Below are 230,686 nucleotides of genomic sequence, written 5' to 3' on the forward strand. Positions count from 1 at the left end.
GGGCTAAGGCAATCCTTGCCCTTAAGCCTTTCACGGCAGCTTTGGTCACCCGGGTAGTAGGGTCTCCAGACTCTCCCATCCATGGAACAAGTTCAGCGGCTAATTTCAAATCCTCTAGCAGTTTGTCGTAGATTTCATCCTGGTCCGTTTTAGCCAGGTACAAATCCTTTACCTCTGCAGACGGCTCAAAATGCGCAGGAACGTCGCCCCAGTTTCTAATCAATTCATGGTAGAATTGTGCTCTCAGGGTTAGCGCCTCTCCGTAGAATTTTTTCATGGCAGCCTGTTCTGCTACTGTCCCACTGGTGTATAAAGGAGAAAGCGGAATGTATTTAATGCAAATGTTGGCGCGCTCAATGCCTCTATACAATTGGATGAAAGGGTTCTGCAAGTCTGAGTAGGCTGGGCTTACCCCAAAGTGGGCAATCCCCATTCTTTGCTCAGGGTTCCAGTCCCCAGAAATCACAAAATCATCTGCGGCATTTGGATAAAGTGTAGATAGCCTGCTTCCATATCCATCATCTCCGCTTAATTGGTTATACACGCCGGTCAAGGCACCTTCGGCGTAAGACAAGCTGCTAAACATGGTGTCCTGCGCCAAGGTAGAAGGGTTTTCAACCTCTAGATAATCTTCACAAGAAGACGTAGCCACAAGCCCTCCAAGGAGCAATGACATGGCCCATGTTTTATATATTCTCTTTGTCATTTTTTTATCTTCTAGAATTAAAAGGTAAGGTTTACACCTCCCAAAATGTACCGTGAGCGTGGGTAGGCAGCATAGTCAACACTTGGGGTAAGCGGGGTGCCTCTTCTGGTGTTTGCCTCTGGATCATACCCATCATAACCTGTCAAGGTGATCAAGTTGTTGGTAGTGGCGTACACTCTGAACTTGGAAAACACCTTCAATCTCTGCACTAGGCTTTCTGGTAAAGTGTAACCCAAGGTAATGTTGCTAATGCGTAAGAAAGAGCCGTCCTCAATAGCAAAGGAATGCAGGAAATAACCGCCCAATGATGGCGTCCAGTATTTAGCATCCGCATTCAATGCTCTCAACTCATTAGGAGTAGTCACTGCATTGCCGTTTTCGTCTGACAACTTGAAGCGATCCTTCATAAAGCCTAACAGGTTGTTGTCACGCTGGGTCCATTGGGTGGTGAACTCCATTTTATTGGCGTTGTATACTTTGTTACCAACAGAGAAATTCATGAACACGCTTAAATCAAAGCCTTTGTAGGCAATCTGCTGGTTAAAACCACCAATAAATTTAGCCTGCGCGTTTCCAAGAACTGTTTTGTCTGCAGAGGTAATCAAAGAGTTACCGTCATCTGTGAGGTCCTTCAATTTTAAGTCACCCGGTCTTGGCTGTCTGTTACCCAACGCCACCGTGCTTGAGTTAGCCACGCCATCCTTTAGGATATAGTTTCCTTGAGCATCAAAAACGAAGGTATTGGTAGCAGCGTCAATCACAAAGTCATCTACAGAGTAGAAACCGTCAGTCTGGTAGCCATAGAAGTTACCCACTGGTTTGCCTACCTCTACTTTAAAGTCTTCTAAGGCATTCACCCAGCCAGATTGGTAAAGTTCGTTCTGCTTAGGGTTACCTGAAGGATCAAGGCCCAGGCTCACCACCTTGTTTCTATTGAAGGCAATATTAAAGCTGGCATTCCAGGTAAAATCATTCTTCTCAAACACCACGCCATTCAACTGAAGCTCAAGACCTTTGTTCTCGGTCTCACCAATGTTCTGCATCTGCGTAGTGTATCCACTTGTAGGTGGAACAATAGCTCTTAGTAAAAGGTCTTTTGTTTTATTCTTGTAGACATCTACTGAGGCGTTTAACCTGTTTTTAAAGAAGGACAAGTCGGCTCCTAGATTGGTAGAAATGGTGGTTTCCCACTTTAGGTTGGCATTAGCCAGGTCATTTGATGCATAACCCGGAGTAACCGCATCTCCATAAGCATAACCATCCTGGCTTCTAGCGGCAAAAATGGTTTTAAACAGATCTTGACCTATTCTATTGTTTCCAACGGTACCATAGCTTAAGCGAAGTTTCATATCACTCAACCAGCCTTCTGTACCTTGCATGAAAGGCTCTTCAACCACTCTCCACATCAAAGAAGCTGAAGGGAATATGCCATGCTGCAAACCTCTGGCAAACAAAGAAGAACCATCACGTCTAATGTTCACATTGGCAAAATACCTTCCTTTATAGTTGTACCCTACCCTCCCGAAGAAAGAGAGAAGCCTGTTACCAGATTCAGAAGTACTGGGTGCATCTTGCATTAACCCAATTGGAGGGCTTGCCTGACCAATGCTTGAAAACGCCTGCTCTGGCGTAATATCCACTGGCAACCATTTCACTCTTGTGAATCTCTGGTTACCTGTAGAATGTACTACTTCATGGCCCGCCAAAAAGTCAAAGTTATGGTCGTCGTTTAATTTGTACTTATAGGTTAAGGTATTAGAATTTGTGAACGTGAGCCCCTCAGATCCAAATAGATCTACCACTGGCTGAGCGTTGTTATCTCTGGCCAAACCAGTTACCGGGCCACTGTAAGTATCTGATTTTCTATCAACTGCATTAATGCCTACTACAGTTTTAAAAGTTAAATCCTTTAAAATGTTGTAGCTAAACCAACCGTTGACAATGATGTCATTTCTGTAGTCGTTCTTGATTTCATTGTTTGCCAAAAGCACAGGGCTAGTCAGGTTGGTAGAGTTGAAGTAAGCCGGATCAAACTCATCTACTTCACTTTCTAAGCCAGGGGCCAAAAACGGTCTAAACCTTACCGCATTTCTTAACCTGTTAGATTGCTGTGACTGCGTGCTGGACGTCCCTACCCCATCAATGCGTTGACGGCTGTAACGGGTGGTTAAACCAACTTTAAATTTATCATTTACCTTGTGGTCAAACTTAAAAGAGGCCAGTGAACGCACAAACCCAGAGTTGAGCATAATCCCTTCTTCATCTGTATGGTTTAGGGTAAAGTTGAAGGTGGTTTCCTTTGTACCGCCTGTTATGCCAAGCACATGGGTTTGACTAAAAGCGTCTCTGCCAAATACTTTTTCTTGCCAATCAACTTCTGGCATTGACTTATAAATCTCTAAATCTTCCCAGCGGCCAAATCTATCCCGGAAAGAGGCTCGAGACTCCTCATTGGCGTTACTGTATAAATTATATGACTCATACTGATACCGCACATAATCATAAGGATTCAAGACATCCAACTTATTGACGATGCTTCTAACCCCAGCGTAGCCATTGTACGTCACTTGCGTTTTCTGCTCCACGCCTCCTTTAGTGGTGATGATCACAACTCCATTGGCCCCCCGGGCACCATAAATAGAGGTAGAAGCCGCATCTTTCAACACGTCAACTGATTGAATTTCTTGGGGAGAGATAATAGAGAGGGCATTTTCCATCTGGATACCGTCTACTATATACAATGGAGAGTTGTCCTGGCTAAGAGACCCTCCGCCGCGCACCCTAATCTGTATATCAGCTCCCGGCCTTCCTTCGGTGCTGGTCACCTGCACCCCGGCTAAACGGCCTGCCAAGGCTTCTGCGGCTGTGCTAACTGGTATATCTTGTAATTCTTTAGCTGTCACGGAAGCCACAGAACCCGTAAGCTCTTTTCTGGTCACGGTACCATAGCCAATGACAACTACCTCATCCATTACCCTGTTGTCACTTACCAAAGAAACATTCACCACTGACTTGCCTCCCATAGGCACTTCTTTGGCAACATACCCTATGTAAGAGAACACCAGTGTGCCATTGGCATTAGGAACATTCAAAGTATAATTACCATCCACGTCTGTAGAGTTGGCGGTGGTGGTCCCCTTCAGGAGTACCGTCACTCCTATTAGACCCTCCCCCTTGTCATCTGTTACGCGGCCTTTCACGGTAACCGTCTGCGCGAAGGTTACTGTAACCGCCACAAAGAAAAATGGAAGTACGAGCAGGTACCGTATCTTCTTAAGTAATGCTTGTTGCATAGGTAACATTAAGATTTTGTTAATAGGTGTGAATTGAATGCTTGGCGTGGCGACTTGCGCATAAAGTGCGCAACCGATTGCATATTTAAGAAACTTTAAATCATTTCACAAATGAAAAGCCTGTTTTTTGTTAGTTTTAAAAATTAACAGCCTTATCTGGGCTTATTTTACCATTTTTTTATTAAGTTAGTACCCGGATAAGAAAACTGCTTTGCAAATTTTTAATCCAACCCAAGTGCGATCAAGGTACAACTCATTAATAAATTTGTAATTTGCGCAACCGATTACATTAATTAAGCGCTTCCTATATACCCATGAATCATACCACCCGGCACGCCATTCACCCAGAAGACTTCAAGGCCTACGGCACTCAGAAACTGCGTGAGCACTTCTTAATGGAGAACCTGTTTGTAAAGGATTCCATAGAACTGGTCTACACATTATATGACCGGTTAATTGTGGGCGGCGTGCATCCAGTGAGCCAGTCGGTGCGGCTAGACACTTTCCCTAACCTTCGGTCAGAGAATTTTCTGGACAGAAGGGAAATAGGAATTATCAATGTAGGCCCAGAGGCCAACGTGACCGTTGACGGCACAGACTATACCCTTGCTCCCAAAGAGGCACTCTATATAGGAAAGGGCGTGAAAGAGGTGGTATTTCACCCGGCCCAAACCGGCGAAGCTAGATTCTACTTCAATTCTGCCCCCGCGCACCACACCTACCCTACCAAGAAGGTAAGCCTGGCTGAGGCTGAGACCGTGGAGATGGGCGCCTTGGAAAACTCTAACCACCGCACCATTAGAAAAGTGTTGATTAACTCCGTAGTAGAAAGCTGTCAGTTGCAGATGGGTGTGACTGAACTAAAAACCGGAAGCGTCTGGAACACCATGCCGGCCCACACGCATGACCGTCGCATGGAGGCCTACTTCTACTTTGAGCTACCAGGAGATCAGATGGTGTGCCACTTCTTAGGCGAACCGCAGGAAACCCGTCACATCTGGGTAAAAAACAACGAAGCAGTGCTTTCTCCGCCCTGGTCCATTCACTCAGGCGCGGGTACGTCTAACTATACCTTTATCTGGGGCATGGCCGGCGAAAACCTGGATTACAACGACATGGACAAATTCCCCATCACCGACCTGAAATAGCCATGACCCATCTATTTGACTTAACCGGAAAAGTGGCCTTGGTGACCGGTGCCACGCACGGACTGGGAATGGCCATGGCCAAAGCCTTGGCAAAAGCCGGCGCCACTTTGGTGATTAATGGCAACACGCCCGCCAAAATGGAAACGGCTTTGCAACAGTACGCCGCCGACGGGATTGACGCCAAAGGCTATCTGTTTGACGTGACCAATGAAGAATTGGCTATTGAAAATATTGCGCGCATTGAGCAGGAAGTAGGTCCCATTGCCATTCTGGTGAACAACGCAGGCATGATTCAACGCACACCTGCCTTGGAGATGGCCGTCGCCGATTTTCGGAAAGTGCTGGACGTGGATTTGACCGGGCCGTTCATCATGAGCAAGACCGTGGGCAAGCACATGGTGGCGCGCAGAGCAGGTAAAATCATCAACATCTGCTCCATGATGAGTGAATTAGGTAGAGACACGGTTTCTGCCTACGCCGCGGCCAAAGGGGGCTTGAAAATGCTCACCAAGAACCTGGCCACCGAATGGGCGCGCTACAATGTGCAGGTCAACGGCATAGGGCCGGGGTACTTTGCCACCGATCAGACCGCTCCCATTAGAGTAGACGGACATCCTTTTAATGACTTTATTATACAACGTACGCCGGCCGGCCGTTGGGGAGACCCAGAGGACTTGGGCGGTGCCACCATCTTTCTGGCCAGCAAGGCCAGTGATTTTGTGAACGGTCAGATTTTATATGTAGACGGTGGTATATTGGCTACCATAGGCAAACCCAGCAACGAAGCTTAAGAGCCTCCTCATTCATTTTGTAATCAACCCGCTTCTATGTCAAGCAAACCAAAGGTCACCATTCATGACATCGCTGAAAAGCTGAACATCACCGCCTCTACGGTGTCACGGGCATTGAATGACCATCCCAGAATCAGCGAGGCCACTAAGAAAAGTGTCCAGAAGCTGGCCAAGTCCCTTAATTACCAGCCCAACAACATAGCGGCGGCCTTGCGCAACGGCAAGACCAACATCATTGGCATTATTGTGCCTACGGCAGACCGCGCCTTTTTTGCGTCTGTCATTAGAGGGATTGAGGAGATCGCCAATAAACTAAATTACAAGGTCATCATCTCTCAGTCTAATGACAATTATGAGAAAGAGGTGCAGACCATTGACGCCTTGCTCAGCGCCCGCGTGGATGGCATCATCGCTTCTATTGGCAAGAATACCGAAAACTTTGACCACTACAAGCGCATGCAGGAGAAAGGCATTCCGTTGGTCTTGTTTGACAGAACCACAGATGAGCTGGAAGTGAGCCAGGTCATGATTGACGATTACCTGGGTGCCTACAAAGTGGTAGAGCATTTAATCCAGCAGGGTGCCCGCCGCATTGCGCACTTCACCAGCCCTAAGAAAGTAAGCGTTTTCAAAGAACGCCTGCGTGGGTACGTAGACGCGTTGCGTGACAACGGAATTCCTTATGACGAAGCCCTGGTAGTAAAGAGCAACCTACAGTTAGAGGACGGAAGAGCCAGCATGGAGCAATTATTGGCCCTGGCCGAGCGTCCGGATGCGGTCTTTTCTGCCAGTGATTACGGGGCCATGGGTGCCATGCAGGTAGTGAAGGAAAACGGTCTGCGCGTGCCGCAGGACGTGGCACTTGCCGGCTTCGGAAATGAGCCGTTCACCAGCTTCTCAGAACCTGCCTTGACCACGGTAGACCAATTCTCCCTGACCATGGGCCGCATCACCGCCGAACTATTCTTTGAACACTTTAAGGCCGGTCCGGAAAAGAAACTGGTTCCGCAGAAAACGGTTCTTAAGCCAGAATTGGTGGTGAGAGGATCATCTTTGAAAGCCGAAGCACTCAAAAAAGACACAGAGAAACTCTCCTAATAAATAGCCACGTTTTTGGCCTGTTTTCCATAAAATAAGCCAAAAACGACCATACAAATTTCAAAGAACAAGCTTGTTCAACTACCAGAAGGACAGCTTTCAAATAAACTTTAATCCTTAAACGCGAAGAGCCCTCCCGGTTATTCAAAGACAAAGAATATGCAGCCGTTAAACAGACAGACCGCCCAAATCTCAGTGCAGAGACCCGTGAAAGTGATACAATTTGGCGAAGGTAATTTTCTGCGGGGCTTCGTGGATTGGATGATAGACATTCTCAACGAGAAAACCGACTTCAACGGAGCGGTAGAAATCATCCAGCCCTTGGACAAAGGAATCTACAAATTAATCAATGATCAAGACGGTTTGTACCACGTGGTCTTGGAGGGAATTCAGGACGGACAGACCACGCAGGAAACCCGCTTGATCAGCTGTGTGCAGAACGCCATGAGCCCGTACGCAGACTATGCCGGCTATCTGAAATTAGCTGAGAATCCAGACCTACAGTTCATCATTTCTAACACAACGGAGGCAGGTATTTCTTTTGACGCCGCTGACGCTTCTCCAGAGACTACGCCTAGCTCGTTCCCGGGTAAATTAACGGCGCTCTTGTACCGTCGTTTCCAGCATTTCAAGGGAGCTTCTAACAAGGCCTTGACCATCATCCCCTGTGAACTGATTGAGAAGAACGGCGAGGCCCTGCGCACCACCATTTTGCAGTTTGCCCAGCACTGGAACCTGCCGGAAGCCTTCTCTAACTGGATTGAAGCAGACACTATTTTCTGCAACACGCTGGTAGACCGCATCGTGCCAGGCTTCCCAAAGGACACCATCCAGGACATTCAGCAGGAAATTGGTTTTGAAGACACCTTAGTAGTAAAAGCCGAGCCTTTCCACCTATGGGTGATTGAAGCACCAGAATCGGTACAAGCCGCCTTCCCTACAGACAAAGCTGGCCTGCAGGTGAAATTCGCGGATGACTTGACGCCCTACCGCACCCGCAAAGTACGCATCTTGAACGGCGCGCACACCGCTTTGGTACCAGTGGCGTATCTGCAAGGACTACGCACCGTGCGCGAGGCCGTGGAAGATGAAACCTCCGGTACTTTCATCAAGGAAGCCATCTACGAGGAGATCATCCCTACCTTGGACCTGACTGCCGAAGAACTAAACCAGTTTGCTAAGGACGTGCTGGAGCGTTTCCAGAACCCGTTCATTCACCATGAGTTAATCACCATCGCGCTCAACTCCGTGGCCAAATACAAGGTGCGCGTGTTACCGTCGGTGTTGGAATACAAGCAACGCAAAGGAGCTTTACCACAGCGCTTGCTTCGTTCTTTGGCTGCGTTAATTCTGTTCTACAAAGGCGAATACAACGGCCAGCAGATCCCTCTAAACGACACACCCGAAGTGTTGGAGTTCTTCCAGGCGGCGTGGCAAAAAGATTCTGTGGAAGAGACGGTAAAAATGGCCTTGGCCAATGAAGATTTCTGGGGTCAGGACCTGAACCAGATTGATGGATTGACCGCCTTGGTAACCGCTGAAGCCGTAGCCTTGCAACAAGCAGAAAACGTGCAGGCCAGCGCCAATTAACCAAATTCAAAACTATCGTTTTTGGCCTGTTTCTTGGAAAACAGGCCAAAAACGAATTCCCATTTCCTACTGCATCTCAGTAGTTTTCATTCACCTAGCAACAGTACCTCCATGTCATTTTTAGACGACAATTTTCTTCTAGAGACCAAGACGGCCCAGACCTTGTACCATGAGCATGCCAAGCACATGCCCATCATTGACTACCACTGCCACTTGAATCCAGAGGACATAGCCAACGATAGAAAATTCAAGAACCTTACCCAAATCTGGCTTGAAAGCGACCATTACAAATGGCGCGCCATGCGTACCAACGGCATCTCTGAGAGCTTCTGCACCGGAAACGAGGACGATTACGCCAAGTTTGAGAAGTGGGCGCAGACCGTGCCCTATACCATGCGGAATCCTTTGTACCACTGGACGCACATGGAGTTGAAAAGACCCTTCGGGATTGAGAAGGTCTTGAAGCCGGAAAGCGCGCGCGAAATCTATGAAGCGGCCACGGCTATGTTGCAGACTGATGAGTTCAGCGTACGCGGCATCTTAAAAAAGATGAACGTGGTGGTGATCTGTACTACAGATGACCCGATTGATTCTCTGGAGCACCATCAGAAAATTGCGGCAGATGATTTCGGCATTAAGGTATTGCCAACGTTCAGACCAGACAAGGCCATGGCCATTGAAGATGCGGGTTACCTGACCTACCTGCAGAAATTAGAAGCGGCTTCTGGCATCTCCATTGGCAAGTACCAGGATTTGTTAGATGTTTTAAAACAGCGCCATGATTTCTTCCATGCCCAGGGCGGACGCCTTTCTGACCACGGCCTGGAAACCATTTACGCTGAAGAATACACCGATCAGGAGATTGCCCAAATCTTTGAAAAGGCCTTGCAAAAGCAAGCTTTGACCAAGGAAGAAGTGATCAAGTTTAAATCTGCCATGTTGGTAGAATTGGCTTTGCTGGACCACTCCAAAGGCTGGACCCAACAGTTCCACCTGGGCGCTTTGCGCAACAATAACACGCGTATGATGCGTGAGTTGGGCGCCGATACTGGGTTTGACTCCATCGGAGATTTTGATGTGGCCCGCCCGCTGTCAAAGTTCATGGACAAGTTGGACAACTCAGACCAACTGGCTAAGACCATCTTGTACAACCTAAATCCAAGTCAGAACGAACTGTACGCCACCATGATTGGCAACTTCAACGACGGAAGCACGCCGGGCAAGGTTCAGTACGGTTCTGCGTGGTGGTTCCTGGACCAAAAAGACGGCATGGAGCGCCAGATGAACGCCTTGTCCAACATGGGCTTGTTGAGCCGCTTCGTGGGCATGCTCACCGACAGCCGTAGCTTCCTCTCCTACCCTAGACACGAGTACTTCAGAAGGATTCTATGCAACATGCTGGGCAACGACGTGGAAAGCGGCCAGTTACCGGCCTCTGAGATGAAATGGATTGGCCAGATGGTAGAGGACATCTGTTACAACAACGCCAAAAACTACTTCAACTTCTAAGCCATGCAGACCAAAGGAAAAGTACTGTCCTTCGGGGAGCTGTTGCTCAGAATCTGTCCAGACGGCGAAGGTCAATGGCTGGCAGAAAACCAGTTGCCGTTCTTTGTGGGCGGCGCCGAGCTGAACGTGGCCACGGCCTTGGCCTTGTGGGACATTCCTTCGGCGTACCTGACGGCCTTGCCAGAGAACTCTGTTTCAGAACAGCTCATTCATTATTTGCAAGAGCGCAACATTGACACTTCGCCAATTGTGATGCAGGGCGAACGCATTGGCTTGTACTACCTCCCCAAAGGAAAGGACCTCAAAAATGCGGGCGTGATTTATGACCGCAAAGGCTCTGCCTACGCAGATTTAACGCCTGGTATCATCAACTGGGACGCTGTTTTTGAAGGCGTGAGCTGGTTTCATTTCAGTGCCATCTGTCCGGCCATCAACCAAAACGTGGCAGACGTTTGTCTAGAAGCCTTACAAGCGGCTAAAGCTAGAAACATCTTCATTTCTCTGGACTTGAATTACCGCGCCAAGCTGTGGCAGTACGGCAAAGACCCGGTAGAGATTATGCCCGCGCTAGCGCAGTACTGTGACTTGATCATGGGCAACATCTGGGCCGCCAACAAAATGCTAGGCATGCCACTGCAAGAAGAGTTGGTAGCGGATATTGAAAAGGAGAAACTGTTGCAACACGCTACGCTCACCTCAGAGACCATTCTGAAGGAATTCCCGAATTGCAAGACCGTGGCCAATACCTTCCGGTTTGACTACCAAGAAAAAGGCATCCAGTACTTTACCACACTCTACTCTCAGAACCAATTGCATGTGTCTCAGGAATACAAAGTAGATCAGATTCTGGACAAGGTGGGTAGTGGTGACTGTTTCATGGCAGGGTTGATTTACGGCTTCTACCAAGGCCATGCCCCGCAGGAAACGCTGGAATTTGCCACGGCAGCGGCCTTCAAGAAACTATTTATTTTAAGCGACGCCACCACCAGCACCGTGGCCGAGATTGAAGAAACCATCCAAGCCTATGCCCACTAAAGAAACCGCCCTACAGGCCATTGTAGATCAGGGGCTTTTGCCTTTGTTCTTCTATGAAGATCCGCAGGTAAGCCTTGACATCATCCAGACCTTGTATAAAGCTGGGGTAAGAACCCTGGAGTACACCAACCGCGGACCTGCCGCTTTAGAGAACTTCAAATACTTAAAGCAAGAGCTGCAGCAGTACCCAGATTTGCATTTGGGTATTGGTACCATCAAAACCGTAGAGCAGGCCAATGACTTTTTGAAAGCCGGCGCCGATTACATAGTCGCACCTATTGTGGACCCGGCCGTGGGAAGTTTGGTGCACGAGGCGGGACTGCTTTGGATACCGGGTTGCTTTACGCCCACCGAGATTCACGTAGCTCAACAAGCACAGGCGGCTTTGATTAAGATCTTCCCGGCCAATATTGTAGGACCGGCCTTTGTGTCTTCCATCAAAGAGCTGTTTCCGGGCCAGCTGTTCATCCCGACCGGCGGCGTGGAAATGGAGGAAAGCAACTTCAGGACCTGGTTCAAGGCTGGAGTCTGCGCCGTGGGCATGGGAAGCAAGCTCATAAGCAAAGACATTCTGGCCAATCGCCAATACGACCAACTCCATACCCTCACCCAACAAGCACTGCACCTCGCTCAGACATGTAGATCCTAATAAACCGCGCCCATGACCCAAACTACCCAAACAAACACTAGGCCTCTCACCTCTCAGGAGAAGATGGGCCGCTACCGGTGGACGATCTGTTCCCTGGTATTTTTTGCCACCACCATCAATTACCTGGACAGGGCCGTTATCTCCCTGCTCAAACCCTACCTGGAAACCGAATTCAACTGGACCTCTGGGGACTACGCCGACATTGAAATAGCCTTTAAGGTAGCCTATGCCTTAGGCATGGTGGGTGTTGGCCGCGTCATTGACAAGCTAGGGACTAAGATTGGCTATGCCCTTTCTACCTTCCTCTGGAGTATTGCCGCCGTAGGCCACGCTTTTGTGTCTTCTACCTTCGGGTTTGGGGTGGCCAGAGCGTTCTTGGGCGTGACTGAATCAGGTAACTTTCCGGCGGCCATCAAAACGACGGCAGAGTGGTTCCCGCAGAAAGAGCGCGCGCTAGCTACTGGTATTTTCAACTCGGGCTCAAACGTAGGTGCTATCCTGGCTCCACTTTCGGTACCGTTCATTGCCGAAACGCTGGGTTGGAAATGGGCTTTCATCATCACCGGTGCCCTTGGTTTTATCTGGCTCATTTTCTGGTTCTGGTTGTATGAAGTCCCAGCGCGCCAAGCCCGCTTAACCAAAGCTGAGTTTGACTATATTCACAGCGATGTAGATGACATGGCCGCCGTGGCCATTGAGACCGAACCGAAAATAGGCTGGGGAAAACTGTTGGGTTTTAGACAAACCTGGGCTTTTGTGATTGGCAAGTTCCTCACAGACCCTATCTGGTGGTTCTACCTGTTCTGGTTGCCAGATTTCCTGAACAAGGAGTATGGTCTCACCGGTACTGACATTGCCCTGCCAGTGGCATTGGTGTATACCATGTCCAGCGTTGGTAGTATTAGCGGCGGCTTAATTCCTATGAAGTTCATCAAAAACGGTTGGCCTGCTTTTAGAGCCCGCAAAATGTCCATGTTGCTGATTGCCTTCTTCGTGCTACCCATCGTGTTTGCCCAGCAGTTGGGAGAAATTAACATGTGGCTGGCGGTGATTGTGATTGGTATTGCGGCCTCGGCCCACCAAGCCTGGAGCGCCAACATCTTCACCACCGTGTCTGACATGTTCCCGAAACGCGCTGTGGCCTCTGTAACTGGTATTGGTGGCATGGCCGGTGGCTTGGGTGGTATCCTGTTGTCGGCCTTGGTTCAGAAACGCATGTTTGTGTACTATGAGAGCATCAACCAACTAGAGACCGCTTACTTCATCATGTTCCTGATTTGCGGTGGTGCCTATTTGACGGCCTGGCTCATCATGCACTTCCTGGTGCCTAAGATGAAGCCTATCTCCGTGTAAATTTTATTGTACCTGAATACATAAGAATGCCCATGACTGTCTGCAGTGATGGGCATTCTTATGAATAATCGTTTTTAGCCTGTTTTCCAGAAAACAAGCCAAAAACGGGTTAAGCTTTAAAGCCGTGTTCTTTTTCAAGGTTAAGTCACCTTTTGTACAATCCATGACTAATAAAATATTTGCTTAACAGTAAGAAACAACTCCTCCCGCCTACTAATACTTGCGTCACTGGTTTTGACCCTATATCAATCATCGTAACACCACTGACAAAACATAACTTGCACCAAATTCACCTCAACCAAGCTACATGAACAGATTTACTAAAATCATTCTCCCTTTGCTGTTATTGCTTATCGTGGCGTATGCCATCTATGGCGTGCTACACGCCGGACAAGGAAATTTCTTTGCCAACGCTTCCTTCATCACCTCAGGCTTGGTAGTGCTGGGATTGGTGGTGTTGCTTTATCTGCTTTTTAAAAGCATCAAAGGACTTTGGGTAGTAGGTTTATTGGCCATGGTGGCGTTACAATCCTGCAACTATGCCAAGTCAAACCAACAAGTGGTAGTGTCTGATGACTGCGGCATGGCCTGGAAGAAGGTAAATGCCGGCGATGCCGTCCCGAAGGGTGTGGGCAATCCTTGCTTCATGAAGGTGGTGATTCCTAACTTCCCTATGCAGGGGGACAGCCGCTTCATCTCCAACCTGAAAGACCGCGTGCGGGCCTCCATTCACATTGACTATGACTACTCCATCACAGACCCGCTGGCGTTCATCAGGCAGGCTAAATTTTTAGGGAAGGCCAACGCCAACGCAGACAATAGCGAGGCGCTTGATCCAAGTGCTTTTGAAGGCGCCGAGAACATGGTGATTGACAAAAGGATTAGGGACGTTAGCAAGTCTCTCTTTCTGCAGGAGGACATTGTAGAACTGGACCAGGCCGAACTAGAGAACAAACTATTGGTTGAGGCCAACAAACTGCTAGAGCCGCTGGGTGTTCATTTGAATTTCATCACCCTCACCTTTGACTTAGATGAACAAACCAGACAGGCCATTGACATTTCCACCGCCATGAAGATCTATGAAAGCAAAAACCTGGTGGATGTGGGCAAGCAAGTGATTGTATCCAGAGCCGGCGCTACCAAAGTGACGGTAGAAAACAAACTAGCGCCTGAGCAAACAGCTAAGGACGAAGAATAATAAAAAAGGGCCAGCCATACGCTGGCCCTTTTTTATTACCCCTAAGCAATCCCTGATAATCAAGTCCAGGACTTCCTGCTGAAACGGAGAATCTACGAATGCAGAAACCCACCCTGTAGTATTGGCCAGTGTCTTACTGTCGGTTGAGGCCCATTCATATTATTTCGTGCAATTTTAAATCGCATCATAACCTTGTTGAGATTAATCACCTGGTAAAGCAGACTGCGCAGGCATTCGTTTTCGCCCTGATTTCCAGAAAACAGACCAAAAACGCCTATTGGAGAATGTGCCTTAAATAATGTAAATTGAATGCACAAAATCCTTCCACCTAACTAACAGAACATGTCCAACTTCATACTATCGCGCCGATCCAGAGTGGCGGTTTGGATGCTGGCGCTCTCCTTGAGCGGACCAGCCATGGCCCAGGGCACCAAAGACCTGAACGTGACCTACCAGCGCCCCGCAGAATCCATCGCGAAACTTATTGAAGCTCCCGCCACCCCCACCGTGTCTTTTGACGCCAAAGGCGAGTGGATGCTGGTGATGGAGCGCCCCGGCTATCCGTCCATTGAGGAGATTGCCGCGCCTGAACTACGCATTGGCGGTCTGCGCATCAACCCGGCGGTGAACGGGGCCAGCCGTGGCTCTTCCAGCAACAACCTCAAGCTTAAGAAAATCAACGGTGGCCAGGAATATGCCATCCAAGGTTTGCCCGCCAACGCCAAAATCACGGATGTGAGTTGGTCGCCAGATGAACAACACGTTTCTTTCCTGAATACCACCACCAACGGCATTGAACTTTGGGTGATGAACGTGGCCAACCGCTCGGCCCGCAAACTCACCAACTCACAGGTGAATGATGCTTATGGCAATGCCGTTACCTGGGCACCGGACAGCAAATCCTTGCTGGTAAAATTGACCAATGCCAACCGCGGCAAAGCGCCCAAAACCAACAATACGCCAGCCGGCCCCGTCATCCAGGAGAACCTGGGCAAAACCGCTGCCTCGCGCACCTATCAGGATTTGCTGAAGAACCGCACCGATGAGGCCCTGTTTGATTACTACCTTACCAGCCAGTTGACCCAGATCAACTTGGACGGCCAGCAGACCAAAGTTGGCGAACAAGGCATCATCCGGAGCTTCAGCACCTCGCCAGATGGGCAGTATATTTTGGTAGCCACTACTAAGCGTCCATACTCCTACCTGGTACCCGCCAACTCTTTCCCGTACACCGTGCAGGTGTGGGACCGCCAGGGCAAACTGGTGAAACAGATAGCAGACATTCCATCGGGTGAGAACATCCCAGTGGGCTTCAACGCTGTGGCCACGGGTCCTAGGAGCGTGAGCTGGCGTCCAGACCAACCTGCCACCTTGTATTGGGTAGAAGCCCAGGATGGCGGCGATGACAAGAAAGACGTACCCGTGCGCGACATGGTGTATATGCAAACAGCTCCTTTCTCGGCTGCACCGGTCGCTTTGGCTGGTACCAAACTGAGATATGCGGGCATCACTTGGGGCAACAATGATTTGGCTTTGGTAACCGAGCGCTGGTGGAGAACCCGCCAAGAACGCACCACCAAAGTGAAGCCTAGCCAGCCAGGCGCCGAGCCCGTTTTGTTGATTGAGCGCTCCTATGAAGATTTGTACTCTGACCCAGGCTCCCCGGTAATGGAGAAAAACAAGTTCGGGCGGTACGTCATGCTAACCGACAAGTCTGGCCAAAACATTTACATGATCAGTGAAGGCGGCTCGCCGGAAGGGAACCGTCCGTTCCTGAGCAAGTTCAACCTGACCACCAAGAAGAATGACATTCTATGGAGGTCTGCGGCACCGTATTATGAGCGACCTGTGAGTGTGTTAAACGCAGACAAAGGCACTTTCATCACCCGCCGCGAGTCTGAGAACGATCCGCCTAACTACTTCCTGCGCCAGGTAGGCTCTAAGAAGTTGACGGCCGTAACCAAGTTCCCGCACCCAACGCCTGAATTGATTGGCGTAGATAAGCAGTTGTTGACCTACAAACGAAATGACGGCGTGACATTAACGGCCACCTTATATACACCTAAGGGCTACAAGAAAGAGCAAGGCCGTCTACCAATGCTACTATGGGCCTACCCACGTGAATTCAAAGACGCGGCATCAGCTGGTCAGGTGAAAAGTTCACCGTATGAGTTCACCCGCATCAGCTCTGGCTCTCCTCTGTTCTGGGTAACCAGAGGCTACGCTGTCTTAGATCGCACCGATATTCCGATTGTGGGCGAAGGAGATGCTGAACCAAATGACACCTACGTGGAGCAGTTGGTAGCCAGCGCCAAAGCCGCCATTGACGAAGTGGCCAAAATGGGCATTGCAGACCCTAACCGCGTGGCCGTAGGTGGTCACTCCTACGGGGCCTTCATGACCGCTAACCTCTTGGCACACTCAGATCTGTTTGCCGCCGGTATTGCGCGCAGTGGGGCATACAACCGTACCTTGACGCCGTTCGGGTTCCAGGCAGAAGAACGCACGTTCTGGCAGGCGCCAGAGGTGTACGGCAAGATGTCGCCGTTCAACTACGCCAACAAAATCAAAACGCCCATCTTGTTGCTACACGGCGAGGCTGACAACAACTCCGGCACCTTCCCTATCCAGAGCGAGCGTTTCTACAATGCCTTGAAAGGCCACGGCGCTACCACCCGCTACGTGGTGTTGCCATCAGAGAGCCATGGGTACGCCGCCAAAGAATCCATCATGCACATGCTCTGGGAGATGGACCAGTGGCTGGAGAAATACGTTAAAAACAAGCCTCAGCCGCAGACCATGCGTTAAGGAATACTTTAGCAATAGAATAAGAAACGCCTCACTAGTTAGTGGGGCGTTTCTGTTTGATGGGCATGAAGTAGAAACAATGCGTACATTTACAAAAACCGCTAAAAACTAAAACCCAGGCCTTGTGCTGACGGTATAGCGACACTGGACAGGAGACATGCACAGATGATTATAAAAGAATTAAAGAAGCCTAACGGTGATACTTTCTTGATTGCAGAGCGCGCCGAAGACAACGCATATATTCATGCCCGCTGGATGGGCATTCAAACCTTAGAAACCGTAAAAGAAGGAGGAGCCTTTTACGTGAACATGCTAAAAGAAAAACCCTGCGCACGCCTGCTCAACAACCACAAAGAATTAATTGGTCCCTGGGACGTGGCCAATGACTGGATCACCAAAGAATGGACTCCCCTGGTCATGCAACTCGGCTTAAAATACATGAGCCAGGTGCTGGCACCCGGCATCTACGGACAAATGTCGTTTCATCAGTTGCACCAACAAATTGGCGATCAATTTGAGATTAAGATGTTTGACGAGGAAAAGCCGGCCCTGGAGTGGCTCCTGCAAACCGGAAAATAAATTCACGCATAACCTATTCGTCTATGTCAACTAAAGCCAAAGAATTACACAGCGAAGAGTACGCCAACATCTGGCTTCATGAAGACACCCATACCCTTGAAATGGAATGGCTGGACTACGTGAGCTCGTACCGTTTTAAGCCTACCTTAGACCTTGCCTTAGAGCTGGCCGTGCAACACAACGCGCGGTATTGGTTGGCCAACCGCCTGGAAATGCGCGAACTAGGCGAACTGGACCGTAAATGGCTTACGGATACCTGGCTTCCTAAATTTCTGGGGTATAACTTTAAGAAAATGGCCGTGGTAGAGCCTGCCCACGGCTTGCACCGCGTCTTTGAAGACCAAGTCCTGCACAATACCAACGGCAAACCAGTTGAGATTAAATGCTTCCAGAAGCGCTCTGAGGCGCTGGAATGGATTGAAGAGGATTTCAACTTATAACTCTAGCCGTAGGTCTCCGCCCACGGCATGGCCTACGCAGGTTAAGACATAGCCTTGGTCTAGCTTCTTTTGGGTGAGCACCTCATTGTAAGACATCCAGACCTGCCCTTGGGTGCAGAGGGCGGCGCAGTTGCCGCATTTGCCGGCTTCACAGCTGTAGGGCAGATTGACGCCGGCTTTCTGCGCGGCCTGCAAGATGGTCTCTGGGTATTGTGCCTCAAACCTGAATTTCTCTTCACCTATCGTCAACTCCACCGCATGCCTATCCTGATCAGGTGGCAGGGCTCTCAGGTGCACTTTCTGGGTACTGAAGGTCTCTTTTCTGATGTTCTCAAACGGCACCCCTGCCCTGCGCAAGCCATAGGTACACATGCGCATGTAGTTCTCGGGGCCGCAGACGTAGGCTAGTAACTGTTCTGGTGGCACCACGGCCATTTCCATAACCAGTTTCTCTAGCAGTGTCTTGTGTAGACGGGCCTGGTCTAGCTTGGGCGCATCGCTGTTCAGAAATAGTACCTGGAGCCTCTCAGGGAAAGCGCTTTCTAAAGACAACAACTCCTGCCTAAAGATGGTCATGCGCTCTGATTGGTTGCTGTACACCAGCACCACAGGCAGCTCAGGGAATGCCACCAAGACCGTCTTCAGGAGAGAGAAAATAGGCGTGATGCCACTGCCCGCCGCCAGGAAGAAGATCTGCCCTATGGAATCCATCTCTTCAGGCAAGGTAAAGAACCCAGAAGCCCCTATGGTCATTAGCTGGTCACCTACCTGCGCATGGTCTACCAGGTGCCTGGAGAAGGCGCCGTTAGACTGTCGCTTAACCCCAATGGCCAGCGGCTCCTCTAAGGCAGGCGAAGAGGTGATGGAATACGACCGGCGAATCTCTGCGTGGTGCGGATGCGGCGGTAAGACCAGTGTTAAGTACTGCCCCGCCTGATAGGTGATCTGCTTGGCATCTTCTCCTGCAAATTCAAACGTCTTCACGCCAGGCACCTCTTCTTTGATGCGGGTTATGGTCAAGGGAATGTACAGGGAGCTCATACAGGTGGTAATGCAGGTTGGGTCTGCCAAGTATACGAAAAAACAGGATTTGCTATGCCTTGCTTCCTGAACAGCTCCAAGAACAAAAAACCTTTATCCGTTTTTGACCTATTTTCTGGAAACCAGGCCAAAAACGGACATAAAAAAAATCCATCTGTAAAAGACGGCTTTTCTATTTATAAGGTAGCAAGCTGTTTCTTGCGCTTTAAGTTAGGCAATACTAAAGCCAGTAAAATCACGATGACGCCTACCCACCTTATGGCCGTTACGGGTTCTTGCAGGATAAAATAAGACATGGCCACCGCCACCGGTAATTCTACGGTGCTTAGGATGGAGCTTAACACAACCCCTGCCTTGGGAATGCCTTTGGCAAACAGCACCGGCGGAATCACCGCGGCAAACAGCGCAAACACAATTCCCAGCACGCCCAAGCCCTCCATAAGGCTACCGTTTATCAAAAACACCGGCGGAAAAACGGCAAACACCAGCATGGTAGAACCCGTCAGCATCCAGGCGCTTTTCTTGACCGGTGGAAGTTCATTGCCTACGCGTCCGTTCACAATCAGGTAGATGCTATAGCCCAGGGCCGCCAACATCCCGAAGCCAATGCCGCCCCAACTCAGGTTCTCTACCTGCGTCTCTAGCATGCCACTAGCCAACACCGTTCCGCCCAAGACCAGCAACACGGCCAGCATCTGCAAATACGTAGGTTTCTTTTTGAACAGGACCGCCTCTAAGAGCATACTTATCCAGGTGAACTGCATGAGCAAAATAATGGCCACCGAGGCTTGCGTCATTTGCACGCACTGGTAATAGGCCATGCTCACCAGACCATTGGTGGTACCGGCCAAAAGTAGTTTCCAGGTGGGTGTGGTTTGAGGCTTTACCTGGTCTCTAAAGGATTTAGACCGGGTCTGCAGGAAATAGAGCGGCCACAGGATGAGCATGGCAAAGAAAGCCTGTGAACCGGTCACATCGCCCAGGGTATAGCCTTGCTTGTAGGCCAGCTTCACAAACGTAGACACCACGCCAAAACTGCACGCGCCCAAAAACACCAATAATCCGCCTCTAAACATCTAAACTGTCTCCTGATTTTTACTCCCACCAAAAAGGGGGTGCAAAGGTAAGGGTTTTTAAAGTCAGTTTCCGCTAGCGGGTTTTATATTGAAATTATAACACAGAAAAAGTCGTTTTTGACCTATTTTCTGAAAAACAGGCCAAAAACGACTTTACCTCAAACCAAAGTAAAATGGTCTGTCTTTTTTTAACTTATTATTTCTTACTCAACAATTGAAGGGAGGCTCCTGTAAAGGTGCCCTCTGCCTGGGGTGAGAATTGATAAGACGCTAAAGGAATCTGCACATTCTGGAGCACTAGTTGGCTTTTGTGCTGCATATCAAACTGCGCCTGATGTATTTGGTTGTTTGGATACAACGTAACTTTGGCATTACTTCCTGGGGTAGCGCCTGCTTTTACCGCCAAATACTTGATGGAGGTAGAATCCAGTTCAATGGCAGTGGCATGGTCCGGCAACAAGGACAAGCTGTCCAGCTTAAAACCTTTTACCATCACTTTGTTGTACTGGTACAGATGCCAAACCAGTTCTTGCTTCTGGCCTAGTAAGGTATAGGTAGATGAGGAGGCGACCGACGTTAACTTAGGACAATAGATAAGGATTTCACCCTGATATCCGTCATTATTATCCTTGTGCGCAAGGTCAATGATAAGTTTTTTACCTACCTGCCGTACCTTGAAGAACTCCTTGTCCTTCTGATGCAGGCGCACCTTGGGCGTACCAGGCAGTATTTTGTAGCCTACCTGCGTGGCCCCGTTTACCTCTACCTGGTCAAAGACGTTTAGGTTTAGGGTTACATAATCGCGGTAGCGGTCTTTGTACTTGCCGGTTTCATACTCCGCCTTCAGGGCAAAGTCAAAGGCAGTGAGGCAGCCTAGAAAGAATACCACGGCGACTCCCAACAATAAATTACTTTTTCTCATGGTTTTTACTTAGAGATGAAATGCTCGTTTTTATAATGCTCATAGCGTTCTTGAAGCTCTTCTAGCGAAATGTCTAACAGAATTACATTCCTGAAGAAATCTGGCAGGTCTTGTTGCAAAAACCGCTCGCGCTTCTGCTTCTTCACCTTAGCCACGGCGTCTGCCGCCACAAAGAATCCTATGCCGCGCTTGTTATAGATTACTTCCTGGTTTTGCAAGTACTCATAGGTACGCATGACGGTGTTGGGGTTTACTTGCAGGTCAACAGCCAGTTCGCGCACAGAAGGTATCTTGTCATCTGGCAGCCATTTGCCCAGTAGAATATGGTCGCTCACGTAAGCGGCAATCTGCAGGTAGATGGCTTCATTGTTCTTAAATTCCATAGCGCAGGGATTAAACTTCTTTTTCTTTCAGCTTTAAAAAAGCAGTCAGCCACAAGAGCAGGGCCATGCCCACTGGTACAATGGCTAAAAGATTTTTTCTCGCCTCTGGCAGTTCTATCTTAAAATACTCTCTCCTATCCTGAGCCAATTGATTAAAGAAGGTGACGTTAGAGAACGGCGAGGCGTTTTCGACCTCCCTGCCAATTAGTCCTTCCATGACGTTTTCATTGATAAAAATCAAGGAGATCATGATCACGAAAAACAGAAAGGCGGTCTTAATGAAATGCCACTTCTCAAAGGTGATGGAACCCCAAAAAGCAATGGCGTGCAGAAACAAGAAGACCAGTAAGATGTTCTGCTCATCATGGTCAAAACTGAGCACGTTCAAAATCTGCGGCTCCTGCCCCATCCAGTTGTCCATTGGGACAATGAGGTGGAACACCGCGTAAAAGCACGCCAGGAAAACCACAAAGAAAATCAAGGTGGAATACACCCAGCCTACCAGGTATTTCTCCAGATGGGAGGCGGGTAAGCTAAGCGTGGCAATGGCCTTTTTCTTGTCACCTAAATCTGAAAAGATGGAACTGGTGAAGATAGAACCAGACGCAAACAGTATGAAGGCGAACAAAATTACTTGTAACTCTAAGGAAATAGGGTTAGGATTTGCAGTTACTACAAAGGTGGTAATCAAAGCCATGATACCAGCCAGTACGGCCGTAGCCATCAGGTAGAATTTATAGTGCTCGGCGGTATGTTTGATAAACAACCTCCAAAAGCGGGAAAAGTTAAATTGCATGGTGCAGTTGTTTAGCGTTTAACAGAGATAAGATGGCGGTATTTTCCTGCGTGAGGGCATTAAAGAGAAGCTCCATGTCTACTCTGCTATAAACACCTTCGGGGTTGGGCAGAATGGCGCTGATGCCTCTTACAGAATCTTCACTATACAAGACCTCCTGTCCTTCTTTAGAGGAGATGGTGGTAAAGAGAAGTCGCTCCGCAATGCTGTCCAGTTCTTGGTTGACAATGATCTCACGGTTATGCACCACCACTAACGTGTCAATCAAGCTTTCAAGGTCACGCACCTGGTGAGTAGAAATGATGACACAACGGTCATCAGACAAGGCAGAGGCGATGATCTTTCTGAACTGCACCTTAGAGGGAATGTCCAGGCCGTTGGTGGGTTCATCCATTACCAGCAGGTCTGTGTTAGTGGCAAGGCTAAAGGCAATCATCATCTTCTTCTGTTGCCCGAAGGAAAGCTTGTCCAGCACTGCCTCGCGGGGTACCTCAAACTCAGACAGGTACTCATAAAATGCCTCCTTGTCAAACTTTAGGTAGAAACCAGCCGTGTGTGACACAAATTGATTGGTAGTTAAAGCCGGAACGTAAATTTCTTCTGGCAGAAAAAAAACATTCTCCAGGACTGCCGGCAAGCGTTTAGAAGCATTTATGCCGTCAATGGAGCAGGTTCCGGTGAGTGGATACGCCAACCCTACCATGTTCTTAAGGAGGGTAGACTTGCCAGCGCCGTTCTTTCCTAACAGGCCGTAGATGTGGCCTCTGCTAAGAGATAGGTTGAGGTTCTGAAAGAGCGGTTTGTCTTTCTTGTACCCAAAACTAAGATTGTCAATCTGAATCATATGTGAACCATTAGGTGTATTACTTATCTAGTACACTACAAATGTATTCAAAGATTCAAAATTCACAATTTTTAACTGAATTATTTTTAGAGTTGTGATTTTCCTTAAAACAGGAAAAGTCGATTTCGGCCTGTTTTCCAGAAAACAGGCCGAAATCGACTTTCAGAAAAAATGAAATATTTCTTGAGCGGACTAGTCCTCCTTCTTCTCCGGCACGAAGGCCATGGAAATGGAGTTGACGCAGTGTCGGGTGTTTTTAGCAGTAAAGCGCTCGCCTAAAAAGACGTGGCCTAAGTGACCGCCGCAGTTAGAGCAGACAATCTCGGTGCGGCTCCCGTCGGCGTCTGGTACGCGGGTGACGGCGCCTGGTATCTCATCGTCAAAGCTAGGCCAGCCACAGTGGGCGTCAAACTTGTCTTCTGAGCGGTACAAGGGCGCGTTGCACTGGCGGCAGATGTAGGTACCGGGCTCTTTGACGGTGTAAAGCTTGCCTGTGAAGGGGCGCTCCGTGCCTTTGCGCAGGATGACGTATTCTTCCTCTGGTGTTAGGGTATTGTATTTCTTTTCTTCGTTTTCCATGGTGTGGGTGTTTTCCTTTACAATAATACTGCGCCAATGAGAGAACGGTTGCTCATGGTTCCCTTTCCTCTATGATACTATTGTCGCAGGCAAATGCCATTTTTGGCTTGTTCTAATGAAAACAGGCCAAAAACGGCATTTGTTTTTAAGTCCGTGGTAACGGCGAACGCTTATTTTAAGACATGGTGCGCCAGGACGTTCTGCACATCATAGACGTTCACACTCTTGTTAAACTTCTTCCTGATGCTGGGGTTGGCCTCGCTGGAGATCCAGATCTTAAGTTCGGCGTCTAGTTCAAACGTGCCCGAGGTCTCTACGCTGAACCTGGAGATGCTTTTATAAGAGATAGACAAATACTCTACCTTGCTTCCGGTGAGGCCCTGGTGGTCCACCAAAATGAGGCGCTTGGTGGTAAACACGAAGGTGTCTCTCAGTAACTTAAAGCCTAGCTCTATGTCCTCCCCTTCGGTTAACAGCTTGCCGTAGTCTTTTAATAAATTCTCTTTGGACACCGCGCCGGCGTTGCCCATAATGGCGGAAAATAAACCCATGTTTTATAGTTAAGAGTTAAGAGTTAAGAGTTAAGAGTTAAGATGGTACTGAAATTGGAGTAGCTAGTTTAGGCAATTTTACTGTGTGTTTGCGTGGTGCGTTTTAGCGAGGATGGCGGGATCTTGTTCCAGGCTTTTCCTGTCCCAGTTGGCTAGTTGGGCACCTGCGCGGTAGGTGCTCTCCAGGAAGCTAAGCAAGGTTTGCTCTGGGTTATCTGACTGCTGAACTACCTTATAAGGTAAGATGTATTCACCCAGCGTGTCATGGTAATAGGCTTCTTCTGGTTGTACAGAGGCGGTTTTGTAGCCTTCGGGCTCTGGGTAGTGGTAGCTGTAAAAGGCCGGCATGGGCAGGGACTCATTGCCCGGCCAGAAGCCGCAACTGTTCACCTCTTGGGAGTAGGCTTCTTGGGCTACCCAGTCAGGCAGGTTTGGAACGCCCCCCGGGTGCTTGGGTGCTGGCTTACCCGAGAAACGCGTGACCGCCAGATCAAAGGCTCCCCAGAACAAATGGACCGGACTGCACTTGCCAGTGAACTTCGCTCTGAATTTGGAAAGCACTTCTTGGGTCAGTAAAAAGGCGGCGTGTAACTGGGTGGCCTGTGCCGGGTTATACGTTGCGTGGGTGTTGTCCTCAGGGAACGGGATAGCGTCTTCCAGCTCATTAGGAACAGGGTTGATCTGGATAGAAAGCCCCACCTCCTCTAACGTGCTCATGAGCATGGCATAGAATCCCGCCACCGACAAATTGGCCAAATCAAATGACCGTTGCTCGCCTAGGCTGGTGACCACCTGCAATTGATGCACCTTAAAGTCAAAGTTGATCTGGAAGTGCTTTTTACCAGCGGGCAGGTCGCCGGTGGTAAAGCCCGAGGGCGTGAGTTGCAGGGTCACGTGCCAGGAGTGGTTCACCCAGGGCAGTTGGGCGAGTTTTATCTTACCTACTATCTGGCACCAAAGATGAAGCGTCTGGTAGGTGTCCTTGGCTTCATCATACGACAGTTCTGGCCATTGCTGTTTTTCCATTTTCACTTAAACGAAACGGAAAGATTTTGGGTCTTTTAGAAGCAAGGCTTTTGGCGAACCTCTCTACTTCTTTTAACTTATTAGTTGAGATGTGTTAGACCAATGGCAACAGCATAGTTTATTCGCCTTGTTGTGTTAGGTTATTTATTTTCTCTTTAACAAGTTGTATTGTATCTTCACTTGCATCCTTCTTTTTTCTCAATACAGATAAGTAATATCTGGCCTTTTCATAATTTCCGTACTCCAAGAAGATGTCAATTATTTCTTCTACTTGCTTGGACGTGGTTTGCTCAATGTTGGTAATTAAGTAGGTGAGCCTATTATTTTTTACTTTTGGCTCTCTTTTCTTTTTCCTACAGGAGAGGCAGTTCTTCGGGTATGACCAAACTATAAATTTTAAGTCCTCATACCAGAACTTCTTTTCTTTCTTTGAAAACTCAAAAAAGCATTTACAGGTCTGGCATTCAAGTGTTTCATCGTAATGGGTGAAGAAGGGATAAGTGATGCCATTCCAATCCTGATCTTCAGGCTTGCCCACAAAGACTTTTCCATTATTGATACAGTCATCACAGGACCATTTAAGATGACCTTGTCTCGCTGAAGCCAATACTGAAATCATAAAGGAAAATTTGAATTGCTCATTCCATTTGAATAGATGTGTCAACCCACTTAATTGCCTTAATTGATGACAGCTTGGGCATCTATAGTGTTTATACAGGTCTTCTTCTTTCATACTTTTAACCTAGCACAACCTAAGCCTTACAGGACTCTTTCAATGACCATTCTATCTATGCGCTTTACATTCTCCTCTTGTATCAAGATTAAGGACTCGCGCTTGGTCTCAATAAAATTGGGCAAGGCTAGTTCTGTGTTGTAGTCAAAGCGGTTTAGGTCTACTATGTTGAATTTGGCGGTTTTCATGGCGGCGTTGTATTCTTTACCGCTCATTCCCATCTTCTTGAATAGCGCACTCATCATTGCTTTAGTGTCGGCGGGGTCCAATTTCAACTCCTGTATCATGACGCACCGGTTCTGGTCTGGGCTTACGTGGGTGAAGTATAATTTCCCCTTGGCTTTAATGGGCTTGCCACCAAACATGTTATCAATCTCCTCATCATATTCCACGGCGCGTTCCGTCTCAAACTCCGCGCCCAGGGCGTTGTGAATGATGTACAGTTCTTTGAAAACCAGTTGCTCTATGCCGGCTTTGGAGCTGTAAGCGTTGATCATGGGTTGCATCTTTTTGCGCAGTTCTTCATTGGAGATTTTACCCTGGGCACTGGTCACTTCTATAATGTCTGTGAACATGCCTGTCATCATTTTGCCAATCTCCTGCCAATTTTCAATGCCATTAAAAGCGCCGGTTTCTGAGGTGGTATAAATGACTTCGGTTAGGTTGTATTTAGAGAAACGCTCCTGCAGGTTCTCTGGAATCTCATAGGTATTGGCCACGTTTGTGGTGTAGCTCCACTTGATGCGGTAACTAGTTTCTGTAGAATCCAACACCTCAAACTTACCCGTGTATTGAGAAGAGTCGTTTTTCACCAAGGCTCCTTTGCGCCATTGTTGTTGAATTTTGGCCACTTTAAACCGGTACACGTCGCCTTTAGACCAGTAAGAAACCAACTGAACCGTAGAGGTGTCTGTCTGCGCGTGAGCAGAGGCCATTTGAAATAGAAAGGCAAAAAGAAAGAGTAAGCGTAGTTTCATAAAGGGTTAGGTAAGGACGTTCCAAATTACGCAGAATCACCTGGGTTTCAGGCATGCTTCCTTTCGCTTTTCTAAATTATCTGCCGGTTTGGAGGTTGGTACCTAAAGACTGAATTGCTTAATGCTAATAAAGAGCCAATTATGGCACTACATCAATTGCTGGTTACCAACTGCTTACTTGATATAGATTTTCACGGCAAGCTTTCTACCAGCAAAAAAACTCCCGCAGTAGCCGCCTTCTTACAAAGCGGCTACTGCGGGAGTTACACGGTATGAGGGAATAGATACTTCTCTACCTCTAGGATAGGGTTAGTCTTGCATGGAACCCAAGGCCCGTCCCTCGGTCACTTTTGCTTCCAGCACTTGCACGGCGCGTTCGGCGCGTTCTATTCTGGCTTTCTTCTCGTTGTATTGCGCATCTGTCAGTTTTTTCCCCGAACGGTCACGTTCCAGGGCTTCTCTGGCTTGGGCAATCTTGGTTCTGGCTTCTCTTACTTTCTTGTCGCCTTGCTCCACAGAATTGTCTAAGCGCTCTCTGCGTTGCTCTCCGGTTAACCTGGCTTGCGCAGCGCGTTGCTGGCCAAACTCGCGGCCAGAAAGGTCGCCTTTGTTTTTGCCGTAGGCGTTGCCTTGGTTGTCCTGGTCTATTCCGTTGTTATCGCGGTTTTGGTTCTGGTTTTTAGAATTAACCGCGTTGTTGCCGTTGTCTCTGTTCTGGTTGCCTTTGTCTTGCTGGGCGTTAGGGTTGTTGCCGCGGCTTTTGTCTTTGGCCTGGTCAGATTTGCCTTTCTGCTTCAGGTCTTTGTCTTGGTCGTTGTTGTTGCCTTGGTTGGCTTCTTTCTTGGCCTGGCTTTTACCCTGACGGGCAGTGACGTTATCTGGATTAAAAATGGTAAGGCAGGCACCTAGCGCCATGCCTAGTAGAAATTTATGATTCGTTTTCATGGATTGCTATCTTATAAGTCGTTTAACAAAGAATCTACCTCATGGGTGGCGGCTTCAATCTCAGTGGTGGTGGTTTCTAACTGGGTAGAATCTGTCACCATGGTGGTTTGATCCGTGACGGTGGTTTTTGTGGTTGACACTTTTTTCTCAGTTGTCTCACTGCACCCAAAAGCCAGTGCACCCAAGGTGGCCAGGGCCATCAATTTGCTTTTCATAGTTTCTAGTAATTAGGTTAGCTTTAATATTGCCTAACGGTAAGGCCTTAAACGAAATGAAATCAATTTAGCTGCTTTTCTCTAAGGTAGGGTTTCTCAAAGACTATTAGTGGATGGCATTTTGTATAAGGTGGCCTGCATTAGGATAGGCCATCCATTTACTTGCCGGCACCGTATGGTACAACTGGATTTCTGCGCTAGGAATCTATCTTGTCTAGGTACCTCTATCCTACTCATACATCATGAAAATAGCCACCTATAATGTGAATGGCATAAGTGCCAGGTTGCCGGTTTTACTACGTTGGTTACAAGAAACCGCGCCAGATGTGGTGTGTTTACAGGAATTGAAAGCGCCGCAGGAAAAATTTCCGGAGCAGGCGCTCCAGGAGGCAGGATATGACGCCATTTGGCACGGTCAGAAAAGCTGGAACGGCGTGGCCATTCTTTCTAAAGTGGGCAAGCCCGAAGAGATACAAAAAGGTCTGCCAGGCAATGACGAAGATGACCAGAGCCGGTACCTGGAGGCACGCGTAAACGGCATCATCATAGGTTGCCTCTACCTGCCCAACGGTAATCCGGCACCGGGCCCCAAGTTTGACTACAAATTGCGTTGGATGGAGCATTTTGCCCAACATGCGGCAATGCTTATAGCCTCTCAAGAACCAGTAGTTTTAACCGGTGATTATAACGTCATTCCCACTGAGTTGGACGCATACAAACCTGAGCGCTGGGTAGAGGACGCCTTGTTCAGGCCGGAGACCAGGGCAGCTTTTCAAGAACTACTAGCGCAGGGCTGGACGGACGCCATCAGGCATCTGCATCCTACAGAAACCATCTACACCTATTTTGACTATTTCAGGAATGCCTTTGGCCGAAACGCCGGTTTACGCATTGACCATTTTCTGCTTAGCCCTACCGTATCAGCGAAACTCAAAGCCGCCGGGGTAGACCGCGATGCCCGAAGCTGGGAGAAGACCAGTGACCATGCCCCGGTCTGGATTGAACTGGCAGATGGGTAAGCCCATGTTTTTCCATTGCGGACAAGGTTACCTGGCCAGTCCATTTTAAATATGCGCTAGTAAATAGAACAGTTTACTTCCATCTGGTCTCGCGCCAGGCTTTTTGTTGGGCAGGGGAGTGAAAAGTCCAGGCAATGACGCGGCTGGCTTTGTTGCCCTGGCTCATGGGAATGGTTTTGACTTCTATGGCCTCAACAGCCTGCAAGGCTTTGAGTACGGCAGGTACGTTGGCTTGCTTAGAAACCAGCGTAGAGAACCACAGACAGGTATTGGCAAAGTCCTTGCTTTGACGCACCATGTTGGCAATGAAAGCAGGCTCGCCGCCCGTGCACCAAAGTTCATTGTTCTGGCCGCCAAAATTAAGCACCGCTTTGGATACCCGTTGCTGCTTTAAGTTGCTCACCTTGCGCTTAGATCCTGCCTGCGCCTCGGCCGCCGATGCATGAAACGGCGGGTTGCATAAGGTCACGTCAATCCGCTCATCTGGTTTTAGAATACCTTTAAAAATGTCCTTCGGGTTGGGCTGTAGTCTAAGGTCAATTTTTCCTTTTAAGTCAGGATTAAGGTCAATAATCTTCTGTGCTGAGCTGATGGAAACCGGGTCAATGTCTGCCCCAATAAATGACCAACCGTACTCCTGGTGGCCTATGATGGGGTACACGCAGTTGGCACCCACGCCCACGTCCAGACAAGTTATTTTACTTCCTTTAGGAACTTTTGCGGCAGAACCAGTTGCACCCGTCCCAGCCAATAAATCTGCTATGTGGTGTATGTAATCTGCCCTGCCCGGAATAGGCGGACACAAGTATCCTTCTGGAATGTCCCAAAAAGAAAGACGGTAGAAATGTTTTAGTAGGGCCTTGTTTAAGGCTTTAACCGCAGCCGGATTAAAGAAGTCTATGGAGGCGTCTTTGTAGTCATTCAAACGCACAAACCGCTCCAGCGCAGGATTGCTCTTGATGAGTTGCTTAAAGTCATATCTAGCCCGGTGTTGGTTTCTGGGGTGCAACTCAGACTTCTTTTCTGGATGAATTTTCTTTTTTGGAAGCATGGTTGCGGGATAATCAGGAAAAGGGCACAAAGTAATTGCCCCCTTTGTTAATAGTCTTATGCAAAGGTAACTACTGAAAAATTTGTGTACGTATTGCCAAGTTAACTTCTTCTGGCAATCATCTCTAATTCCACCTGGGCACCTAAAGGCAAAGAGGCCACGCCTATGGTAGTGCGGGCTGGGAACGGCGCTGAAAACTGCTGGGCATACACTTGGTTCATTGCCTCAAAGTTGGCCATGTCTGTCAAGAACACGTTCACTTTTACCACATGGTCAGGTGTTAAGCCCGCCGAGGCCAATACTGCAAACAGGTTCTTAAAACACTGCTGGGTCTGCGCGGCAATGTCCCCTTCTATCAGTTTACCTGGTTCTGGATCCATGGGTGTTTGGCCAGAAAGGTATACTAGGTCCGCAGAGGCCACGGCATGGGAATAAGGGCCCACAGAAACGGCGCCTTGGGCGGTAAAAGCTTCTCTTTTCATAGGATAGGTGCGGTTAAATTAATTTTTTATAAGGATATAGCTCAATAGAACGATAATTCTTTCAAAAAAAGCTCTTAGAATTTAACCTTTTCTTTAATAAATGGAGACATTAAATTCTTTCATCAGCAGACTATTTAGCAGATTAAGTTCTGATCTTAACTCCAATTGGTTCTTAGTTACTGCTAACTCAGACTTGTTTTTCTGCAACCACCTATTCAATTCAACCATTTTAAAGTAAAACGATTGGGATTTTAGCTGAACGGGCAAAAATGCCAACAAGCTTTCAAGAGCTACCCTCTTTTGCCTAACTGCTTTAACTATTTCTACCGCTGTATGAAAGTCTACGTGCTTCTGTTCAAAGGAGCTTAATAGCCCGCACTCAAATTTTGCGCATTGTTTTGGTCTATCAGGATATATAGTACACCCATTGCAAAACTTACTGCAGGGCTGCAGAAAAAATCCTATGTCATCTGCATTTTCAATGGGCATTATCTCCTTTAACCTAGGCACTTCCTCATGCTCTAGTTGCACAAACCCAATCAAAGTACCGTCACAACAAGCCCCGCATGCCAAACAAATATTTGTTGAATCTTCCATGGTGCCTGAGTTTTTATTCTTTTGTAAAGTACTTTTTGAAAGGCCGGCTATGATTGGTGCTAACGCTTAGTATACAAGACAGCCCAGCTTTTAGCCAAAGCTAATTTTTATATTAAGCGTTATGGGAAGGCATTTCTCTTACTGATTCTGATTTTACAATGAAGTCATAGGAGTGCTCAGTAAAGTACAAAGGTAACTCCGCCCATTCCATATTCTGCCTTTTAGCCTCCCAATGTGTAGCACTCATCAATTCCATAAACCTGGCAATGACAAGTTGTTCGCTCCAATCCCTCGCGTCCTGTAGGTCGTCAGTGTCAGGCTCTATGTTTTCAAAAGCTTCTTGCAAGTTCTCATATCCCGTAATCACGTATTCCTCCGTTGTCATGGTTTCATGGCTGACGTCACAAAGCCATTCCATGTCCTCTGGGTTTAGGCCGCCGTCCTCACTGAATGCAAACCCATCTATGTACCATGTGTCCGTGTTGATGTCGAACTCGTTCATCTCAAAGTAAAGTGCTTTTGGCTCAATTATCTCAGAAACCGTCTTGTAGAAGTTATCTATCCACTGTACCACTCCCTCAGCTTGGCTAATGAGTGATTGGCCAATAATTGAGTGAAAGTCCGTTTTTGGGATATTTTTGAGAGCTTCCTCTGCAATGCTTATTGCTTTTTTATACTCTTGTTTTTCTAAGTAGGGGTTGATTTGTTCAGCAAAGTCAAAATTCATGTTTAAATTTTTAAAATTATTTTATTCCTTTCACACCACTTGTTTCTAAGCCGACCAATTCAGTTTAGCTGAACTATGGGTTGAAGCAACATACGATTTCCTATAATATATTGATGATGATCAATGTGCAATATTACTGCTCTAAATCAAGAATCCGTTTTTGGCCTGATTTCTAGAAAACAGACCAAAAACGGATTCTCACATATAACCTTCCCAACTTCTACTTCTGCGCCTCAGCTACTGGGTCTTCTCCGTTAATGAGGGCAATGGCTTTTTGCAGGAGTTCGTCTTTTCTGGCCAGCAGGCCTTTGAGGGTGGGTTGGACCGGTACGTCTAGCTTGATGCCCTGCCGTTGGGTGGCGGTGTTGTTGGGATAATATATGGCGTTGCCCGAAAAGGTGGCCTCATAGCCGCCGGGCAGCGGGAACTTCTTCACGTCTCCGTCGGCGCCGGCGGTTTGTTCACCCAGCACTATACTGTTGGGAAATAGGCGTTGCAGGCTCATGGCATTCCATTCGGCTATGCTGTGGGTACGGCCATTTACCAAAATGATCACCTTGCCGTTGTAAGCCGTCTCCTCTGGGGTAATGGTGGCTGGAAAATAGACCTCGGGCTGGGTGAGCAGTTTGTAGGTGCCCAGTTGGTAGGAGTTCATTTGGTAATAGCGGGCAAAGTAGTGGTTCTTCTTACCAAACTTTTTATACAAATACTGGTACACAAAGTCACTGTTGTCTGGCTCACCGCGCATGTCAAAAATGATGCCCTTGGCCTTTACCGCACGGTTGACCAAGGTGTCCATGAGCACGGCATCTTCCTCTGGAGTGTCATCATTGATAAAGCGGTAGGTGTCATCAATCTTGAAGTGCACGATGCCCTTGGCGGCATAGGCCAGCGTTTTGCTTTTCTTGGCCGGGGTGGCATGTTCTTTCTTGAAGAAGGCATCAATGAGTTTGGCTTTGGCAGGCGCTATGGGATCCATGAGCCGGAGCGTGGTTGTAATCTGCTCTTCGCCGCGGGTAAGGCGCACCCGCATCTTATCATCCTCTGACCTGAACAGCAGGTTGTCACCCCACTCTCCTACCCGTGCCCACAAAGCCTGGTTGTTAGACACCGCCAACACAGATTTAAGCGCCATCACCCATTCTTCAATGCCCACGCTGTCCAGGGCTTCAATCACATCGCCGCGTTTAATGTTTGACGTTCTACAAAGGACCGGGTCAATGATGGCGGTCACAATGATTTTCTTCTCTGCCAGACGATAGTCAAACGGCGGAAAGTAATGGTTTTTGAACAGCTTTTCGCGGTGGTGCAATTGCCTGAAGAACGAGAAGGCCTGCGTATCATCCAGCCGGGCGTTCACGCTTAAGAGAAGGCGCTCATATTCCTGCCGGTTTTCACACTTGGCAAACAATGGAATGGCTTGCAAAATGACATCGTCCCAGGGCACGTCCATGAGGTGCTTATAGGGGTACAGGTAGTCTACATACGTCTTAAACTTGGCCAGGGCCAGCATCCTTAGCGGGTACGTGAGGTTCTCCTGGGGTTTGCGCACATAGGCCAGTTCATGGGGCACGGTGCCGCCGTAGGGGTTGTAGCGCACATAGGTATAGTGGTGCTTGGCCCCGGTGTAGCGCCGCTCAAAGAGCTTTTCCAGAAACTTTCTGTTGTCGTTGCTGAGGTATTTGGACTTGGTGCGCCAGGTGTCGTCTACGTTTTTCAGCAGAAAGGCCCCTTTAGGATTGTCTTCCTGCGGTTTGAGTTTGTCACCCTCGGGAGGCAAGCCTATGCTTTGCAGCATGGCCTTGAATACGGCATTGGCCTGCTTCTCTGTTCTGGCAGAGTCAACCTTGGGCAGGTAGAGAAAAAAGAGGGAGTCGGCTTTCAGCTTTCCTTCCGCCGAGGCCGGATGATAGTACTTGACAAAACCCCAGATGCGGTAAAAGTTCAGGTGCTTTTCTGCGTCTACCTCCAAAGAGTCTTGCGCCTGCGTCTTTTGCGCGCCCAGGAGGCTAAGGGTCAGCAGCACCAAAAGAAATGCTTTGCCGTGCACTCTTGAGAAGACCAGTTTTTTTATGGAAGAGTAAGCGTGTAGTATCATGAAGAAAATAAAAATACCTAACGTGAAATAGTTGCCAAAGATGATGATTATATAGACAACGTGGTATCTATGATTATAGCCTACATAAACTGCCAGAGTCTAGCTCTTTTCATGGAGGATGGAGGCCAATTCTGTGTCAGGCGCTTGTACGGCAAAACCTGGATTTGGTGTCTTGTGCAGATTATTTTCTTTTCCTGAAAATTATTTAGGGCAGAGGCAAGGGTCATTTTTGGCTTGTTTTACGGAAAATAGGCCAAAAACGACTTACAGATGAGATAAATTATGCGGCTAGCGCCCCAAAGGCTGGCGCTTTAGCATTATATTTGCAGGAGTGAGTTCAAGTTTGTGTCTTCACTCCATTAACCCCCTGCATATGACTCTTAAAGCAATTACCAAATTAGCGCTTCTGCTTACCCTCATGGTGGGTTCTGTGGCGTGTTCAAGCAGTAGAAAAACGGGTAGCGTGACCTCGCGTTTCCCGGGTGGCGTTAACCGCGACGGCTCTGACCGCAGCACCCGCTATCCAGACGGCTTTCCCATCCCATTGCCGGGCTCTACTAACTCAACCAAAGGCATGCCTCCGGGACAAGCCAAAAAAGTGTATGGTGACAAGTCAGCCAAAGCCTATGCCCCAGGCCAGCAGAAGAAAAAGCACAACGGCCAAGGCAACGGAAAAGGCAATAGCAAGGGTAAAAAGGGTAAAGGCAAGAAGCACTAGGTTTTCCCCCATTCAACTCTTTCAGTCTTACAACAGAAGAGCCGCTTTCTCTAAAGAAAGCGGCTCTTCTGTTTTTTTATGTTAGATGACTAGTTCTGCACCAGAATCCCTTGCCTGGTAAGCCAGTCTGAGAAAGGGTCAATGGACGTAGGCATTAAGATCAGTTCTCTTTTTTGTTTGTTTTTAAGATAAAGCGTTAAAATAGGCGCTTTGTCTGAAGGTCTTTGGGTTCTTTTGGCTCTTTCTACTTCATGCAAGGCTATTGCATGTTGCGTGCTTATTTTGAATACCCGCAGGTAGCAAAGATACCACCACACCAACATGGTAATGAGTTGAATACCAATCACCCAGACTGACCCTTTATTAACAAAACTCTCCTATGCTGAAAAGAAATGCGCATACACTCTAAAACCTATTAGGAGCGTGAAGCACAGTGTAGCAGCCACAATCAGCCATTTATTCTTACGTGCAGAATCTCCTTGAATGCGTAGCGTAGCCTCGCTTACCAAGATCTGGCCTTTCTTCATCTTGAAACTCTGCACGTGTACCTCAGAAATTGGAGTAGTCATCATTAAAACTTTCTTTAGAAAGTTGGCTTTCAAGACCAGTTTCATATAAAGCTACCAAAGTTTTGCTTAACGCAAAGTTGCCACGCTTAAAGAAATGTCTGCACTACTTACTCAGTTTTGATTTTAAGTTGTTACACTTTGGGGCGGGTTAAAAGGAAATAAAGAAAAGGGCTTCGTTTTTGGCCTGTTTTCTGGAAAACAAGCCAAAAACGAAGCCCCTGTACAAACACATAAACAGGTTAGGCCTTTTGGTTTTCTTTCAAAAGAGCTACCAATTGATGAGCGGCTTCTTCTGAGGATGCTGGGTTTTGTCCAGTGATGAGCAAGCCGTCCTTCACTACGTGCACGGCCCAGTCCTCTTTCTTAGAATAGCTACCGCCTTTGCTTTTCAGTTCGTCTTCTAGTAGGTAAGGTACCACCTTGGTCAAGCCCACGGCCTCTTCTTCAGTATTAGTGAATCCGGTCACGTTCTTGCTTTTTACCAGGGCCTCGTCGTTTTCATCTTTCGCGTTGAGTAATACGGCTGGGGCGTGGCAAACAGCGGCTACCGGCTTCTTACTTTTCCAGAGCGTTTCAATGAGGTTTAAAGAGTTGCGGTCACTGTGCAAGTCCCATAATGGTCCGTGTCCGCCGGGGTAAAAGACGGCGTCAAACTGCTCTGCCTTTACCTCAGACAACTTTGTGGTGTTGGCTAATAATTGTTGTAGTTCTTTGTCGTCTTTAAAACGCTTGGTGGCCTCGGTTTGGTTTTCTGGGGCGTCGCTTTTAGGGTCAATGGGCGGCTGTCCGCCGTTAGGCGAGGCCAGCGTTATGTCTGCGCCCGCTTCTTTGAACACGTAATACGGCGCGGCAAACTCTTCTATCCAGAAACCGGTTTTCTCACCGGTGTTCCCTAACTCGCTGTGCGAGGTCAATACCATGGCTATCTTCATACTTGCTCTTATTTTTAGGTTAATTGATTAATCGCAGACGCCGTCGGGCGTGCAAGTGCCGCCAGTCACATCACCTAAGATGGCAGGCTTCTCTTCTTCCCAGACTTTGTCTAACACCTCCTTGAACAGTTCTGTAGGTTGCGCGCCAGACACCGCATATTTGTTATTGAAAACGTAAAAGGGCACCCCACGCACGCCTACCTGCTGCGCCCGCACAATGTCCTCCTGCACCTCTTGGGCATAGGTTTGTTGCTCCAAGGCGGCCCGTATTTCTGTGCCGTCCAAGCCTACCTCCTCCCCTAGTTTAACAAGCGTGTCCAGGTCGCCAATGTTCTGGCCCTGGGTGTAATAGGCGGCAAACAGCCGCTCTTTCATTTGGTCCTGCTTTTGGTGGGTTTTGGCCAGGTGCAAAAGTTGGTGGGCCAACAGGGTATTGTTGATGACGGCCTTGTCAAAGTCATAGTGCAGCCCTACCTCTTTGGCCATTTCGGCCATCTGGTCGTTCATGCGCTTGCCATCTGCGGTGGTGCCGCCCTTGCGCTTGCCTAGGTATTCATGCACGCTCATGCCGGGCACCGGCTGCAGGTCAGGGTCCAACTGAAAACTCCGCCACACTATTTCCACTTTTTCCTTCGGCCCGAATCCTTCCAAGGCCTTCTCAAATTTACGCTTGCCTATGTAGCAGAAGGGGCATACCACATCTGACCATATTTCTACTTTCATATAGTTTAATATTGTTGTTTATGGCATAAGTTAAAGCCATTAAAAAGGCCTAACCATCCTCTGCCATCACTCATTTTATACTAAGTTAAGCATAGAATGTTTGTAATCTGGTACCATCACAACCGGTGGGTTGGTATGCTTTTCTATACCATACACCAAGAAAACCTATCCGTATTACTACTTATTCATCCCCTTCCGGCTAAAGGTCTGTGGCCTACCCATCAAAGCCAATGAGGCATCTTGCAAATTTTCATTTGCGTCTACCTTGTAACTTTAAAAGATTAGATAAGTACAAATACCAGCGGTTTGTAGCTCATCTTCATAGGTTATTCCGCTTCTATCACGGTTCAATTTTGTTTCACTAAAGTCACCTGAGGAGAACACATATGTTAGCAATGAATTACCGGGGACCTCTCCGGGTCCGGATTGACGAAAAGCCTATGCCTGAAATCCTGCATCCGCAGGACGCCATTGTACGGGTAACCCGCTCTTGTATCTGCGGGTCAGATTTGCACTTATACAACGGCAACGTGCCAGACACCCGCGTAGGGAGTACGTTTGGACATGAGTTCACAGGTATTATAGAAGAAGTTGGACCGGAAGTCACCAAAGTAAAGGTTGGCGACCACGTACTAGTGCCCTTCAATATCTCTTGTGGTGAGTGTGCCTTTTGTAAGCAGGAACTGTATGGCAACTGCCATGAGTCTAACTCTATGGCTACGGCGGTTGGTGCCATTTTTGGGTACTCCCACACCGCGGGTGGCTATGACGGTGGCCAGGCTGAGTATGTACGCGTGCCTTACGCTAACGTGGGACCTACCATCATCCCAGAAGGCATGGACCCAGATGATGCCGTGCTGCTTACGGACGTAGTCCCTACTGGCTACCAGGCCGCCGAGATGGCCGGTATTCAAAAGGGTGACACCGTGGTGGTATTTGGCGCTGGTCCCATTGGGATTATGGCTGCCAAGTGCGCCTGGCTTTTTGGTGCGGGCCGCGTGATGATCATTGACAAATTGGAATACCGTTTGGAGTTTGCCAAAAACTACTCTCAATGCGAGGCTTACAACTATGAATCCTTAGGTGACCCTGTGGTTTTCATTAAAAAGGCCACGGACTGGATGGGTGCTGATGTAGTGATTGACGCCGTAGGTGCCGAGGCTACAGGCAACGCGTTGCAGACCATTACAGGTAGAAAGCTTCTGCTACAGGCAGGTTCTGCCACAGCCTTGCACTGGGCCATCAACTCGGTTAAAAAAGGTGGAATAGTCTCTATTGTAGGGGTGTACGGCCCAACGGACAACTTGGTGCCCATTGGCAACGTGCTCAACAAAGGCTTGACCATTAGAGCCAATCAGGCTTCTGTAAAACGTCTGTTGCCAAGGTTGATAGAGCACGTACAGGCCGGCAGGTTAAACCCTAAAGGCTTGATCACGCACCGCATTCCGTTAGAAGAAGTGTCTGAGGCCTACCGCATGTTCTCTGAAAAACTGGATAACTGCATTAAGCCTATCCTTATTCCACCAAGAGCTAATGTCTAAAGCATAACATATTATGGAAAATACAACTAGAGATTATTCTCACATCAACGGCTGGGGCATTGACGCAGATCCCAAGAATGACCCTACGTATCCCATGAAAAAGCGCACCAATGAGGAGCACCGTGGGTACAGCTGGAAACGCCCTACACAACAGGCAGAAACCGTAGAGATTTTACATTCTATTGAACGGCCCAATGTAACGGCGGTGTTTGGCACCACGGTGCCGCCCTCTGGCTTAAGTGGCATGATCAGGCGTTTTGCCTTTAAGTACAGTGAGAACGTCTACCCGCACTGGTTGCCCTTGTTATTGGCAGACCGTATTAACGTGGTAGAGGGATTCATTGAAGACTTTAAAAACGGAAAAGTGCCTAATATCTTCGCGGAGAAGGGCATGAAAGCAGACTTAGCGCATGACCGTGCTGGTCTGATTAAGAAAGGCGTGATTGCCGGCCTTTTGATTGGAGGCGTCATTGCCTTTATGGCGGGCAAAAACAGCAACAACTCCCGTAAGTTAGACTACTAAATACGGTATTAACTTGTAAAGAAAACGCCTGACTGTTCCTAAAACGGTCAGGCGTTTTCTATTTATAGAACACTTATCCTCTGCTAAACAAGAGGCTTGGCTTCCTCTTTGGCCAAGGCTAAGCGTAGACTAAACAAACAAAGCAACAGGGTTAAAGGCGTAAAAACCATTTGCTCAAAAGAGTTTACAGAGAAGAGATTCCCTACGGTGTTCACCAGAAAAAGAAGCGCCATTGCCCAGAGCATTCCTTTCAAAAACGCCATGGGCACCCAGCGTCTGATGCTACCCAGATACATAGCCACCATGGTGACCATACATACATTAATCAGGATAGAAACTGTCTCAAACGTGAGCATCTGCTCCTGAGACTTTAACCGACCTCCCCATACTATCTCATAGGGTATAATGCCCACCAACACCAGCCCATGAAACAAGATGGTAAGGAGAAGGATTGCCAGCAGGCCCCAACCTGCTACTGCTTTAGAAAAGAAGTGCGACATTAATAGATTTTGGTTAGTGAGTATTGCTTTGATTGTGCGCTCAATATCAGATATTAGAAGAATCTATCCAATAGGCTCCCATTATGCATTGAGAATCATGGCACGGCTGACAGTTGCCCAGGTTCATCAATTCAGCAGAATCCAGCATCTATTGTATTTACCTGAAGAATATATAAAACATGGCAGTCAGGATGATGGAGAAGGTGATGTTAAGCACTAAGCCGGCCCTGATCATATCTTTTTGCGGCACATACCCAGAGGAGAAAACCATGGCATTGGGCGGTGTGCCCACGGGGAGCATAAAACCATAAGTGGCCGCAATGGTGGCCGGCAGCACCAATACCACTGGGTTAATCTGTAACTGGTTGGCCATGGTAAAGAGAATGGGCAATATGAGCGCGGCGCTGGCCGTGTTACTCATAAATTCTGTCAGGAAAATACTGAACAGCACTATAATCCAGAGGAAGACGGGCAAAGGCAGCTCATTTACCAACCCAGACACCTGCCCAACCATAAGGGCACCCAGCCCGCTCTTATCTATCATTAAGCCTAAGGTAAGCCCGCCGCCAAAGAGCAGCAACACGTCCCATTGTATGCTTTTCATAATCTCATCCCACTGCAAAAGCCCGGTAATAAATACCAGCATCAGCCCTATCACCGCCACTAGTGCGCTAAAACTATCTGTGATGCCCAAGGCCGGTGCCAACACGCCCTCCAGCATCCAAAGTGCGATGACAATGGCAAAAATGAAGCCCAGGGTTTTAAGACGTCCGCCTTCGGTAGACGGGTGTACCATCTCTCCAATGCGCAAAGACTTGTCAGGTTTAAAATACAGCGTCAAGACCAGCACCATGACCGGAAACGTGATGAGAAAGATAGGAATGCCAAATACTAACCACTCTGAGAACGATATCTCTAGCATGGCGGCCCCTATGGCGTTGGGCGGGCTTCCTATCAAAGTAGCCACGCCCCCAATGTTAGCCGAGTACGCAATGCCTAGCATCAAAAACTTGGCTTCTGGCGTGACCTTCTGCCGGTCTACCAATACCAGCATGCCCAAACCCAGCGGTATCATCATGGCCGTAGAGGACGTGTTGCTCACCCAGCAAGAGATTACCCCCGTGGCCAGCATCAACCAAACCGCCGACCAATAAAAATTGCCCTTAGCCAGCTTAATGAGCTTCTGGGCCAACAGCTTGTCCATAGAGTGCCTGGACAAAGCGCCAGCCAAGACAAAACCGCCCATGAAAAGGAAAATGACAGGGTTGGCAAATTCTTTAAAGGCGTCTTTGGTAGTAGTGAGTTGCAAAAAAACCGCTGCTACCGGTATCAACAAGCCTGTCAAAGGCAATGGTATTGCCTCTGTGATCCAGAGTACGGCCACCATGACCAGCAAGGCCAATGCTTTTTGCGCCTGTGGCTGGTCCAATACCGGAAAAAACATAAGCACACAGAACAACAGCACGGCTATGAGAAACGAGGGAACGTGTATCTTTTTCTCCATTTCTGTCTTATAGTTGGTGGGCTTTTGTCCTTACTGGGTATACGCAAGCCTCCCTTATTTTAATCTAGGTACAACTGTTTTCCATAGGTACTGCTTAACGCCCAAAAATAAAAACGGCTGCCGGTTAATAAACCGGCAGCCGTTTAAAAGACCAGAGAAGAGCGGGAGGCTATTTTTAAAACAAACGCCTGAAAACTTTTCCCTGGTGGGAGATTACATCAATTCACCTTTTTCGTTCATTTTCACCTTCATGCGCTTGTCACCGTTTTCAAGCAGAAGCTTGTAGGTTTTAGTGGTGCCTTTGCGGTCATGAAAGTTAACCAGGTACACATCTTCTGCCACCCGCCAGCCTGGGTATTTGGTGACCACAGACTGTCCCACTGCTTTAGGAAGGACGGTGTTTTTGAATTTCTCTGCGGTACGCAGCAATCTACCGTCACTGTCATAGGCGGCCAAAATCTTGCCTTCTGGCAGTTCAAAGGTGACGTAATAGGTATTATAGTCATCTACATAGTACCTGGGGTCTTTTACATTAAATTCTGCGGCTTCAGTCTGTAAGCGTCTAACAGGCTCTGCTACTTCTTTATTTTCTACAGAACTCAGGTACTTGTAATTCACGGCCCCTACTTTTACTTCAGGGAAGACAACTTGCCCAAAACTAAGGGAAGGCATACCAAGAATGCACGCGAACAAGGCGGCAAGGACAAAAACAATTTTTGAGCGTTTCATGGCTATTGAATTTTACATTCATAAGGATATAGGTAGGATGTCAGGCAACGCTGAATCATAGGATCCAGCACATGCAATCATACAGTCTGCCGCATGGCAGACAGAGACGCCAATACAATCAAAGCTTTTCAAAGAACAGCTTTCGGGTCTAAAGCAAGGCAACCCATTTCTGTCACAAGAAGAAGGTATGATGATTGGTTTTTCAATCTTCTGCTAGCCATTTTACAAGAAGATTGAGGATTTTAAAAGAACCTACGCGCTACGGATGAGCGGTAGAAAAAGAAAACGAAGGAAAGAGAGAATTTCCTTTGGGACTGCCACAGGGTAACTACTTCTAGCCTTCAATCACTCAAAGCACTATTACCCTGCCTTTAAAAATCATACGCACAGCACACACTCTACTATCATTACACACTAGCCAAATGCTGCATCTAAAGTAAGCTCAGGGTGGTTTCTCTTTGCTTACTCCTTAATCATCTTTTACGTATTTAGCGCAAACGTGATGGTAGTTTTTACGGATTATTCCATAATTTTTTTCAGTTAACAGGGTAGAATTCTATTTTGCCAGATGGAGGCTTGAAATGAATCTATGGGATTCTCCCCAACCTCCGTTTTTGGGCTATTTTCTTAAAAACAGGCCAAAAACGACAAGAGCCTCTCTCCGGTTAGAAAGTGGCTCTTGTTATAAAGGCATCTGCTAGTTTTTAAGCTTTAGAAAGGAGGAGCGTCGTCAAAGCCTGACGGTGGGAAACCGCCGCCGTTGTCATTCACCTTGCTGCCTAGCCTAATGGTGTTGGGTCCGCCGGCTGGGCTTGGTCCGTCAAAGTCAGATACCGGGAAGCCATTGCCACCGTCAAAGCCGGCGCCGCCGCCAAAACCGTCCTCCAGGTTCCCGAACTTAGTGTACTTTCCAATGAATTTCAAGGCCACACTGCCCACTTCACCGTTCCGGTGCTTGGCAATGATTACCTCGCCCACACCTTGCGTTGGGTTCCCCATTTCATCCTCAGTGATACCATAATATTCAGGACGGTACAGGAACAATACCATGTCCGCATCCTGCTCAATAGAACCAGATTCACGTAAATCTGAAAGCATTGGCTTTTTGTCACCACCACGGGTCTCTACGGCACGGCTCAACTGCGAAAGCGCAATCACCGGCACGCTCAACTCCTTGGCCAACTGCTTAAGGGCCCGTGAGATGGAGGCAATCTCCTGTTCACGGTTTCCGCCGCCTTTGCCTTCTGTGTTGCCACTCATCAACTGCAAGTAGTCAATGATGATCATCTGGATGTCATGCTGCGCCTTTAGACGGCGGCATTTGGTGCGGAGCTCTCTAATAGAAAGGCCTGGCGTGTCATCAATGAAGATAGGCGCCTGGCTCAGCTTGGTGATTTTGTGGTTCAGCTGGGTCCATTCATAGTCTGCCAGGTTTCCTTTCTTGATCTTCTCCCCTTCCAACTCAGCCTCGGCAGATATCAAACGATTCACCAGCTGGATGGAGGACATCTCCAGGGAGAAGATAGCCACTCCTTTGCCAAAGTCCACGGCGGCGTTGCGCATGGCACTTACCACGAACGCCGTCTTACCCATGGCGGGACGGGCGGCCAGAATCACCAAATCCGACTGCTGCCAGCCAGAAGTTACTCTATCTAACGCATTGAAACCACTAGGTACGCCCGTCAAACCTTCTTTCTGGCTTTTCTTGGCTTCCAGTTCCTTGATGGCTTTGTGCATCAAAGACTGCATGTCATCGAAGTTCTTTCTGATGTTGCTCTCAGACACCTCAAACAGTTTGGCCTCGGTAGAGTCTAGCAGGTCAAATACGTCGGTGGTGTCTTCATAGGCGCGGCCCAGGACTTCAGAAGAAATGCTGATGAGGTCACGCTTGATGGCCGCTTCTGTGATGATACGGGCGTGAAACTCAATGTTAGCCGCCGAGTTGACGCGCGTGGTGAGTTGCGTCACGTAAAACGCGCCACCTACAAACTCCAGTTCGCCCTGCTCGCGCAGTTCCTGGGTAACTGTTAGAATATCAATGGGTTCTGATTTGTCAAAGAGGCTCAGAATGGCCTTAAAAATGCGCTGGTGCGCGTCTTTGTAAAAGCTTTGGGGCTTTAAAAGGTCTATCACCGACGTCAGGGCGTCTTTTTCCAGCATGAGCGCACCCAACACTGCTTCCTCCAGCTCAAGAGCCTGGGGCGGAAGCTTTCCTAAACCCGGTGACATGGTTTGCTTGGGGGTCCAAGGTGCCTTGCCTCTGGTCGCTTTCGTTTTCATCTCCTCCATACTAGCAAATGTAAGGAAACAACGCACTCAGGTAATCCACAAAATCGGGCACTTATTCACAATTTCTATAGTAGCCAGAAGAAGTAATTCTATTTCAGAAGATTGTCGTTTTTGGCCTGTTTCTGAGAAAACAGGCCAAAAACGGCATTCTTAGTTCCTTTTCCTGATGACATATTACTTATCACCGTTCATTGCTAACTGTCTCCTGCTATTCCCAAATTTATGCCTGCATATTCAAAAATCCGTAAGGTGGCAAGGGGTGGCGCATGTACAGAAATTAGTACATTTGCTCTCTTTGAAATTGGACGGCATGAGTACAACAGCATACAAGCACATTCACATGATTGCCATTGGGGGAAGCATTATGCACAACCTGGCACTGGCATTGCACCGGAAGGGCCTAAAGGTCACCGGCTCTGATGATGAGATTTTTGAACCCGCCAAAGGCCGCCTGGCCGCCGACGGTCTCCTTCCCGAAGCCGAGGGTTGGTTCCCGGAGAAACTGCACGCCAAGCCAGATGCGGTGATTGTGGGCATGCATGCCCGTCCTGACAATCCCGAGCTGCTCTATGCCCAGGAGCACAACATTCCCATCTTCTCGTTCCCGGAGTTCATCTATGAGCAGAGTAAGAACAAGCAGCGCATAGTGATTGCCGGCAGCCACGGTAAGACGTCCATCACGTCCATCATTCTGCATGTGCTCAAATACCACAACCGCCTGTTTGACTACGCCGTGGGCGCCCAGCTGGAAGGCTTTGACTTGATGGTGAAACTCACCGAAGAGGCACCCATCATCATCATTGAAGGCGACGAGTACCTCTCCTCTCCTATTCAACGCGTGCCCAAAATCCATAAATACCACCACCACATTGGCGTGATTTCAGGTATCAGCTGGGACCACATCAACGTGTTCCCTACCGAGGAGAACTACCGCGAACAGTTCAAGATCTTCGTGGACATGACGCCCAAAGCAGGAACTTTGATTTACAATCAGGATGACGAGCAGGTGCAGGAAGTATGTGTACCGAACAATAGCGATGTGAACTACATTGGCTACACCATCCATGAGCACAAAATCAAGAAGAGCGGCAAAACCATCCTGAAGACCAAGAAGGACGACGTAGAAATTCAGCTGTTCGGGGAGCATAACCTGCGCAACATTTCGGCGGCCAAAGAGGTCTGCAAGCAGATTGGTATCAAGGGGACGGCTTTCTATGAGGCTTTGGCTACCTTTAAAGGTGCGGCCAGGAGACTGGAGAAAATTGGCGAGAATGAGCATACGCTGGTGTACAAGGACTTCGCGCACGCGCCCTCTAAATTAAAAGCTACCTCTGAGGCCTTGAAAAAACAATACCCAGAGCGTGAGCTTATTGCCTGTCTGGAACTGCACACCTTCAGTAGCTTAAACAAGGACTTTCTGCCGCAATACAACGGCACGTTCCTGTCACCAGACGTGAAGATTGTCTATTTCAACCCGAAGACGCTGGAGCACAAGCGCATGCCGGCCCTGGACCCAGAAGACCTGAAAAAAGCGTTTGGTGATGAGGGCATTGAAGTCTATACTGACAGCCAGAAACTAAAGGACTTCTTGCTCAGCAACAACTGGAAAGACAAGAACCTGCTCATGATGACATCGGGGAACTTCGGGAACCTGGACTTGCAGGAGCTGGCCAACACCATCACGACTTCCTAAGTTAAAATTCAATTACCGCCCCCTTCAACGGGGGACGGTAATATTCAAAAATATCTAGCAAAGAAGACGCAGATGCCAGTAATTCTGCGTAACATCAGCGTTCAAACAAGTGCCTATGAAATTACACCTACGCAAGCCTATTGTCTTCTTTGACCTTGAAACCACCGGCGTTGACATCTGCAAAGACCGTATTGTGGAAATAAGTATGCTCAAGGTTTTGCCGTCTGGCGAGGAAATCCTCAAAACCAAGCGCGTGAACCCTACCATTCCAATTCCCATTGAGTCTAGCATGATTCATAAGATCTACGACGATGACGTAGCGGACTGCCCTACGTTTGCGCAACTGGCCCGGGGTTTGGATGACTTTTTGAAAGGCTGCGATTTAGGTGGATTCAATCTCATCAAGTTTGACATTCCGTTGCTGGCCGAAGAGTTCTTGCGCGTAGACATGGACTTTGATATTGAGAACCGCTCCATCGTGGACGTGTGCCGCATCTTCCACCAGATGGAACAACGCACGCTCTCTGCCGCTTATAAATTCTACTGTGACAAGCCGCTGGAGAACGCCCACAGCGCGGAGGCAGATACCATTGCCACCTATGAGATCCTGAAGTCTCAGCTGGAAAAATACGACGGCGTTCCCCTTCCCGGGGCTGAGGACCAGGCCAAGTTCCCGGTGCAGAACGACATGCAGGCCTTGCACCAGTTCACGTTCCAGAAAACCGCTGACCTGTCTGGCCGCATTGTTTTCAACAACTCAGGAATAGAAGTCTTCAACTTTGGCAAGCACAAGAACGTGTCCGTGGCTGATGTGCTTAAAAAAGAGCCCAGCTACTATGACTGGATGATGAAAGGCGATTTCCCGCTGTACACCAAGAAAGTTCTGACCCGCATTAAGCTGCGCGGCGCTTTACAGCAAACAGCTCTATAACCGAAAGACACTCTTTAAGACGCAAGATACAAGACATAAGACTCATGATTATTTTTGTTTTTGGCCTGTTTTCTGGGAAACAGGCCAAAAACGGAGAGGCCGCTTCTGCTTAGGAGCGGCCTCTCCGTTTTTGGTAGTCTGCCAATTCTGGCATAAGCAGACGCTTGTGCCATGGCTCTAATGAGGATTTGGGCTTGACTAACTAAAACTAATGTAATGAATCCATTCACCTTGCTATATCCTTAATACACCAAGATGCACAAAAAAATATGAGTCTTATGTCTTGTGCCTTTCGTGCTAAAAAAGGCTTGGCCTTAGACTTTAAGCTTCTGACCCCAGCAACCAATAATGGGCGGCGGCTTCATCTAAGAAAATATTGGTTTTCAAGTGTTTGTTCAGGGATTCATCGGCTTGAACCAACTCCCCAATGCGATAGATGTCCATGAGGTTATAACTGGCTTGGTTAAGAATATAGGAGATGAAGAGGGTACGGTCTTTGGGCATGGCAGCATAAATTTCACGTAGTAGAAAGTTCTGGTCAGAAATGTCCAGATACTGCACCTTGCGGCTGTCAGAGAGAAGGTACTGGATGCGCTGTTCCATCACAAAATGCACTATTAGTTTAGCGGCTACTCTAAACTGAGCGCTGGAGGGATGTTTAAGCCATGTGACCTTCATGAACCGTTTTTCTGGCTCATGCTCAGCTATAATAGTGTCATCCTGGTAAAAGAGAATTGCCCTTGACATATTCCATCTGCGTTTGTTTATCCTACACCCACAATCTAGCTGCTGATTGTTTGGTGTATATACGTATAAAGCCAGAGGAGCCGCTCATTTAGTATGAGCGGCCCCTCTGGCTTTACAGCGTTCTCAGCCTTTCAGTACAAGACTCCTACTATCATCTGGCTTTATCAGATTTGAGCAACAGCACTAACAGCACTGCACCAAATACCAGCCATTTGTTAGGGGCTTTCATGCTTAGCGGGCGTTGTAATATTTCTTAGCTTCCGGCATGTGCTTCTGGATGTCAGAAATACGGGTTTCGTTGCTAGGGTGCGTGCTAAGGAATTCAGGCGGCGACTGTCCGTTGCTGGCGGCGGCCATCCGTTGCCAGAAAGAAACCGCTCCCTCTGGGTTGTAACCGGCCATGGCCATAAAGATCAAACCTAAACGGTCTGCCTCAGACTCCTGGGTACGTCCAAACTTCATCAACCCAACTCCGGCACCAATTCCATAAGCGGTATTGATAATCTGAGCAGAGGCTCCGGTTCCTAAGGCACCTAAAGAAGTTCCTACCCCTTGCGCGGCCACCTGCTGGCTAATCCGCTCATTAGAGTGCTTGGCAATGGCGTGGGCAATCTCATGGCCCATCACTACCGCTAAACCGGTTTCATCTTTGGTAATAGGTAACAAACCCGTGTATACTGCAGTCTTACCGCCGGCCATGGCAAAAGCGTTCTGCTGCGTGTCATCCTGGATCAGGTTAAATTCCCACTGGTAGCCTGCCAATTGGTCTGAGGCCCCTTGTTGGCGCATGAAGGACTCCACAGCCCCTTGTATGCGCTGCCCCACCCGCTTTACCATGGCAGTTTGGGAAGAGTTGGAAGAAAGCTTGCTTTTCTTCATGAGGTCATCATAGGCCTGAAACGACATGGTCATCACTTCCTGGTCGCTTACAAGGGACAATTGTCTACGCCCTGTGATAGGAACGGTAGAACAGCCAACGGTCAGCAACACAACAAAAGTGAGTATTGCGCTTTTTAACGTATTCATAGTATGTTTTGGGTTAAGTGATACAAACGCTTTGGTTCCTGCGGTTTTAACGCCTTGGTCAAGAACGTACCCATATACGCAGGCACGGCCACAAAGTGTTGTCTACGCAGGTTTCCGTCGCAAATCTATTTTTTCCTATATACAATTCCATGCCAATTTTTCTGGAAAGGGTAGATTGTTGGGCTAAGATTCCCTCTCACAGGTATTTCCCTTATCTTTGAAAACAAAAAAAGACATGAAAATTCTAGCCATAGGACGCAATTACGCAGAACACATTGCTGAACTCCAAAACGAAGTACCCGATGAACCCGTGATCTTTTTTAAACCAGACACGGCAATTCTGCGCAACAATGAGCCGTTCTATTACCCAGACTACAGCACAGACATTCATTATGAAGTAGAGCTGGTGCTACGCGTGGGCAAAGAAGGCAAGAACATACAAGCCAAGTTTGCAGACAAGTACATTGACGGCCTGGGCATAGGTGTGGACTTTACGGCCCGTGATTTGCAGTCAAAAGCTAAAGCCAAAGGACTGCCCTGGACGCTGGCCAAAGGTTTCAATGGCTCTGCCCCCGTTTCTGAGATGCTCCCTATTGAAAATTACCCGGCCTGGGACAACATCAACTTCGGGTTGAAGGTGAACGGTGAGCTCAAACAACAAGGCAACTCAGGCATGATGATTCATAACTTTGGGGCCATCCTGGCGTACATGTCGCGGTTCATCACGCTCAAGAAAGGCGATCTTATTTTTACCGGTACGCCGGCAGGGGTTGGCCCCATTCAGATTGGTGACCGGTTAGAGGCGTTTGTAGAAGATAAAACTTTACTGAATTTTGAGATTAAATAATTTTCGTTCCCTTATTACAATTTGCCTGTTGGGTAGTAGTACCTGGGCCCATGCGCAGGCACCGGTAACACCCCCCGCACCAGCCGCCCCGCAACCGGTGGCTACCAGTCCGCTGTTCTTCCCCATCAAGCCGGGCACTCAGAATTTCTTATCTGGGAGCATGGGCGAAATACGGCCCAACCACTTTCACGGGGGCATAGACATTAAAACCGATGGTAAGATTGGCCTGCCCGTGTACGCCGCGGAAAGTGGCTACATCTCCCGCATAAAAGTATCTAGCTACGGGTACGGTTGGCTCATCTACATCACGCACCCCAACGGGTTGGTGACCACGTACGCCCATTTAAATCACTTTACGCCGGCCATTGCGCAGCACATGTTGCAGGTGCAGTACCAGAAGCAGGCCTTCGACGTGGACGTGACGCTGCCAGAGACGCAGTTCCCTGTAAAAAGAGGTGATATCATTGCCTATTCTGGTAATACGGGTGGTTCTGGCGGGCCGCACCTGCACTTTGAGGTACGGGATAAGAACGACAAGCTTTTCAACCCACTACGGTATACCTTCACGGAGATTAAAGACCAGGTGCCGCCTATCGTATACAACTTCGCGTTGGTACCGCAGGGCATCAAATCCAGAGTGCAGGGCCAATACCAGCGCAAGATGTTCACCCCGGTAAAGCAGGGGAATATCTACACCATCACAGATACCATCTCGGCGGCAGGATTACTGGGATTGGAGATTCAGGCCATTGACAAGTATGACGGCGCCTTGAACCAGAACGGCGTGCAGGCCATGGAGCTTCTCATTAACGGCGAAGCCATCCATAGCCACACACTAGACGGCATTCCGTTTGAGCTGCAACGCCAGATTTCCTCACACATCAACTACCAGGAGTTAAAACTGAGCAACAAGGCCTTTCAGCGCCTGTACGTAGCCGATGGGAACAAGCTTCCTTTGTATGAGACCAATAAGAACAAAGGCAAATTCAACATTGAGGAAGGCAAACTCTACGAGGTGCTGGTGAACCTGTCAGACTCTTACAAGAACACCACGCAATTACGGTTCATGATGCGCGGCGAAGGTAATGCCTATTACACTAACGGCACTCCTACCGTCACCAAGCCCAAGATCAACTATGAGATCCTGGAAAGCATCTTAAAGGTAACGGTGGCAGACACGGCCAAAGAGGCGAGAAACCTGGACCTCTACATTGGCAACTACAAATACGCGGTCATTCCCTCTTACACCACGGCGGCGGGCTCAGTGTATTTGTATAACCTCATTGGCGGGCTCCCAGATTCTGTGGACTTAGCAGGGACCAAAGCGCGTTTCAAGTTTGAGCATACCATTGTACCAGACACAGAGTTCTTGTACTCCAACCGCTACCTGGACATCACCTTCCACAAGGAGTCCTTGTATGACACACTGTATCTGCAGACCAGCCATGACGCGCAGGACGTGTTCAGCATCAACAACCCCTTGACCACGCTGTTCAAACCAGCCAAAGTGACCCTGCGGCCTAAGAACATTCCGGCAGACAAGTCTAAGGCGGCGGTGTATGGATTAGGCTGGGGAAAATCTAGCGGGTTTTTGGGCGGCGTTTGGGAAGGTGACGCCATTACCTTCTCGGCGCGGGACCTGGGTAAGTTCAAAGTCTTAAGTGACACGGTGGGCCCAACGGTCAAATTGGTGCAGAAATCGCCTAACCAGATAAGCTTCAAAGTCTGGGACAACCTGTCGGGCATGGCTTCTTGGCGTTGCGAGGTAAACGGTCAGTGGCTCCTATTAAAATGGGAACACAAAAACTCCACCCTTACCTCAGAGCGTTTAGATAAAACTGTACCTTTGTCTGGAGACGTGGTCCTTACGGTCAAAGATGCCATGGGCAATGAGACCGTGTACCGCACTAAAATCTAGGTTAAGAGTTAAGAGTTAAAAGTTATGAGTTAAAAGTTGGTCTAACAAAAACCGTTTTTAGCTTAGTTTCTGGAAAACAGGCCAAAAACGGCATTTGGAGTTCCACTTTCAAACACATGCTTTTACAAAACAATAACTCTTAACTCATAACTTTTAACTCTTAACTAACACACATGCTAGAAGTTGGGAACGTAGCCCCAGATTTTGAGGTAAAGGACCAGGACGGAAACCTGGTGAAGCTGAGCGATTTCAGAGGCAAGAAAGTGACCCTGTACTTTTACCCCAAGGATGACACCTCGGGCTGTACGGCCCAAGCCTGTGACCTGCGCGACAACTACCAGACCCTGCTGGACAAAGGCTACGTGATTTTGGGCGTGAGCACGGATGATGAAAAGTCACACCAGAAGTTCATCCAGAAGCACAGCCTCCCCTTCCCGCTACTGGCCGACACTGAGAAAGAAGTAGTAGAGAAATACGGCGTGTGGCAGGAGAAAAGCATGTACGGCCGCAAATACATGGGCACCATGCGCTACACCTTCGTGATAGATGAGAACGGGATCATCCAGGACATCATCAAAAAGGTGGACACCAAGAATCACGCCGCCCAATTGTTAAAATAACCCAAAGGCCATCTGCCCCAGAAGCAGATGGCCTTTCCCGTTTTTGGCCTCGTTTCCAGAAAACAGGCCGAAAACGAATAGAATACCAACCAAGAATTTTAAAATCATCACCTTTTCAAATCTATAAAATGAACCCTTTCAATTACAATCCTGAGCAGTTGCATGACGTGGCCCACCAGGTAAGAAGAGACATTGTTAGAATGGTACACGCCGTGAACTCCGGTCACCCGGGCGGTTCTTTGGGCTGTACAGAGTTCTTGGTGTCTTTGTACTTTAGAGTAATGGACCACAACGCTGAGTTCAACATGAACGGCACCAATGAGGATCTTTTCTTCTTGTCCAACGGTCACATCTCGCCGGTTTGGTACAGCGTGTTGGCCCGCTCAGGTTATTTTGACGTGAAAGAACTGGCTACGTTTAGAAAGCTGAACTCACGCTTGCAAGGACACCCTGCCACTGAGGAAGGTTTGCCCGGCATCAGAATTGCGTCTGGTTCTTTGGGTCAGGGCTTATCTGTGGCCACCGGTGCAGCGCAGGCCAAGAAAATGAACGGCGAAGACAAACTAGTCTACGTCTTGATGGGAGACGGTGAATTAGAGGAAGGTCAGATTTGGGAAGCCGCCATGTATGCCGCTCACCACAAGGTAGACAACCTCATAGCAACCGTAGACTACAACGGCCAGCAGATTGACGGACCAGTTGACGCCGTGATGAGCTTGGGTAACCTGCGCGCCAAGTGGGAAGCGTTTGGATGGAAAGTATTGCATTGCGAAAACGGCAACGACTTTGTGCAACTAATTCCTGTGTTGGAAGAAGCCAAAGCCTTGACCGGTAAAAAACAACCCATCATCATCTTGATGAACACGCAAATGGGCTTCGGGGTGGACTTTATGATGGGTTCACACAAATGGCACGGCGTGGCACCAAATGATGCTCAGTTAGAGCAAGCCTTGGTACAGCTGTCTGAAACCCTGAACGACTACTAATCTCTCATTAAGTAGTTCTACTGCTCATGGCTTTGTCGCGCGTTTTGTATAGTTGTCTGTTCTGTCTCCTGCTCTGCGGGATGGCGGCGCCGGCGTCTGCGCAAAACAAGGCGGTGGCTCCCAAAAAAACGCGTTTGTTGTTTCTCTTGGATGCCTCTGGGTCTATGCAAGCCAAATGGGAAGAAAGCACGCGCTGGCAGGTGGCCAAAACCATGCTCGCCAAGATGGCCGACTCGCTGGATTCTTATGGAAACCTGGAGATTGCCTTGCGCGTGTACGGGCACCAAAGCGCGGTGGCCTTAAAGAACTGCAAAGATTCTAAGCTAGAGGTACCGTTTGCGCCTAAAAACGCGAAAGCCATCAAGCAGAAATTGCAGACCATCACGCCCAAAGGCAACACGCCCATCACGTATTCTCTGCAACAGTCGGCTAATGACTTTCCAGAGGAGAGCGACACCCGCAACGTGGTCATCATCATCACCGACGGTGTGGAGAGTTGCGGCGGTGACCCATGTGCTACGTCTATTGCCTTGCAGAAAAAGCGCATCTTCTTAAAGCCGTTCATCATTGGCTTAGGCGATGACCCTGAGTACATGAAGGCGTTCAGTTGCATGGGCCAGTTTTACAATGCCTCAGACATCAGCACCTTCAGAAAGATTTTGGACAATGTTATTTCCATCGCGCTCAAGAAAACTACGGTGACTGTGCAGTTAACTGATGAGGCTGGCAAACCAGTGGAGACCAACGTGAACATGACCTTTGTGAACAACGTCACTGATCAGCCCGAGTACAACTTTGTACACTACCTGGACGCCAACGGCAAGGCAGACGCGGTAGAAGTAGATGCTTTATTGAGCTATGACTTGGTGGTGAACACCATTCCAGCAGTGACGGTGCGCAACCTGGACATTAAGCCCGGGCAGAACAACGTCATCAAAGTAAAAGCGCCGCAAGGTTCTCTGTTTTTACAGCAGATTGCCCCTACCGCATACGGTCGGGTTGATGCCTTAATCAGGCCTAAAGGAAGTAGCGCTTTGTTACAACCTCAGCCCTTCCCTAGTCGGGTTAAGTATTTGGCGGGGTCATATGAAGTAGAGATGCTCACCTTGCCGAGAATCAAAGAGCAGATTGTCATCAAGCAAGGCCAAACCACGGTACTCAACTTTCCGGCGCCTGGCATCATGAGCGTCACGCAAGCCTTGTCAGGGTACGGCAGTTTGTATGTTCTGGAACAAGACGGAAGCCAGCGCTGGTTTCATAACCTACCCGAGACGGGCAGTAAAATTAATTTACCTTTACAACCGGGCCGTTACCGGCTGGTATTCAGGACTAAGAACGCCAGCAGTAGCCAGTTTACAGATGTAAAGGACTTTACCATTAAATCTAATCAAACCACCACGGTTAAACTTTTCAATTAATAGGATGAAAGATTTCCCATACACTGAATCAAAAGATACTCGCTCCGGTTTCGGGGCTGGCCTATTGGAACTGGGCCGTACCAACCCTAACGTAGTGGCCCTTTGCGCCGACTTAACCGGCTCCTTGAAAATGGACGCCTTCCAGAAAGAATTCCCGGAGCGCTTCTTCCAGGTAGGCATTGCTGAGGCCAACATGATTGGCCTGGCCGCCGGTATGACCATTGGCGGAAAGATTCCATTCACGGGTACCTTCGCCAACTTCTCTACGGGCCGCGTGTATGACCAAATCCGTCAGAGTGTAGCCTACTCAGGCAAGAACGTGAAAATCTGTGCTAGCCATGCTGGTTTGACCTTGGGCGAAGACGGCGCCACGCACCAGATTCTGGAGGACGTGGGCATGATGAAGATGTTGCCGCACATGACAGTCATCAATCCATGTGACTTCAACCAGACCAAAGCCGCCACCATGGCCATCGCTGAGTTTGAAGGTCCGGTATACCTGCGCTTCGGGCGCCCGGTAGTCCCTAACTTCACCCCGACCGACCAGAAGTTTGAAATCGGCAAAGCCGTGATGCTGAATGAAGGCACAGACGTAACCATCATCGCCACTGGTCACCTAGTTTGGAAAGCCATTCTAGCTGGTAAAATCCTGGCAGAGAAAGGCATCAACGCCGAAATCATCAACATCCACACCATTAAGCCCCTAGACGCCAGAGCCATCTTGGAATCTGTGCGCAAAACAGGTTGCGTGGTAACCGCCGAAGAGCACAACTACATGGGTGGCCTGGGCGAATCTGTTGCTCGCGTATTAGCACAAGAATTGCCATCTCCGCAGGAGTTTGTGGCCACGCAAGACACCTTCGGGGAAAGCGGTACGCCAGACCAACTGATGGAGAAATATGGCCTAAACGAGCAAGCCATTGTAGCCGCCGTTGAGAAAGTCATTGCGAGAAAACAATAGTTTCGTTGTTCATTATTAGTTATTCGTTGTTCGAATAACTCAAATAATAAGGCTGCCCATACTTTGGGCAGCCTTATTTCGTTTTTGGCTTGTTTTCTGGAAATTAGGCCAAAAATACCTTCTCATTTTGCTTAATAAGAATGTCCAATAGATTAAAAATCTTCACAGTTGCTGGAGTTATCTTGACTGCTCAAATTTTCTATTTCAGCGACTATCTATTGCCTATTCATTGGGGACAGATAAAAGTAAGCGGCATGGCATGTACCTGTCCAGATGAAAAAGTGGTCAATGGCAGTCTCTACCTTAAAAGCATTACCCCAGATAGCTTAGCCAAATTTGATTTGAGTTATTCTGAAATATATGTCACCAAGGCACTAACCTCAACATTAGACCCCATGGGCACTGACCTTTATATGATTGAAGGTCAAATTATTGGCAAAAACAGAGTAAGTCCAACTGATCCATGGCATCCAGTTGTGTTGGTGACGAATTGGAGAGAAGTTGATTTGCTCAAGGATTGGGCTGTAAAAGCATTATTTGGCCTTCAGCTTTTTCTACTTATGGTAATAACAAGTAAGTCTGTTCTGAAAGAGTAAGCTCCTTGTCGTTTTTGGCTTGTTCTCTGAAAATTAGGCCGAAAACGGAGAATCAGTAAACTCAATTACCAAACACCTAAAACTTCCGCTTATCTTTAAACTTGTTGTTCTGCCATCATCTTTAATCCTCGAATAACGAACAACGAATAACCAGCAACGATTGGAAGACCACGAGATACTAGCCAAATTCCAGAACCCGGACTCCCGGAACCTGGCCTTCAACCAACTGGTGCGCAAGTACCAGCAGAAGGTGTATTGGCATATCCGGAAGATGGTGGTGGACCATGATGACGCCGATGACCTGACGCAGGAGGTGTTCGTGAAAATCTGGACGAAACTGGAGACGTTCCGGCAGGACGCGCAACTCTACACCTGGATTTACCGCATTGCCACCAATGAGTGTCTTAACTTCTTAAACGCCAAAAAGAAGCGCTTCTTCCTGCCCATCCATGACGTGGCCGCCGAGCTGGCCGAGAAGCTAGACAATACAGATACGCTCTCCGGCGACGAGATTCAATTGAAACTACAGAAGGCTTTGGTGCGTCTGCCAGACAAGCAACGGCTGGTCTTTAACATGAAGTATTTTGACGAGCTGAAGTACGAGGAAATCTCAGAGATACTGGGCACCTCTGTGGGCGCTTTGAAGGCCTCCTACCACATTGCCGTGAAAAAAATTGAGGAGTTTTTGAAGGGAGATTAAACCCTACCCCCTTAAATGCATCTAATCCCTTGAGTATGAAAGAAGAGTTTGATATAAATAGCTTACCTAAGCACCACGGCTACCAGGTGCCAGAGGACTACTTTGACAAGTTGCCCCTGCGCATCATGCAAAAGACGGCCTATGCTGGTCCGGTAGCACAACCACAGGCTGCCTGGTTCTGGCAGTTGAAGACCGCGTTTGCCGGTCTGGGCTTGGCCTTGGTGTTTGCGGCTTCTTTCTTAATCACGCAGTACACAGACCAGACGCTTTCTACCCAAGAGGCCATGGCCCAGGTGTCACAGAAAGAAATTTACCAATACCTGCTCAACCAAGAAGACCTGCAAACCGCTGACCTGGCCGAAGTGACCGCCGTAAAACCACCCCAGTCCCTGGAATTCCTGGACGTGCGCACCGAGGACGTAAGTGAAATAGTGACCCAGGAGATGCTGGAAGAACAAATGGAAACAACCCCTAATCAATAGAAATGAAATTTAAGCATGTACTTACCCTGTGTGTTTTGCTGTTTTTGGCAGCATTTACGCAGGTGCAAGCCCAAACCAAGAAGGAAACGCCTGAAGAGCGCAAGGCCCGTTACGAGAAAATCAACAACGCCAAGATTGCCTTCATCACAGACAATGTAAAAATGTCTGCTGAGCAGGCGCAGCGTTTCTGGCCCATCTACACGGAGCATGAGTCCCGCAAGCGCGAACTGCGTCACAAAGCCAAGCAGTTTAGAGAAGAGAACATTGGCAACATGACCGATGATCAGATACAGGCCGGTCTGGAAAGTCGCCTGGCTAACCGCCAGCGGGAATTGGACGCTGAAAAAGAATACATGGAGCGGTACCTACGCGTCATTACGCCGCGCCAACTGGCCCAATTTTACCGCGCAGAACGTGAGTTCACACAGTTATTACTGGAGCGTCTGCAAACGGCAAGCAAGTAACATTTCGTTTGGTTTATTCTTTCAAAAGGGAGGCACTTCGCCTCCCTTTTGTTTTTAGCCTATTTTCTGCAAATCAGACTAAAAACGAAACATAAAATAACCAGACTCAAGACTCGCGACTCTAGACTCAGTACTATAAAAGCTATCTTTGCAGCTTTAAACCGTTTGCTATGCTTTCTGCCCGTCAACTCTTTCTCCAACATCAGGCCCAGACCACAGACTTTCCATTGCTCTTAGAAGTAGAGCGCGCCGAGGGGGTGTTCATGTATGGACCTAATGGCGAAAAGTATTTGGACTTGATTTCGGGGATTGGGGTGAGTAACGTGGGCCACCGGCACCCGAAGGTCATTGCTGCCATTCAGGACCAACTGGACAAGTATTTGCATTTAATGGTGTACGGCGAGATTGTGCAGGCCCCGCCGGCTCAGTTGGCGCATGCCTTGGCGCAGACATTACCGGCAGGATTAGACAACGTGTACTTTGTGTCCTCGGGCAGTGAGGCCGTGGAGGGTGCCATGAAACTGGCCAAGCGTTTTACGGGCAGAACGGAGATTATCGCTTTTGACAAGGCTTATCACGGCTCCACACAGGGAGCCTTATCCTTGAATGGTGCTGAGAGCTTTAAACGGTCTTTCAGGCCGCTTTTGCCAGACGTCAACCACCTCCAGCACAACCACCATGCAGACTTGGAGCGCATCACGCGCAGAACGGCGGCGGTGATCATAGAGACGGTGCAGGGTGAAGCGGGCGTGCGTGTGCCTAGCCAGGACTACATGCAAGCCCTAAGAGCCAGATGCACAGAAGTGGGCGCCTTACTAGTACTGGATGAGATTCAGTGCGGGTTTGGCCGTACGGGTACCTTCTGGGCGTTTGAGCAGTTTGGCATTGTGCCAGATATTTTGACCTGCGCCAAAGGCATGGGCGGCGGTATGCCCATTGGAGCGTTCATCTCGCGCCAAGAAATCATGCACAGCTTTAAAAACGATCCCATGCTGGGGCACATCACCACGTTTGGCGGGCACCCGGTTTCTTGCGCGGCGTCCTTAGCCACCCTCAAAATTATTTTGGAAGAGGGATTACTGGACCAGGTCAATGCCAAGGCCGAACGGTTCAAGCAACGGCTTGCCCATCCGGCCATCAAGGGCATCCGGAACCTAGGTTTGATGATGGCCGCCGAGATGGAGTCTTTTGACGTGCTCAAAGCCGTGATAGACAGCGCCATCTTAAAAGGGGTCCTCACGGACTGGTTCTTGTTCTGCGACAATTCCATGCGTCTTGCTCCTCCCCTCACCATCACGTTTGAGGAGATTGACCTGGCCTGTGACATCATTTTAGAAGCCATAGAAGGGCACGTTCGTTTTTAGGCTGTTTTCCAGAGAACAGGGCAAAAACGGGTATTTTAGAAGAGGCGCTAACCTTTTCTGTCTGGCAAGAGTACAAGACCTGAATTAGAGTAATCCACCTGTTCCAGGGTGCGGCCCACTCAATTTTTCTTACATTACCCCAGATTAACCAGCGCTGCCCTTATGGAGATTGCCTTCGTCTTGATTTTGCTTTTGGTGGCAATTGCGCTCTTTGCCTCTGAGAAGCTGTCAGTGGACATCATTACGCTCTTGTTGCTGATAGCGCTCACCAGTACCAAAATCATCAGTCCAGAAGAGGCCTTTGACGGCTTCAGCAGTGACTTTATCATCATCCTGGCCTCCATCTTTGTCTTGAGTGCCGCTCTGGAAGACACCGGCGTGCTGGACTTTCTGGTCAACTGGCTCATGCGCAAGGTGGGCCACAACCCCAACTCCCTCCTGCTCTTCATCATGGTGATACCAGGCGTAGTGTCTGCGTTCATGAACAACACCACCGTGACCGCGCTCTTTGTGACGCCCATTGTGGGGGTGGCCAAGAAGATGCACCTGAGCAGTTCTAAGTTCTTAATGCCGCTGGCGTATGCCTCCATCTTGGGGGGCACCTGCACCTTGATTGGCACTTCTACCAACGTGGCGGTGAGCGGCTATATGTCCAAGGCCGGGTATGAGCCGTTTGGGTTCTTTGAGTTCTCGGGCATTGGACTGGTCATTTTTGCAGTGGGCATTGTGTACATGATGACCATTGGCAAGCGCATGTTGCCCCAGGCGGTGTCGCAAGGCCTCACCACCAAATACAACATCAAAACCTACCTGTCTGAGATCATGATCATGCCTGAGTCGCCACTTATTGGGCAGGTGGCCTTCACCTCAGACCTGTCCAAGATGAATTTCAGGATTCTGAACATCATCAGAGGCAAAGAAAACTTTCTGCCAGACTACCGCACCCGCATCCGGGAAAATGACGTGCTGCTGGTAGAAGGCGAGATTGATGACCTCATGAAGGTCAAGGAAACCAAGGGCATTGAGATTGTAGCCGACGTGATCATTGAAGACGACCTGGTGGGCGGCGATGTGCGCCTGGCGGAGATTTTGATCACGGGCAAATCTGACATCATTAAACGGACCGTGCGCGAGTCGGACTTTTTGCGCCGCTTCGGGTTGGTGGTGCTGGCCGTGTCCAGGCAAGGCGAAACCATCAGGACCAAGATTGGCGACATTCAACTGCAACTGGGGGACATGCTTCTGGTGCAGGGTACCAATGAGCGGCTGGCTTTCTTAAAAACCAATCAGCATTTGGCCGTTCTGGATGAGTTTAAGCCCATTTTGTTCAAAGGCCGCAAAGGACTGTTCACGCTAGGGTTCTTCATTGTGGCCATTATTGTGGGTAGCGTAGGCCTCCTGCCGCTTTCCATCAGTTTTATGGGTGCGGCGGTGTTGGCGGTCTTGACCAAGTGCATCACTACAGACCGGGCCTATCAGGTGATTGACTGGCGACTGCTGGTGCTCATTGGCGGCATGACGGCGTTTGGGATGGCCATGCAGAACACGGGCGCAGACCAGTTTCTGGCAGATTGGATTGTGCGACTCTTGGAACCGTTTGGCGTGATAGTGATTCTGGGGGGCTTTATCCTGCTTACCGTCTTTTTGACCCAACCCATGTCCAATGCGGCCTCTGCCTTGGTGGTATTGCCAGTGGCCTTGCAAACGGCCATTCAACTAGACGCCAACCCCAGAACCTTTGCCATTGCCATCATGCTGTCTGCCTCTGTGTCGCTAATCACGCCCTTTGAACCGTCTTGCATACTGGTGTATAGCCCGGGCAAGTACACGTTTAGAGACTTCTTAAAGATTGGTTCTGGCCTTACGCTTATCCTCATGGCCATCATCTTGTTTTTAGTGCCCATCCTCTGGCCGCTATAAAATCTGTTTTTGACCTGTTTTCTTTAAAACAGGCCATAAACAGATGTACCCTTAACTGCCATAAGGTTACTGCGTACCTCTATAAAAGGCGCTTCTATCCTATGCGAGTATCTGCTTTTCTGTGTTGTGTATGTATAGCCACCCTAGGCTGCCAGTCTAAGGAAACCGCAGAGGTGGGCGTTACTACGGCCAACCCAGGCCCTGAGGAGCTTGAACAGACCATTGACTCAGCCAACAACTCCCGGCAGGACGGTACGGTGGCTACCGTGAGCCCCGCCCAGGATGTAAAGCAGCACCTACCGCCAGAACTAGAAGTAGTCTTAGATCAAACCCATCCGCTTTGGCAGTGGCCCTCCCTCTCAGATTTGGACAGAGCGCGTCTCACCCAAGACCAGCAGGGTCCTTATTTTCTCCAGAAAGACCTTACCGGAGACAAAAAGGTAGATTACGTGGTGCAGTTGGCCGAAGGAGATTCTGTAAAGGTGGTAGCCTTTATGAGACCGCGGCAAGAGGGTGCCAGCTGGCAGGAAACAACCTTGGCAAGAAAGAAAGTAGGCTCTAACCAGAGTGGTTATGTCTTGTCATTGCCAGAAGAGAACTTAAATGATTCTGGCAATTTTAAAGCCAGCAAGGTAATACCACCTGGTATTCTATTGTATGAAGGTAAAAATCAAACCCTACACAGCTGGCAAAACAGAAAGTGGACTCAAAAAGTAATGCCGCCAGCCAATTGATGAAGGCTTAAACACAAAAAGGAAACCGGCATGGCTTGGCTAAGCCCATGGTTAATGCAAAAGTAGCGTGGGCTGGAAGGATGTAGGATTACTGAAGTTCCAGAAAGGTGATGGCTTCTTCTTTGATTTCTTCACGGTCCAGGCCGTCTTTTACGCCAGTGGTTATTTTCTTGATCAAGACGCCTACCACCGCTTTCCTGAAGCCCATTTTCATAGCCATGTCAATGCAGAATTCCATTTCATGGTCATCTACTATGCCATCTGCCAGCATCATCTCCACCAGGTCATAGATTTGGTCAAAGCGGTCCATGTCATTGTTGGGCATGGTGAGCTTAATCTTGGAACTGTCAGAAAGCAGGGTGCGCACTTCCTGGGCACGCATGCCTTTCCGCTCGCCAATGGAAATGATATGGTCCATCTCGGCGGAGTCAATATGTCCATCAATTTTGGCCAAGGCCCCTAAATTGATGATGTGACTCTTGAGCCGCTTGGTTTCCTCGCTCTCAAATAGTGAAAACATAGTTCAATTTAGATTAGGTAGGTATTTTTTTGCTTGAAAGTTGCAGGCCGGTAACTCAGCCAATATCGCCATTTTTCTTACGAAATTCTAAAAAAAACGGTGCCCTTTTCTTCATAAACTGCCAATATTATAGTGATTCAGCCGTAAAAGTGCAGAGTAGGCAATCCTCTTAATAACACATCTTCTTACTTTCAGCTTTTTGCTAAAAGGCCAGCGTTGTTTGTCATTGTGATTTCTGGTTCAAACCTGTAAATTGCTCTCTTGCATTTGAATTGACATGAAAAAAATAGCAGTATTTACGTCTGGCGGCGATGCCCCGGGCATGAATGCCTGCATTCGCGCCGTAGTGCGCACTGCAGTCCATCATAAGTTAGAGGTTTACGGTATTGGTAGAGGATACAACGGCATGATTCAAGGCGAAATCTACCGGCTGTTCTCTCACTCAGTAAGCAACATCATCCAAAAAGGCGGTACCATCTTAAAGTCGGCGCGCTGCCCAGAGTTTCAGACGGCAGAGGGCCGCAAAAAAGCCTTTGACCAAATCTCTAAGTTTGGCATTGAGGGCATTGTAGCCATTGGCGGAAACGGCACATTCACCGGCGCCGAGATTTTTCATAAGGAATACGGCATTCCCATCATGGGCTGCCCCGGTACCATTGACAATGACTTGTACGGCACAGATTACACCATTGGCTATGACACGGCTGTGAACACCGCCCTGGACGCCATTGACAAGATTAGAGATACGGCAGACAGCCATGAGCGCGTGTTTTTTGTGGAGGTGATGGGTCGTGACTCTGGGTACATTGCCCTGCCCTGCGCCATTGGCGGCGGCGCCGAGATGGTCATGATCCCGGAGACTACCACGTCCATGTCTGAGGTGATAGAAACCCTGCAGCAAGGCTGGCGTCGGTCTAAAACCTCCTTCATCATCATTGTAGCCGAAGGTGACGATGAGGGCGGGGCCACCGAGATTGCCGCCAAAGTAAAAGAAGCGCTTCCGCAGATGGACGCCAAAGTGACCATCATTGGACACGTGCAACGCGGGGGCTCCCCTACCGCTGCCGACCGGCTCTTGAGCAGCCAAATGGGGATGGCCGCCGTGGAAGGTTTGATAGCTGGCCGTAGCAATGAAATGGTGGGCGTCATGAACGGCGAAATTGCCTACACCCCTTTTCATGATACCATCACCAAAAAGAAACCCATCAGTGAAAACTTCTTGAAACTGGTGCAGGTATTGAGCGTGTAACTAGGCATCTAGAGAAATTTCATCCTCCTCGTTTTTGGCCTGTTTTCTAGAAAACAGGCCAAAAACGAGGGGGATTTGTTTTGATGGCTCCTATTGTAATTTCCGCTGTAGGTAACATCCTCTTTTATTCACACATGGCAATGAATTACACAACCGTCCTCCTACTTCAAGGAATTTTGCATTATTCACCAGGTAAGGAAGAAATACCCCTTCAACAGGTGCTTGGCTTTTTTGACTATGTAAACCATTCGCTCCCCTCCTACCAAGAATTTAAAGAAAGCATGCAATGGGCTGTTGCCAGGGAGTTGATAGAGGTCAGGAAAGGAAGGTTAAAACCATCTGCTAATTTCAAGGTCTGGCGCGAAAGCAGACCGCGTCAGTTAAGCATACAACGAGAAGGTGATGAGATTGCGCAGTTGTTAGCCCTTCTTCCAAAACAGGAGGAAATAGCAGCTCACGCTTTGGTTACAGAAAGCGAATTTGACGACGCTCTTGCAGCCTACTTAAGAAAAAAGGCATAACTCCAGACTGTTAAGCGGCTGTAGTTTATATACCTTCGTTTTTGACCTATTTCCCAGAAAACAGGCTAAAAACGGCCATTGACTATGCAGTAGAGCTTAGAGGGCATGGTTTTCTTTCCCCTCAATTATCCTTTGCTGGATGAAGGCTAGGATCTCTTGCTGTTGCGCGGGATGGAACCAGGTGATTTCATCGTCTCTCCTAAACCAGGTAAGCTGGCGCTTGGCATACCGCCGGCTGTTGCGTTTTAGTAACCTTACGGCTTCCTCAAAGTCATATTTGCCCGCTAGATAGTCAAACAGTTCTGTGTAGCCCACGGTCTGCATTGCCTGGTGGTGTTGGTAGGGCAAGACGCTTTTCACTTCCTCTAAAAGTCCCTGAGCCAACATGAGGTCCATGCGCTGGTTTATGCGCTGGTACAGCTCCTCGCGGTCTCTGGTTAGGCCTATTTTAATGGTCTTGAAGTTTCTGCTTCTTAGGCTGGCCTGAGTCCTGAAAGAGGAATACGGCTGACCGCTACTCAAGCAAACTTCTAAGGCCCGTATCACGCGCTGGGGGTTTTGTAAGTCTACCTGCTGGGCGTATACTGGATCCAGTTCTTGCAACTCTTGCCGTAAAGGGTCCAGCCCCTCTTCTTCCAACCTGGTCATCAACTTTTCTCTGAGGCCCGGCTCTACTTCCGGCATCTCATCCAGGCCTTCGCAGAGGGCGCGCACATATAGACCAGAACCGCCGGTGGCAATCACCACCTGGTGCTCCTGGAACAAGTCTTCCAGCAAGGCAAGGGCATCTTGCTCAAAGGCGCCGGCGTTGTATTCTTCTTGAATGGAATGGGAATTCACGAAATGGTGCGTCACGCCTTGTTGTTCTTCTGGAGAAGGTTTGGCGGTGCCAATGCTCAACTCTCTAAAGAACTGCCGCGAGTCCATGGAAAGCACATCTGTTTCAAATTGTTTGGCCAGTTGTACGCATAAGTCGGTTTTGCCTACGGCCGTGGGGCCCACCACCACAATCAGGTATTTATCTTGGCTCATAGATCTGCATAAATTTGTAGTAAGGCCTGCTGCTCTATCTCCCAGTTCCACTGTTGGCGGGCCGCCAGGCAGTTTGTTTGCAGCCTGTCATACAAGGGCTTATCCTTTAACAAAGCAGCCAAAGCGTTTTGCACTGGAGTCACTTCCAACTCTACCAACAGTGCTACCTCATGCTGCTGGTTAAGGGCCTGGTACTCTGGGAACGGAACACACACCTGCGGAATACCGGCCTGTACGTAGTCAAAAAATTTATTGGCCAGCGAATAGTAATAACTCAGCCCCTTTTGTTCTAACAGCATGATGCCCGCCAACGCATTCTGGGTAAGTGCTACCAGGCTCTCTGGCGGCACATTGCCCATGAACCTAACTTTATTGTGCAACTCCAGATTATGCGCTAATTGTTTCAATGCTTGCTCCAGTGGTCCAGACCCGCAAATGTAGAGGTGCGCATCTATTCCTTGCATGGCGTGCAAAAGACACTCCAAGCCGCGGCCCACGTTCAATGCTCCCTGGTAAATAAAATAAGGCCTTTGCTGAAGAACGGGCATGGTATTTACCTTAAACGGCATGTTGCGCACCAGACCTACCGGTTGTCCGTTTCGGCTTTGAAAGTACTGAGCCAGGGTAGCACTTACGGTATAAGATTTGTCTGCCTGTGCAAAAGCCATTTTCTCTACCCAAGACCAGATGGTTTTAACGAGCGGTCTGTGCACCACTTCTGGCATTTCTGGGAAAAGCTCATGGGCATCATACGTCACCTTCATGGTTTTAAATTTTGAGGCTAGTACGCCCGCCAAAGCGGTGTCTGCGTCTACTATTCCCAATACGTCTGGCGAGGCCTTTAAAATCCAAAAGAATAACCGAAAGTTGAATTCCAGATAAAACAACGGACCCGTATGAAAGAAGCAGGAAAGCCGGTGCTGCCCATAAGGCGCTGCTACCAGGTCTTGAGAGATGGGCAGTTTTCTGCCCAACAAGGTAACCTGCCAACCCGCTTGAGCCAGAGAAGCGGCAATGCGCTGCATACGCTGATCATGGCGCAGGTCTGTAGTGACTGTAAAAAGGACGGTTTTGGGCATATTGGGCTAAGAAACAGAGCTAATAACAGGTAGGCTCCCTCTCCCTTAAAGATCATGTATGTATGCCTGCAATCTGGCTTTAAAATGCTAAATTACACGTTTTCTGAACAAGTGCCGTAGAGAAATGTTCACCCCCAAAGGCCAACCGTTGTTTGATTATGACTTTTACTAATATGTCTGCAGAAGAGAGTTCTATGGTGTCAGCCGCAGCGCATTTGATTGATTTGGCTGAGCACGTAAGCGGCAGCCGCAAGATGATGTTTGTGTGCTCTCCAGATGGTGTGGTGCTGGCGGTCAATCAACAGACGAAAGACGTATTCTTTAAGGGTGCTTCTTTTCCGGAGGGCATGAACATAAAAGAACTGCTGGAAGAAAAGTACCTGCACAAGTTTGAAAAGAACCTGCGGCAGCTGCGCACGCGCAAAAATATAAGCGGCTTCCTGCAGTCCAACAACACCGCTTTGGGTACGGGCTTGTTCTATTTCAAGTCTAGCCTGGTAAAGCAAGAGGGGCATGAACTGCTGTACGTGGCCGTAAGGTCTGCCTCTGCCGAGGTCATGCCCGCGGGGGACATGTTCGCGTCTGAGTCTAGTTACCGCAGCATTTTTGAAGACAGCAATGAACCACTGTTTATTCTAGATAAAAAAGGCGTCTTCCTGGACATCAACAAAGAAGCCCTAAGCCTGATTAGAGCCGAAAAGGAAGACCTGACCGGCCAGAATGTGTTTGAGGCCTTTGACCTGAACCCCTCTGAGAAGATTGCCTTTAAAAAGAGAATCCAGGAAGCCTGCGAAGGCAAAACCCAGAAATTTGACTGGTGGTTTAAAGATCATCTAGACAGCCTGCATCCTATGCTGCTTTCTTTTAGATGCGGCAAATACTTTGGACAGGAAGTGGTATTGGGCACGGCCAAGCCCATTGAAGACAAACGGGGGTTACAAGAGGCTGGCAAGCACCGCCTGGACCAGCAGGAGTTCATGGCTAAGCTTATCCCCGCCATTGCCGAACTTAAATCAGCCGACGACATCCTGGCGGTGGCCTTAGACTCGTTTTTAAAGAAAGCCCATATTATTGGAGGCGGAGTGTATGTGTACCATCCTACTTCGCGCATGGTGCAGTTGGTAAAAAGCAAGGGGGAGGCTTCTTTCATTCTGCAGGACCAAAGCATTTTGGCGCTCAAGCCAGAGCTTTTGGTGCAACTGGAGAATAAGCATAAGAATCGCTCGCTGCTTAGCATTTCACGTAATTTCCAGCACCTTTTCCGGAAACGTGAGGTAATAGCCTTGCCCATTAGTACAGACAAAGGGTATCTGGCTGCCATGATTCTGTTGGTGGATGACGCCATGCACATTACCAGCACCTTAACGGAGTTCATCAACCAGGTGGGGTTTGAGCTAAACTCTTTTTTGTCACGGTTTGAGCTGCGGCAAGAGCTCCACTACTCAGAAGGCAAGTACAAGACGCTGTTTGAATCTTCTAATGACGCCATTTTCCTACTCAACAATTCGCAGATAGCAGACTGTAATTTTCAGGCTACCATGCTCCTGGACTGCAACAAGCAGGACATTCTGGGCAAGCGCCTGGCAGACTTTTCCCCGGCCCTGCAGGCAGATGGCAGTTCCTCCTTGGAGAAGTCCCTGCAGATGATTGATGAGACGCTGTTGGAAGGCAGGCCGCAAACCGTAGAGTGGCGGTTGGAGCGCACAGACGGCAACACCATTGACAGTGAGGTAAGCTTCAGTGCCATCCAACTGGAAGGGGTTTCTTTTGTGCAGTGCATAGTGCGGGACATCACCCAGCGCAAAGAGGCGCAGGCGCTCCTACGCAAGCAGGAGGTATTGCGGGAGTCTATGCTACAGTTCAGGTCGTTCTTAAGCCAGGTAAACCTGGCCTATATCAGTCTGGACCTGGACTTGCGCGTGCTGTATGTGAATGATTATTTCTTGCAGTATACCGGCTACAAGCGCGAAGAAGTGGTGGGCCAGAACTACTATGAGCTGTTTGTGTCTGAGCATGAACGCGCCAGCCGCATTCAGGAAATTCAGAAGGCTCTGCACACCCAGTCCCTGCGCAGTTACTATGAGTGGGACCTGGTAACCAAGTCCCATTCCGTAAAGATTCTGCGCTGGAACATCATGTTTGAGATGGACGCCGAAGGCAACGTTACAGGCATTACCGCGGTGGGCAAGGACATGACCGACAAGCGCATTGCCATGGAGGCCTTGAAAGACAACAAGATCCGTTTACAGGATTTGTTTGACAACGCCCATGACTTGATCCAGAACATCTCCACAGACAATAAATTCATCTTCGTGAACCGGGCCTGGAAAGAAAAACTGGGCTACAACGACTATGACATTGAGAACCTCACCCTTACGGACATTGTCCACCCCTACTACAAGGCCAAGCTCATTTACCAGCTCCGCAATTTGTACAAGGGCGAGAACGTCAACAAAATAGAAACGGTCTTTTTGACCAAGAGCGGCAAGCCTATCCACTTGATTGGTAGTATCAACTGCAGTTGGCAGGACGGCAAGCCTATTGCCACACGCGCCATTCTCCATGATATCACAGACCGTATCAAGGCAGAGCGTCTGCAAAAGGTGTATTACTCCATTGCCAACCTGGCCATCAGCTCTAAAGACTTACCGTCCCTGTATAGTGCCATCCATAGAGAGTTGAGCAAGATCATAGAGACGCACAACTTCTTCATTGCGCTGTATGATGACGCCAAGCACCTTATTGACTTTGTGTACTACGTAGACCAGTTGGCAGACCTGCCTAGTGAATCTACCACCCGGCCGTTCTCTTCTGGCATGACCGAGTACATCATTAAAACAGGTAAGCCACTGTATGCCACTAAAGAAGACTTTTTACAATTAGAGGCGGAGGGCAAGCTTTCTCTCAACGGAGTGGTACCTGAGGTGATGCTCTTCTCTCCGCTATCTATTGGAGAGCGCATCATTGGGGTCATTGCCGTACGCGACTATAAGAACCCAGAGGCCTATGTGCAGACAGACATTGAGATTCTGCACTTTATCTCTAACCAGGTAGCCCTGGCCATTGAAAGAAAACGCAATGAGGAGCAGATCAACATCCAGAACGCGCGCTTAAAAGCCATCTTTGAGAGCGGAACCCACCTCATGTGGTCTGTCAACCGCAAATACAAGCTCACTTCCTTTAACCAGAACTTCTCCAATACCATCCAGAACTATGGCGTGGCCATGCCTGAGCTAGGCATGATGCTAGGCGACATGGTGCAGTCATTCATTGACGAAGAAGACTTTAGTTTGATGAAATCTGCGTATGAGCTGGCCTTTGCCGGTCAGGCCCGGCAGTTTGAGTTGGAGTTAAAATCAGATCATCGCCAAAGTGAATGGCTGGAGATTCTATTGAACCCTATTTACCTGGAAGACGGTAGCTTTGACGATGTATCAGCCATCGCCCTGGACATTACGGATAAGAAGATTTCGCAGCTGGCCCTGGCTGAGAACGAGGAGAAGTTCAGACGCATCTTTGAGTCCTTCCAGGACATGTACTACAAGACTGCCATAGGTGGTGAATTTCAGTTATTGAGCCCTTCGGTGCAGGACTTGCTGGGGTACACGCAGGCAGAGGCCATGACCATGAACGTGAGTGACTTGTACATTCACCCCGAAGACCGTGACCAGCTGTTGAACGCCCTTTACACCCAGCGCAAAGTAAGAAACTTTGAGACCGCCCTTAAAACTAAAGACCAGGGCGAAATTGAAGTGCTGGTCAACTCCCGCCTCATCACCAACCTGGACGGCGAGGCCATTGCCATTGAAGGCGTTTGCCGTGACATCACCGAGCTTAAAAACACCCAGCGCGAGCTGATACGAGCCAAGGAACTAGCTGAGAACTCCCTGCAGGTCAAAAATCAGTTCCTGGCCAACATGAGCCATGAGTTGCGTACGCCTATGAACGGCATCATTGGCATGATTGACTTGCTGTACCATACCGCCTCTACCGAGGAGCAGATTGACTACATAGACACCCTGCGCAAGTCATCAGACGCCCTGCTAGACATTCTCAATGACATTCTGGACTTGTCTAAAATACAGGCCGGTAAAATGGAAGTGAGTCTTTCTGGGATTGACCTATACTATACCTTAGACAAAATACATTCTTTATTTGCCAACCGCGCCAAGCAGAAGGACCTGGAGTTCACGTATTTCATTTCCAAAGAAACGCCACGGTACATCATCACAGATGAGACGCGCCTGCTCCAGATTCTGTCTAACTTGACGTCTAACGCCATAAAGTTCACCAACCAAGGAGACGTGAGCGTGACCGTCAACCAATTACAGGTGGATGGCGAGGAGCATTTGCTGGAGTTTAGAGTGCGGGACTCAGGCATTGGCATCTCGCAGGAAGACATTCAGATTCTGTTCACCAATTTCACCCAGCTAGACAACTCTTCTACCAAGACCTTTGGCGGTACCGGCCTGGGGTTGGCTATCTCTAAGCAATTAAGTGAGTTGTTGGGCGGTGAGATTGGCGTGGAGTCAGAGCCAGGCAAGGGCAGCACGTTCTGGTTTACCATCAAGTGTAAGTTGGCAGAAAACGTCCACCAGATCACGGAGCAGTTACAGTTGTCTAAAGAAACAGAGACCATTGACAAGTTTGACCCCGCCCCCATTGTCTTGCTGGTAGATGACAACCAAATCAACCAGAAAGTGGCCATCAAGCTGCTGGAGCGCTTGGGCTGTACCCCAGACGTAGCCTCCAATGGGTTTGAGGCCATTGAGAAAGCCACTCAAAATACCTATGAGATTATTTTCATGGATATTCAAATGCCAGAGATGGACGGCGTGACAGCTACCAAGGAGCTGAAAAGACTTTTAGGGGCCCAATGCCCGCCCATTGTGGCCATGACCGCATACTCCATGAAAGATGACGCAGAGAAGTTCATGAGCGAAGGGCTGGACGATTATATCTCAAAACCGGTGAAGAGCATAGACTTGTCAGACCGGATCAGTAAATGGCGTCAGAAAACATCTGCAGGCACGGACGCTGCGGTGCAGGTGATGGTCAGTACGCCTGCGGCAGATAAAAAAGAAGAGCAACAATTATTAGACGTGTCTGTGGTGGAGCAGTTGCGCAGCATTGGCGGCGTTGATTTTGCTTTGCAGCTGTACGTAGACTTTGAAGAAGAAACGGCAGAATTGCTAGAAGACGCTAAAAACCAGGTAGAGGCACAACATTACGAAGCCATTTTAAGTACACTGCATCAGATTAAGGGCACGGCCTCTACGTTGGGGTTGGTGGCCATTACCAGCATCGCCAAGACCTTGGAACATGACATCCGGAAGGGTGAAACGAGCAATGTAGTTACTGCTTATGCTGATTTAGAATCTAGTTTTGCTAATTTTAAAGCTCACTATCGAAATATAATCTTACCTAACTAAACTATGGCTGATTCAAAAACCATACTCATTGCAGAGGATAGCTCTGTAATCCTGAACCTTACCAAGAAAATCCTGGAGCTGCAGAACTATAAAGTGCTGTCTGCCAAGAACGGTGGTGAGGTCATCAAAAAAATCAACGAGGAGAAAATTGACGCCATTCTCATGGACTTGAACATTCCGGTAAAAGACGGGATGGAATGTACCAAGGAGATTCGTAACTCCACCAACCCAGACATAGCCAACATTCCCATCATTGCCGTGACCGGCAATGCCAACAACTACACACTAGAAGAGTTTAAGCAAGCAGGCATCAACGCCTACCTACCCAAGCCGCTGGACTTTGACATGTTGGTGCAGACCGTGAAAGAGTACGTAAAATAACACCAGGCCCCATGGGCACCCTACGTTTATGCAGCTAAAATACACCCGGCCCTTTTTAAGCCGGTTAGAGGATATTTTTGCGGAGTCTGAGTACATGCTGCGCTATGAGAAAGGCACCTTTAAGTCTGGATTCTGCGTGTTGAAGGACACCAAGGTGGCGGTAGTGAACAAATATTTTCCGCTGGAAGGTAAGATTAACTGTTTGGTAGAAATACTGAAATCCATAGAAATCACCCCAGAGGCCCTTCGGCCCGAAAGCCAGGAACTGTACCTGGCCATTAAAAACCAAACGTTGGCATCAGCGTGAAGATCACCTTACTAGGAACTGGCACCTCACAGGGAGTACCCGTCATTGGGTGCGAATGTGAGGTTTGCCGTTCTTTGGACTACCGGGACCAGCGTCTGCGGGTGTCTGTACATGTAGAAATAGCCGGCAAGAGCTTGGTCATTGACTCGGGCCCGGACTTTAGGCAGCAGATGCTGCGGGAACGCATTAAGCGCGTAGACGCCCTCCTATTTACGCATGAGCACAAAGACCATACGGCCGGCATGGATGACATACGCGCCTTCAACTTTATGCAGCACATGGACATGCCGGTGTACGCAGATCCAAGGGTGCTCAGGCAACTCCAGCAAGAATTCAGCTACATCTTCACAAATACCACTTACCCGGGCGTACCGCGGGTAGAACTGAACCCCATTCAAAACGAACCCTTCACAGTAGTAGGTCAACAGATCATCCCCATTGCAGTGATGCACCATAAGCTGCCGGTATTTGGTTTCAGGATTGGAGACTTTACCTACATCACGGACGCTAACTATATCTCTGACGAGGAGAAGGAGAAAATCAAAGGCTCAAAGGTAGTGATCTTGAACGCCCTTAGAAAAGAACCCCATATCTCTCACTTCTCCCTTTCTGAAGCCCTGGCCTTGCTTGAAGAATTGGCGCCTGAGCAAGCCTACCTTACCCACATCAGTCATTTGCTAGGCCTGCACCGCGAGGTGGAGCAAGAATTACCTGCCAATGTGCGCTTGGCCTATGACGGTCTATCCTTTACCCTGTAACCGTGCATCAAAATTCTTTCTTTTTAAAGCAGCTAGCCCAACAACTACACCTCTTGTTGCAAGGCTACACATGCGCCAGTGCGTTTAGTCAGGAGAAAGATGAACTCATGCTGGAGTTTGAGAAGGATGGACAGACGGTCTTCTTAAAAGTTATCCAAACCCCTACTTTTTCCAGTTTACAGGTCCCCACCTCCTTTCACCGCGCCCGACAGAATTCAGTGGATTTGTTTGGATCCTTGGTAGGAAAGCAAGTGCTAGAGGTTATTCCGCACAGGCAGGAAAGAAGCTTCTACATAAAGTTCACGCAAGAGAAGGTATTGTTGTTTAAGTTGTTCGGGAACCGCTCAAACGTAGTCCTGTTTGAAGATGACAATGCCACCGCTTTGTTTCATCGTAAACTAGCCAAGGACCTTGCGTTGGACTATAAAGCAATGGACCAACATTTTCATTTTGACCGCGACCAGCTCTTGCAGGACCCTGCTTCGCTTAAGAAAATGATGCCTACGCTGGGTGATCTGCCTTTTTTATATCTGCAAGAGAAGGATTGGGAGAGCCTACCCATTCAAGAGCGGCTACACCTGGTAGAGAACATGCTGGGGCTCTTGGAAAACCCCACCGCTTATTACCTGACCGCCGTTCATAGGACGCTGCGTCTGTCTTTGCTTCCGGTAGGTGCCATCCAGGAAACCTTCAATGATCCTTTACAGGCGCTCAACGCCTTTGTACCCCAGTTCAGAGCCCAAGAGTACTTTCAAAGGAACTACAGCAGCACGCACAAGGCTTTACAGCGGCAACTAGAGGTGGCCAACAAGATCTGGTACCAGATACAAGAACAGTTGGAACAATGGCACCATGGCACACCCTATGCCCAAACCGCTGATGTGATCATGGCCAACCTGAGCAACATTCCGGCAGGCAGCACAGAACTGGAGCTATTTGACTTCTACCAGAACCAACCCAGGCTCATTAAACTCTCCCGAACAGAAACGCCCCAGAAAACCGCTGAAAGGCTGTATAAAAAAGCCAAGAACCAACAGATAGAGTGGCGTTTGTTACAAGAAAGAGCTCAGCGTAAAGAAGAAGAGGTAGAACGCCTAACCCAACAACTACAAGAGCTGGAGCAAATAACCACGGCCCCTCTGTTGCGGCAGTACCTTAAAAAGAACACCATCACCCAGACGGTTACGGCGCCAGACCTTCCGTACCACGCGTTTGAGCTGGACGGCTTTAAGATTTGGGTAGGTAAAAACGCCAGGGCCAATGACACCCTAACGCTTAAGCACACCCACAAAGACGACTTGTGGCTGCATGCCAAAGACGTGCCTGGTTCCCATGTGGTCATTAAACAAGTGTCTGGCAAGGCCATTCCCATGCGCGTCATTGAAACGGCAGCCCAACTGGCGGCCTACTACTCCAAACGCAAAAGCGACACGCTCTGTCCCGTTTTATACACGCCCAAGAAATACGTTAGAAAGCCCAAAGGCGCAACCGCAGGTTCTGTGCTGGTGGAACGCGAGAAAGTCCTGTTAGTGAAGCCTGAGAATCCGTTTAGGATTATTCCTTAATTATCACCAAACGCAAAAAGCCGTTTTTACCCTATTTTCTGGAATGTAGGCCAAAAACGGAATTCTGTATGCAGACCAACACAGGCGCTAGAAAGGCCTGCGCCACCACCGGTCTCAACATCTGATTTATAGATCAGCCAAAAGCCATTCCAAGGCGTCCTCTCTATTGACGAACAATTCAAACTGGGTCTGAATCTCAAGATCCAGGGTCTTCTCCAGGTTGCCAAGTATCTGCACAATGTCCATCATCTCCAGACTTTCCTTGGTCACCAGACGGGCAAATTTGAGTAAGCTGGATTGCTTTAACAGAGGGGCCATATCTTTGATAAGCCAATTCTGGTCGCCTAGTTCCAGGTAATGAATAGCTCTTGGATCACTTAACCAATACTTGACTTTGGTGTCTAGAACCACGCCTGCCAGTTTCTGGAACACTGCCCTAAACTCTGAGCTTTGTGGATGCTTGCACCATTCTACTTGTAAAAGCGAAAGGCGAGGATCTAGATGAATATGAATAAATTCATCTTTGTAGTATTGCTCAAACTGAATAATCGGGCTCATGGGGGTAACAGCGGTATCCTTTTGCAAGTATATAAAAAAAGCCTGTAACGGTATGTTACAGGCTTTTTAATTACTAAGTGCGCGCGGGGAGATTCGAACTCCCACACCCTAAGGCACCACCCCCTCAAGATGGCGTGTCTACCAATTTCACCACGTGCGCATTTTATGCAAGTGCAACCTTTTATGAGGACAAGGCTGCAATCCGGTCACAAATGTATCTGTTCCTTTGAATACCTGCAAGCCCTCCCTCAAAATCTTTCTTGAACCTATCAACACTCGCTTTTCACTAATTCAATCCTATCATTAAAACTATCCTATACAAATAAGCATCCAAACACTTAATCAAATACAAATATTAACACTCTTTAAATTCACTCATTAAAACTATTACTAAAGCATACACCTATAATATAACAAGCTTATTAAAAATTTAATTAAATTTAAATACTAACCTATATAAGTATTCATTAACCAACCAAAAAAAACAAAACCCTTCTTCAGCATTATAAAACCACCCTTGAACTTCAATCCTGTTTAATCACTTATTTAAAAATTAATTCATGAATTATAAACCACTTTCAATAACGAGTATTTACCTACTCAATTAAAATAGCAGAACTTCATACATTCATATTTAAGCGTTCTTAATATTCTCTTAGACCTGGGTGCTCTCGCCTCTTATAGGCATTCCACCAGAGAAAAGCTACTGGCTCATTTAGGTCATCTACAATTTCAATAATGCCATCTTAGATTTAGAGGCTTACAAACCTTGAGAGTTACTTTATCCTTGACCTAGCGGCAAGGATAAATATTTATTGAAGATTCAGTTTTCTCAAGATAAAATTTCAGTGCACCAGCGGCCATAAAAAATAACATTTAGAGTGGTTCAACAAAGACGTCAACAACTTCACCAAATAGGATCCGTATTTTCAACTATTAAGCTTCATTGTGGTTGGTACCCTCGCTGTCCTAAGCAAAATCATCCGCCGTTTCCTTTCCTTTTGCCATTATAAGCCCAAGGCAATCTAAAAATTGCCATCACAACCATATAGGCTAATCTCAAACTTTAGATGAGATGTCATAACCTTATTATTCATCAATATTTTATAATGGTACACCTACATTTCTGCTTTAGTAGATATATTTCCTAAATAATGCAACTAGAACGAGTGGTTAGCTCATTAGAACGAGCCTCATCCTGAATTTGCTAATTATTTTATCATTCCTTAATTCCCTGTTTTGGCTTGAAATTGAATTTCTGAGATTTTTCTGGCAATTAAGAAATTAGTGGCCTTATTGGCTTTCTTGACTGGTTCAAAAATCCCATGCCATCAGTTTGCTTACCCCATCCAGGACAAAAGGACTTCTGGCAACAAAGCCGCAATCACAACCTAGTGCCACCAGATTACGTCCTAGCAGAAAGCAGGACCTGCACTCCAAGTTCCTGCCCTTCTTTTTAAACCTACACATTCACGCGTTTCAAAAACCAGAACCCTTCCATGCAACAGAACAAGAAAGATTGGATTGTCAAATATGCCAAAGTGGGCTATGTAGCCAAAGGCATAGTTTATTGTTTAATTGGAATATTAACTGCCATGTACGCTTTAGGAATTGGCGGAGAAAAAGCATCCAAATCAGATGCTTTTATGGAAATAGAAGAATTACCAGGAGGTGGTTTTTTATTAGGGCTGGTAGCAGCAGGATTAATTGGCTATTCTTTATGGAGGTTCACGCAGGCAATCGCAGATACTGAAAATAAGGGAACAGACTTTAAAGGAATAGGCAAACGAATAGCCTACTTCATAAGTGGTATTACCTACACAGCCATTGCTTATTTAGCCTTTAAAATAGGCTTGACCAATAGCGGTGGATCTGGTGATGGCTCCTCACAAAAAATGTTTTTGGCAGAACTATTAGACAAGCCGTTTGGTAAATACTTAGCTATTGTAGTGGCATTAATTGTTATAGGCAACGGCTTGGTGCAGTTAACGCGTGCCGTCACCGGGTCTTTCATGAAGGACGTGCACGGCATGCCGCAGGACCAGTTCAGGACCTTAGAAAGAGCCGGCAGGTTTGGGTACGCTGCCAGAGGAGTGGTCTTCGCAATCTTAGGCTACCTGTTCATGAAGGCAGCCTGGAACCGCAACCCCTCCCAGGCAGAGAGCACCGAGGGCGCCTTTGATTTCTTGCAGGCCAGCCCCATGGGGCATATCATGTTAGCGGCCGTGGCCATAGGTCTTTTGGGTTACGGCATCTTCATGTTTGTGCGCGCGCGTTACAGTGACATCTCATTTAGTTAAACGCACCACTTGCAGACAGAATGATTAACTTGGGGTCATGCGCACCCTACCCTTTTACATAGTTGACGTCTTTGCAGACCAGCCTTACAAAGGCAACCAGTTAGCAGTATTCTTACAGGCCGGTGGCCTTAACACAGAGCAGATGCAGCAGATAGCCCAGGAAATTGGCTTCGCTGAATCTGCTTTTGTGTTACAGGACACTCCTACTCCCAGTGGCTTTCCCGCCCGCTACTTTACCGTAGAATATGAAGTACCCTTTGCCGGCCACCCAACCCTGGGCACCGCTTACGTGCTTCAACAGGCCTTAGAAAAATCCTTAATCCCCGAAATAAAATTAGACCTTCCCATTGGTACTATACCGGTATCTTTTACCTATAATGAAACGGGGCTACCTAATTTTCTGCTTATGCAACAGAAGGACCCGGTGTTTGAGGAGCCACTGCCTAAAGAGGATTTCACAGCACTGTTAGGCTTAGATGCTGATGCTTTGCACCCGGAGTTTCCGTTGCAGGTAGTATCCACGGGCCTTCCTTTTCTGATTATCCCACTGCAAGAACTGGCAAACATTCAGAAAGTGACCATTACCCCAGAAGCGCTGTTTGCGTTTCTGCAAAAACATCATCTGTATAAAACCCAACGGGCAGATGGCTTGTCGGTGGCCTTGTATCTTTTCTGCCCAGAGACCTACCAGCAAGACCGCACCTTAAACGCCCGCATGCTGGCCTATGAGAATGGCAAGGTGATAGAAGACGCCGCCACGGGCAGCGCCAACGGCTGTCTGCTCGCCTATCTGCTTCAGCATGCCTATCTAGGCCCAGGTGCAATAGACATTCTGATAGAACAAGGCTGTGAGATCAACCGTCACGCAACTATCAAGTTGCAGGGCAGCCAACTGTCCAGTGGGCATTATGACATTAAGGTAGGAGGGCAAGTCCAGTTAATCGCCAAAGGAGAATGGTATGTTAAGTAAGGCCTTCTCCTCTACCAGACAATTGGCCGGCATCTTCTCGCTGGCCCTTGCTCCGTTTTTGGCTTGTTTTGGCCAAAACAAGTCAAAAACGGACTCTATCTACATCCTACAACCAGACCGTGTCTTTGATGGGCACTCCATGCATGAGAACTGGGTAGTGGTGGTTGAGGGTGAACGCATCAAGTCAGTGGGTCCGGCCTCCAGGACCAGTCTGCCTACTGCTTCACGCACTATCTTGCTTCCTGGCCAAACGCTAATGCCGGGGCTTATAGAAGGTCACTCACATCTGTTGCTCCACCCATACAATGAGACTTCCTGGAACGACCAGGTCTTGAAAGAGTCTGATGCCCTCAGGGTAGCCAGGGCAACCGTGCACGCCCGCAATACGCTGCTGGCCGGATTCACCACCGTGAGGGATTTAGGTTCTGAAGGCGCAGAATACGCAGACGTGGGCCTAAAGCAAGCCATAGAGCAGAACATCATCCCGGGGCCGCGTATGCTGGTGGCGGGCAAAGCGCTTATTGCCACGGGCAGTTATGGTCCCAAAGGCTTTGACCCCGCGTTTGATGTGCCGCAGGGCGCAGAGGCCGCCGACGGCGTTGACAACATCATACGCGTGGTACGGGACCAGATTGGCAAAGGCGCAGACATCATCAAAGTTTACGCAGACTACCGCTGGGGCCCCAACGGCGAGGCCATGCCCACCTATACGATTGCGGAGCTTAAGCTGATGGTAGAGGTGGCGGCAAGCAGTGGCAGGCCCGTGGTGGCCCATGCCAGTACCCCAGAAGGCATGCGCCGGGCCACCGAGGCAGGTGTAGAAACCATTGAGCACGGCGACAGCGGCACGCCCGATGTCTTTAAGCTGATGGCCAGGAAAGGCGTGGCCCTCTGCCCCACCTTGGCTGCCGGCGATGCCATACTCCAATACAATGGCTGGCGCAAAGGCGTAGACCCAGAACCCGCTCGCATCACGCAGAAACGCGCCAGCTTCAATGCCGCCCTAGCCGCCAAGGTACCGCTGTGCGTAGGCGGCGACGTGGGCGTCTTCGCGCACGGCGACAATGCCCGCGAGCTGGAATTGCTGGTGGACTACGGCGTCTCTCCTCTAGAGGTCCTGAGAGCCGCCACCGCCGGAAACGCCAAACTTTTTCACCTGGATCAGAAACTGGGAAAGATGCAGGCTGGACTTTTGGCGGACTTGATTGCGGTAGAAGGAAATCCTGTGCAAGACATTACTACCCTAAGAAAAGTGAAGCTGGTCATGAAAAGCGGCGTCCTTTATCGTCAGCCGTAACACGTAAGCAAATCTTTTCTACGGGCCACCGTTTTTGGCCTACTTTCTAGAAAGTAGGCCAAAAACGGTGGCCCGTTAATATTGGTTAGAAGAACACCACATTAAATATCAGTCTATTTAACATATCATTTTCAATAATGTCATTTAGATGTCTTTTTCTGTAGCTTGATCAAAAATCTCGTTTCTTATTAACCGCAGATTTAAAGAATGTGCTCCATGGCGCAAGCGTCCGCTTGTGTCCGCACGCATGCCAGATCAGGGATGTGCAATAGACAAGGGGGTGCCATTGTCTCTACAGTCTTGGCAATTGCCCAACTTCCACTTCCAATCCTTCAACCTGGAGCTCAAACATCGGATAAACCCTCTGTATGAAAACAATAAGGTTTGGTTGTAGAGATTAGAGCATCGCCTTGTCCCTTGGTCATCCCAGATTTCAAGTTAACCCTAACTGCTACGCCCAATAATTTTCCTTTTCCCTACATCTTACTCACTAGACAGAACCTTTAAAAGCCAGAAAGCCCCTCTTATTCCTAAGAGGGGCTTTCCAGAGGCCAACCTATTTTTGGCTTGTTTTGCGAGAAACAGGCTAAAAACGACTTTACACCGTTTCGGCTTTGAGTTCTTGCATGGGGCGAATGAAAAAATCATTGATGGGCTTTACCGCTTTCATGCCGGCCAGGCACTCTTCAAAAAACTGCGGGCTGGTCACCACGGCATCTGTGAAGGTATGGCTGGCGTTCCAGCTCTTGTGCCGAAGCAGTTCAATGGCCGGGTTCTCGCTGTCATAGCCCTTGGGCGTGGTCTTCAGTTTGTCGCCGCCCAGGCCTTTAAAGTATTTCTGAAAGTCGGGTGCCGCTACCAAGTCCTGCAACTCCTGCCAGTTGTAATCAATTTCCTGTCGGATGGCCTTCAACTCAGGCGCCGGTGGCATCCAAACCCCTCCCGCCAGAAACGACTGATTGTCAGGGCTTATGTGCAAATAGAATCCCGGGTTGATGGATTTTCTTCCGCCGTCTGCCATATACGCGCAAATATGATCCTTGTAAGGACGCTTATCATTGGAGAAACGCACATCGCGGTAAATCCTGAACATTAAGTCCTTGGGCTGTTGGTTGGCAACTGCAGGCTCAAACTCAGCAATGGCGGGCAGCAAGGTTTCTAAAAAAGAAATGAAGTCATGTTTAGCGGCTTCATAGCGGGCCTTATTCACTGCGAACCACTCACGGTTGTTGTTCTTTCTAAGGTCCCTGACAAAATCTAAGGTAGTAGTATCTAGGTATTTCTTCATGTAGTGTACAAGGTCTTTTTTGACCTCTCTTGAAACACGATTTGGTGATAGTAAGTTCTGTAGAAACAGCTGATCAAAGATAATCTCTGCCCCCTAGAAACAGAAAGAATCTAGGTTTATAAGTACTAAATTGCCCCTACCAAGACACCGCATCCTACTTATACTATCTAGCTAAATCCCTTCACTGTCACCTACATGCCAAATCCCATCTTTGAGATACATCTTTCTAACTTGCATTGGATCACAGAAGACCATCCCGAAACTGATTTGTGCGCCCATGGTTCTTTGTATGTCCAGATTGGGAACGAAGTAGTTTTAGACGAGGAAGCAAACAGTAGTTGGACCGTGAGTGCCACAGCCTTACTTCTGCTCAGGACCTTGGAGCTCAATCATACTAAAGACTGTCCCATCGGAGACCAACTTGTTCCTTGTTGCGGTCACACCTTATATCTAGATGAGAATACTGAAGAAGTTTATATTCTTGGATGTGCTACGGGATATAATTGGGACGTGCGCCATTCTACAGACAAAATCATCCTGAGAACTGCCAAGGGTTTACCATTAGTTATTCCTTTTACAGTCTATAAAGAAAAGGTCTTAGCCTTTGTGAGCCAAGTAGAACAATTTTACAACGTTAGTCTTCCTAAAGAATTACCTACCAATAATGATGACCGTAAGGCCTATTTAAAGTTCTGGGAAGAGTGGCACAGAAGAAGAAGCAAATGGGAGTAGCATCCTTAGGTTTAACAAAAGCATTATCTACTAATCTGAAAGTGGGATATTATTCTGCTTAAGTCACTGTTTTTACAAGTAAAAATCTTCCCCAATAAATCAGTTAGTGTGACACGCAAACTAGAATACAGGCAGTTCTTAGAGGACAACTTTAAGGGTTTGAGAATAAAATCCCCGCTCTTTTTCAATTGGCCCAACGGGTTACGGCTTAACCTGCAGATGGGTGAAACTGATACAGATGAATATTTTGAGGAGGTTCTTACACGCGCGACCGTTTTGTTTGAAGCATAGTTTAAGCCAACCGACACTATTTACCTTGTCCTTCAAGAGCGTGCAGACAAGCGGGGCAAAATAAGATTTTCAAATTACTGCTTCCATCAAATTCATGAGCTGCAAAAAGAGGAAGTGATGTATTTAAAGGTCTCTAGGTTGTATGACGCAAAAGACAAGTCAGAGTTCTGGAACGTGGCCGTAATTAAACTTAGAGTGGACAGGATTAACTACCACCAGATATTAAAGGCCATTAGCGTAGTGGATTTTCCACCCAGACAACCTAGAATTGATAACAGAGGTTTTCTCTCCAACAAACAAGTATTCTTCCTGAATATAAATCTAAGGATTATCTACCACATGTATGATGATCGTGGCTTGGACATTGTAGCAAGTAACAAAGAAACTTTATTACCTCTTTACAAGGACTTTAATAACTGGATTCTAGAAAGTAACAGGACCCAGATTGACAACAACCTGATGAAGGAAATTGATTTTGGGCTTCCCAAAATCTAGAGTTTCTAAGTCCTTATCTAGAAATCATTTTCTGCCTATTTTCCAGAAAACAGCCCAAAAACGGCCTTGACCTTAAATAGCCCCCATCACGTACATGGCGTCCAACGTTGGATTGACACTGCCACCTTTTGGTTCTAGCGTTACGGCAAAGGCCTGGGCTTTTTCTATGGTCTTCATGCGCAGCAAAACATCAGAAGAAGAGGCAACTACGCCGGCGTCTACAGGCTTGCCGTCTACCAGCGCCCAAAGTTGGTACTGTTTGTCACTGGGAGCTTTGGGCAAAGAGGCCGGGTCCAGGAAAACTTCCTTGGTCTGCTGGTTCCAGAAGACTTTGGCGGCGGCAGAGGCATGCTGGGGCGTTCCCTTTAAGGCAACGGCTTTGGTTTCTGGGTCACGCACCACGGCCAGAAAATTCTCGGTGCGGTCTGTGCGGTACTCTAGCTGGCTGGTCTCATAAGCGTACTGCTTCACAGACTGCTGGGCAATGGTCAGTTCCTGTTCTGCCTCCTTCCATTCAGAGAACAGATAAATATTGGTGGCCGTGCTGATCAAGAGCAGGATGACGGCAGCCGCGCGCATGCTGTTACCCAGGCGGCTGTGGCGGGCAAGTTGCTGTGCCTGCGTCATAGAAAGAACCTTGGCCTCTGGAGCGTCAGTTATTTGAGTAGGCGCGGTGGTATCTTGGTGGTTAGAGGCTTGTGATGCAGAAAGTTGCTGTATCTGTTGCAGGATTCTGTCTTGCAAATACGCAGGGGGCGTTTGGGCATGTTGAAGGGCATAGGCCTCTAAGGCTGCATGAGCCTCTTCCAGCGCCGCCTTCACTTGAGGGTGCAAGGCAGCCATACGGTCCACGTCTGCACGCTCCGTGTCAGTCAGCCCTCCGGCCGCGTACACTTCCAGAATCCCGGACTCTATATACTCCTGTGTATTCAACGCTATTTAATTAGTTTGGCCAACATTTTAATGGCCATGCGGGCGCGGGTTTTGACTGTGCCTAGGGGAATGTTCAAGGTTTCGGCCACTTCGGTCTGCGTATATCCTCCAAAGTACATCATGTCAATGATCACTTTTTGGTCTGGGATGAGCTTCTCCGTGATTTCCTTGATTCCAATATGGTCTGGTCTAATACCGTCACTGCTGACCATCCCCCCGGTGGCGGCCTCCTCCATGGGGTCTGTCTTTGAACTTACGCGATATTGTTTGGACCGGATTTTGTCAATGGCCAGATTCCGGGAAATGTTGAGCATCCAGGTGAACAGGCGGCCTTTTTGGGCGTCATAGCTTTCAAACGAATACCAGATTTTCACAAAGCTTTCCTGCAGTACGTCTTCTGCCACTTCTTCTACTTTTACTATGCGCAAGATTACGCCGTACAAAGCAGCGGAGTAGTTCTTATACAGCAACGCAATGGCCTTTTGGTCCTGCGCCCTCAATCGCTCTATAAGAACTTCCTCAGAATCATTTTTTACAGTAGTCTCCAAAAACAAAATGGCGTTAAGCGTAGCAATAATACATAAACCAAGTAGGAAGAAAAAAGGATAAGCACATTTTAAGCCTGTTCAGCCAAAACAAAACCTACAAAAAGTAAATTTGTTTAAAGATTTTTCATACCTGACCGTTTGAGTACGTACCTATACGGAGCCTACTAAGAAAGGACAGGTACAAACACGTATTTTTTCTTCCTGAAATCTCCAAAATCTCCACCATGCCTATTCAAACCATCAATCCATACACCAACCAGGTAGTCAAAGACTTCACACCCGCCACCACCCAAGAAATAGAGGCCGTTCTGCATACCGCACAAACCACCTTTGATGAATGGCGCACCACTACCTTCGCCCACCGCGCCCAGTTGATGCACCATGCCGGAAGCGAGTTGGACGGCAACACAGAGCATTATGCCCGGCTTATTACCCTAGAGATGGGCAAACCCCTGAAACAGTCGCGCGCCGAAGTGCAGAAGTGTGCCAAGGTCTGCCATTACTACGCAGAGCACGCCCAGGAATTCTTGCAGGACGAGGAAATAGCCACCGCCGCCACGCGCAGTTTCATTAGTTATGAGCCCATGGGCGCGGTGCTGGCCGTCATGCCCTGGAATTTTCCGTTCTGGCAGGTGTTTCGGTTTGCCGCCCCTGCCCTGATGGCAGGCAACGTGGGCATCTTAAAGCACGCCTCCAACGTGCCGCAATGCTCCCTGGCTATACAGGAAGTGTTTGAGAAAGCAGGCTTCCCGAAGGGCTGTTTCCAATCCTTGCTCATTGGGTCCAAAGAAGTAGAAACGCTCATCAAAGACCCGCGCATCAAGGCTGTGACGTTGACGGGCAGCGAGGGCGCGGGTGCCAAAGTAGCAGCAACCGCCGGACAAGAGATTAAGAAAACCGTGCTGGAATTAGGCGGCTCAGACGCGTTCATAGTATTGGCTGACGCAGACATTGAGGCCGTAGCCGAGAAAGCCGTGCAGGCGCGCCTCATCAACACCGGCCAGAGTTGCATTGCCGCCAAGCGCTTCATCATAGAGCACTCCATAGCAGAGCCGTTTTTGGCCTCTTTTAGCCAAAAGATGCAAAAACTAAAAACCGGCAACCCTTTAGAGGAAGAGAACATAGACTACGGCCCGCTGGCCAGAGTAGACCTGGCCCAAGAACTCACTGACCAGGTGGAGCGCTCCGTGAAAGCCGGCGCTCAATTACTGCTTAAAGGTGGTCAAGAGGACAAGAACAGCGCCGTGTTCCATCCAGCCATTCTTACCCACATTGAGAAAGGAAACCCGGCGTATGAAGAAGAGTTCTTCGGGCCCGTGGCGCTGGTGTTTATTGCAAAAGACGCAGAGGATGCCGTAAGAATTGCCAACGACTCTCCGTTTGGCTTGGGCGGTTCCATCTGGACCAAAGACATCAAGCACGGTCAGGAGCTGGCCAGAAAAGTAGAAGCCGGCGCCGTGTTTGTGAACGCCATAGTAGCCTCTGACCCCGCCCTGCCCTTTGGCGGCATCAAGAAATCGGGCTATGGCCGTGAGCTGTCTTATGTGGGCATCCGGGAATTTGTCAACCAGAAAACTATCTGGCTGAGCACGCCTCAGGAATAACCCAATAATTTGTAGGTGATCACCCCTACCCACTCATGGATGATGCGGGTCCAATCTCGTAAGGCCTCCGCCGTTGGTATGAGCAAATCATCAATATGGAAGCTTCTATCGTGGGTCTGAAAATCACAGGGAAACGTGTCGAAGGTCAGGCCCACTTTCTCAAAGCACCCTTGCGCGCGCCGCATATGAAACGCCGAGGTGATCAATAACAACTTCTGCAGTTCTGGATGTTGAGTTAGCAGTTCTTTGGTGAACTGGGCGTTCTCTCTGGTGTTTCGGCTCTTTTGTTCCAGTATGATGTCCTGCTGGGGAACGCCTGCAAACAAGGCGGTTTGTTGCAGGTTTTCTGCCTCGGTCCTGGCCACGTTTTTGATGGCGCCAGAACCTCCCGAGATGATGATTTTCTTGACTCTTCCCATCTTGTACAACTGCACGGCGTCCAGAATCCGCTCGGCGCCTTCCTGGTAGTGCACCCGGTCATGCGGCGATCGGTTGGGTTCAGTGACACCCGTGAGTACAATGGCAGCGTCATAGGATTTCACGTCTTTCATCAATACCGCCTCGGGCTCCCAGGCCAGCCACACCTCATTTGAGATAAACGGATTGGAAAAGATGAACAGCAGCACCAAACCTATCCTAAATGCCCACCGCTTTTTCACCTGATTCCGGGAAAACAGGCCAAAAATGAAAAACGCCATGATCCAGAGAAACGGCGACACCAGGTACTGTAACAGCTTGGAGAGAATGAAAAACATGCGGTCTATTTAAGGGCCCCAGCCTTTGGTCAAAAGCTCACTTACACAGGAGCAACTTTAGCAACTGCAGGGAAAAGGCCAATGGTTACCCAAAGAAACGCCGCACCAGCCAAAGCACCAAACTCAGGAGTACGCTAAGCAACAGCATGGTGGTAAACGGCGCGAAGACTTTGAACCCCGGCCGGTCAATGCGTACATCGCCGGGCAGTCTGCCAAACCAATCCAACCGCGGCCCTATCAACCAGATGACCAGGCCCACTACTACCAGGATGCCGCCAAGGATGACTAATGTTTTACCAATGGGTTGCATTGTGAGGGAGTTTAGGTTGTTTACCTAATGTATACGGGTTGGTAGTTGAGGCGTTTTTGGTGTGTTTTATGGGAATTAGGCGGAAAATGATGCTGCTATTAGATTAACCTGACGATTAGGTTGGTGTTACAATGGTCCATCGCCTTAAATGTCATTACTTTATTAAAGTGGCTCTGGGTACAAGTTTGGCTGTTCCCTTGGCTTTACCTCTTCTTCCGGTGCGCAATTCCGGTCTTGTTTCATTTGTTATGGTAAGCGCTCACGGCTACGGGGCCCCGTCCCGACCCTTCGTGCTGCTGTTGTTTGTGGGACTTTGTCCCTGCCGCCGCTCGCCGCAGCGCACAAACACCAGAGGCGCTCAGAACCAGGACTGGTTTGGATTCCTTTCTGGTTACGTTGTCTGGGTGCCTTAGCAGGTTGTAGGTAATGTAAGGCCCCTGTCGTGCAGACGTCACTCGTGCTGCGCACGGTTTTTTCTATCTGCTGGCACGGGACTGGCTCCAGCCTGCGGCTTGGAGCCACCATGGCGGACAGCTTGCCGGGCGTCGCAGTAGCGAAACCGTGCCTTCTTATTATGATTCCTCCCTTGAGGGAGGCCAAGGGGAGTGTTTACACTATCAAACAAGTTGTTGAATCGTGCAGATCAAAAGCTCCTCTAATCCTTTAGCCGAGGGTCAGTTGGTGGTATATGAGCAGTCCATCAATCAAATAAGTAAACCACCTTGAACTCTTCATTCAACTTAAGGGCGGCGTCAAAGCTGTTGCCGGTCTTGGGCGAGATGAAGCCTTTTATTTTTCCGGTCTTGCCCTTGAGAATCAACGAGCCAATATGGCTTTCATTAAGGGTGCGGCCGTGTAGTTCAAAGGGTACCACAAACTGGCAACCTTCCCTGAAGCGGCTACAGCCATAGGCGCTTTTACCTTTGAGCATCTGGCCTTGCTGGCACTTGGGACAGATCCAAACGGCTGGCTTTTTCTCTTTAGGTTCTGACTTTTCTGGTTGCAACGCAAAGGCTTCATCCAGAACCGCGGCGGCGTCCAGTTTTTCGCCGGAGGCAGGGTTCACCAGTCCTTTGATGACCGCGGTTTTTCCTTTCTTAAGCAAAGCCTGCACGTGCTTCTCGGTGAGCGGTTTGCCCAGCCACGTCATGGGCAGTCTAAATTGGCAACCTTCTTTGTAACGGGCGCACCCGTAGGCCTGACTGCCTTTGAGTATATGTCCGGTTTTGCAGACAGGGCAGGTACCCATACCACCAGAAGTAGCGGTTGTGGTTTTGCTCTCTCTTTTGGTTTTTAGTTCTTTTTTGGCGGGTTCTTTGGAAGCAGGTTTGGACGCCTCCATGGGTTGCAAGGTCACAGAGGAACGGTCCTGCTTTACCTCCTGTACCATATCCTCTACCAACTGTTGCAATTCGCGCAGGAATTCTGTGGCCTCAAACTCACCGGCTTCTATCTGGCGCAATTTCTTTTCCCATTGCCCGGTCATCTCAGCTGATTTGAGCGTGGGGTTTCTGATCACCTGAATCAAATCAATGCCTGTCTGAGTGGGCAGAATCTTCTTCTTTTCTTTTCTGATGTAGTTGCGCTTGAATAACGTCTCAATGATGGCCGCCCGCGTAGAAGGCCTACCGATGCCGTTTTCCTTGAGCGCTTCTTTCAACTCATCATCATCCACTTGCTTGCCGGCGGTCTCCATGGAGCGCAACAAGGTAGCCTCTGTATAGTCTTTGGGCGGACTGGTCATTTTGCGTTCCAGCAGGGGGGCGTGCGGACCGCGCTCACCGGCGTCAAAATGCGGTAGAACGGCCAACTCTTCTTCCTTTTCCTCGCCTCCTTCTGAGGAAGGTTTAGGAGCGGGCTTGGCAATGGTTTTGGTTTCTTCCTGAGCATAGACCATGCGCCATCCGGGCTCCAGAATCTGCTTGCCTTTCGCTCTAAAGGCATGGTTGGCCGCCTCGCCGTTTACCACGGTGTTGCTCACAATACAATCAGGATAAAACGCGGCAATAAAGCGCTTGGCCACCAAGTCAAATACCTTGGCCTCGGTGCCAAACAAATTACCCGATGCAGCCCCCGTGGGGATGATGGCGTGGTGGTCTGTGACCTTGTTGTTATTGAATACCTTAGCCGACTTCCTAATTTTCTTCCCCTGCAATTCCTGCGTTAAATGGTTGTACTCGCGCAGGCCGCTCAAGATGTTAGGGATTTTGGGATAGATGTCGTCGGGCAAATAGGTGGTGTCTACCCTAGGGTAAGAAACCACCTTCTTTTCATAGAGGCTTTGCACGGTTTTAAGCGTCTCATCCGCAGACATGCCAAACTTATTGTTACACTCTACCTGCAAGGAGGTTAAGTCAAAAAGACGCGGTGAACTCTCTGTGCCCTTCTTGGTTTCTACGTCCTTGATTTCAAACTCAGAGGGCTTGATCTGCTCTAGAATGGCAAGTGCTTTTTCTTCATCTTTAAACCGACCGTTGGTGCTACTAAAAGTCACATCGCGGTAGATGGTTTTCAGTTCAAAGAACGGCTCTGGTCTAAAGTTGAGAATCTCTAAGTGGCGTTGCACGATCATGGCCAGCGTAGGCGTCTGCACGCGGCCTAGAGAAAGCAGTTGTCTACCCTGCGCGTACTTTAAGGTAAAGAGGCGCGTAGCGTTAATGCCCAGGAGCCAATCCCCAATGGCGCGGCTTCTGCCGGCCTGGTAGAGCTGGTCAAATTCTTTGCCGTCGCGCAGTTTAGAGAATCCTTGTCTAATCGCCTCTTCTGTTAAAGAAGAAATCCATAAACGTTTGACGGGTTTGCGGCAACGCGCCTGGTACAAGACCCAGCGCTGAATCACTTCTCCCTCCTGCCCGGCATCCCCGCAATTGATGACTTCGTCTGCGTTGTCAATGAGTTGCTTAATGACTTTAAACTGCTGGGCTACGCCCTTGTTCTGGATGAGCTTGATGTCAAACTTCTCAGGCAACAGCGGCAGGTCTGGCAAGTGCCAGCGTTTCCAGTGGGGGTTGTAGTCATCTGGCTCGTTGAGTTGGCAGAAGTGCCCGAACGTCCAGGTGACCTGATAGCCATTGCCTTCAAAATATCCGTCTTTCCGGCTATTGGCGCCAATGACATGGGCAATTTCACGGGCTACGCTGGGTTTTTCGGCAATGCAGACTTTCAAGGTATTTACGGGAAAACAGGTCAAAAACGAATCTCAAAGATACGCATTTTTACCCGCGTGAACCAGTCAAAATACCAGCATAAAAATATAGAACTATTACTATGTCATGGCAAGAAAACTTTTACTACATCATCCATTTTAGCCACTATGATACAACCTGTTACTAACTATAAAACAACTTTTACATGCTACATCAAAAATGAATATTTTGCACATAACCATTAACCCCTGCCTGCTACCCTCGTATTAGTTTCTACGGCCCTGTAAGGCTAGTAAGAAACCATCTTTCACCTTAAACTAACATACACTATGAGAAATCGCGAGCATTCTGGTTTTGATACTTTTAATACGTATCGTTCTGGGCATGAGAATTCTGGTCGTCAACATTGGGGTAGCCTAGGCAACCGCGAAGAAGGCCAAGGCACACCAGATTATCATGGACACAGCGGGGTATCTAGCCGCAGCAGTGAAAGCCCATACAGCAGTCAATCATCTAATTACGGAGGCAACCAGGCACAAGGAAGCCAAGCAGGCCGCACCAGCGGCTGGAGCGGCCACTCCATGCAAAACCAAGGAGGATCTGGCTCATCTAACTATAGCTCAGGCCAAGGCGGCTACGGTTCTTCACAACACCAGGGAGACTCCAGAAGCTACGGACAGGGAAGCCATGGCTCTTACGGATCTGACTCTTCTAACAGAGGCGGCTCTTCTAACTATGGATCTTCAAACTATGGATCTTCAAACTATGGGTCGGGCTACGGTTCCGGCTCTTCTAATTACGGCTCTTCCATGGGCAGCGGCTCCTCTCAGCAAAGAGGATCGTATGGTCAGTCTGGCAACAGCTACTCTGGCTCTTACGGCTCATCTTCGCCTAGCAGCGGCTCTAGCTATGGACGGTCCTCTTCTTACGGACAAGGCAACTCAGGCATGGGTGCCGGTTCTACCCGTTCTTCTAACATAGGCACCTACGGCGGGGCCAGATCTGGCTATGCCGGCTCTTCTTCTGGCAGCAACCCAAGCGGCGGCGCCATGGACAGAGGCAATGCCTATGGCAACTTTGGATCTACCAATGACTTCCAGGGATCTGGTTCTTCTAACTACGGTTCTGGCTCTACCCATTACGGCGGATCTAGCCAAGGCTTAGGAAGCCATGGTGGCTCATCGCAGTACGGAAGATCATCTCAGAACCCATCCTCCGGTTCATCTAACTACGGCGGGTCCTATGGCCAGAGTGGTTCTTCTTCTTACGGCGGCTACGGTTCTGGTACAGGTTCTTCTTATGGACAGTCAAGCAGACCCGGAAGCTATGGACACTCAGACTATGACCGCAGCCACTCCAACCAGTACGGTACTGGCCACAGAACCTCTGGCTGGATGAACGACTCTGACCATGACTACGCCCAGTATAGCCATGGCAACGCCAATGAAAACCGTTACTCAGATGACTACAGCCACCCTAACAACATGAACAGAAGCAGCATGGGTAGCCAGTATGAGCAAGACCGGTACAGCCAAAACCGCGACAATTTTAACCGCTATGACAATGACCAGGAAGAAGGCTTCTTTGAGCGCATTGGCCACGGCATTAAGGATGTCTGGAACAGCATAGCCGGCGATGATGATAGAGACAATGACAATAACCGTCGTTATGACAGCGATAACCGTTCTTCTGCGGGCGGACCTCCTTATAACTACGGATCTGGCGCGAACACTCCTGGGTGGTAAGCAGCCTTTTGTAGATAAAAAAAGCCCCGCTAATCTTAGCGGGGCTTTTTTGTGGACCAACATTATGAATAATTATTGCATTCCGTAGATGTGCTCAAAGCGCTTGATCATTTTAGTCTGCACGTTGAGGTTTTTAAGGATACCATCATGCAGGTCATACACTAATCCGTGCAATTGAGGCGGCTCCTCGTTCTTCATGGCATTCTGAATAATGGAGGTCTTGGACAAGTTCATCACCTGCTCAATCACGTTCAGTTCCACCAGCCTTCTCAGGCGCTGGGCTTCATCTGTGATCTCATTAAACTCATCTTCATGCAACCTGATCACGTCTTTGATGTTGGTCAACCAGTTGTCAATTAAGCCAAACTGCTTGTCACTGGCTGCCGCGGCCACGCCACCGCAACCATAGTGCCCCACCACCATGATGTGTTTTACCTTTAATACCTCTACGGCGTACTGCAACACAGACAGCAGGTTCACGTCTGTGTGCACCACCATGTTGGCGATGTTACGGTGCACAAACATCTCACCGGGGGCGGTACCAGAAATATGGCTGGCCGGCACGCGGCTGTCTGAGCAGCCAATAAACAAATACTTAGGGGCCTGTCCTTGGGCAGAGCGCTCAAAGAAGCCTGGGTCATTCTGCTTTTTGCTTTCTACCCACTCACGGTTACCCTTAAAGATGCGCTCCATGTCTGGGTGCATAGGGTTGTCATTATTAAGAAGTTCTTCCATAATACGTTTTACTTTTTTAGTGTACACTCACGGCCGATACAGAAGGGATGTCACGCAAGGTTAAGCGTATGTCCTTTTCTGCCGCAACCGTTTTAAAATCTTCAATGGCCTCTAGAACGTCATAGTCAATGTAGGTAGACGCTGAGCCGTCAATCAGCACGTCGCTGTCTTCTGGGAGATGGTGCAAGGTGAGCGCTACGCTGGCTTTGTTTAAGAAGGTAACGTTCTCACTCAGTTTAATGTGAATCTGCTCGCCTTCACGGCCTTCTACCTTATGGAAGAAGTACGGCGTCTTGTAGTTGGCCTTAAGAATGTAGAAGATGCCTACCACCAAACCAATAGAAATACCTTTCAACAGGTCAGTGAACAAGATGGCCACAATGGTAATGATGAAGGGCAGGAACTGGTCTGAACCCAGTTTCCATTGGTTCTTATACAAGGCTGGCTTGGTCAACTTAAAACCTACCACCAACAAGATGGCGGCCAGCGCGGCCAGTGGCACGTACTTCAATACATCCGTCAGGAACAGGATACTCATCAACAAGAAGATGCCATGGAAGAAACTAGACAGCTTGGTTTGGCCACCAGCGTTCACGTTAGCCGAGCTACGCACAATCACCGCCGTTAAAGGAATACCGCCAATCAAACCGCTCAACATGTTTCCTAACCCTTGGGCCTTCAGCTCGCGGTTGGTGGGCGTGTTGCGCTTGTGCGGGTCCAGCTTGTCTACCGCTTCTACGCTTAGCAAACTTTCAAGGCTGGCCACAATGGCCAACGTGAAGGCCAGCATGTAAACGTCTGGACTGGTCAGGACAGAAAAATCAGGGAACCTAAGTTCAGCTAACAAGGAGGCTGGACTAGTGATATTTGGCAACTGCACCAGGTGCGTGTCTGCAATAGTCAAGGTGGGCAGTGAAGACTGGAACAAGAAGTTCAAGACAATAGACAATACCACGGCAATCAATGCGCCCGGTACCAGCTTAAACGCCTTAATCCTTTGCATAAACGGACGCTCCCACAGCAGAATAACCGCCAGAGAGACCAAGCCCACGATTAAGGAACCCACCTGGATCCGGCTAAAGGCGTAGCCAATCTCTGAGAAGGTGTTTCTACCGTCTGACTGGAAGAAATCCAGGTTCCCTAAGAAGTCATCATCGGCGCCCAGAAAATGCGGAATCTGCTTAAGAATCAAGATAAGGCCAATGGCCGCCAACATCCCTTTGATTACTGAAGAAGGGAAGTACAAACCGATGATACCAGCCTTTAGATAACCCAGAACAATCTGGATCACCCCTGCCAACACCACTGCTGCCAAAAAGGCCTCAAAGGTTTGCATCTGGGCAATACCGTTCACTACAATCACCGTAAGGCCGGCTGCCGGCCCACTAACGCTTAATTGCGAACCACTGGCCCAGGACACCACCAGACCACCCACCACGCCGGCAATAAGGCCAGAGAAAAGCGGCGCCCCAGAGGCAAGCGAAATACCAAGGCAAAGCGGAAGTGCCACCAGGAACACCACCAAACCTGCAGAGAGGTCTTTGCCAATTGAATCAAATAATTTTTTTTCTTTCATATGCCCTTCTTCACAGTATTGTAGATTGCAAAAGGAGCCCAAGCACATGCCTGGGCTGCCAATTAATTCCACAAAGGTGAGGGCGGGAGATTAAGACCGAATTAAAGCCACATTAAAATTCGATTAAAAAGGACGATATACATGACTCATTTTTGGCCTCATTCCTTAAAAATAGCCCAAAAATGAGGTTACAGTTGGTACACTAAATGAAGCTTAGGGAAGGAAAGAACCACCTCGGTTCCTTTGTTCACCTGGGAGTTTACCTGAATGCTGCCCCGGTGAAGTTTAATGATTTTCTCTGCCAGGGGCAGGCCAATGCCGTGTCCAGAGATGTCACGCACGTTCTCTGCCCTAAAGAAGGGTACAAACACCTTGCGCACGTCTTCTGGCGTCATGCCTATGCCTTGGTCACGGATCTTTAACACCAAATCACGGTTCTGCACCTCAATGGAAACGGCAATGGGTGCGTCTTTCACAGAGAACTTACTAGCGTTCTCCAACACGTTGACCACGGCAATCAGTAGCAAGGCATCATTCCCCCAGATTTGCAGTTCCTTTTCATCTTCGGGCATGTTTTCAAACTGCACATCCAGCATAATGGAAGGTGTTCTTTTTTTGGCTTCAGAGCAGGCCTGCCACACCAGTTCATCCATTTGCAAGGCCGCCATAGGTACTTTAGAGGAGTCTGTACTGGCCTGCACCATTTGCAGTAGACCGTTGGAAAGCTGCGCCAGCAGATGCGCATCCTCCAGGGTGGATTGCAGTACGCGCTTGTATTCTGGGGCTTCACGGTCTTTCATGAGGGCCACCTGCAACTCGCCAATCATGGCGGTGAGCGGCGTGCGTAGCTCATGCGAGGCACTGTAGACAAAAGTGCGCTGGGCTTCAAAGGCTATCTCAATGCGGTCCAGCATCTTATTAAAGGTCTGGGCCAACTGAGCCACCTCATCGGTGCCCTGGCCTTGGGTTAAACGCAAGGAAAGGTCTGAGGCGTTGATCTTCTCAACCTCAGAAACCACTCTTAAAAATGGCTTAAGAGCGGCGCGGGCAAAGATCCAACCGGTCACCACCACCACCACCATGGCCGCCACAAACCCAGAGACCAATATGACCAGCAGGTTTTGCAGGGTGCTTAGGTTGTATAAATCCACTGAAGAAGCTAAGATGATATGTGGCTTGTTGCGGTGCATGTACCTAATGCCCACCAACTGCCGTTTATTCCGCATCTCACGCACTTCGCCCTTTTCCAGAATTTCTGCCAGCAGTTGGTCCGTCACGCCTAAATTTCCTTCACCTTCGGCAAAAAGCAGTTTCTGGTCCTGGTCATAGACGCGCACAATCTCGCGGGGTAGCATCTGGTAGTAGAGGCGTTGGTCCAAGGCATGCTGCTGTTCACTAACGGTGTCGGCGTCCAGGACAAAATGGGCGGTAGCGTAGGCCCTGTTCAAGATACGGCCGTCATAGTCGTTCTTGCGGGACAGGGAGCTGAAGTAATAGACCGTAAGGCAGAAGAGCAACAGAATGCCGGCAATGATGCCAGAAAACTGGAGCATCAGTTTGGTTTTAATCTTCATACCCTATTCCATCTCCTTTAACACGTAGCCCATGCCCACCAGCGTATGAATGAGCTTAGGCGAAAAATCCTTGTCTACTTTCTTGCGCAGAAAATTGATGTACACGTCTATCACGTTGCTGCCGGTGTCAAAGGACGTCTCCCAGACCTGCTCAATAATGTCTACCCTGGACACCACCCGTTCTTTGTTGCGCAACAGGTAATACAGCAGGGCAAACTCGCGGGCGGTTAAGGAGATGGGCACGCCACTACGGGTGACGGTCTTTTTCTGTACGTCCAGCTCCAAATCAGCCAACTGCAACACCTCACTAGAGACGTTTTCCTGCACCCGCCTGGTCAAGGCCCGTATTCTGGCCAACAGCTCCTGAAACTCAAACGGCTTGACCAAGTAATCGTCGGCGCCCGAGTCCAGGCCCAGGATCTTGTCATCTGTACTGCCCAGGGCCGTGAGCATGAGAATGGGCAGGGTCTGGTTCTGTTGCCGGATGGTGCGGCACACCTCTACCCCGTTCATGCGCGGCAGAATCACGTCCAGGACCACCAGCGCATATTCATTCTCCAGGGCGAGTTTGGCTCCGTAAAAACCGTCATAGGCCAGGTCTACCTCATAGGTCTGCTCTTCCAGGCCTTTCTTGATAAAGGCGCTTACCTTGGGTTCATCTTCAATGAGCAGTATTTTCATGGGTCCTTACTAAGTAGAAATCAACGCTAGTTTGGCAAGATACAACCTACGCGTTTTTAGGCAATGCTTCTAAGTATTTTGTACGGCGGGCAGGTTTCCGTTTTTGGCTTGTTTTCTAGAAAATAGCCCAAAAACGGAAGGCGTTATCAGCTCAGCGGCCTTTATCCTACCAGCCTTGACAAGCTCATATTAGAATTTCAAAATATTTTAGGCAACCTCTTGCCAGCAGAAGAAGTATTATTAACTTTGAAACACAAAGTACTTTATACAAACTCAACTAAAAAACTAGTACAGTACATACCTATTATATTCTCTATTTCTAGATGGCAGATGTATGGTCAAAACAAGAATACGCTCCTACCTCTACACAGCTATGAACAACACCAACCAATAGTGATATCCCTAACACAGACCCAATCCCTATCCTAACCACCAAATTTTTTTGCTTATGAACTTTGAAACACAAAGTACTTTACAAAAACTAGAAAATAAGTCAGAGTCCTCCTCTCCTCTGGGCACTTCCAGCAGAACACTCCTGATCACGGGGTACGCCTTCATCTGTTTCTCCTTTCTCATTTTCATGCTCCCTGACTGGGGCATTGCCTCTGAAGGCCATGACCCCATGGTCAACTTCTTTGTGAACTATGCGTTTGCGGCGCTGTATCTTTTCATATTGTTTTTTTCGCCCAGCGTTAAAATCAGGCATCTAGTAAAGCAAGCAGACTACCTGTTCCTGTTTCTGGTCATGGGCCTGATCAGTTGCTTCTCCCTGAACCGCGACCTGCCCATCTTCCAGAAATCGGTGGAATGGCTGCAGGTGGTTCTACTGGTTGTCTCTCTGGCCATGATGGCCTACCCGCTTAGAAAGTCCTTGCCGTACCTCCTGCGCCAGGTTTTGCTGCTCCTACTGGGCGCAGGCTTGGTATTATTTACCTACTTTGCCTTGTACCTACTGCCGTTTTACCTGGTGGGCACCATTGGGGCTATTGCCTTGGGCATTGGCCTGCACATCTTCATCCCGGCCTGTACGGTGGTCCTATTGTTTCTAGCCCTTGGCAGAGAATGCCGGAAAGATCCTTCGCTAAAGATTGGCGTCATCACGGGCATGGCCATTCCAATCATCACCGCCGTGGTGTTTCTAGTCATGTGGCAGGACGGCAAAAACTCCATCCAGAAACTCTTGAACGAACAACAAATCTCCCAGACCCAGGACCTGCCGCGTTGGGTATCTTTGAGCCAGAACCTGTCGGCCAACCCTATTCATGAGCGCCTTATTAAAACAGACCTGGTGTACCAGGCCGTAGCCGATGAATTTGCACCTTTCCAGTTCCCGGAGAAGAATTTTGACGAGCTCATGCGCCATGACCCGCTGGTCATTCTGGCCACGCGCCTACTAGGCAAGCCCAACCTGGAAACTAACGAGCGCGTGAAGATCTTGGAAAGCATGTATGACGCCCGCCACCATGCCCAGGAGCGGCTCTGGTCAGGAGATCACTTGGGCACCAGCAACGTCATCACGCAGGCCCAAATCTTTCCTGAATACCGCCTAAGCTACACAGAAAAAACCCTTACCGTAGACAACCATAAGCCAGGCAGTTGGGGGCAGGAAGAAGGCATTTATACGTTTTATCTGCCCGAGGGAAGCGTAGTCACCTCTTTGTCGCTTTGGATAAACGGCATAGAAGAGAAAGGCTACCTGACCACCCAAAGCAAAGCCGACACCGCCTACAAAACCATCGTGGGCGTGGAGGCCAGAGACCCTTCTGTGGTGCACTGGCAGGAGGGCAATACGGTGAGTGTGAGGATTTTCCCGGTGTTACCGCAATCCAGCAGAAGGTTTAAGATCGGCGTCACTTCTCCCCTGCGTCAAGAAGGGAACGAGCTGATCTATGAGAACATCTACTTTGACGGACCATCCGTGCAAGGTGCTTCAGAAACTATTGCCCTGCGCGTTGAAAACGGAACTGCTAATTTAAACGTGCCTGCTTCGTTTGAGTCTAAGCAACCAGGGCATTATACAAGGTACAGTTCTTATGAGCAGGATTGGAGCGTTTCTTTGCCCGTGACTCCGCTTAGTGCCCAAGGCTTCACGTTTGGCGGCTTTAGCTACCAGTTACAACCGCACGCGCCCGTGTTGGAACCGTTCCAAGCCACTGAAGTCTACCTAGATGTAAATGCCGCCTGGACCGAACATGAGTGGGACACGGTTTGGCCTCTGTTGAAAGATAAAACCGTGTATGTGTATGCCAATGAAATGACCCGGCTCACCGAAGCTAACCGCGACCAGCTGTTTAGCCTCTTGCAGCAGCAGACGTTTTCGCTCTTCCCGTTGCACCATATCAAAAACCCAGCCCAGGCCTTGGTCATCAGCAAAGGAACCGGCACCTCACCCAATTTCAAGGACATCAAGGACAGTCGTTTTTCAGCTAATTTCTCAAAAACAGCCCAAAATCGGTTCGCCGTAAGATACTTCAACATTGGGCACCAATTGTCCCCGTATGGCAAGACCCTCAGAGAATTAAAGCTGTTGCAGTACACCCAGGGTACGCTGTCAGACCTGAACCAACTACTCACCAAATCACAGTTCCCGGCGGCCCTGCAAGATCCTAATGCCGTGCAACTAGCCGAGAGTGGCTTGAAGATTGTCAGAACCGTGGCGGACAAAGAAATACCAGCCAATGGCCCTGACCACTTGATGCGTCTCTTTGCCTACAACCATCTGTTACAGCAGATCGGTCCAAAGTATTTTGAGAAGGAGTACCTGGAGACACACCTCATTGACGAAGCCGCCCAAGCCAACGTGGTGAGTCCGCTTTCCAGCTTGGTGGTGTTAGAGCAACAAGAAGATATGAGCGCTTCGGGATTGAGAAAAGCAAGGACAGCCTGGGCAACGCCAGCGTGAAGTCCTCTGGGGCCGTGCCCGAGCCGCATGAATGGGCGCTCATCATCCTGGTCATTGTGCTTGTCACTATCTTCTCGCTTAGACCCTCTTTGCTGTCATGAGCATGAACACGCAGTGGCCGGCGCTTGCGTGGCAGAAGCACCGCCTGAACCTGCTGGTGGTGACTGCCTATGCCGTGGTGGCCTACCTTTTTCTGAGCGAATACCTGCTCTGGGACGCGCAGTGGGTATTGGGTTTGCTGCTGCTGCCGCTTGTGGCTTTGCCTACCGGCCAGCGCAAGCCCTCTTATGTGTTACTAGCCGGGACGCTCCTGCTTTTGGCCCTGGCCGCGTTCTACCAAATCACTACGGTTTACTTTTTTGCCTTTGTGCTGGCGTGTTGGTTTGCGGCCCAGATGTTGGTGGGCAAGATAAGCGTGTATCCGTTTCTCATGCTATTGGTGGTCTCGCCCATCTTCACGTACGTGGCAGACATCCTGAGTTTTCCGTTGCGTTTGCAGTTAACCCAGTGGGCGGCGGGGCTGCTACGGCTACTTTATTCTTCAACAGAGGTGGCAGGCAACATTTTGTTGGTCAACGGGGAGGAGTTCTCCGTTGACCCCGCCTGCGCGGGCCTGAACATGCTCTCCTTCTCGCTGACGATGGCTATTTTGGTCCTGGCCCACTTGCAACGCACCCATCAAAAAGCATGGCCGCTGTGGCTCTCTTTTGGCTTACTGGCAGGCATGGTGGTGTTGAATGTGGCCAGCAACTTGTTGCGCATTCTGGTATTGGTCCTGTTTAAGATAATGCCAGACCAGGTGATGCATGACGTGGTAGGCATGGCCTGCCTTATTCTGTATGCCGTGCTTCCCTTTTACTTTCTGGCCAGGCACCTGCATCAGAAACTACCTGTACAGCCCGTCCTTTCTGAACCGTCCGGGTTTAAAAAGCCAGCTTCTATTTTAAGTCTGAATGTCATCTTGCTCCTGTTGTTCATTGGCGCTGGCCTGCGTCTGCAAAAGAAAGTGGACCCCATGGCCCAGGCGCCCGCAGAGGTGGCAGGCTTTACGCAAGAGGCGCTGCCCAGCGGCGTCCGGAAGATCAGCAGCCCAGAAACGCTCATCTATGTAAAACCCATCCGGGCATTTTACTCCACAGAGCACCATCCGCTTATCTGTTGGGAAGGCAGTGGTTACCTGTTCAAGCACGTACAAACCAGGCTAGTCACTGGAAGGGAAATCTACGTGGGACAATTAGAAAAAGGGAAAGACCGACTCTACACGGCCTGGTGGATGGACAACGGCACCTACCAGACCATCACCCAGTCTGACTGGCGCTGGCGCATGTTCATGGGCGAGGCTCCGTTCCAGCTGGTGAACGTGACGGCCAGCTCAGAAGAACAGTTGACTAGTTCTGTGAAGCAACTACTTAGGACTAATTCCTTGGCCTTAGGTAAATAGAAAAACTTTCAAGGTAACAATAAGACGCCCTCCCGTTTTTGGTCTGTTTTCCAGAAAATAGCTCAAAAACGGGCGGGCGTCTTTTTGTTACAGATTTGTTTCTTCAGACAGCCCTCCAGAATTAGAATTGCTTGTATGACGCTTCACCCAGTTACCGCCTAGTAAAAGGATAACTAGCCCCGTGACCGTACAAAGCGCCATGACCAGCACCATGGGCAGCGCCGTACCATTGTGCAGAAGACTCACCGCCGCCGACACCAAGGCTCCCACGCCCATGCGCAGACTGCCCATCAAGGCGGCGGCACTACCCGCATGCCGGCTGAAAGGTGCCAGAGACAAAGCAGATGAATTGGGACTGGTTAATCCTTGTCCGCTCAAGAACAGAAACAGCATCACAAGGAGGCTTGTGATGGAATACCAATCGGCGTAGACGCCATAGACTAACAGCGCACCAATGAACGTCTGATACAGCAAACCGGCTTTAATGATCTGTTCACTGGTGTATTTGCGCAGAAAGAGGTGGTTTAACTGTGGGGAGCCAATCAAGGCCACAGAAAGAATCGCGAAGATCCAGCCATACTGTTGTTCGCTCACCTTGTAAATGTTCATGAACACATCTGGTGAGCCCGCTATGTACGCAAATGGGCCCGCCGCCGCTATGCCTCCCACCAGGCTGTACACTAAAAACTGCGGATGCCGCAGGACCAGCCAGAAGTTAGACATGACCGCCTTCGGCTTTAAAGACATAGACGGGTCTGCCGGTTTTCCTTGGGGCAACACAAAGTAAATGCCCAGCAAGATGAGCGCGGTGATAAGGGCCAGAATGATGAAGACGGCGTGCCAGCCAAACGTGGCGGTGACGTAACCACCCACCGTAGGCGCCACCATAGGTGACACGGCAATGACCAGCGTGAGCGTAGAGAAAACTTTGGCTGTTTCTTTAACCGGGAATAAGTCGCGCACCAAGGCCTGCGCCGCCACCATGCCCGCACACCCCCCAATGGCCTGCAAGAACCGCATGGCAATGAGCGCGTCTACAGAGCTGGTAAAAGCACACCCAACAGAGGCCAGAATGTACAAGACCATGCCCGCGTACAGCGGCGTTTTTCTGCCATATCTGTCCAGCAAGGGCCCATACAGCAACTGTCCCGCCGAAATCCCGATTAAGTACGCCGTGAGCGACAGTTGAACCTGCGAAATGGTGGTCTTGAGGTCTTGGGCAATGGCTGGAAACCCCGGCAGGTACATGTCAATAGAAAACGGACTGACCGTACACAGCGCCCCCAAGATTAAGATGATGTAGAAATGCTGTTTACGCGTCATAAAAAAGAGCAAAAGGCAAAGGTACGCCAGAAATAAAGAGCATGGGGCCATGAGCCTCACTTGTTACCTTGCCCTGAGGGTTTCTACCGGTATACCACTTTGTGTTTAGGCAGGTTGGTGCGGGAGAAAGGTTTCGGGGTGACGAGGTAAAGGCGCTAAATGGTACCTTATATTCTGCGTTGGCTACAGATGAAGAATCTCGTTTTTTGCCTGAAATCTAGAAAACAGGGCAAAAACGAGCCTCTGGCTGATGCAGGTTAAAAGGCGGCGGTCATGCGCTACGGAGAATATGACAAAAATCATATGTACCGCTAAGCTACCTCATCATTTTGGCGCCGCCTTGGCAGTACTTTTGAAATGTGTTACAGGCAGGTCTGTAACAGTCCGCACCAAAAATCAACTTGTATGAAAACCATCCTTACACCCACCGACTTTTCCCCGAATGCTGTCAATGCCATCACCTATGCCGCCCAACTGGCCTCTGAGGTGAGAGGTAAACTAATTTTGGTTCACGCGCTGCCGTTCCCAACGGGCATTACCCCGGTAGAGGCCGGCGTCATCAACCCGCAAGTGGCCCTGAAGCAAGCGTATGTGCAGGAACTGGAAAAACTGTCTAAGACTTTGCGTCTGGAGAACGGATTTAGGTTTGAGGTAGAAACCTATTGTGAGGAAGGTCCTTTGTACCAGTGCATGGGCAAGTTGGCCGTGCAACACCAGGTAGACATGATTGTGATGGGCACCAAGGGCGCTACTGGCTTCTTGCAGAAACTGGCCGGCACCAACGCCTTAACCATCATGCAACAAGTGCACTGCCCGGTGCTGGTGGTACCAGCCACGGCCAGATACAATGGCATGCAGAAGGTAGCCTACGCGTCTGACTTTGAAAAAGAAGAAAGCATTTTCTTGCAGCAGCTGTTCCCGCTGCTGTCTCCTTTCAAGCCAGAGGTGGACGTCTTGAACGTGCAGGCAGATGAGCAGTTGAACATTGTGGCAGACGGCCAGATCATCCAAGAGATTGCCGCCCAGCACACCAACCTTACCGTGCAGATTAAACAAGTAAAGGCTGCTTCTGTCTTGGCGGGCATTAAACAATACACCAAAGAAACCCCGGTGCAGTTACTGGCCGTTGCCATAGAACAACGCAACTGGCTAGAAGCGCTTTTCCATCACAGCGTATCTGCGCAACTGGCCTTTGGCAGCAACCTGCCCCTGTTAGCCTTGCCGCAGACGCCGTACCGGGCGGTAGCGTCTAAAACCGCTGCAAGAACTGAAGCCGCTATAGCCTAAGCGGGGGTAAGCTTACTTTTTTTCATCAGAAGGTTAAATAGCAGAAATCCCTTCGTTTTTGGCCCGTTTTCTAGAAAACGGGCCAAAAACGAAGGGATTTCTGCTGGGCATTCGGCTACTTTCTGGGGGTTTCGGTCCTTCTTCTCAATTCCATCATCACCCGGCGCCTGATCTGCGCCTCGGCCCTGAACATGGCCATGACCTGCTGGGGCGTGAGGACAGTCTTAAACTCTGTGTAGTAGTTCTTCCGGACGGTGCTCATTTTAACGGCGTTGTCTAGTTGCTGCGTGACCAGTTTATCTGCCTCTTCTGCCGTCAAGTTGTTGATGTTGGTTGCCGGTCCTTTCATCTGGCGGTTCAGATGAAGGGCCATTACCTCTGCGTCATAGCGTTTATAGATGGGACTCAAGGCTTTCATCTTCTCGTCATTCAAGAGCAGGGTCTTCTGGATCTCTTGCAGCTTGGCCTGCGTAAGGCGCTCTTGCAGGCGCGGGTTGTTTCTAAGGTTCTGGGCCTGCGCATGCAAGGTAAGCAGCAAGGCGGCGGTGAGCGTCAAGTATTTTATTAGTGTTTTCATGGTAGTAGGGATTCTTCGTACACGTAAGTTTCTGATGCAGCCATAGCAGCCAGCTCTGCCAATTCCTGGTCTGTGAGCGCGGCCAGGAATTTGTCCAGCGACTCAGCTTTCTCTGGTTTAGGCGTTGGGTCTGGGACGGCTGCTCGGGTCTGTTTCTGGCCTTTTGCCTGTGTTTTTGCTTCTTCCTTATTTACTGCGACGTACTTTTCCTGGGTCACCGATACTGACGTGACAGGCTCATTTCTCTCTACCGGTGTAGCGGCCGGCGCAGGTTTTACTTCTGTTCTGACCAATGCGGGTGGTGATGGCTGAGGCTTTTTCAGGAGATAATAACCCGCCACCAGCAAAAGCGCCAGACTGGCCGCCACTGCCCAGCTGTAGCCTCCCCAAATGGTTTTAGATTTGGTGGTAGTTAGGGCTTCGCGGCGCTTAGCTTCTTGCAGCGTAGCCTGCGTGATGCCCTCAAAAAAACCGGCGGGCACTTGGTAGGGCATGGCCTTATTCTCGTTTACTAGGTCAAACTCCTCGTTCATACTTCCTTCATCATAAAAGCCTTCACTTTACTGCTGGCCAGGTGGTAATTGGTTTTAAGCGTAGAGACGGAACAGTCCAGAATCTTGCTTATCTCATCATAAGGTAGGTCATCATAGTAGCGCAGGTTAAACACCAGGCGCTGTTTCTGGGGCAACCGCAGGATGGCCTCTTGCAGCTGCACCAGAATCTGGTCACTTTCTGGCCCGGTGGTGTCATGGAGGGTGTGCACCAGTTTTTCGTCAATTTCTTGAAAAGAGGCCAAAAACCGTTTGCGCTCTTTCAGTAACCGAAGGCACTCATTGGTGGCCACTCGGTACAGCCAGGTGTAAAGTTTGCTTTCCCCCTCAAACGTGTGCAAGTGTTTGTACACATTGATAAACGTTTCCTGCAACAGATCCTGGGCGTCTTCATGGGTCACCACCAACCGCCGTATGTGCCAGTAAATCCTTACGTTATACCGGTCCATCAACAGCGTAAAGGCGCGGTCTTTGGTAGAGGCGTCCCTAAACAAAGCCAGAACCTGCTCATCTGTCAGCTCGCTCATTCCAATGGGTTGGTAAATAAATACGTCATACTGCTTAGAGGCTAAACGGCACGAAAGGTTAAATGCTGCCACCCTAAATTTGTTCTTATCCTTTGTAAAAGCATATACAGCAAGTGGCCACGGCAAAAAAATATTACTTGGAGCCATTTAACCTATCGGCTTTACCTATCTCTAAGGAACATACAAGCTTGAAGCGGCAATCTTCTCCGCTTTTTACTTGCCAACATACCACTAATCTAACAAACCTTAAACCTTGTACACATGATGAAAATGAGACGCACTTGGGGCATGCTGTTGATGGCCGCCTCCCTGTTGTTCACTGCCTGCCAACAAGATGAGGTGCAGGCCCCTGAAGACACCCAATTTGCCGCTGCAGAATTTGAGCTGCCAGACCTCTCTGACCTGGAGACCCCAGAAGTAACTATGGGCACAGACAACGGTGTTTTGACCTGCACTCCCCGCGAAACCAGCCGCGAAAAAATGGAGCTGTTGCGGCGAGCGCTTAAGAATTTGAATCTGAATGAGAACCAGCTAATCGCGGTTAAAAGATTTGCTCAGCAACACCATGCTTGCGTGGCAGAACACCTGACCCAGATACAGAACCTGCACCAAGAATTACTACGCAGAGCCAACGCCACCCGCGAAAATCACCTGGCCGCCTACAGGGCCGGCCAAATTACCAAGGCCCAACTAGAAGAAAAACTGGCTGCCTTGCGCGCTGCTGTTAAAGAAGAAATGGCCAAGCATGAGACCAAGCAAATACACATGCGCATGCTACGCAGATGCCGCCTGGAGCTACTGCAAAAAATTGAGTCTATCCTTAACCCAGCACAACTCCAGAAATGGAACACCTGGAAGGCGCAACTGGCCTAGTCCTTTGACCTGTCCATAAAACAGAAGAGGCGTAGTGTCTAGCTACGCCTCTTCTGTTTTATGGACTCTTTTTTTCAATCTTCCACCGTTTACCGCCCGAAATCATCCTGCACCCGCACAATGTCCTCTTCGTCTGAAGGATGCGCGGCGTCTGTGTGCTGCCAGATTTCGGCTAAGATGCCCCAGTCATCCAGGCCTACCAACCGGTGGCGCTCGCCTTGCTGCAACGTGATTTTATCACCGGCAACCAAGCTTTGGATTTCGGCTTCCTGGTCGGTTGGGCTGGTCATTACGCCCACGGTTCCTTTTATGACTTGCCAGACTTCGGCGCGGCGGTGATGGTACTGCCAGGACAAGCGCTTGTGCGGTGCTACAACTAAAACCTTAGGGCTGAGCTTGCCTGAGATTTTAATCTCCTCCACAGAAAGGCCGTCAAAATACGTATTCGCGAAGGCCTGCGCCTGACGTTCCTCAATTACAAAAAAGCCTCCCCAGGGACGCGCATCATCCTTTGAGGAGATGGTAAAGCCTTGTTTGGTAAGCTCTCGCTCTATCTCTTGAAACAAACGCTGTTTCTGATTTTCTTCTGCCATGAAATTAGATTTATATTTATTTACTATTTCAATAATTATTTTAACAACAATCTACCACCAAGCCTCTTCAGTTTTTGGCCTAATTTCAGGAAAACGGGCCAAAAACAACAATAGACCAAGTTACTGTCTTATCATGTGGATATGGGCAATGCCGTCTTCATCGTACACATCGCCGGCCTGAACAAAGCCCAGGTTCTCATAGAACTTGCGGGCATACACCTGCGCCCCAATTTTAATGGGTCCATTGCCAAACAAATCCTGGCAGTAGGTAATGGAGGCCTGCATCAGTTCCTTTCCTAGCCCAGTGCCTCTTACGGCTTGACTGGTCACTACCCGGCCAATGGAAGCCATGGGGTAACTCACCCCTGGCGGCACTAGCCTGGAAGATGCCTCTAACACATCATCTTTGTAAAGCAAAACGTGGTAACACTGCTGGTCTTTGTTATCCAGGTCCAGGAACACGCACGTTTGCTCTACCACAAACACATCACTGCGCAGGCGCAGGTTGTCATATAATTCAAACACTGTCAGCTCCTTAAAAGGCTTACAGCTAATGGTCACGCCCATACACAGGTAAAATTTAAAAAATGGGGAAGGCCTCCCTATGAATTGCTTTGACTTTTAAGCCACTCTACCGCCGTAGGTATATCTCTGAAGTTTCTGAACGCAAACGGGATGTTGGCTTCATCTACTACCTGTAACACACTGGATTCACGGTCTTCATTTTCGGTCATGATTCTGGCAAACTTCTTTAGTTTGGTAGAATATAAGTTGAGGGCAAACATCTCCAGCACCGCTTTGTGTTTATGGGTGCTCACGTCCATGTAAGACATTCTGGAGTCAATTAACACCTTGGTGATATTGTGCTGCAGCAAAGTCTTGACCACCTCCTGGAAAGCCATGTTGGCCTCAGTCATGTTCATGTCAGTAAAGTCTGGACAGTACCCAAACAAAATATCATGGGTAGCGTCATACTCCAACTTAATGGCGCTGTTATTGTCTAAATTAATCATCTTAGATGCGTCCATCCTTACATTACGTTTTCTCCAAAGCGGATTGCTGCCAAAACACAAACAATATCGGGTACTCTGCGGTCTCTGGCAAATTTTAGCAGCACGTAAACTGCTTAAAACCCAGAATCTTTACTTCCTGGATTGAATGGTTACCTGTCCCGGCTGCAGTCCTTTGCCTTTCACTGTCAATTCCATAGCGCCTGCCTGGTCTGTGGACTGCATCAACACCACCAACTTACCGCTGAACAGTTTCATGGTGGGCAGATGGAATTGCTCCAGTGATGTAGGGTCGCCGTTGCTGGCCGCTCGATAGGCGCCTTTGCCTTTTACTGAAAAGGTTAGCTGGTTGGTAGCGGTGGGGCACAGGTTGCCTTCTTTGTCTACCACAGACACGGTCACGTAAGACAAATCCTTGCCGTCTGCGGAAATCTCTTTGCGGTCTGCCTCTAAGACAAGTTTGTAAGGCTTGCCAGCAGTTTTCACTTCTCTTTCGGCCACGGGCTTGCCGTCCTTGCCAAAAGCCACAACTTTGACGGTGCCCGGCTCATATTTCACGTCCAACCACATGAGGCGGTACCGGGTCTGCGGCGTAGCGTTATGCTTTTTCTGGATGCCTTGGCTTTTGCCGTTGATAAAGAGTTCGGCGCTGTCATAGTTGGTATAGACAAACACTGGCGTGGTCTGTCCTTCCCTTCCCTCCCAGTTCCAGTGCGGCAGAATGTGCAGGGTCTCCTCCTTGGTATTCCAGCGGCTACGGTACAGATAGAACCTATCTTTAGGCAGACCGGCCAAGTCATTAATGCCAAAGTAAGAACTCCGCGACGGCCATTTATCATCATAGGGCGTTGGTTCGCCTAAGTAATCAAAACCGGTCCAGACAAACTCGCCAATCACCCAAGGCTTGTCATCCTGTAGCACAAAGTCATCCTCGGGTAAGTTAGACCATGAGCAGTATTCCAAATCATAAGAAGAACTCTGCAAGTCTGGGTACTGCTTCTCAATCCCTTTTTCCACCGGAAACTTGTAAATGCCGCGAGAGCTAACCGTAGAGGCCGTTTCTGAACCCAAAATGAATCCCTGCGGAAAAGTGGCAAAGGCCTCTTCATATAGATGGGTGCGGTAATTAAGTCCTGGAATGTCCATGATGGCGCCAAATCCAGAAGCCATGGTGGCTTTAACCTGGTCCATGCCCACGGTCACGGGACGCGTAGGGTCTTCGCGGTGGAAGATGTCCTGCAAGCGCTTGGCCCGCTTCACGCCTTCGGCTCCCCACTGATCAGGGACTTCGTTACCCGAGCTCCACATCACAATGGATGGGTGGTTGCGGGTGGCGTGCACCAGGTTGATGATGTCTTTCTCGGCGTATTCTTCAAAGAAGCGGTTGTAGCCGTTCTTAACTTTTGGTTTGGCCCATTCGTCAAAGCTTTCTGCCAAGAACATGAAGCCCATTTCATCTGCCAGCTCTAATTGTTCTATGGACGGCATGTTGTGCGAGCTTCTGATGGCATCACAGCCCATGTCTTTTAAAATACGCAACTGACGGCGCAGGGCGGCCTTGTTCACGGCGGCACCTAACGGACCCAGGTCATGGTGCAGGCACACGCCTTTGAACTTGCGCACCTTCCCGTTCAGACTGAAGCCCACGTTAGGCTTGTAACTGATTTCCCTGATTCCAAAGCGGGTAGTGACTTCATCTTTCAAAGTTTTGCCCACATACAGTCTGGTGACAGCCGTGTAGAGGTAAGGCTTTTCGGGGCTCCAGAGTTGGGGGTTGGCCACTGCAATATTCTGTTCAAACTCCTTCCCGAAGGCTTGCCCGCTACTGTCACTGGCCACTATGTTGCCTTGGGCGTCTTTAATCTGGGTGAACAGCCGCACGTTGTTGCCCGAGGCCTTGGTTTTGATATTCACCTTGGCCAGGTCTTTAGAGATGAAAGGTGTAGTCACAAATGTGCCCCATTGGTCAATGCTTTCCTGGTTTTTCACGATGACCTGCACCTTGCGGTAAAGCCCAGCGCCCGGGTACCAGCGTGAGGACTGCCCCTGGTTGCTGAGGTGCACGGCCAGCGTGTTTTTCTTGCCTTCCTGCACCTGGTCTGTGATGTCAAAGTAAAAATAGCTGTAGCCGTACGCCCACTCCCCTACTTTCTGGCCATTCACAAACACTTTGGGCTCACTCATGGCCCCTTCAAACACTATCAGGACCTTCTGCCCTTTTTTATAGTGTGGCAGCGTGAATTCATTGCGGTACCAGGCCTCGCCGATGTAAGGCAGGGCGCCAGTACGACCGGTTTTCTCTGTGGCTACTTTCTCATTGTTCTGGTCAATGGCCACCACCTGCTTGTCTATCTCCTTGTCAAAAGGACCGTAAATGGCCCAGTCATGGGGCACCGTTACTTTCTCCCAGCTCTTGTCATTAAAATTGACCTGATGGGCCTGGTCGTTCTTGCCTTTTTGGAACTTCCAGTTCTCAGCTAATTCTGTCACTACCCTGCCTTGCGCTAAGCCCACTTGTGAAATCAACAGCATTAGCGCCAGCAATCCTCTATGTATCATACGTTTAATTTTGCTTAAAAAAGAAACCTCAAAGCACCCGTTTCCATGCCTAATTCTCCCTGACGAATTCATTTATTCAACTTACTATTTTTGAGGCTTGCGGCTTCTTTTATTCCAAGCCTTAAATATATCTAACAAAATTCGGTATTCGGTTTACAAGCCTTTTGGGAAGCCAAAATTGCGACGAAGCTGTTTTTACTGATACATTTACAGCACTTACCCGCATTTAGAACACTGTCCAAAATCATCTGTCCTATGCCCCATCAGCGCACGCAACTAAAAGTATTGTCAAGACTACCCCTCCTCTTGGTTTTTCTCTTTGGGATCATGGTACTTGCCTGCACGAAGGTTCCTCAACAGAAGAACTCTTCTACATCTAGGCAGTTCACGCAGTGGGTGGACCCGTACATTGGCACCAGTTTTCATGGGCACGTGTTCATGGGTGCCAACGTGCCGTTTGGGGCGGTGCAATTGGGGCCTACCAACATGTCACACGGTTGGGATTGGTGCTCAGGGTATCATTACTCAGATTCTACCATCGTGGGCTTCGCGCATACGCACTTGAGCGGCACAGGCATTGGTGATTTAGGCGATATTCTGGTCATGCCTACCACCGGAGATGTAACCTTGGTGCGCGGGAGCCTCAAAAATCCCAACAGCGGTTATTATTCCTTATTCTCGCATTCTGATGAAAAAGCCAAACCGGGATATTACGCGGTAAAACTTAAACGCTACAACATTCAGGCAGAGCTAACGGCCACTGAACGGGTGGGAATGCACCAATACACGTTTCCGCAGGCAGATCAGGCCAGCATGATCTTTGACTTGAAGGAAGGCATTGGCTGGGACACACCCACTGAGACCTACATTGAACAACTGAATGACACGACCATTGCTGGTTACCGCTTTTCTAAAGGATGGGCCAGTGACCAGCGCGTTTACTTCACGGCAGTTTTCTCCAAGCCAATTCAAAAATTTGAGAGTTACCAGGTCTATGACACCGCCGCCACCTCGCCTACGCCCGCCCAAAAAGGAACCCGCATTAAGGGCATCGCGCGCTTTCAAACCAAAGCCAGCGAGAAGGTCTTGGTAAAAGTGGGCATCTCACCGGTGAGTTCAGAAAATGCCTTGGCCAACATTCGCGCCGAAGTCCCGCACTGGAATTTTGAACAGGTAGTGCGCGAGGCTGACCTGGCCTGGAACAAGGAACTGCAGAAAGTAGAGATTGAAGCGTTGGATGAGGCCCAAATGCGCACCTTCTACACCGCCCTGTACCACTCCATGATTGCACCTTCCATCTTCAATGACCACAACGGCGACTACCGCGGCACCGACAAGAAAGTATACCCCAAAGCTGACTTTACCAACCTGACCACCTTCTCGCTCTGGGATACCTACCGGGCAGCGCACCCATTGTACACTATCTTGCAAAGCAACCGCGTGAACGACATGGTCAACTCCATGCTGGCCATTTACCAACAGCAAGGCAAACTACCGGTATGGCATTTGATGGGCAATGAGACCAACACCATGGTAGGCTACAGCGGCGTACCCGTAGTGGCAGACGCCATCTTGAAAGGCTTTGATGGCTTTGACAAGAACCTTGCCTATGAAGCCATGAAAGCCACCGCCATGGGCAATGAATTCGGGTTAAAGAAAGTGAAGGAGCTGGGGTATATTCCAGCAGATGATGAAGTAGAAAGCGTGGCTAAAGGTCTGGAATATGCCATCAGTGACGGAGCCATTGCCATGGTCGCCAAGAAATTGGGCAAGGAGGAAGACTACCAATACTTCAGCAAACGCGCCCAGAACTACCAGAACTACTTTGACAAACAGACGCGGTTCATGCGCGGAAGAATCTCCCAAAACAGCTGGCGCACGCCTTTTGACCCGTTTAAGTCTAAACACCGCGAGGACGATTACGCCGAAGGCAATTCCTGGCAGTACACCTGGCTTGTTCCGCAAGACGTGGAGGGCTTGGTGAAGTTGATGGGTGGCGAAAAGCGCTTCGCGCATAAGCTGGATTCTTTGTTCACCGCGCAGGGTGATATGGGCGAGGGTGCCTCCAATGACATCACCGGGTTGATTGGTCAATACGCGCACGGCAATGAGCCCAGTCACCACATCACCTACCTCTACCCCTACGTGGGACAGCCCTGGAAAACCGCCGAGAAAGTACGCCACATTGTGCACACCATGTACACTGATAAACCCGATGGCATCATCGGCAACGAAGATGTTGGGCAGATGTCATCCTGGTACATTCTTTCTACGCTTGGGTTTTACCAGGTGCATCCTTCCAACGGCGCCTTTGTCTTCGGGAGCCCGGCAGTGAAAAAAGCCATGCTTCATTTACCCAACGGGAAGACGTTGGAGATTTCAGCCCCGAAGAACAGTCGGGAAAACATCTACATTCAACAGGTCACGCTTAACGGAAAGCCTATGACCAAATCTTACATCACGCACAAAGAGTTAATGCAAGGTGGCAAACTGGAATTTGACATGGGCAATAAACCAAGCCCTACCTGGGGAGTAGCGAAAGAGAGCTGGCCGACTTCTCAGCTTACTGAGTAGCCCAACCAACGTGCATGACTAAGAAAGGAAGGCCCGGCAATGCACATTGCCAGGCCTTCCTTTCTTAGTGGTAGCCTATTAATTTCTTCCAACCTTTTTTTATTGTCATCCTGAAAGGACCTTGTGGGCAAGCTAGAAAAGCGCTCAATTAAACGCAGATTCTTCCATCAAGGGGAGAATCCCTTCTAATTAATCTGTTGCCGTTTTTGGCCTGGTTTCTAGAAAATAGGCCAAAAACGGCTAGCCTTACTATCGTTTTAACCAGCTCTGCGGGATGGGTTGCGGGTAGCTTCCGTCTTTGCTGTAAAGCAAAGACGGAAGCGTGTATCCACCACCGCCTTCTATAAAGTCCAGTTCCAGCGGGTGCAGTCCTTTTTCTAGGGCAACTTGCCCACTTTTCTCTAAGGGTGCGTGCAGGCCGTCATTGTCTACCACCAAGCGGTTGGCAATCCTAAGCACTCCCCCGTCGTCACAGGTTAGGTAAAAGCTGTAGATGCCTGTCTCTGGAATATCTAAGTACCCTCTAAACTGAATCCCGAAGCTCCCGTCTTTAATAGTCTCAGGCACTGCCAACCTTTCAACCACCATCGTTTGGGTGGGCTTAGGTAATGACTGCATGGCCTGGGTAGTCTTGAAAAAGCCTTTGTAATAGAGGGCAGTCAAACCAGCAGTAGTCTTCTTAATCTGAGTTGCAGGAGCCAGCGTCTGCTTCTCATACTGCACCGTGTAAGTATCTCCCTTTCGGCCTGCAGGAGTAAAAGCGGCAAACTTTAAAAAGGTGCTTTCTGAAATGGGTTTTGGTTCTATCAGCAATTGAGAACCAACGTGTGGCTCACTGCCATCGGTTGTATACCGGATGCCAAGGTCCTTAAGCGGCTTGTCCATCTTCAATAGAGTTTGGTCAGTGAACACCATTCTATCAGTGAAGCCTTCTAAATCTGGTAGGCGGTACTGCACCTGAAGGGCATCTAGGCGGGGATAGTGGTATTTGAGGCGTTGCAGGTAGGAGGCGTAGTTACGTTCTTGCGACCAAACCACCTCTGCTAGCGCGGTCATGCGGGGCATGTACAGGTACTCTGCACGATTCTCAGAAGGAACATACTCGGTCCAAAGGTTGGCCTGGGCGCCTAGAATGCCTTTTGCTTCTTCCCCGTTTAGACCTTCCGGCACCACCTGAAACTGGTAGACGTTCTGCAAGGAGTTCTTGTCAGGAATCGCGTCAAAATACAAAGGAGCATTGGGCGTCATGATGACCTTGTTGCCGTTTTGAACGGCTTGCAATGGTGCTTTGGGCACCCAGTTGCGCCAGTACATGACCATCGCCTCAGAGTTGATGCCACCCTCCAATATTTCGTCCCAGCCAATTAAGGTTTTGCCCTTGCTCTTGAAGAACTTTTGCATGCGGTGCACAAAGTAGCTTTGCAGTTCCTCCACGCTTTTCAGGCCTTCGCGTTGCATCAAGGCCTGACAGGCAGGCGCGTTGGCCCAGGTGGTTTTCTCCACCTCGTCGGCGCCTAGATGGATGTATTGACTGGGGAATAGGTCAATGATTTCCTGGAACACGTTCTCAGCAAATTCATAGGTGGTATCCTCGCAGGGACAGATGGGCACCGAAAACGTTCTGCCCCAGCCCGCCTCGCCGCAGGTTAGGAACGGATAGGCGTCAATGGCGGCTTTCATGTGACCCGGCATGTCAATCTCAGGGATGATTTCTATGTGGCGGGCGCTAGCGTATTGAATGATGTCCCGCATTTCTGCCTGCGTATAGAAGCCGCCGTACAAGGTCTGCCCGTTGCGTTGCACCAGATGCCTAGGGTCCAGCGCCATGTCTGGGTTCTCTTTTGACTGCCTAATCACCACTGAGTCTTGGTTGTTGAAGGTGCGCCAGGCACCCTGCTCCGTCAGTTTTGGATACTTCTTGATTTCCAGGCGCCAACCCTGGTCATCTGTGAGGTGCAGGTGAAGTTTGTTGAATTTGTAGAGGGCCAGCAGGTCTATGTACTTTTTGAGGTATTCTTTGGTAAAGAAATGCCGGGACACATCCAGGTGCATTCCCCGCCAAGCAAAGGACGGCGCATCAATGATTTGTACGGTTGGCAATGAAAGGGCTTGGCGAGAAGAGGCTACAGCCGGTTTCTCAATGGACGGTGGTAGCAGTTGTCTGATTGTTTGCACCGCCCTGAACATGCCTGCGGGTTCTCTGGCTGATACCACAGCCTGGTCCTGCGAGATAAAGAGCATATACCCTTCTGGAGCCGTAATGTCTTGGTCAAATTTCAACAAAATGCTGTTGGTGCCCTCCTTTTTACTTTCCCTTAGTGGTTTGCCAAAGTGGTTAGCGAGCAGGTCCTGCAACTGTTTCGCTTCCTTTTCAAAGACTTTGCTCTCAGCCGGTAACACCAGTTTTGTCTGGGCCGAGATTGTGAAATTCCCAAACTGGGGTACTACGGAGCTTGGATAGGGAATAAGATGGTATCTGTTAAGTTGCGTCTGACCAACTAAAGCGGTGGGCATGGCCACCAGAAGCAAAGCCCAAAACAGTAATAGGAGGAATTGTTTTTTCATGGAAAGGCCGTTAACCTACTGGCCAAATGTACACAGTATACTCAAATTCATTTTTGCCCTGATTTCCAGAAAACAAGCCAAAAATAAAAATCTATTTTACATATTTATTGAACCAGTAGACAAAGTGTTATAATTACTCCCACCTAACCCCTTTACAAGTCATCCAAAAGCTGACGCATCTTTCTGATTTGGTTTACATCTGCCACCAATTGTTCAAATTCAGACACAGGATTGTGGCTTAACATGGGCGGATAGTCCTTCCGGAAGAGCATTTCCCCTTCCACCCTTCGCCTAACGGAGGCATGAACTTCCCGCACGCCGGTTTGAGAGACAATGCCCAGAACGTTCTCCGGATGGATGCCACTGCCGGGCATGATGATAAGTTTTCCTGCGGTTCTTTCCTGCAATTGTTTAATCAAAGGTACTCCCTGAAGCGCCGTTTCCTGTTGGCCAGAAGTAAGCAACCGGTCAATGTTTAGCGTGAGCAACTGGTCCAGGGCCTCAAAGGGATTGCGGGTCAGGTCAAAGGCGCGGTGAAAGGTGACACTGAGCGTGCCCGCGCACTCTATCAGCTCCTGGGTTCTGGCTACGTCTATGTTACCGTTTTTGGTCAAAAGGCCAATGACAATGCCATCGGCTCCCAAATCTCTGCATACCTGAATGTCCCGCTTCATGATTTCCAGCTCCGCGTTGGAGTATTGAAAATCGCCGCGCCGTGGCCGGATGAGGACGTGCAGGGGAATGGAAATGCTCTCACGCACCAAGCTAATCATGCCCGCACTTGGGGTAGTACCACCGCCGGCCAAGTAATCACAGAGCTCCACGCGCTGAGCGCCGCCTTGCTCGGCGGCCACCGCCGAGGCCACCGAGTCTACGCAGATTTCTAATTGGTAAGGCTGTTTAGAACTTGCTCTTGCCATCAATCAGTTGCTTGCCCTTAGCATCATGCACCGCGTAGTTGAAGCCCTTGTGAATGCAGTAGCCGCCGTACTCGCCTTGCTTGTTGAGGGCAATGAAGCCTACCTGCAAATCTTTCACGTCTTTGTGCTTGGCAATGATGCGCTCCACGGCCAATCGGCAGGCTTTTTCAGGAGAATTCCCTTGGCGCATCAATTCCACCACCAAGTGACTGCCTACCATTCTAATGACAGCTTCGCCTAAGCCCGTGGCCGTGGCGGCCCCCACCTCATTGTCCACGAAAAGACCTGCGCCAATGATAGGAGAATCACCTACGCGGCCATGCATCTTATAAGAAGCGCCGCTGGTAGTGCAGGCTCCGGCCAAGTCTCCGTTGGCGTCCAGGGCCAGCATGCCAATGGTGTCGTGGTTCTCTATGTTGATGACCGGTTTGTATTTGGATTCCTTCAGCCAGTTTTTCCAGTCTTTCTCAGACTCTGGGGTGAGTAGGTTTTCTTTCTTGAAGCCCTTAGAAATGGCAAACTCATAAGCGCCCTGCCCCACCAGCATCACATGTGGCGTGTCTTCCATTACCTTGCGGGCTACTGAGATGGGGTGCTTGATATGCTGAAGAAACGCCACCGCGCCGCAGTTACTATCCTTGTCCATGATGCAAGCGTCTAAGGTCACCTTGCCTTCGCGGTCTGGGTAACCGCCATAGCCTACGGTGCGTACTTTTGGATCTCCTTCGGGCACACGCACGCCCGCCTCTACTGCATCTAGGGCAGTGCCGTTTTTGGAAAGGACTTCCCAAGCGGCCGCGTTGGCCGGAATGCCATGGTCCCAGGTAGAAATGACAATGGGCTTGCCGGGTTTAGCTGTGTTCAAAGAGCCGCCAAATGCTTTCACTACCTGGAAGCCTCCGCCTAAGAAAGTAGCGCCCAAGGCGGATAATTTTAAAAACTTACGTCTGCTACTCATTTGCTTAAATAGGATTGCTGGTTATTGATTTTTGCTGGTGACTTTCTAAATAGTTTATTAAGAAACATTGGACACCAAAGCCTTAAAAAATCATCTGTCAGGTTTGCGCTCTAAAGGCAGTCGTTTTTAGCCTGTTTTCCTGAAAAGAAGCCAAAAACAGACTTTATTAAAGATGCTTGGCAGAAAGATTCCCACATATCCATTTGGACTATACTTGCTGCCTATTTTACCGTCAAAAGCACACCCCTAAATTAGAGTATTTACCTGTCTTCTTATGCCCAGGACTAATCTAGAAATTATTTTCTGGTAAGCTGTTAGGATACTTGAAGACATTCAAGATTTAAGTGAATGCCTTCTCCAAAATAGACAAGCACAACACCAAAAAGCAAGTATGCCATCTTTCCAAAAAGGCCTTAAACATGCGTCTAATAAAAAAGCCACCTTCCCATCTTACCTGGCAGGTGGCTTTAAAAACTATTAAAAAGCAGGTGCACTTAAAATGCTTGCCCCTGCGTAAGAAACCATAATTAAATTTACTTTATCAGGATTCTACCAGCGGTATAGCAAATTGCTATTTCAAAAAAATGCCTTAACCTATCAAGGCTTAGCTCTATAATTAAAATAAGCAATGGGGGGGAAAATTCCTTCCACCGCCTCAGCTACACTTTTATTCAACTTAAACGAAATAAAAACGCTTGGCTGCCGCCTGCCTCTGTTAATTTTCTGGAGAATCCATCAGCAGAATGGTTTCCTGGGGTGACTCAGGGTGCAGGTTGGTGATAAAGAACCTGCCTGTGTTGATGCCGTCTACCAGCGTCTGTATGCTTTTCCCGCTGAAGGTTTTCAAGAGCTGTTCACGGTACTGCTTTATTTCATTGTGCAAGGGGCAAGGATGGCTGTCTGAACACTCTTTCATGCCCATGCCGCACTTCTTGAACGCCTCTAACCCATCAATGGTCCTCACTACTTCCAATACCGATATTTGACTGGCCTGCCGGTGAAGGTAGAATCCGCCGCCTGGGCCTTTCATGGAGGCAATCACTCCTTTGCGTACCAGGTCCTGCAGGATCTTTCCCATAAAATGGGTGGGCAGTTCCAACTCTTTCGCAATCTCCTTGATGCCGGTACGGTGGTCTTTCGCGTTTTGCAGGGCAATGTACACTATTGCTCTTAGCGCATATTCAGTTGTCTTTGATAGCATCTTTTCTCTCCTAGCCTCACCCTGGTAAGGGCGGTAAAGATATTACATCTGTTCCAATTGCTGTCTACCTTCTTCAGTTATCATTTCTGGCGTCCACGCTGGCCACCAGACTAACTGCACTTGTACATCCAGGTCATTAAACCGTCGCTTTAAAATTTGCTGGGTGGCCGTCTCAATGGTTCCGCTCATGGGGCAGCCGGGCGTGGTAAGGGTAAGCTCTACCAGCAGGCTTTTTTGGTCAATTACCACCTTGTAGACCAGCCCCAAATCCACTATGTTGATGCCCACCTCTGGGTCAATGATGTATTTTAAGGTTTCCAGTACTTGTTCTGTCTTATCTGGTGCCTGCGTTTCCATAGGTGAAAGGGTGTAAGGTTTGTACTTTATGTAGCAGCATATAAAACACGTTGATGGTATACAAAACAGAAGCCAGCGTTAGCCCCATGGCCGCCGCAAAGATGACCGTCTGCTCCCGTAGCAGCACCCCCGTTACCAACGTTAGCAGTCCCACCAGATAACAGACGTTCTGTAGCCATAGTACCTTGTGGTTGTAAAGGTCTTTGGGCAAGGGTGTTTTAAACCTGCCCACGTGGTCTTCATAAGCATGCATCCAGACAATGAAGGGAAGCGTCTTGAAGGTCTGCCCCAGAATGAGCGCCGTGATAAAACCCAAAAACACAGAGATGCCATACACCAGGTAAATGCTGGACAAGAGCGCAGCGGGTAGTGCCAAGGGAATGCTCACCATGAATAATAGAGCCATGGGAACCAACAACAGGAACAGCGCCACAAATGTTTGCCGCATGCCCAAATCCAGATCTGGCCGTTGTCTGGTTACATAGGCTTGCCGTAAAAAATACAGGAACAATCCCAAGCCCGCAGTTACCAGAGCGGCGTATACAGGTACCAGTTGGGTGCGCCATAACAGATGGTCAAAAATGAACAACGCCAACCCTCCGTTGATCAGGTTATAAGCCCAGTTCAGGAGCTTTTGGTTACCCGCATGCGATAACAGGAACATGGGAATGAGCTTGGAGCCAACGCCTATGATGAGTAATAAAAACCAGCCGCCCATGCCAATGTGCGCGTGTAATTTCAAGTAATGCAAATGGTCCTGGGGCAGAAAGGGATTGGTGAAGTTAACGGCCATCAACAGCCCCACAAATCCCGTCAAAAGCAGCCACCCGGCAGAGGTGACGATAAAGTCTGCCTCTATGGTCCAGACCGGCGCTTTTCTGGCCGTCTGCCATACGTTTATAAAAAACAGGAGAAAGGACAGAAACAGACAACAGGCTGCCAGATGCATGGGCAGACCCAACCTGAAAAACCAGAAAGAATATGCTAACAGGATGGTACCCGTGCCTAATAAACCAAACGTCCAGAGCGCCAGCTTTTCACTGTAAAGCCTTACGTCCAGGACTACGGGCAGCAACTGGTACAATGCCCCGAAGATGACCATGGTGGCCCAGCCTAACACGGCCACATGGGTGAGCGTGAGGAGCTTGGGATGAAAGTAGTGCCCACTAAACGCGTCTGTTGAGAACAGCAACAACACGTTAAGGGTCAGAAAGGCCACTGCCGCAAAGGCATAGTGCGGCAACACCACCCACTTGCCCGGAGAATTGGACGTTGTGCCAGGACTCATGACGAGGCAGGTTTAAAAATGAGCAAATACACTTCCTCTGGCTTAGCTTCTTGGATGGCCACCTGAAAGCCCCGGTCTTCTAACCTGGGGAGCAAGAATTGTGGCACCCGTCTATGGGTCACGTGCAGGGCATGACCGGTAGGCAACCATTCCAGTTCATTTAAAATGGTCACCATAGGCAAAGGCATCTCCATCTCGCGCACGTCCAACTTTTTCAAACTACCTGCATATTGTGCCAGAAGCTGCTCAAAATCCTGGGTAGCCGGCTGGCTTGGCAAGGCGGTAACTACTTCTCCTTTCCGCCAGAAATAAGAATACACCAGGTCAGGGCCTTTTACCTCTGTGTAGCTGTCATACCCGCGCTTGTGCAGGATCTGGAGGAGAGGCGTTGGCTCAAACGTGTTGACCAGCACCAGGGTGTTTTTATCGGTTAGCTGCTCCACCGCTTTCATGATAAGCAGGAATGGGTCATTCCCGTTGGCAAGGTCCTCGCGCACGTCCAGGTAATGGAAAGCGCTGGACGGCAGGTTCTGCAAATACTCCGGAAAAGTAGAATCCTGGGCTTCTGCCACTTTCCCGGAAGGCGTTGCCTGGCCTTTCACCTCAAACCCCAGCGGGGCTAGCTTCTCATAAAAGTCTTCTACCTGGCAGCCCCCAATGCGGGCGGCCTCCCCTATGGTGACCCTGGACGCCAGAATCTTGCGCAGAACCGGGTTGCGAAGCTTCTCAAAATGGCGGTTAATGGACACAATGGCCTCCATGGCGGCAGGGTTTTCCTTCAGCACAGCAGATATCTTGGTGTCGGGGGCTATTTCCATGGCTAGGCGGCTTTGGCTTTCACATTCCAGAACTCTGGCGTAAAGGCATCTTCTCTGGGTTCATGCTGGTGTTGCAGTAGTTTGGCGGCCAGCTCCAGGTCCTCGGCGGGCACCAGGTTTTGCAGGTACGGGAACAGCTCTCGCTCCTCCCAGCGTATATGGTCTGTGAGGTCCTTGTCCAGGACTTTGTACAGCTCCTTGTTGAGGGGACTGCCTGCCTGAATGAGCTCTATCAGTTTCTGGATTAATCTGTGCTCTTCTATGAGCCGCATGCGTACCTCATTGTCTTGCGGCAGCACGCGGGCCAGCAGCCATTCTTCTTCTTGGCAGTGCGCCTTTAGCACGTTATCCCAGAAATAACGGGTGTAAGCACGCAACAGAGCCACGTCGGTCCCGTTTTTAAGGCCTTGTCTAATCTTCCAGCAGAACAAGAGGCCAAAGTGGTGCTCTCTTGAAAGGGGTACTAAGCTTTTAACTCTTTTTTGGGGTGTCACGGTAGTTTTCATGACGGTAGTGGGCTGGGCCCTATAAAATGTGGAATTGGGCAGGCCCACCTGGACCCGCCCTTTTACCTCGTTACAAAACCTCTTTTTCTAATTCAAGCGCTTTGGGGAATAGTATGTTGTTCTCTAAGTGAATATGACGGAACAAGTCATCTTCAAACTCCTGCAGCTTGGCGAAGGCCACCTGGTAGGTTGCGCAGGCATCTTCTGGCAGGGCGTAATCATGGGTTAGGGTTCTGATGGCCTCCAGTTCACCGCCGGCGGCCTCATGCTCCATCTCCATCATGTTGATTGGGTTCTGCAGACTGCCAAACGCCGGTGGTGTCAGTTTCTCACCCTTCTGCTTGGCCTCATTCAATTGTTTAATGAACGGAAACAGCACGCGCTCTTCCTTGGGCATGTGCGACTCCAGCTCATTGGCCACGTTGGTAAAGTGTTTGGCCACCTCTATCAGTTCCGGATGGCGGCCACCATGTACCCGGGCTATCTTAGTGGTGTACTCATAGAGGGCAGGAATGGCCTCGCGTACATACTTATGATGGATGTTCACAATGTAATCTGCCAGAAAGGAAAGGTCCCAGCTCTGGAAGTCAGTGTCTGGCACGGCGGCGGTGTCTGTGAGCGCATTCAGTTCCTGCTCTACCTGCTGCGCATCTATGCCTTTCTCTTCACACACCTGGGCAATGGATTTTTTACCGCCGCAGCAAAAGTCAATGCCGTATTTCTTAAACACCTGCGCTTTCCTGAAATCCTTGGCCACCAACTCGCCTATGCTTTCTTCTTCAGTGGGCGTGAGCTTAGAGATTTTCACCTCCCATACTTCGGGTCCCTGCTCCAGGTACTCCCATTTAAAGATGTTGCCCCGCTCCCCCAATAGTTGGTAGTACAGCGGTTTGGGGTCATGGTCATTATGGATGATGAAGGCCTCTCCTCCTTTGCGGGCATCAAACCAGTCAAAGATGGTAGGGTGCTTCATGCGGGGTTCTAAGGTGGTGACGTCTAGGGTGTCTATGGTTTCTGAAGTGATCATGATAATAAGGTTTTAGATGAATGTTTTACTCATTGAGATAAAGGTAGAACACCCACTTTGTAAATAAAAGATAAAAAGGTATTTTTTTATTTTATTATATTTTTACCTTTATACCAAGGTCGTAAGAGACCTGATAAGCTTTGATGTAAAGCCTACTACTTGGTCCCTGAACCATGTTACAAGTGTAAGGCAAAAGGGAACAGCGCCACATGACGGGAGTTAGGCGGGCAGATGATGTATGTCATCAACTGTGCAGAAGGTACTCTCCTAATTAGCTTGGCAAACGCGAGAACGCCCGCTTAGCGGTTGCTTTCGTTTTCGGTCTGTTTTCTGAAAAGTAGGCCGAAAACGATGGAGTGTGAAAGGACGGCCTGCAGAGCAAGGAAGGTACGGCATCAGCATGCATTACAACTGTAAGGATAACTGCTGCCTGTGACGTGCTCATGAACCTCCATGCCTGGCTTTTAAGGAAATGCTACGGATCAACATCCTTTAAGAAAGGGCGGCGCTGGCAGGCCTTCTTTTGACTTGCAGCGAGGTCACTGTTCTTAGACAAGCCTCTTGGTTTTTGGGCTGTTTTCCGGAAAACAGTCCAAAAACGACCATACGTGTTGGACTACAGAAAGAGGAATGTGACCAGGGAATAAAGCTTGCCAAGGCAATCCTTGAAGTGGCCGCACTAACTGAGCACTTACCATTACTTCATCTATACCCAAATACTACCATGAAAAAACAAATCCCAAAACCCGCTGGCCTTTCCTTTGTCCGGCGCTTTACCCAAGAAGGGAAATCTCCCTACGCTCTTTTCAACTATGAGCGCAGGTCCTCGGTCATCAAAAACCCCAACGGTGACGTCATTGCCCAAGTAAACGAGGTGGAGGTACCGGTGCACTGGTCGCAGATAGCCACAGACATCCTGGCACAGAAATACGTTAGGCGGGCGGGCGTGCCGCAGGCAGATGGCAGCCTGGGCGCTGAGACTTCTGTCAAACAGGTGGTACACCGGCTAGCTAACTGCTGGCGAAACTGGGGCAATACCTACGGGTACTTTAAAACCAACCAAGACGCGCTGGTCTTCTATGATGAGCTGGTCTTCATGCTCTTGGGCCAGTATGCCGCGCCCAACTCGCCGCAATGGTTTAACACGGGCCTCTATGAGTCTTATGGCATCACAGAACCGTCTGAAGGGCATTTTTACGTGGACCCAGAAACCCAGAAAGTGCGAGAGTCTTCTTCTTCTTATGAGCGACCCCAGCCGCACGCCTGCTTTATCTTGTCTGCAGAGGACACCCTCACCCAGAAAGGCGGCATCATGGACCTCTTGACGCAGGAGGCGCGGGTGTTTAAGTACGGTTCTGGCGTGGGCACCAACTACTCTAAAATAAGAGGAAAAGATGAACCTCTCTCCGGCGGAGGCACTTCGTCGGGGCTTTTGTCTTTCCTTAAAATAGGGGACCGCGCCGCCGGGGCCATCAAATCTGGGGGTACCACCCGCCGGGCCGCCAAAATGGTGAGTTTAAACGCAGACCACCCAGAAATTGAAGCCTTTATCAACTGGAAAAAGGACGAAGAGCGCAAAGTGGCTGCCCTTATTGACGCCGGTTATTCCGCAGACTATGAGGGCGAGGCCTACCAGACCGTATCTGGCCAGAACAGCAATAACTCGGTGCGGCTCCCTGACAGTTTTTTTGAAGCGCTTCATAACAACCAGGATTGGCCCTTAAAGGCCCGTACCACCGGTGAAACCATGACGACCCTTCAGGCCCAGGACCTCTGGAAGCAAATCAACGAGGCAGCCTGGGCATGCGCAGATCCCGCCCTGCAATTTGACACCACCATTAATGACTGGCACACCTGCCCTGCAGACGGCAGAATCAACGCCTCCAATCCCTGCTCTGAGTACATGTTTCTGGACAACACCGCCTGCAATCTGGCCTCTCTCAATTTGTTAGCCTTCTACCATCCAGAAACCCAGCTATTTGACACAGAAGCGTTCACTCATGCCTGCCGCCTGTGGTCAGTAGTGTTGGAGATATCTGTGCTCATGGCGCAGTTTCCCTCAGAAGAAGTGGCCTTGCGGTCTTATCAATACCGTACCATTGGCCTGGGCTATGCGAATCTGGGCGCCTTGCTCATGGTGCAGGGACTGCCGTATGACAGCGCAGCCGCCCGCGCCCAGGCCGCCGGTATTACCTCTCTGATGACCGGGGCCGTGTACCAAACTTCGGCGGAGCTGGCGCAGGCGGTGGGACCCTTTGCCAGGTATGCACAGAACCGGGACGCCATGCTGCGGGTACTACGGAACCACCAACACGCTGCGCACAACCGCCAGGACCAGTATGAAGGGCTGCACCTTCCTGCCCAGGGCCTTGACCAGGAACTTTGCCCTGAAAACATACGCACAGCCGCCCACCAAGCTTGGGAACAGGCTTTAAACCTAGGTGAAAAGCATGGCTTTAGAAACGCCCAGGCTACCGTCATTGCTCCCACCGGCACCATCGGCCTGCTCATGGACTGCGACACTACAGGCGTGGAACCAGATTTTGCACTGGTCAAATTCAAAAAACTAGCTGGCGGCGGATATTTTAAAATCATCAACCAATCCATTCCCATGGCTTTGCAACGCCTGGGCTATTCCCCAGACCAGATTCTGGCCATTGTCAATTATGCCAAAGGCCACGCCACCTTACAAGGAGTTCCGCATTTACAAGTCCAGGCCTTATTGGAGAAAGGACTTCTACCCCAGGAAATTGAAAAAATAGAAACGGCATTGCCCACCGCCTATGACCTCAACACCCTGTTCAGCGCCTATACGCTGGGAGAAGAGTGCCTGGGCCGGTTAGGTTTTACCCCTGACCAAGTGGCTAGCCCCAATTTTCAGCTGCTAAGGGAGCTGGGCTTTACGGCAAGTCAATTGCATGCCTCCAATGATTATCTGTTTGGCACCATGACCTTAGAGGGAGCTCCCTATTTGCAAGAAGAGCATTATGCCGTCTTTGACTGTGCCAACCGTTGCGGACACGCGGGCACCCGGTTTATCCACCCCATGGGGCACATAAAGATGATGGCGGCCGTGCAACCGTTCATCTCTGGTGCCATCTCTAAGACCATCAACCTACCCCATGAGACGACGGTAGATGAAATAGCATTTTGCAACGAGACGTCCTGGAAAATGGGACTGAAAGCCTGCTCCCTGTACCGGGACGGTAGCAAACTATCTCAACCGTTAACCACCAAGAAAGACAGCTCAGAAGAAGCGCCAGAAGATCTGCCCGCACAAAACCAGCAGCAGTTGTTGCACAACAGTGAGCAAGTGTTGCAAGCCGCGCAGGCCATCCTGGCAGATGCCTCTAATGACCAGTTCAGACAGCGGTTGTCCCATATGGTAGAGCGGCGCAAACTACCAGACAAACGAACCGGCTTTACGCAAAAAGCCAAGATTGACGGCCACACCGTCTACATACGCACCGGTGAGTACGCAGACGGCAGCCTGGGCGAAGTCTTCATTGACATGTACAAGGAGGGCGCCTCATTCAGGTCTATCCTCAACTGCTTTGCCATCTCGGTGTCTTTGGGTTTGCAATATGGCGTACCGCTAGAGGCTTTTGTGAACCGCTTCACGTTTACGCGCTTTGAGCCGGCTGGCCGGGTAGAACATCCCAACATCAAGCAGGCCACATCGGTGTTCGACTACCTCTTCAGGCTGTTGGCGCATGAGTACCTGGGCAGGACAGATTTGGTACACGTGCCAACGCCTCTAGTAGCTTCACCATCACAAGCCAAAGAAGCACCTACTCATACAAGCAAAGCCGCAGAGCTTAGCACCACTTATAAATCTGTCTTAAGCATGGAGGCCGTACCAACCGCTGCGGCTTCAGTCAAGGGTGCAGAACAGGCTGAGCAGATTCTGGCCACCTACATGGGCGATGCTCCCATCTGCCCTACCTGTGGTCACTTAACCATCCGGTCAGGCACCTGCTATAAATGCCTGAACTGCGGCAACAGTCTGGGGTGCAGCTAAAAGTGAAAGCAGGGTTAAAAGAAACGGCAAGTACCATCTAGTGATTAGGTGGTACTTGCCGTTTTTGGCTTGTTTTGGCCAAAACAAGCCAAAAACGAAAGAGAAGGAGTTACTTTTCTTTAGGTATGATTGCCCCTGACGGGACCAAGCTTGCCTTCTGGCTCATGAAAATGAGCAGAATACCCGCGGCCAGAAAAACACTACCTAAGAACAGCCAAAGATGGTACAGGGGAACGGCTCCCAGACGCAGCCAAAGCAAGGTACCCTGGGCAAACAGAAGAGCCTCGGTAGATAAGAAACCGAACACAAAAAAGCCCATCCCCCATTTAGCCAGAAAAGTAGAAAACTGCCACCACCCACGTTGCGCGAAGAAACTAAACAGAAAGAAACTGACGCCGCCAATAAGCACTAGGTGCAGGTACCCAATAATGAAATACCTGAGTTGATAGGCAAGGTTGGCCACGTACGGAAAGGCGGTGGCCATTTGCAACACCATTTTTAAGCCAAGCGCCGCCACAGACATCAAAAACAACGCCTTGGCCCAGCCTCTGAAGAAGGCAAGCAACTGGTTTCTATAAAGCCAAATAAGCCTTGCTAATAAACCACTTCCTATCAGTTGCACGGCACCCGCCACCCCCGCCGTCCAGTACACCCATGCTGCCGGTTTAATCCAAAGCACAGACAGCAAATAAGCCGGAAAGCAAGCCCTAAACAACAGGTAAAAAACGGTGTTGCCCACCTTGTGGCTAATCATGATTTCATGGCGCGCCAAAAACCAAAAAAGCAGCCCCACCCCCGCAAAGGTAAACCAGCCGTTGTACTGAAAATGAAGGTAGAAATAGATGGCGTTAAAATACAGGTTGGTTCCGCTTTGCCCGGTGGCCATGATGGGCCCCATGGCCCAGGGACCTAGAGAGGAAAGTGCCAGAAAGAACAGGGCGGCCTTTACAAACCTAAACGCCAGTCTATACGGTGTGCTAGGCAAGTGAACGGTTCTGGCATCTTTCAAAAACTGATAGATAAACCAATAGCTCAGTAAGATGTGCGCCGTGCTAAAGGCAATGGAGACCGCCGCATAACCTTGCACCGGAAACGTAAACAGCATCCCCAACACTGCTCCTTGTGAAAGCCAGAACTGCCAGGTATAGGTCTTTTTTGCGGAAAGTTCTGGCGGCAGGAACACCAGCAGCAGCGCTACAAACACCGCAGAATAAAGCCATCCTAACAAGGCCGCATGAGAATGGGCGTGTAAGATATACTTGAAGTTTAGCCCGGCCAGTGGTTCTAATAGCATAAACCGCAAGCCCAGTCCCAAGAATGCCACTACTACCAACTGCAGCAGCGCCGCCATCAGCCAGACTTTCTTAGAATGAATACTAAACGCCATCAAGGTAAATATACAGGTATAATTGAAGCCAGGAAAAAGGCTTTGACCACCTCTTATTCTAAGCAAAAGGCCTATTACCTGTGCTAAAGGTAGTTCCGCGTAAGACAAGGCAAAGTCTTCTTACCTTATTAGTGGCTTTTAAGCAGGGCATACCGCTCCTAACGGAATGCCAGGAGACTTTTGCCAATCTAGACTCCATCTGTTCAAACTGACCTAGTTGAAGAGACGAGAAAACGCGCACGTAAAAGCGCCTAAAATGATTGCCCCTTATATGGGTTAGAGCTCTTCTTTTACAAGCCTTAGTAAGTCCTGCTGCAAGGAAATGCTTCTATCTTTGGCGTACCAGGCGTGCAGCTGCTGCATAAGGTCCTCATGGCGTACCCCTGGGTTTACTGCTTTAAAGGCAATTAAGCGTTCCTGAATGGAGGTTGGCCTAGGCCCCCAGGTGAACAGGCGCTCCCCGGTTTTATGGTCTTCACAGATAAGCATAGGAATGGATTTGCTACCATTGGTCAGGCAGGTATCCATCAGGGCTTCGTTTTCATCTCGTTGCACTAGCAGCAACTCAATGGAGGGAATGGCCTGGGCAATGGCCGCAATGGCCGGAATGGTCTGGGCCCCGTCTCCGCACCAGGCTTCTGTCAACAACAGCCACCGCCAATGGGGCTTTTGCTCCTTTAAAAGAGCCTCCAATTCAGGAAGGAAGGCAAACTGCTTCTCTACCCGCTTCATCCGTTGCAGGTTAAGCCTGGTAAAGGCAATCCGTTCTGGAGTCTGTTCACGGCCCGTAGTTTTGTTTTCAAGCACCAGCGTTTCTACCAGACTCTTATAATGCCCATAGCTAAGTGGGTTGATCAAAGGCATGACTTGAATAGAATACATAGCAGCTGTTGTATTTTTTACAAGTCTACTCTAAAAATCAAAAGGTTAAAATGATGAACGTCACCACCGGCACTGTTTAATGCCACCCTTCTTACCAATATGTAGCGCTATTGTCGTTTTTGGCCTGTTTTTCAGAAAACAGGCCAAAAACGACAATAGCGCAGCCAAGAATGACTGCGCTATTGACAAGTAAGAATGGAAAGATGATAGCTAGTTTGTTGCTGTGAAAGAGGCTACATGTCTCTTTTGGAGAAAAGCCTGCTGGAGCTCAACACGGGCACCACTACCCACAAGAGCATCAAGCCGAATGCCAAGGCTATGCCCCACAGGCTACCCAAGATGCTTTTGTACATGGCACCGGTATACCCCATCAGGGCAGAGATGTCTAAATTCAACAACACCATGATGCGGCCCAGGTCTATGGGGTTGAGTGCGGTAAGTACCAAGGTGGGCGTCTCTAAAGGATAGTCACTAAATGAGTATAGGAAAAAGAGCACCATGCCGTCATAGATGAGGGCAAAATAAAACCAGAGCAACAGGGCCACGCCAATGCCTTTGGCTTTGTCACGGGTAAGGACGCAGGCCAGGAAGGCCATTCCCACAAAAATGAAGGTTATGAGCACGCCCGTGGCCAACAAGTAAAGACCGGTACCGCCTGCGCCAAATAGTAGCAATGGCACACCTATCCCCAGCAAAAAGGCCCCAGACAAAGAGCAGGCCACGCCCAGGTACTGGCTCATGAAGATTTTCTTGCGCGCGATGGGCTGGGCTACCAGCAGTTCCATGAACTCATAAGAGTTGTAGAAGTGGGTGGTAGCAAACACAATGCTGATAAGCGGCACGGTGAGCAACACTAGGTTCAAGAGACTCAGGACGGCTTTGTCTGCGTTGCCTCCCAACCCAAACAAGCCAAGCGTGAGCAACAGTAAAAACGCCGTGTACGCCAGCACAATCTTGCTGCGCACAATGTCATAAAAAACGTATTTGATGATCTTGCTCATGGCTTAGTCCTCCTCACTCATCATTTTGGCAATGGCCCGGCTTAATTGCTCTTCCTGGGCTTGTTCTTTTAAGGCAGAAATGCTCTCATGAAACTTTATCTGTCCGTCCATGAGGCACATCACCTCATCTGCTACTTCTTCAATCTCGCTCATAATATGAGAGGTGATCAAGATGAGCTTGCCGTTTTTCTTTTCCTTTAAGATCTTACATTTCAAAATTTCAGCAGAGACGGGGTCCAGACCGGCGGTGGGCTCATCCAGAATCAAAATCTGCGGATTGAACAAGAAAGCCAGGGCGGCGCTTACTTTCTGCTTGGTACCACCAGAGAGCGAGCCCATGCGTTTTTCATACATGGCTTTAAGGCCGTACAAGCCAATGAGTTCTTCGTCAAAGACAGGCGCGTTTTTGCGTATGTCCCTGATCATGTCTATGACCTGGCGTATTTTCATGTTCTCTGGGTAGCGGCCAATCTGGGGCATATACCCAATCTGGCTTCGGTAGGCGTGCTGTTTGAGTACGCTCTGCCCGTCTATTTTAATTTCGCCGCTGTCTGGCAGCACCATGCCAAGAATGCTTTTGCTTAAGGTGGTTTTACCAGAGCCGTTAGGGCCAATGATAGAGATGACCTTGCCCGCCTCAAACCGTACGCTCACGTCTCTCAGGACCGAAAGCTTACCGTATGACTTTTGTAAATTTTCTATTGTAATCATGGTCAATTCTCCTCATCAAAGGCCGCTCATCAATCAATTTATCTGGTATAAAGGTTGGCAGCACCTTTTCTACGTTGTCTAGTAAATCTACCATAAAACTGCGCATGAACATGACAGATGACGGCACTTTCTCTACTAACATAGAGTACAGACTTACCGGCCGGTAGGGTACATCACCCACTTTGTCACGGTTCAAGTCATAGCCGGTGTACTTGTCCCAGTAGTTTTTCTCAAATTGGTTAAGGTTGGAGTTGCCATTGGTGCCTATATCAAAAGAGTTCTCTGTAAAGTTGTTGTGCGTGAACACGTTGTCTGTGCAGCTGCTCAGTAGCCTAACGGCCCAGCCATTACGGGTAAACGAATTGTTTTGGATGTCTAACCGGCTGGATCCTTCCATGTAAATGCCGGTGGTGTTCTGACTGAAGGTGTTATACCGTATTTTACTGTCTCTAATATCTTTGAGCAACAAACCATAAGACGCAGGCCCCCAGTTCTCCTCAAAGGTGTTGCGCTCCATGACAATGTTACTAGTGTACATGACCGCCACGCCCGCGCCGTTTTTTCTAAAGGTGTTGTGCGTGTACACGTTGCCGTCTGAGAACATGAAATGAAGGCCGTACCTTAAGTTATGCTGGCTCAAGTTGTCTTTGACCCAGGTGTCTTTCACAAACTCCAGGTAGATGCCGTCCCGGTGGCCGCGCACCTTGTTATTGACAATCACCGCCTTGTTACACTGCCACAAGTGAATGGCGTTGCCCAAAGAGGACTCGTTCAAGCCTGTCACGTCTTTGCCCGTCACCACATTGCCGCGCACTTCGCTGTTGTCTGAGTTTTGCAGATACACGCCAAAATAGGTGTTCAGGATGGTGTTCTGCAGAATTTTTACGTTGTTACTTTCAACAACTCTGATGGCGGCGTCATCACGGGTGTAGCTGGTGGCAATGTTCTTTATGGTAAAGCCCTGCACCACTACCCCGTCTGCCAGCACACTAATGATCTGCCCTTTAAAAGCACCATCCAGCACAGGATTGTTCTTTCCCAGCAAGTGGATTCGCTTTGTAATCTCAATACCGTATTCTTTGTAAGTGCCGCCGTTTACTACCACCTGATCTCCGGGTTTGGCTATCTTCACGCCGGCTTTAATGGACTTGACGGGACAGGCGGGGCATACTTCTACCGTGCCGGCAAAAGCGCGCTGCTCCCCCACAACTAAAAGCAGGATGCTTATCAGAAAAATAAGAAGCTTAGTCAGGTCTTTCATTTTTTTGAACGGCCGTTACGGCCTGGTCCCAGGTGAGGACTCTGCCTCCTTGTTCTTGTTTCATTTTGATGGCCACCGTCTGGTCAGCCACCGCTGCCAGGTTCATGCCCATGGGGCTGGTGATGGCTTTGGATTGATAAAAGTGCGCGGTGCGCGCGTCTATTAACGTGTTGGGTTTGGTATAGTCTGTGACCAGCACATGAGACGCTTTTTTGCGTTCTTCTGGTCTTTCATTTACGTAGGCTATCAGGCATTCTGCCGCATCAAAGTAGAAGGGCTTGCCTTTGTCATTGACCAACTCCGCTCCAAACCTGTTGTCAGACACGGTCATGTTGCAGTGCGTGCAGTTGGCGGCTCCGTAGGGCACCGGCTTGGGCTCTGTGCTACATGCTGCCAATGCCACGGCCATCCCTATCCATCCATAAACTTTTACAAGAGCTTTCATACAGAGACACGTTTTGGTTGAGCGTACACTTTTTCTTTAGTAGTGGCACTAATGAAATATACCACTAAAGACAGGACAATCCCCAGTAAAATGCCAAGGCTACCCCAGGCCGGCAAGGAAAGGGCTTCAAAATTGAGCAATTGCTTTTCGCCTAATAGGGGGGGCACATAGGTCATGCCAGGCACTTTGATGGGTGCCTCTGGACTTAGGTTTGTCCCGAACCTGTGCAACCACAAGTAGAAGTCCAAAAGACCGACGGCTCCGCCAAGCATGAGCAGAACAGACCAGCCCAAAACCATTTTCCGATTGCCCAACAAAGCCACCAAAATCCCTGTAATCATGAAGCCAATGACTATGTAGGGCATATAGGTTAGCTCTGTGAATGACTCTGGATTGATAGGCGCCATCCCAATATAATGGTTTAGGATGTTAAAGTTTTGCAAGGCACCTTCTGAGTCTCCGGCCAGTTTATTGACCCAGATGTGCAGTTCCAGGCCTTCGGGGTACTGGGGAGCTTTGAGATAAATCTTCCACATAGGGAAGAGAAACAACAAGCCGAGGGATAAGGCTGCAACGACCATTAATACTTTGGGGAAAGTTTTCATCCTCAGGGTAGGGTTAAGGTGAAAGAGAGCCCCTCTCCTTAACGAGAGCCGCTCCCCTAAGACAAACACTTGTTTATCTGTTTTTGGTCTGTTTTCAGGAAAAGAGCCTAAAAACGATTACAATCATGACTGTTCCACCAAGTAGGAATAAGATATACTAAGGGCAGAACCTGGTACTTTTTAGCAGTTTAAAAAGAGAGGAAGCTATGGGGGTAGCCTCCTCTCTTTCAATCATCATTCTCTATTTCTTCGCTACTTCAGCGGCAGGTCGTTTCTTGCCGGTAGAGAAGGCAATGGGGATGTTAGAGCCTTTAGGAGAAACCCTCACGTAGCCTTGCATCTCTTGGTGCAGCGCAGAACAGAAGTCTGTGCAGTAGAAAGGATACACGCCTTCTTTCTTGGCTACCCATTTCAAGGTTTGCGTAGCGCCTGGCATGATCAGGGTTTCTGAGGTGTTGGCTCCCATGATCGCGAATCCGTGTGGCACATCCCAGTCCTGCTCCAGGTTGGTCACGTGGAAGTACACGGTGTCCCCTACCTGAATGCCTTCAATGTTGTCTGGGGTCATGTGGCTTCTGATGGCGGTCATTTTCACACGTACCACGTTGCCTTGGCGGGTCACACTCACGTCTGCTTCTTTCTTGACGGCGTTAGGGTGTCTGTTCTCATCCAGCTTGTGGAATTTCACACTCTTAGGTGCCACCAGGTCTGCTTTGATGGCCTGCGCGTAGTGCGGCTCTGCCACCGTAGGGAAGTCAAGAAGCAGCTTCATCTTCTCACCGCTGATGTCAATCAACTGAGCGGAGTGGGCCAGCTCAGGACCGGTAGGAAGGTAGCGGTCTTTGGTGATCTTGTTCATGGCCACCAAGTATTTGCCATAAGGCTCCTTGGTATCACCGCCCGGAATCATTAAGTGACCTACAGAGTAGTACACTGGAATTCTGTCTACTACTTTAAAGTCTTTCAATCTCCATTTCACCACTTCAGAAGACACAAACATAGAGGTGTAGGCGTTTCCTTTGCCGTCAAACTCTGTGTGCAATGGCCCTAAGCCCGGTTCTTTCACTTCGGCGGCTAGCACAGACTCATACTTAAGTACTGGGATCCCGTTTTTCTCACCGTCAAATTGCTTGTTTTTAATGGCCGCCTGCATTTTATTGAAAGAAAACACCGGAATGGCCGAGGCTAACTTACCGCTCACCACCATGAACTCGCCGCTTGGGTCTACGTCAATACCATGCGGTGACTTAGGCGCAGGCAACAGGTACATCATACCAGGACAGTCTTCTGGCAACAGGTAGCGCACTTTCTTTTTAATGGTAGACTTGGCCATATGCGTGCCTTTGTCCATTTTGTTGTGGTAGTAGTAGGCAGGCATTTCGCGGGCTTTGCCCTCCTTGGCGTATTTTGCCGCTAGTTTCCAGTTTACCGCCGCCAGGTAGTCTTTGTCATTCTGTGACGCACCCACCTCTTTTAGAGTACCAGCTTTTTCTGAGTTGTAGGTGGTAAAGAATACCCAGTCCTCAGAAGGTCCTTTGCCGCCATTGGCCAGGTCATAATCAAAACCAGGTACCAGAATCTGGAAATCCAGGTCCATATCGCCTTTGTCTGGGTCTACTTTGATGAAGGAGATGGAGCCTCTGAACTCTTTTTCATAGTCCTTCAAGGTCACGTCCTTGGTACCACCCTTCATATCAAGAGGCACACTGAAACGAGTACCTGCAATTACGTACTCATTGTTATTGGTAGGATATGGTGAGCAGTGGTTACCCGCACTGTTAGGAATCTCCATAATCTCTACCGTCTCAAAGGTGGTCAAGTCTACCCTGGCCACGCGCGGCGTGTTGTTGCCGTTCACAAACAACCACCGGCCGTCTGTGGTCCCGTTGGCACGAGACAGTTTTGGGTGGTGCAAGTCATCCCAGGGAACAAAGCCATGAGAGGTCTGCAACATAGCCTTGGTCTCTTCATTGTAGCCATAGCCGTTCTCTGCGTGTTGAGAAAAGACCGGGATGATCTTTAACAGCCTGCCCGAAGGGATGCCGTACACAGACACTTGCCCGTTAAAACCGCCAGACAAGAAAGAGTACAGTTCATCATGCTTGCCAGGTGCCACATACACCTTAGACGCCGCGTCTGATGACAAGGCCGTGGCCGTGGCCCCGTTATTGTCATTGCCAGTAGTGTTGCTACATCCCTGTAACAAAGAGCCCACGGTTGCCGCAACTAGCAAGGCGGCCTTTGGGGCGGTTTTCCAGAACTGATTAAATCTAGTTTCCATATTAGGATGGGTTAGTAGTGATTCTTAGTTGGCTTTATCATTCTGTCTCAGGAACTCCAAAAGGGCACGGGCGTCTTGCTCGTTCACGTTCTGGTTGGTCATCTGAGTTAAGTGCTCGGCTAGCAGTTTTTTGGCCTCTGGGTCTTTCTTGGTCATCTCTTCTGGATTGATGATCATGTTCATGAGCCACTCTGGTTTGCGGCGTTCAGTTACTCCGGCCAAGCCAGGACCTACAATTTTCTGGTCAGACAATTGGTGGCAGGCAGAACATTTGCCTTCAAAGAGAGATTTGCCGTTGGCGGCCAGGGCTTGGTCAATGTCGGCTCCTACTTCTACAGATTTCACCGGGCCAATCCCTTTGCCGTCATCTTCAACGGCTTCTTCTGCCGGGGCTGCGGCTTCATTGGCTGCCTGTTCCTTCTTGTATTGGTCTGCATAGCTTTCAGATTTTTCTGATGAGCAACTGAACAGCATGGCACTTAAAAACAGGACTGGAGCGAATAGCTTAAATTTTGCTCTGAGGTTTAAAAGGTTCTTTTTCATGAGGTTAGGTTTTATGGAGATTGGTTTATTTTGGTGTTTTACTGCATCAAAGGTATATACCATCTTTTACCAAATAGAACACCTTAATCTCTTTTATTAATGACATTGGTCATTTTCTTGGGAAATGGGAACGCAGACCTTTGGACTGTTGCCCCACCAAATGACCATGCTTTATATATCCCAAACCTTCTTGCCAACCATAGACCAAATCCCTTTCCCAACTAGGGATAAAGTCCACTTCATTGCTTTGGCAAAAGAACGGTCACACCTGAACGTAGGCCTTGGAAATCAACATCAACAAACAAGCACCACTACCACGCGCAAAACTTGCTTGCTCAAAAGAGGCAGGACTTATTCTACTAGATTAAGCAGGTCATCTACTCTATTGTATATAGGCGGGCTTGATTCACTACCAGATAAAGGTGCCTCCCCTGCCTGGACAATCACAACACTAGGCATTTCCCTACAAAAGTTTGATTTACCAACACTCAATTCTCCCTCCCTATTTCTCTTGCTTCTCCAGGTCTCTACCTCTACACATTATGTTTCATCAGATAAAATTTAGGTTATGAAAACAATCATACTATTCTCCATTGCTTTGCTAGGCTTTAGCAGTACCAGCTACGCCTGTGATGGCGGCTGCACCATGGGTGGTAGTTACCTGGGTATCCTGCCCCAGTTCCACAAGAATTTTGCGGGCCTGCGCTATACCAGCCGTAGTTACACCATCCAAACCACCCACACCCACCTGCATGAGGGCATGCCCATGACCCATGACGAGGTCATTGAAGAAGTGTACACGACCGCTGAGGTTTGGGGAAGATTTGTGCCCGCTAAAAACGTGCAGGTGCTGGCATTTTTACCTTATGCCACCAATGAGGAGCAAACTACACGGGGTACCACGCGCTATGCAGGCGTAGGCGACATGACCTTGTTGGTGAATTATGCCCTGTTCAATACAGGAGACAGTACCCAATCACGGTTTAAACACTCTTTGCAACTGGGCGGAGGCGTAAAACTGCCCACCGGCGCTCATACCTTGCACCGTACCGAAGAAGGCTACAACACCAGCCTGCAACCTGGCAGTGGCAGCACAGATTATCTATTGAACGGCATCTATACGCTTAGAACAGGTAAGCTTGGCCTGAACAATGACTTTACCTACCGCTTTAATACTCAAAACAAAGACGGCTACAAATTTGGCAACAGACTAAGCGGGTCCAGCAATTTATTCTACTGGTACAACCTGGACAATGTCCTCACGCTTTTGCCTAGCGCCGGCCTTTATTATGAGCACGCGCAGGCAGATGAGTTTGAAAACGGCCATGACGCCAAAACCGGAGACGCTTTTTTCACTAATCTTGGCTTGAATGTGTACGTGAAGAAAGTAGCCCTTGGAGCCACCCTGCAACTGCCCTTAAGTCATGCCCAAGGCCACCACGCCAGCCAAGCCAACAAGCGCACCATGGTGAATCTGAGCTATCTCTTTTAACCTGACCAATCCGGCTTTGTGCCTATTGGCTCCTACTCTACTAATTACCCTTTTCAAACACCTAACCCTTATCCTATGAAATACAAAAAACTCTGGCTCGGCTTTATTGTCGTCATTGTGGGTTCTTTCTCTGTATTGGGCTATTACGGCTCTGAGATTTACCGCCAGGCACCTCCTATTCCTAACAAGGTCATTAGCACCTCTGGTCAAGTAGTATTCACGGCCCAGGACATCATGGACGGGCAAAACGTCTGGCAGTCTACGGGCGGTCAGGAGCTGGGCTCTGTATGGGGCCATGGCGCCTACGTAGCCCCAGACTGGTCTGCTGAATGGTTGCACAAAGAGGCCATGTTCTTTCTTGACACCTGGGCCCAACAGGCCAAGGGCACCACGTTTGACGCCTTAGACGTAGAAACCAAAGCCATGCTGCAGGCCCGTTTGCAAAAGCAGATCAGGAACAACACGTATGATCCCGCCACGGGCACGCTCAGCATCTCAGACTTACGGGCACAGGCCATTGCCGATGTGAGCCAGCACTACACCGGCCTTTTCATGCAAGACCCTGCCCTGGCCAAGTACCGGGACGCGTACGCCATGAAGGATTTTACGGTAGAAGACCCGGAGCGCATGCGCAAACTCAACGCCTTCTTCTTCTGGACCTCCTGGGCCTGCGTAACCGAGCGGCCAGGCCAGGATATCTCCTACACCAACAACTGGCCCTCTGAGGAACTGGTGGGCAATAGACCCAGCGGCGATTTGCTTATCTGGACGGGTTTTAGCGTAATCATCCTCATTGCCGGTATTGGTCTCTTGGCCTATTATTATGCCTCGCATAAAGAAGATGAGCTAGACCCCAGCCAACTGCCCAAAGAAGACCCGCTGCTGGGCTTAAAAGCCACACCGTCCATGCGGGCTACGCTCAAGTATTTCTGGATTGTGACCGCGCTCATTGTCGTGCAAATCACCTTAGGGGTGGTCACCGCCCACTACGGCGTAGAAGGCCAGGCCCTGTATGGATTCCCTTTGGCAGACATGCTGCCTTACTCCGTGACCAGAACGTGGCACGTGCAGCTGGGTATCTTTTGGATTGCCACTTCTTGGCTGGCCACGGGGCTTTACATTGCGCCGGCGGTGTCTGGGTATGAGCCTAAGTTCCAGAAGCTGGGCGTGAACTTCCTGTTCATCTGTCTGCTCATTATTGTGGCTGGCTCACTGGCCGGACAGTGGTACGGCGTCATGCAGAAGCTGGGCTACGGTGAGAACTTCTGGTTTGGGCACCAAGGCTATGAGTACGTAGACATGGGCCGCTTCTGGCAGATATTCTTGCTGGTGGGTCTATTCCTGTGGTTGTTCTTGATGGTGCGCGCCATCTGGCCGGCCTTTAAACGCGAAGTAGAGGGGCGTCACCTCCTGGGCATGTTCCTGATCTCTTCTGCCGCCATTGCGCTTTTCTGGGCTGCCGGCCTCATGTGGGGACAGCATACCAACCTGGCCATAGCTGAGTACTGGCGCTGGTGGGTGGTGCACCTTTGGGTAGAAGGCTTCTTTGAAGTATTTGCCACCGTGGTCATTGCCTTCTTGTTTGTGCGCATGGGCTTATTGCAAACGCACGTAGCCACCGCTACCGTGTTATTCTCCACTATCATCTTCTTGTTTGGAGGCATCATAGGCACGTTCCACCACTTATACTTTAGTGGTACGCCTACTTCTATCATGGCCTTGGGAGCCAGTTTCAGTGCTTTGGAAGTGGTCCCGTTGGTGCTCATCGGTTTTGAGGCCTATCATAACCTCACCATCAGTAGGCTTACCAAATGGATACGCGCCTATAAATGGCCTATCTACTGTTTCATTGCCGTTGCGTTCTGGAACCTAGTGGGCGCGGGCATCTTTGGGTTCCTCATCAATCCGCCTATAGCCTTGTATTACATGCAGGGCCTGAACACCACGCCGGTGCACGCGCACACTGCCCTGTTTGGCGTGTATGGCGTTCTGGGTATTGGCTTGATGCTGTTTGTACTCAAAGGACTTTCTACTAGAAGACGCTGGAAGGACGGCGTTATCCGGTTTGCGTTCTGGTCTATCAACATTGGCCTGGCATTGATGGTCTTGATTAGCGTGTTGCCAATTGGCCTCATGCAAACCTGGGCCAGCGTGAAATACGGCCTCTGGTACGCCCGCTCCATGGAATTCATGCAGACAGACACCATGGAAGTGCTGAGGTGGCTGCGCCTGATTGGGGACACTATCTTTGCGATAGGTGCTGGTGCCCTGGCCTGGTTTGTGATTGGCCTTAAAACCGGGCACTCCCTGGAAGACGACATCGACGTGACCTCAGATTTTAATGTGCCTGAGGAAAGCCAAACCAAGGAAATCCCGGTAGAGGTGTAGTCAGCTACTCTTTCAGGAAATACCATCACTTGAACGGTTTAACCCGTTTACTTAACTCCCCATCGTTTTTGGCCTGTTTTCATGAAAACAGGCCAAAAACGATGGGGAGTTCTGGTATTGGATTATATGAATGGAATTAGCTTACCTTAATTGGCTTTACACCACCGTTGGGTATCTCTTAGATTACCCTTTAGCAATTGCTTGGCTACGTCAATACAATCTTCTGCTTCTTTAACATTTTTGTTTTTAACCTGATTTTCAGAAAACAGGCTAAAAACAGTCCAACGCCATTGAGCAGGCCCTCTAATTTTTTCTAAGCCCTTTCCCTTACAAGAACCTCACCGTGATGTAGGTGTTGGTATTCCGGCCTTGGTCATCTGTGCAGGAAATCTTGAATTTACCGGCCTGGGTAGGTTCAAAAAACACCCTGTCACTGGCGCCGGCCGCTTGCAAGAATTTATCATTGACGTACCAGTAGACTTTTTTCACTTCATTGATGGTATTGCAGTGCAACATGAGCTTCTGCTGCTCCTCGCGTTCCAATAAGAACTCCATGTTGGCGGTGGGTGACGTAATGACCGGCGCAAACTCCTGAAACACGCGGTTACAAACGGGGTTGTGCGGAGGAAGCTTCTTGAACGGCAGGTTCTGCTCGGCATAAAAACTGAGTAGCTCAGGAGCCAGGTTAGGATACCATGCTTGCTTATAACCGATATTGGGCTGGCAACTGGTGCAGTAGGCAAATTTCCCGTCCTCAGAAACGGTTACCTTCTTCAGGTGTGCGCACTTGTTTATGGATGAGGTGCCTGGTATGAAAGTGTCTAGGATCAGGTCTTGACAGAAGGTATTGACGGGCAGTCCACTTTGGGGGCACACACTGCGGTAGGCAACCTCTGCCGGGGCTTGGTACCAACTCTCAGAGCTGTTGTAGTCAATGGTATTAAAGAGCGAGAACAAAAGAGGCGTAGCAGTATCCGTGCCATTCAGTTCGGGTACGCCTTCTCCTGAGAAATTGCCCACCCACACGCCAATGGTGTAGTTCTTGTTGTAGCCAATGCTCCAGGCGTCTTTGCGACCGTATGAGGTTCCGGTTTTCCAGGCAATTTTGGGCAGGTGCGCGCTGTTCTGAGCGTTGTGGGGCAGGTCGGGACGTTGCAGTTGGGTTAAGATTTGGTTGACCATGTATGCCGCCGCAGCAGAGACTATCTGCTTTTGCTGTTTGACCGTATCCTCCTGCAGCCACTGGACGGACGCTAGTTTTCCGCCTTGCGCGAAGGCTGCATACAAAGAGGTTAGTTCTTCTAAAGTGGCGCCGCAGCCCCCCAGAATCAGGGACAGGCCCATGTGCGTGCCGCGGCGTTTCATCTCAGAGAATTCGGCCTGTTGTAACTTTTGCACAAAGGCCTCCACGCCCATCTGGTCCAGGATTTTCACTGCCGGAATGTTCAAGGACGTGGCCAGCGCCCGCTCTATGGTTACGCTACCATGGTAGGTACCGAAGTAGTTTTCGGGACGGTACCCGGCATAGTCAATGGGCACATCGGTGATAATGGTTTTAGGCGTAATCAGGCCCTTGTCAAAGGCCGTGGCGTACAAGAAAGGCTTCAACGTACTGCCCGGCGACCGCAATGCCCTTATGCCATCCACCTGACCCGCGTGCATGTCATCCAGAAAATCAGCCGATCCCAGATAGGCTTCCACGGTTTGGGTTTGGTTGTTTAGGACTAGCACTGCGGCGTTGTGAATGTTAAGGGCTTTTAGGCGTTGCAGGTAGTTAAAGGCCAGCTGTTGCACCTTTTCCTGCACGGCGGGCTTAAGCGTGGTTTTAATGATGGCTTTACCCGGATATTTCTTGAGCATGCGGTAGGCGAAGTGCGGCGCCAGCTTAGGTGCCTGTACCCTAAAGGCCTCCAGCGGTTCTTGCAATGCATCTTGAATGGCCTCACCAGGGAAAGCGTTCAGTTGGGCATACTCCTTCAACCATTTGTTCCGGAAGGCCACGATGCGGTCATTCTGCACACCAATTCTCAAGGACGAAGGCTTGTTCGGAATTACCGTTAGGGCCACGGCCTGCGCCAGACTCAAAGCCCGCGGCGACTGCTGGAAATACAGCACCGAGGCTGCTTTCACGCCTTCAATGTTTCCGCCGTAGGGCACCAAGTTCAGGTATAATTGCAGAATCTCGTCCTTGCTGTAGCGTCCTTCCAGTTGAAGCGCCCTGAACACCTCCACCAACTTATTGACATAGGTCCGGTCTTTGGGGTACAGCAACCGCGCCACCTGCATGGTGATGGTAGACGCGCCTGAGGTCTTGCGGCCCTTGGTCAAGTTGTTGACCAGCGCCCGCCCTATGGCAAACGGGTTCACGCCTGGGTGCGCATAGAAGTATTGGTCTTCCTTGAGGAGCACCGCTTGCTTAAGCACCAGATTGATTTCATCTGGCTCCAGTTGCATGCGCCACTTCTCATCCTTGCTCAGAAACGCATGCACAACGCTACCATCTGCCGCCATAATCACCGGCGAATAGGAAACGGAGACCTGCAACGGAAACGCCCAGTTCAATAGTAGAAAAACTACCACCGGAATGAAAACCAATGCCAACGACCTTACAGCCCATTTCTTTCTGAGAAGAAAAGCGAGAAGAGTACGTAGGTTATGGTGAAGTGGCATTTTAGTTATTCAATTAATCTGGTAAAGGCATTCATGCGTTTTTGGCCTGTTTTCTGGAAAACAAGCCAAAAACGCTTATTCTGCTTCAAGTTTTCAACTTGGAGCCTAACATGACAGCAAGTTTACAACTTGCTTAAGTTGAAATTTGATAGAAACGCAAGTTAAAAACTTGCCCTAATGATTGCTCCAAGTTATAAACTTGAAGCAGGGTGTCTACTTGAAGCAAGAATTAATAACTGCCTGTCTACCTGGCCACCAAAATCTCCCTAAACAAGTTAGGATGTCTTACTTTAAGGTTGACAAAAACTGGGATTAGACCCTAGACTCAAGATTCAAGAATCAGCACTCGAAAGTCATCCCCTCCCCCGTTCAAAGGGGGACAATCAAATACCGTAAGTTTCTTCGCACCCTTCTACCTCTCCCCAGAGAAGAGGTATTTTATATTCCCGTTTTTGGCCTGTTTTCCAGAAAACATGCCGAAAACGCATCTGTGGTTTTCTCCCTCAACTGGGGATGGGGTGAGGTCCTTACCTTACCCGCACCACGCCGGCTCCGTGATAAGAATGGTACTCGGCGTTGTACATGGCGTCTGCGCCAATAGGCCCCATCTGGAAGGTACCTTTGCTCACCGCGCGCACCTGGTAGAAGAAGTACTGGGGCTTAGGCCTGGCGGTGGCGTACAGGTTGATCCGGTCATCCCGAATGTCCATATAGTCTGGCGTGGCTGGGTTCATCTTTTGCAGCCACTGGAACTCACGGGCAGTCATCAAGCGCGGGTTCTCAATCTCAAATCCCGCCGGTAGCATGTCGGTGATGGCTACATTAGGAATAGAGCGGGTATCCAAAGATTGTAACTCCACCCGTACAATCACCAAGTCATTCTGCTTAAAGGTGTTGCTGGTGATGGCTTTCCCGTTACGGTCAAAGAAGGTTTTGCGCACTTTCAGGTAGCTGTCCTCCTGCTTAAAGGCTCCGCTCTGGCTAATGCCCTCCAGTTCCCAATAGTAGTACAAGATGCCTTTTCCTTTGCTCTGAAGGCTTACCGGCACGGTGTTCAGTTTATTGACCAGGGTCAGGTCTTTGCCCATGTAAGTACCCAGCGCTTTCCCATTCTGTAGCAACTGCGCCGTCTGGTCTCCTTTGCTCCGGCTAGCCAGTTTACCTAGTGCCAATAGCGCGAAGGCCCGTTCCTGGGTATTGTACCAGCGCTTGGACTTGAGTTCTTGGGATAAATGCCGAGACAAGGTACCCACCTGCGGATGCTCTGGGTTTGCCTCTACCAAACTGTTCAGAGAGATGGCCATGTCCCGCACCGGCGAATAGAAGCTTCCATCCAAAGCCCGCACCGAGGTCTCCCCGGCAAACGATTTTGGCAGAATCTGGCTAAAGCTCTGGAAGCTGCCATTGAGGGCATACGTGCTGGCCAATAGGTACCGGGAATCCAATGATAGCAGGTCAGGCTTGGACTTGTAGTAGTTCATGGTTGGCCAGTCGGGCTTGCCCGCCAAGCTGAGTACATAGAGGGAATAAGCCGCCTCATGTGACGCAATCAATTTGCTTTCTACTTTGCGTTGGGCGTTGTAGAACTTGTACACTTCGGTGGCCTTGGTTTTGACCTTGTTCTGCAGATAGCCTACCGCTTTGTTCAACACTTCCTGACTTACCGGGTAGCCTGCTTTCTTGGCCTCTAGCAAGAAATGCGTGGCGTAGGCGCTGCTCCACCAATCAGTTTGGGTGCCGCCCGGCCAATAGGTAAAGCCCCCGTCATACTGTTGCATGAGCTCTACCTTGGTGATGCCCTCCTGCACCATGTGGTTAGGGTTGAAGGCTTTTCCTTTTTGGCCTTGGTTGAGGGCTCTTGCCAAATCAGCGTAGTACAACAGTGGGAACGCGGTAGAGGTGATCTGCTCCAGACACCCATGCGGATACTGCAACAAGTACGTGATGTCATCTGTGAACTGCACCAGCAGTGAATTGCTCACCACCACCTTAGAAGCCACCGAACTTGGAATAAAGTCATGCGCCGGCGAGATAGCTGCGGTAGCGGCATCCTTCAAGGAACCGGCTCCGGTAATCTTGGTTAAAGGCGCTACTGGCCGCACCGTTAGATCTGTACTGCTACTGAACTGCTCGCCCAGTGCATTGACGTTGACCACCACCGTGGCCTGCCCCGTGGCCGAAGCCGCCACCACTTGGTAGACCACCTGAGTCTCGGTGTTGGCATTAACTCTGGCTGTTTTGGTAGATGAACCTACTACGCGCAACGGCCCCGTCACGGTAATACTACTCTTAAGATCTGCGGCCTTAGCAGTGGTATTGCTTACCATGACGGGCACCTGCAAGGTATCTTTGGGACTGGCAAACCTCGGTAAGGCAGCGCTTAGCACGATTGGGTCCGCTACGCGCATCATCTTCTCAGCAGAACCGAAGGCGTTGCCTTTGTAGGCCACTGCCATCACCCGCAAGGTACCTGAGAATTCCGGCACTTTCACGTTGACGGCCGCTTCGCCGTTGCTGTTGGTTTTAAGGTGCCCGCTCCAGATAGAGACCAGCTTCACGCGCTTAGACGTCAAGGGGTTCACGCGTTTCTCCAGGTCATAGCCGTCTCCGCCTACGCTGGAACGGCGGTTGCCAATCTCAGGGAACAGGTACGGGTACAAGTCAAATGCACTTACTTCCAGGGCGCGTTTCTGGTAGAAGAACCCGTGCGGGTCTGGTGTCTTGAAGTCTTTGAGTTGCAGAATGCCTTCGTCTACCACCGCTAGCGTCACCTGAGCGTTGGGAACGGTTTTCACTTTCACCAACTGCGTCCTCTTGGAGCGGGTGAGTTCTGGCGCAATTACGGCTACATCAAGCTTGGTCGCTTTCTTAGTGACGGCCACGGCCTTGAACCCGCGGGCAATGGTCATGGGCAGGCTGTTGTCTTTGATTTCGCGGAGCGCTATGGCCGAGATGTAGACCGTGGGCAGGAATTCGTCTTGAATGGGCAGGGTGAACGAAGCCGCTTTTTTATCGGTGTCTAGGTAATGGTAGCTCAGGACCTTGTTCTGCTCTACAGTCACCAGAATCTTGCCTGCAAACGGAGACTTGAACAGGACCTTGGCTTTTTCTCCAACTTCATAGGTTTCCTTATCCAAAGAAATACCTACCTCGCCTTCTTTGCTTACTTCAAAGGAGGTGTTCTGAGTGTTGCCATACCCGTATGCGTAGAACCGCTGCACCACGTAATTGTAAGCATTGGGCCGCATGATGCGCAACTCATACTCACCTGAGGCGGAAGGCGTAAATGAGAACACCTTTCCAGCGGCCGGAATGTCCATGGCTTCATCTACCAACACAATCTCTTTGCGCTGCGAATTGTAGCCGTAGCTCTGGTCCATCCGCTCAATCACAGATTCGTAAATATACCGCACCACCTGCACGCGTGCCCGGGCAAACGTAGGCCTGCCAGCGCTGTTCAAGGCTATAAGCGGCACCTGCATAGCCGTTTGGGTATTCACATAGGTGTCAAACTGCTTTATCCCGAAAAAACTTTCCTGGGTGCTCACGGTAAAGCGGTTGAGGCGGTTTACGGGCCGGCCGGTTTCATCAAACACGGTGGTAAACACAGTGCCCTCTAGCATACCAACGTCCTTGTGGCTCATCAACTCAAACTGTTCTTGGCCGTTCCCCTGCGCGTCTGTTTGGCCCTGCCGCACGCTGGTCTGAATCTCTACCTCATTGGATGTATTAATCTCAAAGTTGTAGTCAGGGTAATTCTTGGGTTCAAAGGCTTTTTTCTTTAAACTCAGCTGCACTTCATAATCACGGCCGGCAGCAGGTGGCCCGAAGAGGTTCAAGGCGTTTAGGTTCACCTGTACCTGCTCCCCAGTTTTGAAATCTGTTTTATTGAGTTTGGTGGTGACTTTGAGGCGGTCTGGCATGAACTCCTCTACGCCAATCTTCTGGGAGTTCAAGAGTACGTCATTCCCTGAATATACCTCCAGCGTATAGGTACCGGTTACCGCCGAGGCTGGCAGATAGAAATCTGTAGTGCGGGCTCCCTCTTGGTTCAAAGTGCCCTTTTGGCTACGGTATTCCTTTCCGTTAGGCAACAAAAGCTTGATTTTAATGGGCAAGCCGGCCACAGTTTTCCAATCTGGGGTACGTACCAACGTATTCACGTGCACGGTATCGCCGGGCCGGTACAAATCGCGGTCCCCGTAGATGAAGGCATCATAGGTTACGCCTTCCAAGCGCTTGCCGCCCACGTCAAAGCGCGAGGTGTTGACGGTGGTCTGGCTGTAGGGCAGGTAGTTAAAGTCCTGTCCTTGACGTGCCGTAATGAGGCTGATTTTGAAGTCAGGCGCATTCTTGGCCATGTCGGGTAATCGGGCAACGCCTTCATCATCTGTGGTGGCTTTGTAGACCACCTGGTTGTTGGTACTGATGAAACGCACCTCTACTCCAGACAGCGCCTCGGCGGTATGGATGGAATTGGCAAATACCATCACCTCATTCTGCCCTTGCTTGGCAATCAACCCTATGTCTGAGACAGATATGATTTTAGAATCCTGCATCCAGATTTTATCTGCACTGGCCACGGTCAAGACATACAGCCCTTTGAACTGGCTGTCAAAGTCCAGGTCGGCCAGGTTTAGGTTCAACAGGGATTGATTGCCGTACTTGGGCAGGCTCCCCGCTTCATACTCCCGCTCATAAATGACCTTCCCATTCTGCTCGCTTACCTGATAAGTTTCATAATCATGATACTCCTCTGTGTCTTCATTATAGAAGCCGTCATATGACTTGCCCTCTTGCAGGAACCGCAGGATGTTGTTTTCATACACCTTGCTGATCGTCACTTTAATGCGGGGCACCTGCGCCAGGTTCAAGGCCAGGTTTCGGGAGCCCTGACTGCTGAGGTATACGGCCTTCTGGTCTACAAAAGAAAGTGTGGGCGTGGTGTTCCCAAAATCAACTTTGTGCTGGGAGGTCTGCCCCAAAGACTGACCAACAATGCCGCTTGTTTCTCCTGCCACATAAACCGTGTAGTCAGAACTACCCGTAAAACTGCCTCTCAGCACCAAACCATTATCCAAGCGTTCCACGGTGAAGGTCCTGTATGGACTTACCGTGACCAGGCTCTGCACATCTGGATTAGTGATGGGCTGCGAGGTATACACGTAAATGCTCTCCTGCCCTTCTTCTTGCGTTCCATACACCTCTTGCACCTGCATCTGCGCTCTGGTAGGCATAGAAATTTCCTTGTCTATAGACTGAGGGGTGGTATAAGAACTGCCAGCCGTAGAGAGGCCTTTGGCAATGATGAGGCGTAATGGAATAGGTCCGTTGCCATTTTGGTTGACTTGCTTTACCTTGAGGGTAACCTGGTCCCGGTTGCTACTCACCAATTCTACTGGCAAGGCAGTCTGTTCTTGGTACACCTTCAGTAAATCTCTTAGTTTAGCATAAGCCACCGGATAGTTGAAGTCCAGTTGGATGCTGGCCTCTAGTTCATTGGGGTTGTTTTGGTTTTGCACCCAGAACGTTCTGGTCTTCTCTAGCGCCAGATACGGCGTATGAAAGGTAAGCTCCTGCCCTGCCGGAATCTTAAACTTGGTTTCTGCGTGCTTAAGCAGATTTGGCGTTAGTTCTGCCCGATAATTGGTAGAGGGGGCAAACGGTTTGGTGGGTGAAAACACCAATTCATCAGGGCTGGCCCATTTAAACTTGCCTTCTACCGCCGGCGTGAATTTGATGTAAGGCACCGTGTCCCATTGGTTCAGCAGGGAATCTGCCACCAGCTTCTTGTCAAAGGTGAACACCAGGTTCTGCTCTTGGGCAATCTCCTGCTCAAAGTTTTGGCGGTCCAGCCGTAGCTCATCACTTTTGCCGCGGCAACTAAACGTACACAAAAGGATCAATAGGCTCAATCCCTGCAAAGCACGGATGAACGAGGTGGCGACGGGAGGCTTCATGTAGGTTTAGAGGGAAGGATTTAGTCCTCTAAACTTACAAATAGTCTGGTTTATTTGAAGGTACCCTTATAGAATTATTCAATTGATTATTTGAGACTCAAGCAACTAATGTGACTTAGTTGAAGGCCTCATCTTAAAGATAAGATTCTACCTTACTTCTTCATTCACCGTTTTAGAGGGTAGGTATAAGTTAAGCGGCATCACAAGATATACCCTCTGTAAGAGCCTTATTATAGTTAATCTATAATAAGGCTCTCTAAATCTATAATTTAAGAATTCAATTTCGTGAAACAGGCATAGATAGCACTTGTGTTCTAGGTTCTAACAATTTTCATTTAAAGACTTAAGCCTAGTCAACAGTAGTGCAACTAAACTACTGGACTTGTCAGTGGTTATGAAAAACGATGGCAATGGCTAGAATTCTGAAAATGTTAGTTTTAGTTTTTTTTAAAGTCCAGAACTAAATAAAGCTATAGCTGCTCCAAAACTATATTTGAGACTTCATCTGTATTAACCTTGCTCCCATAGAATTTTGCCCTCCGTCTGCCTATACAATCAAAAAAAGATTTAATCGTAGCTGTCCATTCCCTCAAAAGATACTTTCTTCTACCTAGGCTTTCCTTTGTTGCAAATCCTATCGCATCAATTCCTTTGAATTGAGCAATGTATACTGACCTAGGTAAATGGAATCCTTGCGATACAATGACTGCGTTCTTAATACTGAATATCTTAGCTGCTCTATCCATCGAAGAATAGGTGTCAAAACCAGCATAATCTCCAAAAATCACAGCCTGTGGCACACCTTTTCCAATAAGATAATTATTCATTACAGAGAGTTCATCGTACTGCTTCCTACTATTATCCCCAGATAGAAGTATCTTTTTTATTTTCTTGGCCTTGTATAGTGCAACAATGTCATCTAATCTATGTCTAAGATAAACCCCTGGGCGGTTATTTGATTGGATGCCTGCCCCTAGAACAATCGCAAACTCTTTATTTTCAACCTTAATAATTTCGGTAAAGATTTTATTACGAACAGAATAATTGACAAATAAGGGAATTGATAAAATAAGCGTTATAATAGGTATTGAAAATAAACTGACCTGTTTAATAAATTTCACACTATTTTTTTGTTTAGAATCTCGACTAATTTACTGAGGAGAATGAATGTAAATATTTTATCTATAAATAGGGGTAGCTGGAAATGGTATCAATTTATCTAACAGTGGATTGATACCTGACTTAGCAAGCAAAACGAAACTCAAAAATAGCAAGCTAAAAAGGACTGCTGAGTAAATGTTGTCATTAGCAATTTCGACAAAAGCTTTTTGCTTATTGGTGATAACACCAAACATTAGAGTAGTAAAAATAAAGGCTACATAAAGATAGAGGAGGGCGATCCCTAAGAAAACGGAAAAATATAATACCTCTTTCATAAAGAGTTCACTATCCACAAAGTATGTGCCCCATATTTTAATCAACAATTGAAAAGAGGAGTTCACTTCCATTAAAATCAATGCTGATGACAAAAATAAAACCCCTTTCGTCACACTAACAGAAGTATTGACATATTCCTTGTCTTTGATGAGACCAGATAGCTTTTTATTAAAGAAGACATTAATGATATAGATGGTCAATACCCCTGCAATTAACAAGGCAAGGGACGTAACTAAGGCAGTTTTCATTAGGTTTATGGTTTAGAAAGTAGACTCGCGCTCCAAAAGTGCATTTCAGATTGTTCTGGGGAAATCACGCCTGGCCTTAGTCCCACAGCTGTGGTCTCCCAGACAACAAAGCGTTTTCCATTGATTAATTTGGCTACCCCATCATAAGGGAGGTTGATGCCAATGATAGAATGCCTGTAAACATCACTGCTTAACATGGCCACATCATATCCATAATGGTCAAGAATTGTATACAAGAGCAATGTACGGGTGTCACAGTCCCCTTTTAAACTTCCAATAAATTCTGAAGGAGAAAACAAGCCGTACTTGATGTTGCCCACGCATTCTTTGCCACTACTTAAATACTGTGTTATAAAAGCATCATCGTAGATTCTTGAATTGCAGTCTTGGTCCAATACCAAGGCATAAGGAATATCTTGAATACTAGAGGTTATAACTTCAGCAAACCTTTTATCGCCGAGCTTGTGAGAGGTTTTTAATGAATCAAAAAATGAATAGAGTAGGTTTAGGTTTTGATTCTCAAATTCACTTACACTGGCCACAATTTTATTGTATTCTCCAGATGAATACATCCCAATAGGAAGGTTTTGCCTATTCCTAGCAGCGTTTCTAAAGTCAGATAGCTTAATCTTAAAGTAGCCACTGTACTCTCTTTGGTCATAGTCTTGCCACTTTCTAAAATGAGAAATAAGTGTATCCCCACCTACAACTGGTTCAGGTTGTACCTCAACAACCTCCTCCGTATCCTCAACAGGCTGTGGCACATCAGGAAGCTTTGCTTCTTGGAAAACACTAATTAGACCAGCAATAAAGGAAAATACAAAGCCTAGACATAATAGCCTTATTAACCACCTGCCCACAAAGGAGATGATTGGTTGCAGGAAATTTATTAGAAGTATGAGGCCGGCGATAATGAGCACAGGCCAGAAAAAGTTTACCAGGAGTAATATGAAGGGTGCAAGAATGAATAAAAAGAACAGTATGTAGACTATAATATCCCACAAGGAGATTACACTTTGTTCACTTTTGATTTTAACCCAGTTTCCCCGCTTTGTTGTGCCATCTGAGAAGTCAGTGACTTTTCTGATATAATCACCCTGCCGTTCTTCTCGCTCTGAGATGACAAATACTGCTCCTCCTTCAATCCTTTCTTGGGCACCAGCGCTAGGTACCTTCTCATCTTTCTTTTCAACAATGATGTCCCTTATATCATAGTGAATTAGAAATCCAGAGATTTCCCCTTCAACAACGCCAAAAACCTTTTCTTGGTCATACTGCTGAAGAGTAAGGTCATAGTTGATTAGCTTAGGTCTTTGCAAATGAAGTTTATAATGACTTATTGTGCCATCTTCTTCAATGACTTTGCACGGCAACTCATGAGGGAGTTTTGTAAGGCACTTTCCTACCTCACGAAATTCATGAAATTCATCTCCTTCCTGCCATTTCCTAATATCTTTCTTGTCACAGGTAATTTGCCCCTCTAGAACTTCAAGGTCATAGAAATTCTCATGAATGCCATCAGACTTCCTTTCATCAAGAATACCTACATACTTTCCCCTGAACTTACCTTTTAGGTAAGTCTTCCGTTCAACCTTCTCTTGGATGGTGATGTACTCAGGCATTATATAACTCAGAGATTAAATCAGACTCTTTCTTGAAAGTCCTTAGATCTTTCTTCCTCTTAGTGTTGAATGGCGGATCAAGGTATATTTCTTGAAAAGTATAATTCTCTCCAAATTTAAATCTCATAATACTACTATATAGCGACTTAAACTTTTTATACTCATCTTCGACTAGCCCCACCTCGATATTTCTTTTGAAAGAATAGAATCTGGTATTAGTAGGAATTAAATTTTTCAGGGCGCTTGGAAGAAGGAAGATTAACATGAAACAACAGGTAATTAGCCATGTGGCTGGATACTTACTGTGTAAAATGGAAATTCGCTCAACAAAGTAATTAGAAACTGCTACTTTCTCCCGTAAATTATTCTTTTTAAAATCCTCCTGTGTTTCGATGTCTAATAAATTACTTTGGAGAATTGTTAAAGTATTATTTTCACTATTTCCAAATAAACTAACTTGTTCGCCTATTTCCCTTTTTAGCTTACTCTTCTCGAATGCAAACTCTTGTTCTACCAGTTCTTCGTACTCTTTTAATAAACCTGTTTTATAAACACTTATATCGTCATCAAGCATTGAAGAGAAAATAAACAACTCTATTGGCTTGGACATTAATAAGGCAATAATACAAATAAACCCTCCTCTTAAGGTATAAGAAAAAATAGATGTACCTATTGAGGGTTTGTGAGGCAACACATTCTTGTTTAAAGTATAGAGAACGAGTAGATACATATTGGTAAATACCCAAGCTATAAATACCCCTAAGAACAAACCCACGAAGTAGGTATTAAACAGTTTAGTGAAGGAATAATATGAACTAAACAAGCATACGCAAAATATAAATGCTACTAGTCCCCCTACAGATGCAAAAATAGTTTGTCGCTTTGTACTACACTGTTTCAAAATATTAACATCCTCTCCAGAGAAGAGCCATAAGTATTCTCTAGTTTTCATTTAAAAATTCGGCTGGTTCTTCTGATAATATTTCAACAGGTTCTTCTGACTTAATAAACTCTTCTGGATTAGCATCAATTTTTCTCATCATCTGTTCCTCATATTTCTTGATAGCATATTGAGACAGATTCTGTTGCACTTCCTGCAAGCTTTTCTTTTCATTTATTATCTTCTCCTTGTTAAGGTGAATAACCAAATCTCTTTCTTGGCCGCTTTTATCAGGGAAGTAATTGTATTGAATATAGATTCCTTGCTCTGCTTTCATCAACTCCTTTATGTTTTCTTCAATGTAATCATAAGGGGTTTTGGTAAGCATCAGCTTAAAGAAAATAGGGGTCAACTCTATTGCCATGAACAAAAGAGTAATGAAAAAGGAAATCCAAAAACCTGCAATCTCGTGAGAAAGCTTTATGCGTTCCAATAACCCATCTAGACCAGCTGCTACTTTGTCAGCTTCCTTAATTGCTTTTTGCTTCTCTGTTAGAAGTTGCTCTTTTGCTGCTTTGGCAGTTTTATATTCATCTGAGGCAATGATTCTATTCAATTCATTCTCAATGGATTTCTGTTGCAATGCAATAGATTCAGCTATAGGCCCAACTCCTGCTCTTATGCCAGTTGTCTCTTTCACATATTCACCCTGTAGCACCTTATATTGACTCTGAAGGTCACCTATCCTTTGGTTCGTTTCCCCTATTTTGTTATCAATTTCCTTGGCCTTTAGAGTGAAATTTTTATCAATCTCATTGAGATATTCAGTCTTCACTCTAATCTGCTCCTTATGTAACGCTATATCAATCTCAGATTTAAACATCCGGATCTCAACTGGCTTGGAGATGGTGAGCGCAATAATTGCTCCCATGATTATTCTGGGAAGAGCACTTTTTAATTCTTGAAAAGTAATAGCTTCTGTTCCATCGCCCTTTCCAGTACTGGTTACAATAAACCTATCTATGTTAAAAATGATTAACCCCCAAATGGCTCCAAATATAATGGAAAGGAAAACAGTAGGAAGGTGGGCTTTTTGATATTCTCCCCCAATACTAGACACAGTTTGGATTGCGGCTAATGCACTTCCTTTGGGTTCAAATATGGTGTAAAATGCATACCCACCCGCAATGGCTGCTAATGCTCCTGTTGCCACCACAATACCACCCAAGCACATGTACTTTATCTGGTCTGAATAGGTGGCTTTTTCTAAAATGTATCTATCTCCTCCGGCAGCTTGCCAGAAGAACCTCATTAATGCGGTAGACTTTGGTGTTTGGTAGTAATCTTTTATCATATAATAGTTTTTATAATCTAGAATAATCTTCTTGTCTATATTCTGGGAGAGAAATTTTTACATTGGGTAGTCTATGGAATACCGGCAGTCTTTCTTTCATTAGAATAGGCTGAGGCAGTAGGTTGGTCAACTCCCTTCTTTGAAATGCTGTTTTTTGAATTGTGATTAAGTCTGAAATTTTTAATGAGACAAGATTTTGGTCTAGGCAAAGACTTCTTTTAAAGGCAGGATCAATAGTTGTTTTGAAGGTGCGAGTTTTTTCAAAGAAGTAGCTCTCTGGCAAATTTATTTTTCTTTTAATGCGTGCTTTAACCCCATAAAATACAAGCTCAATAGAAGGGAAACTTTTATCATATGGAATAGTAACACCTTTTACGTTGCCTGAAATGGCTCCAAAATGGCCAACTTCTATTTTATGACAACCCTTCACGCTCCAAAAGATATCAATGGTATTCTTCCTAAGCACAAAAACATCATTAAAAGTGACCTTAAATACTTTTAACTTTACTCTCCTACAAAAATTATTTAGATAGAGCCAAGCATTTAAAGCAACACTAAGCCTCTTTTTTACCCATCTATTTAGAGGTGCTAATTGCTCAGAGGTCATTTTCTAATCTTTTAAACTTCTAATTATTAAAAAATGCCTCTTCAGAAATAGCGGCCGTTGCCATGTTGCCGTTACTCACTGTATAAAGTGTAATAGACCCAGTTGTATAGCCGCTTCTTGAATTAGATATTACAATATGGTCATCGGGGTCATCAGAGGTACTAAAATCGGCATCGCTGTCAAAACCACCTTTGGTGCCACAGATGTTTGTGCGCTTTGGATTCCAGTCATTTCCTTGATACGTTTTGAGGTAGTAGGTGCCAGCAGGTATTTTGGACATCTTAAAATTTGCTCCTGCCTGGATGTATTCATTTCTAATTACCTTGCCTGAATTCAAACTTACTAGGCAAACTATTGCGTCAGTATCATAGTCATTCTTGAATTCAATCCATGCTTTCCCGGCATACTTACCCTTGCCAAAACAAGCATCAAGTGGAGATTTTCCATTCTCCAATTTATTGCCCTTATAAGGACTTTCTAATACAGGTTCTTCTTTAACCTCTGGTAGAGATGTGGTTTCCTCTACCGTTGTTGAGTATTGCTCATTTGATGTGTCTGAAGGAGTACAGCTTGTTATTATAAGAAAGCTATAAATTACAGGGATACAAATTTTGGATAGTTTCATATGCATATATTAAATTCTTTAAATATATCTATAATAATATTTTAAATCTATAACAAGTATTGAGTAATTGGTGTTTTTCCTGAATACTACAAGCAGGCTTCGCACCCTCGTAACAAGCATTAAAAATATTAATTGGCAGTATTTTTTAAAAACTAAACTCTGGCACCCATGCCATTAATGAACGTATCCCTAAAATCTACTAACTTATCTACCACTCGTTCACAAACCACTTTCCGTTCCAGAATTTTAGACTTTATCCCTACCATGTCTATCACTCTCCAGTAACGGGTTAGTCTCCTTGAACAGACAATTATCTAGAAAAGCCCGAAATTTCTCAAGATTCAGCTTTTTATCTTGAATAATAGCAGCTAAGACTTTCAACTATTTTAGTTGTTTCTTACTGCTTTCATACAGATTGCTGATAGTTATAAAGAATTCTACAGTACTTGATACCCGATAAATCTTACAAGTAAGAGGTAGTAACAGAAAATTATGTTAAAACTTAAGAATTTGGTATCCGGCAGGCCTAACCAAAATCTATTTTCTTTTACTAGTGGTTCATTTATGCGGTGTTGAGTAGATTTCTAAAGGTGAGTATCCTCTTATCTAACCTGTCGTTTTTAGCCTAATTCTCAGAAAACAGGCTAAAAACGGAAACGTCACACCCTCGCTCCCATGCCATTTATGAACGTATCCACAAAGCCTACCACCTTGTCTACCACCCGCTCATATACGGCTTTCCTCTCCAGAATCTTGGGCTTTACTTCCACCATGTCTATCACCTCATCCCTGAGAGGCTTCCGCTCTGAGAACAGGTAATTGCCTAATAGAGCTTGCAGTTTCACAGGGTCTAGCTTTTCATCCTGACTGATGGCGGCTAAGGCTTTTTGCTGTTCCTGGGCCCAGAAGGTTTCAAAGGCTTCGGGTACGTCATCTGCGTCTTCTATGTGGGGCAGGTTTTCTTCTATGAATTGCTGGATGAGCTCGCGTTTGCTGCGGAGCGTGGCCTCGCCGGTGAGCATGTCCAGGATGGCTTTCTTCTGCTTCTGCTGGTCTTCTGGCGTGGCGCCGTTCAGTTTGGCCAGCAGCTTGAGGATGTAAGCCACGTTAATCTCATCGCGGTGAATCAGCTCTAGCTCAAAGTCCACGTCGTTCAGGATGGATTCCTTTTCTTTGGCGGGGCCGGTCTTTACTTTGTCGTAGAGGTCCAGGTATTTGCTCTTGTAATCCTCAAAGCGCTGTTCAGCCATGGACAGGTCTTCAAAGCTGAAGTCTGAGAAGGTGGTGAGCACGTTCTTGAGGCGCATGAGCTCCCTAAAGGCTTTCACGAATTCCAGTTCCTCTTCCTCGCTGGGCAGGGAGTCTACGCTTTTGACGGTGGGCGCTATCTTCAGCAAGTCCAGGCAGGCCTCGTTGAACTTGGCCACATAGACTTCATAAGACTCCAAAATGGGACCATTCTCATTGGGTGCTTTATTAGAAAACAGTGCAATGGCATCATCAGTGGCTTGCTTGAGGTTCCGGAAGACTATGATGTTGCCGTGGCTCTTCTGCTCGGTATACAGGCGGTTGGTGCGGCTGTAGGCCTGGATGAGGCCGTGGTATTTCAGGTTCTTATCTACGTACAGCGTGTTGAGCGGCGGACTGTCAAAGCCAGTCAGGTACATGTTCACCACCAGCAGAAGGTCTATCTCTTTCTTCTTTACCCGCTTAGAGATGTCATTGTAGTAGTTGTAGAAACTCTGGCTGTCTTTGGTGGAGAACTTGGTGTTGAACAGGGTATTATAATCTGTGATGAACGCGTCCAGCTTCTCGCGGGTGTGGCTATGGGTGGTATAGGTAGCGGCTGGGTCAGCGGCCATAGATAGCCCATCCTCATCATAATCTGGCAAGATGCCGTTGGCTCCTTTGTCTTCCTCGTTGTCTGTGAAGCTGAAGATGGTGGCTATTTTGAGGTTGTGGGTACCTTCGTCTTTGCGTTTTTTGAAGAGCTCATAATACCGGATGAGCACGTCTACGCTGCTCACGCAGAACATACCGGTCAGGCTACGGCTGTGGGTCTTACGGGCGTGGTTCTCCAGAATATAATCGGCTATCTTCTGCAGGCGCTGCTCACTCTCCAGCAGTTCTTTGGTGTCTATGTCCTCTACCTCAATGTCTAGGTTGGTAGTGCTGCCTTCCTTCTCTTTGTAGCGGCCAATGTACTCCACAGAGAACTTGAGCACGTTTTCGTCCTTGATGGCATCGGTGATGAGGTACTTGTGCAGGCACTCGTCAAAGAGTTCTTTGGTAGTGCGCTTGCCCAGCTCGTTCTTGACGGCGTTCTCTGCAAAGATGGGTGTGCCGGTAAAGCCGAACATTTGGGCCTGGGGGAAGAACTTCTTGATGCGGTTGTGGGTCTCCCCAAACTGGCTGCGGTGGCACTCGTCAAAGATGAAGACCATGCGTTCTTGCTGTAGTTTTTCCATTTCAGGCAAAAACCGCAGTTTACTGATGGCCGTGTTGAGCTTCTGGATGGTGGTGACGATGAGTTTGGTGTTACCCGAAAGCTGGTTCACCAGTGCCCTGGTATCATCTGTGCCGTCTACGCTGCCCTGTGAGAAGCTGTTGAACTCCTTGCTGGTCTGGAAATCCAGGTCTTTGCGGTCTACCACAAACACCACCTTGTGCACCTTGGGCAGCTGCATGAGTATCTGGCTGGCCTTGAACGAGGTAAGCGTTTTGCCCGAGCCGGTGGTATGCCAGATGTAGCCGTTCTTGTCCGTGTTCTTCACGCGGTCAATGATGGCCTCGGTGGCGTAGTACTGGTACGGCCGTAGCACCATGAGCACCTTGTGCGTCTCATTGAGCACAATGTACCTGGTCACCATCTTGGACAGGTGGCAAGGCTCCAGGAAGGCTTTGGTGAAGGCCTCTAGCTGGGTGATGAGCTTGTTTTCTTTGTCTGCCCAGTAGAAGGTCTGCTTAAAGGTCTGGTGCTTGTTGTTGGCGTAGTACTTGGTGTTTACCCCGTTGCTGATGACAAACAGCTGCACGTACTGGAACAGGCCGTGGCTGGACCCGAACGAGTGCCGCTGGTAGCGGTTGACCTGGTTGAACGCCTCCTTCAGTTCCAGGCCCCGGCGTTTGAGCTCTATCTGCACCAGGGGCAGGCCGTTCACCAGCAGCGTGACATCATAGCGGTTTTTATACGCGCCTGCCATGCTTACCTGCTGCGTTACCTGGAACTGGTTCTGGCACCAGTGTTCCTGCTGAATGAACTCCAGGTAGATACTCTCGCCGTTGTCTTTGGTGAGCTGCATCTTGTCTCGCAGGATTTTGGCCCGGTCAAAGACAACGCCCTTGTTCAGGTGGTTGAGCACGCGCCCGAACTCCTTCTCAGTGAGGGTGACTTGGTTGTGCTTCTCTAGCTGGCTCTTCAGGTTCTTCAGTAAAGCGGCCTCGTCTTTGATAGCTACAAAGGCATAGCCCAATTCCTGCAACTGCTTCACCAAATTATCTTCCAGTACCTGCTCTGGTTGTGTTCCCATAGTATCAATTGTCAGGATTATGATTAGGCGGATGGAAATTGTCAGAATTAGGATTTATAGGATTAAAAGATTTAAGGATTATACATTGAGGAAAATCCTTAAATCCTTCCATCCGCCTAATCCTAATCCCGACAATTTAATCCTAATCCTAATTCAGACACTTTTATAATTCAAATTATACACCCTTTTAAACTCCAGACTCTTCGCCCCGAAGTTGATTAACAAGCCCAAGGGTAACTTGTAGGCCTGGCAGTAGTTCATGGCTTGGGCCAGGTGCACGTCTTCCAGTTTTATCACGGCTTTTAGCTCTACCAGAAGGACGTCCTGTACAAAGAAGTCTACCCGCCTGGTTCCTATCTGGATACCCTCATAAAATATCGGCATTTCCATTTCCCTTTGAAATCCCAGCCCCTGCTTCTCCAGCTCAATGGCCAGGGCCCGCTGGTAAATCACCTCCTGGAAGCCATTCCCCAACGTGCTGTGCACTTTCATGGCGCAACCTATTATCTTATGTGTCAGATCCTTTTGTTCCATGTTGATTAGGATTAGGATTAGGATTAGACGGATGGAAGGATTTTAGGATTTCTTTCAATGTATAATCCCTTCATCCTAAAAACCGCCAAGATTAGGATTAGGATTAGGCAGATGAAAGGATGAAAGGATTTCCCCCTTGCAAAAAATCATTTCATCCCCTAATCCTAAAACCCTCAAGATTAGGATTAGGCAGATGGTAGGATGAAAGGATACCTCACTTGCAAATAATCCTCTAATCCCTTCATCCTAAAACTGTCAAGATTAGGATTAGGCAGATTAGAGGATGAAAAGATTTCTCACTTTAAAAAAATCCTCTAATCCCTTAATCCTAAAAATCCTAATCTAAACAAACATCTGCTGCAACAAGCCTTTCTTAAATAGTTTGGCTTGTTCCAATTGTTTTTTTATAATATCTATTTTATTATCAATGGATATTAAAAAATTAGCTATTTTATTTTGCTCCTCAAGGCATGGCACCTGTATTTCAAAAGCCTTAACTGTTTGTGCATTTAAGTTACTTTGAGTACCTGTCGTTATATATTTCGCTATACTTTCTTGTAGTTTAACCAATGAATAATAAATAAACTCAACATTGTTTCTCTTATTTATTATCAGGTTTAAAACTGCTTGAGATGTTGCTATTGGAATTTTGTTTATTGCTACAAATCCAACGGAGGCATACATAGAATAGATAATTGTATCTACAGGTATAATCCATGCTGAGGAATTACGCAATCCTAGTTCTGAAATATGATTTGAAGTATATTTTAAATACTTCCCTTGTGAAGTCATATCACTTATTGATAAAAAGGGAATATCACCATCATAATACTCCTTTTTGGTAGATGCAGGAGTTCCTCCACTTTTTGCGGTGTCACAAACCTCAGCTAATTTCTTCTCCTCCCACACAGGAAAAGCATTCCCATTTTCATCTCTGAACCGAATCTGCTGGGAGAATATTTGCTGTATCGCTCCTCTTTTATACATCTCTAATAAGTCTTTCTTTTTAGAAAGATGTTGAATCTTATCATCAACTGCGGTAAGGAAAGAAGCTATTTTTTGCTGTTCTGCAAGTGAAGGTAAATGAAAGGTAAAGGAGCCAATCTGTTCTAAGTTTAAATTTGGTTGAGCTCCAACACTGATGTTCATGTATATATATCTCTTCATTACCTTTGATTGAAGTAAATGAAGAAGATAATCTAAGTTGTCAGTGTTAGCTAGTCTAATTATAGCTAAGGCTTGATTTGTATTAGCTGGCAATATGTCGTTTGTAACCACAGCAACTTTTCCAATTGTTGCACCCGCTATTGCAAATAAAAGGTCATTTTCCTGTAGAATAGACCTTTTTAATTCCTTTTGATGAATCAACTCATCTACAAAAAGACATTTATTCTTTTCAATAATTTTCCCATTTAATGCTTCTATTTTAACGAATACTGCCCCTTTATCTGAGAAAGAATTTGGAGTAGTACCCTTCGTGATAAGTTTAGTTAATTCTTTTAACCTCTTCTCCATCCAAAAATCTTCAAATTCTTGAAAACGTAAGACTGGTACATTCTTCACTAAAGTTATGATTGCTTCTGCTTCCATACTCAAAAAGGCTTTGCTATACCAAGTTCTTCACAATAACGAGCAATAGTTATGTCTGCTTCATGCATCTCTTGTTCTAATTCAGATAGTGCGGTAGTTATTTCAAGCAAGTCTATTGCTTCTTCCTCGGAAAAAGTTTCTACATACCGTGGTATGTTCAGGTTAAATTCATTATCCTTAACCTCACTCAATGGAGCTACGTAGCTGTACTTGTCTTTTGATATGCGCTCACGGTATGTAGAAATAATATCGTTAATATCATCCTTTCGCAAATAGTTCTGCGTTTTAACCTTTTCATACTGCTGGCTAGCATCAATGAAAAGAATATTGTCGGCCTGCTCACGGCACTTCTTTAACACCAAAATACAGGTAGGAATAGACGTTCCATAGAAGATGTTGGCCGGCAAGCCAATCACCGCATCTAAGTAGTTGCGGTCTTCAATAAGGTACTGGCGTATGTGCGCTTCGGCCCCGCCCCTGAACAGCACGCCGTGCGGCAATACCACCGCCATGGTTCCGTTCTCTGCCAGGTGGTGCACCATGTGCTGCACAAAGGCAAAATCTGCTTTGGAAGACGGGGCCAGCTTGCCGTACTGGCTGAAGCGGTCGTCAGACATGTGCAAGGGGTTGGCACTCCAGTTGGCCGAGAACGGCGGGTTGGCCACAATGGCCTCAAACTCCTGCCCCAGGTGCTGCGGGTGCTCCAGGGTATCATCCTGCCTAATGTCAAACTTCTGGAAGTGCACGTCATGCAGGATCATGTTCATGCGGGCCAGGTTGTAGGTGGTGCGGTTCAGCTCCTGCCCAAAGAACTTAGACACCTCCTGCACTTCTTTGGCCACGCGCAGCAACAGCGAGCCAGATCCGCAGGTGGGGTCATACACAGATTTCAGCTTGGTTTTGCCCGTGGTCACCAGCTTGGCCAGCACCTTAGACACTTCCTGCGGCGTATAGAACTCCCCAGCCTTCTTGCCCGCCCCACTCGCAAACTGCCCAATCAGGTACTCATAGGCATCGCCCAGCACATCGGCCTCGGTGTCTTGCAGCTTAAAGTCAATTTTGTCCAGGTGGCCCAGCACTTTGGCAATAAGGTCATTCTTAGCCGCCTCGGTACGGCCCAGCTTAGTAGAGGTCAGGTCCAAATCCTCGAACAGCTTGTTGAAGTCATCCTCGCTCTCGGTGCCCATGGTGCTCTGCTCTATGTGCTTGAGCACCTGCGTGAGTTCGTCCAGGATAAAGTTGCTGGTGCCTTCTTCTTTGTTGTCTGAGTTGCCCTTCTTCGCCATCTCACTGAACAGCTCAGAGGGCTTCAGGAAGTAGCCCAGGCTATGTACCGCCTCTTCCTTGATGGCCTCCAGGTACTCCTGCCCTTCCTCGGTGGCCTCGTCAATGTCATGATAGGTAAGGCCGTCCTCCGTCAGGATTTTGTTCGCGTACAGCTCCATCTTCTCAGACAGGTACTTGTAGAAGATAAAGCCTAATATATAATCCCGGAACTCATCGGCGTCCATTTTGCCGCGCAGGGTGTTGGCTATGTTCCAGAGTTGTTGTTCCAGTTGTTTCTTGTTGTTTTCAGACATGGGTATGCTGGGTAATGACGGGGTGTTACGGTACTTGATACCAGATAAACCTTACAAGTTAATGGAACTATGTGAAATTTGCCCTCCTTCTTTCGGCTTTCAGCCTCTACAGAATCATTACTAATTTCCCAGCCACTCATATTCAGGCTTTTACCAATTGCCTGGTTGTGGAAGGCTCTTATTCTTACAGGAGAAGCTCTGCACATTTCTTGTTTTTGGCTTAAATCCCTAAAACAGGCCAAAAACGCCACTAATGAATTGATTAGGCTTATCAATGAAGGCATAAGGCTGTTTTGGTTTTATTTATTTAAGTTTAGTTGCATTAGCACTTATAGCACTCGTTAGCTTTCTCTAAAAATCAATCATCTATTTCATGTCAGATTCTATCAAATCATTAATTGCCAATTACAAAGAGTATCTTCAAGAGACTCAGCTGTCTGAGGAGATTTATAAATGGCGCTTAATCCAGGAGTTTAAAGGAAGGCCCAATCTTGATGCTCCTAACTTCACAGAGGAAATCAAAAGCATTAAATATTCTAACCTAATGTATGGATTAGGTAATGGAGTAATGGTTCATTTGGCCAAGGACAGACCTGAGCCCTACCGGGAATGTTTCAGAACCTTTCTTGATGAAAGCCTGCCCCTGGCAGACCGGATGAAATTTTTCACTAATGAGACGCTTAAGCTCTATCGTGAACTAATCCCAAATGAGAAAATATCGCATCACCATGATGAGAGGACCATGGCCACCTTGCTTGCCTATTACAACCCAGACAAGTATGCTTTATACAAAGATTCTGTCTATCAAAAGTATTGCAAACTACTAGGCATAAAACCGAAAGCATCTGGTGAGAAATACATCCATTATCTTGAGCTGGTAAACACATTTATAGAGGAATACATTGAGCCAGACAGAGACCTGATTGAATCAGTAGAGGCCCTTTTACCTTTTGATGCTTACCCAGACAAGCAACATAAAATATTAGCCCAGGATATCTTATACAGAATGCTGGAAAAAAGCACTGAGGAAGCAGAAAGGGAGTTTAGCAGGCAACTAAATAAAAATAACCCAGCTGACCTTAAGGTCTATTTCCAGACGCTTGACAACCTGATAGAAGACTTGGCCATTATAGATAACACAAATCTGGTGTTCAGTGCTAAGTCTGGGCAGTTAAGCTTTCATATAGGAAGAAGGTATTGCCTAAACCTAAGCAATGGTAAGTTTTCCTTCATAGCCCCTGAGAACTACTCAGTGGCGGGGGCAGAGGTTTCCTCGTTTAACGGAGCTGGAAACCCTGCTTGGATAAAGTACACTTCTGCCCCGGTGGTCCAACAGCATTATGATGCGATTAAAGGAGCGGTCCAAAATGAATTACAGCGCAATGACCACCTTCAGCCCAAAGAATATGACAATCCAATCTTCAGAAGGGTTATGTTTGACAAGTCTTACAGAGCCAACTTCCTTACAGCAACTCCGGAAGAAACGACATTGATAGAAAAGAAACGGGAAGCAAACATAGCTCATCAAAACTATCCCCTAAATCAGATTTTGTTTGGCCCGCCCGGCACCGGCAAAACATACCACACAATCAATAAGGCGTTAGAAATTTGTGGTGTGCCAGTGGAAGGAAAAACTAGAAGAGAACTCAAAGTCGAATTTGATGAGCGAGTAGCTTCTGGACAAATTGTTTTTACCACCTTTCACCAAAGCATGAGTTATGAAGATTTTATTGAAGGTATAAAACCTGAGACATTGGATGGCAAGGTCACTTATGTTGTCAAACCAGGCATCTTCAAAGAAATATGCAGTGCTGCCAGAACTCCCAATCAGGTAGACTTTACCAATGCTTATGAGAACTTAAAGATGGACTTGTCTAAGAATGACGGGCAACTTCTTGAATTGAAAACTCATACAGGCAGGCCATTTTCCGTTTCCCTTAACTCCAATGACAACCTTTCACTCCACACCGGTCCATCAAAAGAAAAACAGGGAGTCCTCACGAAAGAAAATATCCAGAAACAAATTAACGGAGAGCCAAAATTCATAGGGTGGGAAGGCTACTTTAATGGAATAGTAAACCACCTAAAAGACAAGTACCATTATAAGCCAGCTGAATCAGAAACCCCAAAAAATTTCGTCCTCATCATTGATGAAATAAACCGTGGCAACGTCTCCCAAATCTTCGGAGAACTTATTACCCTTATAGAAGAAGATAAACGGCTGGGGCAAGAAGAAGCTTTGGAAGTAACCTTACCTTACAGCAAAGTGAAGTTTGGAGTCCCCGCCAACCTCTTCATCATTGGCACCATGAACACCGCAGACCGTAGCGTTGAGGCTTTAGACACTGCTTTACGCCGCCGGTTTAGCTTTTATGAAATGCCTCCCCGTCCTGAACTCATTAAAACTGAAGGTAGGCTAAGTGCAGAAAGCGGCACTTTGATTGGTATTGATTTAACAAACCTCCTAAGCACTATTAACAAGCGCATAGAAAAGCTACTAAACAAAGACCATCTTATTGGTCATAGTTACTTTATGACCGTGGCAGATTTAGAAAGTCTTAAAGCAATTTTTCAAAATAAGATTAACCCCTTGTTGCAGGAATACTTCTTCGGGGACTTTGGTAAAATTGGTCTAGTGCTGGGTAAAGAGTTCTTTGAAAAAGATGGACTGCAGAACCAAAACCCAAATACTCTTTTCGCAGATTTTGATGATTATGAAAGCAGTGATTTCAGCAACCGTCCGGTCTATAGGCTAAAAAACGTCTGCTTACTTTCAGATGATGATTTCATTACTGCCATCAACACTTTATTAAGAAAATAAGAATGGCTGTCAAACCCCCTATCACTGTCTTTGAGCATGAAAGTTTGCGACTGGGTAAGGGTCGCGCACCTTTGACTCCCTCTCAACTGAAGGCGCTCCAAGCCTTCTATGGAGAGCAGGGAGTGCCTTATTATTCGCTCATTTACCAAGGGGTTAAGCTCAACGAGTATGTGGGGGTCATTCAGATTGGGGATACTACCATTGAAATCTTACCAAAAGCTGATAAGAAGCAGGGAGAAAGCCCTAGCACACAAGAGCTTTGGCGGAAAATGCTTTTAGACATGCTGATGGCTGTGGGCATGTTTGAAGTATCTGCCCCTACCAGCTCCTCCCTGAATTTAAAAAGCAATTCTATTCTTGATCTCTATTTTGAGCTCTTCCTGAAGGAAGCTGAATATCTCCTTCACCGAGGCTTGATTAAGAAATACAGGAAAGTAGAAGGCAACACCACCGCCCTGAAAGGCAATCTCAAATTTGGCAAGCATCTGCAGCAGAACCTCACTCATCAGGAACGGTTTTATGTACAGTACACCACCTATGATGTAGTACACCTGTGGCATTCTATTCTTTATAAGACAATAAAGTTACTAGAGCAGATTAACAGCAATGCCAGCCTGCATAGCAGAATTGGGACCTTGCTATTAAATTTCCCAGAGGTACCAGAGTTAAATGTTACTGAGGCTACATTTAATAAATTAGTCTATAACCGTAAGTCCGAGCCTTACCGCAAAGCTATAGAAATTGCCCGTCTGCTACTTTTAAACTACCATCCAGATGTAGCCAGAGGCAAAAACCATGTATTGGCACTCCTCTTTGATATGAACCTTCTTTGGGAGACCTTTATTTTTGTGACACTCAAGAAGTACTTCTACAAGAACCAGTCAGCTTTTACGGCCACCGCCCAAACTACCAAGTATTTCTGGAAGCCCCAGAACGGCAACCAATCCTCCATTAGGCCAGATATTTTAATAAAGCGGGACGGAGAAAACTATGCGGTGCTAGACACCAAATGGAAAAACCTGAACGGCTACAACCCTTCGCCAGATGATCTTAGGCAGTTGTACGTGTATCATGAATATTACCAAGCCCAAAGAGTTGCTTTAGTTTATCCTGGTAGTGAATTAACCAAAATCAGTGGTCGTTATCTTCATCCAAGTCATGGGGCTGAGACTGAAAAAGAATGTTCAGTCTTATCTTTAAGTGTGGGAAATTCTATCAAGGAGTGGCAAACATATCTTGGAAAGGAAATAGAAGAATGGTTGATGAACACTAAAGAAAATTCCTTACTTAAACTTTTAACACCAACTGATAGCCGTTAAGAGGAAAGTAAAGTCACTTTGCTACCAAAAACATTTAAGTAATGCCTTTTAAAATAGTTCAGAGGGTAATGTTAAAGGCCATTAATTCCACAATCGGTAGTAGAAATACTAACCATTAGTTTCTCAAATTGTTTGCAAATAAAAAAGCCACCTACAAGTTTTACCTCGTAAGTGGCTGACTTCCAGGTGGGCCCACTTGGAATCGAACCAAGCACCTACTGATTATGAGTCAGTTGCTCTAACCGAATGAGCTATAGGCCCGTCCAAACCAGTTCTTTGATTTGGGAGTGCAATTTTACAAATTTGTACGTTAGAAATCAAAACAAAACGTACTCTCTCCGTGGACTTTTCTTCAATAAAAAATATCATCTTCGACTTGGGCGGGGTCATCATCAACCTGGACTACGCCAAAAGCACCGATGCCCTGCGCGCCTTCAGCAAGGCTAATGACCAGGTAGCCTTCAGCCAAAAAGCTCAGTCTGAACTCTTTGACCAGTATGAGATGGGCCAGATTTCTTCAGAGGCCTTCAGGCAGATGCTGCGCCAGGAGTACAACATGGAGGCCACCGATGCTCAGATTGACGAAGCCTGGAACGCCATGCTTTTAGATATTCCGGCAGAAAGAATTGAGCTTTTGCGGGAGTTAGGCAAGAAATACAAGCTGTTTCTGCTCAGTAACACCAACGCCATTCATATGCTGGCCTTTAATGAAATTATAGCCCAGAGTTTCCAGATGCCCAGCCTGGATAGTTTGTTTGACCAGGTATATTACTCGCATCTGGTGGGCAAGCGCAAGCCAGACGCCGCCGTCTTTGAGCAGATCCTGGCAGAGAACGGTCTAAAGCGCGAGGAGACATTGTTCATTGATGACAGCATACAACACATAGAAAGTGCCCAAAAGCTAGGCATCCAGACCTTGCACCTGGCGCCGCCTTTGACAATTAACCAAGCCTTGACCGAAGCTCTGCCTGCCCATGAAGGGTAAGGTAGTACTGCAGATTCTGCTCTTTATTGTCACGCTGGTTACTACCACCCTGGCAGGCGCAGAGTGGCAAACGGGTAGGCTTTTCTTTTTTGACGCCGAAGGCTTTAGCTGGGGTGGGGCTTTTACGCGCACGCAACTGCTGCAGGGTTTGGCGTTTTCTCTGCCGTTTCTAGGTGTCTTGACGGTGCATGAGTTTGGCCACTACTTCACGGCCAGGTACTACAAGGTAAAAGTCACGCTACCCTATTACATTCCTTTGTTTTTGGGCATTGCCTCCAGCATTGGCACTATGGGAGCCTTCATTAAAATCAAGGACCGCATCTTCTCTAGAAAGGAGTTTTTTGACATTGGCATTGCCGGTCCTTTGGCGGGTTTTGCGGTGGCCTTGCCCTTATTGTGGTATGGGTTTACCCATTTGCCGCCGCCAGAGCACATCTACACCATTCATCCTGAGTACATGGTGTTTGGCAGCAAGTACGCAGATTATGTGTACCAGCAGGGCGGCAATATGTCTTTGGGCCGTAACCTGTTGTTTATATTTTTTGAGCGCGTGGTGGCAGACCCGGCCCTTTTGCCCAACCGGTATGAACTCATGCATTACCCCTATCTGTTTGCCGGGTTTTTGGCCCTATTCTTTACGGCGTTGAACCTACTTCCCATAGGGCAGTTGGACGGTGGGCACATTATGTACGGATTGCTGGGCTACGAGCGGTTTAACAGGCTATCTCCTCTGCTCTTCGCTATTTTTATCTTCTATGCGGGCATGGGACTTATTCCGGCCAGTATTCCTTTAGAGGAAAGCTACTGGATGTGGGGCGGCTATCTGGCCTATCTGGTGATTGTGTTCAAGCCCTTATTCCCTGAGCTTAGGCAGAGCCTCTTCCTGGTGGCCGGCGTGTTTTTGGGCCATGTAACGCTGGCTGTCTTCTTCCCAGATGTGCAAGGCTATAACGGTTGGTTGGTCTTCGGGCTGATTCTGGCTAAGTTCATGGGCGTCTTCCACCCTCCCTGCCCCGACGAGCGCCCTTTGAGCACCTCACGGAAATGGCTGGGCTGGCTGGCCTTAATCATATTTGTGCTTTGCTTTAGCCCCGCTCCTTTTCTCATTGACTGATTTAATGTGCTAATGTGCTAATGTGCAAGTTGAATTTTAAGATTTGAGGATGCAAAGATTTGGAAATTTGAAGATGGCTTGCCTCGTTTTTGGACTGTTTTCTGGAAAACAGTCCAAAAACGAATCATGAATCATATGTGCAAGGAAACCTCTACTATGCAGGTGCTTACTAAAACCTTTTTCGCCTTTTTATTAATTATTGCCCTGTGCGCTTGTAACGGAGAACGAAAAGAAAGCGCTGCGCAAGAGAAGATAGACTATTATCCTGGCGGTGCCATTAAAACCAAAACACAGCTGCTGGATGGAGTCAGTCTGTATAAAATGTCAGAATTTTACGAGAATGGAAAGCTCCATGGCGTTCATTACACAAAAGATGGAAAGAGGGACAGTACATTCTTGGAACTTCAGGAAAACGGCGATACCATAATGGTAGCCTCAGCTAGAAATGGTGAGCCGCATGGGGCAGTCATTGAGTATTTCCCAAATGGCAAGCGGCACAAAGTGATGCATTATACAGATGGCGTTGCAAATGGGATGGTGGAAAGATATTTTGAAAATGGTCAAAAAGAATTTGAGCTAAATAATAAAAACGGCAAATTTAATGGGATCATGAAAGTCTACCATCCAGACGGCACCCTGAAGGAAGAACGTTTATACGACAACCATGTGGAGATTTGGCGCAAGGACGTGAAAGGCCTTAGAATGAATCTCAAAGTGAGAACATCTCACCTGAGCCCTTTGTCAAAGTAAAATGCGTTAAATAGTTATAGAAAACCTACCACCTTAGCCCCAATAGCAAATCCCCGTTTTTGGGCTGTTTTCTAGAAAACAGCCCAAAAACGGGGATTCATAATTTAAAACTTAGCTACTTACTTGGCTTCGTTGTAGGCGATGATGCCGCCTAACACGTTGCGCACGTTGGTGAAGCCTTGTTGCTTGAGTATGGCTTGGGCCGTGGCCGAACGCGCGCCTGAGCGGCAATGGATCAGGATTTCCTGGTCCTTGTACTCTTCCAAATCAGAGATGCGCTCTGGCAGAGTGCCCAAGGGAATCAACTGAGAGCCAGCAATGCTCTGCTCTTCATGCTCCCAAGGCTCGCGTACGTCTAAGAGAATAGGCGTTTCATTGTTGGCCAGGCGTTGCTTTAGTTCAGCGGCGGTTATGTCAGTTACTATCATAGCTGTAGAATGAGTTTAGTGGTTTTGACTTTGTCTTTGGAATAGCCTTTCAGCAAATATACGCCATTGGTTAGATGTTGTACACGTACCGGCTGACCTTGTTTTACCTGATGCAAGGTTTGTAATTTCTGCCCCGTCAAAGAATAGATTTCTACCCGCTCAAAGTTCTGGGCAAAGGTGAGCTGCCCCGCGCTTGGATTAGGATACACCCAACTTTTACTTAATAGCTCTTCTTCCTCTAAACTGCTGGTCACTGTGCCAGATACTACCGGACGTATGAGCAAGGCACCGGTGAAATTGGTCAAGCCTTCCCAGACCGAGGTGCCATTGGTGAAGAAGATTTTTCCCTCGGCATTTTCATTCAGATCATAACCCACGTTCACGAAGGTGGACCCGTTCGGTTGACGATACCCTACATAAAACCTCCCGTTCACTTGCTGTTGCTGCGTCAAGGCAATCTCCAGCCATTGGTTCAACCCCGAAGCGGCCGGCACAGTGAACGTCTGCTCATAGAAGGACTGTTCAGCTGGCTTGCCGTTTGCATCGCGCCAGAGCCGCAAGGATAAAACCGTCCCCGGCGAATTGTTCCCAGTGAAGTATATCCGTACGGCATCTATCCTATCTGGCTTATTCAACTCAAACTGATAGGCAATCTGCACGGCATTGCTGGACGGAAAACTGAAGCCCGCCTCTGCCGTGCCATCATCATAGGCGTAGAAGTCCTGCAGGTGCGTCTCGCGGCGCAGCGTGTCATTGTAGAGCGTGAGCCGGTTAGGCTCCTTGGTGGTCAGGAAGAGCGTGGTCTGCAACGAGTAAGGCAAGCTCTGGCTACTTAAGAACGAAGCAGAGGGCGCGCCTTGAATGGCCAGCGTGGCATTGGCGTTGATGGGCGCACTGGCCTTCAAAAACGTGTCTACTGCCTGGGTGGTTAGATTTTTGGTTAATCCCCGCCAACTGATGGCCGCGGGCAAGGCGCTCAGGTTTCTGATGGTGGAGCCTAATTCGGTTCTGGTCTCCCCTGCCGGGTTCACCAAGAATTGCCAGATGGGCATGGCCGTATAGCGCCTCAGCAACGAAGGCATCTGCTGCGTCAACGCCACGTCCAGGTTACTCAAATCGCCGTTGCGGCGGCTCTGGTTTAGTTGCACATAGTCCAGGTGCCAGACATCGCGCAAGCCGCCTTGACTACCGCTGCTCACCCACCTGAACTGGAATCCGTCAAAGAAGTAAGCTGGTTCCTTAATGGCCTGCATGACTGCAGCAAAGTCAGTGCTACGCCCGTTGCCTTTCTGCGTCCAGACGGTGGCCCAGGTGCCGTTGGCTTGCTTGAATTCCAATTGCAGAGAATAGAGCGTACCACTGGAGAAATTAGGCGCATCCAGAAAGCCACCCGCCTGCCAGAAGAAACTCAGATATAATGAATCTTTAGGAGCTAGCTTGCCTAAGTAAAGTGGTTTGGAAATGAGCGTGTCCGTGGGGCCTACGGCATTGGTGCCCCCGTAGGATTGGCCGTCGGCTTTAAGTCCGTCAAAGGTGGCGGAGAAGATGGTGGGCGCGTTCTTCGCGTATCGGTTGGTGACGGCCACGCCGCCGCGGTTTACCCAGCGGGCGGGGTCTGGCTCACCTTCGCCTTTGGAGAAATCGTCAAAGAACGGCAATGCAAGCGTGTCACCTGAGGCCAAAGGCAGCGGGATGGCTCCTGCCCCGCCCTTACTAGGAGGACTTGAAACAAGCGAGGACTGTTGCGTGAGGGGAGATAAAATCTGTGCCTGGGCTTGCCACCCTAAACACAATCCCACCACAAGCATCAGTCCTCTACGCATAGGTTTCTTTAAGTATGTCTGCTTTCTCTAACGCTTTGGTAATAGACCTTATTTTGCCAACAAGTTTGTTAGCGTTTTAGAATCTGGATTGTTGGTGATAACACCAACAATGGCGGCGGTAAATACTCAGATTACTATGATATAATCCTCTACAACACCGTCATTTCCAGCCTAATACTTTCTGAGTCAACTATTCGTTTTTGGCCTATTTTCCAGAAAACAAGCCAAAAACGGGAAACGCAAAAGTCTTGTATCTTATGTCTTGCGTCTTGTGTCTACTACTGCACTGGCGCTACCGGTTGCGGACCAGCTACCCAGAGGTCAATCAGTTGGCCAGTTCTAATCATGGCGCCTTCGCCGGGTACAGGGCGTTGCTTCAATACGGTGCCGTCTGGTTCTCCGTTAGGGGCTGCCATGTAAATAACGGTTCCCATCTGCAGGTTCTGACCGGTTATCAGGATTGTTGCTTCGTCTAGTGGCATACCTAATAAGTCAGGTACTTCCAGTTCTTCGTTGCCCAGGCCGTTTCCTACTTCCAGGTCCACGCGGGAGCCTTTGGCCACGGGCTCGCCGGGCTTAATCTCGCGGCCGTTCACAAACTGCTTCAAGACGGCGTTTTCAGCCAAGTCTGGCACGTATTTGATTTCGCCCAGAAGCAAGTCATAGCTTTTCAGAATCATCTCCGCGTTCTTCACCGAGCCGTCAATCAGCTTGGGCATTTTGATGAGTGGCGGGTTCTTCATGTTGATGCTGATGTAAATCTTGCGGCCCGACTTCACTTTCTCGCCCGGCTTGGGGTCTTGAGTCACCACCGAGAACGGGGCCACGCCCTGCTGGTAAGTTGAGTCGCTCACAAAATAGCGCAGGTCTTTGTCGCCCAAGAAATCTTCCAGCTCGTCAACGGTCATGCCCGTGATTTTAGGCACAGTGATGGTGTCGCCGTGGTTGGTGGTGCTGGGCAGGTACACAAAGAAAAACAAGAACAACAGCAACAGCACCAACACCAACATGATGAACAGGTGCTTCACTAGATCGCCCGCGGTCTGGGCTTTGAGGAAATTAGCCATCTAAGAGATTACTTTTTTGGTTCGCTCCATGCCAAACTGCAGGATGCGGTCAATGAAATCATAAGGTTTATAGCCGTTGATAGCGGTCTGGTGGAAGATGCACGTGGCCGGCGTCATACCTGGCAGGGAGTTCACCTCAATGATGATGGTCTCCACGCTGTTGTCTGGGTGCACACGCACAAAGGCATCTATACGGGCGTAGCCTTCAATTCTAAGAATCTCGGCTACCCGCTTCAAGTCCTGTTTCACCTGGTCAGAAATGCGCTGACGCTCTTTCTGGTCTCTGGCATAACGCGCCGGGGTGATGTTTTGACCTTCGCCGGCCAGGAATTTTTCTTCCAGGCTCAACACCTCCCCTTCGGCCAGGGCCTCAGAAGCCTCAAACACCTCATACTGCACGCGTCCGTCTGGGCCGTAACTGGTCAACAGACCGCCGGTAATTTCCAGGAAATGCTTCGCGCCTTCTCTGGAGATGAGGTTCTCAATTAAGAAATAGCCTTTCATGGGCACTTCTTCCTTGAAGCTCAAGTTCAGCACCCGCGCCGGGCTTTCCGGAATCTCCACGTTGCTCCGAAATATGAGCTCGGCAAAGGCTTCCAGCTCTTCTCTGGTCTTTATTTTCTTCACCGCCGATGAACAGCCATCATCTGCGGGCTTGGCAATAAACGGATACCGGAAGCTTTGCTCAATCTGGTTGAAGAAGGCTTCTGGATTCTCCTGGTAATCCTTCTTGAAGGCCAGCATGTGGTCTGCCACCGGCACGCCGTTCTGACGAAGAATCTTGTTGGTCTCAAACTTATTGATGGTCACCTGGCTAGACTGAATCCCAGACCCGTTGTATGGGATATGGAATTTCTCAAGCTCAGACTGCAACACGCCATCCTCGCCGGGTCTGCCGTGCAAGGCAATGAACACCGCATCTACCAGACCGGCCAACTGCTCATAGGTCAGGCGCTGGGGTTTCTTTAAGGTATTGCCGGCGTACAGGCTAGTAATGCTAGAGGCAGACTCGGCTATCTGGGCCAGAACTTGGTGCGCAGGCACGCCCGCCTCAGAGGCATCAATCTTTTCCTTAATGTCATCGGCGTTGTCCTTCAACATAATGTTGATAGGAATCTGGTACAGCTGGTGCGTCTGGTCATCACCGGTCAAGAAAATGGGAATGGGCTCATACTTGGTAGACGAAGACAGCTTCTCATAGATGTTACGACCACTCTCCACAGAGATATGTCGCTCACTGGAGTAACCGCCCATAATCACGCCCACGCGCAGTTTGTCATGGCGGTGCGCGCGCTCATCATGCATCTGCTTCTCCAGACCTTGCAAGGTACGCGTCAAGGCGGCCGTGTTTTTACCCGACTTAATACGCTCTGCTAGAGATGTTCTGATGATGTAAGTCAGGAACTGAGACGGATTCAAACCAATCTCGGCGGCCTGGTGGAAGAAGAAGGAAGACGGCAACATACCTGAGGTAGTGTTGGGGTCGTTCAGGAAAATCTCGCCAGACTCTGTGATAAAGCCGTCCAGACGCGCATAGACGTTAAAGCCTAGGCTGGTGTAGAGGCGCTCGCATTGTTGGCGTATCTCCTGTATCTGCTCAGTAGGCAAATCTATAGGCGTAATCTTCCGGCTTAAACCCGGCAAATATTTAGAGCGGTAGTCAAACACCTCTCCGCCTTTTCTAATCTCAGTGGGCGGAAGTGCGATTGGTTTCCCGGTTTGGTCTTGTACCACAATGCAGGAGAACTCACGGCCGTTGATGAAGGCTTCAATGAGCACCTGCGTTTCGCTCTCCACATTGGTGAGGGTAAGCGATTCTGGGCCGTTTTCTGTAAAATAGCCTGAAAGTAAGCTCAGCAGTTCCTCAGGGGCATAGATGAGTTCACCGGTTTCGGTTTGCACCGGCAGGCCTATGCCCTCTCTAATATCTGTGAGCGTTTTCACGAAGTTCAGTTGCTGGGCTTCAGACTTGCTCAGCCAATCCTGTTTCTGGATGGTGAGCGAGAACAGGCTACGCGCAATGGCTTCTTCAAACAGCTGCAGGTTTTTCTCTTTGATGATAGACACGCCAATGGAAGAACCCTGGTGCGGGGCTTTCATCACCAAGGGCAAGCCCAAGTCTGCCACCAGGCTATCTAGCAACGCGGCTTTGTCCTGGGTGGCATGCCACTCGGTCTGTGACAGAATACGGTAATCTGGCGTCGCGAAGCCGTGCTGTTTCAACAGGGCTTTCTGGGCAATCTTGTCAATACCAATGGCCGACGGCAGAATACCAGAACCCGAATATGGGATGCCGTACCACTCCAGCAAGCCCTGGATGCTTCCGTCCTCGCCGTAGGGGCCGTGCAGGGTCAGGAACGCGAAGTCAAACAGCTCTTTAAACTGGTGCGGATGAATGCGCTGGCCTACCCTATTGGCGATGTCGTTGATTTCTTCCTCAGACAGCTGGCCCAAAGACTCCAGGTACATCTGCAAGCCGTGCTCAGTGGCCGGAACCACTTCTACCGGCGGATAAAAATCACGGATGGTGCCTTTGTAGATGAAGTTCCAATCCAGCAAAATGAAGTTCCCCAGGCTGTCGGCGAACACCGGAACGGCCTCAAACAGGGACTTATCTAAGTTATCGTAGACGGTGCGACCGCCGGCGAAAGAGATTTCGCGCTCCCGGGACGGGCCACCAAAGATGATTCCAATTTTCATTAAGGCAAAGATACTGGTTTTTGCGTGTTTGGCGCTAGTGGTAGAGAATGGTTCTTTGCAGGAAACGGGAATAGATTGGCTGGGTTAGCAAAGAAGCGTTTTTGGCCTGTTTTGGGGGAAGTAGGGCAAAAACGACTGGAGGTCAAAAATAGTCCAGTTTATATATAGTATATTAGTCAGTCAAGTTCCGTTTATCCAACCCACGTTAGTCGGGTAAACGGATGTTTTACTATAAGTATATTACTAATAAGCCGAATAACTCCGTTTAGCAGATAGTTGGCACACATATAGATTATGAAAAAGTATCTGTTTCTGTTGTTGATTTTCATTTCTGCGTCTTGCAATCCAGAAACAAAAACTGAATCGACAATTTCTGAAACTGTTGTGCTTAACCCTTTTAAGCTTATAATTAAAAAATACGACTTTGCTGCGGCTTATCAGCTTCAATATTTGGTTACGGAAAAAGAACTTAGGATAACCTTCATAAGTGAAGTTGAAGGTGAGAAAGATTCGATACTCTTTGCTAAACATCTCAAGACTACTCCAGATCTTAAAAAACTTTCTGAATTGAATCTGGACAGTCTAAAGGATTACTACCAGAACCCTTGCATAGATGATGGAAATCAAATATTGGTATATCTTGCTAAAGAGGATAAAAAGAAATCAGTCCATTTAAGTAATTATTACCACCCAGAAATAAGCCCTGTCATTGACTTAATGAACAGAATCGTTCCTGAAAAGTACAGGATTTACCATGACAAAGAAAAATTACTAAAATGGCTACAAGAATGTAACGGTTAAGCGTAAAAAAATACGTGTGCCAACAATGTGCAAACATCATGCTTCGGCCGACGGCCTCGCACGTTGTTTGTACTAGGCCGTTAGCGGTAAGGATAAATAATGGACTTCACTACTATAGAATATTTAAAGACTGGAACTCCAAAGCAACAGGAAGCATATAAAGTGCTCACCCATTATTCTATAATAGAATATTTGCAACCGTTTTCTCCCATTTTGGCAGGGACAATCCCGATAGATATTGATATAGAAAACAGTGACTTAGACATCATTTGTTATTGGCACCATTCCGACGAATTCAAGGTTACCTTATCTAAAAGTTTCAACAGGTATAAAGACTTTCGAATAGTTGATAAAATGGTGCGTGAGCAACGTACCGTAATCGCTACCTTTAAAGTTGAAAACTTTGAGATTGAGATATTCGGACAGAATACGCCTTCGCAAGAGCAGTATGCTTACAGACACATGGTCATAGAAAACCATCTTCTTCTTTCCAGAGGAGACCAGTTCAGGCAAACCATTAGGGACCTTAAAGTTCAAGGATTTAAAACGGAACCAGCTTTTGCTCAAGCTTTAGGATTGCAGGGAGACCCATATCTTGAACTTCTAAAAGAAGAAGAAAAATTAAAACCCTAACAGTCAACAAAAGCTAAAAAGCATTAAAACGCTTTTAGCAGAGGCGTTGGCGGTCATTGAGAGCTACACTCAAACCGACAATAGATAAAAAGCCTCGATGACAATTGAACAATGAAAAAATATTTCTCACCAACGCAGGTTTTTACTTTTCTTACAATCATAGTTTTTTGCTCCGCCTGCAACGGACAAATCAAAAAAGAGGTCCCAAGAGAAAAGGCAAGTGAATCAACTCTATCAGCTAGTGTCCATCCAAAACTTATTAAGACCATAGGCAACCCCAGGTATGGCAACGTTCAATGTAGTTTGCAAGACAAAGCCGGGAACCTTTGGTTCGGGACTACACAGAACGGGCTTTACAGATATGATGGAAAATCGTTTACCCAGTTTTTAGTGGCTGATGGGCTAAGCAGTAATGATATTTCTTCCCTTTTGGAAGATAAAGACGATAACATCTGGATAGGCACTAAAGCGGGACTTTGTCTTTACGACGGTAAGACATTTACCAAAATCCAGATTCCTTTACCCAAAAACCTGCCTCCCAACAAGAACCCCTACTATAACGACTCGCATCGGGTGACCAGTATGATGCAAGCGAAAAGCGGAAAACTGTGGTTCGTGACAATAGACGGCGTGTATGTCTACGATGGCAAAACCTTTACTCTGTTTATAATTGATGAGGGCGCAAATGGCTTTTTGACCAGTAACGATAAGGTTGAACAGATTTTTGAAGATAAGGCAGGTAACATCTGGTTTGGCGGACGAACCAACGAAGGGGTGTACCGGTACGATGGCAAATCTGTAACCAACCTCAAACTAACTGAATTATTTCAAAATGGGCCAATGCCAAAGGCGCATAGTTGGGGCTGGCCGCAAGTGCAAGACAAAAACGGAAATATTTGGTTTAGCAATTGGGGTGGGGCCTACCGGTATGACGGCAAATCATTTACAAGTTTTTCAGAAAAAGATGGCATGCCCGGCGAAGTAACTCGAATTGTAGAAGACAGAAAGGGGAACCTATGGTTTGGCGGAGCGGATGGACTAAGCCGTTACGACGGTAAAACCTTCACTCGTTTTACAACAAAAGATGGCCTAGCCAATCCTTGGGTTTGGTCAATCCTGGAGGACAAAACCGGAAACCTTTGGGTGGGTACGAGAGAAACCGGCCTTTACCTTTTCGATGGAGAAACATTTATTACCTATTCGGAATATAAGCCCAAGCCTGCAACGGAGTAACAAACAGAATCTCAAACAACAGGCAGAAGCGAGTTAAAAGCAAAGAACCGCTAGTAAAGTATTACCAAAAGCGAGTCTGACGCAAAGCTATGGGGCTAACGAAGGTAATTCAATATTGATAATTCTATTAACCGTTAACTTGGCTGACACCCGTCGCTTTTACAATGCCGTTTCGCCATATACATTACAGTCATTTTTAAGGTTTTATAATGCTAAACGAGAGATTACTGAAACAGATTGAGTTTATCAAAGAGATAGACAATGTCAAGTACATCCAGCGCAAAACAAAGCTCTTTAACAGTGACCGGAACGAGAACGACGCAGAGCACAGCTGGCATTTGGCACTCATGGTTCTAGTGCTGACTGAGCATTCCAACCAACCAATAGATGTGCTCAAGGTCCTGAAAATGGTGTTGATACATGACATCGTGGAGATTGATGCTAGGGACACATTCATTTATGACACCCAGAAAAGTCATTCCAATACAGAGGAGGAGCGGCTGGCGGCCAACCGCATTTTCGGGATGTTGCCCAAAGAGCAGGCAGATGAATTTATTGCCATATGGGAGGAGTTTGAGGCCGGTGAAACGCATGAGGCGAAGTTTGCCAGAGCCATGGACCGTTTAGCGCCTTTGCTTCAGAACACCTCCAATAACGGCGGCACCTGGCAAGAGTTCGGGGTTAAATATTCTAAAGTGTATGAGAAGAAGAGCGTCATCAAGGAGGGCTCAGACACCATTTGGAACTTCGCCGAAGGCCTGATTAATGAAAGCGTAGAAATTGGCATTTTGAAGAAATAATTAGCTTATTCTGCTCTTACATCATTTTAATTTTATAATCAAAAAATCATATATTTCCTTCATGAAAACGACATGGGGAATTCTAATCCTTTGCGCTGCCTTGTGCACCACGCTACCACTCTACGCTCAAACGGGGCCTTGGGCTAAGTATGACCAGGAGTTAAAAGACGGCGCCCTGTACCGCGAAGCCAGCCAAGGCAACTTAGAGGAGGTGAAAAGCATTGTGGCCGGGGGCGGCAACATCCATTATCTTGCTCCGCAAACCAAGTCCACCATCTTAATGGCCGCCGCCGGGAGCGGGAAGATTGAGGTTGTAAAGTATTTGCTAGACCAGGGCGCAGACCCCTCCTTAAAAGACTGGTGGAACTATACTGCCCTAGACAAAGCCCGCTCTGTGGGCGCCAAGGATATTGAAGCCCTGCTTCAGGCAAAGATGGCAGGCAAGCAGCCTTCCCCGGTGGTTGAGCCCAAACCCCAGCCTGATAAACCAAAAGAAGACACGGCCGTTCCAGCTCCAAAACCGCAGCCCAAACCAGCCCCTACACCTTTGGCACCAAACAAATGGCCTATGTTTGGTTCTTATGCCGTGGGCGACTCTATCCTGTATTGGGTGCCTACGGGCTGGCGACGCGGCGTGGTGGCAGAAGTGGGCGTAAAAGAGGCCACCGGCAGGGTTTCTGTAGACTACTCCCACAAAAAATATTTGATTGATCCAGACGCCTACGCCTTAGGGAACGACTGGTACGAATGGAGCGGTGTGGTAACGCTGCAACGAAAGCCATTCTGGACCAATTGGTTTATAGGTGATTGGCAGTTAGGCGAAGTACAGGCCCACAGCAATGAAGTAAAAGGCAATAAAGAAACAGACACCTACTATCTCCATAAAGCCTCAGAAAAGCTACAGGTGTTTGCCAACAAGACTTACCGCTGGCAATTGACGGATGGGAAAGTAGTCACCGGCAAATGGAAATCCATCCCTAATGAGCCGGGCATTGTGCTACTGAAAGCCTTCCGTGGGTTTGACTGGACACTGCGTAATTTAACAGGCGTGCATGACTGGTCTATCCGGAAACTGGATAAGATTAACCTCAAACCGAATGCCCAGGTCATGTCCATCAACGGCCAACGAAAATCTACAGAGTAGTAGGGTTTTGTTGCCCATGTTTGCCCTAAAGAGAAGTTGTAAGAGGGTATTTTAAAACTCCGTCCAAATCCCGTTCACTAGCAGTCTTACCAGTAAAGCCACAAGAAAAATAAATCGATATGAAACTAGGAGCCTTCTCTGTTAGCCTGAATGTTAAAGACCTACAAACCTCTAAGCAGTTCTATGAAAACTTAGGGTTTTCTGTTTTTGCGGGCGGCATGCCGCAGAACTACCTCATCATGAAAAACGGGAACGCGCTCATCGGGCTGTTCCAGGGCATGTTTCAAGGCAACATTTTAACCTTCAACCCCGGTTGGGATGAGAATGCCCAAAATTTAGAATCGTTTGAAGATGTGCGCCAGATTCAGCAAAAATTAAAGAGCGCCGGCCTTGACTTATTAAGTGAAGCCGATGAAAACGCTTCGGGCCCTGCCAGCCTCATGCTCCAAGACCCTGACGGAAACATGATTTTACTGGACCAGCACCGGTAATTTTTTTCATTATCTGCCAAGTGGTTATTATCTACAGCATAGGCATAGCAGTACCACAAAAGTTTAATCTTTGTCCTGCCAAAAGGATTGACTGGATGAAAGAAAACCCTTTATTTTGCTTTCCCCCGCCCTGCTTACAGAATACAAAACCCAACTCTTTTCACACCTAAACCCGATGAAAAAACTTTTACTCATCCCAGTTCTACTTGTAGTAGCACTCAGCACTGCTTTTGCCCAAACCTCTAGTGACTCTACGGTCACAAAGCCCTACCTACCGGTACGTTTCCTGGTGGGTGCCTCTTTTGAGTTTGGCGGCGACAAGGTAGCTGAGGTACAGTTTACCAACGGCGAGTCGCAGTCTATTCCAGCCGGACAAGGCGTTTCCATCCATGCCGGGGGCCAGTTTCAATTCCCAAAGCTGGACAAGTTTTTGTTGCGCGCCACCGTGGGATTTAAATACGTGACCACCCAGGCAGACAATGCGCACATACGCCTAAGCCGTATTCCCTTGCATCTAACCGCTAACTTCATGGCCACTGACAAGATACGCCTGGGTGCGGGACTAGCCTCTCATCAAAGCATCACCTTTAAGACAGACGGCATTGGCCAGGACTTTGAGTTAAAGGGATCTACCGGTGCTATATTTGAAGTGGCATACAGCTTTATTGGCGTGTCTTACACCGCCATGACCTACAAAGACAAGTACAGCAACTCTTACTCGGCCAACAACATAGGCATAACTTTCTCTGGCGTGTTCCCCAAGTAATAACTGCCACTTACTAGTTTAATCTCAAAAGAAGAAGCCGTTTTTAGCCTGATTTCTAGAAATCAGGCTAAAAACGGCTTCTTCTTTTAAACACTTGTTCAACTAAACATTCTTCTTCATGGTTACATTTTTAATATCAGGTTAATTTTCAATACATTTTTATTGTTTTACAATAAATTTTTATTACTTTGGATCATTAATCAAACAAATACAGCCATGTCAGAAACTAAAACTTACCTTTTCACTGGCCTGCAGATTGTGGCCTGGATCATCTTTGTGGGCTTGTGCATTGAAGCCGGCGCCTTGCTTGTAAATTTTGTATTTAGTCTTATCAAACCAGAATTCGTCCAGAACCTATATCAGAAGTTAGACTTATCCTTAGTGTATACCCGCAGTAAGTGGGCTTACTTTTCTATGTACAGTTTTATCTTAGTGATTGCCTTTCTCAAGGCCTATCTGTTTTATGTGGTGGTGATGCTGGTAACCAAGCTTGACTTGGCTAAACCCTTCAACGGCCTGGTGGCGGGCCAGATTAATCAGATTAGTTACTACACTTTTTCTATTGGCTTAGTGAGTTACATTGCCAGAGAATCGGCTCAAAACCTGGCAAACCGCGGCTACGTGATGGACAACCTAAACTCATTCTGGGCAGACAGCCAAGCGTTTATTTTAATGGCGGCCGTCCTGTACATCATTGCCAGCATCTTCCAAAAGGGGGTTGACCTGCAGCATGAGAACGACCTGACCGTATAGCCATGCCCATAATTGTAAACCTGGATGTGATGATGGCCAAGCGCAAGATGTCCTTGAATGAGCTCTCTGAGAAAGTAGACCTGACGCTTTCTAACCTTTCTATTTTAAAAACCGGCAAAGCCAAGGCCGTTAGGTTCTCTACCCTAGAGGCCATTTGCAAAGCCCTGGATTGCCAGCCCGGTGACCTGCTAGAATACGCCCCAGAACAAGCTGAGTAATCCTTGAGTCTTGTAGTATGTAGTGATTGATTTTGAATACAGGCGATGGTTGAAGTAAGCTAGTTGCTTGTCAAAGCAGAAATTGCATTCCATTCGCCAGTATTCGTTTTTGGGCTATTTTTCTAAAAGAAAGCCAAAAACGAAAAGAAAGAAGAGAATGGAAAACCTGCTTCTTTAAATATTTCGTTTTAAATATATTTGAAGCATCCTTAGTTGCTTTCCATGAATGTATCTTAATAGCACTAGGCATGCCTGGTACTACCGCTGTTCAGGCTAGTCTATAGCACACGTTTTCTAAAACTCTTCTCACCCTGTCTGTCATGAAGAATTTTCTTTTCAGCCTTTTACTCCTGTCATTTGCCCTGTCTTGCACGCGGCCAAACACCCTCAGCCAAGAAGCATCTGCCACCAATAGGCTACAGGACGGCGAACGCCTTATCACGCTCAACGGCATCAAGCACTGGGTGAAGGTGAAAGGCAGCCAGCACCAAACCACGCCCATTGTCTTAGTGCACGGCGGGCCGGGCGGCAACCACTATGTCTTTGAACGCACTGCTGGGCCAGAACTAGAAAAATTTGCCACCGTCATCTACTATGAGCAAAGAGGCTCCGGCAGAAGCCAGGCCCCCAGCAACCCAGAAGACTACGCCTTGCCCACCCTCATCAGTGATTTAAGAGCCTTGCAAGACTCCCTAGGCACTCCCAAGATCACCTTGCTGGGCTACTCCTTCGGGGCAGAGCTGTCTTTGCGCTATGCCATTGCTCATCCAGATAAGGTAGAAAAGCTAATCCTCTCCTCTCCCGCCGAACTCTCTCCTGCCAACATGCTGGTGCAAATACAAGGTTTCTATTCCATTGGCGACGCACCGCTCAGGTCTGGCATTGAGAAGGTCTTGAAAGACACCACCAGCCTCACCCAAAAATACAACCGCGTTTGGGGCTTGGCCAATGTAGCCACCGTAGACAAGTTCTTGTTTGTAGACGCGGCAAAAGCCCAATTCAACCGACAGCTTTGGCAGGAAAGCAAGCTCACCAACACCGGGCTCATGGCCAAAGTCTACCTGCAAAACAACAAGGCAGATTTATTGGAGCTGGCCAAAAACCATCCAACGCCTACCTTGCTCATTAGTGGTCTGCATGACAAAAACGGCGGCTTGCACACGGCCTTGGGGTTAAAGCAAATCCTGCCCAACAGCCAGCATAAGCTCTATGAGCAAAGCGCCCATTTTCCAGACATTGAAGAACCCAACCGCTATGCCCAGGACGTGAAAGCCTTTGTGCAAGCCAAGTAATTTTACCTCCTGGCACCAATCCGTTTTTGGCCTGTTTTCTGGGAAACAGGCCAAAAACGGATTTTCTTTTCTCCTGTTCCGGGCTTCAGGCTTCGTGTTCAAGGGGATCAAAATAGAATTACTATATTTGCTTTGCACCTGTTTCAGGTCTATTTGCGTAGCAAGAACCTAACCTTCACTGAGACTATGATAACCATTGACCAATACAACTTCCAGGGCAAGCGTGCGCTGGTGCGTGTAGACTTCAACGTGCCGTTGAACAGCAACTTTGAGATCACAGATGACACCCGCATTAGAGCGGCCGTGCCTACCATCAGAAAAATCTTAAACGACGGCGGTTCTGTGGTTTTGATGTCGCACCTGGGCAGACCCAAAGGAGGCCCTGAGGAGAAGTATTCTCTAAAACACCTGGTGCAACCGCTGGAGGACATTTTCCAGACCCAGGTCAAGTTCTCTAGAGACAGCATTGGTTCTGAGGCCGTAGAAATGGCCAACGACCTCCAGCCCGGCGAAATCCTGTTGCTGGAGAATCTGCGCTTTCACAAAGAAGAAGAGTCGGGCAACCAGATTTTCGCTGAGAAATTGAGTTTGTTGGGAGACGTTTATGTGAACGACGCCTTCGGGACGGCTCACCGCGCCCACGCCTCTACCTCCATTGTAGCCGATTATTTCCCGCATGACAAAGTATGCGGTTCTGTGATGCAGGCTGAATTAGAGAACGCCCAGAAAGTATTAAGCTACGCCGACAGACCTTACACGGCTATCATGGGCGGTGCTAAAATCTCAGACAAAATTCTGGTGATTGAGCAGTTGCTGGACAAGGTAGACAACCTGATCATTGGCGGCGGCATGAGCTATACCTTTGCAAAAGCCCAGGGCGGTCACATTGGCAACTCCTTGCTGGAGGCTGATAAAATGGACTTGACCACAGAACTTTTGAGAAAGGCCGAAGAAAAAGGCGTAAAGATTTACCTGCCCACGGACTCTATCATTGCCGATGCCTTTGACAACAATGCCAACACAGACGCAGTGGCCAGCCACGCCATTCCGGACGGTTGGATGGGCTTGGACATTGGACCAGAAAGCCAGGCTACCTTCTCTGAGGTGATTCGTAACTCAAAGACTATTCTTTGGAACGGCCCTATGGGCGTGTTTGAGATGCCCAACTTTGCCGGTGGCACCAAAGCCATTGCCGAGGCCGTGGTGGAAGCCACCAAAAACGGCGCGTACTCGCTCATCGGCGGAGGAGACTCAGCCGCAGCGGTAGCCCAAATGGGCCACACGCAGGATGTTTCCTACGTCTCTACCGGCGGTGGCGCTTTGCTGGAGTACATGGAAGGCAAACAACTGCCCGGCGTGCTCGCGCTGCAATTAGAAGAAACTCCATTAGACTAATCATTAATTAGTTTGTAAAACAGAAGCGGCGGCTCCACTTTAGGAGCCGCCGCTTCTGTTTTTTGGCTGTTTTCTAAGAATCAGGCTAAAAACGACTATGGTGTCAATTGATTCATCTGTTGGTGTAAACACCCCCCTTAGTGCTACGCTCGGTGCCTCAAACTCTCGTTTGGGCAACCCTCAAGGGGGACTCTGCGGTTAGTAGAAGCCTTTGCTACGTGCACCTGATCCAGTCTTTCCGTCGAGTCGCCTAAGCAGGTTGCCGCCTCTGACCCGACAGCGGTCACGATAAAGCATTGTTAGTTAAGTAAGCAAGGAAGTAGCCATGCAAAGGAGGCAAGCTGGTACAGCGCGAGGCGGGAAGACGGGGCCCCGCGGCCGCGAGCGCTGGGCGGCAGCAATGCAACAAGGCGGCATAAGGGCACCGAAGCAAGCAGTCTTTCTCAGGAGCAGCCAAATGCGTGCACAACGTCAAAAACACAACCTCCCCAGAAACACTTACTTCAACCGCTCCAGATTCCCCTCAGGGGTATACTGCACCAGTTGATTCTCCAACATCTCCTGCAACAAGTCGCCCAGCAACTCCTGTTCAGAGGAGCTGAAGTGCGTGGCAATAGACTTAGGATGCAAGGGCATTTCTTTGAGATGGCTCAACACCTTGGCTTCTAAATGCAGTTTGTTTTCCTCTAACCGCTGTTTCTTTTTTTGCGCCAGGCAATAGTCACAGATGCGGCAGTTCTCTTGGCTTTCCTCCCCGAAGTACTTTAATATCTGCTGCGTTCTACATTGCTTGGCATTTTCTATGAAGGCAATCACCGATTTGGCTTTGGACAGCGCCTGGTCTCTAAATTGATTTAAGCGTTTTTGGTCCAATGGCATTTTAGCGGCATCTGCTCTTGGCAATATAAACTGCACCTGCGGACCGTCGTGCTGGGCCTCATATACCAAGACCTGGCGCTGGTGCAAGTGTTGCAATTGTTGTCTTACGGTTTTCTCTGGTAACTCCAGATGCTTGGCCAGGCCAGCCTCAGATATTTTCACGAAGTCGCGGTACATTTCGCCGCCGTACAGGCGCAACAGGCCTTTGATGACTGGCTCCAGCGTCTCGTTCATGATCTGAAACTCATATAAGGCCGTATGTTCCAGCAAGAAGAATACCTTGGAAGGACTATAGAAGCCTTCGTTCAAGACCAATAATCCTTCTGACTCTAGTTGCTTTAAGGAATGGTGTACCTCTGCAGCAGACAGCTGGTAGGTTCGGCAGAACTCGGCTATGTCAAAGTCGAAGGATTGGAAGGCGCCGCTGCCCGTGGCCAGTTGGTAGAAATTGGCTAAGGCCTGGTACACGCGGTTTAAGGTCTCCATGGGTGGATAGGCCTCAGTAGTTTTCTTGAGGAGCAGAGACGTGTCCTCAGGGCCCAATAAGACGGTGGCGTAGCTATACTTGCCATCCCGCCCTGCCCTACCAGCTTCTTGGTAATAAGCTTCCAAAGAATCAGGTAAATCCAAGTGTACTACCAAACGTACATCGGGCTTATCAATCCCCATCCCGAAGGCATTGGTGGCCACAATCACGCGCACTCTATCTTGAATCCAATCGGTTTGGGCAGTGGTACGCGCCTGATGCGGCAAACCGGCGTGGTAGGCGGCGGCTTTGATGCCTTGGCGCTGTAGCCAGTCGGCCAGCTCCTGCGTGCGACGGCGGTTGCGCACATAGATGATGGCCGTGCCTGTCATTTTCTGCAGAATCTCGCGCATTCTGGCTTCTTTGTCCTCCACGGCCAGCACAGAATACGACAGGTTCTTGCGCGCAAAGCTCTGCTGAAAAACATTCTCTTTTTTGAAGGCCAACTTCTCCTGAATGTCAGCCTTTACTACAGTGGTGGCCGAAGCAGTCAGAGCTAAAATGGGCACCTGCGGCAGGATGTCTCGTAGCTTTGCAATCTCCAAGTACGGCGGCCGGAAGTCATACCCCCACTGCGAAATACAGTGCGCCTCGTCCACGGCCAGCAGGCAGACGTTCATGCGCTTGATCCGCTCCAGAAACAGCTCGGTCTGCAAGCGCTCCGGCGACACGTACAGAAACTTTACGGCGCCAAACACGCAGTTGTCCAGAATCATGTCAATCTCACGCTTAGCCATACCGGTATGGAGTGCGGCAGCGGCAATGCCCCGTTTGCGCAGATTCTCTACCTGGTCCTTCATGAGCGCAATCAAGGGAGATACCACCAAGCACACGCCCTCCTGCGCCAGCGCCGGAACCTGAAAACAAATGGATTTTCCACCGCCGGTGGGCAGGATGGCAAGCGTATCTTGTCCGGCTAAGACCGAAGCGATGATGTCTTCCTGCCCCGGCCTGAAAGCGTCATAGCCCCAGTATTGCTGTAAGATGTGGTGAAGGTCTGTCATAGCCATGTCAAAGCTACAACTTTGAAGTTTGGAGGTCAAGCCAATTTGAGTCCTGAGTCGCGAGTCCCGGGTCCTGAATCATTTGCCCTGCCACCGCGCCAGCGCACAAACGCATTGCAACGTCTCCACCAGCACCCGCCTGACGACCGACCTTGCGCAGGGCAGCCTTGGCTGTGTGCCCGGAGCATGGGTAGGGACCGAGTAATGGCCTATCACCTGCCAGAGGCGCAAGCCCACTATGAAACAGATAGCATTTGCCAAGTGCACAATCCGAAGAAAAGCTGTCTGAGCGGCAGCGAGTTTCTTTTCTTCTTGATTCTTTTGGTTAGGTTGAACATCAAGGAGAAAAGTGACAAACCGGGGCAGAAAGTAAATAAAGAAATGTTAGGTAAGAATGGATTGGGTGGCAGAAAGAATAAATCACATAGAGCAAGTCATCCCCCTACCCCCTTCAAAGGGGGACGAAGAAGCTCCTTTCTTCTAAATCATTTTTAGCCTAAAATCTCCAAAATAGCCTAAAAACAGAAAACCCGACCAAGGGCCGGGTTTTCAAGTATCATTCATTCACTCAAGTAATAACTTACGCAGCAGCAGATTGTTCGTGCTCACGGTCTTCAATTACTTTCTTCAACTTCTGGATAGACTGCTTGGCGCGTTCTTCGTCCAGTTTGTTGATGTTCAAGAGCATTTTAGTTTTCTCTTGACGCGTAATCACCGGGTTGTTGAGCAAACGGATAATCTCCTCTTTCTGCTTGGCTGTAGCGTACTTCACGGCTGGGGCGTCTTCTGCCGTTTCTGGCGTAGACGCGACTGGCGCTGGGGCAGTAGCTTCAGCTTCTACCGGCACGGCTTTCATGGTCTTGGCAGGCGCGGCCGGTCTGGCTTGCTCTACTTTCGCCTCTTGCACGTTACCTTGGTAGTCCATCTCCTCGGCTGGGGTAGGCTCATAGCCAGCGGCTCTAATGATCCAAGCCAAAATGTTTCTATAAGCCTTCCCAATAGCTCTAGTCTGGGCCATGGACGCGATAGCATACTCTTGATAGTACTTGCGGCCTTGCTCTTTGTTAGAGCAGATGGCAAACCCCGCCCCTACTACTTGCTCAGTGCGCAGGTTTAATAAGTTTACCTTGGCCAGGTACTTAATCTCGGCGCTGTCGCTCATGCTGGTCAACTCCTCTACTATAGGCAAAATGCCCAAGCGAGAACCCGCATACTGCCAGCCTTCCACGTTCACGTATTCCTTCCCTTGGATATTTTGATATAGTCTGTTCTCTTTGATGAACTTCGCTAAATCAATCGCCAAGTGCATTGTTTCGTCAGAACGAGAGATGTCATAGCTCTCTATTTTGTTCTTCTTCACCACTTTTTCTTCGTTGGCAACCTGATTCACTTTTGTCTGCATTTTCTCTTTAGTTTCAGTTCAGAATAATAACAGACCTACCTAGGGAATAGTGCATTTTTATTTCACTTTTAATACAAATAATAGCATTGATAATCAGGTAGTTACGAGTGTTTGCTAAATTATTTTTAGCAAACCATAAATCGCTGTTTAATAGCGAGTTACCGAAAATCATAGTCAACCTAGTCTTGTGCTAAAAGATCTAAGAATGTATTCCCCCTCATCCTAACCTTCTCCCTCAGGGAGAAGGGACTTTGGGTTTACTTATGCAAGGCTGATTCGTAAGAAAGAGCATGGATTCCAGGAATTTCAGAAAAGAACTGAGAAGGACTGCGACGGCGTCTGAGGTGATTCTATGGCAGGGCTTAAGGGATAGAAAACTTAAGAATAGAAAGTTTAGGAGGCAGCATGGCATTGGCCCTTATATCGTGGATTTCTATTGCCAGGAGGAAAAGCTAGTGGTTGAAGTGGATGGAAGTAGCCATGACAATATTGGCACGCTTCAAGCCGATGAAACACGTGATAGATGGTTAAGCGAGCATGGCTACACAATACTCCGCTTCTCTAATGAGGAGGTTTACAAGAATGTGGAACGCGTGCTTTGGGCAATTGAAGATGCATTCTCTTCTGGCAATGTTTAACCAGAACTTAAAGCTTCTTTAAGCTAATTTGTTGCAAAACAGCAAGGCGCAGTCCCTTCTCCCTGAGGGAGAAGGTTAGGATGAGGGGGAAATGGTGATTCTAGCAAAAGCCAACCCTCTTCAAATTATCCCCTCACCCTAGCCCTCTCCCAGAGGGAGAGGGAATAGAGAAAGCCCGTTTTTGGCCTACTTTCTGGAAAGCAGGCCAAAAACGGGCCGAGGCGCCTGGCAACAAAATATAGCTTATAAGGTCTCCTCAGAGGCTTCTTCTGGCTGGAGCAAGTAGCCGTCCTTCATGGTGAGTTTGCGGTCAGCCATGTCTGCCAGAACCGGGTTGTGGGTGACAATGACGAAGGTCTGTCCTAGTTCCTCGCGCAGCTTGAAAAAGATGTGGTGTAGCTCGTCAGCGTTCTTGGAGTCCAGGTTACCAGAAGGCTCATCGGCGAAAATCAACTTGGGAGAGTTAATTAAGGCGCGTGCCACGGCAGTGCGTTGTTGTTCGCCTCCAGACATCTCAGATGGCTTATGGTCCAGGCGTTCGGCCAGGTTGAGCATCTCTAACAATTCTTTAGCGCGCTGCTCTACCTCCTTCTCTGGTCTATTGGCCAGGAAACCCGGCAGGCACACATTCTCCAGTGCGGTGAACTCAGGCAACAGGTTATGGAATTGGAAGATGAACCCGATGTTCTGGTTCCGGAAACGGGCCACCTCTTTGTTGCTCAAACCCGAGATGCGCTGGCCTTGTAAATAGACCTCGCCGGCGTCTGGGGAGTCTAAGGTGCCTAACAAGTGCAACAGCGTACTTTTACCGGCCCCCGAGGCGCCGACAATAGACACTACTTCGGCATCGCCAATGGTGAGGTCAATGCCTTTGAGAACGGGCAATTTGCCATATGATTTAAACAGCCCGCGGGCCTCCAATAAAACAGGTTTCTGGTCGGTCATGTGGTACAAAACAACGCGGAAGGGTTGGCATTTGCAAATACCGCGCTTGTGTGCAAGGAAACGGAAGAAACCCCTGTGGGGTTAGTCCTGAGTTCTGAGTCTTGAGTCGCGAGTCAGAAAACGTGTACCGTTTTTGGCTTGTTTTTCAGAAATCAGGTCAAAAACGAAGGCCGGGTCAGCTTTTAGAAAAGGCTTTTACCTCAGCCCAGGTCCAATACTTTTTAGGGGATATTCCGGCAAAAACCTTCTCAAAATAATCAAGGCAAGTTTGAACGAAGAGCTCCATGGGAATGGAAGAAGAGTAAATGGGTCTGTCTGTGGGATTGCTGTAGCGCTGGGCTTTGGTGAGCTTTTCTTTCTGCAATCTAAGCAAAGGGCCCGTATCAGTGACTCCGTCCGCCGACCACGTCTGTCCACCAGATTCCAATTGGGTCAATTGAGCGGCTAATGGCTTAAGATCAGGTCTTGGCAACGTGGGGCGGCTGTGCAGGTCTACCCAGGTGGTGTACTTGCATTCCAATTCAAAGCGGTTTTGATCATAGCAGGAGATGACAATGTCATAGCCGGCGGTGGGTCCAAACAGGGCATAATAATGTACTGGGGCCGAAGTTTCTATGATAATTACTCCCAAGTCATCCCGTTTGGTAATGTGCGTAGCGGGGCTGTGGATTTGCTGATAGCCGGCAAGCACCTGTTCATATTCTGGCAACCATACTTGCTTATAGGCTTCTGTGTTTTCCAAAACCTGTGTGAAAGCCTCCAGGAAGTAGTGAAACTTGGGAATGGAGGCCACTACTTCATTCTCCTCCAAGTCCTCGGCCCCGAAGGGTGGGTAGAAACGCGCCTTTTCCTCGGCGTTTAGCCAGCAGACCAGCTTCAAAGCTTTTTCTACAAAAGGGTTGCTCAAATCCAGTTCCCTGAAATCCCCGATGACGGCTACCTGCCGAAGCGTTTCTTCGTGTTGCAAGGCCAGTTCTGGATAAAGCAAAGCCCAAACGCCTACCAGCGCGTCTATGTCAAAGTGGTTGGCGGTCACGTATTGGTACTTCTGCAAGTCTGGCCAGTTCTGTTTAAGCGCCTGCAAAACCATGCCGGCGCTGGTATCCTCCCTGAGGGACATGGGAGTGGGTGCCTCCCGCCAGTGAGATAAGACAAGGCTGTTGGAATGAAAGCTGTCCACGATTACGGCGGGGTGGTTTTTAACTTCAGGAAACGGAAGATACGAGAAAGGCATGGCGCAAAGATAGAAAAGGAGTCCTGAGTTCTGAATCTAGAGTTCTAAGTCAAAAATGCAGACATCGTTTTTGGGCTGCAATCAAGAAAACAGGCCAAAAACGAGTGGTTACTTTACTTTCAAAACCTCGCTTTCACCACTATTCCAGACTCAAGACTCGCGACTCAAGACTCAGGACTCCTTTCAAGCCTCTTTTCAAAACGGGGCCCCGTTTTGAAAAGAACCTTGAAAGCCTTACTTTCGTGCACCTAAAAACATCAACCTAACCTCATGAATATACACGAGTACCAGGCGAAAGACATTCTGAAGCGCTACGGCGTTAGAATTCAAGAAGGCATCGTGGCGGAGACCCCTGAAGAGGCGGTAGCGGCTGCCAAGCGTTTAACCGAGGAAACCGGCACTGGCTGGCACGTAATCAAAGCCCAGATTCATGCGGGCGGTCGTGGCAAAGGCGGCGGGGTGAAACTTGCCAAAAACCTGGAGCAGGTGAAAGAAATTGCCGGCCAAATCTTGGGCATGCAGTTAATCACGCACCAAACCGGTCCAGAAGGAAAGAAAGTACACAAGGTATTGGTAGCTCAGGATGTATATTATCCTGGTGACTCTGAGCCTAAAGAATATTACGTGTCTATCTTGTTAGACCGTGCCAAAGGTCAGAACGTGATCATGGCGTCTACTGAAGGCGGTATGGACATTGAAGAAGTAGCGGAGCACACGCCAGAGAAAATCTTCAAGGAGTGGATTGACCCAGCGGTTGGTCTTCGTCCGTTCCAAGCCAACAAAATTGCCTTTGCGTTCGGTTTGCAAGGCGAGGCGTTCAAAGAATTCACCAAATTCTTGACCAGCCTTTACAATGCGTACTTAGACACAGACGCATCTATGTTTGAAATCAACCCAGTGTTGAAGACCTCAGACAACAAAATCTTAGCCGTAGACGGTAAAGTAGACTTAGACGACAACGCTCTGTTCCGTCACAAAGACCTGGCTGACCTGCGCGACATCCTGGAGGAAGATCCTTTGGAAGTGGAGGCAAGCAAAAGCAACCTGAACTATGTAAAGCTGGACGGTAACGTTGGCTGTATGGTGAACGGTGCTGGTTTGGCCATGGCGACTATGGACATCATCAAGCTTTCTGGCGGTGAGCCGGCTAACTTCCTGGACGTAGGGGGTGGGGCCAACGCACAGACCGTAGAAGCTGGTTTCCGTTTGATCTTGCAAGATCCTAACGTGAAGGCCATCTTGATCAACATCTTCGGTGGTATTGTTCGTTGCGACCGTGTGGCGAATGGTGTAGTTGAGGCGTACAAGAACATTGGTACCATCAACGTTCCAATCATTGTTCGTTTGCAAGGAACCAACGCAGAAGAAGGCGCTAGAATCATTGACGAGTCTGGCTTGAAAGTATTCTCTGCCGTTCTTTTGAAAGACGCTGCTTTGAAAGTGAAAGAAGTATTGGCCAACGCCTAATACTTACTTTATACTAAACAGAAAAGGCTTCCTGGCAACGGGAAGCCTTTTTTTATATTCCTAAAGCAACCTTGAACTGTTAACTGGCATCTATGTAGAAAACGCAACATCTATTACTATGAAAACCCTTCTCACTTTCTGCTTAGCTTCTGTCTTAACCGTTGGCTTCGCCCCTGCTCTACAAGCGCAGACGTCTCTCCCCGAAATCAAGATCATCTCCTTTGATCGTGCTCCTCAGTTAAAGCCTGTCTACCAACACAGCACGCCAGACAACGCTTACCTTACTCGTCTTAGAACCAGCTACCAATTAGAAAAAGTGGTGGCTGGTAAGAAATCAGACTTTGACAAGGTGAAAGCGGTTAGTAATTGGGTTAGGCAGCGTTGGGAGCACAACGGCGACAATGAACCGCTTAAGAATGATCCCATCTCTATTCTGGAGGAAGCCGCCACGGGTAAAAAATTCAGATGCGTGGAGTATGGTATTGTGGTGAGCGGCGCCTTGAACGCCTTGGGCATACCTGCCAGAACGTTGGCCTTGAAAATGGAGCACGCAGACACCATCTCGTATGGCGCCGGGCACGTAGTCGCTGAGGCGTATTTAAAAGACCAGAAGAAATGGGTGATGGTAGACGGTCAGTTTGACGTAATTCCTATGCTTAAAAACACGCCCTTGAACGCCGTAGAATTGCAACAGGCGCTGTCTGCCGGCGCGCCAGACTTAAAAGTGGTATCGTTCTCAGGCACCAAAGCCGCTGATTATTTCTCTTGGGTAGCGCCTTACCTCTTCTACTTTAATACCCGTCTGGACAACCGCTATGACGTGGAGCGGGTATTAGGCAGTATCATGCTGGTGCCCAAAGGCTATAAGAACCTGACCGCCTTCCAGAAGAACCCCATCCAAAACATGGTCTACACGCACTCCTTGAAAGACTTTTACCCAGAGGTGAAATAAGCAAGTCCGAAGGGAAGCTGGTTTCGTAGGTAAGATGATTGACACCAACACCTTAACGGCATGAAAGCAATTATTTTACTAGGCACCTTAAAGAAAACCGGCCTGTCTAACACGGAGGTCTTATGCGAGTTCTTCCAGAAGCACCTGGAGGCGCAGAAAATAGAATGCTCCATCATTAAACTGGTGGAGCATTCTATTTTAGCAGGCACGTACAATGACATGGGCGAAGGCGATGACTGGCCCAAGATTCTGGAGCAACTCCTGGCCGCTGACATCATTCTGCTGGCCTCTCCTATCTGGTGGAACAACCATTCCTCAGAAACTCAGCGGGTGATTGAGCGCCTTGATGAGCTGCATGATGAGATCATGGCCGGCAAAGAATCTAAGTTGGATGGCAAGGTAGGCGGCGTGCTGGTCACTGGCGACTCTGACGGAGCCCAAACCATCATTGCCAACGTGGGCAATTTCTTCAATGCCATTGGCCTCACGTTTCCGCCGTTTGCCTCTTTGACCGTGCTCTGGGACAAGCAGGCCAAAGACCAGAAACCTACCAAAGAAGAACTGCTGGCCAAATATGAAAAAGACTACGATTCCACGGCCCAGAAAATGGTCCAGCAATTAGTCACCTTCGCGGAAGTCAAGCCCAAAACTGATGCTAAAAATAAATAAGCACCCTTTTAATCTGAGGATGAGAGGTACTTGAAGACCAGTAGTACATAGCTTATTTCTACATCAACTTCTAGTCGCCTTATGATGTACCACTTAAAAAAAAAATGGGAGCCTTTTTTAGAAGGCTCCCATTTTTTGCTTCTTTCGGCCAAAACAGGCCAAAAACGATTTACTTAATCTAGCACGTTCAATTGAACGTCAATATTACCTTTGGTACCAACAGAATACGGGCACACCTCATGCGCCAACTCCACTAGTTCTTGGGCTTTTTCTTTGTCTACGCCATCTACCTTTACATCCAATTGTACGGCAAGACCATAGCGTCCGTCGTCAAACTGGTCCAGACCCACGTGCGCGGTCACGGTAGATTTCTCATCCAAACGTATATGTTGTTTGCTGGCCATCAGTTGCAAGGCGCTTTGAAAACAGGCCGCGTAGCCCGCCGCAAACAACTGCTCTGGGTTGGTGGCCCCGCCTTTGCCGCCCAGTCCTTCAGGAATACGGATAGGCATGTCAATGATGCCGTCTGAGGATTTTACTTGGCCGCTTCGGCCGCCGGTAGCGGTTACTTCCGCTGTATACAATCTTTTCATAGTGTTATGGATAAGGTAAGCCAATGTCTTAATTAAACTGCTTTGACCGCTAAATGTTGAAAGAAAAATGCAGGCCCGTCATTTTTGGCTTGTTTTGGCTGAAACAGGCAAAAAACAGATAGGCTGGCTTTCATCCTACCCAGGCATTTCCTACTTTTGCCCCAGCAATACTCAGGCCGCGTAGTACAACGGATAGTATTGGAGTTTCCGAAGCTCTCGATTCAGGTTCGATTCCTGACGCGGCCACTTGAATTAAAAAAGCCTCTCAACTGGATGTTGAGAGGCTTTTTTGCATCTAACCAAAATCATTGAGGCAACCAAACTTTGGAAAAATATAGTATTTGCGCTTACTTTTTCCCTTCCAATTATATCAAGCATAAAATCTAATTCTCCATTATGAAGAAATCGCTTTTCTTTGTTTGCCTTTTTCTATCCACTCTTTCTTTTTCGTGTACAGACAAGGAAGAAATAGAAGAAGAAGTAAAACCAAAAGACCTAAGGCTAGTCAAGGTCACTGCCACAGACACCAATAAACCTGATATTACGGCTACCTATATTTTTAAATATAATGACCAAGGTGGCTTATTGGAGCATAATGCAATCAACAAAGACCTAGTAGCTAACCGTGGATTGAGGTTTGACAACACTTTTAATGCACAGAATCAACTTGTGCAGAGTCAAGTCACCAATACTAGCACCTCAAAAGTTACATCCAAGGAGTCTTTTACTTATGACAACTTAGGAAGAATTTCTTTTGCAGGAACCTATTTACCTGATGAAGATACTCCCTATGTTAAGTATCTATTTGTTTATGATTCCAAAGGCCGTGTAAGCAGGATTAATCTACAATACCGACAATTTCTATCTGATCCTAATCATCCTGACGGGATCTTCCAAGTTATCATGTTTGAGTATGATGACCGCAACAATGTTACCAGAGAAACTTACTATGAAGTTGACCAATTCAAGAAAGGTGAACTGACCATAGATTTAGACCAGAGGCTTACTTATGATGATAAGAAGAATCCCTTTTATCAGGTTGGTAACCCCAATCGTTTTCATGGGCATGTCAGACACCTTCTATACAGCTATATGAACAACTGGAGCCCTAACAATCCTGTCACTATTAATACAATTGATTATCACTATTCTACCTCTAATAGTGTCACTACTATTACACAAACACCTTATAGCAATCAATTTACCTATAAGTATAATGACCAAGGTTTTCCAGTAGAGATAAAAGACAGAACCATAACCCATAGCCTGGAATACGACCCAAAGTAGGTTTGTATTATTCCATAGATTCTAGCATTTAGCTAACTTAAAATGCCACTCCTTAACCAGAGTGGCATTTTTGTTTTACTATATAGAATTCTAGGTGGTTTTCTTTTCATAATTTAGGGTGTTCATAGTAAACCGTACTATCCCCCTTCCACCTAAGACCCTTTGTTTTTAGCCTGATTTCTCAGAAAGAGGCCAAAAACGCTAACCTTTTTTTGCTTTCAGGTATGAAAGCCCTATACCCTATTGAGGCAGGCAAAGCTTCTTTCAACAAAAAACAGAGTACCAGCAAACCCAATCCATACCACCTAAACTAAGCCTATAATACACTTTTACCTAATCTGTCATGACCGCTTCAATCAACGTTCCCTTGCGGGTTAAGCATTTTAATGCCCAAATCAAGCACAAGGAAGGCAAACTAAGGTTCAACAGGGCCTTGGGCAAAGACAAAGACAATCCGCTGTTTTACACCTCTACCCTACTAGAAGAGGCCATGGCCCAGAAGGCGTTTCTGGAGATTGAGGATAAAGACGCCCGCCTGTATGGTACCAGCTCCTTCGGTGAGAAATTTCTATTAGCCGATGCCCAGAGCTTCCTGCACTTGCTATACTACCTGGCCTATGAGCATGACCAAAAGATCTTGGAAGCCAAGCTAGCTGAAAAACTGCGCATCAGGCAGGAGAAAGAACAAGCCAAGGCCGCCAAGAGAAAATCTTCCCAGTTGTCACTTATCAACTTCGCTTTGGAGCAAGAGCCGCAAGAGACCTCCTCTACGCACGTACCAGGCAAAGCCGTTGGGTTTGAGCTGCAAGAAGAAGACGGTGTCACCAAAATCAAGGGCACTAACTTTGTGATCTCTAAATTTTTGTAGTTTTAGATTCACCAAAATAATTGTCAGATGAACGTCATCACCTTATACTTATCAGACAATGTCAAGATTGAGGTAGACAACTCCTTTTCTGGTGAGGAAACCGTCAAATACAACGGCGAGGTGGTTTCTGAGAAGAAATCGCTGCTGGGAGAAACTCACTCGTTTACCTGCGTAGAAAACGGCGAGCAGGTGCAGTATGAAGTACGCATAGGTATCAAGAACCTAGGCCGCATAAGCGTGGCCATTTACAGAAACAATAAGGTAGTCCTGCTCAGCTAAGGTCTGCTGCGCCCCTAACTTAAGGATTACATTTATTGCGCAATAAACAGGGTTCGCAAGCGTATATATAATAAATCTATATTTAATTCAATATTCTATCTATGATTAAGCACTATCTTTTCAGGGTTGGACGCGCCTGTCTGTTTCTGCCCTTGTTCTGCACACTACTGCTAACGGGCTGTGAGGACCCTACCCAACCAGAAAATGATGGTCCTAAAAAGCTTGTGGTTAAAACCGCCAGAACCGGTGATGAACCCACTAGAGAATATGTCTTTGACCGGCTGGGCAATCTGACCAAAGTAGTCACCCAAGGCGACACCACCTCTTGGAAAGTGGAGTATTTTTATGATGCCCAGGGACGCTTTTACCGCCAGAAAGAAGGGGCTTACACTTTTACGGGAGAGTACAACGCCCAAAACCAATTGGTGAAGCACCTGGCAAATTTTTCAATAGGCGGGGTATCTGAAGACAATTTTTATCTGCACACATACAACGCCCAAGGCCAACTGCAAGAAACCACCTACCACAGTCCCACTGATCCAACCTACGTTCTGTACCGGTTCAAGTATTTTTACTCCAATGGCGTTAATGACCGCATAGAAAAAACCATGTATGCAGGCAACGGCCCTTTTATAGAGGATATCACCATCACTTATGATGGTAAAAAGCAACCCATCCCGTATTTGCCCTTGGTGGGCGTGAACAACAGATTCAGGGAGACACCTTTGATTGAATACGCCGCCGGCAACGTGGTAGACTACCGCATTGTCAATAGAATTGACGGGTCCAAGAACCCTACCAGCTACAACGTCGCCTACACCTACAATGACCAGGGCTATCCTATAGAGGCGCTCCTTAAAAACGGCTTTAGCACCACCAAAACCAGCTATACCTACACGTACCAGTAACTATCCTGCATCATCTGCTGCTTTACAAAGACATTTCTTGAAAAGCAGTGGTGGATAGATGGTAAAATCAAATGCTCCGTTTTTGGCCTGGTTTACAGAAAACAGGCCAAAAACGGAGCATTCATTTCAAATCCAGCTTATAGGAGTGTGTCTATTCTTTGGGTAATTCCATGTAGAAGGTACTGCCCTTTCCTTCCTGGCTTTCAAACCAAACTTTGCCTTGGTGCAGTTCTACTATCTTCTTGATGATGGACATGCCCAGGCCAATGCTTTTCTCGCCTTTAATGCCTTCGCGGCGGGCCGAGGTGAACTTGTCAAACAACCTGGGTTGCAAGTCTTGCGGGATGCCAATGCCGTCATCTGACACCGTGAACAAGGTAGTGGCAACCTTATCTTCTACCTTCACCTTGATGGTACCGTGGTCATGGGTGAACTTGATGGCATTGGAGACTAGGTTGTTGAAGGCCTGCATGAACTTCATGACGTCCAGGTACATGAACAGAGGCTCATCTGGCAGTTCCATCACAAAGTTCTTGGAGATCAAGCCGCCGCTCATCTGCTGGTAGTTGTCAATCATGATTCTTACCCGGTGGCAGATGTCTATGCGCTCTTTGTGCAACACAATCTGCGCCGACTCCAGAAACTCATTGTCCACAAAATCCCGAATCATGTCTGAGCCCTTCTTGGCGTTCTCCTTGATGTAATGCACCAGATTGAGCACCACAGACTGTGAGTCCTTCAACTCAGTCTCCAGCAGCTCAATCATGCCCTCAATGTTGTTGAAGGGCGCGGCCAGGTCATGTGAGAGAATCTCTAGGGTGGAGTTTTTCTTAGAGTTGAACTTGAGGATGTTGGACTGGTACTCCTTACGCTGCGTAATGTCCTCGGCGAAGCCCGTCACCAGCGTCTCTTCCTTTTCTTCATAGAGTTGGCAGCACAGGCAAATCCATTTTTCTTCCTGGGCTGGCACCTGTATCCTAAATTCAATTCCCTCCTGCTCCTTGACCGTTAAAAGCTTGGCGTACTGGTCATACAGGAACGGACGGTCTTCTTCATGCAAGTAACCATGTATCTGGGCAGCGTCTGCCAGGGCAATCTCCTCAGAGACGCCAAACAGGTGAGAGAATGCTCTGTTAAGGTATTTGAACCGGTTGGTTTTGAGATCGAACACAAAATAAGCCTGTCCAAAGGTTTCAGCCACCCGCTCTACCAGCGGCGCATGCTGAAAGGTTACTTCACTTTCCATCATTGTATCTTAAAGGTAGTGCCTCTGCTTTTTTACAGCATAGAGGCATATAAGTATATGCGTATTACTATTTATAACCTGTCTGCGTTGCAAGGGGCCTCACAATCTTTTAACAATTAATTTTCTTCTTTATTTCGTACCTTTGGGTATATCCTCAGCACTATGGCCCTAGAAAAAAAGTTATCCAACAATCCACTTGCCTTAGGAGAAATCCTGGTAATAGATGATGATGCCTCTAGCCTGTTCTTAATTGAAGACTTGTTGACCTCTATGGGCCTGGGCGGAAAAGTCACTACCTCTACCAATGTGCCTGAGGCCATTAGCCTGTTGCGTGAACGGTCTGGCACCGCTCGCTTTCCAGACCTGGTACTGCTAGACATTAGAATGCCAGACAGTGACGGTTTTGACTTTTTAGAGCAATTGAACACGCTGCCCTTGGCCTCTCCGGCCCCTAAGGTGGTCTTGTTAAGCTATTACGGCAACCGCACCTACCAAAGCCGCGCCGAGGCGCTGGGCGTGGCCGCTTACCTAAGAAAGCCGCTCACCCGTGAAAAGGTGCTGGACATCATCAACCTCAACTAGCCTTAACCTGGGTCCTGGTCTTCTATAAGATTCTAACTAAAAAGAGTAAATTAATAGTACTATAGAGTTTTCTTCTCCCTTTGAACAGCAGACACTCTTTTTTGTTCTCAGGGCAACGGCGGTGGGTGCAGGGGACCCTTAACCGCTTGGCAGGTTCATTGGTTTTTGGCGTATTTTCTAGAAAACAGGCTAAAAACGGATTCTGTTCCTTTTAACTAAAGGCAATTTTCAGGAGCACTCTTGCAGAGTAGACTCCTCATCCAATTTAAAGTATTTATCAAGCAGGCGTTCCATCTGGTCTGCCTTGAGGGGTTTGGTAATGAACTCGCCTATCTTAAAGGTTTGGGCCAGCTGCAGGTCTTTAGGATTGGTAGATGTGCTGAGCATGATCACCACTGGTCTGCGTTCTGGGGCCAGGGGAAGCAGCTCAAAGTTCTTAAGAAACTCAAACCCGTCCATGACCGGCATCTTCACGTCCAGCAGGATTAATTGGGGACACGGCTTGCCAGAATCTCCCTGACATCTCTCCGCTAGAATCTCCAAGGCCTCGCGGCCGTTCAACGCTATTACAATTTCTTCTGAGCAGTTTAACTTACTGATGACCGTCTTGGTGATAAAATTAGCCGAATGGTCATCATCTACCAATAACACGCACTTAATCCGCTCCATGTGGTTCATTTTTAGGACAACAGGAATACTTGCGCATTGTTTGGGGTACGTCCTGGGTCTACCCTTGTTGTACTGCTAAACTACTACAACGTTGCCTAGCCAATTACAGAATATTTTATATGAGACCCTAAAGATGGGCTTTTTAACGATTATTTTTCTTACGTGGGCGGTCAAAACTCCCCACCTATCCATTAACAAAGCGGAACGTATGCTTTTGTTATAAAAGAAGGGCGTACCCTTGTTACAGGATACGCCCTTCTTTTTTGATCGTGTGTTTACTACACAATGGCTAGATGGAGTCCGTGACTACCAGCAAGGCATAGATGATACCCGGTATCACAAACAGCAAGGTTAACAGCACGCTCAGCCAGAACTTGGTGTTGAGTTCACGCTCATGCAAGAACACTCCCAGCGGCGGAATCAATATAGCGAAGATGATTTCAATGATGTTGGTGGCCTGGCCGGCGCGCAAGGCGTTTTTCACCTCACTGGCTAGCATTTCCTTCTCAAACTTAGACATGCTGGCTACTCTGGCCTTCACCAGGGCTACGGCTTCTGCCTCTGTTACAGGAGTGGCATCAATCTCTGTTTTGGTGGGTGCGGGCGCAGCGGGTGTAACGGTGGCTAGTTGCTTCTTCTCTGCCAAGGCAGGCGTTGCTTTTGCTACTGATGCCTCAAGTACCGGCCCCGCTGCAACGGGCGCCGCCTCTGCTACTGGAGCTTCTGCCACGGTAGTGACAACAGTGGCTACTTTTGCTTCTGGGGCTGGCTTGGCCTGCGTCTTGTTATATGCCTCTGCTTTAGATGGCGCGAAGCGGTAATAGTCAGCGTTACTGCAGGAGAATAAAAACTGACCCACCAAGAGAACCCATACTACGTGTAGATTTTTGTTGATTTTCATAGAATTAAAGTAAAAGTGTACGCAATAGCCTTGTTTGTTTAGGAAGTCCCCTCCTTGTTAGTTGATAAGGAGTTCAATACTTTTCTTAAGATTGTTCTACTGCTTTTGGCCAGTTTTGTTTGTTTTCAGGGGTCTTATTCCCTCAACAGAGCCATTTATTTCTTTCTCCAATGCAAAGTCGCACTAGGGCGTATGGGTCAATCCAGGCAATTTGTCCATGAGCAAACTGCTTATTACTCCCCCAATCCTCTAAGATGACCAGCGCGCATATCCGTTTTTGGCTTATTTTCATGAAAATAGGGCAAAAACGACGGCAGGACGCCCTAGTAAGAGCCAATTAAGTATTGTTACTTTTTAGAATGGGGCCTGAAATTAAACCAGGGATGGTTTTTAAAGCTTGGTTCAACCTTTAATCAAAAGGCTAGCTATTGATGAAAATCATAGTTTTGAAAGACCGAAGCCTAAAGGATGCCCACAGATGAAACGAATTAGGGACATTTATAAGGTAGTGGTGCTACGGCTTGCGTTGCACGGCGGCTAGCACCATATCCCAGTAATCCAGCCTCCAGGCGCACAATCATCTCGCACCGCAGGCTTTCCTTAATCTCCTCTATGTCTTCCAGGGAATAGTAATCCATCTCGTCAAAGAAGATTCCGTACAGAAACTCCAGCTCTGAGGGAGAGACTCCCTGCAACAGAAAATATACCAGCTCATCCTTCGTAAATGTGGTTGTCCTCCTCATAGCGCACCTCTCCATTGAGCTTATTTACATACGCGTAATCTGCCAACTGTACTTATACTATCTCCAGAATATTTTCTCCTTTCATACTGGGCCAGGCAATACCCACGCGCAAATGCTAGTTTATAAAGAAGGATGTAGGACTTGCTGCACAGCATCTTCTGGTGACAATGTGCGTACCAGAAGTACGGCCCTCGCAGATAAGGCTGTTAGTTCTTACGTTTATTACCTACCTTACTCAAAAGATCTACTACCATGGCAAAAGGAAAAACACCCGTAAAAGACACCAGCAAAAAGGCCGCTACCAAAACCTTAAAGGAAAAGCGCGCCGAGAAACAACAGAAACGCGACTCTAAACGGGATTAACCCGATCCTACCCGTCATTTCATGTATACATGCAGCAGCCGTTTTTAGCCTGTTTTCTAGAAAACAGGCTAAAAACGGCTGCTGGTTTTGAGACATGCCTGCTTTACCGCCTGCCGTTCTGGTCTTTTAGCAGCCTTAGTAAAACGCCATTGGTCCAGCCAAAGCCGTCTTGGTTGGGGTATTCACCGCCGCCGCCTTCCTGTCCTGCCTGTTCTACATGGTATTTTTCGGTGAGCTTACCAGTCTCTTTAAACACGCGCAGGTTTTGACGTATCCATCTTTGAGCCACGGTGTCAGCCAGGGCTTTGTGCTTGTAGGCTTTCAGGCCTTGTATACTCATCCACTGCAAAGGCGCCCATCCATTGGGCGCGTCCCACTGCTGGCCCGTATGCTGCAAGGTGGTTCTAAGGCCGCCAGTCTGCAAAAAGTCTGCCTCAAGTTTCTGAGCAACGCCTTTGGCCTGGGCTTTGGTGGCCATGCAAAAGTAAAGCGGAAAGACCGCCGCCAGGGTAGGGACAGGACTATGGCTTTTCTTGACCCAGTGGTAGTCAAAGAAGAATTGCTCCTGCGGATTCCAGCAGTAAAGCAGCAGCGCCTCTTTCCGTTTTTTGGCCTTTTGAATGAATTCTTTAGCCCGGCCCTGGTTGCCGTTCAGGCGGGCCACCTCTGCTAGGGTCACTTCTAGGTGGTAGAGGAGCGCATTTAAATCTACCGGAATCAGGTTGGTGGTTTCAATGGAAGTCAAATGTGCCCCGTCTGCCAGCCAACGGCTACTAAAATCCCAGCCAGACTCTGCGGCGGCTCTCAGGTGTCGGTACACTTCTTGGGGGTCTCTCTGAGAGGCTTTGGCAACCTCTACGTCCTCTTTATAAGCCTCTGGCCTGGGCTGGGGATCATCGTCCCAGTATCTGTTGAGTAAGGCGCCGTTGGGCATTCTCACTACCCGCTTAGAGGCCTGCGTCTGGCTACTGAGATCCTGGGCGCCCGCCATCCAGAAGTCATATTCCTTTTGCAGCGCGGGGCCGTATTGTGCCAGCACTCTCTTTCCTTTCTCCTGGGCCAACACGCGTACCATCAAGGCATAAAAGGGCGGTTGGGAGCGGCTTAGGTAATAGCTACGGTTGCCGTTGGGAATATGGCCCGTAGTCTGAATGAGGTGGGTAAAATTGTCCACCATGTGCTGGATGAGCTCCGTCTGGCCATTCACCTGCAAGCCCAGCATGGTAAAATAACTGTCCCAGTAATAGATCTCCCTAAACCGTCCGCCGGGCACAATGTAGGGCTTGGGCAACGCCAACAGGGAGCTTTCTTCTGGAACTGGCTGCCGGGTGAGCACGGGCCATAGCCTTTGAATGTGCGTCTCTACCGTGGCATCTAGGTTGGAGGTGAAATTGGTGCCCGGCTGGGGCGGCAGTTGAAAGTTCCGCGCTACAAATGCTTTTAGGTCAAAGCCGGGTTGGTCTTTTTCCTGGGCATATCTCTGGGCAATGACGGCAGGAGGCGCCAGCGGAATACAGTCTGGAAACGTCTTGGAATCTGGGAAGACAGGCTTTAACTGTACGTCAGCAAATAACGCACCCAGGTCTTGATGCGGCCGGTATTGTGCTTGTGCCCTTTGACCATCCCCCAGCCAACAGAGCCAGAGAAACAACAGCCAAACGCGGGCATTCAAGAAATTTGGACGAGAAAGCATAGCCATGATTTTCTAGGCTTCTACGCAGACTTGGCGGGTTGAGTAACAGGTAAGGTAAAGGGTTTGCATGCCTTACCTGCTACCCATGCTTTTCCCAAATCTTCTATTCATGCAGGAGGCGGTCAATGTCCTGTATCTTCCCGAAGACTACCAGAATGTCTCCCTGCTCAAAAACAGTCTCCGCCTTTACCACGCCTAGTACTTTAGGCTTGAGATGTGCCTTCCCGAACATGTTGCGCGTCTCCTGGTTTCTGAGAATGGTGAGCACGTTCACCTGGTACCTGGCCCTAAAATTGGTTTCCGCAATGGTCATGCCCACATATTTATCCGGCACGGTGGCTTCTATGATGTTGTAGTCTTCCGTTAGGTCAAAGGAATCAATCACGCCCCGCATTTCCAGTTTCTTGGCCAGTCTTTCGGCGCTGTCCTGCTCTGGCCGTATGATTTGGTCTACCCCAATGGCCTCTAGTACTGTCTGGTGCAGCGGCGAGATGGCCCGGCTATACAATCGCCTAGCTCCCAGCTGCTTAAAGATGGCTGTAGCCATGACAGAGGCGCCAAAATCCTCGCCAATACCTACCAGCACTATGTCTGTGTCGGCTATGGGCAAAGTAGATAGGGCCTGCAGGTCACTGGCATCCAGGCAAATGGTATGCGTAACGCGGTCTTTGTACATTTCTACCTTGGCCATGTCTAAGTCCACGGCAATGACCTCATGGCCCATGTCTGTGAGCTTCATGGACAACGAAGAGCCAAAATAACCTAAGCCAATTACAATATAGCGCATAACAGGAGTTTACGTGATGATGATGCTTTCATTAGGATAACGGTAACGGAGAGTTTTCACCTTCCGGAATAAGCCGATGAGCAGGGTGAGCGTACCCACCCTGCCCAGAAACATGGTAATGATGATTACCACCTTACTGGGGTTGCTGAGCAAAGGCGTAATGCCCAGGGAAAGACCCACGGTGGAGAATCCTGAGAAGGCCTCAAAAGCCACTGCCGTCAACTCTAGTTCTGGATTAAAGATGGTTACCAGAAAAATGGCCAAACCTATTACCAGCAAAGACAATAGAATTACGGCAAAGGCCTTATGCACAGACTCTTCGGCTATTTCTCTTTTAAACACTTCTACCCTGTCCTTGCCTTTGGCCAGGTTGTAAATGTTAAGCATGGCTATGGCAAAGGTAGTGGTCTTTATACCGCCACCCACAGACGCCGGCGAGGCACCAATCCACATAAAAAGAAGGTAGAGCAAAATGGTGGGCGCACTAAGTGCCGCCATGTCTACCGTGTTAAACCCCGCCGTCCTGGGGGTCACTGATCCAAAGAAAGCACCCACCCATTTACCCGTAAGCGAATGCTCTGCCAGAGTATTGTTTTTCTCTAACATAAAATACAAGAAGGTACCCACTACCAATAACACCAGCGTGGTGATGGTTACCAGCAGGGTGTTTACCTGCAGAAGCCGGGCCTTGTGGTCAATCTTATTTTTATGGACCAGAGAACTGTATAATCGTTTTACTTGGTAGCGCCCGTACCTGAAAAAGTTGAACACCACCGGAAAGCCCAGTCCCCCAAAAATAACCAGGAAAGCCAGTACAAGCTGCAGAGCGTAATTAAACCTGATCACCGGGTCATACAGTCCCAAGCTTAAGGTAGAGAAACCTGCGTTACAGAAAGCAGATATGGCATGAAAGACGGAAAAACTCACCCGTTCCTCAATTACGTTGGGTGGTAAGCCATTCAGGCTGAAATATAGTAGAATTGCCCCTATGGCTTCTACAATAAGCGTGAAGGCTACAATTTTAAAGAGTGTGCGCGTAATCTGGCCCAAGTTGTCTTCGCTTAACCAGTCTTTCATAAACAGAGAGCTTTTAATGCTGGACCCCTGAAAGAATATCCCGAAGAAACTGGCAAAAGTCATGATCCCCAACCCGCCCACTTGAATAAGGCCAAGGATAATCACTTTGCCCGTTGGCGTGAAGACCGTAGCCGTATCTACCGTAATCAGGCCGGTCACGCAGACGGCGCTGGTAGACGTGAACAAGGCATCCATGAAACTAATCCCCTGGTAGGTGGACTGAGGCAGCAGCAACAGCACCGTTCCAATGGCAATCAAGAACAAGAAGCTCAATACAAATAATTGGGCCGGGTTAATGGCAGATCTATAGAAGAGCAACGTTTTCTTAGAAACCTCTACAAAGAAAACGTAGAAGATAATCCCGTAGATGAGGTACTCACTGTCAAAAAACCACAACAGGGTATGGCTGCTAGTCAAGGTGTTCTTCAAAAAGAACTTAGCTACCAAAGCCAAGGCCATCAACAGCAAGAGGGCCCCTTCAAATATGAGGGAAGGCCTCCTGATGCCTGTCTTCATTAACACGGCCGTCCTTAGGGACAGGCTTGCCAACACCACCAGAAAGAACATGTGGTAAACGTAATGGAGCACCATGTCCACCCCATAACTTGGGTGCTTAAACCCAATGTCATACAGAAAAACAAGCAGGGCTAAGCTGCTTAAGTAGAGCAAGAAAGTATCTATAGCCGCAACCAACCAGGGCAATTGGTGCAAAGAAATTATGAGCGGCTTGGGTACTTTCTTCTTAGGGTTCATGCGCAAATATAAAATCCAAAACGGATAAGCAGACTTTCTATACTATCCTAATCTTAATAGGTTTGTCGTAAGATAGTGGAACATTTTCTGGGGGGCATAGTAAGAAAGCCCATACGTCACCAAACCTAAGAAAATACTATGGATACCTATAACCTGAAACCAGAAAACATGCGCGCGCCTGAGCACTTGAATCAAGAAGAGGCCAAGAAGAGTTTAGAAGAGCTGGATGCCAAGATAAAAGTGTTGCAAGGAAGGGCCCATGCCACCACCGCAGACTCTCATCATACCTACCATGAGCACATTGCCGCCCTGGAGGCCAAGCGCGCGCTCATTGCGCAAAAACTTGAGGACAGCTCAACGGCTACGGACAGCACCTGGCAAGAAATCAAAAAAAGCCTGGAAGACCTCAGCGACAGCATTAAAAAACTGTTTTAGCTTACCTATGGAAAGGAATCGTTTTTGGCCTGTTTTCCAGAAAACAGGCCAAAAACGACCTATTCTTGGGCGTATACCTCAGAGATGATTTCCAGGATTTCAGTGGTGAGCGGCTTGGAGAAGAAATCCCGCACCTCAGAAAGGCTACGCGCGTAGGTGATGTCCTTCTTGTCTACGGCCGAAGACAGCACGAACAAGTTGCATTTGGCAGTGAGTTCTTTGGGCAGCTTGCGGTATTCCTCAATAAATTCCCAGCCGTCCATGCCCGGCATGTTAATGTCCAGGAAGATAATCTCAGGAAACTTCTCTGGGGTCTCCTCCACTATTTTGGAGAGCGCCTTCAGGGCTTCCTCGGCCCAGAGAAAGCTATACACCTCTTCGGCAAACTGATGGTTTCTAATCACACTTTCACATAGAAAGTTGTGGATCTCATCATCATCTATAAGAAAAACCCGCTGATACTTATTCATTCCTAGGGTATGCTTGAAAGTAAACTTTAAATGTGGATCCTTGGTTGACGGCGCTTTCTACATCTATCCAGCCACCTATTGACTCTACCTGGGTCTTGGCCATGTGTAGACCCAAGCCTTTGCCTTCTATATGTGGATGGAAGCGTCTGTACAAACCAAAAATCTTATGCTGCTGCCTGGTTAGGTCAATGCCCAACCCATTATCTTGTAGCATAAAGCATAAATATCCATCTGAAAGTACAGTTTTAATCTTAATTTCCAAACCCCGGTCTGGGCTACTGTATTTTATGGCGTTGAGGATCAGGTTTAAAATTATACTGTGCACATAGCCTTTTACACCATACACGCGGTTGCCCTGTGTAAAATCTGCCGAAAAGGTGGCATTACCGGCGTTTAACTGGCTGGCAATACTTTCCCGCACGTCTAACAAGATCTGTTCTACGTTAACCGGCTCCAGTACTTTCTCCGTTTGGCTTCTAATGGTCAGGATTTCATTTAAATCCTTGATTGTAGAATCCAGCCGCTTAGTAGTACGCTCTAATTTATTGATCAGCACCGGATTGATGGGGTCTTGTAAGTCCTCTCGGTTATAAAGACTGGTGAGTCCCACAATATTGGCCACCGGCGCCCTTAAATTATGAGAGACTATGTAGGCAAACTGTTGCAAGTGCTCATTTTGCCGCACCGTTTCTTCAATGAGGCTGGTACGCTCTGCCTCTGCCTGTTTACGGGTGCTAATGTCCTTAATGGAGGCAAAGCAGTAATCCTCTCCGTCAAACCTAAAATGGTTTAAATGAATCTCCACCGGAAAGTGCCTGCCAGCTTTATTCTTAAAAACGGTTTCATGGGCCAGGGACTGGTCTTCCTGGCTCCATTTCCAGACGTCCTCTTTGAATTGGGCGTCTACATCCAGAATAGAGAGCTTGAGCAGTTCTTCTTTTGAATACCCCAGCAACGCGCAGGCCGCCGCATTGGCGCGCATGATGCTGCCATCTGGTTTGGTCCATAAGAAGGCTTCGGCGGCACGCTCTACAGAGAAGTCTGAGAACTGCAGACTGTGCTCCGCCTTTTTCCTTTTACTGATGTCAATGATGCTGCCGTCTAGCCTAACAAATTCACCAGCCTGGTTAAGGGTTGCCACGCATTGGATTAACTGCCACCGTATGCCCTTATGAGCGGTCATGGCCCTAAGCTCCAGTTGAAACTGCTTTTGCGAGGCTTTTATCAGGGGTAGGGATTCTTCAACAAGGTGCCGGTCTTCTGGGTGAATCAAGGAAAGCCACAGTCCCTTGTTCTGGTAGAATTGCTCTGGCCTGTAGCCCAGATTCTCCTCACACTGCGGACTTACATAGGTCACCTCCAGGTTTTCATTCATGGAGAAGACAATCTCTTCAATATTCCTAAGAATGGCTTGTGCCAGACTTTCAGCGGCTTGCAGCTGTTGTTCGGCTTGTCTACGGGCACTTATGTCATAAATGACTACCAGCCTTCTGCCCTGCCCCTCATGCACGGGCAAGGTATGCGAAGCAATCTCTACGTGTAAGAGGCGGCCGTCTTTGGTTTTATGCACCCAGTCACCAGCCTTGTTAAAAGCGCTTCGGCCTTGTGCAAGGACGCTTTCTAAAGCAGGCAACTGCTCTGCTGGCCGTATGTCTTTAATGGTCATCTGCAGGAATTCCTGCTCACTATACCCATACAGATCAATGGCCGCATGGTTGACCATCAAAAAACGGTAGGTCTCTGTGTCAAACACCCACATGGGGAGTGGGTTATTGTCAAATAATATGCGGTATGGATGCTCTGGAGTCAAATTAATCTGTGTCTTTGCCTCTTCTTAAGGAAAGGAAAGGATGAGGGGGATATCAATGTTTGGTCAGTCTTCTCTCCAATTTGCCAACTGCAGCCGGCAATCCGTCACAACAGCACCAAGATAGAAAAGAAAACCTCAATCCTGTTCAACGGGACTGAGGTTTTCTCCAAAAAAGAAAGGTTTTAATTAGCCGCCGGCTCTCTAAACCCTACCCAGGTAAACCGCTTGATTACAAACTCTGGATTAGTGAAGGAAGCGTTACCTGCCGGGTTGCCCCCCGTCACGTGGAAGTCTGAGAAACTGGCATTCTGGTTTACATAGATACCGCCTGTCAGGTTAAAGCTCACCGGTGTACCTGCCAAGCCCATCTGGTCCATGATTTCTTCCTTCACGGCTGGATCTGTGGTATAGGCACCGCATGAGATGGCCCCGTGTTGCATGGCCATTTCCTGTGCCAACTGAATGGACTCTTGCGTATTTTTGGTTTTGATGATGAGTGCAATAGGTCCAAACAACTCTTGGCTGTACAAGTCCTTTTCTGCCGCCTCTACTTCATAAATGACCGGTGTACAGATGCGGGCATTGGCAAAACCAGGGTTGGCTACATCACAGGTAGACAGAACGCTGCGGCCGTTGCCTTTCTCCAAATCCTGCACGCGTTGTTGCGTCAATGGGTTCTGGATGGCGCCCAGTACATGCGGTCCCGCTTTTGGATTGTTCACCAAGCCTTTCACAGCTTCGGCTAGTTTAGCCACTACCTCTTCATACGGCATTTGCTCTCCTGCCACGGTGATGCCGTTGGCCGGGATGAAGAAGTTCTGCGGCGCCGTACACATCTGCCCTGAATACAAGGTTAGGGAAAAGGCTAGGTTCTGCACCACTTTGTCAAGGTCCTCCACAGAGTCCAGAATGATTGAATTCACCCCTGCTTTCTCAGTGAAAACGGTCTTGCCTTTTAAGTCTTCCAGGTAATTCCCAAAAGAGGTTCCGCCGGTGTAGTCAATCAGTTTAATGGCTTCATGCTCGGCCAGATCTTTGGTGATGAGGCGGTCGTCAGGGTCAACGGCTAACTGGCAGATGTTAGGGTCCAGGCCGTACTCAACCAGCACTTTCTGCAGTTCGGCAATTACAATGGCTATGGGCAATACACCTTTGGGATGTGGCTTTACAATAACCGGGTTACCGGTCACCAAGCTAGCGTACATGCCTGGCACGGTGTTCCAGGTAGGGAATGTAGAACAGCCCACCACCAAGCCAAGACCTTTGGGAACTGCCTTCCAACTTTTGTTTAGTTTTAGGTTGAACTTACCCATTGGCTTCTCCCAAACCTGGTGCTCTGGAAAACGCGTCTGCTCCTCATAGCCGGCGGCAATGGCCTCTAAGGCTCTGTCTGCCGCATGCGGACCAGAGGCCTGAAAAGACATCATGAAGGCCTGCCCGGTGGTGTGCATGGTAGCGTGGGCAATTTCATAGAAACGGGCCTTCATTCTTTCCAGGCTTTCAATAAGGATAGTGGCGCGCTCTAAGGGGCTAAGCTTTCTCCAGACATGGAACGCTGCCTGGCCACGAGCCACCAGCGTATCTACTGAGAAAGTGGGATAGGTAATGCCCAGATTCTCTTGATTGTAGGGAGACTCCTCTTGTCCGGCCCAACCTTCGGCGCCAGACTGCAGCAGCTCCTCATAAGGCTTGCCTAGCAGGCTCTGGTATTTTTCTAATCCGGCCTGGTCTGCGCCTTCTCCATAGACGGCCGGTGATGGGTGTTCTGGGTACTGCGAAAAAAAAGTACGCTCATGCAAGGCTTGTATGGCACGTTCTAAAACTGGACGGTGTTGCTCCGTTAAGTTTTGTAACTCTTTGATGTCCTGTGAAATTGGCTCTTTCATGTCTTATTTATATGGTATCTTTGCAAACAGTATACTGAAACCTAAATTTAATTGTAAAGTATGTAAGTACCTATTCTAAATTGTGTATTTTACATACAGATCCCCTCCTTTTTCCGCTCTTTAACCGTAGGTGTAACTACTTATTTAGCCATATTTAAATGAAGCTTTTTTACCGTTTGCTTTTTGTCCTTAATATAGGTTTGGTAGCATTTGGACATTCTGCTGTTGCCCAAACCAAGCCTACTGTAGAACCTAACTTATTGGTCTTCAAAATGAAGGCACCTTCTACTGCTTCTGCCCAGGCCAAATCTGCGCAGACAGGCATAGATCAGCTTTTAAAACAGGTGGCGGTTACCTCTGTGCACCGCAAATTCCCGAAGGCCGCAGCCTTACCCCCTGCCGCCTTGTCCAAGGCAAACGGCAAAAAACTGGTAGACCTATCGCTTATTTATGAATTAGCATATGCACCCGGACAGTCCTTTGAGCAGATAAAAAAACAGCTGTTGGCGTCTGGTCAGGTAGAGTATGTGGAGCCCCTCTACTACTATGCTCCGCTGTACACGCCAAATGACCCGCAGGCCAATCCTATCTCTGGAGGACAGCGCACCTACCTCAATAAGATAAAAGCCTATGATGCCTGGGACATCAGCAAAGGAGACACCAACGTGTTCATTGGCATTCTGGACACCGGCGTGCGCCTTACCCAGGAGGACCTGGTGGGTAATATCAAATACAACTTCGCAGACCCTATTGACGGCATTGACAATGACAATGACGGTTACATTGACAACTTTAGAGGCTGGGATCTGGCAGACAATGACAACAACCCTTCCTCAGATGCCAACGGGCACGGCACCAACGTGGCCGCTATTGCTTCTGCGCAGGCAGACAACGGCAAAGGGATGGCCGGCGTGGGGTTCAAATGCAAGTTTTTGCCCGTTAAGATGTACTCCTCTAGCTCACAGGGCACCTTTAAGGGATATGACGCCATTGTGTACGCCGCTGACCATGGATGCCATGTGATCAACTTATCCTGGGGGGGCGCAGGCTCACCTTCAGCGTTTGAGCAGGACATTATCAACTATGCAGCCATCAACAAGAATGTGGTGATTGTAGCGGCAGCTGGAAATACCAATGAGGAACTGGACTTTTACCCAGCCTCTTACCAGAACGTGTTATCTGTAGCGGCCTTAGATCCAAATGATGTCAAAGGAAGCACGCATACTTTTAGCCATGCTGTGGATATTGGGGCCCTGGGAGTGAACGTTCTCACCGCCCGTGATGAAAATAACAACAGCTATGCGATTGGCAGCGGTTCTTCTATGGCGTCTCCAATCGTGGCGGGTGCTGCCGGTATTTTAAGGAGCCACTTTCCGCAGATGACCGCCTTGCAGATAGCAGAACAGTTACGCGTAACGGCAGACGACATTTACATGATAGAGGCCAATGAACCTTACCTTGAAAAACTGGGGAGAGGCCGTCTTAACTTGCACAGAGCCTTACGCGAAACAGAGGCTAAGTCGGCCAGGGCAACCTCCTGGCAGATTGGGCAGTCTGGGGTCATGTACCCGGGAGAGGCCACCGAGGTGCGCGTATCTGTCACTAACTTCCTATCACCGGTATCTGACCTGTACGTGTACCTGAGCTCTAATAGTCCTTACATTCAAATCATCAAAGACGAGTTTGCCGCTGGTAGCCGTGGCACCTTGGCCGCTTTCAACAATAACGCAGTGCCGTTCATCATCAAGGCTACCAATGATGCACCCATCAATACAGAGGTACTGTTGCGCTTAAGCTTTCAAGACGGCAACTACACAGACTACCAATACTTTAAAATATTGGTCAACCCAGATTACATCACTACCAATGTCAACAACTTAAAAGCCTCTATCCTTAACAGGGGTAATATTGCCTATGACGGGCAGAACTTTAAGGTAGGTGCCGGGGTCAAATATAAAAATGACACGCCGCTGCTGTTTGAGGGTGGTTTACTATTAGGCTATTCTACTACGCTGGTTTCTGACAACATCAGAAATGAAAAGAGCACCACAGACCGGGATTTTTACGCGGTTACCTCCTTGCAGCGCAGACCTTCATCGCCCATAGCTGACTTCTCTGCCAACAACCTCATGGAAGATTCCCTAAACACCCGAAAAACCATGAGCATGCGCATTAGACAGAACGTATTTGCCTGGAAAGACGCCCCCAACCAGGACTTTGTGGTGCTGGAATATTTTCTTACCAACCGCACCCAGCAAAACCTCCCTAAAACCTATGCGGGCATCTATGCAGACTGGGACTTGCAGACGGCATCTAAAAACGTGGCGGAATACAACCCAGACTTAAAAATGGGCCTGGCGTACCCTAAGACCAACGCCAGCATTTACACCGGCATTCAACTGCTTACCAAAGGAGCTCCCGGCTTTTATGCCTTTGACAACAACGGCGCCCCATCTGGCACCATCATCCTTGAGGACGGCTTTACCACCGCAGAAAAATACAACGCCATGTCTAAGGGCATTCAGCGCGCCAGTGCCGGCATGACAGACACCAACGGCAAAGATGTCTCCTTCTTGATTTCTTCTGCCGTAAAGGAGCTAGCCCCTTCCCAGACAGACACGGTAGCCTTTGCCTTGGTGGCCGCCAATACCAAAGAAGCCCTACTAGAAAATGCCGCCGCGGCAGCTAGGAAATACCAGGAGATGCTTGCTGCCAGAACCATTACGGCCAGCCCAGAAGACCTAGCCAAAGGCGACCTTGTTGTGTATCCTAACCCATCTACTGGTAGGGTAACGGTCTCTTTTGCCAACAAGTCTACCCGTCAATCAACACAACTATCCTTAGTTGACAGCAAGGGAAGAGAGGTATACAAGCAGACTATTGCCAATTCAGATAAAGCTGAACTACAGCTAGGGCACCTAGCCAAAGGGCTTTACTTCTTAAAAATCACTTCGGGCAAGGAAGTAACTACCAGAAAAGTAGTCCTTACCAACTAGAAAGGTTTACAGATCTAACTTTGGTAAGCTTAATAATTAGAAGGTCGTTTTTGGCCTGTTTTCTTTAAAACAGGCCAAAAACGACAAAAAGAAAGGGCGACCAAATGGTCGCCCTTTCTTTTTGTGTATCTACCTAATGCTTACGCTTGGTTTTGCTGTAATCTAATCAAGTTCAACGCTGACCCAGCTTTAAACCACTCAATCTGACCTTCATTGTAAGTATGGTTGGCTTCAATGATGTCACAAGATCCGTCGCTGTGGTTTAATCTCACCTTCAAAGGAACACCCGGCGTGAAGTTGGTCAAGCCAACAATGTCAATCACGTCATCCTCTAAAATGCGGTCATAGTCTTCCTTGTTAGCAAAGGTCAAGGCTAGCATTCCTTGCTTCTTCAAGTTGGTCTCATGGATACGGGCGAAGGATTTCACCAATACCACTTGAACGCCTAAGAAACGTGGCTCCATGGCGGCGTGTTCTCTAGAAGAACCTTCACCGTAGTTCTCATCACCCACTACTACAGAACCAAGTCCAGCGGCTTTGTACGTACGGGCTACCTTAGGCACCTCGTCATACCCACCACCACGCACCAACTGGCTCTTCACGCTGTTGGCTTCGCCGTTGAAGGCATTGATGGCCCCAATTAACATGTTGTTAGAGATGTTGTCCAGGTGACCGCGGTATTTCAACCATGGGCCGGCCATGGAGATATGGTCAGTCGTACATTTACCTTGGGCTTTGATCAACAATTTCAAACCGGTCAGGTCTTGGCCGTTCCATGGTTTGAACGGCTCTAACAACTGCAATCTGTCTGAGCAAGGATCCACCACTACGCTTACGGCGCTTCCGTCAGCCGCAGGGGCTACGTAACCAGCGTCTTCTACCGCAAAGCCTTTTACTGGGAACTCAATACCCTGTGGCTCATCCAGCTTCACTTGCTCACCGTTTTTGTTGGTAAGCGTGTCTGTCAATGGGTTGAAGGTCAAGTCACCGGCAATGGCAAAGGCGGTTACAATCTCTGGAGAGGCTACAAACGCGTGGGTGTTAGGGTTACCGTCGTTACGCTTGGCAAAGTTACGGTTAAAGGACGTGATGATGGAGTTCTTGCGCTTAGGATCATCTGTGTGACGGGCCCACTGTCCGATACAAGGACCACACGCATTCGCCAATACCACCCCGCCAATCTCAGCGAAGGTATCCAGGATGCCGTCACGCTCAGCGGTGTAACGCACCACCTCAGAACCTGGGGTAATGGTGTACTCTGCGTTTACGGACAGGTTTTTATCAATAGCCTGCTGGGCCAAAGAAGCCGCACGGGTTAAGTCTTCATAAGAAGAGTTGGTACAAGACCCGATCAAGCCCACTTCCAGTTTGGCTGGCCAGTTGTGCTCTTTAACCGCGGCGGCAAACTGAGAAATTGGCCAAGCCGCGTCTGGCGTGAACGGACCGTTCACATGTGGCTCCAACTCGCTCAAGTTGATTTCGATTAACTGGTCATAGAAGGCTTCTGGGTTGGCCATTACCTCATCATCAGCGCGTAAGTGCTCAGCCACTTGATCTGCCAGTTCAGCAATTTCAGCACGCTCAGTACCTACCAAGTAGTCTCTCATCTTCTGGTCATAAGAGAAGACAGAGGTAGTAGCCCCAATCTCGGCACCCATGTTACAGATGGTAGCCTTGCCAGAGCAAGAGATGTTGTTGGCACCTTCACCGAAGTATTCAACAATGGCACCAGTACCGCCTTTCACGGTCAAGATACCCGCCACTTTCAAGATAACGTCTTTGGCCGCTGTCCAACCGCTCATTTTGCCGGTCAGTTTTACGCCAATCACTTTAGGGAATTTCAACTCCCAAGCCATGCCAGCCATTACGTCAACGGCGTCAGCACCACCCACGCCAATGGCAATCATACCAACACCACCTGCGTTTGGCGTGTGCGAGTCAGTACCAATCATCATACCGCCAGGGAAGGCGTAGTTCTCTTGTACCACCGTGTGGATGATACCTGCACCTGGCTTCCAGAACCCGATGCCGTATTTGTTAGAAACAGAGGCCAGGAAGTCATAGACTTCTTTGTTTTCTGTGTAGGCTTCAGACAAATCCTGCTCAGCACCCACGCGGGCCTGGATCAAGTGATCACAGTGTACGGATGAGGGCACTGCCACCGTTGGACGGCCCGCCTGCATGAACTGCAACAAAGCCATCTGGGCCGTGGCATCCTGCATGGCTACGCGGTCTGGTGCAAAATCCACATAAGACTTGCCACGCTCAAACGCCTGCGTTGCCGTGCCGTTGTATAAGTGTGAGTAAAGGATTTTCTCAGTTAAAGTTAAAGGCCGGCCCACTGCCGTACGTGCTGCGGCAACCCGGTCTCCCAGTTGCGCATACACTGCCTTGATCATGTCTACATCAAATGCCATAGATCTGCTTCGTATTTATTTTGGTTCAGTACTTAAGGAATGTCCGCAAATGTCGCAAACAGAACCCTTTTACACAAATAATTAAATATCTCCTAACCCTATATAGATTTCTAAGAGAATTGTCTGTTAATTTACCCTGGCCCAATACCTTTGTTGCATGATATTGAAAAATAGCCTCCCTCCACTCGTGTCTTCCCTTTTCCTGTCGCTGGGTCTATTCACGGCAGCGTGCTCCTCTGCCCCTAGTACTGCCTTAGAGACCGGCCCTTGGCGTGGTATCATTGAGGTGAGCGGCCATGAGATGCCCTTCAATTTCACTGTCTCTGAGGAGCAGGGAAAACAGGTGGCGTACTTGGTTAACGGAGAAGAGAAAATTTTGATTGATGAAATCACCTTTGACCAGGACAGCGTGCGCCTGCAGATGCATATTTTTGACGCCACCCTGCATGCCAAGGTAGACAAAGGCAAACTGAACGGCCGCTGGGAACGCCGCGACCAGGCTCAGCCATACAGCCTGCCTTTTTCTGCGGAGCACGGCCATACTGAGCGCTTTGCCAAGAATCCTGCCAAGCCAGACGTAGACGTGACCGGCAAGTGGGAAGTACTTTTTCAGGGCGAGGAAGGCAATTCTTACCCGGCCATTGGCGAGTTCAAACAAAACGGCAACAATCTCACGGGCACGTTCCTCACTCCTACCGGCGACTACCGCTTCTTGCAGGGCCAGGTAAACGGCAAGGGCCTGAGCCTCTCTACCTTTGACGGGTCACACGCCTATTTGTTCACTGCCGAACCGCAGGAAGACGGCACCTTGAAAGGCGATTTCTACGCCGGCATTGCCGCGCATGAAACCTGGACTGCCAAGCGCAACGAGAACTTTGAGCTACCATCAGCAGATACACTCACGCACCTCAAGCCTGGCTATGACCGTTTGTCTTTCACCTTCCCAGATTTAGACGGCAAGAAGGTGTCTCTGGAAGACCCCAAGTTTAAAGGCAAACCAGTGGTGGTCCAGATCTTTGGGTCTTGGTGCCCTAACTGCATGGATGAAACCGCCTTTCTAGCACCCTGGTACGCCAAGAACAAAAGCCGCGGCGTAGAGATCATTGGGCTAGGCTATGAATTGAGCCCCGAGTTTGAGAAAGCCAAAACCCGCATTTCCAAAATGAAAGACCGCTTTGACGTGGACTATACCTTGCTAGTGGCCGGCACCAAAGACAAAGAGCTGGTAGCCAAATCCCTACCGGCGTTGAGCAAGGTAGTCTCCTTCCCTACCACCATCTTCATTGACAAGAAAGGCAAAGTGCGCAGAATACACACGGGCTTCTCAGGCCCCGGCACCGGTAAATACTATGAGGACTTCGTGAAGGAGTTCAACCAGACCATTGATGAGCTGGTCGCAGAGAAATAAGCACCCAATGACTATATAAAACGAAATCGGCGCCGTTCCAACTAGGAATGGCGCCGATTTCGTTTTTGGCTTGTTTTTGGGAAACCAGGCCAAAAACGATTCTTTAAGTAAGGACTATAAGGCTTAAGCTGCTTATTGCTCTAGTGGCTTGCCGGCTTCTTTCCAGGCTTTGAGACCACCGTCCAGGTGCGCCACGTTCTGGTAGCCCATCTGCTTTAGGGTATTGGCCGCCATGGCAGATCTTCCGCCGCCGGCGCAGTGCAAAATGATGCGCTTGTTCTTGTCAAACTCGGGCTTGTGGTAGGGGGTGGTGTCATCTGCCAGAAACTCTAACATGCCGCGTGGGGCATGCACAGATCCAGCAATCTTGCCGCTTTCCTTCAACTCCTCGCTCTCTCTGATGTCAATGATTGTGGCACCTTGGGACATTTCTTTTTCTACCTGGTCTGGTGACAGGTTCTCTACATTCTTCTTGGCCTCTGCGACCAGGTCTGCGGCTGTTTTGTTTTCCATAGTTTCTTCAACGTTAGGTAATTAAAAAGACCAGTTAGTTTATAGCGGTTAAGAGCAAGATTAGTTGTTAAGCACCCATGTACTAGAGAAACCAACCACCGTTTTTAACCTGTTTCCCAGAAATTAGGGTAAAAACGATGTACACCAGTGCAAACTCAACTAATACAAATTACTACAAGGTCAACTGCTTTTGAATAGCCTCTTTTATCAATTGAATACTCTCTTCACCTTCCCCAACTACCCTTTTCACCTCTTTGCCATTGTTGTCTGTAATAACCACCAGCGGAATAGCTGAGAAGTTGAATTTCTGTTTGATCAAATCAATCTGGTCTTTCTCAACCACCAGCTGTTGCCAGGGCATATTTTCTTTGGCTAGGGCCTTGTGCCAGTTCTCCTGCTGTTCATCAATGGAAATGCTCACCATGTTCACTCCCTTACCTTGGTAGTTGGTATGCAACTCCTTTAAGGTTGGAATCTCACGTCTGCAGGGACCGCACCAACTGGCCCAGAATACCAGCATGTTCACCTTGGCGGCGTTGTTTAAAACCCAGCCTTGTTTCTTGTCTGGCCCATCCAGTTGAAAGTTTTGATAAGGTTTATCAGTGTCCACCCTATTCTCCAGATAGCTATAGAGTTTCCTGCCCAGCGTTGATTGTCTTGCTTCTTGGTTGAACAGACCCATCATCTCTTGCAACTCTTTTTCTGAGTATTGCTCTTTGTTATTGTAAAGGGAAGAAAGGAAATGAATAGAATATGGATGCTTCTTTATGTCTTCTTTGAAGACTTTAATCTTCTGGGTGCGTGGTGCGCCTTCCAGATTTGCCAAGTACCCAAACTCACTAAACTTATCTAAAAACAAGGCATCTGTCTGCTTGCCGGCAAATACCCTTGTGTAGATGTTATGCTCACTTTTTTCTTTTGAGATCTGCTCCACTTTGGCAAGGCCCTTCTCTAAGTAAAATGAGGAATGATAATGTTTTAAGCTATCTGCCCCCATCATGTGGTTTCTAAAATAGATTCTTTTAAACCCATTTAGCATAACATACTTTTCTGTGCTGTCCTTTAAGACAGTTGGTTTGTATTGTATAGCTACCTGTTTGGGCACTACGTTAGAGTCTGCCTGTAACTCAAAGGTAAAACTGCCCCCTTTGCTCTCTGTTGAGTCCAGTAAATCCCATGAGTGTGCTTCTGCTAAATATACTTTTCAATCAGGCAAGCTTTTAACATTTCCCTGAATGGTAATCTTATCATCTGCTGACTTTTGGTTGGAGCAGCTTGCCAACAAGAATAGAAAGTAAATAAAGGTTAAGTTTTTTAGCATCATACATTTTGGAGATTAAATGGAGTATAGAATTGTAAAAATTAAATTAAATGGATTTACCCCCAAAAGCATTTCCTATAGAATTACTAGAAGAGAAAATTAGCTTTATAATAACCTAATTCAAATAATATAGAAAAACATAGATATTTATTTTGTTGCTTTGACAAGACGTTTGTTGAGTCGTTTTTAGCCTGATTTCCAGAAAACAGGCTAAAAACGGGCATACCAAAGCAAGCCAAACCATAAGTCTTGCTATCTGAAACCTATAATAGATACTAAATCTTACTTCTCGCGCTCTATGGTGTAGCGGATAAGCTGCTCCAGAGAGTCTCTGGAAGGGGATGCGGGGAAGGTGTGCAACAGTTGAAGGGCCTCTTGGTGGTAGGCGTTCATGACTTGAATGGCGTAGTCCAAGCCACCAGAGTTCTTCACGAAGTCAATGACCGTGTTGATTCTGTCTGCCTTGCCGTTGTTGTTTTTGACGTTGTAGATGATGCGGCGCTTGGTGAGCCAGTCGGCTTGTTGCAGGGCATGAATCAAGGGCAGGGTCATCTTCTTCTCTTTGATGTCAATGCCCACGGGTTTGCCAATTTCGGCAGTGCCGTAGTCAAACAGGTCATCCTTAATCTGGAAGGCAATGCCCACTTTCTCGCCAAACAAACGGGCACGCTCCACGGTATCGGCATCAGCACCTACGGATGAGACGCCTACGGCGCAGCAAGAGGCAATCAGGGAGGCGGTTTTCTGGCGAATGATGTCAAAGTACACAGCCTCGTCAATGTCCAGGCGGCGGGCTTTTTCCATTTGCAGGAGTTCGCCTTCGCTCATCTCACGCACGGCGTTGCTCACTATCTTGAGGAGCTCAAAGTCATTGTTGTTGAGGGACAGCAAGAGGCCCTTAGAAAGCAGGTAATCACCTACCAGGACGGCAATCTTGTTTTTCCAGAGGGCGTTGACAGAGAAGAAGCCGCGGCGGTAGTTGGCATCGTCTACCACGTCATCATGCACCAGCGTGGCCGTGTGCAACAGTTCTATGAGGGCCGCGCCGCGGTAAGTGGCGTCTGTGATGTTGTCTTGCAGGAGCTTGGCCGTAAAGAACACAAACATGGGCCGCATCTGCTTGCCCTTGCGCTTGACAATGTAGCCCATGATCTTATCCAGCAACAATACGTTAGATTGCATAGACTGCCGGAATTTCTTCTCGAATTCCTGCATCTCTGCCGCAATGGGGGCCTGTATCTGGTTTAAGGGACTGCTCATCTCTGCGTCGCAATATTACCATCCTAAACCCGCTAAAGCAAACCGCCTGTTTGCTTTTAAAGGGAATGTAGGCGTACTTCGTTACCTTTCTTGTAAATGTTACTTGTAAGCCCATGATACAGTATACTGAGTTTGTTCTTTCCTCTCCCCACGGCCGAGATTTCTCTGTAGATGCCCGCTGGATTTCTGACGAAACGCCTAAACCGGTAGTCATTTTTGTGCATGGCTTCAAAGGCTTCAAGGACTGGGGGCACTTTAATCTGCTGGCCGACTACTTTGCGGCCCACGGCTTTGTGTTTGTGAAACTAAATTTATCCCACAACGGCGTAGAACCGGGTGGCACTGATTTGACCAACCTGGAGGCCTTCGGGAATAACAACTTCTGCATTGAGCTGGATGACCTGGGCACCCTCATAGACCACTTAACGATTGGCTCCTCGCCCATTCCCACCATTGAGATGGATGCGGCGCACCTGCTCTTGATTGGACATAGTCGCGGCGGCGGATTGGTGCTTTTGAAAGCCGCTGAGGATGAACGGGTCTCTGGCGTGGCTACCTGGTCTGCCATCAGTACCATTGACCAACGCTGGCCGCAGGAGATGATGGAGGAATGGAAGCGCACCGGCGTACAATACATTATGAATGCCCGTACCGGCCAGCAGATGCCTCTCTACTACCAGCTATATGAGAATTACCAGGCCAACCAACAGCGGCTTGACATTTTAAAGTCTGTGGAGAAACTGGCCATTCCGGTGCTCATCATCCATGGCGAACAGGACGAGACCCTGCCGTTGCAAATGGCCCATGACCTACATGCCGCCAACCCGTACGCAGAATTGTTCCTGGTTCCGGAAGCCGATCATTCCTTTGGCGGCAAGCATCCCTATGACGAGCAGGAACTCCCGGCCTTCGCCAAAGCCGCCGCTGACAAAACCATTGAGTACTTTCAAAAGGCGCTTTCATGAAGCCACTTTTCCTGCTGTTGGGCAGCAACCTGGGCGACCGCGTATCTTACTTGCAGGAGGCCTACCACCGTTTATCGGCTGTTTTCGGGGAAACAGGGCAAAAATCAAGTCTCTATGAAACGGCCGCCTGGGGCTTGGAGGCCCAGCCTGCTTTTCTAAACCAGGCGTTGTTATTTCATTCAGACCTGCCTGCCACAGAACTCCTAACTATTACACAACACGTGGAGCAGGAACTGGGCCGCGAGCGCAAGGAACGCTGGGGCGCCCGCGTCATTGACGTGGATATTCTTTTGTACGGTAATACTATCCTGCATACCCTTACCCTCACCATTCCGCATCCGCATTTACACCTGCGTAGATTTACCTTGGCGCCTCTGGTAGAACTGGCTCCTGATTTTATCCATCCAATCTTGGAGAAGACCATGGCACAACTGCTGGCAGATTGCCCAGATCCGTTAGAGGTAAGATTAATGTGCTAATTTTTAGACATAAGACGCAGGACCTAAGACACAAGACTTTTTATTGCCGAGAGGAAGCGTTTTTGGTCTGTTTTCCAGAAAACAGACCAAAAACGCCTATTGATTGGTCAGCAGTAATTTAAGCCACTCACTCACTCACTCACTCACTCACTCACTCACTCACTCACTCACTCACTCACTCACTCACTCACTCACTCACTCACTCACTCACTCACTCACGTTGTCATCCTGAAAGGATCTTGGTGGCGAACTAGACAAGCCTTAGCTATAGGACAAGTTACTCCATCCATTGTCAACCTTCCTGCCTAGTCTACAACTACTTCGCCCTTAGCAAGTGCCGTTTCAGCTTGCCACCAAGATCCTTTCAGGATGACAAAGGAGGAGGAAGCATCTATGCACTAGACAGAAAAGATCAATGCATCTGGAAAAATAATGATGAGATAGAGAGTGAGACTTGAGAAATAAAGGATGTTGTGTGCGTGTATTGGTTAATATTGCTGCTTTCCAGTAAAGGGATTTCACGCTGATATTACTTTCTAATTGAGATATAACTATAAGAGCCGTTTTTGGTCTGTTTTCTGGAAAACAGACCAAAAACGGCTCTTATAAATATTAGAATGTCTTGTATCTTAAATCCTGCGTCTTGTGTCTAAAGTACTAGCACATCAGCACATTAAAAAATTAGCACATTACTTACGCTGGTCAAACTTCTGGTAGATGGAGTTCTGGCTAATGTATTCTGGGACCAGCTGCTTCATCTTCTTGATCACCTCCACGTTGTTCTGGGCTTGGAACAGGTCAATGAGGATTTGTATTTCTTGGAGCACCTGGCTCACTTGTTGAGCAGGTACGTTGGCCAGGCGAATCTTAGGATGATCTGTGGCCTGGACTGCCTCGTTCTCATGGAAGAGTTCTTCCTCTAGTTTTTCGCCGGGGCGCAGGCCGGTATAAACTAATTGAATGTCCTTGCCTAAGGTAAGGCCAGAAAGCTTGATCATCTTCTTGGCTAGATCCACAATTTTAATAGAGTCGCCCATGTCAAAGATGTAGATCTCACCGCCTTTGCCCATGGCCGAGGCCTCTAGGACCAATTGGCAGGCTTCTTGAATGGTCATAAAATAACGGGCAATGTCTGGGTGGGTGACCGTGACCGGGCCGCCTTCCATGATCTGCTTCCTGAACCTAGGAATCACGGAGCCAGTACTGCCCAGCACATTCCCGAAGCGGGTGGTGATAAAGCGGGTGCGGTTGTTGCCGGTGTCCCGCAGGTAATGGTCCAGGGACTGCACATACATCTCGCATAAGCGTTTAGAGGCGCCCATCACGCTGGTGGGGTTTACGGCTTTGTCAGTGGAGAGCAACACAAACTTCTGGGTCTGGAACTTGATGGCCAAGTCAGAGAGAATCTTAGTGCCCAAGATGTTGGTATTAAGCGACTCCGTAGGGTTTTCCTCCATCACAGGCACGTGCTTGTAGGCCGCGCAATGAAAAACCAGTTCGGGTTTAAAGGTTCTGAACACGGCGTCCATGCGGGCGGCGTTGCAGATATCACCCAGTACCACTTCAAATCGCAGCTTTTGGTATAGCTCTGTTAGCTCTAGCTCCAGATCATACAAAGGCGATTCGGCTTGGTCTAAGAGAATGAGCTGTTTAGGCTTGAACCTGATGAGCTGGCGTACCAGTTCACTGCCAATGGATCCGGCAGCGCCCGTAATGAGGATGGTACGGTTCTGCAATTCTTTGTGCAACAGCGGCGAGTCAATCTCGGCGGCGGCGCGACCCAAGACGTCCTCAATGCGCACTTCCCGGATTTGCTTAAAGCTGAGTTCGCCGTTGATCCATTTGTAGGTGGGCGGTACAATCAACACTTGCACGCCAGCTTTCAAGCAGGCCTCTACCAATTGGCGTTTGCGGGCAATAGAAAGTCGTTGCACGGCCAGTATGAGCAAATCGGCCTTGAGGTTGGCTAACTGCTCGGCTAAGACGTCTGCGGGTTTAAGGATTGGAATGCCATTGATGGCCAATCCGTTTTTAGCGGCATCATCGTCCAGGAAAGTAAGCACCCGGTAATAGACGCCCATGTCCTGCTGAAGGGTTCTATGGGTAATGGTTCCTACTTCGCCGGCGCCAAAAATGACCACGTTTACCTTCTGGCTGCTATTATGGCTCCACTCATAATGCAGAATCTTGGCCCAAACGCGCACCATAGACGTGGCCATTAAGCTGAGCGCATAGTCTATCAATAAGATAGAGATGGGAATGAAGTTCTGGTACCCAAAGCCTTTGTTATACACCAACTGAGCCGCCACCAGAACGCCTGAGCTGAGGGTGAGCGAGAAGAACAGCTTACGCAGGTCGTCAATGCTAGAGTAGCGAAGGATGCCCCGGTGCGTTTTGAAATAATACGCTGACAGCCCTTTGATGACTAAGACAATGGGTAGCATCAACCCCACCTGCAGCTCGGCAAAGACACTAAGGTTAAAGTTAAAGCGCAGCAGATAGGCAGCCGCAAAGGAAAGGGCACATAAACAGAGGTCTATGGCAAACACCAAGTGCTTTGGCATTTTCTGTTTAAACATCTGTTGCATATGCCCCATCCTGCTTCGGCTAAACGTCTATGAAATGGAAAAGCCGGGATTATCCTACTTGGGAAACTTCGGCGGCTTTGTCTATCTTCTTCACTAAGCCTTGCAACACCTTGCCTGGACCGCATTCTACAAAGAGGGTAGCGCCGTCGGCAATCATCTGTTGCACAGACTGTGTCCAACGTACGGGAGCGGTCAATTGACGGATGAGGTTTTCCTGAATTTCTTGCGGATCTGTGTGCGGTTTGGCGTCTACGTTCTGGTACACGGGGCAAATGCCTTGTTTAAACTCCGTATTTTTGATGGCCTCTTCCAACTCCGCCTCAGCTGATTTCATGAGCGGCGAGTGGAAGGCTCCGCCCACGGGTAATACTAGGGCACGCTTGGCGCCAGCGGCTTTCATGCGCTCACAGGCTTCTTCTACTCCGGCAATGGAGCCAGAAATCACCAATTGGCCCGGGCAGTTGTAGTTGGCCGCCACTACCACATCGTTTACCTCGGCGCAGATTTGCTCAACCTTCTCATCCTCCAGACCCAGGATGGCAGCCATGGTAGACGGTTGCTCTTCGCAGGCTTTTTGCATAGCTAAAGCACGTTTAGAAACCAGACGCAAGGCATCTTCAAAAGAAAGCACTTTGTTGGCCACCAGCGCAGAGAACTCGCCCAGTGAGTGACCGGCCACCATCTCTGGGGCAAAATCCTGGGCTACGGCGGCCTGAATCACAGAATGCAAAAAGATGGCGGGCTGAGTCACTTTGGTTTGCTTTAACTCTTCATCCGTGCCTGAGAACATGATGTCTGTGATCCTGAAGCCCAGAATCTCATTGGCTTGCTCAAAAAGACGTTTGGCTTCTTCATGCTGGTCATACAGGTCTTTGCCCATACCCACAAACTGGGAACCCTGCCCCGGGAAAACGTATGCTTTCATTTAGCTCTTGGTTAGGTGTTTTTGTGCTCTTTTCTCGAAAACAGGCCAAAAACGGCAAATCTTCTTAGAAAAGGAAAAACAAAGATATGAAAAAGGCGCCCATTCTATGAATGGGCGCCTCTCTATTAGAAATGGACTAGTGGATGATTTCCACCCAGCCTTTAAAGACCCTGATGTCTGGCGTACTAGACCTGCCGTAGAACTCTACCTCTACCTGATAGAAATAGGTGCCGTCTGCTAAAGCTTTGCCGCCACTGTCTACGCCTTTCCAATTCAAGCCCGGCTCAGAGGCTCCTTCAAACACCTTGTTGCCCCAGCGGCTATACACCTTGAGTTTGGCGCTCTTAATAAAGGCAGCTCCCTGCTTAGGAGTGAAGACATCATTTACACCGTCATTGTTGGGCGTAAAGATGTTGGGCAGAATAAACACAATGCAGTTGTCCTTGCAGGCCACGTCTGTTTCTTCAAACTGGCTGGTATTGCCGTTTACGTCTGTAGCGGTCACGGCATAGCAGCCTGCAAAAGAAGGAATGCCCGTATGGGTAAAGGTCATGTTGGTGGTGGTACCAATCACCGTGAACGGATCATCGTCTTTTTCTTTGTAGTACACGGTGTACAAGACAATGTCAGCGGTATTGCATCCTTCGGGCAGCGTCCAGCTCACCACGTTCTGGAACGGAGGATTGGTTGGCTGGGTGATTTCTGGGCACGGATCCAAGGTCACAATTGGCTTGCACACCTGCACCAGGCACGCAATCTGACTATTGTTCAGCAACGGATCCGGAAGCCCTGGATTCTGGTAGGTCCCTTTGGTCACCACGTAGGCGCAATACTCCTCCCCTTGAATGATGGGAATGTTTTTGGTGTAGGTGCCACTGCCAGGTCCCGCGGCCACGCTGTCATACCGCTCAAAGTTGCCATTAGGTCGTTTCAAGAAGATGACATGGTGGTATTTCTGCTCAGGGCGGGCATTGTTCCAAGGCACGTTGTAAGTCCAGTTTAAGACCAGATTAGTACCGTTGGCCTTGGCCTGCAACCTCACGCTAGACCCAGACGTGGAGTCTGCCAGGACCGTAGGCGTGCCGGTGCCCACAGAATGGTAGAATTCTACTCTATAGGTGTAAGATGTGTCCTGGGTGTTCAAGTTGTTGTCAGTAAAGACCGTGTCATTCAGGTTGGTGAACGTGTAGCCTGCCACTGGAGCGAATACTGCGCCAGTTCCTCTGTTCTGGCCTAAGGCACGCAACAATCTATACTGGAACGGCGCCTGCAACTGTTCTAGGTTACTTGGGCGTGGCTTGCTCCACTCTACTCTAATCTTACCCGTGGTTTTGCTGGTTTCCACTACACTTACCTTGGTAAGTGAAATAGACTCCAGCGTGGCACAGATTTCATTAGAGGCAATGCTTTCACCGCCGCCTGGGGCGCCGAACTCCACATAGATTCTATAGCAATAGGTTTTATTGCGTGGCAGCCCCTGGCCGTTGTTGTTGTCAACAAAGGTGGTGGCATTGGCGCCTACCTGTCCTACCCGCACAAACCCGCTGGAGGCCGGAATCCCCGTCTCGCAATAACCCGGCACAAACGTAGAGGGCCCTTCTTTCCTATAGATGTAAATGCGGCTGGCGTTGGCGCAATTGTAGGCCTGCCAGTTAATCCTGATGCTGTTGTTGGTGACTACTTGTGACGAGGTGAGCACCGGTGGCGGCCCGATGACTGTAATGCGCCACGGCTGCAAGTCGGTGAGCGGTTGCACACCGGCCGGCGGAACGTCTACGGCCCTGAAGGTTACCTGGTACGGCTGACGGCGCACGTCCAGGCAAGCCAGCGTCTGCCAATTGAAAACGTAGGCCGTGTCTGGCCGGCTGGCTTTGGAGAACGTGGCCGGCGGAATCATTTCGCCGAAGGCAGTTACCACCACTGGATGCTTTTCTGGGTCTGTGACCCTAATGGTATCCCGCAGCCTGGTGCCGGCAATTATACAGGTGTCTCTGGGCACAAAGAGTCTTGGCGGCTTATTAGGGATGTCCTTTACCAGAATCTGCATATCCCGGACAACCCGCCCAATAAGCCGACGGTCCCGCCATTCTTCTACGACAAAGGCAATGTTAAACTCACCTTGTACGCCTGGGGTGTTCCAGGTCAATTGTCCCGTAACGGGGTCTAGTCTAAAGAAGGGGGCTGGCGCATTAACAGGCGTTCCCAGGAAGTTCTCAAGGCCACGATAACCAGGTGCAATTACGCCAATAGGGTCTCCACAACCGTTTCTTCCGCCATCAATCCTAGGCTCAAACATTCTAAAGACCAAGCTGTCTCCGTCTTCGTCAAAGGCACCAGGGTTATGCACAAAAATACTGTTAATGTCAGCAACGTCAATGGGTGGCACCAGCAGTACCGGTGATTTATTGATACCCAGAAACTGGTCAATGGTGATGGTGGTGGTCAGGAAGAAGGTCTGCTGCACAGAATTAGACAGATTGACGATGCCCGCATTCCGGTTTTCACCAATATAAGAAACGGTAAAGGTACCATCTCCCGCGTAGGTGTGCTCAAAGAAATAGGTGTTCACCCACGTATTGTTCTCTCCGTTGACCAGTTCAACTCTTGATGCCCTAGGCGACGTTTGAGGCGTGCTGCAGTCCCCGAAGTAAAGGGTAGCGTCTGCATCCTCAATGGCATTTGGTGCCTTAACGGTATAGGTGACTAGCTTAAAAAAGAAGCGAAGCGGGTTGCGGGCGGCAGTGGTATCGCTTTTGGCAAAGATGTTACCGGCCCGTATGTGGGTAGCCTGCGCTTTTGGAGTAGAAAGCAGAAAAAACGCGAACAAGCCCATCAGAAATCCCAGATAGGTGAGTAGTCCTTTACGCTTTAAAGACATAGAGTAGAGTTTTGCATGCAGTAACAAAGATAAGAGAATACCCCAGACAGCCATGGCCAGCCGTGGATTGGCACAGGATTCCCATTAGAAATATAGGGTCTTTCCTATAACGGATTCTTAGGTTTCCTGTTGTAATTCTACAATGGTATTCCGGTTTTTAGCCTATTTTTCTCAAAACAAGTCAGAAACGTAGTTGTTTAATAAAAGCAAGCCTTAGAGCTAGCCAATTTAGATTTATTCAAAATTGCTTTGCACGTTGCGTAACAAAGCCTCCCAATGTACCTTTGGAAAGATTTTACCAATCCTATACTCCTAATTCTACAACCTTAACACAACAAAATGAGTTGGTTTTCAAAAACGTTTACCAGTACCATTGGGCGTAAGCTTCTAGTGGCCGTCACTGGTCTGTTTCTCTGCTCCTTTTTGGTAGTGCACCTGGTGGGTAACCTCCAGCTGTTCAAAGATGATGGAGGCGCGGCCTTCAACGTCTACTCCCATTTTATGGCCACAAACCCCATCATCCGCACCATGGAAATTGTGCTGGTACTGGGCTTCTTGTTCCACATCTATGAGGCCCTGGTTTTAACCAGACGCAACAAAGCTGCCCGCCCTACGGAGTACGCCTACAACCGTCCGCAGGACAACAGCAACTGGTCATCCCGCAACATGGGTCTGCTAGGCACCGTGATTCTGGTGTTCTTGATCATTCACCTCTGGAATTTCTTTGTACCTGCCCGTTTTGGCGGTTTAGAAGGTGTAGTGGTAGAAAACGTAGAATATGACAACCTCTATCTGAAGGTGGTACAGTCTTTTGAAATTTGGTGGTATGTATTGATTTATGTACTGGGTATGATTTCGCTGGGCTACCATCTTTACCATGGTTTCCAGAGTGCATTCCAGACTTTGGGCTTGAACCACAAGAAGTACACGCCGGCCATCCAGACGTTTGGAGCCTTCTTCTCTATTGTGGTGCCTGCGGCTTTTGCCTCTATGCCTCTTTACTTTTTCTTCAAAGACCTTCTGAACTAAGCATAACGCTATGATTCTAGATTCTAAGATTCCCGAAGGGCCATTGGCCGAAAAATGGGACAAGCATAAATTCAATGTGAAGCTGGTAAACCCGGCTAACAAACGTAAATACGATGTGATTGTGGTAGGAACCGGTCTGGCCGGAGCTTCCGCCGCTGCTACCTTGGGCGAGCTGGGCTATAACGTGAAAGCGTTCTGCTACCAGGACAGCCCGCGCCGCGCGCACTCCATTGCCGCGCAAGGTGGTATCAACGCCGCTAAAAACTACCAGAACGACGGGGACAGCGTGCACCGTTTGTTCTATGACACCATTAAAGGCGGTGACTACCGCGCCCGTGAGGCCAACGTGTACCGCCTGGCCCAGGTGAGTGTGAACATCATTGACCAGTGCGTGGCCCAAGGTGTTCCCTTTGCCCGTGAGTACGGCGGATTGCTGGCTAACCGCTCCTTTGGGGGTGCGCAGGTAAGCCGGACGTTCTACGCCCGCGGCCAAACAGGTCAGCAGTTGTTGCTGGGCGCGTACTCTGCCTTGAACCGTCAGATTGCCTACGGAAAGGTGAAGATGTACCCACGCACCGAGATGCTGGACCTGGTAATGGTAGACGGCAAAGCGCGCGGTATTGTGACGCGTAACCTGGTAACGGGTGCTATTGAGTCGCACAGCGCGCATGCGGTAATCTTGGCTACCGGTGGTTACGGCAACGTGTTCTTCTTGTCTACC

The 230,686-nt window shown here is 48.5% G+C and carries 192 protein-coding genes, 3 tRNA genes and 1 pseudogene (2 of these 196 cut by a window edge); 86 read left to right on the plus strand and 110 right to left on the minus strand.

Annotation, left to right across the window (positions count from 1 at the left end):
* Both ABD880_RS05200 and ABD880_RS05205 read right to left on the minus strand, forming a co-directional pair.
* On the minus strand, positions 1-676 hold the 5' portion of the coding sequence (locus ABD880_RS05200) for a RagB/SusD family nutrient uptake outer membrane protein (RefSeq protein ID WP_345163108.1). It extends 1,157 nt beyond the left edge of the window; the window shows 676 of its 1,833 coding nt (coding positions 1-676); its start codon is at positions 674-676; its stop codon lies off the left edge, out of view.
* A gap of 47 nt (positions 677-723) precedes the next feature.
* Complete coding sequence (locus ABD880_RS05205; RefSeq protein WP_345163110.1) at positions 724-3,999, minus strand: SusC/RagA family TonB-linked outer membrane protein; 3,276 nt, start codon at positions 3,997-3,999, stop codon at positions 724-726.
* Positions 4,000-4,313: 314 nt separating this feature from the next.
* Here ABD880_RS05205 and kduI point away from each other — a divergent pair, with 314 nt between their 5' ends.
* The 12 genes from kduI to ABD880_RS05265 all read left to right on the plus strand — a co-directional run bounded on the left by kduI (position 4,314) and on the right by ABD880_RS05265 (position 18,197).
* Complete coding sequence (gene kduI / locus ABD880_RS05210; RefSeq protein ID WP_345163112.1) at positions 4,314-5,147, plus strand: 5-dehydro-4-deoxy-D-glucuronate isomerase; 834 nt, start codon at positions 4,314-4,316, stop codon at positions 5,145-5,147.
* A gap of 2 nt (positions 5,148-5,149) precedes the next feature.
* Positions 5,150-5,938 carry a gluconate 5-dehydrogenase gene (locus ABD880_RS05215; protein ID WP_345163115.1) on the plus strand — a complete coding sequence of 263 codons (789 nt, stop codon included), beginning with the start codon at positions 5,150-5,152 and terminating at the stop codon, positions 5,936-5,938.
* A gap of 36 nt (positions 5,939-5,974) precedes the next feature.
* Entirely contained in the window at positions 5,975-7,036 is a 1,062-nt protein-coding gene (locus ABD880_RS05220) for a LacI family DNA-binding transcriptional regulator (protein WP_345163118.1), read from the plus strand.
* 159 nt (positions 7,037-7,195) lie between these two features.
* Positions 7,196-8,626, plus strand: a complete 1,431-nt coding sequence (locus ABD880_RS05225; RefSeq protein ID WP_345163121.1) for a tagaturonate reductase — start codon at positions 7,196-7,198, stop codon at positions 8,624-8,626.
* 111 nt (positions 8,627-8,737) lie between these two features.
* Positions 8,738-10,135 (plus strand): glucuronate isomerase, encoded by a 1,398-nt coding sequence (uxaC, locus tag ABD880_RS05230; protein WP_345163124.1) that lies wholly within the window; start codon positions 8,738-8,740, stop codon positions 10,133-10,135.
* A 3-nt stretch (positions 10,136-10,138) separates the two neighbouring features.
* Entirely contained in the window at positions 10,139-11,170 is a 1,032-nt protein-coding gene (locus ABD880_RS05235; protein WP_345163127.1) for a PfkB family carbohydrate kinase, read from the plus strand.
* The gene (locus ABD880_RS05240) at positions 11,160-11,819 is read left to right on the plus strand and encodes a bifunctional 4-hydroxy-2-oxoglutarate aldolase/2-dehydro-3-deoxy-phosphogluconate aldolase (protein WP_345163130.1); all 660 of its coding nucleotides are present in this window, start codon (positions 11,160-11,162) and stop codon (positions 11,817-11,819) included. Before ABD880_RS05235 ends, ABD880_RS05240 begins: the two co-directional genes overlap by 11 nt.
* A gap of 12 nt (positions 11,820-11,831) precedes the next feature.
* Complete coding sequence (locus ABD880_RS05245; RefSeq protein WP_345163133.1) at positions 11,832-13,172, plus strand: MFS transporter; 1,341 nt, start codon at positions 11,832-11,834, stop codon at positions 13,170-13,172.
* Between the two features lie 307 nt (positions 13,173-13,479).
* Positions 13,480-14,370: a hypothetical protein gene (locus tag ABD880_RS05250; protein WP_345163136.1), complete on the plus strand. Its 891-nt coding sequence runs from the start codon at positions 13,480-13,482 to the stop codon at positions 14,368-14,370.
* A gap of 342 nt (positions 14,371-14,712) precedes the next feature.
* Entirely contained in the window at positions 14,713-17,178 is a 2,466-nt protein-coding gene (locus tag ABD880_RS05255; protein ID WP_345163138.1) for a prolyl oligopeptidase family serine peptidase, read from the plus strand.
* Positions 17,179-17,343: 165 nt separating this feature from the next.
* Entirely contained in the window at positions 17,344-17,757 is a 414-nt protein-coding gene (locus ABD880_RS05260) for a hypothetical protein (RefSeq protein WP_345163141.1), read from the plus strand.
* Between the two features lie 23 nt (positions 17,758-17,780).
* Positions 17,781-18,197 (plus strand): hypothetical protein, encoded by a 417-nt coding sequence (locus ABD880_RS05265; RefSeq protein WP_345163144.1) that lies wholly within the window; start codon positions 17,781-17,783, stop codon positions 18,195-18,197.
* Here the strand turns inward: ABD880_RS05265 and ABD880_RS05270 are convergent.
* The 13 genes from ABD880_RS05270 to ABD880_RS05330 form a co-directional block, all read right to left on the minus strand.
* Positions 18,192-19,238, minus strand: coding sequence for a 2Fe-2S iron-sulfur cluster-binding protein (locus ABD880_RS05270; RefSeq protein ID WP_345163148.1), 1,047 nt, complete (start codon positions 19,236-19,238; stop codon positions 18,192-18,194). The two genes, ABD880_RS05265 and ABD880_RS05270, sit on opposite strands and share 6 nt — an antisense overlap.
* 176 nt (positions 19,239-19,414) lie before the next feature.
* A complete protein-coding gene (locus tag ABD880_RS05275; protein WP_345163151.1) occupies positions 19,415-20,314 on the minus strand; it encodes an EamA family transporter in 900 nt (299 codons plus the stop codon).
* 196 nt (positions 20,315-20,510) lie between these two features.
* Positions 20,511-21,236, minus strand: coding sequence for a hypothetical protein (locus ABD880_RS05280; RefSeq protein WP_345163154.1), 726 nt, complete (start codon positions 21,234-21,236; stop codon positions 20,511-20,513).
* A 5-nt stretch (positions 21,237-21,241) separates the two neighbouring features.
* Complete coding sequence (locus ABD880_RS05285; RefSeq protein ID WP_345163157.1) at positions 21,242-21,619, minus strand: GntR family transcriptional regulator; 378 nt, start codon at positions 21,617-21,619, stop codon at positions 21,242-21,244.
* 10 nt (positions 21,620-21,629) lie between these two features.
* On the minus strand, positions 21,630-22,415 hold the full coding sequence (locus ABD880_RS05290; protein ID WP_345163160.1) for a hypothetical protein: 786 nt from the start codon (positions 22,413-22,415) through the stop codon (positions 21,630-21,632).
* Positions 22,405-23,259, minus strand: a complete 855-nt coding sequence (locus tag ABD880_RS05295) for an ABC transporter ATP-binding protein (RefSeq protein WP_345163163.1) — start codon at positions 23,257-23,259, stop codon at positions 22,405-22,407. The genes ABD880_RS05290 and ABD880_RS05295 overlap by 11 nt, the downstream gene beginning before the upstream one ends.
* Before the next feature lie 192 nt (positions 23,260-23,451).
* Positions 23,452-23,838 (minus strand): methionine-R-sulfoxide reductase, encoded by a 387-nt coding sequence (locus ABD880_RS05300; RefSeq protein ID WP_345163166.1) that lies wholly within the window; start codon positions 23,836-23,838, stop codon positions 23,452-23,454.
* 170 nt (positions 23,839-24,008) lie between these two features.
* The gene (locus tag ABD880_RS05305) at positions 24,009-24,389 is read right to left on the minus strand and encodes a PH domain-containing protein (protein ID WP_345163169.1); all 381 of its coding nucleotides are present in this window, start codon (positions 24,387-24,389) and stop codon (positions 24,009-24,011) included.
* 78 nt (positions 24,390-24,467) lie between these two features.
* On the minus strand, positions 24,468-25,415 hold the full coding sequence (locus tag ABD880_RS05310) for a DUF5996 family protein (RefSeq protein ID WP_345163172.1): 948 nt from the start codon (positions 25,413-25,415) through the stop codon (positions 24,468-24,470).
* 118 nt (positions 25,416-25,533) lie between these two features.
* Positions 25,534-26,148: a zinc-ribbon domain containing protein gene (locus ABD880_RS05315; RefSeq protein ID WP_345163175.1), complete on the minus strand. Its 615-nt coding sequence runs from the start codon at positions 26,146-26,148 to the stop codon at positions 25,534-25,536.
* A gap of 26 nt (positions 26,149-26,174) precedes the next feature.
* Positions 26,175-27,125, minus strand: coding sequence for a hypothetical protein (locus ABD880_RS05320; protein ID WP_345163178.1), 951 nt, complete (start codon positions 27,123-27,125; stop codon positions 26,175-26,177).
* Between the two features lie 309 nt (positions 27,126-27,434).
* Positions 27,435-28,070 carry an HlyD family secretion protein gene (locus tag ABD880_RS05325; RefSeq protein ID WP_345163181.1) on the minus strand — a complete coding sequence of 212 codons (636 nt, stop codon included), beginning with the start codon at positions 28,068-28,070 and terminating at the stop codon, positions 27,435-27,437.
* An 11-nt stretch (positions 28,071-28,081) separates the two neighbouring features.
* On the minus strand, positions 28,082-28,285 hold the full coding sequence (locus ABD880_RS05330) for a hypothetical protein (RefSeq protein WP_345163184.1): 204 nt from the start codon (positions 28,283-28,285) through the stop codon (positions 28,082-28,084).
* 242 nt (positions 28,286-28,527) lie between these two features.
* On the opposite strand from ABD880_RS05330, the gene xth reads away from it, so the two are divergent.
* Positions 28,528-29,304 carry an exodeoxyribonuclease III gene (xth, locus tag ABD880_RS05335; RefSeq protein ID WP_345163187.1) on the plus strand — a complete coding sequence of 259 codons (777 nt, stop codon included), beginning with the start codon at positions 28,528-28,530 and terminating at the stop codon, positions 29,302-29,304.
* 73 nt (positions 29,305-29,377) lie between these two features.
* On the opposite strand, the gene rlmF is transcribed toward xth, so the two are convergent.
* The 5 genes from rlmF to ABD880_RS05360 form a co-directional block, all read right to left on the minus strand.
* Positions 29,378-30,355, minus strand: coding sequence for a 23S rRNA (adenine(1618)-N(6))-methyltransferase RlmF (gene rlmF, locus ABD880_RS05340; protein WP_345163190.1), 978 nt, complete (start codon positions 30,353-30,355; stop codon positions 29,378-29,380).
* Between the two features lie 101 nt (positions 30,356-30,456).
* Positions 30,457-30,837, minus strand: coding sequence for a RidA family protein (locus ABD880_RS05345; protein WP_345163193.1), 381 nt, complete (start codon positions 30,835-30,837; stop codon positions 30,457-30,459).
* 93 nt (positions 30,838-30,930) lie between these two features.
* Positions 30,931-31,434 carry a YkgJ family cysteine cluster protein gene (locus ABD880_RS05350; protein WP_345163196.1) on the minus strand — a complete coding sequence of 168 codons (504 nt, stop codon included), beginning with the start codon at positions 31,432-31,434 and terminating at the stop codon, positions 30,931-30,933.
* Between the two features lie 112 nt (positions 31,435-31,546).
* On the minus strand, positions 31,547-32,161 hold the full coding sequence (locus ABD880_RS05355; RefSeq protein WP_345163199.1) for a hypothetical protein: 615 nt from the start codon (positions 32,159-32,161) through the stop codon (positions 31,547-31,549).
* Between the two features lie 220 nt (positions 32,162-32,381).
* The gene (locus tag ABD880_RS05360) at positions 32,382-34,259 is read right to left on the minus strand and encodes a S41 family peptidase (RefSeq protein WP_345163202.1); all 1,878 of its coding nucleotides are present in this window, start codon (positions 34,257-34,259) and stop codon (positions 32,382-32,384) included.
* Between the two features lie 373 nt (positions 34,260-34,632).
* Between ABD880_RS05360 and ABD880_RS05365 the strand changes: the two genes are divergently transcribed.
* Entirely contained in the window at positions 34,633-34,977 is a 345-nt protein-coding gene (locus tag ABD880_RS05365) for a hypothetical protein (protein ID WP_345163204.1), read from the plus strand.
* 377 nt (positions 34,978-35,354) lie between these two features.
* On the opposite strand, the gene ABD880_RS05370 is transcribed toward ABD880_RS05365, so the two are convergent.
* The 3 genes from ABD880_RS05370 to ABD880_RS05380 all read right to left on the minus strand — a co-directional run bounded on the left by ABD880_RS05370 (position 35,355) and on the right by ABD880_RS05380 (position 37,201).
* The gene (locus ABD880_RS05370) at positions 35,355-35,549 is read right to left on the minus strand and encodes a hypothetical protein (RefSeq protein ID WP_345163207.1); all 195 of its coding nucleotides are present in this window, start codon (positions 35,547-35,549) and stop codon (positions 35,355-35,357) included.
* A gap of 236 nt (positions 35,550-35,785) precedes the next feature.
* A complete protein-coding gene (locus ABD880_RS05375) occupies positions 35,786-36,478 on the minus strand; it encodes a type 1 glutamine amidotransferase domain-containing protein (protein ID WP_345163210.1) in 693 nt (230 codons plus the stop codon).
* 27 nt (positions 36,479-36,505) lie between these two features.
* Positions 36,506-37,201 carry a DsbA family oxidoreductase gene (locus ABD880_RS05380; protein WP_345163213.1) on the minus strand — a complete coding sequence of 232 codons (696 nt, stop codon included), beginning with the start codon at positions 37,199-37,201 and terminating at the stop codon, positions 36,506-36,508.
* Between the two features lie 386 nt (positions 37,202-37,587).
* Between ABD880_RS05380 and ABD880_RS05385 the strand changes: the two genes are divergently transcribed.
* The gene (locus ABD880_RS05385) at positions 37,588-38,742 is read left to right on the plus strand and encodes a zinc-dependent alcohol dehydrogenase (RefSeq protein ID WP_345163216.1); all 1,155 of its coding nucleotides are present in this window, start codon (positions 37,588-37,590) and stop codon (positions 38,740-38,742) included.
* Between the two features lie 13 nt (positions 38,743-38,755).
* The gene (locus tag ABD880_RS05390) at positions 38,756-39,265 is read left to right on the plus strand and encodes a hypothetical protein (protein WP_345163220.1); all 510 of its coding nucleotides are present in this window, start codon (positions 38,756-38,758) and stop codon (positions 39,263-39,265) included.
* An 83-nt stretch (positions 39,266-39,348) separates the two neighbouring features.
* Here ABD880_RS05390 and ABD880_RS05395 read toward each other — a convergent pair whose 3' ends face one another.
* From ABD880_RS05395 to dnaB, 4 genes are all read right to left on the minus strand, one after another.
* Complete coding sequence (locus ABD880_RS05395) at positions 39,349-39,765, minus strand: hypothetical protein (protein WP_345163223.1); 417 nt, start codon at positions 39,763-39,765, stop codon at positions 39,349-39,351.
* A gap of 157 nt (positions 39,766-39,922) precedes the next feature.
* Positions 39,923-41,269: an SLC13 family permease gene (locus ABD880_RS05400; protein WP_345163226.1), complete on the minus strand. Its 1,347-nt coding sequence runs from the start codon at positions 41,267-41,269 to the stop codon at positions 39,923-39,925.
* Between the two features lie 213 nt (positions 41,270-41,482).
* Positions 41,483-41,998 carry a nicotinate-nucleotide adenylyltransferase gene (locus ABD880_RS05405; protein WP_345163229.1) on the minus strand — a complete coding sequence of 172 codons (516 nt, stop codon included), beginning with the start codon at positions 41,996-41,998 and terminating at the stop codon, positions 41,483-41,485.
* A 711-nt stretch (positions 41,999-42,709) separates the two neighbouring features.
* Positions 42,710-44,278 carry a replicative DNA helicase gene (gene dnaB, locus ABD880_RS05410; RefSeq protein ID WP_345163232.1) on the minus strand — a complete coding sequence of 523 codons (1,569 nt, stop codon included), beginning with the start codon at positions 44,276-44,278 and terminating at the stop codon, positions 42,710-42,712.
* Between the two features lie 319 nt (positions 44,279-44,597).
* On the opposite strand from dnaB, the gene ABD880_RS05415 reads away from it, so the two are divergent.
* Together ABD880_RS05415 and ABD880_RS05420 are read left to right on the plus strand one after the other, a co-directional pair.
* Complete coding sequence (locus ABD880_RS05415; protein WP_345163235.1) at positions 44,598-45,980, plus strand: UDP-N-acetylmuramate--L-alanine ligase; 1,383 nt, start codon at positions 44,598-44,600, stop codon at positions 45,978-45,980.
* Between the two features lie 115 nt (positions 45,981-46,095).
* Positions 46,096-46,911 carry an exonuclease domain-containing protein gene (locus ABD880_RS05420; RefSeq protein ID WP_345163237.1) on the plus strand — a complete coding sequence of 272 codons (816 nt, stop codon included), beginning with the start codon at positions 46,096-46,098 and terminating at the stop codon, positions 46,909-46,911.
* Positions 46,912-47,232: 321 nt separating this feature from the next.
* On the opposite strand, the gene ABD880_RS05425 is transcribed toward ABD880_RS05420, so the two are convergent.
* Both ABD880_RS05425 and ABD880_RS05430 read right to left on the minus strand, forming a co-directional pair.
* On the minus strand, positions 47,233-47,658 hold the full coding sequence (locus ABD880_RS05425) for a hypothetical protein (RefSeq protein WP_345163239.1): 426 nt from the start codon (positions 47,656-47,658) through the stop codon (positions 47,233-47,235).
* Between the two features lie 231 nt (positions 47,659-47,889).
* Positions 47,890-48,684: a M48 family metallopeptidase gene (locus tag ABD880_RS05430; protein WP_345163241.1), complete on the minus strand. Its 795-nt coding sequence runs from the start codon at positions 48,682-48,684 to the stop codon at positions 47,890-47,892.
* 235 nt (positions 48,685-48,919) lie between these two features.
* Here ABD880_RS05430 and ABD880_RS05435 point away from each other — a divergent pair, with 235 nt between their 5' ends.
* The 13 genes from ABD880_RS05435 (at position 48,920) to ABD880_RS05495 (ending at position 61,694) form a co-directional block, all read left to right on the plus strand.
* Positions 48,920-49,531 (plus strand): fumarylacetoacetate hydrolase family protein, encoded by a 612-nt coding sequence (locus ABD880_RS05435; RefSeq protein WP_345163243.1) that lies wholly within the window; start codon positions 48,920-48,922, stop codon positions 49,529-49,531.
* Between the two features lie 28 nt (positions 49,532-49,559).
* A complete protein-coding gene (locus ABD880_RS05440; protein ID WP_345163246.1) occupies positions 49,560-51,449 on the plus strand; it encodes a M23 family metallopeptidase in 1,890 nt (629 codons plus the stop codon).
* A gap of 173 nt (positions 51,450-51,622) precedes the next feature.
* Positions 51,623-52,069 carry a thioredoxin-dependent thiol peroxidase gene (gene bcp / locus ABD880_RS05445; RefSeq protein WP_345163249.1) on the plus strand — a complete coding sequence of 149 codons (447 nt, stop codon included), beginning with the start codon at positions 51,623-51,625 and terminating at the stop codon, positions 52,067-52,069.
* A 128-nt stretch (positions 52,070-52,197) separates the two neighbouring features.
* A complete protein-coding gene (locus tag ABD880_RS05450) occupies positions 52,198-53,055 on the plus strand; it encodes a transketolase (protein ID WP_345163252.1) in 858 nt (285 codons plus the stop codon).
* Positions 53,056-53,168: 113 nt separating this feature from the next.
* Positions 53,169-54,473, plus strand: a complete 1,305-nt coding sequence (locus ABD880_RS05455; protein ID WP_345163254.1) for a vWA domain-containing protein — start codon at positions 53,169-53,171, stop codon at positions 54,471-54,473.
* Between the two features lie 4 nt (positions 54,474-54,477).
* Entirely contained in the window at positions 54,478-55,434 is a 957-nt protein-coding gene (locus tag ABD880_RS05460) for a transketolase family protein (protein WP_345163257.1), read from the plus strand.
* Positions 55,435-55,574: 140 nt separating this feature from the next.
* Positions 55,575-56,030: a hypothetical protein gene (locus tag ABD880_RS05465; protein ID WP_345163260.1), complete on the plus strand. Its 456-nt coding sequence runs from the start codon at positions 55,575-55,577 to the stop codon at positions 56,028-56,030.
* 160 nt (positions 56,031-56,190) lie between these two features.
* On the plus strand, positions 56,191-56,730 hold the full coding sequence (locus tag ABD880_RS05470) for an RNA polymerase sigma factor (protein ID WP_345163263.1): 540 nt from the start codon (positions 56,191-56,193) through the stop codon (positions 56,728-56,730).
* A 35-nt stretch (positions 56,731-56,765) separates the two neighbouring features.
* Positions 56,766-57,212 carry a hypothetical protein gene (locus tag ABD880_RS05475; RefSeq protein ID WP_345163266.1) on the plus strand — a complete coding sequence of 149 codons (447 nt, stop codon included), beginning with the start codon at positions 56,766-56,768 and terminating at the stop codon, positions 57,210-57,212.
* A gap of 2 nt (positions 57,213-57,214) precedes the next feature.
* Positions 57,215-57,676: a hypothetical protein gene (locus tag ABD880_RS05480; protein ID WP_345163269.1), complete on the plus strand. Its 462-nt coding sequence runs from the start codon at positions 57,215-57,217 to the stop codon at positions 57,674-57,676.
* A 170-nt stretch (positions 57,677-57,846) separates the two neighbouring features.
* Positions 57,847-59,040 carry an aspartate aminotransferase family protein gene (locus tag ABD880_RS05485; protein WP_345163271.1) on the plus strand — a complete coding sequence of 398 codons (1,194 nt, stop codon included), beginning with the start codon at positions 57,847-57,849 and terminating at the stop codon, positions 59,038-59,040.
* A gap of 162 nt (positions 59,041-59,202) precedes the next feature.
* Positions 59,203-60,960: an SLC13 family permease gene (locus ABD880_RS05490; RefSeq protein ID WP_345163274.1), complete on the plus strand. Its 1,758-nt coding sequence runs from the start codon at positions 59,203-59,205 to the stop codon at positions 60,958-60,960.
* A 101-nt stretch (positions 60,961-61,061) separates the two neighbouring features.
* Entirely contained in the window at positions 61,062-61,694 is a 633-nt protein-coding gene (locus tag ABD880_RS05495) for a hypothetical protein (RefSeq protein WP_345163277.1), read from the plus strand.
* A gap of 88 nt (positions 61,695-61,782) precedes the next feature.
* Here the strand turns inward: ABD880_RS05495 and ABD880_RS05500 are convergent, their stop codons facing one another.
* Entirely contained in the window at positions 61,783-62,214 is a 432-nt protein-coding gene (locus ABD880_RS05500) for a tellurite resistance TerB family protein (RefSeq protein WP_345163280.1), read from the minus strand.
* A gap of 277 nt (positions 62,215-62,491) precedes the next feature.
* Here ABD880_RS05500 and pfkA point away from each other — a divergent pair, with 277 nt between their 5' ends.
* Both pfkA and ABD880_RS05510 read left to right on the plus strand, forming a co-directional pair.
* Positions 62,492-63,463 (plus strand): 6-phosphofructokinase, encoded by a 972-nt coding sequence (gene pfkA / locus ABD880_RS05505; protein WP_345163283.1) that lies wholly within the window; start codon positions 62,492-62,494, stop codon positions 63,461-63,463.
* A 134-nt stretch (positions 63,464-63,597) separates the two neighbouring features.
* A complete protein-coding gene (locus tag ABD880_RS05510) occupies positions 63,598-63,984 on the plus strand; it encodes a hypothetical protein (protein ID WP_345163285.1) in 387 nt (128 codons plus the stop codon).
* A gap of 96 nt (positions 63,985-64,080) precedes the next feature.
* Here ABD880_RS05510 and miaA read toward each other — a convergent pair whose 3' ends face one another.
* Together miaA and ABD880_RS05520 are read right to left on the minus strand one after the other, a co-directional pair.
* Positions 64,081-65,016, minus strand: a complete 936-nt coding sequence (gene miaA / locus ABD880_RS05515; RefSeq protein ID WP_345163288.1) for a tRNA (adenosine(37)-N6)-dimethylallyltransferase MiaA — start codon at positions 65,014-65,016, stop codon at positions 64,081-64,083.
* Positions 65,013-66,095, minus strand: coding sequence for a glycosyltransferase (locus ABD880_RS05520; RefSeq protein ID WP_345163291.1), 1,083 nt, complete (start codon positions 66,093-66,095; stop codon positions 65,013-65,015). The genes miaA and ABD880_RS05520 overlap by 4 nt, the downstream gene beginning before the upstream one ends.
* A gap of 194 nt (positions 66,096-66,289) precedes the next feature.
* On the opposite strand from ABD880_RS05520, the gene ABD880_RS05525 reads away from it, so the two are divergent.
* The 5 genes from ABD880_RS05525 to ABD880_RS05545 are packed head-to-tail and all read left to right on the plus strand — an operon-like array spanning position 66,290 to position 74,538.
* Entirely contained in the window at positions 66,290-71,527 is a 5,238-nt protein-coding gene (locus ABD880_RS05525; protein WP_345163294.1) for a PAS domain S-box protein, read from the plus strand.
* Positions 71,528-71,530: 3 nt separating this feature from the next.
* Complete coding sequence (locus tag ABD880_RS05530; protein ID WP_345163297.1) at positions 71,531-71,908, plus strand: response regulator; 378 nt, start codon at positions 71,531-71,533, stop codon at positions 71,906-71,908.
* A 28-nt stretch (positions 71,909-71,936) separates the two neighbouring features.
* Positions 71,937-72,215: a hypothetical protein gene (locus tag ABD880_RS05535; RefSeq protein ID WP_345163300.1), complete on the plus strand. Its 279-nt coding sequence runs from the start codon at positions 71,937-71,939 to the stop codon at positions 72,213-72,215.
* Positions 72,212-72,973, plus strand: a complete 762-nt coding sequence (locus tag ABD880_RS05540; RefSeq protein ID WP_345163304.1) for an MBL fold metallo-hydrolase — start codon at positions 72,212-72,214, stop codon at positions 72,971-72,973. Before ABD880_RS05535 ends, ABD880_RS05540 begins: the two co-directional genes overlap by 4 nt.
* Before the next feature lie 2 nt (positions 72,974-72,975).
* Positions 72,976-74,538: an NFACT RNA binding domain-containing protein gene (locus ABD880_RS05545; protein WP_345163307.1), complete on the plus strand. Its 1,563-nt coding sequence runs from the start codon at positions 72,976-72,978 to the stop codon at positions 74,536-74,538.
* A 126-nt stretch (positions 74,539-74,664) separates the two neighbouring features.
* Here the strand turns inward: ABD880_RS05545 and ABD880_RS05550 are convergent, their stop codons facing one another.
* Positions 74,665-75,096 (minus strand): hypothetical protein, encoded by a 432-nt coding sequence (locus tag ABD880_RS05550; RefSeq protein WP_345163310.1) that lies wholly within the window; start codon positions 75,094-75,096, stop codon positions 74,665-74,667.
* Positions 75,097-75,174: 78 nt separating this feature from the next.
* Positions 75,175-75,256: transfer RNA gene (locus ABD880_RS05555), tRNA-Leu, on the minus strand.
* 1,339 nt (positions 75,257-76,595) lie between these two features.
* Between ABD880_RS05555 and ABD880_RS05560 the strand changes: the two genes are divergently transcribed.
* Genes ABD880_RS05560 through ABD880_RS05570 form a run of 3 tightly spaced genes read left to right on the plus strand, consistent with a single transcriptional unit; the run spans position 76,596 to position 79,663 of the window.
* Complete coding sequence (locus ABD880_RS05560) at positions 76,596-77,396, plus strand: DUF1206 domain-containing protein (RefSeq protein WP_345163314.1); 801 nt, start codon at positions 76,596-76,598, stop codon at positions 77,394-77,396.
* 37 nt (positions 77,397-77,433) lie between these two features.
* Positions 77,434-78,366, plus strand: a complete 933-nt coding sequence (locus tag ABD880_RS05565) for a PhzF family phenazine biosynthesis protein (protein ID WP_345163317.1) — start codon at positions 77,434-77,436, stop codon at positions 78,364-78,366.
* Positions 78,356-79,663, plus strand: coding sequence for a metal-dependent hydrolase family protein (locus tag ABD880_RS05570; protein ID WP_345163320.1), 1,308 nt, complete (start codon positions 78,356-78,358; stop codon positions 79,661-79,663). Before ABD880_RS05565 ends, ABD880_RS05570 begins: the two co-directional genes overlap by 11 nt.
* A 598-nt stretch (positions 79,664-80,261) precedes the next feature.
* Here the strand turns inward: ABD880_RS05570 and ABD880_RS05575 are convergent.
* Complete coding sequence (locus tag ABD880_RS05575; protein WP_345163323.1) at positions 80,262-80,951, minus strand: DUF2461 domain-containing protein; 690 nt, start codon at positions 80,949-80,951, stop codon at positions 80,262-80,264.
* Positions 80,952-81,146: 195 nt separating this feature from the next.
* Here ABD880_RS05575 and ABD880_RS05580 point away from each other — a divergent pair, with 195 nt between their 5' ends.
* Both ABD880_RS05580 and ABD880_RS19110 read left to right on the plus strand, forming a co-directional pair.
* Positions 81,147-81,683 carry a hypothetical protein gene (locus ABD880_RS05580; protein WP_345163325.1) on the plus strand — a complete coding sequence of 179 codons (537 nt, stop codon included), beginning with the start codon at positions 81,147-81,149 and terminating at the stop codon, positions 81,681-81,683.
* Between the two features lie 108 nt (positions 81,684-81,791).
* Positions 81,792-82,469 (plus strand): annotated as a pseudogene (locus ABD880_RS19110) (DUF3885 domain-containing protein).
* Between the two features lie 72 nt (positions 82,470-82,541).
* On the opposite strand, the gene ABD880_RS05590 reads toward ABD880_RS19110, so the two are convergent.
* Both ABD880_RS05590 and ABD880_RS05595 read right to left on the minus strand, forming a co-directional pair.
* On the minus strand, positions 82,542-83,402 hold the full coding sequence (locus tag ABD880_RS05590; protein ID WP_345163329.1) for an anti-sigma factor: 861 nt from the start codon (positions 83,400-83,402) through the stop codon (positions 82,542-82,544).
* Positions 83,403-83,404: 2 nt separating this feature from the next.
* The gene (locus ABD880_RS05595; protein ID WP_345163330.1) at positions 83,405-83,950 is read right to left on the minus strand and encodes an RNA polymerase sigma factor; all 546 of its coding nucleotides are present in this window, start codon (positions 83,948-83,950) and stop codon (positions 83,405-83,407) included.
* A gap of 224 nt (positions 83,951-84,174) precedes the next feature.
* On the opposite strand from ABD880_RS05595, the gene ABD880_RS05600 reads away from it, so the two are divergent.
* Positions 84,175-85,554 carry an NAD-dependent succinate-semialdehyde dehydrogenase gene (locus ABD880_RS05600; protein ID WP_345163333.1) on the plus strand — a complete coding sequence of 460 codons (1,380 nt, stop codon included), beginning with the start codon at positions 84,175-84,177 and terminating at the stop codon, positions 85,552-85,554.
* Here the strand turns inward: ABD880_RS05600 and ABD880_RS05605 are convergent.
* The 3 genes from ABD880_RS05605 to ABD880_RS05615 form a co-directional block, all read right to left on the minus strand.
* A complete protein-coding gene (locus tag ABD880_RS05605) occupies positions 85,545-86,309 on the minus strand; it encodes a YdcF family protein (protein ID WP_345163336.1) in 765 nt (254 codons plus the stop codon). The genes ABD880_RS05600 and ABD880_RS05605 overlap by 10 nt on opposite strands.
* Positions 86,310-86,394: 85 nt before the next feature.
* Positions 86,395-86,619 (minus strand): DUF2905 domain-containing protein, encoded by a 225-nt coding sequence (locus tag ABD880_RS05610; RefSeq protein ID WP_345163338.1) that lies wholly within the window; start codon positions 86,617-86,619, stop codon positions 86,395-86,397.
* A gap of 700 nt (positions 86,620-87,319) precedes the next feature.
* Complete coding sequence (locus tag ABD880_RS05615) at positions 87,320-89,785, minus strand: type IA DNA topoisomerase (RefSeq protein ID WP_345163341.1); 2,466 nt, start codon at positions 89,783-89,785, stop codon at positions 87,320-87,322.
* Positions 89,786-90,094: 309 nt separating this feature from the next.
* On the opposite strand from ABD880_RS05615, the gene ABD880_RS05620 reads away from it, so the two are divergent.
* Positions 90,095-91,510, plus strand: coding sequence for a hypothetical protein (locus ABD880_RS05620; protein WP_345163343.1), 1,416 nt, complete (start codon positions 90,095-90,097; stop codon positions 91,508-91,510).
* 72 nt (positions 91,511-91,582) lie between these two features.
* On the opposite strand, the gene ABD880_RS05625 is transcribed toward ABD880_RS05620, so the two are convergent.
* The 4 genes from ABD880_RS05625 to ABD880_RS05640 all read right to left on the minus strand — a co-directional run bounded on the left by ABD880_RS05625 (position 91,583) and on the right by ABD880_RS05640 (position 96,076).
* Positions 91,583-92,245: a carbonic anhydrase gene (locus ABD880_RS05625; protein WP_345163345.1), complete on the minus strand. Its 663-nt coding sequence runs from the start codon at positions 92,243-92,245 to the stop codon at positions 91,583-91,585.
* Between the two features lie 16 nt (positions 92,246-92,261).
* Positions 92,262-93,821 (minus strand): SulP family inorganic anion transporter, encoded by a 1,560-nt coding sequence (locus ABD880_RS05630; protein ID WP_345163348.1) that lies wholly within the window; start codon positions 93,819-93,821, stop codon positions 92,262-92,264.
* A 188-nt stretch (positions 93,822-94,009) separates the two neighbouring features.
* Complete coding sequence (locus ABD880_RS05635; protein WP_345163351.1) at positions 94,010-95,395, minus strand: sensor histidine kinase; 1,386 nt, start codon at positions 95,393-95,395, stop codon at positions 94,010-94,012.
* Positions 95,396-95,398: 3 nt separating this feature from the next.
* Positions 95,399-96,076: a response regulator gene (locus tag ABD880_RS05640; RefSeq protein ID WP_345163354.1), complete on the minus strand. Its 678-nt coding sequence runs from the start codon at positions 96,074-96,076 to the stop codon at positions 95,399-95,401.
* A gap of 448 nt (positions 96,077-96,524) precedes the next feature.
* On the opposite strand from ABD880_RS05640, the gene ABD880_RS05645 reads away from it, so the two are divergent.
* Together ABD880_RS05645 and xrtN are read left to right on the plus strand one after the other, a co-directional pair.
* Positions 96,525-98,978: an XrtN system VIT domain-containing protein gene (locus tag ABD880_RS05645; protein ID WP_345163357.1), complete on the plus strand. Its 2,454-nt coding sequence runs from the start codon at positions 96,525-96,527 to the stop codon at positions 98,976-98,978.
* A 97-nt stretch (positions 98,979-99,075) separates the two neighbouring features.
* On the plus strand, positions 99,076-100,419 hold the full coding sequence (gene xrtN, locus ABD880_RS05650) for an exosortase N (protein ID WP_345163360.1): 1,344 nt from the start codon (positions 99,076-99,078) through the stop codon (positions 100,417-100,419).
* Positions 100,420-100,506: 87 nt separating this feature from the next.
* Here xrtN and ABD880_RS05655 read toward each other — a convergent pair whose 3' ends face one another.
* A complete protein-coding gene (locus ABD880_RS05655; RefSeq protein ID WP_345163363.1) occupies positions 100,507-101,742 on the minus strand; it encodes a Bcr/CflA family multidrug efflux MFS transporter in 1,236 nt (411 codons plus the stop codon).
* Between the two features lie 405 nt (positions 101,743-102,147).
* On the opposite strand from ABD880_RS05655, the gene ABD880_RS05660 reads away from it, so the two are divergent.
* Positions 102,148-103,029, plus strand: a complete 882-nt coding sequence (locus tag ABD880_RS05660; RefSeq protein WP_345163365.1) for a universal stress protein — start codon at positions 102,148-102,150, stop codon at positions 103,027-103,029.
* 115 nt (positions 103,030-103,144) lie between these two features.
* Here the strand turns inward: ABD880_RS05660 and ABD880_RS05665 are convergent, their stop codons facing one another.
* Genes ABD880_RS05665 through ABD880_RS05675 form a run of 3 tightly spaced genes read right to left on the minus strand, consistent with a single transcriptional unit; the run spans position 103,145 to position 104,756 of the window.
* The gene (locus ABD880_RS05665) at positions 103,145-103,606 is read right to left on the minus strand and encodes a hypothetical protein (protein WP_345163367.1); all 462 of its coding nucleotides are present in this window, start codon (positions 103,604-103,606) and stop codon (positions 103,145-103,147) included.
* Positions 103,603-104,139, minus strand: a complete 537-nt coding sequence (locus ABD880_RS05670; RefSeq protein ID WP_345163369.1) for a hypothetical protein — start codon at positions 104,137-104,139, stop codon at positions 103,603-103,605. Before ABD880_RS05670 ends, ABD880_RS05665 begins: the two co-directional genes overlap by 4 nt.
* The gene (locus tag ABD880_RS05675; RefSeq protein WP_345163373.1) at positions 104,136-104,756 is read right to left on the minus strand and encodes an RNA polymerase sigma factor; all 621 of its coding nucleotides are present in this window, start codon (positions 104,754-104,756) and stop codon (positions 104,136-104,138) included. The genes ABD880_RS05670 and ABD880_RS05675 overlap by 4 nt, the downstream gene beginning before the upstream one ends.
* 189 nt (positions 104,757-104,945) lie before the next feature.
* Here ABD880_RS05675 and ABD880_RS05680 point away from each other — a divergent pair, with 189 nt between their 5' ends.
* On the plus strand, positions 104,946-105,557 hold the full coding sequence (locus ABD880_RS05680; protein ID WP_345163376.1) for a hypothetical protein: 612 nt from the start codon (positions 104,946-104,948) through the stop codon (positions 105,555-105,557).
* An 89-nt stretch (positions 105,558-105,646) separates the two neighbouring features.
* Here the strand turns inward: ABD880_RS05680 and ABD880_RS05685 are convergent, their stop codons facing one another.
* The 4 genes from ABD880_RS05685 to ABD880_RS05700 all read right to left on the minus strand — a co-directional run bounded on the left by ABD880_RS05685 (position 105,647) and on the right by ABD880_RS05700 (position 109,719).
* Positions 105,647-106,150 (minus strand): cupin domain-containing protein, encoded by a 504-nt coding sequence (locus tag ABD880_RS05685; protein WP_345163379.1) that lies wholly within the window; start codon positions 106,148-106,150, stop codon positions 105,647-105,649.
* Between the two features lie 120 nt (positions 106,151-106,270).
* Positions 106,271-106,717, minus strand: coding sequence for a GNAT family N-acetyltransferase (locus tag ABD880_RS05690; RefSeq protein ID WP_345163382.1), 447 nt, complete (start codon positions 106,715-106,717; stop codon positions 106,271-106,273).
* A 35-nt stretch (positions 106,718-106,752) separates the two neighbouring features.
* Entirely contained in the window at positions 106,753-107,163 is a 411-nt protein-coding gene (locus tag ABD880_RS05695; RefSeq protein ID WP_345163385.1) for a hypothetical protein, read from the minus strand.
* A gap of 129 nt (positions 107,164-107,292) precedes the next feature.
* The gene (locus tag ABD880_RS05700; RefSeq protein ID WP_345163388.1) at positions 107,293-109,719 is read right to left on the minus strand and encodes a DUF4982 domain-containing protein; all 2,427 of its coding nucleotides are present in this window, start codon (positions 109,717-109,719) and stop codon (positions 107,293-107,295) included.
* Positions 109,720-109,974: 255 nt separating this feature from the next.
* Between ABD880_RS05700 and ABD880_RS05705 the strand changes: the two genes are divergently transcribed.
* Positions 109,975-112,293 (plus strand): GH92 family glycosyl hydrolase, encoded by a 2,319-nt coding sequence (locus ABD880_RS05705; protein WP_345163391.1) that lies wholly within the window; start codon positions 109,975-109,977, stop codon positions 112,291-112,293.
* A 249-nt stretch (positions 112,294-112,542) separates the two neighbouring features.
* Here ABD880_RS05705 and ABD880_RS05710 read toward each other — a convergent pair whose 3' ends face one another.
* The 9 genes from ABD880_RS05710 to ric all read right to left on the minus strand — a co-directional run bounded on the left by ABD880_RS05710 (position 112,543) and on the right by ric (position 121,933).
* On the minus strand, positions 112,543-114,858 hold the full coding sequence (locus tag ABD880_RS05710; protein ID WP_345163394.1) for a family 20 glycosylhydrolase: 2,316 nt from the start codon (positions 114,856-114,858) through the stop codon (positions 112,543-112,545).
* 152 nt (positions 114,859-115,010) lie between these two features.
* The gene (locus tag ABD880_RS05715; protein ID WP_345163397.1) at positions 115,011-115,778 is read right to left on the minus strand and encodes a copper homeostasis protein CutC; all 768 of its coding nucleotides are present in this window, start codon (positions 115,776-115,778) and stop codon (positions 115,011-115,013) included.
* Entirely contained in the window at positions 115,759-116,736 is a 978-nt protein-coding gene (locus tag ABD880_RS05720) for an isoaspartyl peptidase/L-asparaginase family protein (RefSeq protein ID WP_345163400.1), read from the minus strand. Before ABD880_RS05720 ends, ABD880_RS05715 begins: the two co-directional genes overlap by 20 nt.
* A gap of 715 nt (positions 116,737-117,451) precedes the next feature.
* Positions 117,452-117,937, minus strand: coding sequence for an RrF2 family transcriptional regulator (locus ABD880_RS05725; protein WP_345163403.1), 486 nt, complete (start codon positions 117,935-117,937; stop codon positions 117,452-117,454).
* A 42-nt stretch (positions 117,938-117,979) separates the two neighbouring features.
* The gene (locus tag ABD880_RS05730) at positions 117,980-118,294 is read right to left on the minus strand and encodes a metal-sulfur cluster assembly factor (RefSeq protein ID WP_345163406.1); all 315 of its coding nucleotides are present in this window, start codon (positions 118,292-118,294) and stop codon (positions 117,980-117,982) included.
* Positions 118,272-119,582, minus strand: a complete 1,311-nt coding sequence (locus ABD880_RS05735; protein WP_345163409.1) for a cbb3-type cytochrome c oxidase subunit I — start codon at positions 119,580-119,582, stop codon at positions 118,272-118,274. Before ABD880_RS05735 ends, ABD880_RS05730 begins: the two co-directional genes overlap by 23 nt.
* Positions 119,579-120,400 (minus strand): DUF2249 domain-containing protein, encoded by an 822-nt coding sequence (locus ABD880_RS05740; RefSeq protein ID WP_345163412.1) that lies wholly within the window; start codon positions 120,398-120,400, stop codon positions 119,579-119,581. Before ABD880_RS05740 ends, ABD880_RS05735 begins: the two co-directional genes overlap by 4 nt.
* Positions 120,401-120,402: 2 nt before the next feature.
* Complete coding sequence (locus ABD880_RS05745; RefSeq protein ID WP_345163415.1) at positions 120,403-120,906, minus strand: hemerythrin domain-containing protein; 504 nt, start codon at positions 120,904-120,906, stop codon at positions 120,403-120,405.
* A gap of 70 nt (positions 120,907-120,976) precedes the next feature.
* Positions 120,977-121,933 carry an iron-sulfur cluster repair di-iron protein gene (gene ric / locus ABD880_RS05750; protein WP_345163418.1) on the minus strand — a complete coding sequence of 319 codons (957 nt, stop codon included), beginning with the start codon at positions 121,931-121,933 and terminating at the stop codon, positions 120,977-120,979.
* Between the two features lie 724 nt (positions 121,934-122,657).
* Between ric and ABD880_RS05755 the strand changes: the two genes are divergently transcribed.
* The gene (locus ABD880_RS05755; protein WP_345163421.1) at positions 122,658-125,954 is read left to right on the plus strand and encodes a vitamin B12-dependent ribonucleotide reductase; all 3,297 of its coding nucleotides are present in this window, start codon (positions 122,658-122,660) and stop codon (positions 125,952-125,954) included.
* Positions 125,955-126,063: 109 nt separating this feature from the next.
* Here ABD880_RS05755 and ABD880_RS05760 read toward each other — a convergent pair whose 3' ends face one another.
* From ABD880_RS05760 to ABD880_RS05800, 9 genes are all read right to left on the minus strand, one after another.
* On the minus strand, positions 126,064-127,344 hold the full coding sequence (locus ABD880_RS05760; protein ID WP_345163423.1) for a hypothetical protein: 1,281 nt from the start codon (positions 127,342-127,344) through the stop codon (positions 126,064-126,066).
* A gap of 273 nt (positions 127,345-127,617) precedes the next feature.
* The gene (locus ABD880_RS05765; RefSeq protein ID WP_345163426.1) at positions 127,618-128,223 is read right to left on the minus strand and encodes a thioredoxin family protein; all 606 of its coding nucleotides are present in this window, start codon (positions 128,221-128,223) and stop codon (positions 127,618-127,620) included.
* 233 nt (positions 128,224-128,456) lie between these two features.
* A complete protein-coding gene (locus ABD880_RS05770; RefSeq protein WP_345163429.1) occupies positions 128,457-129,224 on the minus strand; it encodes an ABC transporter permease subunit in 768 nt (255 codons plus the stop codon).
* Positions 129,225-129,227: 3 nt separating this feature from the next.
* A complete protein-coding gene (locus ABD880_RS05775) occupies positions 129,228-129,935 on the minus strand; it encodes an ABC transporter ATP-binding protein (protein WP_345163431.1) in 708 nt (235 codons plus the stop codon).
* Positions 129,898-131,196, minus strand: a complete 1,299-nt coding sequence (locus ABD880_RS05780; RefSeq protein WP_345163434.1) for a nitrous oxide reductase family maturation protein NosD — start codon at positions 131,194-131,196, stop codon at positions 129,898-129,900. Before ABD880_RS05780 ends, ABD880_RS05775 begins: the two co-directional genes overlap by 38 nt.
* A complete protein-coding gene (locus ABD880_RS05785; protein WP_345163437.1) occupies positions 131,180-131,641 on the minus strand; it encodes a nitrous oxide reductase accessory protein NosL in 462 nt (153 codons plus the stop codon). The genes ABD880_RS05780 and ABD880_RS05785 overlap by 17 nt, the downstream gene beginning before the upstream one ends.
* On the minus strand, positions 131,638-132,177 hold the full coding sequence (locus ABD880_RS05790; protein ID WP_345163440.1) for a hypothetical protein: 540 nt from the start codon (positions 132,175-132,177) through the stop codon (positions 131,638-131,640). The genes ABD880_RS05785 and ABD880_RS05790 overlap by 4 nt, the downstream gene beginning before the upstream one ends.
* Positions 132,178-132,487: 310 nt before the next feature.
* Positions 132,488-134,527 (minus strand): Sec-dependent nitrous-oxide reductase, encoded by a 2,040-nt coding sequence (gene nosZ / locus ABD880_RS05795; RefSeq protein WP_345163443.1) that lies wholly within the window; start codon positions 134,525-134,527, stop codon positions 132,488-132,490.
* A 24-nt stretch (positions 134,528-134,551) separates the two neighbouring features.
* Positions 134,552-135,070 (minus strand): c-type cytochrome, encoded by a 519-nt coding sequence (locus ABD880_RS05800; protein WP_345163446.1) that lies wholly within the window; start codon positions 135,068-135,070, stop codon positions 134,552-134,554.
* Between the two features lie 568 nt (positions 135,071-135,638).
* Here ABD880_RS05800 and ABD880_RS05805 point away from each other — a divergent pair.
* The gene (locus ABD880_RS05805) at positions 135,639-136,562 is read left to right on the plus strand and encodes a hypothetical protein (RefSeq protein ID WP_345163449.1); all 924 of its coding nucleotides are present in this window, start codon (positions 135,639-135,641) and stop codon (positions 136,560-136,562) included.
* A 75-nt stretch (positions 136,563-136,637) separates the two neighbouring features.
* Positions 136,638-138,950 carry a nitric-oxide reductase large subunit gene (locus tag ABD880_RS05810; protein ID WP_345163453.1) on the plus strand — a complete coding sequence of 771 codons (2,313 nt, stop codon included), beginning with the start codon at positions 136,638-136,640 and terminating at the stop codon, positions 138,948-138,950.
* 327 nt (positions 138,951-139,277) lie between these two features.
* On the opposite strand, the gene pbpC is transcribed toward ABD880_RS05810, so the two are convergent.
* From pbpC to ABD880_RS05875, 13 genes are all read right to left on the minus strand, one after another.
* Entirely contained in the window at positions 139,278-141,551 is a 2,274-nt protein-coding gene (pbpC, locus tag ABD880_RS05815) for a penicillin-binding protein 1C (RefSeq protein ID WP_345163456.1), read from the minus strand.
* Between the two features lie 596 nt (positions 141,552-142,147).
* Positions 142,148-147,580, minus strand: coding sequence for an alpha-2-macroglobulin family protein (locus ABD880_RS05820; protein WP_345163459.1), 5,433 nt, complete (start codon positions 147,578-147,580; stop codon positions 142,148-142,150).
* A gap of 470 nt (positions 147,581-148,050) precedes the next feature.
* Positions 148,051-148,701 (minus strand): SanA/YdcF family protein, encoded by a 651-nt coding sequence (locus ABD880_RS05825; protein ID WP_345163463.1) that lies wholly within the window; start codon positions 148,699-148,701, stop codon positions 148,051-148,053.
* A 57-nt stretch (positions 148,702-148,758) separates the two neighbouring features.
* A complete protein-coding gene (locus ABD880_RS05830) occupies positions 148,759-149,265 on the minus strand; it encodes a hypothetical protein (RefSeq protein WP_345163464.1) in 507 nt (168 codons plus the stop codon).
* A gap of 5 nt (positions 149,266-149,270) precedes the next feature.
* A complete protein-coding gene (locus tag ABD880_RS05835) occupies positions 149,271-150,887 on the minus strand; it encodes a hypothetical protein (RefSeq protein WP_345163467.1) in 1,617 nt (538 codons plus the stop codon).
* Entirely contained in the window at positions 150,880-151,839 is a 960-nt protein-coding gene (locus tag ABD880_RS05840) for a DUF4407 domain-containing protein (RefSeq protein ID WP_345163470.1), read from the minus strand. Before ABD880_RS05840 ends, ABD880_RS05835 begins: the two co-directional genes overlap by 8 nt.
* Positions 151,829-153,121, minus strand: coding sequence for a DUF4407 domain-containing protein (locus ABD880_RS05845; protein WP_345163472.1), 1,293 nt, complete (start codon positions 153,119-153,121; stop codon positions 151,829-151,831). Before ABD880_RS05845 ends, ABD880_RS05840 begins: the two co-directional genes overlap by 11 nt.
* 10 nt (positions 153,122-153,131) lie before the next feature.
* Positions 153,132-153,728 carry a hypothetical protein gene (locus ABD880_RS05850; RefSeq protein WP_345163475.1) on the minus strand — a complete coding sequence of 199 codons (597 nt, stop codon included), beginning with the start codon at positions 153,726-153,728 and terminating at the stop codon, positions 153,132-153,134.
* A gap of 19 nt (positions 153,729-153,747) precedes the next feature.
* Positions 153,748-154,353, minus strand: a complete 606-nt coding sequence (locus tag ABD880_RS05855) for a hypothetical protein (RefSeq protein ID WP_345163478.1) — start codon at positions 154,351-154,353, stop codon at positions 153,748-153,750.
* A 659-nt stretch (positions 154,354-155,012) separates the two neighbouring features.
* Entirely contained in the window at positions 155,013-157,883 is a 2,871-nt protein-coding gene (locus ABD880_RS05860; RefSeq protein WP_345163481.1) for a type I restriction endonuclease subunit R, read from the minus strand.
* A gap of 153 nt (positions 157,884-158,036) precedes the next feature.
* A complete protein-coding gene (locus ABD880_RS05865) occupies positions 158,037-158,417 on the minus strand; it encodes a GxxExxY protein (protein ID WP_345163484.1) in 381 nt (126 codons plus the stop codon).
* 342 nt (positions 158,418-158,759) lie between these two features.
* Complete coding sequence (locus ABD880_RS05870) at positions 158,760-160,007, minus strand: restriction endonuclease subunit S (RefSeq protein WP_345163486.1); 1,248 nt, start codon at positions 160,005-160,007, stop codon at positions 158,760-158,762.
* A 2-nt stretch (positions 160,008-160,009) separates the two neighbouring features.
* The gene (locus ABD880_RS05875; protein WP_345163489.1) at positions 160,010-161,587 is read right to left on the minus strand and encodes a type I restriction-modification system subunit M; all 1,578 of its coding nucleotides are present in this window, start codon (positions 161,585-161,587) and stop codon (positions 160,010-160,012) included.
* A 373-nt stretch (positions 161,588-161,960) separates the two neighbouring features.
* On the opposite strand from ABD880_RS05875, the gene ABD880_RS05880 reads away from it, so the two are divergent.
* Positions 161,961-164,408: an McrB family protein gene (locus ABD880_RS05880; protein WP_345163491.1), complete on the plus strand. Its 2,448-nt coding sequence runs from the start codon at positions 161,961-161,963 to the stop codon at positions 164,406-164,408.
* 122 nt (positions 164,409-164,530) lie between these two features.
* A complete protein-coding gene (locus ABD880_RS05885) occupies positions 164,531-165,727 on the plus strand; it encodes an McrC family protein (RefSeq protein ID WP_345163493.1) in 1,197 nt (398 codons plus the stop codon).
* 187 nt (positions 165,728-165,914) lie between these two features.
* Here ABD880_RS05885 and ABD880_RS05890 read toward each other — a convergent pair.
* Positions 165,915-165,988 (minus strand) — tRNA-Ile (locus ABD880_RS05890).
* 79 nt (positions 165,989-166,067) lie between these two features.
* Here ABD880_RS05890 and ABD880_RS05895 point away from each other — a divergent pair.
* The 3 genes from ABD880_RS05895 (at position 166,068) to ABD880_RS05905 (ending at position 168,576) form a co-directional block, all read left to right on the plus strand.
* A complete protein-coding gene (locus ABD880_RS05895; RefSeq protein WP_345163496.1) occupies positions 166,068-166,712 on the plus strand; it encodes an HAD family hydrolase in 645 nt (214 codons plus the stop codon).
* A complete protein-coding gene (locus ABD880_RS05900; RefSeq protein ID WP_345163499.1) occupies positions 166,702-167,826 on the plus strand; it encodes a site-2 protease family protein in 1,125 nt (374 codons plus the stop codon). The genes ABD880_RS05895 and ABD880_RS05900 overlap by 11 nt, the downstream gene beginning before the upstream one ends.
* A 135-nt stretch (positions 167,827-167,961) precedes the next feature.
* Positions 167,962-168,576: a toxin-antitoxin system YwqK family antitoxin gene (locus ABD880_RS05905; protein WP_345163501.1), complete on the plus strand. Its 615-nt coding sequence runs from the start codon at positions 167,962-167,964 to the stop codon at positions 168,574-168,576.
* 119 nt (positions 168,577-168,695) lie between these two features.
* Here the strand turns inward: ABD880_RS05905 and ABD880_RS05910 are convergent, their stop codons facing one another.
* The 4 genes from ABD880_RS05910 to ABD880_RS05925 form a co-directional block, all read right to left on the minus strand.
* A complete protein-coding gene (locus tag ABD880_RS05910) occupies positions 168,696-169,004 on the minus strand; it encodes a rhodanese-like domain-containing protein (RefSeq protein ID WP_345163504.1) in 309 nt (102 codons plus the stop codon).
* Positions 169,001-170,827: a T9SS type A sorting domain-containing protein gene (locus ABD880_RS05915; protein ID WP_345163507.1), complete on the minus strand. Its 1,827-nt coding sequence runs from the start codon at positions 170,825-170,827 to the stop codon at positions 169,001-169,003. The genes ABD880_RS05910 and ABD880_RS05915 overlap by 4 nt, the downstream gene beginning before the upstream one ends.
* A gap of 278 nt (positions 170,828-171,105) precedes the next feature.
* Positions 171,106-171,894, minus strand: a complete 789-nt coding sequence (locus ABD880_RS05920; protein ID WP_066512195.1) for a PASTA domain-containing protein — start codon at positions 171,892-171,894, stop codon at positions 171,106-171,108.
* Positions 171,895-174,594, minus strand: a complete 2,700-nt coding sequence (locus tag ABD880_RS05925) for a D-alanine--D-alanine ligase family protein (RefSeq protein ID WP_345163514.1) — start codon at positions 174,592-174,594, stop codon at positions 171,895-171,897. It lies immediately after the preceding gene.
* Between the two features lie 294 nt (positions 174,595-174,888).
* Here ABD880_RS05925 and ABD880_RS05930 point away from each other — a divergent pair, with 294 nt between their 5' ends.
* The 11 genes from ABD880_RS05930 (at position 174,889) to ABD880_RS05980 (ending at position 184,120) form a co-directional block, all read left to right on the plus strand.
* A complete protein-coding gene (locus ABD880_RS05930) occupies positions 174,889-175,395 on the plus strand; it encodes a hypothetical protein (protein WP_345163517.1) in 507 nt (168 codons plus the stop codon).
* Positions 175,396-175,494: 99 nt separating this feature from the next.
* Positions 175,495-176,028, plus strand: coding sequence for a DUF4269 domain-containing protein (locus ABD880_RS05935; RefSeq protein ID WP_345163520.1), 534 nt, complete (start codon positions 175,495-175,497; stop codon positions 176,026-176,028).
* A 111-nt stretch (positions 176,029-176,139) separates the two neighbouring features.
* The gene (locus ABD880_RS05940) at positions 176,140-177,261 is read left to right on the plus strand and encodes a ligand-binding sensor domain-containing protein (RefSeq protein WP_345163523.1); all 1,122 of its coding nucleotides are present in this window, start codon (positions 176,140-176,142) and stop codon (positions 177,259-177,261) included.
* Between the two features lie 209 nt (positions 177,262-177,470).
* Positions 177,471-178,061 carry an HD domain-containing protein gene (locus ABD880_RS05945; protein ID WP_345163526.1) on the plus strand — a complete coding sequence of 197 codons (591 nt, stop codon included), beginning with the start codon at positions 177,471-177,473 and terminating at the stop codon, positions 178,059-178,061.
* Positions 178,062-178,122: 61 nt separating this feature from the next.
* Positions 178,123-179,205 (plus strand): ankyrin repeat domain-containing protein, encoded by a 1,083-nt coding sequence (locus ABD880_RS05950; protein ID WP_345163528.1) that lies wholly within the window; start codon positions 178,123-178,125, stop codon positions 179,203-179,205.
* 119 nt (positions 179,206-179,324) lie between these two features.
* Entirely contained in the window at positions 179,325-179,696 is a 372-nt protein-coding gene (locus ABD880_RS05955; protein ID WP_345163531.1) for a VOC family protein, read from the plus strand.
* A 175-nt stretch (positions 179,697-179,871) separates the two neighbouring features.
* Positions 179,872-180,462 (plus strand): hypothetical protein, encoded by a 591-nt coding sequence (locus tag ABD880_RS05960; RefSeq protein WP_345163535.1) that lies wholly within the window; start codon positions 179,872-179,874, stop codon positions 180,460-180,462.
* Between the two features lie 216 nt (positions 180,463-180,678).
* Entirely contained in the window at positions 180,679-181,215 is a 537-nt protein-coding gene (locus ABD880_RS05965) for a DUF2975 domain-containing protein (protein WP_345163538.1), read from the plus strand.
* A 2-nt stretch (positions 181,216-181,217) separates the two neighbouring features.
* Positions 181,218-181,433: a helix-turn-helix domain-containing protein gene (locus ABD880_RS05970; RefSeq protein WP_345163541.1), complete on the plus strand. Its 216-nt coding sequence runs from the start codon at positions 181,218-181,220 to the stop codon at positions 181,431-181,433.
* 320 nt (positions 181,434-181,753) lie between these two features.
* Positions 181,754-182,725: an alpha/beta fold hydrolase gene (locus ABD880_RS05975; RefSeq protein WP_345163543.1), complete on the plus strand. Its 972-nt coding sequence runs from the start codon at positions 181,754-181,756 to the stop codon at positions 182,723-182,725.
* Between the two features lie 186 nt (positions 182,726-182,911).
* Positions 182,912-184,120: a phosphoglycerate kinase gene (locus ABD880_RS05980; RefSeq protein ID WP_345163546.1), complete on the plus strand. Its 1,209-nt coding sequence runs from the start codon at positions 182,912-182,914 to the stop codon at positions 184,118-184,120.
* A gap of 498 nt (positions 184,121-184,618) precedes the next feature.
* On the opposite strand, the gene ABD880_RS05985 is transcribed toward ABD880_RS05980, so the two are convergent.
* The gene (locus ABD880_RS05985; protein ID WP_345163549.1) at positions 184,619-186,529 is read right to left on the minus strand and encodes a RecQ family ATP-dependent DNA helicase; all 1,911 of its coding nucleotides are present in this window, start codon (positions 186,527-186,529) and stop codon (positions 184,619-184,621) included.
* Positions 186,530-187,109: 580 nt separating this feature from the next.
* Complete coding sequence (locus ABD880_RS05990) at positions 187,110-187,931, minus strand: dihydrolipoyllysine-residue succinyltransferase component of 2-oxoglutarate dehydrogenase complex (RefSeq protein WP_345163553.1); 822 nt, start codon at positions 187,929-187,931, stop codon at positions 187,110-187,112.
* Between the two features lie 290 nt (positions 187,932-188,221).
* On the opposite strand from ABD880_RS05990, the gene ABD880_RS05995 reads away from it, so the two are divergent.
* Complete coding sequence (locus tag ABD880_RS05995; protein WP_345163556.1) at positions 188,222-188,569, plus strand: endonuclease domain-containing protein; 348 nt, start codon at positions 188,222-188,224, stop codon at positions 188,567-188,569.
* Between the two features lie 243 nt (positions 188,570-188,812).
* On the opposite strand, the gene ABD880_RS06000 is transcribed toward ABD880_RS05995, so the two are convergent.
* Together ABD880_RS06000 and ABD880_RS06005 are read right to left on the minus strand one after the other, a co-directional pair.
* The gene (locus tag ABD880_RS06000) at positions 188,813-189,514 is read right to left on the minus strand and encodes an ABC transporter ATP-binding protein (protein ID WP_345163559.1); all 702 of its coding nucleotides are present in this window, start codon (positions 189,512-189,514) and stop codon (positions 188,813-188,815) included.
* 175 nt (positions 189,515-189,689) lie between these two features.
* Positions 189,690-190,748 (minus strand): DUF6687 family protein, encoded by a 1,059-nt coding sequence (locus tag ABD880_RS06005; protein ID WP_345163562.1) that lies wholly within the window; start codon positions 190,746-190,748, stop codon positions 189,690-189,692.
* Between the two features lie 270 nt (positions 190,749-191,018).
* Between ABD880_RS06005 and sucC the strand changes: the two genes are divergently transcribed.
* From sucC to ABD880_RS06020, 3 genes are all read left to right on the plus strand, one after another.
* Entirely contained in the window at positions 191,019-192,215 is a 1,197-nt protein-coding gene (sucC, locus tag ABD880_RS06010; RefSeq protein ID WP_345163565.1) for an ADP-forming succinate--CoA ligase subunit beta, read from the plus strand.
* A 118-nt stretch (positions 192,216-192,333) separates the two neighbouring features.
* Positions 192,334-193,167: a transglutaminase-like domain-containing protein gene (locus ABD880_RS06015; protein ID WP_345163568.1), complete on the plus strand. Its 834-nt coding sequence runs from the start codon at positions 192,334-192,336 to the stop codon at positions 193,165-193,167.
* Positions 193,168-193,227: 60 nt separating this feature from the next.
* Positions 193,228-193,836 (plus strand): flavodoxin family protein, encoded by a 609-nt coding sequence (locus ABD880_RS06020; protein WP_345163570.1) that lies wholly within the window; start codon positions 193,228-193,230, stop codon positions 193,834-193,836.
* Between the two features lie 173 nt (positions 193,837-194,009).
* Here ABD880_RS06020 and ABD880_RS06025 read toward each other — a convergent pair whose 3' ends face one another.
* Entirely contained in the window at positions 194,010-194,429 is a 420-nt protein-coding gene (locus ABD880_RS06025) for an organic hydroperoxide resistance protein (protein ID WP_345163573.1), read from the minus strand.
* Positions 194,430-194,603: 174 nt separating this feature from the next.
* Here ABD880_RS06025 and ABD880_RS06030 point away from each other — a divergent pair.
* From ABD880_RS06030 to ABD880_RS06050, 5 genes are all read left to right on the plus strand, one after another.
* A tRNA-Arg gene (locus ABD880_RS06030) sits at positions 194,604-194,675 on the plus strand.
* A 150-nt stretch (positions 194,676-194,825) separates the two neighbouring features.
* Complete coding sequence (locus ABD880_RS06035) at positions 194,826-195,716, plus strand: hypothetical protein (RefSeq protein ID WP_345163576.1); 891 nt, start codon at positions 194,826-194,828, stop codon at positions 195,714-195,716.
* A 343-nt stretch (positions 195,717-196,059) separates the two neighbouring features.
* The gene (locus ABD880_RS06040; RefSeq protein WP_345163578.1) at positions 196,060-196,584 is read left to right on the plus strand and encodes a hypothetical protein; all 525 of its coding nucleotides are present in this window, start codon (positions 196,060-196,062) and stop codon (positions 196,582-196,584) included.
* 27 nt (positions 196,585-196,611) lie between these two features.
* A complete protein-coding gene (locus ABD880_RS06045; RefSeq protein WP_345163581.1) occupies positions 196,612-196,863 on the plus strand; it encodes a hypothetical protein in 252 nt (83 codons plus the stop codon).
* Positions 196,864-196,964: 101 nt separating this feature from the next.
* Positions 196,965-197,771, plus strand: a complete 807-nt coding sequence (locus tag ABD880_RS06050; protein ID WP_345163584.1) for a hypothetical protein — start codon at positions 196,965-196,967, stop codon at positions 197,769-197,771.
* 151 nt (positions 197,772-197,922) lie between these two features.
* Here ABD880_RS06050 and ABD880_RS06055 read toward each other — a convergent pair whose 3' ends face one another.
* Entirely contained in the window at positions 197,923-199,020 is a 1,098-nt protein-coding gene (locus ABD880_RS06055) for a PAS domain-containing sensor histidine kinase (protein ID WP_345163588.1), read from the minus strand.
* Positions 199,021-199,179: 159 nt separating this feature from the next.
* Between ABD880_RS06055 and ABD880_RS06060 the strand changes: the two genes are divergently transcribed.
* Positions 199,180-199,599 (plus strand): response regulator, encoded by a 420-nt coding sequence (locus ABD880_RS06060; protein WP_345163591.1) that lies wholly within the window; start codon positions 199,180-199,182, stop codon positions 199,597-199,599.
* Between the two features lie 228 nt (positions 199,600-199,827).
* On the opposite strand, the gene ABD880_RS06065 is transcribed toward ABD880_RS06060, so the two are convergent.
* The 6 genes from ABD880_RS06065 to ABD880_RS06090 form a co-directional block, all read right to left on the minus strand.
* The gene (locus ABD880_RS06065) at positions 199,828-200,268 is read right to left on the minus strand and encodes a response regulator (RefSeq protein WP_345163594.1); all 441 of its coding nucleotides are present in this window, start codon (positions 200,266-200,268) and stop codon (positions 199,828-199,830) included.
* A gap of 289 nt (positions 200,269-200,557) precedes the next feature.
* Positions 200,558-201,169 (minus strand): YqaE/Pmp3 family membrane protein, encoded by a 612-nt coding sequence (locus ABD880_RS19115; protein ID WP_425575822.1) that lies wholly within the window; start codon positions 201,167-201,169, stop codon positions 200,558-200,560.
* Positions 201,170-201,657: 488 nt separating this feature from the next.
* Complete coding sequence (locus tag ABD880_RS06075) at positions 201,658-201,912, minus strand: hypothetical protein (RefSeq protein WP_345163597.1); 255 nt, start codon at positions 201,910-201,912, stop codon at positions 201,658-201,660.
* A 466-nt stretch (positions 201,913-202,378) separates the two neighbouring features.
* Positions 202,379-203,974, minus strand: a complete 1,596-nt coding sequence (treF, locus tag ABD880_RS06080; RefSeq protein WP_345163599.1) for an alpha,alpha-trehalase TreF — start codon at positions 203,972-203,974, stop codon at positions 202,379-202,381.
* Between the two features lie 97 nt (positions 203,975-204,071).
* Positions 204,072-204,755 (minus strand): potassium channel family protein, encoded by a 684-nt coding sequence (locus ABD880_RS06085; RefSeq protein WP_345163602.1) that lies wholly within the window; start codon positions 204,753-204,755, stop codon positions 204,072-204,074.
* A 9-nt stretch (positions 204,756-204,764) separates the two neighbouring features.
* Positions 204,765-206,585 carry a TrkH family potassium uptake protein gene (locus ABD880_RS06090; protein ID WP_345163605.1) on the minus strand — a complete coding sequence of 607 codons (1,821 nt, stop codon included), beginning with the start codon at positions 206,583-206,585 and terminating at the stop codon, positions 204,765-204,767.
* 138 nt (positions 206,586-206,723) lie between these two features.
* On the opposite strand from ABD880_RS06090, the gene ABD880_RS06095 reads away from it, so the two are divergent.
* On the plus strand, positions 206,724-207,020 hold the full coding sequence (locus ABD880_RS06095) for a sll1863 family stress response protein (protein WP_345163608.1): 297 nt from the start codon (positions 206,724-206,726) through the stop codon (positions 207,018-207,020).
* 59 nt (positions 207,021-207,079) lie between these two features.
* Here the strand turns inward: ABD880_RS06095 and ABD880_RS06100 are convergent, their stop codons facing one another.
* The 3 genes from ABD880_RS06100 to paaN form a co-directional block, all read right to left on the minus strand.
* Positions 207,080-207,490, minus strand: a complete 411-nt coding sequence (locus ABD880_RS06100) for a response regulator (protein ID WP_345163611.1) — start codon at positions 207,488-207,490, stop codon at positions 207,080-207,082.
* A complete protein-coding gene (locus tag ABD880_RS06105; RefSeq protein WP_345163614.1) occupies positions 207,483-209,300 on the minus strand; it encodes a PAS domain S-box protein in 1,818 nt (605 codons plus the stop codon). The genes ABD880_RS06100 and ABD880_RS06105 overlap by 8 nt, the downstream gene beginning before the upstream one ends.
* 182 nt (positions 209,301-209,482) lie before the next feature.
* Positions 209,483-211,186, minus strand: a complete 1,704-nt coding sequence (paaN, locus tag ABD880_RS06110) for a phenylacetic acid degradation protein PaaN (RefSeq protein ID WP_345163617.1) — start codon at positions 211,184-211,186, stop codon at positions 209,483-209,485.
* 272 nt (positions 211,187-211,458) lie between these two features.
* Here paaN and ABD880_RS06115 point away from each other — a divergent pair, with 272 nt between their 5' ends.
* Positions 211,459-214,182: a S8/S53 family peptidase gene (locus tag ABD880_RS06115; RefSeq protein ID WP_345163619.1), complete on the plus strand. Its 2,724-nt coding sequence runs from the start codon at positions 211,459-211,461 to the stop codon at positions 214,180-214,182.
* A 140-nt stretch (positions 214,183-214,322) separates the two neighbouring features.
* On the opposite strand, the gene ABD880_RS06120 is transcribed toward ABD880_RS06115, so the two are convergent.
* Complete coding sequence (locus tag ABD880_RS06120; RefSeq protein ID WP_345163622.1) at positions 214,323-216,599, minus strand: aconitate hydratase; 2,277 nt, start codon at positions 216,597-216,599, stop codon at positions 214,323-214,325.
* 187 nt (positions 216,600-216,786) lie between these two features.
* Here ABD880_RS06120 and ABD880_RS06125 point away from each other — a divergent pair, with 187 nt between their 5' ends.
* Positions 216,787-218,007 (plus strand): peroxiredoxin family protein, encoded by a 1,221-nt coding sequence (locus tag ABD880_RS06125; RefSeq protein WP_345163625.1) that lies wholly within the window; start codon positions 216,787-216,789, stop codon positions 218,005-218,007.
* A 132-nt stretch (positions 218,008-218,139) separates the two neighbouring features.
* Here ABD880_RS06125 and ABD880_RS06130 read toward each other — a convergent pair whose 3' ends face one another.
* The 3 genes from ABD880_RS06130 to ABD880_RS06140 form a co-directional block, all read right to left on the minus strand.
* The gene (locus ABD880_RS06130; protein ID WP_345163628.1) at positions 218,140-218,520 is read right to left on the minus strand and encodes a rhodanese-like domain-containing protein; all 381 of its coding nucleotides are present in this window, start codon (positions 218,518-218,520) and stop codon (positions 218,140-218,142) included.
* 172 nt (positions 218,521-218,692) lie between these two features.
* Complete coding sequence (locus ABD880_RS06135; RefSeq protein ID WP_345163631.1) at positions 218,693-219,520, minus strand: TlpA family protein disulfide reductase; 828 nt, start codon at positions 219,518-219,520, stop codon at positions 218,693-218,695.
* A gap of 603 nt (positions 219,521-220,123) precedes the next feature.
* Positions 220,124-221,101, minus strand: a complete 978-nt coding sequence (locus ABD880_RS06140; protein ID WP_345163633.1) for a polyprenyl synthetase family protein — start codon at positions 221,099-221,101, stop codon at positions 220,124-220,126.
* A gap of 113 nt (positions 221,102-221,214) precedes the next feature.
* Here ABD880_RS06140 and ABD880_RS06145 point away from each other — a divergent pair, with 113 nt between their 5' ends.
* On the plus strand, positions 221,215-222,066 hold the full coding sequence (locus tag ABD880_RS06145; protein WP_345163636.1) for an alpha/beta hydrolase family protein: 852 nt from the start codon (positions 221,215-221,217) through the stop codon (positions 222,064-222,066).
* Positions 222,063-222,545: a 2-amino-4-hydroxy-6-hydroxymethyldihydropteridine diphosphokinase gene (folK, locus tag ABD880_RS06150; protein WP_345163639.1), complete on the plus strand. Its 483-nt coding sequence runs from the start codon at positions 222,063-222,065 to the stop codon at positions 222,543-222,545. Before ABD880_RS06145 ends, folK begins: the two co-directional genes overlap by 4 nt.
* Before the next feature lie 689 nt (positions 222,546-223,234).
* Here folK and ABD880_RS06155 read toward each other — a convergent pair.
* The 3 genes from ABD880_RS06155 to ABD880_RS06165 form a co-directional block, all read right to left on the minus strand.
* Complete coding sequence (locus tag ABD880_RS06155; protein ID WP_345163642.1) at positions 223,235-225,109, minus strand: polysaccharide biosynthesis protein; 1,875 nt, start codon at positions 225,107-225,109, stop codon at positions 223,235-223,237.
* A 73-nt stretch (positions 225,110-225,182) separates the two neighbouring features.
* On the minus strand, positions 225,183-226,058 hold the full coding sequence (gene fabD / locus ABD880_RS06160) for an ACP S-malonyltransferase (protein WP_345163645.1): 876 nt from the start codon (positions 226,056-226,058) through the stop codon (positions 225,183-225,185).
* Positions 226,059-226,194: 136 nt separating this feature from the next.
* A complete protein-coding gene (locus tag ABD880_RS06165) occupies positions 226,195-228,936 on the minus strand; it encodes a T9SS type B sorting domain-containing protein (protein WP_345163647.1) in 2,742 nt (913 codons plus the stop codon).
* A 339-nt stretch (positions 228,937-229,275) separates the two neighbouring features.
* Here ABD880_RS06165 and ABD880_RS06170 point away from each other — a divergent pair, with 339 nt between their 5' ends.
* Together ABD880_RS06170 and ABD880_RS06175 are read left to right on the plus strand one after the other, a co-directional pair.
* On the plus strand, positions 229,276-229,965 hold the full coding sequence (locus ABD880_RS06170; RefSeq protein WP_345163650.1) for a succinate dehydrogenase cytochrome b subunit: 690 nt from the start codon (positions 229,276-229,278) through the stop codon (positions 229,963-229,965).
* Positions 229,966-229,975: 10 nt separating this feature from the next.
* Positions 229,976-230,686, plus strand: the 5' portion of a protein-coding gene (locus ABD880_RS06175; RefSeq protein ID WP_345163653.1) for a fumarate reductase/succinate dehydrogenase flavoprotein subunit. 1,203 nt of this gene lie beyond the right edge of the window; 711 of the gene's 1,914 nt are visible here — the first part of the coding sequence; the start codon lies at positions 229,976-229,978; its stop codon lies beyond the right edge, outside the window.

The sequence above is a fragment of the Nibribacter koreensis genome (genome assembly GCF_039541795.1).
Taxonomy (GTDB): Bacteria; Bacteroidota; Bacteroidia; order Cytophagales; family Hymenobacteraceae; genus Nibribacter; species Nibribacter koreensis.

Bases quoted from the DNA above. Each gene is read 5' to 3' on its own strand.
- ABD880_RS05665 (WP_345163367.1), bottom strand. From the start codon at position 103,606: ATGAAAACACTAATAAAATACTTGACGCTCACCGCCGCCTTGCTGCTT.
- ABD880_RS05260 (WP_345163141.1), top strand. From the start codon at position 17,344: ATGATTATAAAAGAATTAAAGAAGCCTAACGGTGATACTTTCTTGATT.
- ABD880_RS05495 (WP_345163277.1), top strand. From the start codon at position 61,062: ATGCGAGTATCTGCTTTTCTGTGTTGTGTATGTATAGCCACCCTAGGC.
- ABD880_RS05255 (WP_345163138.1), top strand. From the start codon at position 14,713: ATGTCCAACTTCATACTATCGCGCCGATCCAGAGTGGCGGTTTGGATG.
- ABD880_RS05680 (WP_345163376.1), top strand. From the start codon at position 104,946: ATGATGAAAATGAGACGCACTTGGGGCATGCTGTTGATGGCCGCCTCC.
- ABD880_RS05355 (WP_345163199.1), bottom strand. From the start codon at position 32,161: ATGAATTTTGACTTTGCTGAACAAATCAACCCCTACTTAGAAAAACAA.
- ABD880_RS05640 (WP_345163354.1), bottom strand. From the start codon at position 96,076: ATGAAAATACTGCTCATTGAAGATGAACCCAAGGTAAGCGCCTTTATC.
- ABD880_RS05805 (WP_345163449.1), top strand. From the start codon at position 135,639: ATGAAAACAATCATACTATTCTCCATTGCTTTGCTAGGCTTTAGCAGT.
- ABD880_RS05520 (WP_345163291.1), bottom strand. From the start codon at position 66,095: ATGCCCAAAACCGTCCTTTTTACAGTCACTACAGACCTGCGCCATGAT.
- ABD880_RS05690 (WP_345163382.1), bottom strand. From the start codon at position 106,717: ATGGGCGTGACCATTAGCTGTAAGCCTTTTAAGGAGCTGACAGTGTTT.
- ABD880_RS06000 (WP_345163559.1), bottom strand. From the start codon at position 189,514: ATGACCGACCAGAAACCTGTTTTATTGGAGGCCCGCGGGCTGTTTAAA.
- ABD880_RS05220 (WP_345163118.1), top strand. From the start codon at position 5,975: ATGTCAAGCAAACCAAAGGTCACCATTCATGACATCGCTGAAAAGCTG.
- ABD880_RS05405 (WP_345163229.1), bottom strand. From the start codon at position 41,998: ATGAAACGCTCAAAAATTGTTTTTGTCCTTGCCGCCTTGTTCGCGTGC.
- ABD880_RS06095 (WP_345163608.1), top strand. From the start codon at position 206,724: ATGGATACCTATAACCTGAAACCAGAAAACATGCGCGCGCCTGAGCAC.
- ABD880_RS05420 (WP_345163237.1), top strand. From the start codon at position 46,096: ATGAAATTACACCTACGCAAGCCTATTGTCTTCTTTGACCTTGAAACC.
- ABD880_RS05215 (WP_345163115.1), top strand. From the start codon at position 5,150: ATGACCCATCTATTTGACTTAACCGGAAAAGTGGCCTTGGTGACCGGT.
- ABD880_RS05910 (WP_345163504.1), bottom strand. From the start codon at position 169,004: ATGATAGTAACTGACATAACCGCCGCTGAACTAAAGCAACGCCTGGCC.
- ABD880_RS05305 (WP_345163169.1), bottom strand. From the start codon at position 24,389: ATGGGTTTATTTTCCGCCATTATGGGCAACGCCGGCGCGGTGTCCAAA.
- ABD880_RS06100 (WP_345163611.1), bottom strand. From the start codon at position 207,490: ATGAATAAGTATCAGCGGGTTTTTCTTATAGATGATGATGAGATCCAC.
- ABD880_RS05625 (WP_345163345.1), bottom strand. From the start codon at position 92,245: ATGGAAGAACTTCTTAATAATGACAACCCTATGCACCCAGACATGGAG.
- ABD880_RS05375 (WP_345163210.1), bottom strand. From the start codon at position 36,478: ATGAAGATAGCCATGGTATTGACCTCGCACAGCGAGTTAGGGAACACC.
- ABD880_RS05790 (WP_345163440.1), bottom strand. From the start codon at position 132,177: ATGTGGAAGATTTATCTCAAAGCTCCCCAGTACCCCGAAGGCCTGGAA.
- ABD880_RS05835 (WP_345163467.1), bottom strand. From the start codon at position 150,887: ATGCCTGAGTACATCACCATCCAAGAGAAGGTTGAACGGAAGACTTAC.
- ABD880_RS06060 (WP_345163591.1), top strand. From the start codon at position 199,180: ATGGCCCTAGAAAAAAAGTTATCCAACAATCCACTTGCCTTAGGAGAA.
- ABD880_RS05645 (WP_345163357.1), top strand. From the start codon at position 96,525: ATGAACTTTGAAACACAAAGTACTTTACAAAAACTAGAAAATAAGTCA.
- ABD880_RS05600 (WP_345163333.1), top strand. From the start codon at position 84,175: ATGCCTATTCAAACCATCAATCCATACACCAACCAGGTAGTCAAAGAC.
- ABD880_RS05290 (WP_345163160.1), bottom strand. From the start codon at position 22,415: ATGCAATTTAACTTTTCCCGCTTTTGGAGGTTGTTTATCAAACATACC.
- ABD880_RS05700 (WP_345163388.1), bottom strand. From the start codon at position 109,719: ATGATACATAGAGGATTGCTGGCGCTAATGCTGTTGATTTCACAAGTG.
- ABD880_RS05225 (WP_345163121.1), top strand. From the start codon at position 7,196: ATGCAGCCGTTAAACAGACAGACCGCCCAAATCTCAGTGCAGAGACCC.
- ABD880_RS05915 (WP_345163507.1), bottom strand. From the start codon at position 170,827: ATGCGTAGAGGACTGATGCTTGTGGTGGGATTGTGTTTAGGGTGGCAA.
- ABD880_RS06085 (WP_345163602.1), bottom strand. From the start codon at position 204,755: ATGCGCTATATTGTAATTGGCTTAGGTTATTTTGGCTCTTCGTTGTCC.
- ABD880_RS05465 (WP_345163260.1), top strand. From the start codon at position 55,575: ATGTCCAATAGATTAAAAATCTTCACAGTTGCTGGAGTTATCTTGACT.
- ABD880_RS05755 (WP_345163421.1), top strand. From the start codon at position 122,658: ATGAAAAAACAAATCCCAAAACCCGCTGGCCTTTCCTTTGTCCGGCGC.
- ABD880_RS05960 (WP_345163535.1), top strand. From the start codon at position 179,872: ATGAAAAAACTTTTACTCATCCCAGTTCTACTTGTAGTAGCACTCAGC.
- ABD880_RS06065 (WP_345163594.1), bottom strand. From the start codon at position 200,268: ATGGAGCGGATTAAGTGCGTGTTATTGGTAGATGATGACCATTCGGCT.
- ABD880_RS05450 (WP_345163252.1), top strand. From the start codon at position 52,198: ATGAACCCTTTCAATTACAATCCTGAGCAGTTGCATGACGTGGCCCAC.
- ABD880_RS05950 (WP_345163528.1), top strand. From the start codon at position 178,123: ATGAAAACGACATGGGGAATTCTAATCCTTTGCGCTGCCTTGTGCACC.
- ABD880_RS05385 (WP_345163216.1), top strand. From the start codon at position 37,588: ATGTTAGCAATGAATTACCGGGGACCTCTCCGGGTCCGGATTGACGAA.
- ABD880_RS05235 (WP_345163127.1), top strand. From the start codon at position 10,139: ATGCAGACCAAAGGAAAAGTACTGTCCTTCGGGGAGCTGTTGCTCAGA.
- ABD880_RS06090 (WP_345163605.1), bottom strand. From the start codon at position 206,585: ATGAACCCTAAGAAGAAAGTACCCAAGCCGCTCATAATTTCTTTGCAC.
- ABD880_RS05785 (WP_345163437.1), bottom strand. From the start codon at position 131,641: ATGAAAGCTCTTGTAAAAGTTTATGGATGGATAGGGATGGCCGTGGCA.
- ABD880_RS06045 (WP_345163581.1), top strand. From the start codon at position 196,612: ATGAACGTCATCACCTTATACTTATCAGACAATGTCAAGATTGAGGTA.
- ABD880_RS05610 (WP_345163338.1), bottom strand. From the start codon at position 86,619: ATGCAACCCATTGGTAAAACATTAGTCATCCTTGGCGGCATCCTGGTA.
- ABD880_RS05730 (WP_345163406.1), bottom strand. From the start codon at position 118,294: ATGGAAACGCAGGCACCAGATAAGACAGAACAAGTACTGGAAACCTTA.
- ABD880_RS05270 (WP_345163148.1), bottom strand. From the start codon at position 19,238: ATGAGCTCCCTGTACATTCCCTTGACCATAACCCGCATCAAAGAAGAG.
- ABD880_RS06025 (WP_345163573.1), bottom strand. From the start codon at position 194,429: ATGAAAAGATTGTATACAGCGGAAGTAACCGCTACCGGCGGCCGAAGC.
- xth (WP_345163187.1), top strand. From the start codon at position 28,528: ATGAAAATAGCCACCTATAATGTGAATGGCATAAGTGCCAGGTTGCCG.
- ABD880_RS05880 (WP_345163491.1), top strand. From the start codon at position 161,961: ATGTCAGATTCTATCAAATCATTAATTGCCAATTACAAAGAGTATCTT.
- nosZ (WP_345163443.1), bottom strand. From the start codon at position 134,527: ATGGAAACTAGATTTAATCAGTTCTGGAAAACCGCCCCAAAGGCCGCC.
- ABD880_RS05965 (WP_345163538.1), top strand. From the start codon at position 180,679: ATGTCAGAAACTAAAACTTACCTTTTCACTGGCCTGCAGATTGTGGCC.
- ABD880_RS05775 (WP_345163431.1), bottom strand. From the start codon at position 129,935: ATGATTACAATAGAAAATTTACAAAAGTCATACGGTAAGCTTTCGGTC.
- ABD880_RS05745 (WP_345163415.1), bottom strand. From the start codon at position 120,906: ATGAAAACTACCGTGACACCCCAAAAAAGAGTTAAAAGCTTAGTACCC.
- ABD880_RS06035 (WP_345163576.1), top strand. From the start codon at position 194,826: ATGAAGAAATCGCTTTTCTTTGTTTGCCTTTTTCTATCCACTCTTTCT.
- ABD880_RS05715 (WP_345163397.1), bottom strand. From the start codon at position 115,778: ATGGCAAGAGCAAGTTCTAAACAGCCTTACCAATTAGAAATCTGCGTA.
- ABD880_RS05240 (WP_345163130.1), top strand. From the start codon at position 11,160: ATGCCCACTAAAGAAACCGCCCTACAGGCCATTGTAGATCAGGGGCTT.
- ABD880_RS05480 (WP_345163269.1), top strand. From the start codon at position 57,215: ATGAAATTTAAGCATGTACTTACCCTGTGTGTTTTGCTGTTTTTGGCA.
- ABD880_RS05620 (WP_345163343.1), top strand. From the start codon at position 90,095: ATGAGAAATCGCGAGCATTCTGGTTTTGATACTTTTAATACGTATCGT.
- ABD880_RS05315 (WP_345163175.1), bottom strand. From the start codon at position 26,148: ATGAAAGAAGAAGACCTGTATAAACACTATAGATGCCCAAGCTGTCAT.
- ABD880_RS05275 (WP_345163151.1), bottom strand. From the start codon at position 20,314: ATGTTTAGAGGCGGATTATTGGTGTTTTTGGGCGCGTGCAGTTTTGGC.
- ABD880_RS05295 (WP_345163163.1), bottom strand. From the start codon at position 23,259: ATGATTCAGATTGACAATCTTAGTTTTGGGTACAAGAAAGACAAACCG.
- ABD880_RS19115 (WP_425575822.1), bottom strand. From the start codon at position 201,169: ATGAAAATCAACAAAAATCTACACGTAGTATGGGTTCTCTTGGTGGGT.
- ABD880_RS05425 (WP_345163239.1), bottom strand. From the start codon at position 47,658: ATGTCAAGGGCAATTCTCTTTTACCAGGATGACACTATTATAGCTGAG.
- ABD880_RS05395 (WP_345163223.1), bottom strand. From the start codon at position 39,765: ATGTCGCACTTCTTTTCTAAAGCAGTAGCAGGTTGGGGCCTGCTGGCA.
- uxaC (WP_345163124.1), top strand. From the start codon at position 8,738: ATGTCATTTTTAGACGACAATTTTCTTCTAGAGACCAAGACGGCCCAG.
- miaA (WP_345163288.1), bottom strand. From the start codon at position 65,016: ATGAGCCAAGATAAATACCTGATTGTGGTGGTGGGCCCCACGGCCGTA.
- ABD880_RS05430 (WP_345163241.1), bottom strand. From the start codon at position 48,684: ATGAATACGTTAAAAAGCGCAATACTCACTTTTGTTGTGTTGCTGACC.
- ABD880_RS06120 (WP_345163622.1), bottom strand. From the start codon at position 216,599: ATGGCATTTGATGTAGACATGATCAAGGCAGTGTATGCGCAACTGGGA.
- ABD880_RS05865 (WP_345163484.1), bottom strand. From the start codon at position 158,417: ATGGAACAAAAGGATCTGACACATAAGATAATAGGTTGCGCCATGAAA.
- pfkA (WP_345163283.1), top strand. From the start codon at position 62,492: ATGAAAAAAATAGCAGTATTTACGTCTGGCGGCGATGCCCCGGGCATG.
- ABD880_RS05985 (WP_345163549.1), bottom strand. From the start codon at position 186,529: ATGACAGACCTTCACCACATCTTACAGCAATACTGGGGCTATGACGCT.
- ABD880_RS05345 (WP_345163193.1), bottom strand. From the start codon at position 30,837: ATGAAAAGAGAAGCTTTTACCGCCCAAGGCGCCGTTTCTGTGGGCCCT.
- ABD880_RS05485 (WP_345163271.1), top strand. From the start codon at position 57,847: ATGCTTTCTGCCCGTCAACTCTTTCTCCAACATCAGGCCCAGACCACA.
- ABD880_RS05530 (WP_345163297.1), top strand. From the start codon at position 71,531: ATGGCTGATTCAAAAACCATACTCATTGCAGAGGATAGCTCTGTAATC.
- fabD (WP_345163645.1), bottom strand. From the start codon at position 226,058: ATGAAAGCATACGTTTTCCCGGGGCAGGGTTCCCAGTTTGTGGGTATG.
- ABD880_RS06140 (WP_345163633.1), bottom strand. From the start codon at position 221,101: ATGAGCAGTCCCTTAAACCAGATACAGGCCCCCATTGCGGCAGAGATG.
- ABD880_RS05575 (WP_345163323.1), bottom strand. From the start codon at position 80,951: ATGAAGAAATACCTAGATACTACTACCTTAGATTTTGTCAGGGACCTT.
- ABD880_RS05990 (WP_345163553.1), bottom strand. From the start codon at position 187,931: ATGCAGACAAAAGTGAATCAGGTTGCCAACGAAGAAAAAGTGGTGAAG.
- treF (WP_345163599.1), bottom strand. From the start codon at position 203,974: ATGGCTATGCTTTCTCGTCCAAATTTCTTGAATGCCCGCGTTTGGCTG.
- ABD880_RS05840 (WP_345163470.1), bottom strand. From the start codon at position 151,839: ATGAAAACTAGAGAATACTTATGGCTCTTCTCTGGAGAGGATGTTAAT.
- ABD880_RS05635 (WP_345163351.1), bottom strand. From the start codon at position 95,395: ATGAAGATTAAAACCAAACTGATGCTCCAGTTTTCTGGCATCATTGCC.
- ABD880_RS05370 (WP_345163207.1), bottom strand. From the start codon at position 35,549: ATGATGACTACTCCAATTTCTGAGGTACACGTGCAGAGTTTCAAGATG.
- ABD880_RS05245 (WP_345163133.1), top strand. From the start codon at position 11,832: ATGACCCAAACTACCCAAACAAACACTAGGCCTCTCACCTCTCAGGAG.
- ABD880_RS05250 (WP_345163136.1), top strand. From the start codon at position 13,480: ATGAACAGATTTACTAAAATCATTCTCCCTTTGCTGTTATTGCTTATC.
- ABD880_RS05205 (WP_345163110.1), bottom strand. From the start codon at position 3,999: ATGCAACAAGCATTACTTAAGAAGATACGGTACCTGCTCGTACTTCCA.
- ABD880_RS05905 (WP_345163501.1), top strand. From the start codon at position 167,962: ATGTGCAAGGAAACCTCTACTATGCAGGTGCTTACTAAAACCTTTTTC.
- ABD880_RS05975 (WP_345163543.1), top strand. From the start codon at position 181,754: ATGAAGAATTTTCTTTTCAGCCTTTTACTCCTGTCATTTGCCCTGTCT.
- ABD880_RS05980 (WP_345163546.1), top strand. From the start codon at position 182,912: ATGATAACCATTGACCAATACAACTTCCAGGGCAAGCGTGCGCTGGTG.
- ABD880_RS05725 (WP_345163403.1), bottom strand. From the start codon at position 117,937: ATGCTATCAAAGACAACTGAATATGCGCTAAGAGCAATAGTGTACATT.
- ABD880_RS05995 (WP_345163556.1), top strand. From the start codon at position 188,222: ATGGATTCCAGGAATTTCAGAAAAGAACTGAGAAGGACTGCGACGGCG.
- ABD880_RS05820 (WP_345163459.1), bottom strand. From the start codon at position 147,580: ATGAAGCCTCCCGTCGCCACCTCGTTCATCCGTGCTTTGCAGGGATTG.
- ABD880_RS05870 (WP_345163486.1), bottom strand. From the start codon at position 160,007: ATGGAAGCAGAAGCAATCATAACTTTAGTGAAGAATGTACCAGTCTTA.
- ABD880_RS05550 (WP_345163310.1), bottom strand. From the start codon at position 75,096: ATGAGCCCGATTATTCAGTTTGAGCAATACTACAAAGATGAATTTATT.
- ABD880_RS05460 (WP_345163257.1), top strand. From the start codon at position 54,478: ATGAAAGATTTCCCATACACTGAATCAAAAGATACTCGCTCCGGTTTC.
- ABD880_RS05810 (WP_345163453.1), top strand. From the start codon at position 136,638: ATGAAATACAAAAAACTCTGGCTCGGCTTTATTGTCGTCATTGTGGGT.
- ABD880_RS05535 (WP_345163300.1), top strand. From the start codon at position 71,937: ATGCAGCTAAAATACACCCGGCCCTTTTTAAGCCGGTTAGAGGATATT.
- ABD880_RS05390 (WP_345163220.1), top strand. From the start codon at position 38,756: ATGGAAAATACAACTAGAGATTATTCTCACATCAACGGCTGGGGCATT.
- ABD880_RS05770 (WP_345163429.1), bottom strand. From the start codon at position 129,224: ATGAGCAAGATCATCAAATACGTTTTTTATGACATTGTGCGCAGCAAG.
- ric (WP_345163418.1), bottom strand. From the start codon at position 121,933: ATGATCACTTCAGAAACCATAGACACCCTAGACGTCACCACCTTAGAA.
- ABD880_RS05955 (WP_345163531.1), top strand. From the start codon at position 179,325: ATGAAACTAGGAGCCTTCTCTGTTAGCCTGAATGTTAAAGACCTACAA.
- ABD880_RS06015 (WP_345163568.1), top strand. From the start codon at position 192,334: ATGAAAACCCTTCTCACTTTCTGCTTAGCTTCTGTCTTAACCGTTGGC.
- paaN (WP_345163617.1), bottom strand. From the start codon at position 211,186: ATGAAAGAGCCAATTTCACAGGACATCAAAGAGTTACAAAACTTAACG.
- ABD880_RS05945 (WP_345163526.1), top strand. From the start codon at position 177,471: ATGCTAAACGAGAGATTACTGAAACAGATTGAGTTTATCAAAGAGATA.
- ABD880_RS06145 (WP_345163636.1), top strand. From the start codon at position 221,215: ATGATACAGTATACTGAGTTTGTTCTTTCCTCTCCCCACGGCCGAGAT.
- ABD880_RS06115 (WP_345163619.1), top strand. From the start codon at position 211,459: ATGAAGGCACCTTCTACTGCTTCTGCCCAGGCCAAATCTGCGCAGACA.
- ABD880_RS06135 (WP_345163631.1), bottom strand. From the start codon at position 219,520: ATGATGGGGGCAGATAGCTTAAAACATTATCATTCCTCATTTTACTTA.
- ABD880_RS05285 (WP_345163157.1), bottom strand. From the start codon at position 21,619: ATGGAATTTAAGAACAATGAAGCCATCTACCTGCAGATTGCCGCTTAC.
- ABD880_RS05970 (WP_345163541.1), top strand. From the start codon at position 181,218: ATGCCCATAATTGTAAACCTGGATGTGATGATGGCCAAGCGCAAGATG.
- ABD880_RS05280 (WP_345163154.1), bottom strand. From the start codon at position 21,236: ATGAGAAAAAGTAATTTATTGTTGGGAGTCGCCGTGGTATTCTTTCTA.
- ABD880_RS05930 (WP_345163517.1), top strand. From the start codon at position 174,889: ATGAAAAAGTATCTGTTTCTGTTGTTGATTTTCATTTCTGCGTCTTGC.
- ABD880_RS05670 (WP_345163369.1), bottom strand. From the start codon at position 104,139: ATGAACGAGGAGTTTGACCTAGTAAACGAGAATAAGGCCATGCCCTAC.
- ABD880_RS05605 (WP_345163336.1), bottom strand. From the start codon at position 86,309: ATGTTTTTCATTCTCTCCAAGCTGTTACAGTACCTGGTGTCGCCGTTT.
- ABD880_RS05655 (WP_345163363.1), bottom strand. From the start codon at position 101,742: ATGACGCGTAAACAGCATTTCTACATCATCTTAATCTTGGGGGCGCTG.
- ABD880_RS05845 (WP_345163472.1), bottom strand. From the start codon at position 153,121: ATGATAAAAGATTACTACCAAACACCAAAGTCTACCGCATTAATGAGG.
- ABD880_RS05265 (WP_345163144.1), top strand. From the start codon at position 17,781: ATGTCAACTAAAGCCAAAGAATTACACAGCGAAGAGTACGCCAACATC.
- ABD880_RS06050 (WP_345163584.1), top strand. From the start codon at position 196,965: ATGATTAAGCACTATCTTTTCAGGGTTGGACGCGCCTGTCTGTTTCTG.
- ABD880_RS05325 (WP_345163181.1), bottom strand. From the start codon at position 28,070: ATGAAAACGAATCATAAATTTCTACTAGGCATGGCGCTAGGTGCCTGC.
- ABD880_RS05525 (WP_345163294.1), top strand. From the start codon at position 66,290: ATGGTGTCAGCCGCAGCGCATTTGATTGATTTGGCTGAGCACGTAAGC.
- ABD880_RS05860 (WP_345163481.1), bottom strand. From the start codon at position 157,883: ATGGGAACACAACCAGAGCAGGTACTGGAAGATAATTTGGTGAAGCAG.
- ABD880_RS05415 (WP_345163235.1), top strand. From the start codon at position 44,598: ATGAGTACAACAGCATACAAGCACATTCACATGATTGCCATTGGGGGA.
- ABD880_RS05660 (WP_345163365.1), top strand. From the start codon at position 102,148: ATGAAAACCATCCTTACACCCACCGACTTTTCCCCGAATGCTGTCAAT.
- ABD880_RS05735 (WP_345163409.1), bottom strand. From the start codon at position 119,582: ATGAGTCCTGGCACAACGTCCAATTCTCCGGGCAAGTGGGTGGTGTTG.
- ABD880_RS05380 (WP_345163213.1), bottom strand. From the start codon at position 37,201: ATGAAAGTAGAAATATGGTCAGATGTGGTATGCCCCTTCTGCTACATA.
- ABD880_RS05435 (WP_345163243.1), top strand. From the start codon at position 48,920: ATGAAAATTCTAGCCATAGGACGCAATTACGCAGAACACATTGCTGAA.
- ABD880_RS05490 (WP_345163274.1), top strand. From the start codon at position 59,203: ATGGAGATTGCCTTCGTCTTGATTTTGCTTTTGGTGGCAATTGCGCTC.
- ABD880_RS05920 (WP_066512195.1), bottom strand. From the start codon at position 171,894: ATGGCTAATTTCCTCAAAGCCCAGACCGCGGGCGATCTAGTGAAGCAC.
- ABD880_RS05765 (WP_345163426.1), bottom strand. From the start codon at position 128,223: ATGTATTCTATTCAAGTCATGCCTTTGATCAACCCACTTAGCTATGGG.
- xrtN (WP_345163360.1), top strand. From the start codon at position 99,076: ATGAGCATGAACACGCAGTGGCCGGCGCTTGCGTGGCAGAAGCACCGC.
- ABD880_RS05875 (WP_345163489.1), bottom strand. From the start codon at position 161,587: ATGTCTGAAAACAACAAGAAACAACTGGAACAACAACTCTGGAACATA.
- ABD880_RS05855 (WP_345163478.1), bottom strand. From the start codon at position 154,353: ATGAAACTATCCAAAATTTGTATCCCTGTAATTTATAGCTTTCTTATA.
- ABD880_RS05740 (WP_345163412.1), bottom strand. From the start codon at position 120,400: ATGGAAATAGCCCCCGACACCAAGATATCTGCTGTGCTGAAGGAAAAC.
- ABD880_RS05685 (WP_345163379.1), bottom strand. From the start codon at position 106,150: ATGGCAGAAGAAAATCAGAAACAGCGTTTGTTTCAAGAGATAGAGCGA.
- ABD880_RS05475 (WP_345163266.1), top strand. From the start codon at position 56,766: ATGAAAGAAGAGTTTGATATAAATAGCTTACCTAAGCACCACGGCTAC.
- ABD880_RS06075 (WP_345163597.1), bottom strand. From the start codon at position 201,912: ATGAGGAGGACAACCACATTTACGAAGGATGAGCTGGTATATTTTCTG.
- ABD880_RS05300 (WP_345163166.1), bottom strand. From the start codon at position 23,838: ATGGAAAACGAAGAAAAGAAATACAATACCCTAACACCAGAGGAAGAA.
- ABD880_RS06165 (WP_345163647.1), bottom strand. From the start codon at position 228,936: ATGTCTTTAAAGCGTAAAGGACTACTCACCTATCTGGGATTTCTGATG.
- ABD880_RS06055 (WP_345163588.1), bottom strand. From the start codon at position 199,020: ATGATGGAAAGTGAAGTAACCTTTCAGCATGCGCCGCTGGTAGAGCGG.
- ABD880_RS05560 (WP_345163314.1), top strand. From the start codon at position 76,596: ATGCAACAGAACAAGAAAGATTGGATTGTCAAATATGCCAAAGTGGGC.
- ABD880_RS06040 (WP_345163578.1), top strand. From the start codon at position 196,060: ATGACCGCTTCAATCAACGTTCCCTTGCGGGTTAAGCATTTTAATGCC.
- ABD880_RS05780 (WP_345163434.1), bottom strand. From the start codon at position 131,196: ATGAAAGACCTGACTAAGCTTCTTATTTTTCTGATAAGCATCCTGCTT.
- ABD880_RS05720 (WP_345163400.1), bottom strand. From the start codon at position 116,736: ATGAGTAGCAGACGTAAGTTTTTAAAATTATCCGCCTTGGGCGCTACT.
- ABD880_RS05510 (WP_345163285.1), top strand. From the start codon at position 63,598: ATGGCAATGAATTACACAACCGTCCTCCTACTTCAAGGAATTTTGCAT.
- ABD880_RS05710 (WP_345163394.1), bottom strand. From the start codon at position 114,858: ATGAAAAAACAATTCCTCCTATTACTGTTTTGGGCTTTGCTTCTGGTG.
- sucC (WP_345163565.1), top strand. From the start codon at position 191,019: ATGAATATACACGAGTACCAGGCGAAAGACATTCTGAAGCGCTACGGC.
- dnaB (WP_345163232.1), bottom strand. From the start codon at position 44,278: ATGAAAACGAAAGCGACCAGAGGCAAGGCACCTTGGACCCCCAAGCAA.
- ABD880_RS05695 (WP_345163385.1), bottom strand. From the start codon at position 107,163: ATGATTAATTTAGACAATAACAGCGCCATTAAGTTGGAGTATGACGCT.
- ABD880_RS05630 (WP_345163348.1), bottom strand. From the start codon at position 93,821: ATGAAAGAAAAAAAATTATTTGATTCAATTGGCAAAGACCTCTCTGCA.
- rlmF (WP_345163190.1), bottom strand. From the start codon at position 30,355: ATGCTTCCAAAAAAGAAAATTCATCCAGAAAAGAAGTCTGAGTTGCAC.
- ABD880_RS05830 (WP_345163464.1), bottom strand. From the start codon at position 149,265: ATGAAAACTGCCTTAGTTACGTCCCTTGCCTTGTTAATTGCAGGGGTA.
- ABD880_RS06155 (WP_345163642.1), bottom strand. From the start codon at position 225,109: ATGCCAAAGCACTTGGTGTTTGCCATAGACCTCTGTTTATGTGCCCTT.
- ABD880_RS05320 (WP_345163178.1), bottom strand. From the start codon at position 27,125: ATGAAACTACGCTTACTCTTTCTTTTTGCCTTTCTATTTCAAATGGCC.
- ABD880_RS05565 (WP_345163317.1), top strand. From the start codon at position 77,434: ATGCGCACCCTACCCTTTTACATAGTTGACGTCTTTGCAGACCAGCCT.
- bcp (WP_345163249.1), top strand. From the start codon at position 51,623: ATGCTAGAAGTTGGGAACGTAGCCCCAGATTTTGAGGTAAAGGACCAG.
- ABD880_RS05400 (WP_345163226.1), bottom strand. From the start codon at position 41,269: ATGGAGAAAAAGATACACGTTCCCTCGTTTCTCATAGCCGTGCTGTTG.
- ABD880_RS05330 (WP_345163184.1), bottom strand. From the start codon at position 28,285: ATGAAAAGCAAATTGATGGCCCTGGCCACCTTGGGTGCACTGGCTTTT.
- ABD880_RS05570 (WP_345163320.1), top strand. From the start codon at position 78,356: ATGTTAAGTAAGGCCTTCTCCTCTACCAGACAATTGGCCGGCATCTTC.
- ABD880_RS05900 (WP_345163499.1), top strand. From the start codon at position 166,702: ATGAAGGGTAAGGTAGTACTGCAGATTCTGCTCTTTATTGTCACGCTG.
- ABD880_RS05365 (WP_345163204.1), top strand. From the start codon at position 34,633: ATGACTCTTAAAGCAATTACCAAATTAGCGCTTCTGCTTACCCTCATG.
- ABD880_RS05500 (WP_345163280.1), bottom strand. From the start codon at position 62,214: ATGTTTTCACTATTTGAGAGCGAGGAAACCAAGCGGCTCAAGAGTCAC.
- ABD880_RS05580 (WP_345163325.1), top strand. From the start codon at position 81,147: ATGCCAAATCCCATCTTTGAGATACATCTTTCTAACTTGCATTGGATC.
- ABD880_RS05310 (WP_345163172.1), bottom strand. From the start codon at position 25,415: ATGGAAAAACAGCAATGGCCAGAACTGTCGTATGATGAAGCCAAGGAC.
- ABD880_RS05705 (WP_345163391.1), top strand. From the start codon at position 109,975: ATGCCCCATCAGCGCACGCAACTAAAAGTATTGTCAAGACTACCCCTC.
- ABD880_RS05940 (WP_345163523.1), top strand. From the start codon at position 176,140: ATGAAAAAATATTTCTCACCAACGCAGGTTTTTACTTTTCTTACAATC.
- folK (WP_345163639.1), top strand. From the start codon at position 222,063: ATGAAGCCACTTTTCCTGCTGTTGGGCAGCAACCTGGGCGACCGCGTA.
- ABD880_RS05350 (WP_345163196.1), bottom strand. From the start codon at position 31,434: ATGGAAGATTCAACAAATATTTGTTTGGCATGCGGGGCTTGTTGTGAC.
- ABD880_RS05925 (WP_345163514.1), bottom strand. From the start codon at position 174,594: ATGAAAATTGGAATCATCTTTGGTGGCCCGTCCCGGGAGCGCGAAATC.
- ABD880_RS05935 (WP_345163520.1), top strand. From the start codon at position 175,495: ATGGACTTCACTACTATAGAATATTTAAAGACTGGAACTCCAAAGCAA.
- ABD880_RS05800 (WP_345163446.1), bottom strand. From the start codon at position 135,070: ATGAAAAAGAACCTTTTAAACCTCAGAGCAAAATTTAAGCTATTCGCT.
- ABD880_RS06130 (WP_345163628.1), bottom strand. From the start codon at position 218,520: ATGGAAAACAAAACAGCCGCAGACCTGGTCGCAGAGGCCAAGAAGAAT.
- ABD880_RS06020 (WP_345163570.1), top strand. From the start codon at position 193,228: ATGAAAGCAATTATTTTACTAGGCACCTTAAAGAAAACCGGCCTGTCT.
- kduI (WP_345163112.1), top strand. From the start codon at position 4,314: ATGAATCATACCACCCGGCACGCCATTCACCCAGAAGACTTCAAGGCC.
- ABD880_RS06170 (WP_345163650.1), top strand. From the start codon at position 229,276: ATGAGTTGGTTTTCAAAAACGTTTACCAGTACCATTGGGCGTAAGCTT.
- ABD880_RS05850 (WP_345163475.1), bottom strand. From the start codon at position 153,728: ATGACCTCTGAGCAATTAGCACCTCTAAATAGATGGGTAAAAAAGAGG.
- ABD880_RS05360 (WP_345163202.1), bottom strand. From the start codon at position 34,259: ATGATACTACACGCTTACTCTTCCATAAAAAAACTGGTCTTCTCAAGA.
- ABD880_RS06005 (WP_345163562.1), bottom strand. From the start codon at position 190,748: ATGCCTTTCTCGTATCTTCCGTTTCCTGAAGTTAAAAACCACCCCGCC.